This is a genomic window from Klebsiella sp. GB_Kp047 (assembly GCF_040065235.1).
Taxonomy (GTDB): Bacteria; Pseudomonadota; Gammaproteobacteria; order Enterobacterales; family Enterobacteriaceae; genus Klebsiella; species Klebsiella quasipneumoniae.
This window is the reverse complement of record NZ_JBEAJG010000028.1, coordinates 168,497-395,214: the sequence shown is the minus strand read 5'-3', so window position 1 is coordinate 395,214 and position 226,718 is coordinate 168,497. Positions and strand designations below refer to the sequence as shown.

The window sequence follows — 226,718 nt, the reverse complement described above, 5'->3', positions numbered from 1 at the left end:
GCCGCCAGGTGATAGTGCGGATACCAGCGCAGATTGAGCGCCTGGCGTTGTGTCTGGAGTACCTGTTCAGCCCTGGAGATTGTGTAAGTCATCGTTTTCACTCTTTTTGATTCAGATAGCGGTAGGTTGCGACATCAGCGGATCGGCGGAGGATTTGCCGGAGCGCAACAAGAAGATGGAAATAAAGGTGGTGCAGAACACCAGCAGGCCCATGATCAGATAGGACTGGGCGAAGCCATATTTTTCATAGCTGTAGCCCGCCAGCGGCGACAATACGCTGGCGATAATCGAGCTGGTGCAGGCGAAGCCCACCAGATAGAGGGTGGAGGAGAGGCGTTTATCGAAGTTGATGCTGTTGTACTTAAAGATAGCCACCAGCAGTATCGGCAGCTCCACCGCGTGCAGCAGTTTGGTGATGGAGATCAGCAGCGGCCCTTCCACCAGGCCGGAGGCCACCATGCGCATCGCCATCACCATGCCGGCGAAAATCAGACCGTTTTTGGCCCCGATGCGGTTCACCAGCCACGGCGCGCAGAACATGCCGGCCGCCTCGAGGAACACCTGGAAGGAGTTAAGGTAGCCATACATCTCATTGCCTTCCTGCAGGGTCGCGAACTGCGATGAGAAATAGACCGGGAACTGCTGGTCATAGACGCCGTAGATGCAGGTGCCGATGACGAAGAAGACCAGCGCCCAGAAGCGCGGCAGCGTCAGCAGGCGCAGCGCATCTTCCAGGGTCACCTTGCCGCCCGAAACCGCCTCCTGCATCGCATGCGGTGCCGAGGAGACGCGCAGCCGGGCCAGCAGAATAAAAAACACCAGTCCGGAGCAGCTGGCGACGAGGAAGTTAAGCTGCGGGTTGATGTTAAACAGCAGACCGGCGAAGAAGGTGGCCACCGCCCAGCCCAGCGAGCCCCACATCCGCGCCCTGCCGAATTCAAACTGGCTCTGGCGCGCCACGCGCTCGGTATAGGATTCCAGCACGCCAATGCCGCCGTTAAAGGTCAAGCCGATGTAGATCCCGCCGAAGATGCTGCCCAGCAGGACGTTAATTTTCAGCAGATGGCCGAACAGCAGATACGCCGGACCGGAGAGGATCAGCAGCGCGGTGATATACCAGAGCAGATGTTTGCGCAGCCCCAGCTTATCCTGGATAAAGCCATAGCAAACTTGCGCAAACAGCGCGGAAACCGACAGCACGGCGTAGATGATACCGGTATCGCCGGCCTTCAGCCCCACCTCCTGGTGCAGCCAGATGGAGAGCAAGGAGCCGGATGACGACCAGGTCACGAAAAAGAAAAACAGTAAGGCACTGAGCAACGGGTAGCTGTGTGAGTGATGCGCTTTCATCATGACATTCTCGTGTTAGAGGAATGTAATTATGGTAACGTTAACAAAAAACAAAGCGCAGAGGGATTCGCTGCGATATATGATGTTAATCACAAAAGTTAACGTTAACATAATGAAGATGCGATCGCGATCAAAAATCAACCGCAACATCGCTCACGACGGCGTTAGCAGAAAATCGTTTCATGCTTTTACATCAGCGACTTAGTTGTATAGCCTGTACTCTGCAGCAATGGCGGAGGAAAAAATGGCATCCCTGAAAGATGTAGCAAAACTGGCGAATGTATCTCTGATGACCGTCTCACGGGCGCTGAACACCCCGGAGCGGCTCAAGCCGGAGACGCTGGCCCGCGTGCAGGCCGCCATCGCCGAAACCAACTACGTCCCCGACCTGTCGGCGAAAAAGATCCGCGGGGCGCGGGCCACCCCCAGCACCATCGGCGTGCTGGCGCTGGATACCGTCACCACGCCCTTTTCGGTGGAAATCACCCTGTCGATCGAAGAAACGGCCCGCGCCCACGGCTGGAACAGCTTTGTGGTCAATATGTTTTCTGACGATCGGCCGGAAGCAGTGGTCGACCTGCTCCTCTCCCACCGTCCGGACGGCATCATCTTTACCACCATGGGCCTGCGTCAGGTGCCGCTGCCGGACAAACTGCTGACCCTGCCCTGCGTGCTGGCTAACTGCGAAAGCCTCAGCCAGCCGGTGGCCAGCTATATCCCGGACGATGAACAGGGCCAGTACGACGCGGTAAAAGCCCTGCTTGCCGCCGGCTATCGTCGTCCGCTGTGCCTGCACTTACCCGCCAGCCAGCTGGCGACAATCCGCCGCCGCCAGGGGCTGGAGCGCGCCTGCCGGGAGGCGGGCATCGAACCGGAGAGCCTGACCCACTCGTATATGGCCCAGGGCGATGAGCATTACCACGATATTCCCGCGGTGGTGCTGGCGCATATCCGCGAGGGTAAACCCGGATTCGACTCGGTGATCTGCGGCAACGATCGCATCGCCTTTATGGTCTATCAGACGCTGCTGGGCCAGGGGTTACGCATTCCACAGGACGTGGCGGTGGTGGGATACGACAATATGGTGGGCATTGGCGATCTGTTTCTGCCGCCGCTCTCCACGGTGCAGCTGCCGCACTACGACATCGGGCGTCTGAGCGCCCTGCATATCATTCACGGCGACAACCATCGGGAGACGCGCAAGGTCGCCAGCCCGTGGTTGCCGCGCGCCTCGCATTAACGGTTACCGATATTGCGCAGCTTCTCGCCCGCCATCAGGTTGCGCTCAATGTGTTCGAGGGTGACATTTTTGGTCTCCGGGATCAGCCAGAAGGTGACGCCGATAAAGGCCACGTTGAGCACCGTGTAGAGCCAGAAGGTCCCGGCGGCGCCGATCGCGTCAAGCAGCGTCAGGAAGGTGGCGCCGATGATCATGTTCGACACCCAGTTGGTGGTGGTGGAGCAGGTGATGCCGAAGTCGCGGCATTTCAGCGGCTGGATCTCGGAGCAGAGGATCCACACCACCGGCGCCGCGCTCATCGCATACCCGGCAATACACATCATGGTCATGCCGACGGAAAGCCAGGAGAGGCCGCTGGAGGCGGTGCCATTGTCGAACTGCATCAGGCAGTAGCCAAGCACCAGGGTGCCCAGCGCCATCACGCTGAAGCCGATTTTCAGCGCCGGCTTGCGGCCTGCTTTATCCACCGTGAACACCGCGATAAAGGTGGCAAACATAAAGGTCAGGCCCACCACCAGGGTGGCGATCATCTGCTGTTCGGTAGTGGTAAAACCCGCCATTTTGAAAATACGCGGGGCGTAGTACATGATGATGTTCATGCCGGTGAACTGCTGCATCGCCTGCAGCAGCATGCCAAGGAACACCGCCCGGCGTACGTTACGATTGACCTTGAACAACGCCCAGCCGCCCTGCTTCAGCTTCAGGCTTTCGCGGATCTCGTTAAGCTCATCGCGCGCCTTCTCCGAGGTATCGCGCAACATCCGCAGCACCTCTTCCGCTTCGATATGGCGCCCTTTCTCCGCCAGCCAGCGCGGGCTGTTCGGCAGAAAGACGACCAGAACGATCAGGATCACCGCCGGCAGCGCCAGCACGCCCAGCATGGCGCGCCAGTTACCGCTGTAGCTAAAGGCGGTATCGGAAAGAAACGCCAGCACAATGCCGAGGGTCACCATCAGCTGATACATACTGATCATTTTTCCGCGCACGTTCTCGCTGGCCATTTCGGAGAGGTACAGCGGCGCGGTGTAAGAGGCGATCCCAACGGCCACCCCCAACACCACGCGGGCCACCAGCAGCACTTCGACGCTGGCGGCAAAAGCGGAGCCGATAGAGCCGGCGACAAAGAGCACAGCCCCCGCCATCAGGCTATATTTGCGGCCAAGGCGGAACGACAGCCAGCCGTTAAACAGCGCGCCTATCGCCGCCCCCAGCATCATGCTGCTGACCACCCACTCCTGAAGCTGGCTGGATAAGGTGAAGTGGTCGGTAATAAAGGGCAGCGCCCCGGATATCACGCCGATATCCAGGCCAAAGAGCAACCCCGCCACCGCCGCGGCGATAGAAACAAACCAGTTCATCCGCCGGGTGTCACGTTGCGCCCGCGGCGTTAATGCAGAGTCGTTACTGATTGAAGTCATTTTTATTCCTGCCACACAGAGAAAGACATAGGACGAAAGTACGTGACTGGCGGAGGAATTTGTCAGGCTGGATACGCCAAAGATATGGACTATTTTGCTGGCAAGATGGGTTTTGTGATGGACATTAAACTTTCAACGTAACGAAAAATTCGTTTCGCATCGTTAATAACCCTGTTCATACAGGGCGGTAACATTAATTCTTCACTCTGGAATATGGACGATCCTCATTTTACGGTATGGACAATAATTGCTCAGACGGCCGGAGCGGTGAGTGCCGCGCCGGCCGTCGCCGTCGGTTAGCGCGCCAGCCAGCCGCCGTCCACCGCCACCGTGTAGCCATTGATGTAATCGGAGGCTGGGGAAGCGAGGAAGACCACCGGCCCCATCAGGTCGGCCGGCAGGCCCCAGCGCCCGGCGGGAATGCGGTCGAGGATTTCGCTACTGCGCTGCTCGTCAGCGCGCAGCTGCTGGGTGTTATTGGTCGCCATATACCCCGGGGCGATGGCGTTGACATTGATATTGTGTTTAGCCCACTCGTTGGCCAGCAGGCGGGTAACGCCCATCACCGCGCTTTTGGACGCGGTATACGACGGAACACGGATCCCGCCCTGGAACGACAGCATCGAGGCGATGTTAATGATCTTCCCGCCGCTGCCCTGGGCGATAAAGTGCTTCGCCGCCGCCTGGGACATGAAAAATACGCTCTTGATGTTGAGGTTCATCACGTCGTCCCAGTCCTTTTCGCTGAACGCCAGCGCGTCCTCGCGGCGGATCAGGCCGGCATTGTTGACCAGAATATCAATATGGCCAAACTCCGCCACCGCCCGCTCCAGCAGCTGAGGGATACCGTCGATCTGGCGCAGGTCGGCGGTCAGGCTGAGAAAGCGGCGTCCCAGCGCCGTCACCCGCTCGATGGTTTCCACCGGCTCGACAATATTGATACCGACAATATCGCAGCCCGCTTCCGCCAGCCCGAGGGCCATCCCCTGACCTAAACCGGTATCGCATCCGCTCACGACGGCCACTTTTCCCTGCAGGGAGAATGCATCAAGAATCATAATGTGTTCCTTAGTCGTTCAGAGCCTGCTGTATGCAGGCAAGGTTCTCTCGGCCCGGCTCGCGCCGGCGGCGCGACTGAGCGTGGGGCGAACTCATGGGCAGAGCCCATCATAAAAAATAAAACAGAGTTCCGTTTTACTGATGGGTGCCATCTTAGCCCCGCCCTCTGTCATTTTCAATGATATTTAAAACGTTGTTTCATTTTTTATGACGAAAATTACAAAAAAAGAAAACGCGAACGGTTCCGGCAACCCGCACCGGACAGGAAGCGGTTTTAAAAGGATGATGATTCAGCCGGTTGTCCGGAGAGGCGGCCAAAGTGAGGCCAGCAGGCCGCAGAAGATGCGGGAATTACACTGAACTGCGTGGGACATCACAAATAATGAAACGTTGTTTTGATAAATTAACACCCATCTTTTAAAACACATCACTCAGCGACACGCCTCTGGTCCAGCGGCATCGCAGGAAAGAAAGGAGCACTACATGGCTAAAGGCATGCGGGTCAAACTGAATTACCACGTCAGCCGCGATCCGGATACCGGGGCGGAAGTCACCCGCTTAACCCCCCCGGAGGTCACCTGTCATCGCAACTACTTCTATCAGAAGTGCTTTTTTAACGATGGCAGCCATTTACTGTTCGCCGGCGAGTTTGACGGCCACTGGAACTACTATCTGCTGAATATTGCCCGCGCCGAAGCCATCCAGCTGACGGAAGGCGCCGGGGATAACACCTTCGGCGGCTTCCTCTCCCCGGACGATAAGTCGCTCTATTACGTGAAAAATGACCGTACCCTGCTGGAGGTGAACCTCACCACCCTCGCCGAGCGTGAAGTTTACCGCGTCAGCGAGGCGTGGGTCGGCTATGGCACCTGGGTGGCAAACAGCGATTGCAGCAAACTGGTAGGCATTGAGATTGCGAAAAGCGACTGGACGCCGCTCAACGACTGGCAGATTTTCCATGACTTCTTCCACAAAGGACCGCATTGCCGCCTGCTGCGCGTCGACCTGCGCAGCGGTGAGAGCCAGGTGATCCACGAGGAAAAAATCTGGCTGGGACACCCGATCTATCGTCCCTTCGACGACCATACCGTCGCCTTCTGCCATGAAGGGCCGCACGATCTGGTTGACGCCCGCATGTGGCTGGTCAATGAAGATGGCAGCAACGTGCGTAAAGTCAAAGCGCATGCCCCGGGGGAAAGCTGCACCCATGAATTCTGGGTCCCGGACGGTTCAGCGCTGATCTACGTCTCCTATCTGAAAGGCCAGCAGGGGCGGACGATCTATCGTTTTGATCCGGAGAGCGGCGTCAACGAGGCCCTGATGACGATGCCCGCCTGCTCGCATCTGATGAGCAATTTCGACGGTACGCTGCTGGTGGGCGATGGATCAGGCACGCCGGTGGATGTCAAAGATACCGGCGGCTACTCCATTGATAACGATCCTTATCTGTACGTCTTTAACGTGGCGGAGAAGCGCTACTTCCGCGTCGCGCGTCATGATACCTCGTGGGCGACGGTGGCCAACAGCCGCCAGGTGACGCACCCGCACCCCTCGTTTACGCCGGACGACAGCGCCATTCTGTTCAGCTCCGATAAAGACGGCAAGCCGGCCATCTATATCGCGAAATTACCTGACCATCCGCCGATGCTGAGCGCCTGAGCCCCGGCGAACGTTTTTCTGTAACTGGCCTTGCCCTCCTTCGCGGAGGGCTTTTTTTTGTTCCCCCGCTTTGGCCCATAAAAAACCCCGGCTGACGGCGCCGGGGAAAACAGACGATGAGGGCCTGATGGAAATCAGAACGAGTAGGCCACCCCGACGCGGAAGCGGGTCTGGCGATCGCTGCGGTCATTCACGCCGACGTTGCCGATTTCACCATACGGCGACCAGTTGTTATCCAGCTTATAGGCCACCTTCACGTTATATTCCTGCGAGTAGGGTTTGTTGTCGTTACGATTCACCCCTTCCGAACTGCGGGCATAGACATAGTTCAGCTCGGTGCGCCAGTCGCCGAGAGCAAACCCGGCCCACGCGTCGCCGCGATTCACCTTGTCATCATCTTTGCCGGCATCATTCGGATAGCGGGTGTACTCATAGCGATAGCGAGCGGCGACATAGAAGCCATTGTCGAAACTGTATTGTACGTGCAGGTGCGGCTTGTAGATGGAGCGGCTGTCGTTGCTCTCTATGGTAAACCCGGGGGTGAGGAACAGGTTCGATGTCGCTTTCCAGCGCCAGCTGATGGTGTCTTCATGGCCGTTGCCCACCACGTCCGAATAGGGTTGCGAACCGTTGTCGCCGCCTGAACGCCATTTGGCCTCTACGGTAAAGCCTAGCCCGTTGGCGAAGCGGTGGGACACCGAGACGCGGTCAGCATTGCTTTTATCGCTCTTGCCGCCATCAATAAATTCATGACGTAAATCTATCGTGACCGCGGTTGCCGCAAAAGACATACCGCAGAGGGCGGCCAGAACCAGAGATCGTTTCAACATAGGGTACCCCTTATAATAAATAAAATGTCATTTCGTTTTTATGAAACGTTATTTTATTTTTTAAGCACCTTAGTTTTAGTGACCAGGATCGTAGTTATTTGTTTCAAAAAAGGTGGCACAACAAGACGTGACGGAGCTCAATAAATTGGCGGTGGGTGAGGGAAATACGGGTGAAAAAAGAGGGGTCGGCAAAGCGCGGCGCATAAAAAAGGCCTCCCGCAGGAGGCCATGGAAATCGACATGCAGCGCTACGCGCGTTCTACCGCCAGCGCCACGCCCTGACCGCCGCCGATGCACAGCGTCGCCAGCCCTTTACGCGCATCGCGCTTGATCATTTCATGCACCAGCGACACCAGAATCCGACAGCCGGAGGCGCCGATGGGGTGGCCGAGGGCGATCGCGCCGCCGTTAACGTTGACCCGTCGCTCATCCCACTCCAGTACCCGGCCAACGGAGATAGCCTGAGCGGCAAAGGCCTCATTGGCTTCGATCAGATCGACGTCGTCCAGCCGCCAGCCGGCCCGCTCAAGACAGCGACGAGTGGCGTGCACCGGCGCGATGCCCATCAGCGCCGGATCGACGCCGACGCTGGCGAAGGCGCGGATCCGCGCAAGGATCGGCAGCCCCAGCGCCTCGGCTTTCGCCTCACTCATCATCATCACCGCCGCCGCGCCGTCATTGATGCTGGAGGCGTTGCCGGCGGTTACCGATCCGAGACGATCGAAGGTAGGCTGCAGGCTGGCCAGCCCTTCCGCGCTGGCATCCACCCGCGGTTGTTCATCGGTATCCACGGTGCGCGCCGCGCCGTTATGCTCGGTAACGACCGGGACAATCTCATCGCGAAAGCGTCCGGAATCAATCGCCTTGCGCGCCTTCTGCTGCGAGCTGAGCGCCCAGGCGTCCTGCAGTTCGCGGCTGATGCCATATTCCCGGGCGAGGTTCTCCGCCGTGACGCCCATATGATAATCGTTGAAGGCGTCCCACAGGCCGTCATGGACCAGGCTGTCAATCAGCTGGCTGTTGCCCAGTTGGGCGCCGGTGCGGCTGTCGGTGAGGACATGCGGAGCGCGGCTCATGTTCTCCTGGCCGCCGGCGATCACCACGTCCGCCTCCCCGCACTGGATCGCCTGGGTGGCGAGGTGCAGGGCTTTCAGGCCGGAACCGCAGACGTCGTTAATGGTGATCGCCGATACGGTGTTGGGCAACCCGCCGCGAATAGCAGACTGACGGGCCGGGTTTTGCCCGGTTCCCGCGGTCAGCACCTGGCCGAGGATCACCTCATCCACGCTCTGCGGATCGATTCCCGTCTTCTCCACCAGCGCCTTCACCACCACGCTGCCCAGCTCAACGGCTGAATGGCGCGATAACGCGCCCTGAAAGCAGCCAATCGGCGTACGTAGCGCCCCGACGATCACGACATCCTTCATCCTCTACCCCTGCCCGTGCTTTTGCGCAAAGAAACAGCGATATACTAGATAATTGTTATCAAAAAACTTTGTAATTGTTTAAAAAAAGTGAAGCTAATCACAAAGAAATAGCTATTCGTTAACGCTCACGCCGCTGCAGATGCTGACGCAGCCAGCTGCCGGCCGCCCCGGGCGGCGCTTTCTTATTCCACAGCAGATCCACCGAAATCGCCCGCGGCCAGCCGGGGATATCGAGCGCCACCAGTCCGCCCTGCGGCGCAAACTCCGCCACCAGCGCACAGGGCAGAATGCACCAGCCGAAGCCCTGCACCGCCATGCTGAGCAGCAGCAGGTAGTTTGGCGCCGACCAGACCTGCCCGGCGGCAGGCTCCGTCGCGCTGGCCAGAAAGGTGCTCAAACGCAGCTCGCGCCAGCTGCGCAGCTCATCCCAGACAACCTTGCCCTGCCCCGCCAGCGGATGGTCAGGCGCCACGTAAATGCCCATCGCCGTCTGCAGCGGCAGGCGGGTGCTGCCGATATCGGTCGGGTAGCGCTCTCTCGCCTCAATCAGTCCCACCTGGGCGCGGGATTTTTGCAGGAGATCGATCACGTCCTCATCTTCGCCAATCAAACATTCAAATTCGGTATGAGGGAAGCGGCGGTCAAACTGCACCAGCAGATCTTCCAGCACGTCCGGGTGCAGGGTGTCCGAGAGCACAAAGGTCAGCCGCGGCTCCGTCTCGCCGGACAGCGATACCGCCAGCTCATCCAGCCGCTCGCTGGCGGCGAGGATCGCTTTGACATAGCTCAACACCTGCTCCCCCTGCGGCGTCAGCGTCGGCTGCCGCGTTGCCCGATCGAAGAGAGTCACCCCGAGGTCAGCCTCCAGGTTGGCGATAGCGGTACTGATCGTCGACTGGCTTTTGCGCAGGCGACGGGCGGCGGCGGAGAACGACCCGCTGTCAACGGCCTCGACAAAGGCGGTTAACGCTTCCGGTGAATAACGCATGATGTATCTACTTTATCGATGGTTTCTATCTTTTGTTTATCACATTTTTCCATAAACTGCCGGGTAATTTCCTGTTCAGGCTAAAACTGGAGGTAGCTCGCCATGCAACAGACCCCACATCAGCGCAAGACGCTCACCGAGCGCGTTATCCACGCCATCACCTTCGAAGGGCTGGCGACGCTGATCCTCGCCCCCACCGCCGCCTGGCTGATGCAGCGTTCGGTGGTGGAGATGGGCGGACTGAGCATTCTGCTCGCCACCCTGGCGATGGTATGGAACATCATTTATAACGCGGCTTTCGATCGCCTGTGGCCAGTCTCCCGCGTCCCTCGCCGGCTGAAAGTGCGGGCGCTGCACGCGATCGGCTTCGAGACCGGCTTTGTTATCATCGGCGTCACCATGGTGGCCATCGTGCTGGGGGTATCGCTGCTGCAGGCGTTTATGCTGGAGATCGGCTTCATGCTCTTCTTCCTGCCCTACACCATGGCGTTTAACTGGGTCTGGGACACCCTGCGCGAGCGCGTTATCCGTCACCGCCGCCCGCGCCAGGCGGCGCGCGGCTAGCCTCGCGGCGGATCCTTCGCGATCCGCTGCCACTTTATCACCAAAAACTATCGCAACAGACGAACCATAAATATGGTAAATTGCACTCCTTTTTTTTGGTTTGACGGTTGATAAAGTCGCATAATGTCTAAAATTTGGTCTAAAGAAGAAACTCTATGGAGTTTTGCCTTATATGGCACTGCAGTAGGCGCTGGGACGCTATTTCTACCGATCCAGCTGGGTTCGGCTGGCGCCATTGTCCTTTTCATCACCGCGCTGGTCGCCTGGCCGCTCACCTACTGGCCTCACAAAGCGCTGAGCCAGTTTATTCTCTCGGCCAATATCGCGCCGGGAACCGGGATCACCGGCGCAGTAAATCACTACTATGGTAAGAAAATTGGCAACCTGATCACCGGGCTCTATTTCCTCGCCTTCTTTGTGGTCGTGCTGATCTACGCCGTGGCCATCACCAACTCGCTGGCCGAGCAGGTGGCACATCGCACGCCGATGACGCCTGCGCTACGCGCGCTGCTGAGCCTGGGGGTCGTGCTGGTCCTTAACCTGATCTTTCTCATGGGCCGGCAAATCACCATCAAGGTGATGGGCTTTCTGGTCTTCCCGCTTATCGCCTGCTTCCTGTTTCTCTCCCTCTATTTAATCCGCGACTGGCATCCGGAACATCTCACCAGCCAGATGCAGTTCAGCTCGCAGACGCTCCACCAGGTCTGGATCTCCATACCCGTGATGGTTTTCGCTTTTAGCCATACGCCGATCATCTCGACTTTTGCTATCGACCAGCAGGAGAAGCACGGCGACCTGGCCATGGGTAAATGCAAAAAAATCATGAAGGTGGCCTATACCATCATCTGCGCCAGCGTGCTGTTTTTCGTCTTCAGCTGCCTGCTGGCCATCCCGGCGACCTATATTGAGACCGCCCGCGATCAGGGGGTGACCATCCTCTCCGCCCTGTCGATGGTGCCGGGCGCGCCGGGCTGGCTGGCGGTGACCGGCATTATTGTCGCCGTGGTCGCCATGTCGAAATCCTTTCTCGGCACCTACTTCGGGGTCATTGAAGGCGCCAGCGAAATCGTCAAAAGCTCGCTGGGCCTGATGGGCGTGCGCAAGAGCCGCGCCTTCAACCGCGCGATGTCGATCATGCTGGTCTCTGCCTTCACCTTTGCGGTGTGCTTTATCAACCCGAATGCGATCTCGATGATCTACGCCATCAGCGGACCGCTTATCGCCATGATCCTGTTTATCATGCCCACGCTGTCAACCTGGCTTATCCCGGCGCTGAAGCCGTATCGCTCGGTGGGTAACGCCATCACTCTGGTGGTCGGCCTGCTCTGCGTCTCCGTGATGTTCTTCGGCTAATCCGTCTCCGGCGACAGCGGCTTGCCTGAGCCGCTGTCGCACATTCTGACAATATTCTCACCCTTCTCTTCCTTGTTAGCGCATTACACTTACGGCTTAGCCACCGTGAGGAGAGTTCCTATGTCCAGTGTCACCTTATCCGGTCGCGGCACGCTCGGCGATCGCCAGGTCTATCGGTTGGGTTACGGCGCCATGCAGCTGGCCGGCCCCGGCGTTTTCGGCCCGCCGAAAGATCCAGAAGAAGCGGTGCGCGTGCTGCAGGCCGCCGTCGAAGCCGGGGTAAACCATATCGATACCTCGGATTTCTATGGCCCCCATGTGACCAATCAGCTGATCCGCAAAGCGCTCCACCCCTACCCCGACGATCTGTGCATTGTCACCAAGGTCAGCGCCCGTCGTGACGAGAAAGGCAACTGGCTGCCGGCCATGTCGCCCGCTGAACTGACCCAGGCCGTCGAGGACAATTTGCGTCACCTGGGGCTCGACGTGCTGGAGGTGGTGAACCTGCGCAGTATGCTGAGCCCCCACGGCCCGGTAGAAGGGTCGCTGGAGGCGCCGCTCGCCACCCTGCTGGAGCTGAAGGAGCGAGGATTGATCCGCCATATTGGCCTCAGCAACGTGACGGCAAAGCAGGTGGCGGATGCACAGAAAATGACGCCTATCGTCTGCGTGCAAAACCTCTATAACATTGCCCATCGCGCCGACGACGCGCTGGTGGATGCGCTGGCCGCCCAGCACATCGCCTGGGTTCCCTTCTTCCCGTTGGGCGGTTTTACTCCCCTGCAGGCGCAGGAGCTGAACGAGGTCGCGGCCTCGCTTGAGGCGACGCCGATGCAGGTCGCCCTCGCCTGGCTACTCCAGCGCGCGCCCAATATTCTGCTGATCCCAGGCACCTCATCCCGGACGCACCTGGCGGAAAATATTGCCGCCGCCGGGCTAATTTTGCCGGCGGATGCGCTGCGCACCCTGGATAATATCGCCACCCGCAAGCATCCCTGACCCGTCAGGCCGAAAGGAGGGAACGACTTCCCTCCTCAATATTTGCCTGGAAAAACCTCATCACTGCTGGCACTATAGATCCTACAAATGGGGCGTGATCGACGATCGTTCTCTCATTATCCCCGTTAATTAAACTTAAGTTTTTTATCCTTCGACCGGTCTCCAGCTTGGAGGCCGTTGTCGTTTTTGTCATGACCAAAATTTGAAACGCTTGATTACAGGAAACACAATATCGAATTCCAAGTTTATACATATCAATCTGGCTGCAAAGATAGTCAATAACATCAAACGCTCATAAAAACATCTGATTAACCCAATCAGAATGTTGCTATTGCTATAAGAAAAATCAAACGCCTCACGACAACTATTTACAAGGGATGCACATGACAGAGGGAACGATAAAGACCAGTAAGTATGAAATTATTGCTATTTTCAGAGAGGAGTTGCGCAAACGTACTGAAATTGAAATATTTTTTAACAACACCAGTATCATAACCCAACTGACGCGCGTGGACTTTGCCGAGTTCCATATTCAGACCCATCGCAAAATCCCGCCCGGGCATAAAATTCGCTTTCTCCTGCATAGCGATTCAGGGAAAATAGAGTTTAATGCGGCCCTGACAAAACATGACAATAGCGGTGTCGATAAAGGTATCCGCTACGCCTTTTCCTTGCCTGAATGCCTGCAGGTGGTGCAGCGTCGCCGCGATCCCCGCTTTCGTTTACGCCACGAGCATGATTTTTATTGCCGCGGTCGCCATAAAAATGGCGAAAACTATCTTTTCGACATCAAGGACATTTCAGACGGCGGTTGCGCACTGATGACCAAAACGCCGAATCTGAAATTCCTCAGTCATAACGCATTGCTGAAAAACGCCGTACTGATGCTGGCGGAATATGGCGAGATCACCATCGACCTGGTGGTAAAGAATGTCATTATTATCACCCTTGATGACCCTAATGAAGAGAGCGAAAGCTACTATCAGATATCCTGCCAGTTTAAGTTCCGCCATCTCGACGACCAGCGCAGAATAGAGAAAATTCTGCTGGACCTGATCTTAGAAGCCAAGCGAAAAAAGAGAATCTGATACCCTTGGAAAGTATATTGCTGTACACCAATGATAATCTCATTGGTCACTCAATCTATCACTACCTTATTGATAGTCATGAAAACGCCACCCGTTTTGGCTATGACGAAGTCATCCATGGGAAACAGCTGCCTGAGGCCCAAACGGTTATTTTCAATTTAATCAATAAGGATATTTCTGCCATCAGAATCGTTGATCTATTGAATGCGCTCCGCCTTTCCCTGCAACGCTGCCAGCAGCCGGTGCTGATGATAAAAAGCGACATTGCCGGACTGTGCAGAGAGTTAATAACCGTCGATAATGCCATGATTATTAGTGAAAAATCGCCGCTATCTATGTTTGCTTCTATTATCCAGCGGGCGAAGGGCGCCAGCGAACAACCGCCGCGACGATTGCGCAAACAACTGTCGCCGCGGGAGTGCCAGATCCTCGAGCTGCTGATTGCCAACAATAATAATAAGCGGATTGCCGCCCTGCTCGGCATTGCCCATAAAACGGTCCACAGCCATCGAATCCATATCATGCAAAAGCTGGGCATTGATAATTCCCGCACGATGAACCAGCGTATTGCCGCCCTCCATCAATGCTAAATTACGCAGAGGTAAATCAATAGCGGATAAAGCGTACTTATTCGTTGTTGATTTACATTTCCTGCCATTCCCATTAATCATCAGGTAGCCTATAATTAACCTATCCTCTGCTTATTGTCTGACTAACCTCGTGAAGAGGGATAATGAACACTAAAATATTCGAAGACAACATTTTATCTCGTAATGATATCGCTGTACGCTACGTCTTTCAGAAAATGTTTTCCCCACAAGGTACCTTAGTCGCGGTTGAATGCTTAAGCCGCTTCGATAATCTTCCCGTTTCGCCAGAATATTTTTTCCGCCATGCCACCGCGGCAGTTCGTGAACGTATTTTTCTCGAGCAACTGGGGTTGATTGAACAGCATAAAGCATGGTTTTTACGTAACCATATTTCCGCTACCATTAACGTTGATGACCATATCCTGACTCTGCTGCGCCAGAAGGAAATAAAAGAGAAAATCGCCGCCCTGACCTGCGTCCATTTTGAAGTGACCGAAAACGCCGAGAAACTTCTGAATAATTCCCTGGCCGCCTGGCAAAGCCCGCAGGATACCTCGCTGTGGCTCGATGACTTCGGCTCTGGCTACGCGGGGATTAACGCCATCAGCGGTTATCATTTTGACTATGTCAAAATTGATAAAGATTTTTTCTGGCATCTGATGCGCAAAGAGTCCGGCCGTCAGCTGATGGATGCGCTGGTCACCTTTTTATCCCGCAATCATCACAACGTGATTATTGAAGGCGTGGAAAGCGAAGCCCATAAAAAATGGCTGCAGGGTATGGAGTGGTTTGCTATTCAGGGGCATTACTGGCAGGAAGTCAGCATTGAGCAACTGGTTGCCGACGATATTGGCATATAAAAAAGCCGGGCTTGCCCGGCTTTTTCGTCCCGCTTAATTATAAACTAATTCCCACGTTGCCCAGCTGGTAATTGGCCCGCTGGTGGCGCTTTTCGGGGTCGGCGAAACGTAGCCCACATAATAGGTGAACAGGCCGCCGCTGACCGCGTTTTCCTGTAAATGCACCTGATTTTGCTGCGGATCCGCAGGGACAATTTTATTACTCTTATCCAGCGTATTATTATCATTGGTCGACAGCGCCAGATAAATATTCTGCGCGCCGTCTGGCAAGGTATTAGCCAGATAGCCCGCGTTCTCATTGCCGACCGCCGTCAGTAAAAAACCGTCGATCCAGCGAACGCTGACCCGCCGCACCTCGTCCTGCGAAGCGGCGCCGCCGTCATGACGTAGCTGGCAGTTTGACAGCGCCAGGGTAAAAGGCTGCGGCTTCATAAACGCGCCGGCCCCGCGATCGTGCACTTCCGCCAGGCTGACCGGCGCCAGCCAGACGTTGCCGCTGCCGGCATTCTGGCCGCCATTGAGCGCGACGCTGCAGGAGATATCCGTCACCCGCCCGGCAAAATCGACCCGTCCGCGGTCGTAATTAGTCTCGAAACCCCACGCCGAGGGGACGGCGAGGCTGCCGCAGAGCAGCAGCCACGCGATAGTATGTTTCGGCAATCCCTTCATTCCCCCTCCCGTATTAATCGTACGTCAGGTTAAAGATCATATGCGACTCCACCTCGCCGGTGCTGGTCGTCGGGCCATACTGATAAAAGCGCGCGTGCAGCGGTATGGTGATGTAGCGGGTCTCCTGATTATTCAAGCGGCCAACGGTATATTTCTTATTAAACTGCAGCGGGGATCCATCCTTCAGCACCTGGATGCCGACGCCTTTCGCCATCCCGCTGCCGGCCTTTTCATTCAGCAAGGCGCCCATGGTGGCGGTGGTGCTGGTAGCCAGGGTGCCGGAGAAAGAGGTGCTGATGTTGGCATATCCCGTTTCACTCAGGCCGCCGCTGCACTGCAGCTCAATATTAAAATCCTTCCCGCCCGCGGTGGTGCCAACCCCTTTCAGGTCAGTACGTCTAATGGCACCCACATCAACATTCATATTTTTCCCACTCAATACCGAACAGGAGGGCGAGACCACGGTGATCGCGTTGGCGCTCAGATAGGTTTCGAGGATCGGGTTGCCGCCGCTCTCCCAGTCGTAGGAGGTGTATTTTCCCGCCGCGAGGGTACCGCTGCCGGTGGTTGCCGCGGTTTTGATAATCTCCAGCGTAAAACGTGAACCTTCAAGGGAATAGTTGGTGGTGTTATACACTCGGGACGAATAGACGTCGGGATAGACGATATTCACCGTCGCGCCGCCGCGGCTGAAACGCATACCAATTCCCGGCACGTTGGTGGAATAAATTTTATTCCCCAGGTCCGTGGCCCCTGGCGACACGATCTTCGCCGCGAAGCGGTTGGTGCCGGAGGTACAGCGATAGCTCGCCCCGCCGGGGGCGCTCATCGTCCAGTCGCGGGTAAGGATCACCGAACCCACCGGCAGATCCGGGGGTACCACCACCCTGCCCACCACCATGTCCAGCATCACCGTTGGCGAAGAAAGGCGCGTACAGACGGCCCAGGACGAGGTGGTGCCCAGCGCCATCAAGACGATAAAAAGCGTCAGTAATTTCCTCAGCGACATACGCTATCCTTTGTTGTTTGCTGTCCCAGATCCACCGAACACTGCCCGCCGCTCCACTTCACAATCGCGCGTTTGGCGTTCGCATCGCTGATAAACATCATGCTGCCCTGACCGACGACGCCGATCTCCTTGCCGTCGGGGGAGAAAATACTCGCCGCAAACGGCAGCGGCTCATGGTTCGCCTGGCGCGCCTGCAGGGTGAGGTTGTTCTGCACCGTGGTGCCAAACGCCACCTTAACCACGCTGCCTTCCCACGGCACAACCTGCGCCACGGTGCGATCGAAGGCCACGTCGTCATGGCTGCCTTTCGGGTCGATCTCGACGGCGTTAATTCGGTACGGGCGCAGATACGGCAGGATGGCGTAACCATTGCTGTCCACGCGGGTGCCCGGCGATCCCGGGAGCATAGCGCCGGCCGCGTCTTTGGCTTCAATCAGCGCCATCGTCGAGCCGCTTTCCGGTGAGAGCACCACGCCGCCGCTGTGGGCGATCATCGTCCCGCTGGCGCCAATGCCGCTCTGACGATAGCCTTCGCCCTGGCTGTAGCTGCCGTTGAGGGTGGTCCATGGCGTACGGTAGCTGCCGTTGAGCGCCACATCATGCTGACCGCCGGTGGCGGTGGTGGTCGACACGCCGTAGTTAAGGTTGTTTTCACTGTCCAGCGAACCGTTGATACCAATCTGCGAGCTGGCAAAGCGCGAGTTGTTGAACGAGGTGTTCGACGTCAGGTTGGCGGTGCGGTTGTCGCCAAACCACAGCGGGTAGCTGAAGTTGAGTGAAATGCGATCGTCGCGGCGATGGCCGGAGCTGTCCGGGGTATAGACGCGCTGGGCGCTCGCCGACCAGGAGAGACGACCAAACGAATTGTTATAGCTGACCTGATACTGCTTCTCGGTCCCGGAGCGGTTCCAGTAATCGGAAATACGACCGCTGAGATAAAACCCGCCCCAGCCGTCAGGCAGGTTCTGGTTTACCGTGAAGGTCATGCCGTTTTTTTGCCGCCAGAGGGTGTAGTTGCTGCGGCTGTTTTTTTCCTGATCGACGGCGTACAGCGCGTCGTTGAGGTTGTAATAACCTTTCGTCGAGTAGCGATACGCCGCCAGCACGATGCTGGTCTGGGTATCGGTGAACATGCGGTTAAAGGTGGCGCGATAGCTCTGCCCCGAGTCATCATGGCTATCGCTTTTCAGCCGAGAATGGGTGACGTCAAAAGAGAGGGCGCCGATCCCGGTGTTCATCCCGGTGCCCACCAGGAAGGCCTGATAGTCGTCAAAGCCGGTGACCCCGGTGTAGCCGGTCAGCAGGTTATTGATCCCGTGCTGCCAGGTCGCCTGATAGAGCATCGGCTTATTGCGCAGCCCGCTGTCGTCCACTTTACCGGCGGAGAGCGCGTAGCGGGTCATGCCCGGACGCAGCAGCTGAGCAACGGAGGCGTAAGGCACGCTGAACACTTCCACCGAGCCATCCGCCTCTTTTACCGAAACCTCAAGATCGCTGCCATAGCCGGATGGATAGACATCCTGCAGGGTAAACGGCCCCGGCGGAACGGTGGTCTGATAGATAATGTTGCTGCCCTGGCGCACGGTGACGAGGGCGTTGCTCTGCGCCACGCCGCGAATTTCCGGGGCATAGGAGCGCATGCCGTCCGGGAACATATTGTCATCGGTGGAAAGATTAACCCCACGCAGACCGATGGTGTCGAAAAATTCACCATTGGTAAAGATCTGCCCACCGCTGACGATGGAGTTGATCTGCGGGATCGGCCGCTGGAGATAGGTCTGGTTGCTGTTCCAGTGCGCTTTACCCTGCTGCTGCTGCCAGTTCAGGTTACCGATATGCTTCAGCAGCCAGCCGTCCCACGACAGGCCGGCATTGACGCCAAGGTAGGCGCTGCTGTTATCCGACCCGCCGACCGAAGAGGTGTGGCTGTTCCAGGCGTTGGCCATCCAGCCAAGATTAAGCGCGGTAATGCCTTTGTCCCAGAACTCCGGGCTGACATAGTTTTTCAGGCGTTGATCTTCATAGATCTGCGGCACCGAAATGTTCAACCGCAGGGAGGACTGGACCAGGTTGTCTTTGACGTTGTCTTCGTTGCGCCAGGATTTGAGGCTACCGCAGTAGCCTTCCTGTTCGCTCAGCTGCGGATTGAGCTTTTCCGCCGCGATGCCGTACTGCGTCAGCATCGCTTTGGTGTAGCAGACCCCAAGGTTACCGTCTTTGTCGCGCGCGATGCGCAGATCGTAGCGCCCTTTCCATTCGTCGTTGGTGTAGACGTCAAGGGAGTAAGTGCCTTCGGTAATCGCGCTGGTCGAGAAGCGTGACAGATCGACCTTTTCGCGACTGCCGACAATAAAGCCGTCGTTAAATTGATATACCGTTCCCGGGTTTTCCTGTCCGCTGGAAAATGGCGGAAAGCAGCACAGCGCGATGGCGATCGCGGTGCTTAATCTTCCCGGGCAGAATGACCTCTGCTTCATTAGCTTTTCCCTTATTTAACGGCCACTTTCACTGCGACATCGGCGCCATAGTCATTAATGTTGTTAACGGTCAGGGTTTCGCCGCGGTTGACGGCTGAGGAAAGCGCCACCGTCTGGCTGGACTGCGGCGCCAGCATCACGGTTTTGCTGTTCAGGGCTTTACCGCCGTCGCGGGAAATACGGCTGACGGTAATGTAGAACGGCGTCGGGTTGTTGATGGCGAGACTACTGCCGCTGGCGGTCAGGGTCAGCTTCTCGGCCGCCGCATCGCGGTTGCCCAGTCCGGCAGGACGATAAATAAATTTAAAGCGCGAACGGATCGCCAGCTGCAGCACGTTCTGGCCTTCATTTTTCTGATTGGCCACCACCGGCGGTATTTCCAACAGATTCAGCCACCACAGCGTCTCTTTATCTTTCGCCAGACCGGCGCTGCTGCCGAGCTTAATACGCAGCGTCTGGCCGCTCTTGGCGTCAACGCGCGAAATCGGCGGGGTGATAATAAACGGGGTGGTAATGGTATCCGGTGTGGCATCGGCATCGCCGTTATCCAGCCAGGCCTGCGCCAGCGCCGGACGGTCGGCGTTATTTGAAAGCTGTACCGTTATTTCTTTTTCATTTCCTGGATAAATAAAGCGGGTACCGTTAACAATAATATTGTTGGCATGGGCCGCAAAACTAAAAATGAAACAGAAAAAAAGGGCAATACGCTTCATGCTGACCTCAGAATAAAAATACAAGCGGCGGACATTGCCGCTTTATTATTGTTATTAACTGCCCCATCGCGGGGCAGTTTTATTTTCTGACGGAATTACTGGTAAGTAATTTCGTAAGTCGCGTAGCTGTTAACCACACCGGTGGTTACCGTGGTCGGCGCGCTGGTGGCGTAGCCTACGTAGTAGGTGAAACGCGCGCCATCAGCGACAGCGGAAGCGTCGCCTTTCGCTTTCGGCTGAGTGCTGTCACCCGGGATGATTTTGTTGGTCAGTGCGGTAGCGTTGTCAGTAGACAGTACCAGCTGGATGTTCTGAGCACCGGAAGCTTCGGTGTTCGCCAGGTAGCCCTGTTGTTTGCTGGTAGCGCCAGCCAGCAGGTTACCGCCGGTCCAGTTTACGCCCAGTTTGCTTACGTCATCCTGTTTGGTGCCGTCAGCAGCCTGGCAGTTAGAGACGTCAATGGTGAAAGATTTCGGTTTCAGGTAAGTATCCGCTGCTGCCGCTTTAACTTCAGTCAGAGTTACCGGAGACAGGTAAACGTTCGCATCGCTGCCCTGGCCGTTAACAGAAACAGTACAGGATACATCGGTAACTTTACCGAAGAAATTAACCTGGCCGCCGCCAACATTGGTATCAGCTGCATGGGCAGCAGTCATGCCAAAAAACGCGGTTGCCATTGCTGCAGAGAGAAGAACCTTTTTCATTGCCATTTCCTTGTCAGAGTGAATTACGAATCAATGAGCACACTGTGAATTCGCATAGAACCAGAAACATCAGGCGATGCTGATTTATGCCACTGCTAATAGAATCTTCGACTGACCGGGAGCCGCAATATTTAAGGCGTCAGGTAACGAACTTAAAAATATAAGTTCGCTGGTGCTATCGGCGTCAAAGAATGCTATTTATTCGCCGACAAATATACATTTGTTCACGTTTCATTAAGTTATATAACAGATAATCGATAACTATTAATAAATGCTTATTGATAGATCAAAACGGGGTGATGGATGTTTACAGCGCGGAAAGCCTAACGCCAGGGCATGAGAGAAATGGCCGTCTCAGCATGCCGAAATGGCCTCCAGAGGGCTATTGCGAATCGTCCGAATCCGCCCCAACGGCGGCTAAAAACCGCCCAACTAATTCATACAATGAATGGTAACCGCGTAAATGAGGCGCCTTCTACATTCTGATCGCAGGCAGTCCGCGTGATACTCCCATCAAAAAATAATCAATAATCCATTGTTTTTAAATTAAAAAATAGAGAAACATTCATATCTCCGTCATCAAACCGCCATAAAAATGTGATCTAAATCGCACTTTTTGCCACGCGCGTTATAGTTAGCAGACTTATTATAAGCCCATCGAAAGCAAACACGCTTTCCACCATAAAAGTTAAAAGGACAAACACCATGAAAAACGTAAAATTACTCGCCGCTGCCGGTATGCTCTCCCTGGTCTCTTTCGCTAGCTTCGCTCATCCGGTGAGCGTAACAGCAGACACCCTGGACAGCGCAGAAGCGAAAATCGCGACCATTGCGAAAGAACAAGGCGCTTCCTACCACATCACTGAAGCGTACACCGGCAACCAGGTCCATATGACCGCCGAGCTCTCTAAATAAGCGAATGGTTGCAGAGGGAGCTGCCGGACAGGCCGCCTGCGGGCGGCTGGTCTGGCTCCCGCCGCCCACCCCGCACACAGCAATGTCGAGCCCCGTTATGGGGCTTTTTTCGTTTTTGCCCCCGCCGCCTGACGCGCCAGCGCGCGCTGAATAGACAACACGCTCGCCAGCACCACGATCAGCCCGACCAGCGCCATCCCCTGGATCTTTTGGCCAAGGAAAATCCACCCCAACACCACGGCGGTCACCGGGCTCAGCAGGCTCATTGCCGATACCGCCACCGGCGAGAGGCGGCCAATCCCCCGGAACCACAGGCCATAGGCCAGCATCGCGCCCGCCACGCACAGCCACAGATAGCCGGCCACCTGCAGCGCTGTCACCTGTTGTAAAGGGGGATCAACGATCAGCGCCACGGGCGCCAGCACCACCCCGCCGATCGCCAGCTGCCAGCCGGTTAACGCGACGATCGGCAGGGAGAGCGCCCAGCGGCGGGAGAGCCAGGTGCCCAGCGCCATACTGATCGCCCCGAGAAACGCCGCGCCGATGCCCAGCGGGTCGAGGACGGTGCGCGGCGACAGCAGCAGCATGGCCATACCGAGTATGCCGGCGAGGGCTGAGAATACCGCCAGCCAGGGCGAGCGCTGCCGGTCTACGCACCAGGCGAGAAGCATCACCAGCAGCGGCTGGATCGCGCCAATCACTGCCGCCAGACCGCCGGGTAAGCGATAGGCGGCGATAAACAGCAGCGCCTGAAATGCGCCGATATTTAAGATGCCGGTAACGATAAGCTTTAGCCATTCGCCGCGCTGTGGAAAGCGGCGGCTCCAGATCAGCAGGGCGATGCCTGCCGGCAAAACCCTCAGAAGGGCGGCGATAAACGGCCGGTCGGGGGGAAGAAACTGGGAGGTGACGATGTAGGTCGTCCCCCAGATAGCGGGCGCCAGCGCCGTGAGCAGCAGGTCGAGCATCAGACTACGCGAGAGAAAAGCCATGATTTTATCTTCACTTCAAGTTAAATTGGTGCCGCAAGTATGTACACGCAATTATCTTGATATCAAGACAAGTGAGCACTTATGGACAAATCACCGCCGATCGACGCCGTTGATCGGATCCTCGCCCAGTGGCAGCGCGAGCGGCCGGACCTCGACTGCAGCCCAATGGGGCCAATTGGCCGTCTGAAACGATGCGCCATGCTGCTGGAGCCGCAGGTGGAAGTGGCTTTTACACGCCATGAGCTGGTGCGCTGGGAGTTTGACATGCTGGCGACGCTGCGCCGCGCCGGGGCGCCGTTTATTCTTTCGCCTACCCAGCTCTTCTCCACGCTGATGATCACCTCCGGCACCATGACTCATCGCCTGAAGGCATTGGAGAAACGCGGATTTATTACCCGCCTGCCCAATCCGGAAGACGCCCGCAGTATGCTGGTCGCCCTGACGCCCGCCGGACGTGAACGCATCGATGAAGCGGTGGAGACCCATGTCGATAATGAACGGCAGCTGCTGGCGGGGCTCAGCGATGGCGAGCGCCAGCAGCTGGATCAGGCGCTGCGGGTATTGATGCGCCTGCTGGAGAGCCGTTAACAGCCGGCGGCGATAAAGTCGCCGTTAGCGCTGATCGGCACCACGGTGAAAAACAATGTCGCGGCAAAGAGGATCAGCGCCAGCCCGCCGAGGATCTTCACCAGCGGCACCAGCCAGGGCCGCGGACGGCTGGTCGCCGTCAGCCGGTTGACGGTACGGTGACGGGCATAGTGCACCGCCAGCGACAGACCAAGGATCGACAGCGCGGTGCCCAGCGCCATGGTCATCACCGCGGCGATGCCCCAGCTGACGATCCCCAGCGCGTTGGCGAACAGCAGGATCATAATCGCTCCGCTGCAGGGCCGGGCGCCGATGGCCAGCACCACGCCCAGGCGTGTCTTCCAGTCGGCGCCCTGCAGGTCGTGTCCCACGCCGTGGTGCCCGCAGCCGCACGAGGCATCATGCTGATGCGCCGGCCTCAGGGCGCGTATTCTCCTTTTACCCGGCAGCAGGCTCTGCAGCGCACGACAGATAACGTAAACCCCAAAGGCGGCGATGGTCAGGGCGCTGATCTTCTCGACGTACCAGCGGCTGGCGCTGAGATCGCCAGCGGCCAGATTCAGCCCCACCGCGAGAATAAAGACAAACAGGATGGCGCTGACGCCCTGCAGCAGGCTGCCGAGAAAAGGCACCACCCGCGCCGCGGTCAGGCTCTCCTGATTGGTGCTCAGGTAAGTGGTGACGATAAACTTGCCGTGGCCCGGTCCGATAGCGTGGAGCACGCCGTAGAGAAAAGCGCCCACCAGCAGCCAGACGCCGCCGCTGTACTGATGGTTGTTCAGCAGCAGAAGGTACATCACCAGATAGCGATGCAAGGTAATTTGCGTGGCGAGGCACCACTGGAGGAAGTCGCTCCAGTGGCTGTGCAAGGTGATGCCGGCGGCCAGCAGAAGAAGGCCGCCGCTCCCGGCGGCCAGCAGGCGCCAGTCGCGTTGCGAAGTCGGTATCATCATCGGTAAGCCATGGTGAAAAGAGATCAACCGCCAGACGACAATCTCATGCCCGGCGAACAATAGTGCCTGGATAATTTGTCGGATTTTTCTCGTCAATGCTTAAGGTCACAAGGCTCCGCATTATCAGCATCAGCGGGCTCCTACACCTACCCTCTGCCCTACCTTTGCACAAAGCATTTTCATATTTTCAGCATACCACAGACGTTTGTTTTTGCTGTTGACGCCCTGCATAACATATTAGAGCAATCGTTACACACCTAAAAAAGATAAAAATAAATCAGTTATCGCTATCCTGGCACTTTTTGTACTTTATCATCCTGCGCATCAGGCACGAATATTCATTAACTGCTATTAATTTAATATATTCATTAACAGGACCACCCCCATGAAAAGATGCTTACTCGCCCTGGCGTGCGTCGCGCTGCTGACGCCCTCGCTTTCGGCGCAGGCGACCTGGCGCAGCGACCAGCGCCAGGACGCTCGCGATATCCGCCAGGATAGCCGCGAGCAGGGCCGTGAAATCAAGCAAGAGTGCGTCAGAAATAATAATCAAAGCAACGCCAGCTGCCGTCACGATAAGCGGGAAAACCGCCGCGAAGGTCGTCAGGAAGCCCGCGACGAAAAATGGTAAGTCAGCCTGCTCCGGTGGATATCAGATCGCGGACTTCTGCCACCGGAGCCTTTAACACCGCCTGCGACACCGGACCGTCGCGTCTGTCCCCTACCTGCTCTTTATTCTTAGCTCGCAGCAGAATATTACCCACACCAGTCTGCAGCCTATGCCTCTCTTATACCCACCGCCTGATATCACCGCTTCCGCCGATTACCGCCCGCGCTCCCACAGCACCATTAAGATTAAGCTCAACCCGTTAAATAAGACGTAAAGTGCCCTCACAGAGACAATGGCTATTATCCCCAGGCTTTTTGCAGTATGGTTTAATCTCTGTTGTAGTTTTGCAGTGAATGCTATCCAGACGGTTCAAGGTTGTATTCTGTCTGAGAAATTACTCATGCCATTCCCGTCGCTGAGATACGGGAGGCCGGCTGGCTGACGCCGTGCCGCCCCGACAGCCGGGAAATAAATCATGACGGCATTGATGGCCGCCTTGCCGTGGCCGGAAGCCAGTGCCTTCATCATCAAGCGGGCATCATCAAGAGGATCAGGGATGTACAGGACGTGGAAACCTCCAGGAAAGATTCGCCAGTTCAACCAGCTAACCCTTTCTTTACCCTTCAGCATACGGCGTCTTATCGCTGGGGATGGCGATAGCCCATGATACCGCATGCTCCCGTAGCAAATAAAAACGTTATCAGCACGCTGTTAAAAAATAAAAAGGCAGTCGCATTTAACAATGACCTGACGCAGGCCTGGAAAGCGTAATATTTGCCTGCCATAAAAGGGAACACTATGACGAATAACGCCGAGATTAAAAAAAGGAACTTCCTGACTCAGAATGAAATCGAGTCGCTACTTAAAGCCGCCGATAGCGGTCCCTATGCCGCACGTAATTATTGCCTGACGCTGCTGTGCTTCATCCATGGTCTGCGCGCCAGCGAGATCTGTCGCCTGAGAATATCCGATATCGACCTTGCTTCCCGCTGCGTTTATATCCATCGGCTAAAAAAGGGGTTTTCGACCACCCACCCTTTGCTGAATAAAGAGATCCACGCCCTAAAGCGCTGGCTGGCCATTCGCAACACCTGGCCGCAGGCCGCCAGCGAGTGGCTGTTTCTCTCCCGCAAAGGCAATCCCCTTTCCCGCCAGCAGTTTTATCAAATTATCGCCTCCTCTGGCGACCAGGCGGGATTGCCGCTGGAGATCCACCCGCACATGCTGCGCCACTCCTGTGGCTTTGCGCTGGCCAATATGGGTATCGATACCCGTCTGATCCAGGACTATCTCGGACACCGCAATATTCGCCATACCGTCTGGTATACCGCCAGCAACGCGGGACGCTTCTATGGTATCTGGGACAATACGCGCGACAAACAGCGCCTGTCGCTGCTTCAGTAAGCCTGACGCCACGGATGGCGTTGTACCGCGTTGCGGGGAAATTAAATAGCAATAAATTAACCCTCAGTTAATTATGATTACTGTTCCCGCAAGTTCTTATTTAATCCTGCGGTCTCATCGTTAAATTGACCCTGTATTAATTCCGGTTTTGCCGTGATTCTTTATTGTTGGCTAAAAATCCATCCCGCTATTTTTTAAAATCTACCGAGTGAAAAATCCCTTTTATTTTATGCACATGCTATAAAACCCGAGCAGATCTATTGTGACCTTGCTTAAAATCTCTAAAATTAAGAATTATCGCCAGGCGATATTTTGACTGGCTGTAAATATAATATGCTATCTATACGTGGTTAATCGCCTTCACCTTGTACCGTTCTTACATTACGGATCTTTTCCGTCATGGCGTATGGTTTCGCCATGACGACCCCTCACCTCTTTTTCAGGAGTAATTATTGTGAACCGACGTCGTTTTCTTACCGCCAAAGAAGTTCAGGCTATGATGCAGGCCGCGCGTCAGGGCGCCACCGGCGAGCGGGACTACTGCCTCATCCTTCTCGCCTTTCGCCACGGGATGCGCATCAGCGAACTGCTGGATCTGCACTATCACGATCTGGATCTACGGGAAGGCCGGGTCAATGTGCGGCGGTTGAAGAACGGTTTTTCAACTATTCACCCGCTGCGCTTTGATGAACGTGAGGCCATTGAGCGCTGGAGTCAGGTCCGCGCCGGCTGGAAAGCGGCGGCCAAAACCGACGCGCTTTTTATCTCCCGTCGCGGGACCCCGCTCTCACGCCAGCAGGCGTATCGTATTATTCGCTCCGCCGGGGAAAAGGCGGGTACCGTGACGCAGACCCACCCCCATATGCTGCGTCACGCCTGCGGCTACGAACTGGCGGAAAGAGGTACAGATACCCGTTTGATCCAGGATTACCTCGGTCATCGTAATATTCGACACACGGTACGCTACACCGCCAGCAATGCGGCGCGTTTCGCTGGAATATGGGAAAGAAATAATCTTATTGGAGAAAGCATTGCAGAATCGGGAGTTGATACAACTGATTGAATTTAATTAAAAAAATAAACCGTGAACAGGTCAATTGGGGCCAAACTGTTTATATCATAAAAATGTTTTGACATATTTTGCAACTCACCACGCCATATTTCTGCAGAAAAATTATTAACTACATGTTTTTAATATATTTTTAAAGCGTCAATTACGCACTTTTCCCCACCCTGCCCTCCCGTTGCATTGGCGCGCCTTCGCCAGCGGTATCTCTCTTCCTTTCGCACTCTCGCCAACACCACCAGATTAAATAACCAATAAAACCACATTAAACAGATTTTAATACCGTAAAACAGGCAAGATTAAACAACGAACAGATCGTTTATCTCAACGAGTCAAAATGGCCCCAATTGTCTCATCGGTTGGGCGAAAACTGTGCAGAGCCGGCAGCCAGACCACTCGGCTGAAATCTGAAATGCCTGGAAGGCACAACGGCTGCCAATCCGGTTCGTTATTTCGACATCGTTCAAAGGAAAACAGTATGAAAATCAAAACACTGGCAATGATTGTTGTGTCAGCCCTGTCTCTGAGCTCCGCGGCGGCCCTGGCCGATACCACCACGGTTAACGGCGGGACCGTCCATTTTAAAGGGGAAGTCGTTAACGCGGCCTGTGCGGTGGATGCCGGCTCTATCGATCAAACCGTCCAGTTGGGCCAGGTGCGTTCCGCGAAGCTGGCCACGGCGGGGAGCACCAGTTCGTCCGTTGGTTTCAACATTCAGCTGGATGATTGCGACACCACGGTAGCAACCAAAGCGTCCGTCGCCTTCGCCGGTACGGCCATCGACAGCAGCAATACCACCGTTCTGGCGCTGCAAAACTCTGCCGCCGGCAGCGCGACCAACGTCGGCGTGCAGATCCTCGACAACACCGGCACGCCGCTGGCGCTGGACGGCGCCACCTTCAGCGCAGCCACCACGCTGAATGACGGCACCAACATCATTCCGTTCCAGGCGCGTTACTACGCCACTGGCGCCGCGACCGCCGGTATCGCGAACGCTGACGCCACCTTCAAAGTGCAGTACGAGTAAGGCAAACATCAGGCAAGGAAGCCATCCGGGCCAGGAGGGCCCGCGCTTAATTTTGCAACCGGGGTGAAACGATGCAGGGAATGAAATCGGGTCTGCTACTGCTGCTGCCTCCGCTGGCGCTGGCCGGTAATCAGTGGAACGTCACGCTGCCGGGGGGCAGCATGCGCTTTCAGGGCCTGATCATGGCCAGTTCCTGCCGCGTCGAAGCCGGCGATCGGCAGATGACGGTCAATCTGGGACAGATCAGCAGTAACCGATTTCACGACGTGGGCGAAGACAGCAACCCGATCCCTTTCACGATTCATTTACAGGATTGCAGTACGGCAGTCAGCCAGCATGTCGGGGTGGCATTTCACGGCGTGGCTGACGGCAAAAACCCCGACGTGCTGTCGGTGGGTGAAGGCCCGGGGATCGCCAGCGGGATCGGCATCGCGCTGTTCGACAGTCACGGCCAGCAGCTGCCTCTCAATCGTCCGCCGGATCGCTGGATACCGCTCTACCGCGGACCGACGACGCTAAATTTCGTCGCCAAATATCGGGCGACCGGACGCCAGGTCATCGGCGGCGCGGCCAACGCCCAGGCCTGGTTCTCATTAACTTATCAGTAATCAACCCGCAGACCAGCAGGACAACACCGTGAGCAGACAAGGAGATAATGTGAGAAAAACAGCAACGACGATACGCGGCATACTGACGGGATGTGTGCTTTTCGCCGCCGGCGCGTTGAGCGCCAGCGCGCACGCGGGCGTCGCGCTGGGCGCGACCCGGGTTATCTACCCGGCGGGTCAGAAACAGGTCCAGCTGGCGGTGACCAATAACGACGACAACAGCACCTGGCTTATTCAGTCATGGGTGGAAAATGCCGATGGGCAGCGAGACGGCCGGTTTGTTATCACTCCCCCGCTGTTTGCCATGCAGGGCAAAAAAGAGAACACCCTGCGCATTATCGATGCGACCAATAACCAGCTGCCGCAGGATCGGGAAAGCCTGTTCTGGATGAACGTGAAGGCTATTCCCTCAATGGATAAATCGAAGCTCAGCGACAACACCCTCCAGTTGGCGATTATCAGCCGCATCAAGCTCTACTACCGACCGGCAAAACTGACCCTGCCCCCGGATCAGGCGGCGGACAAGCTGACCTTTAGCCGCAACGGATCGTCGCTAACGCTGACGAATCCTACCCCTTATTACCTGACGGTGACCGAACTGAACGCCGGAACGCGCATTCTGGAAAACGCCCTGGTGCCGCCGATGGGTAAAACCAGCGTCAAGCTGCCTGCGGATGCCGGCAACACCATCACCTATCGCACCATTAACGATTACGGCGCGCTGACGCCGAAAATGAATGGCGTACTGCGTTAAATCTGGTGTGCCCCGCCGCGCGGGCCACGCTGCGCATGACCAGAAGCACTGACAGCCGGGCAACGTCGGACCGGAGGGATTATGTCACATCGAAAATATGGACTGGACCATGGGGGTCGCCGAAGCGCCCGGCGCCTGATTACGCCGGCGCTGACGCTGTGGCTCTGCTCACAGCCGTTCGCCGCGCAGGCGGACCTCTATTTTAACCCCCGCTTTTTAGCTGACGATCCGGCGGCGGTGGCAGACCTGTCGGGATTTGAAAAAGGCCAGGAGGTCCCGCCGGGCACCTATCGCGTCGATATTTATCTCAATAACGGCTATATGACCACCCGGGACGTCACTTTCCAGGCCGATGCGCAAGGCAATGGCCTGTCGCCCTGCCTGACCCGCGGCCAGCTGGCGAGCATGGGGGTGGATACCGGACGGGTGACGGGCATGGCGGCCCTGGACAGTACGGCCTGCGTGCCGCTAACGACGCTCATCAGCGAAGCCACCACCCGCTTCGATGTCGGCCAACAGCGCCTGTATCTCACCGTACCCCAGGCGTTTATGGGCAGCCACGCCCGCGGGTATATCCCGCCGGAGCTATGGGATAACGGCATCACCGCCGGGCTGATTAACTATAACTTCACCGGTAATAACGTCCATAACACCACCGGGGGCAACAGCCGTTACGCCTATCTGAACCTGCAGAGCGGTCTGAACTTCGGTCCGTGGCGCCTGCGCGATAACAGCACCTGGAGTTACAGCAGCGGCGGCAGCGCGTCATCCAATGAGAACCGCTGGCAGCACGTCAACAGCTGGCTTGAGCGGGACATTATTTCCCTGCGCTCGCGGCTTACCCTCGGGGATAGCTACACCAACGGCGATGTCTTCGACGGGATCAACTTCCGCGGCGCGCAGCTGGCCTCGGATGACAATATGCTGCCGGACAGCCAGAAAGGCTTCGCGCCGGTGATCCACGGGATCGCCCGCGGCACCGCGCAGGTGTCAGTCAAACAAAACGGCTACGAAATCTACCAGAGCACGGTGCCGCCGGGGCCGTTTACCATCGACGATCTCTACGCCGCGGGCAACGGCGGCGATCTGCAGGTCACCATTAAAGAAGCGGATGGCACCCGCCAGGTCTTCAGCGTGCCCTGGTCAACGGTGCCGGTGCTGCAGCGCGAAGGCCATACCCGCTTCGCCCTCACCGCCGGGGAGTACCGCAGCGGCAACAACCAACAGGAAACGCCCGATTTTTTCCAGAGCACGGCCATGCATGGCCTGCCGGCCGGCTGGACCCTGTACGGCGGCACCCAGCTGGCGGACCGCTATCGCGCCTTTAACCTCGGGGTGGGGAAAAACATGGGCTATTTCGGCGCCTTATCGCTGGATATCACCCAGGCCAACGCCACCCTGCCTGACGACAGCGAGCATCAGGGACAGTCGGTGCGTTTTCTCTATAACAAGTCACTGGATGAGACCGGCACCAACCTGCAGCTGGTGGGCTACCGCTACTCCACCCGCGGCTACTATAACTTTGCCGATACCACCTACCGCCGGATGAGCGGCTACAGCGTGGAAACCCAGGACGGGGTTATCCAGGTGAAACCCAAATTTACCGACTACTACAATCTGGCTTACAGCAAGCGCGGTAAGGTGCAGCTGAGCGTGACCCAACAGCTGGGGCGCACCGCCACCCTCTATCTGAGCGGCAGCCACCAGACCTACTGGGGCACCGACGATGCCGATGAGCAACTGCAGGCCGGCCTCAACGCCGCCGTAGACGATATCAACTGGTCGCTAAGCTACAGCCTGACGAAAAATGCCTGGCAGCAGGGGCGCGATCAGATGCTGGCGGTCAACGTCAATATCCCCTTCAGCCACTGGCTGCGTTCCGATAGCCGTTCGGTCTGGCGGCACGCCAGCGCCAGCTACAGCCTGTCGCACGATCTCAATGGCCGCATGACCAATCTGGCGGGCCTGTACGGCACCCTGCTGGAAGACAATAACCTCAGCTATAGCGTGCAGACCGGCTATGCGGGCGGCGGCAACGGCGACAGCGGGAGCACCGGCTATACCGCGCTCAACTACCGCGGCGGCTACGGCAACGCCAACGTCGGCTACAGCCGCAGCGATGGTTTCAAACAGCTCTACTACGGGGTCAGCGGCGGCGTGCTGGCGCACGCCAACGGCATCACCCTGAGCCAGCCGCTGAACGATACCGTAGTGCTGGTGAAAGCCCCCGGTGCCGGCGGCGTGAAGGTAGAAAACCAGACCGGGGTGCGCACCGACTGGCGCGGGTATGCCGTCCTGCCGTATGCCACCGAGTATCGCGAAAACCGGGTCGCGCTGGACACCAATACCCTGGCCGACAATGTCGATCTTGACGATGCAGTGGTCAGCGTGGTGCCTACCCATGGGGCGATCGTCCGCGCCAGCTTTAACGCCCAGGTGGGAATGAAGATTCTGATGACGCTGACCCATCGCGGCAAACCGGTGCCGTTTGGCGCCCTCGCCACCAGCGACAGCAACCAGAGCGGCAGCATCGTCGCGGATAACGGCCAGGTCTACCTGAGCGGGATGCCGCTGGCGGGCAAGGTGCGGGTGAAATGGGGCGATGCCCCGGACGCCCAGTGCGTGGCCGATTATCGTCTGCCGCCAGAGAGCCAGCAGCAGTCGCTCAGCCAGCTGTCCGTCGCGTGTCGCTAAGGAGATGATGATGAGAACACCGCAGTTTCTGCTGAGCGCCCTGCTCGCTCTGTTCGCGCCGCTGGCCTTCGCTGCCGACAGCACGATCGCCATCAGCGGCTATGTGCGCGACAACGCCTGCGCGGTGGCCGGAGAGTCGAAGGATTTCACCGTCGATTTGCAGGACAACGCCGCGAAGCAGTTTTACGCCGTCGGGGCGACGACCCCGCCGGTGCCGTTCCGTATCGTGCTATCGCCCTGCGGCACTTCCGTCACCGCGGTGAAGGTCGGTTTCACCGGCGTGGCGGACAGCGTCAATACCAGCCTGTTAAAACTCGACGCCGGCGCCTCGGCGGCGGCGGGAATGGGGGTGGACATTCTCGACCAGCAGCAGTCCCGGCTGCCTGTCAATGCCCCGTCGTCAGCCATCGCCTGGACCACGCTGACGCCGGGCCAGACCAACATCCTGAACTTTTACGCCCGTCTGATGGCCACGCAGGTGCCCGTCACCCCCGGGCATGTCAATGCGACAGCAACATTCACCCTGGAATTTCAGTAAGTGGAGGCTGAAATGAAATGGACCCACGTGGGCTGGCTACTGGCCGGCCTGTTAACCGCGAGCCCTTCCCTGCGGTCGGCCGACGTCACCCTTACCGTCAACGGGAAGGTGGTGGCCAGACCCTGCACGGTCTCCACCGTCAATGCCACCGTCGAGCTGGGCGATCTCTACACCTTCAGCCTGATTGGCGCAGGCTCGGCATCGGCCTGGCACAGCGTGGCGCTGGATCTCAGCAACTGCCCCGTCGGTACCTCACGGGTGAAGGCCACCTTCAGCGGAACGGCGGACAGCACCGGCTATTACAAAAACCAGGGGACGGCGGGCAATATTCAGCTCGAATTGCAGAGCGAGGATGGCACCACGCTGAACAATGGCAGCAGCCAGTCGGTACAGGTGGATGAGGCCAGCCAGTCCGCCCGCTTCCCGTTGCAGGTCAGGGCCCTGTCGGTCAACGGCGGCGCCACGCAAGGCACCATTCAGGCGGTGATTAACGTGACCTATACCTACGCCTGAGCCAGGAGAGCATCATGATGAAAAAAATTATCCCTTTATTCACCACCCTGCTGCTGTTGGGCTGGTCGATGAACGCCTGGTCCTTCGCCTGCAAAACAGCCACCGGCGCGACGATCCCCATCGGCGGCGGCTCAGCCAACGTCTACGTTAACCTGACCCCGGCGGTCAACGTCGGGCAAAACCTGGTGGTCGACCTCTCCACGCAGATTTTTTGCCATAACGACTATCCGGAAACGATCACTGACTACGTGACCCTGCAGCGCGGATCCGCCTATGGCGGTGTGCTGTCAAGTTTCTCTGGCACCGTGAAATATAACGGCACCTCTTACCCCTTCCCGACCACCACGGAAACGGCGCGGGTGATTTACGATTCCCGGACCGATAAGCCCTGGCCGGCCGTCCTGTATCTGACGCCGGTCAGCACCGCCGGCGGGGTGGCGATCACCGCAGGATCGTTAATCGCGGTGCTGATCCTGCATCAGACTAACAACTACAATAGCGACTCCTTCCAGTTCATCTGGAATATCTACGCCAATAACGACGTGGTGGTCCCCACCGGCGGCTGCGATGTCTCCGCCCGCGATGTCACCGTCACCCTCCCCGACTACCCGGGCTCCATGGCCGTGCCGCTCACCGTGCACTGCGCGCAGAGCCAACAGCTGGGGTATTACCTCTCCGGCGCCACCGCGGACAGCGCTAACGCGATCTTCACTAACACCGCCTCCGCCTCGCCGGCGCAAGGGATAGGCGTCCAGCTTACCCGCAACGGCAGCGCCGTGCCGGCGAACAGCACTGTCTCACTGGGCACCGTCGGAACCTCGCCGGTCAATCTCGGCCTGACGGCGACCTACGCCCGGACCACAGGCCAGGTCACCGCCGGTAACGTGCAGTCGATCATCGGCATTACCTTTGTCTATCAATGATGACCGAGTACATCCTCTCTCCCTGCTCGCTGGCCGCCCGTGGGTTGAGCCAGCTGATGCACAACGCGGGGAAGCGGCCCGTCGTGCTGCCGGTGGAGGGCGTCTCTCTGCGGGAGCTGGCCGCGGTGAAGCGGATCGTGGTCTTTCTTCCTGACGATCCCCTGTGGATGCTCACCACACTGCGCCAGGCGGCCAGGCTGCTCGACCAGGCATCACGCCCGTTGCCGATGCTGATGCTTAGCCGCAGCCCGGCCATCTGGCTGTGGCGAACGCTGCTTTATCAGGTGAGCCATCCGGATCGTTTGCGCAACGTCCATGCCGCTCCTGCCGACCTCCCCTGCGCGCAACTGATCCATCGGCTGAAGAACGCGCCGCGGCTTGAACGCCTTGCCAGTGAAGCCGCCCTGATCCACCGAAAACGGGCCGCCGGTTTAAGTCATGCCGAGCTCAAAGCGCTCCTCGCCCTGCTGCAAGGGCAGACGATAGGCGAGCAGTCGCAACGTCTCGGATTGAGCCAGAAAACGCTCTACGCTCAGCGGCTGGCGGGGGTGAAAAAGCTGGTGGAATATCACCCGCATCTGGCCCCTCGCTTTCCGCACAGGCAGCCGCCTCGTTCATCAGCAAACTCACGGTCGGCATTTGTACAGGCATGAGGGGAAGCGATGAGTGACTAAAGGCGTGGATTCGCTGGCGAGAGAAAAGCGCACCGGTTTACACCGGTGCCGGTACGTCAGGCGCGAATATCGTCGTATTCACGGGTGTTATCGAATTCATGTTTGGCAAACGGGCAGAGAGGAATAATCTTCCGCTGCTCCTGGCGCATTTTTTCCACCACCTTCGCCACCAGCTGTTTCCCCACCCCCTGGCCTTTCAGGCTGGGATCGACATCGGTATGTTCGATAATGCTGAGGTGTTCGCCGGTGGGAACAAAAACAATCTCCGCGACCTGGTTACCCTGCGCGTCGTTAACATAAAATTTGTTGTGCCCTTCCAGTATTTCCATCTTCTCCTCGCTTATTTATGACGATATTGCAGCGCGCCGCTCGGGCAGGTATCGATCACCTTCACCACCGTCGCGACATCTACTTCATCCGGGATGATCCACGGCTTACGCTTGAGATTGAACAGCTTCGCGCTGCCGCGCACGCAGTTCCCGGAATGCTGACAGATCGCCGTATTAAAGTAGACGTCGATTTTCTCCCCGGTGTAGGCCCGGTAGCCGGCTTCCAGTAATTCCTTATCCATGACATTGCCTCGGTCTTGTTTTATGACTTTCAGGCTAAGCATAGTCCTCCGCTTGACGGCTGACTATGCGCAAGTCGGTAATGGGCGTGAGGAGAGCGATTTGGCGCATCCTCCCCCTCTCCCGGCGCGCAAGGATCCCGCAGTCAACGAACGGTTGACTTTCATTCCCGCAACGAGGCGATTACACTCATGACACACTGGTAAGAGCACTCAGGGATGTTCCATTGAATCATATTGCCACCATAGCCCGCCCAGCGCTGCTACTGCTCGTCTTGCCGCTGACCGGCTGCTCACTCTCACCAGCGATCCCGGTACTGGGCGCCGCATTCCCCGGCTGGTTTTTCTGCTTGTTGGGCGGGGCGTTTTTACTGATCCCCTGCCATATCCTGATTACCCGTAAAGGCTGGCAGCCTCGCTTTTCTCCCCTGGTCTTCAGCTATGTCGCGCTGATGTTCCTGTTCGCCACACTGCTGTGGTTTCTGTTTTTTGTTCACTGATCGCTTATGACTACTTCCCGCACTCCCCTGTTACGCAAGAAATGGCCTCTGCTGGCGCTGGTCCTGGCCGCCATCCTGGCACTGATCCTGGTTATCTGGCAGTTGCAAACGTCGCCAGAGACCAATGACGCCTATGTCTACGCCGATACCATCGATGTGGTGCCCGAGGTCAGCGGGCGCATCGTGGAGATGCCCATTCGCGATAACCAGCGGGTGAAAAAAGGCGATCTGCTGTTCCGCATCGACCCCCGCCCCTATCAGGCGATGCTCGATGACGCGAAAGCGCGGCTGACGACCCTCGACGCGCAGATTATGCTGACCCAGCGCACCATCAAAGCGCAGGAGTATAACGCCCAGTCGGTGGCGGCCGCCGTCGAGCGCGCCAGAGCGCTGGTCAAGCAGACCACCTCCACGCGCATCCGCCTTGAGCCGCTGGTGCCGCAGGGGTTTGCCTCGCAGGAAGATCTCGATCAGGCGCGCACCGCCGAGAAAGCGGCGCGGGCGGAGCTGGAGGCCACGCTGCTGCAGGCCAGACAGGCCTCGGCGGCTGTGACCGGCGTGGATGCCATGGTGGCGCAACGCGCCGGGATCCTGGCGCAAATCGCCCTCGCCGAACTGCATCTGGAATTCACCGAAGTGCGCGCGCCGTTCAACGGCGTGGTGGTGGCGCTGAAAACCACCGTCGGCCAGTACGCTTCGGCGCTGAAGCCAGTCTTCACCCTGCTGGATGACGACCGCTGGTATGTGATCGCTAACTTCCGCGAAACCGACCTGAACAACGTGCACCCTGGGGTGGCGGCGCGCATCACCGTGATGACCAACCACAACCGGACCTTTAACGGGGTGGTGGATTCGGTCGGCTCCGGCGTCCTGCCCGAAGGCGGGAGCGTCATCGAAGGCCTGCCGCTGATCCAGAAAAGCATTAACTGGGTCCACGTCTCGCAGCGCTTCCCGGTGAAAATCGCCGTCAGCGATCCCGATCCGGAACTGTTCCGCATGGGCGCCTCGGCCAGCGCCGTGCTGCAGCCGTAGCCGGGCGACGCGATGTTTCCTCTCGCCCATTTTTTACGCCAGGAACTGCGCGACGCACCGGGACGCGCCAGCTACACGCTGCGCCTGACGCTGAGCTGTGCGGTGCTCATCACCCTGTTCATGACCCTGCAGATCCCCTTTCTGGCCGTCGCGCTGATCGTCGTGTTCTACGTCAGCCAGCCTAACGTGTTGATGATTAAGTTAGTCAGCGTGGTCTTTTTTGTCACCGTCAGCGTGGCGCTCGGCGGCGTGCTGCTGATCATCAAGTGGACCTATGACTACCCGCTGATCCGCCTGGCGGCCTCCGTGGCGCTCTTTTTCTGCGCCATCTATCTAATGCGGGTGCTGGGCAAGCTGGGACTGGCCTTTTTCGTGGTGGCGCTGGCGGTGATTTACGCCCAAACCTTCCCGTCGATGACCAGCCAGAGTGAAATCCTGGTGCGGCTGCTGCTCTGGCTGTGGGTGGCGATTAACACCGCGATCCTCGTCACCCTGCTGGTCAACGCCTGTTTTCAGCAGGCCTTTCCCGGCAACCAGTTTAAGGCGCGTCTGGCGGAGATGCTGCAGGCGGTCGCCAGCCGGCTGGCAGACCCGGACGCTGAAGCGCCACCGACCTTCGGCGAGACCGCCGCGCAGTTCAACCAGCTGCAGTCGCTGTTCGCCCAGGCCAGCCGGGCGACGCCGGAGATCGCCGCCGATCCCCAGGCCTGGCGCTCGCGGCTGGCCGCCACCCTGCGCTGCTACCAGCTGGCGGCGCTGCTGCAAGCGGACGAGGCCGATAGCGACGATCGCCTGCGGCTGTCGCAGGCGGTGCTGCAGCTGAAGAGTGCCCTCAGCGAGGGGCCGTTTGACGGCGCTATTCCTCCCCTGGCGCTCAGCGGCCGCGGCGTCAATCGCGCCGTTCTGCAGGAGATGGCAGCCCTTCTGCAGCGGCTGGCCCAGGGTGAGCCCGTTGCTCTGCCGCAGGGCGAGGTGGAGAAGCCGCCCCTGCTGGCGCCGGACGCCTGGCGCAACCCGGCGTATCTCCATTTTGCGCTCAAGACCCTGCTGGCGACGCTAATCTGCTATGTCTTCTATACCGCTGCCGACTGGCAGGGACTGCATACCATTATGCTGAGCTGCGTGATCGTCGCCCAGCCCGGGCTGGGCGCCACGATGCAAAAGACGTGGCTGCGCATCGGCGGCGCGCTGTTCGCCACTCTGCTGGCGCTGCTGTTAATCGTTTTTGTCCAGCCCTGGACCGACTCGCTGTCGGGGCTGCTGGCGATGTCCCTGCCAGTGCTGGCGCTGGCGGCCTGGATTGCCGCCGGTTCGGAGCGTATCGCCTACGCCGGGATCCAGATTGGCTTCACCTTTGCGCTGGCCTTCCTCAGCTGGTTTGGTCCGCTGACTAACCTCACCGAGCTGCGGGACCGGGTGCTGGGTATCCTGCTCGGGGTGCTGGTCTCCTCCATTGTCCATTTATATCTCTGGCCGGACAGCGAAGCGCCGCAGCTGAAATCGCGCCTCGCCGGACTCTATCGCCGGCTGGCGGACTGCCTCGCCGCCCCGCACGATGCGGTGCCGCTGGCCCCTCTGTTTGTCGCCTTCACCGACAGCGAAGCGCTTATCCATCGGGTTCGCGCCGAACCGCTGGGCACGTATGCCCACCCCTGGCCCCAGGCGAAAAACTGGCCGATGCGCGCCACCCTCGCCCGGGCCGAGGAGATCGCCCGCCTCAGCGAAGGGTACCGGCTCAACGCCGCGCCGGGAGACCCGACCCTGGCCCGCTGCGCCGAACAGCTGCGGCGCTACGCCGAACGTATCGAACAGGAGGCAACGGCCCCTGCCGAACCGCTGGCCACCGACCTGACTAACCCCTTTGGCCCGGCGCTGGCCGCCGCGCTGGCCACCCTGCCCGACTGGGGCCCGACACCGATAGCGACTGAGCAACAGGCTAAAACGTCATGATGATCCTTCCTTTCTCCGCGCGGCTGCGCGACACTCTCCTTACCCTGACGCTGACGCTGCTCAGCGGCTGCGCGCTGATTCAGGACGAGCCTGCCCAGGTCGCCATCGTCAATCCGCAGCAGGCCCAGCTGGCGCAGGTGATCCACCTGGCGAACAGCAACTGGCCGGCAGCCCGCTGGTGGGAGGCCTACGATGACCCTCAGCTCAATATGCTGATCAATCGGGCGCTGCAGAATTCGCCGACCATGCAGGCCGCCCGGCTGCGCATCTCCCAGTCGCAGTCTACGGTGGAACTCGCCCAGTCGGCGATGGGCCTGCAGGCTACCGCCGTCGCGGCGCAAAACCGCCTGCGGATCACCGACAAATCCTTTAGCTGGCCCTACTCCTACTCCCTGCCGGTGGATAAGAACGGTCCGTGGTATACGCTGAACACCGTTGGCGTCGGGGCGCAGCTGAATATCGATCTCTGGGGAGCCGATCGCGCCCGGGTCGCCGCCGCCATTGGCGAGAAAAACGCCCGGCTGGCGGAGACCGCCGGCATTGAGCTCGACATCGCCAGCAGCGTGGCGCAGCTCTATTTCGCCATGCAGGCGACATTCCAGAAAATCGCGCTGCTGCAGGAGCTGGAGGGCATTGCCCAGTTCTCGGTGGCGGCCCACGAGCACCGGACCCAACGCGGTGTGGAGGATAGCGTGGACGTGGCCAACGCCCAGGCCGAACAGCTCGCCGCCCGCCAGCAGATCATTAGCGCCGAGGGGATGCTGACCCAGTATCGTGAAACCCTGCGGGCGCTGATCGGCGCCGATGCGCAAAGCATGCCGGCGATCCATCCGGTAGCGCTGCCTGCGCTCCAGGAGACGCTGCCGCCGTCGCTCTCTTTCGAGCTGCTGGCCCGCCGCCCGGACCTGCAGGCGCTGCGCGGGTACGTGACCGCCTCCCTGAGCCAGGTCGACGCGGCGAAAGCGGCCTTCTATCCCCATTTTGATATCAAAGCGTTCTGGGGCTATAACGCCCTGAGCGTCGGGGATCTGTTTAAGTCCTCTTTCCAGCAAATCAACCTGCTGCCCGGGCTCTATCTGCCGATCTTCGACGGCGGTCGTCTGAACGCCAATCTGCAGTCGGTGCGCACCGCCAGCAATATTCTGATCAAACAGTACAACCAGGCGGTGCTGGACGCGGTTCGCGATGTCGCCATCAGCTCCAGCCAGCTTAACGACCTGAATCAGCAGCGTGCGCTGCAGCAGCTGAAGGTCACCGCGGCGCAGACCACCACCGACAGCGCTCGCGCCCATTATCAGCGCGGCCTGCTCAGCCGCTACGCCGCCGAAGAGGCCCGACGGGCGGTTCTTGCCCAGCAGTTGTTGCTGCTGGACATTGAGGCCCAGCGGCTGAGCACCGACATTACCCTGATCAAAGCCCTGGGCGGCGGCTACCGCGGCCAGTAACAAAAATGCCTTCCCGGAGGGGAAGGCATTCAGACTGCAGCCAAAGGGCAATCTTCAGGGGTTGCCCGGCGGCGCTGCGCTTGCGCGGGCCTACAGCCAACCGCATAACGGTTTGATATTGCTGCCTTTCGTAGGCCGGGTAAGGCGAAGCCGCCACCCGGCAGAAAGGCGGGCACAATAACCAAACAGGTTTGTCATCAGCAAGAATGCCTTCCCGGATGGGAAGGCATTAAACAGAAGACGCGGGATTGATGCGCGGCGATTACACCAGGGCGCGCAGCTCTTCGCGCATGTAGGTGGAAAAGAATTCCGGATGCTTAATCACCAGCCGTTCGCCGGCGGCGACCCGTTCAGCCCACTCCGCCACTTTGTCGGTAAACCCGGCGCTCCAGCCCTGCTGCTGACCGCGCTCAGCGACATCAGCCGGGCTGACTGGCACGCCCAGTTCTTTCAAATATTTGAGAATTCCCTTCGCGGTACTTTCATCCATAGACTGTGGTACTGGCTCAGACGTATTCATACCACCAATGAAATCCAATGCTTTATCAATGACTGCTGGCATAGGTGTGTCCTTATATTAACCACATAGTAAACCTGACTACACTATGGACCGGAAAGCGACGTGATTTCAAAGAACACGCTCACGTTATGGGACATCGCGCATTCAGAAAAGGGGATTTTGCACAGCTGAGGCGGGGGTTGGACAAAAAACAAGCCGGTCCCGGGGGACCGGCCTGGGGATCGCGTCAGGCGTTGCTGACGGATTTTTGCGCGGCGCTGGACTGACTGTTCTCCAGCATCCGGCGGACCGGGACAATCAGCACGGCCAGTACGGCGGCGCAGATCAGCAGCGCGATAGAGCAGCGGGCAAAGAGGTCCGGCAGCAGCGACAGCTGATCGGCCTTCACATGACCGCCAATCAGCCCCGCCGCCAGGTTACCCAGCGCGCTGGCGCAGAACCACAGCCCCATCATCTGGCCGCGCATTCTCTCCGGCGCCAGCAGGGTCATGGTCGCCAGACCAATCGGGCTCAGGCACAGTTCGCCGAGCGTCAGCATCAGGATGCTGCCCACCAGCCACAGCGGCGACACACCGGCCCCGCCGTTGTTCAGGACGTTCTGCGCCGCCAGCATCATCAGGCCAAAGCCCGCCGCCGCGCACAGGATGCCAATGACGAATTTGGTCATACTGCCCGGACGGACGTTTTTACGCGCCAGCGCTGGCCACGCCCAGCTGAAGACCGGCGCAAGCAGAATGATAAACAAGGCGTTAATCGACTGGAACCAGACCGCGGGGATCTCAAAATCGCCGATCATCCGGTTGGTGTAGTCGTTAGCAAACAGGTTGAAGGAGGTCGGTTTCTGTTCAAACGCGGACCAGAAAAAGGCCGCCGAGACCAGCAAAATAAAGCATACCAGCAGGCGCGCCCGCTCTTTACGGCTCAGGCCGGCGAAGACGAACAGCCAGATGAAATAGAGCGCCACGGAGGCGGCAATCACATAGACCAGCACGCTGGCCACCGCCACCGGGTTAATCACGATCGTGCCCAGGCTAATGAGCGTGACCAGCACCGCCACTCCCAGGGCCAGCGCCAGCAGCCACGCCCCAACTCCATTCTTTTTAGCCACCGGGCTGTTCCAGGTGGAATCGAGGCCAACCTCCGCGTCATAGCGCTTCATCGACGGTACGGCAAAGACACGGAAAATGATCAATGCCACCAGCATCCCGATCCCCCCGATGCCGAAGCCCCAGTGCCAGCCATGGGATTTAATCAGCCAGCCGGAGATTAACGGCGCGATAAACGAGCCGATGTTGATCCCCATGTAGAACAGCGAAAAACCACCGTCGCGGCGCGCGTCGCCTTTTTTATACAGGGTACCGACCATCACCGAGATACAGGTTTTAAACAACCCGGAACCGAGGACGATAAACATCAGGCCGATAAAGAACAGGTCGTTGCCCAGCCATGCCGACAGGGCGATCGACAGGTGCCCGAGGGCGATAAGAATCGAGCCGTACCAGACGGCGCGCTGCTGGCCTAGCCAGTTATCCGCCAGCCAGCCGCCCGGCAGCGCGGCCAGATACATACTGCCGGCAAAAATCCCGACGATCGCCGAGGCGTTCTCCCGCGCCAGCCCCATCCCGCCGTCGTAAACCGTCGCCGCCATAAACAGGATCAGTAAGGGACGGATCCCGTAAAACGAGAAACGCTCCCACATTTCAGTGAAGAACAGGGAGCCCAGCGGATAAGGATGGCCGAAAAAGGTACGGCTTTCGTTTTTATTAACAGAGGAATGCATAAATTCTCCAGAAAAGGTGCGCCGCAGCGCAAGTTAACCGTATAAAGCGGGCTGACGATTTATAATTTGTTTGTCTTAACATCAGATACGAGCATTTTTAACCATTTGATAACCATGCAGTGGTTTTGTCCAGCCCCTTACCGTTCCTTTTTAGATGAAAAGTCGACAAACATCTAGTTTTATAGATTTAATGTTCGCAAAAACGTAAACGGCGTTGACATTATGCCATTGTGCAGAATACATAATTTTATTTATTAAAAACAGTAAGTTGATTGATTAACAAAGGACAAAAACCGTCGGTGCGGGCAGGGCATATAACGACAGCAAAAGTAAGGGAAACGGGCCGGAGGAGGCAGAAATAGCGCTAAGGGAGAATATTGTTAAGCCATCCAGGTGCTACCCCCGGAGAGCCAACCGTGCGGCAGGATTTACAAGGCTTGCCGGCTGCTATCGCCGGCGCCATTTTGCGCGCTATTTTACACGCTGCCCCGCCCGATCAATGACCCGCTCACCGTCTTCCTTCACGAAGGCGCCTTTTTGCGGCGCCGGCAGGATCTCCAGCACCACCTCTGACGGGCGGCAGAGCCGGGTGCCCCGCGGCGTCACCACGATCGGACGGTTAATCAGGATCGGATGCTGGAGCATAAAGTCGATTAACTGGTCATCTGTAAACCGGTCTTCCGCCAGGCCCAGCGCGTCGTAGGGTTCGACGTTTTGCCGCAGCAGCGCCCGCACCGGGATCGCCATCGCGGCGATCAGCTGGCGCAGCTCATCGCGCGACGGCGGCGTCTCCAGATAATAGATAATGGTGGGCTCAGCGCCGCTGTTGCGGATCAGCGCCAGGGTATTACGCGAGGTACCGCAGTCAGGGTTATGGTAAATGGTGATGCTCATAGTACGTTCTCATGGCTGGTTGAAAGAGAGACGCAGCGCCAGCGCGGCCAGCGTCACAAGCAGCACCGGCAGGGTCATGATGATGCCGCAGCGGAAATAATAACCCCAACCGATGGTGATGTGCTTCTGCGCCAGCACATGCAGCCAGAGCAGCGTGGCCAGGCTCCCAATCGGCGTGATTTTCGGCCCCAGATCGCAGCCGATGACGTTGGCATATATCATGGCCTCTTTGATCGTCCCTGTTGCCGCACTGCCATCAATCGACAGGGCGCCGACCAGTACGCTGGGCATATTATTCATGATTGAAGAGAGGAAGGCCGACAGGATACCGGTGCCCAGCGTCGCGGCCCACAGCCCGCGCTCCGCCAGCATGTTCAGCACCGTGGTCAGATAATCCGTTAATCCGGCGTTTCGCAGGCCATACACCACCAGATACATCCCCAGCGAGAAGATCACAATCTGCCATGGGGCGCCGCGCAGCACCTTGCCGGTGTTAATCACCCGCCCGCGCTTCGCGACAGCAAACAGGATCCCCGCTCCCGGCGCCGCGATGGCGCTGACCGGGATCCCCAGCGGGTCAAGAACGAAAAAGCCGACCAGCAACAGCAGCAGCACGCCCCAGCCGGTACGGAACGTCGCCGGATCTTTTATCGCCGTGGCCGGCGCTTTCAGTAACGCCATATCCCAGGCGGGTGGGATATCCTTGCGAAAGAACAGGTGCAGCATCGCCAGGGTGGAGATGATCGCAGCGAGATCGACCGGCACCATCACCGAAGCGTACTCCCTGAAGCCAATGGCAAAGAAATCTGCCGACACGATATTCACTAAATTCGACACCACCAGCGGCAGGCTGGCGGTATCGGCAATAAACCCGGCTGCCATGACAAAGGCCAGCATCGTTCCCTTACTGAACCCCAGCGCCCGCAGCATGGCAATCACGATGGGCGTGAGGATCAGCGCCGCGCCGTCGTTGGCAAACAGCGCCGCCACCGCCGCGCCGAGCAGGATAATCCAGGTAAACAGCAGACGACCCCGCCCTCTTCCCCAGCGGGAAACGTGTAGCGCGGCCCATTCAAAAAAGCCGGACTCGTCGAGCAGCAGGCTGATAATGATCACGGCGATAAACGTGGCGGTGGCATTCCAGACGATATGCCACACCACCGGGATATCGGCTATCTGTACGCCTCCGGTGACCAGCGCCAGCGCCGCGCCAAAGGCCGCGCTCCAGCCGATCCCTAAACCCCGCGGCTGCCAGATCACCAGCACCAGGGTCAGGACAAAAATCGCACCTGCCAGCAACATCGTTCCTCCACCAATCACATTCGAAAAATCATATATGACAAGATAAATTTTTTACCGACAACCTGGCCCGTCGGTCAGTCTGCTGATCATCAGCCGCACATCGTCCTGCTGACTTAGCCAGGCCTGCTCAATCACCTGCGCCGCCCAGGCCGGCATCTGCGGAGAGAGGCGATAATGGACCCACTTACCCTGTTTTCGATCCCGCAGCAGCCCACTCTCCCGCAGCATTGCCAGATGGCGGGAGATCTTGGGCTGGGACTGGGCGAGCGCCGTACAGAGATCGCACACGCACAGCTCTCCCCGGGCCTTGAGCAACAGCACGATCCCCAGCCGGGTTTCATCGGCGAGGTTTTTGAACAGTTGCAGGGGTAATAAAGACATGGTTTCTCCTCAAGCGTGACGGACAGCATACGGGACCACGATTAAAGATCAATATACATTCGAAAATACATATATGTTTTTTTCACAGCTGCGATAAATCTCCCTGCTGTTGCAACACGCGCCTCCTGCTCAATAGCACGCAAAAATGCCGCGCTTTCTTTTATCCATCATTGAAATGTGTCAGGCTGAAGATCCCATCGGATTGACAGGGTTTTCAGGATGAGTACGATTTATGTGGTTGTTTTAACGTATATAAAACCGCTCGAAGAGATTGACAACGCGATCCCCGCCCACGTCGAATGGCTCAAAAAATGCTATGCTGACGGCCTCTTTCTCGCCTCCGGCCGCCGTATTCCTCGTACCGGCGGGGTGATTCTGGCGAAATGCGACAGCCGGGAAATTCTGGAATCGCGTCTGGGCCAGGATCCCTTCCAGCAGCTGGGCCTCGCCCATACGGAGATTATTCCCTTTGAGGCCAGCATGGCGTCGCCCGCGCTGCAGTCGCTGTTATAAGCCTGTTCCGGAGGAAAAATGCAGCCATCCTTTCACTGGATTAATGAACCTGCCGAGTGGCACCGCGATGCCGACGGCCTGACGGTGGTCACCGATAAGCATACCGACTTCTGGCGCCATACCTGGTATGGCTTCGAACGCTTCTCCGGCCATCTTTATGCCGCTGAGGTGGAGGGCGATTTTACCCTGCAGGCAAAAATCTGTGCGGATTTCACCACGCTTTACGACCAGGCCGGGCTGATGATGATGGCGGACGAGCAGACCTGGCTGAAGGCGGGGATTGAGTTTAATGACGATGCCCCGGCCATCGGCAGCGTGCTGACGTTAACCCACTCCGACTGGGCCACCGGGCTTTTCCCCGGCGACCCGCGCACTTTCTGGCTACGGCTGACCCGCAAAGGCGATGCGTTAAGGCTGCAGTATTCGACCGACGGCGAGCGCTGGCCGCTGCTGCGTCTTGGCTACTTTCCGCCAGGCCCGGTAAAAGCCGGCGTCATGTGCTGCTCACCGGAGCGCGGCGGACTGGCGGTTGCATTTCGGGATATTCAGCTTTCCCCGCCGCTGGACAAAGCGCTGCACGATCTGAGCTGAACGCTAGCGGGAAGACCCGACATTCTCTGCATCCTGAGGGCCAGGATTGCAGGGTTCGCGGGTGCCGGGCAGGTAAAAATGGCCGTGCTTATCGGGATCGGTGCCGCCCGGGCACCCTGCCCTGCCCGAGGAGTTATCGCTACTGCCGCCGTCCGAACCGTTGCCGCCGTCGGCGCCCGATATTACCGACTGGCCGTGATGGCCATGCGCTGCAGTGGCTGAAAACGCCACCAGCGCGAATACACAGACCATTAAGCGTCTGCCCATTGCTGCCTCTCCCTTATTGAAATTCCCCGCCCATCGCGTTGACGATGGGATAAGCCGTTGCACCGCGATAAAAAACCGCTTTATCCGCAGGGAGTATAGGGTTAAGACAGAGGGAAAGACAGGGCCGGTGTCTTCAGACATTTCGCACGCAAAATAGCCTTTATGCCGCAGTATGCGCTATCAGAAAATCAATCAGGGCTTTCACCCTTTTCGTTTTACCCGCGTTTTTCGGGTAATAGAGATAAACCGGCGGATAGGTTTTCCAGTAGTCCTCCATCACCGGTAGAAACTGTTCACGATCGGGCTGTAGCCGCCAGATAGGTTCAAACAAGCGGCCAATCCCCAATCCATGGCGGATACCGTCTGCCATGACGTCAATATCATTGCTGATTAACTGCCCCGGCATCTCCACGGTGAGTTGCTCGCCGTGGTCATTGAGGATCAGCGGCAGGATGCGGTGGTTGGTAATAAAGCGATAGCCAATCAGCCGGTGATGGCTGAGATCGGCGGGCGACTCAGGCACGCCATATTCGGCCAGATAGGCTGAGGAGGCATATAACCCTTCGCGAAACGGTTTCATTAACGGGCGGGCGACCACCCCGCCTTCGAGAATATCGCCAAAGCGGATCCCAAGGTCGAATCGTTCTTCAATGATATTGACGGTACCGTCATAGACCGATATTTCCAGCTGGATCCCCGGGTATTGCTGACAGAAAGCCGCCATCGCCGGTTTAAGAATAAGCAGGTAGGCAAAGCGCGAGAGCGTAATTCTCACCGCCCCGGAGGGTTCCCGATTCTGATCGCGGAGGCTCTCCAGCGATGTTTCCAGAACCTCGACCGCCGCAGCGGTTTGCTCCAGCAACTGTTGGCCAGTTTCCGTCAGCTCGATTCGCCGGGTGGTACGCACAAAAAGCGGATGACCGATATGCTCCTCCAGCAGCTTAAGGGCATTGCTAACAGACGGCGGCGTGATTTCTAATTTCCTCGCCGCGGCCGAGATATTGCCTTCGCGCGCAATGCTCTGAAAGATGCGTATTTGATTATAAAGGGCGTTATTCATAGCATCTCCTTGCGACAGTCTCGCCTGATTATTAAGTACAGGCTAAATATTCTTAAGTCAATGACCGCCTAATCTTCACTCCCTGTGGCTCGTATACTTTTGTCTCTTCCCGCTGATAACGACTTTCCGGAGACAACGATGCGAATTTTATGTCTGGATATCCCCGCGCCCGGCGCAACGCTGGAACACTATGCGCCGCACCTTACCGCGGAAGCCCTCCATGCCTGGGGGCTGTATAAATCTGGCTTTATCCGCGACATCTATTTCCGTCAGGACCGACCCGGCGTCGCTATTTTCCTAGAGTGCGACACCGTGGAAGAGGCGAATAACGTCATGGCCGAATTTCCGCTGGCGAAGGCGGGTTTATTAACCTTCGAGTGTATTCCACTCGGCTCGTTTATTAACTGGGAAAACCTCTTCTCTGCCGAATTTAAACCTCAGGAGTAACGATGAGAAAGCCTCATATCCTTATCGTTTCCGGGCATCCGGATCTTAACCATTCCATCGCCAACGCCACCATCCTCGATGAGCTGGCGACCGCCCTGCCTGATGCGGAAATCCGTCGTCTGGACTGGCTCTATCCGGACGGCAAATTCAACATCGCCGCAGAGCAGGAAAGCCTGCTGCAGGCGGATGTGATTGTCTGGCAGTTTCCCTTTAGCTGGTATGGGCTGCCCGGGTTAATGAAACAGTGGCTGGACGAGGTCTTTGTCCACGGCTTCGCCCATGGCTCAACGGCGAAACTGGGTGGTAAAAAGCTGATCCTCTCCTTCACCACGGGAGCGCCACAGACGCTCTATACCGCTGACGGTTTCTTTGGCCATGCCATTGAGGAGTATCTCCTTCCCTTCGAGACCACGGCCAGGCTGTGCAATCTTGAGCTGCTGGCGCCGGTTTATACCTGCGGCATTAGCTACGCCGACCGGGATGCCGACAAAATCGCTCAGCAAAAAACGCGTGCCCGGGAACACGCGGCCAGACTGATCGCACGGCTTAAAACTCTGGTGGAATAACCCAAAGGGAGAAAATAAAGATGCAGTATACCCGGCTCGGGAAGAGTGACTTACTGGTCTCCCGCATCTGCATGGGATGTATGGGGTTTGGCGATCCGTCAACGGGCCAGCATCGCTGGACGCTGGACGAAACAGCCAGCAGGGAGATCATCCGCTACGCGCTGGAACAGGGCATCAATTTTTACGATACCGCCATCGCCTATCAGAACGGCTCCAGCGAACGGTACGTTGGCCGGGCGCTGCGGGAGATGGCAAAACGCGAGGATGTGGTGCTGGCCACCAAGTTTCTGCCACGAACCGCTGCCCAGATTGCCGAGGGGATCAGCGGAAAACAGGCGATCACCCGCTCGCTTGACCAGAGTCTGCGAAACCTTGGGATGGACTACATCGACCTCTACATTTACCACATCTGGGATTACAACACCCCGGTTATCGACGTGCTGGAGGCGCTGCATGCCGCTGTCGCCGCCGGCAAGGTGCGCGCGATTGGCATTTCCAATTGTTATGCCTGGCAGTTGGCGAAGGCGAACGCCCTTGCCGAACGCGAAGGGCTCACGTCCTTTGTTTCTGTGCAGAGCCACTACAACCTGATTATGCGTGAAGACGAACGAGAGCTGTTCGGGCTGTGCGCGGAAGATAATATCGCGATGACTCCCTATAGCGCGCTGGCCAGCGGCCGTCTCGCCCGCTTAGAAGGCCACACGCGGCGAGCGGTGGAAGATGATTATGCCCGGGGCAAATACGACCGCACGGCAGAGCAGGATCGGAGCATTATTGCCCGCGTCGCCGAACTTGCCGAACGGCATCAGGTCTCCATGACCGAAATTTCGCTGGCCTGGCTGCTGACTAAAGTCACCGCCCCGGTGGTCGGTGCCACGCAAAAGCATCATGTTGACGGCGCGGTCAACGCTGTAGCCCTTCAACTGAGCCCGGAAGAAATCCGCTATCTGGAAGAAGCCTATCAGCCGCACTTCCTCACCGGCGTGATGGCGCAAAACACGCCGCAAGCCAAAGACCATCCTCAGGTGTGGACGCGCTAACGATCCGCCCAGTGGATCGGAAAGGAGCAAATATGAAAAACGTGATTGCCGCGGCAGCCTTGTCGCTTGTGCTGTCTGATTTTGCTTATGCCAACGAACAAAGAGATGAAGCTATGATGAAAATTACCCCTTCTACCCTTACGGACGCTGATATTCAAGCGGTGTCGCCGGCGCTGGCGCGCTTCGGCCGCGAGGCCATCAGCAACGACCTCTGGCAACGTGACGCCCTGTCCGCCCGCGACCGTAGCATCGTGACCATGGCGATGCTGATTGCCCGCAACCAGCCAGGAGAGCTGAAGCACTATATTGCCGTCGCGCTCGATAGCGGCGTGACGCCAGCGGAAGTGTCAGAGATCATTACTCACCTCGCCTTCTACGCTGGCTGGCCCAATGCGATGTCAGCCGTCAGCGTCGCTAAAGCCATCTTTGAAGCCAGGGGCGTGACGGCAGAGGCCCTGCCCGCCGCCTCGCCGACGCTGCTGCCCCTCAATGAACAGGTAGAGAAACAGCGTGCAGACACCGTCGAAAAAAATGTCGGCCCCATTTCACCTGGCCTGGTTAAATTTACCGCCGACCCGCTGTTTCTCGACCTCTGGCAACGGCCCGCGCTAACGCCCCGCGACAGAAGCCTGGTGACGGTCAGCGCGTTAATCGCCGCCGGACAGAGCGCGCAGATTGGCTACCACCTAAACAGAGCCATGGATAATGGGCTTTCGGCTGAAGAGGCCGGAGAAGTGGTTGCCCAGGCGGCGTTCTACGCGGGATGGCCAAATGCGTTTACCGCTGCTCCTGTGGTCGGTGAGGTATTGCGATCGCGAGAGCAAAACTGAATAAAAAAGAATAAAGGACAGGGAAGCTGTCCTTTATTCGTCGTTAATTGTTAATTTAAAGGTACCACGAGGGCTTTCGATTAGGTCTCACGGAAAGAACATAAACGGTCTATCGAAGTATGGAGACTTCGATCGTGAATCTGTTCAGATCGCTCATTGAGAAAATTTCCGTTCCGTATGCCGTCATGAGTCTCATCCTTTGAAAGCAGCGATCGCTGTGGCGAGACTGTAGCGCGGACATGTCTATTTGGTCAGGCCATGACTGACCTCCCCCCACCGCATATCGCAAGAATTTGCTTTCTCAGCCAGCGGTGACCGGGGTCGCGTTCCATCCTTGGGTGCCACATCTGCGATACCGTAATACGACGGCTTTTGAACGGCAGCTCGAAAACGTGTACCTGGTCCGTTACCTGCTGATTGAGTAAATAGAGTGCGGGTATCATGGCGATAAGATCCGATTCCAGCGCCACGGACAGTGCTGTCGGAAATCCCGGTACGACGCTCGCAATTTTACGTTTTGTCCCCAGTTCGGCCAGCGCATCGTCAACGGATCCGTGCAACGCGCCCTCGGGTGACGCTACCACATGGCCCCAGGCGACATAATCACCCACGCCTATTTCTGCCTGCTTAGCCAGCGGGTGCCCTTTACGCACGACGCCAACAAACCGATCCTCAAACAGTCGTTGCAGCCGTATTTCTGGCCCCATATTACTCTGAACGCCAATCTCCAGATCAACCAGCCCTTCCCGAAGATAGCGCGACGTTTTTTCCGGCTTAGGCGCGAAGCGTATACAGACGTCAGGCGCGGCGTCGGCAACCGCTGCGATGAGCGCAGGCCCAAACGCCACCACAAAACCATCGTTTGCCCTGATGGTAAAAAGACGCGCCAGACTTCGCGCGCAGAACGTTTCCGTTGAGGGCTGCAATACTGCCCTGGCCTCGTGCACTGCACGCCTGGCGCGATCCCGGGTCGCTTCGGCCCACGGGGTCAGTACCATGTTACGCCCGGCGCGCACCAGAATCGGGTCTCCTGTGACATCGCGTAATCTGCTTAATGTTCGGCTCATGGCCGAGGTGCTGAGGTTCAGACGACGTGCCGCACCTGCGACACTCGCTTCACTCAGCAATATGTCGAGAGCTACCAGCAAATTAAAATCGGGATCAGACATTACCCTTTCTCCCAGCACATTAAGATAAGGCGTTTGATGCAACAATAAAGTGAAAATAGTGCGCCTTCCGCCCAGTAAAAGCCATCTTTATAGTTTTGTCATCCATACACTCTTCTCAGAGGACAAATGATGACGCTCTTTTCCAGCCAACCCGGCGACGAAGGACTGCCTGGGCCGGCGCGCGCACGGGTGATGGCCGCAATAATGACCACCACCTTAATGGGCGTGTTTGATGGCACCATGATCAACATTGCCCTGCCCTCAATGGCTCAGGAGATGCAGGTACCTGCCGGTATTGCCGTCTGGTTCGCCAACGGGTATCTGCTGGCGGCTGCGATGACGCTGGCGATATTCGCGGCGCTTGCGGCCCGTCTGGGTTATCGCCCCGTATTTCTGGCGGGCCTGACGACCTTTACCCTGACATCACTGGGTTGCGCGCTGGCGAATAAGCCCGAAGTGCTTATCGGTATGCGCGTGCTTCAGGGGATCGGCGGCGCGGCAACGCTGAGTATTGCCCCCGCAATACTCAGGTCCGTATTTCCCGGACGATTACTTGGCCGCATTCTGGGGTTCCATGCCCTGCTCATTGCCTCCAGCTCCGCTATCGGCCCGGTATTGGGTGGTACGATCCTTCACACCCTGAGCTGGCAATGGCTGTTTGCGATAAACGTTCTTCCCGGCACCCTCGCCTTACTGCTGGCGGTCAGAGCGCTGCCGCGGGATGCGATCCGTATACAGGCGCCCTTCGACACCCTGGGCGCCATATTGTCGGCGCTGCTGTTGGGTTCGACGATCATGGCGGCGAACAGCCTACAGAACGCCACTTATCAATTCGGCAGCCTTTGCTGGATGGCTCTCGCTGCGCTGAGCGGCATGGCTTTTATCTGGCAAATCCGCCGCACGGGTCATCCCTTACTGCCGCCGACCATGTTTAAAAATGAACGTTTTACCCTCGCGGCCTTCACGTCGATGATTGCTTTTTTCAGCCAGGGGATCACCTTTATTGCGCTACCCTTCCTGTTTCAGAGCGAATACGGCTACAGTCCGGTAGTGTCTGCCCTGCTGTTTACGCCGTGGCCATTAGGGATCGTGGTGATTGCGCCGCATGCAGGCCGTTGGGCGGACACGATATCAGCCCCGGCGATATCCACTCTGGGGCTGGTGATATTTGTCGTCGGTTTGATCCTGCTGGCGACGTTACCCGCCAGCCCTTCAATGTGGGATATCTGCCTGCGAAGTCTGGTGTGCGGAATAGGGTTTGGCTGCTTTCAGAGTCCCAATAACCGGGAAATGCTCTCAAACGTTATTCGTGAGCACGCGAGTTATGCGTCCGGTGTTTTATCCATTATGCGCACTTTCGGGCAGTGCCTGGGAGCCGCCGCTGTAGGCGTTCTGCTGGCAGCAGATGAAAGGGCAATTCATGTTGCGCTGTGGAGCGCCGCCGCGGCCTCTGCGGTATCGGTCGTCGTCAGCGCGAGCCGGTTGCGTAAAATCACTCATCCTGCGGAAACAGGATAAGTGCGAAAATATCACTAAACGCTACGACTCCAGCGCCAGCAGCGCAAAACGCCGATCCGGCAACCAAAGTGGAGTCCTCCGTCGGAGTTCAATAGACTAACAGAAAGCTATAACCGCTTATTTTTCAAGGGAAAATTGAGTTGGGTAGACTTCAGGAGACTTGAAATTGGAGCGGGCGAAGGGAATCGAACCCTCGTATAGAGCTTGGGAAGCTCTCGTTCTACCATTGAACTACGCCCGCGAAGAGGTGCGAGAAGCATTATAGCCCTTACGCACCCTGTGACAAGCCTGCCGGATGCTGACTGGCGATAAAATAACCTTTTAGCACTTAGGTTTACTTCCCTGCGGCGGCAGGTAGCGCAGCGGATCGATGGCCGTCGCCCGGTAGCGGATCTGGAAATGCAGCCGCACTGAGTCGGCATCCGTACTGCCCATGGTGGCAATTTGCTGGCCGGCCTTCACGCTCTGGCCATTATTCACCATTAGCTTATCGTTGTGGGCATAGGCGGTGATGTAATCCTCGCTGTGCTTAATCATGATCAGATTGCCATAGCCGCGCAGCTGATTGCCGACGTAGACTACCTTGCCCGCCCCGGCGGCATACACCGGCTGGCCGCGGGTTCCGGCGATATCAATGCCTTTATTGCCGCCATCGGCGGTGGAATAAGGCAGGACCACTTTGCCGCTGGTCGGCCAGCGCCAGCAGCGCTGCCCCACCGGCGGCCAGGAGGACTGAGGTACTGCGGACGAAGGCGTGACCGCCGCGGTGCGCGTAGAGGAAGATTTTTTCTTCGTTGTCTTCGTTGAACTGCTGCCGTTAAGCTTCAGCTTCTGCCCCACCTCAATGGTGTAAGGCGGGGAGATGTTATTCAGGCGGGCCAGATCGCGAACGCTGGTGCCGGTGGTGCGGGAGATGCCATACAGGGTATCGCCGCGTTTAACGGTGTAGGTCGTACCGGAATCGGAGGTGCTGGAGCAGCCAGCCAGCGCCAGGCTTACCACCAGCATCAGTGTCATATAAACGCGTTTCATCATCAGGCATCCTGCACTTAACACAACCACTTACCTCGCAATCAGGGCGAATATCATACCAGTCCGCGGCGCAGGGCGTCATCCCTGATGGCGAAACCAATCCCCCCAGCCATCGAATACGGCCCGTGACGAACAGTGATTGCTGTTGGTGCCGCACGTCATGATGGTCTTCCCCAACATGCGGGTGGCCGTTCACAGAGCCGCCTCCAGGGCTTGTTTTGGTAATGCCTTTCTGCCATTTATGGGCTAACCTAGTGGCCTGAGTACATGACCCGGCGGGTTTGTGCCGGGTCTTTATTTATTTTCAGGAGTCGTCATGGCCGGGGAACACGTCATTTTACTGGATGAGCAGGATCAGCCTGCCGGTATGCTGGAGAAGTATGCCGCCCATACGCTTGATACCCCTTTACATCTCGCGTTTTCCTGCTGGCTGTTTAACCAGCAGGGTCAGTTGCTGGTCACTCGTCGTTCGTTGGGCAAAAAAGCCTGGCCCGGGGTATGGACCAACTCGGTCTGCGGACACCCCCAGCAGGGCGAGACCTTCGAGCAGGCCGTCACGCGCCGCTGCCGCTTCGAACTCGGCGTGGAGATCGCCGATATCGCGCCGGTTCACCCGGCCTTCCGCTACCGGGCGGTCGCCCCAAACGGTATCGTTGAGAACGAAGTATGTCCGGTGTATGCCGCGCGCGTGGTGAGCGAAGTGCAGCCTAATGACGATGAAGTCATGGATTATCAGTGGGTTGACCTGGCAACGATGTTAAGCGCGCTGGCCGCCACGCCCTGGGCGTTTAGCCCGTGGATGGTGCTGGAAGCGGAAAATCGGGACGCCCGCCAGGCGCTGACCGACTTTGTTGCGCGTCTGCGCGGGTAAGCTGACTCGTCTCGCTGCCGCCACCACCCGGCGTAAAAAGCGGCGCCATAACGGTCATCGTTGCCTGGCGGCGCTACGCTGGCACAGGCCTACGGTTCTGCGCTGTTGCGTAGCCCGGATAAGGCGTTTACGCCGCCATCCGGGAGCCCCCGGCCTGCGCTGAGTCGGGTTACGCCAGCCTTCAGACCTCACGTCAGACATAAAAAAACCCGGCAAGCCGGGTTTTTTGCAATGCACAAGACGCGATTATTTCTGCGGACGCATTGCCGGGAAGAGGATCACGTCGCGGATGGTGTGGCTGTTAGTGAACAGCATCACCATGCGGTCGATACCAATACCCAGACCGGCGGTCGGCGGCAGGCCGTGCTCCAGCGCGGTCACGTAGTCTTCATCGTAGAACATTGCTTCGTCGTCGCCTGCGGCTTTCGCATCAACCTGATCCTGGAAGCGCTGCGCCTGGTCTTCGGCGTCGTTCAGCTCGCTAAAGCCGTTACCGATCTCACGGCCGCCAATGAAGAATTCAAAGCGGTCGGTGATTTCCGGGTTCACGTCGTTACGGCGCGCCAGCGGAGAAACTTCCGCCGGGTATTCGGTGATGAAGGTTGGCTGGATCAGGTGCGCTTCCGCCACTTCTTCGAAGATCTCGGTCACGATACGGCCCAGACCCCAGCTCTTCTCCACTTTGATGCCGATAGACTCAGCGATCGCTTTCGCGGAATCGAAGTTATCCAGATCCGCCATCTCGGTTTCCGGACGGTATTTCTTGATCGCTTCGCGCATGGTCAGTTTTTCAAACGGCTTGCCGAAGTCGAACACCTGGTCGCCGTAAGGCACTTCGGTGTTGCCGAGGATGTCCTGCGCCAGGGTGCGGAACAGGGATTCGGTCAGCTCAATCAGATCTTTGTAATCCGCATAAGCCATGTAGAGTTCCATCATGGTGAACTCTGGGTTATGACGAACGGAGATCCCTTCGTTACGGAAGTTACGGTTGATCTCGAAGACGCGTTCGAAGCCGCCCACCACCAGACGCTTGAGGTACAGTTCCGGCGCGATACGCAGGTACATGTCCAGATCCAGCGCGTTATGATGGGTGATGAACGGACGCGCGGAAGCGCCGCCCGGGATCACCTGCATCATCGGGGTTTCCACTTCCATAAAGCCGCGGCCAACCATGAACTGACGGATGCCCGCCAGGATCTGCGAACGCACTTTGAAGGTCTTGCGCGATTCATCGTTGGAGATCAGGTCGAGGTAACGCTGACGATAGCGCGCTTCCTGATCCTGCAGGCCATGGAACTTGTCCGGTAACGGGCGCAGGGCTTTGGTCAGCAGACGCAGCTCGGTGCAGTGGATAGACAACTCACCGGTTTTGGTCTTGAACAGCTTACCGCGGGCGGCAATGATGTCGCCGAGGTCCCATTTTTTGAACTGGTCGTTGTAAACGCCTTCCGCCAGATCGTCACGCGCCACGTACAGCTGGATGCGGCCGCCAACGTCCTGCAGGGTGACGAAGGACGCTTTACCCATGATACGACGGGTCATCATGCGGCCAGCCACGGCCACTTCAACGTTCAGCGCTTCCAGCTCTTCGTTTTCTTTGCCATCGAAGTCAGCGTGCAGTTGGTCAGAGGTATGGTCACGACGGAAATCGTTCGGGAAAGCGACGCCCTGCTCACGCAGCGCAGCCAGCTTCTCGCGACGGGTTTTCAGTTCATTATTAAGGTCAATTGCCGCGTCAGCGCCCTGTGCTTGTTGTTCAGACATGTTGGTTCCTCATAACCCTGCTTTCAAACTTGCTTCGATAAATTGGTCCAGGCTGCCGTCGAGCACCGCCTGAGTGTTGCGGGTTTCCACCCCGGTACGCAGATCTTTAATACGCGAGTCATCCAACACGTAAGAGCGGATCTGGCTGCCCCAGCCGATATCGGACTTGTTGTCTTCCATCGCCTGCTTCTCGGCATTTTTCTTCTGCATCTCCAGCTCATAAAGCTTCGCTTTCATCTGCTTCATGGCCTGGTCTTTGTTTTTGTGCTGCGAACGGTCGTTCTGGCACTGCGTTACCAACCCGGTCGGGATGTGGGTAATACGCACCGCGGATTCTGTACGGTTAACGTGCTGCCCACCGGCGCCGGAGGCGCGGTATACGTCAATGCGCAGGTCAGCCGGGTTAATTTCGATATCGATATCGTCTTCGACTTCCGGGTAAACGAACGCGGAGCTGAAGGAGGTATGACGGCGGCCGCCGGAATCGAACGGGCTCTTACGCACCAGACGATGAACGCCGGTTTCGGTACGCAGCCAGCCGTAGGCGTAATCACCAATGATCTTGATGGTCACGGATTTAATCCCTGCGACTTCACCTTCGGATTCTTCGATGATTTCGGTCTTAAAGCCGCGCGCTTCCGCCCAGCGCAGGTACATGCGCATCAGCATGCTGGCCCAGTCCTGGGCTTCGGTGCCGCCGGAACCGGCCTGAATATCAAGGTAGCAATCGGCGCTGTCGTATTCGCCGGAGAACATGCGGCGGAACTCAAGCTGCGCCAGCTTCTCTTCCAGCGTATCCAGCTCGGCGACGGCTTCGTTGAAGGTCTCTTCGTCGTCCGCTTCCACGGCCAGATCCAGCAGGCCGGCAACGTCTTCCAGCCCCTGGGACATCTGATCCAGGGTATCTACGATGGCTTCCAGGGAAGAACGCTCTTTACCCAGCGCCTGAGCGCGTTCAGGTTCGTTCCAGACGTCCGGCTGTTCCAGCTCGGCGTTTACTTCTTCGAGACGCTCTTTCTTGGCATCGTAGTCAAAGATACCCCCTAAGAACGTCGGAGCGCTCCGTGAGGTCCTGAATGCGGTTTTTTACCGGATTTATTTCAAACATGGTCGGTTTCTTTTAATGGATTTGTCAAAATGCGGTGATAAGAGCGGAATTCTACCGGATTCGCGCCCTTATTCATACACTGTTGTCAATTTGGCCAGAGGTGATCGATGATCAGCTGCAGGCTGCGGTTGCCGCGGAACTCATTGATGTCGAGCTTGTAGGCTAACTGGACTTCGCGCACGCCGTTGTCGGGCCAGATGGAAGTATCCACGTTGAAGGCGATACCGTCCAGCAGGGGGCCGCCGTCAACTGGCTCGACCATCACCTTCAGGTGACGCTCGCCCACCAGCCGCTGCTGCAGCAGACGGAAACGGCCGTCAAAGAGTGGTTCCGGGAACATCTGTCCCCACGGCCCGGCGTCGCGCAGCATCTGCGCTACTTCCATGCTCATCTCCGCCGCCGTCAGCGGGCCGTCGGAGACCACCTCGCCCTGCAACAGCGCGGGATCCAGCCACTCGGTCACCAGCTCGCCGAAGCGCTGCTGAAACTCCTCAAAGCGCGCCTCTTCCAGCGATAATCCTGCCGCCATCGCGTGGCCGCCGAACTTCAGGATCAGCCCCGGATAGAGCGTATCAAGGCGCTCCAGCGCATCGCGCATATGCAGCCCCTGAATGGAGCGGCCGGAGCCTTTCAGCGTGCCGTCGCCGGTGGGCGCAAAGGCGATCACCGGCCGGTGGAAACGTTCCTTAATTCGCGAGGCGAGGATGCCGACCACCCCCTGGTGCCACTGCGGATGGTACATCGCCAGCCCGCCGGGCAGGGTGTCGCTACTGCGTTCCAGCTGTTGACACAGGGTTAACGCTTCCGCCTGCATCCCCTGCTCGATCTCTTTGCGCGTCTGGTTGAGCGCGTCAAGCTCGTTGGCTAACACGCGCGCTTCGCCGATGTTATCGCACAGCAGCAGCGCGACGCCGACCGACATGTCGTCCAGCCGTCCCGCCGCGTTCAGGCGCGGCCCGAGGGCGAAACCGAGGTCGCTGGCCGCCAGCTTTTGCGGATCGCGGTTGGCAATCTCCAGCAGCGCCTTAATGCCGGGCCGGCACTTGCCGGCGCGAATGCGGCTTAACCCCTGCCAGGTGAGAATACGGTTGTTAGCATCCAGCGGCACGACGTCGGCAACGGTGCCAAGCGCCACCAAATCCAGCAGCTCGGCAAGGTTCGGCGCGGCGATGCCGCGGGCGTCGAACCAGCCGTTATCACGCAGAAAGGTGCGCAGCGCCAGCATCAGATAGAACGCCACCCCCACCCCGGCTAGCGATTTCGATGGGAAGTCGCAATCGCGCAGGTTAGGGTTAACGATGGCCTCCGCCGCCGGCAGCGTCTCCCCCGGCAGGTGGTGATCGGTCACCAGCACCGGGATCCCCAGGGCATGGGCATGATCGACGCCGGCATGGGACGAGATCCCATTGTCGACGGTCATGATCATCTGCGCGCCGCGGGCGTGAGCCTGATCGACCACTTCCGGGCTTAAGCCGTAGCCGTCTTCAAAACGGTTCGGCACCAGGTAGGAGACGTTGCCGTAGCCCAGCGCGCGCAGGGCCAGCACGCTGAGCGCGGTGCTGGTGGCGCCGTCGGCGTCAAAATCGCCGACCACGACAATGTGCAGCCCTTTCTGGAATGCGTCGTGCAGCATCCCGACCGCTTTTTCAACGCCGGTGAGCTGTGTCCAGGGGAGCATGCCTTTGACGCTGCGCTCCAGCTCCTGGGCGCTGCGCACCCCGCGGCTGGCATACAGCCGCTGCAGCAGCGGCGGCAGATCGGCGGGTAAATCGACGCCGTCAACCGCCTCGCGGCGGCGTAGTTGTATCTGTTGTTTCACGCGAATCAGTTACCGCTTGTCTGTTTTTTATGCTCGTCGAGGAACGCCTTCAGCTCTTTCGGCCCCTGATAGCCCGGCAGCACCATGCCGTTGCTGAGGACCATCGCCGGGGTGCCGTTGACGCCCATTTGCACGCCGAGGGTGTAATGTTTGGCGATATCCACGCTGCAGCTCGCCGGCTGCACGCCCTTGCCGTTCATGGCGTCATCCAGCGCTTGGTTGCGATCTTTCGCGCACCAGATGGCCTTCATGTCCTGCTCCGCCTGGCTCTGCAGTCCCTGGCGCGGGAAGGCCAGGTAGCGCACGGTGATCCCCAGCGCGTTGTAGTCGCTCATCTGCTCATGCAGCTTGTGGCAATAACCGCAGGTGATGTCGGTGAAGACGGTAATGACGTGTTGCTCCTTCGGCGCTTTGTAGACAATCATTTCGTTGCTCAGCGCGTTCAGCTTCCCCAGCAGCAGCTGGTTAGTGACGTTGACCGGCTGCGCGCCGCTCACGTCGTACATCGGCCCCTGGATGATGTGCTTGCCATCGTCGGTGACATACAGCACGCCGCTGTCGGTCAGCACCGTGCTCATCCCGGAAACCGGCGACGGTTGAATATCGGTGCTCTGTACACCCAGCTTCGCCAGCGACTGTTTAATTGCCGCGCTATCGGCATGCGCCGCCCCGGAAAGGGAAGCCGCCAGCAGGGTGAACATCAATAAACCTTTTTTCATACTCAGTCCTTTTATTCAGCACTCACGCCCGCGGGTGGTGCTGTTGATGAAGTTGTCGCAGACGCTCGGTCGCCACGTGGGTGTAAATCTGCGTGGTGGAGAGATCGCTGTGTCCTAACAGCATCTGCACCACACGCAGGTCGGCGCCATGATTGAGCAAATGCGTGGCGAACGCATGGCGCAACACGTGCGGGGAGAGCTTTTCGCTGTCGATCCCCGCCAGCACGGCATAGTGTTTAATCCGGTGCCAGAAGGTCTGGCGCGTCATCTGCTGGGCGCGCTGACTGGGAAATAAGACATCCGACGCCACGCCGTTCAGCAGCCAGGGGCGACCATACTCGAGGTAATTTTCCACCCACAGTACCGCCTCTTCCCCCAGCGGCACCAGCCGCTCTTTGTTGCCTTTCCCCACTACCCGCAGCACGCCCTGTCGCAGGCTGATGTCGCTCATCGTCAGCCCCACCAGCTCCGAAACGCGCAGGCCGGTGGCATACAGCACCTCCAGCATCGCTTTATCGCGCAATTCCAGCGGCTGCTCCACCAGCGGGGCCTGCAGCAGACGCTCAACCTGCGCCTCACTGAGATCCTTCGGCAGCCGCTGCGGCAGCTTTGGCGAGGCCAGCAGCGCGCTGGGGTCGTCCGGGCGAATTTTTTCCCGGTACAGATGCTGGAAGAAACGACGCACAGCGCTCAGCAGGCGCGCGGTGCTGGTGGCTTTATAGCCGCCGGACTGCCGCTCGGCCAGCAGCGCCTGCAGGTCGTCGCTGCCGACGCTTGCCAGCGACAGACCGCGATGGTGCAGCCACTCCACGAGCATCGTCAAATCACGACGATAGGCGCTGAGCGTATTCTCCGCCAGGTTGCGCTCCAGCCAAAGGGCATCGAGAAACTGTTCGATTAGTGCCAGATCCTGTTTCACATCGGCCTCTTTGTTCGTTAAACGCTCTCATTATGCCTTAAGAGGACGCCTTTCTGGTACACTGCCCGCCATTCAAGGCAAGAATCGAGATGTTTACGCGATGAATATAGGTCTGTTTTACGGCTCCAGTACCTGCTATACCGAAATGGCCGCGGAGAAAATCCGCGATATCATCGGCCCCGAGCTGGTGACGCTGCACAATCTGAAAGATGACTCCCCCGCGCTGATGAGCCAGTACGACGTACTGATCCTCGGCATCCCGACCTGGGATTTCGGCGAAATTCAGGAAGACTGGGAAGCGGTCTGGGACCAGCTGGACACCCTGGACCTGGAGGGCAAAATCGTCGCGCTCTACGGCATGGGCGATCAGTTGGGCTACGGCGAATGGTTCCTTGACGCGCTGGGCATGCTGCATGACAAGCTGGCGACCAAAGGCGTGAAGTTTGTCGGCTACTGGCCAACCGAAGGCTATGAGTTCACCAGCCCGAAACCGGTGATCGCGGATGGCCAACTGTTCGTTGGCCTGGCGCTGGATGAAACCAACCAGTACGACCTGAGCGACGAGCGCATCCAGAGCTGGTGCGAGCAGATCCTCGGCGAAATGGCCGAACACTTCTCCTGACGCCGCTTACTCCTGCGCCGGTTTTTGCAGCACCAGCCGGCGCAGGTCCCGCCACTCTCCGGCATCCATGCTGTCCGCCGCCAGCCACAGATGCTGACCGCGTCGGGTATCGACATGGCGCAAACGCAGCAGCATTCCGCTGTTGATGACCCACGGCGTCCCGAGGATCTCCCAGTCGGCGTTTTGCCAGCGCAGCCGGGAATCGGTGAGCAGTTTTATCTCCCCGCGACGGGCATGGATCCGTCGCTGGCTGCGCACACAGTCAAAGACCACCAGCGACAGCAGCAGCAGCCAGATCGGGGTGTAGCTTAACGGCCAGGGAACCAGCAGCACCAGCGCCGCCACAACGCCGTGGAGCAGCAGAGAAAACCACTGCGCGCGCCAGGAGATACGGAGATCAGATTGCCACAGGACCACGTTCCCGATTCCGTGTCTGAATTAAGGTTACCATCCGCTGCAGCTCCGCATCGGCCGGTTTGCCATGGTTCATCAGCCAGTTGAATAGATCCGGATCGTCATTTTCCAGCAGGCGAATGAACAGCTGTTTGTCAGCGTCGCTGAGGGTATCGTACTCATACTCAAAGAACGGCATGATGGAGATGTCGAGTTCGCGCATCCCGCGGCGGCATGCCCAGTGGATACGTGCTTTATTGTTAATGTCCATGTTGACCTTCCAGCAGCAAAATATTGGTTAGTTTAACCCGTTTTCTGCCGTAACTTTACAGGAATATCGCTGAATGCGAGCATCCTTCCATAAAAACCATAAAATAATGATGGGCTTATTGTTTTCCCACGCCGGGCCTTCACCAAACGTCAGCGCACAAATGGCCTGTTGAAAGCACTTGCAATGCACTATAGCTCTTTTACCATTGGTCACACACACTGCGTTAAGCGATTCAGGATATGACTATGGCTTTTACACCTTTTCCTCCGCGTCAGCCTTCCTCTTCCGCTCGTCTGCCGTTAACGCTGATGACCCTGGATGACTGGGCGCTGGCGACGATTAGCGGGCCAGACAGCGAAAAATATCTGCAGGGGCAGATTACCGCCGATGTGAGCAGTCTCACCGATGCTCAGCATCTGCTTGCCGCCCACTGTGACGCCAAAGGCAAGATGTGGAGCAACCTGCGCGTATTCCGTCGCGACGGCGGCTTCGCGTGGATTGAACGCCGCAGCCTGCGCGACGCGCAGCTGACCGAGCTGAAAAAATATGCCGTCTTCTCCAAAGTCACCATCGCCGCCAACGACGATCTGGTTCTGCTGGGGGTGGCCGGCTTCCAGGCGCGCGCCGCGCTGGCGCCGCTGTTCGCCGCTCTGCCCGACGCCGCCACTCCGGCGGTCAGCGAAGGCGCCACCAGCCTGCTGTGGTTTGAACACCCGGGCGAGCGCTTCCTGCTGGTGACCGATGTCGACACCGCCAACCACGTCACCGACGCGTTGCGCGGCGAAGCGCAGCTCAACAACAGCCAGCAGTGGCTGGCGCTGAATATTGAAGCCGGTCTGCCGGTTATCGACAGCGCCAACAGCGGGCAGTTCATTCCGCAGGCCACCAACCTGCAGGCGCTGGGCGGCATCAGCTTCAAAAAAGGCTGCTACACAGGTCAGGAGATGGTGGCGCGGGCGAAATTCCGCGGCGCCAATAAGCGCGCGCTGTGGACGCTGTCAGGTACCGCCAGCCGGGTGCCGGAGGCCGGGGAAGACCTGGAGCTGAAGATGGGCGACAACTGGCGCCGCACCGGTACGGTGCTGGCAGCCGTACAGTTGGATGACGGAAGCCTGATGGTCCAGGTAGTGATGAATAATGACATGGAGCCGGACAGCGTATTCCGCGTGCGCGACGATGCCGGCAGTCTGAGCATCAAACCATTGCCGTATTCGCTGGAAGAAGATTAAGGAAAAGTTCCCGGCTTGCGGCGCTTGCGCCTTAGCCGGGCTACCCGGCCGCAGAGTATCGTAGCCACGGTAAGCGCAGCGCCACCGTGGGATGTTTATCAGGACTGGCCGATGTAAAGATAGATCGCCAGGAAGTGACACACGCTGCCGCCGAGCACGAAGCCGTGCCAGATAGCGTGGTTATAGGGAATACGTTTGCAGACGTAGAAGATGACCCCCAGTGAGTACACCACCCCGCCAACCGCCAGCAGCGTTACGCCACCCACCGCCAGCTTCACCGCCAGCTGATAGACCACAATAAGCGACAGCCAGCCCATGGTCAGATAGGTCACCAGCGACAGAATTTTAAAGCGGTGCGCGATGGTCAGCTTAAACAGGATCCCCAGCAGCGCCAGGCTCCAGATGACGATCATCAGCCCCTTCGCCAGCGGCGAGTTCAGCCCCACCAGCAAAAACGGCGTATAGGTCCCGGCGATTAACAAGTAGATAGCGCAGTGGTCGAATTTCTTCAGCCACTGTTTCGCCCGCTGATGCGGGATCGCGTGATAGAGCGTGGAGGCGAGGAACAGCATAATCATGCTGCCGCCGTACAGGCTGTAGCTGGTGATCGCCGTCGCGCTGGCGTTGGTGTCCACCGCCTGCACCAGCAATAGCACGAGCCCGACGATACCGAACACCAGCCCGATCCCGTGGCTGATGCTGTTGGCAACTTCCTCTGCCAGAGAATATCCCTGAGTGATTAATGGTTTGCGCACCATATTGGACTCCTGAAAACAAGAACGCTTTCATTGCTCACTTAGGGTAACTGAGAATGATTCCAGTGAACACCTGTTAGCTAAAATAAAAAGATGTATATTTGTAAATACATTAAAATCAAAAGGTTAAATTTTTATTTCAACTCACAGCTGTTCCTGCTTACCTTAAAGCGTTTTGAATTCAATGACATAAAACTGGCTCTCGCCAGGATAGATGTCGCTGATGACCTGCCGCAGCTGCCCCAGGGTCATATTCTCCTGTTGAGCATGCTGTTCGGTCAGCGTATCGAGGGTCACTGTCGAGGTCGCGGTCACGGCGATGGTGCAAAAATAGCCGTCATCTTCATAGCGCCCGACGCGCAGCACATCGCCGGGCTTAAAGTGCGACTCCGCCGCATCGCGAATGGTGATAGTTTTGCGCCCGGCGAGGATGTCGTCCTGAAAACGCTGAAAAAAGGTAATGTCATTGGCCTGCATGATATAATTCCGTCCTGGTCATTATGAATTGTGAGTTCGCCACTGTGAGTATGTTCTCCCACGCCGCTGTCGCCAGTCTCAATAATCTTGAGATGATGGTCTACCACTACGTCATAAAGAATCGCGACAAAGTGATGTACATGACCATCCGCGAAGTGGCCGAAGCCGCCGGCGTCTCCACCACCACCGTGTTGCGCTTCTGCCGCAAACTGCAGTGCGAGGGCTACTCTGAATTTCGCGTACGTTTTAAATTATATCTTGAGCAGAACGAGCCTCAACAGGCAAATATCGGCGCCAGCGAAATCATGAGCTTTTTTAAAAGCGTTAATAATGACGAGTTCGATGGATTACTAGACCAGGCCGTCGATATTATTCTCGCCTCAGAACGTATTATTTTTGTCGGCGCCGGCACCTCGGGCGCGCTGGCGAAATATGGCGCCCGTTTCTTCTCCAACGTCGGTAAATTCAGCAACCATATTGACGACCCCTATTTTCCGGTAACCAACGATATGGCCCGCAACGCGCTGGCGATCGTGCTTTCCGTCTCCGGCGAAACAGAAGAGATCCTGCGTTTCGCCAGCCAGTTCAGCCTGCATCATTGCAAGGTGATGTCGATTACCAGTCACGAGCATTCGCGGCTGGCCAAACTGGCCGATTTCAATCTCTCCTGGCACGTCCCGCAGACCCGCATTGGCGGCGTCTACGATATTACCACGCAAATTCCAGTGATCTATATTCTCGAATCGCTCGGGCGTAAATTAGCGCGCAAAATCAGCTAAAAATAACAGCCTGTTTTTTTGATGTAACATATTACCTTTGGAGAAATTTGTTATATCGTGACATTCAATTTCACTTTGCTAGACTCGAGCGCAATAGTTATTAGAGAGATTAGCCAGGATGAAAAAATTAACCCTTCCGAAAGATTTTTTATGGGGCGGCGCGGTTGCCGCGCATCAGGTTGAAGGCGGCTGGGATCAGGGCGGCAAAGGCCCCAGCATCTGCGACGTGCTGACCGGCGGGGCGCACGGCGTGCCGCGTGAAATCACCCACCAGGTGGAAGCCGGCAAATATTACCCCAACCACCAAGCGGTCGATTTCTACGGCCGCTACAAAGAAGACATCAAACTGTTCGCCGAGATGGGCTTCAAATGCTTCCGCACCTCCATCGCCTGGACCCGCATCTTCCCGCAGGGTGACGAAACCCAGCCGAATGAAGAGGGACTGAAGTTCTACGACGACATGTTCGACGAGCTGCTGAAATACAACATCGAGCCGGTGATCACCCTCTCCCACTTCGAGATGCCCCTGCACCTGGTGCAGCAGTACGGCGGCTGGACCAACCGCAAAGTGGTCGATTTCTTTGTGCGCTTTGCCGAAGTGGTTTTCGAGCGCTATAAGCACAAAGTGAAATACTGGATGACCTTCAACGAGATCAACAACCAGCGCAACTGGCGCGCGCCGCTGTTCGGCTACTGCTGCTCCGGGGTGGTCTATACCGAGCATGACAATCCGGAAGAGACCATGTACCAGGTGCTGCACCATCAGTTCGTCGCCAGCGCGCTGGCGGTGAAAGCGGCGCGGCGCATCAACCCGGACATGCAGGTCGGCTGCATGCTGGCGATGGTCGCCCTCTACCCTTACTCCTGCAAACCGGAAGATGTCATGTTTGCCCAGGAGTCGATGCGCGAGCGCTACGTCTTTACCGACGTCCAACTGCGCGGTTACTACCCGAGCTATGTGCTGAATGAGTGGGAGCGCCGCGGCTTCAACATCAAGATGGAAGATGGCGATGCGCAGATCCTGCGCGACGGCACTTGCGCTTACCTCGGCTTCAGCTACTACATGACCAACGCGGTGAAAGCCGAAGGCGGCACCGGCGACGCCATTTCCGGCTTCGAAGGCAGCGTGCCGAACCCGCACGTCAAAGCCTCCGACTGGGGCTGGCAGATTGACCCGGTCGGTCTGCGCTATTCCCTGTGTGAACTGTATGAGCGCTACCAGAAGCCGCTGTTTATCGTCGAGAACGGCTTTGGCGCCTACGATAAAGTCGAAGCCGACGGCAGCATCAACGATGACTACCGCATCGACTATCTGCGCGCCCACATCGAAGAGATGATCAAAGCGGTCACTTATGACGGCGTCGATCTGATGGGCTATACCCCATGGGGCTGCATCGACTGCGTCTCCTTCACTACCGGGCAGTACAGCAAACGCTACGGCTTCATCTACGTCAACAAACACGACGACGGCACCGGCGACATGTCCCGCTCGCGCAAGAAGAGCTTTAACTGGTACAAAGAAGTCATCGCCAGCAACGGCGAGAATCTGTAATTGACCGCCCTCTCCCGGCCGGGAGAGGGCAAATCGCTTATCTGCCAGACACTTCTTTACAGCTTTACCATTGCCAAAACGCGTTCGCCCGATAAGATAGGCCTCGTGAATATTTGAGGCGCTCATGATTAAGCGACAACGCAAAGCCATTCTTTTTGTCCTCCTGGCCTGTCTGGTGGTGCTGGTCTGCACCGCCCAGCGAATGGCCGGGATGCACGCGCTGGTCATGAACCTCACCGCCGACAGCCCGTCACTACAGCAAACCCAGGATAAAGCCGACGCGCCGGTCACGCCGTGCGAACTCAGCGCCAAGTCGCTGATGGCCGTCCCGCCGATGCTGTTTGAAGGGGCGCTGTTGGCTATCACCCTGCTGCTGGCGGTGCTGGCGGCGATCCCGCCGCGTATCGAGCGCCAGTGGCCTCCCCGCGTTATCTCCCCGCCCCGATTGCGGGTGCATCTGCGATTATGCGTCTTCCGTGAGTGACTGATTTTCCTGACAGTTCAGGTTAATTCATCATTTATGGAGCAAATTTATGTCTATGTTATTCAGGCGACTACTGGTCTGCCTGCTTTGGCTATGGCTGCCCGTCAGTCAGGCCGCCGACAGCGGCTGGCTACGCGCCGCCGACAATCAACACGCCAGCGTCCGCCTGCGGGCGCAAACCGAGAGCAATGGCGATACCCGCCTGCTTTTAGACGTGGCGCTGGAAAAGGGCTGGAAAACCTACTGGCGCTCGCCGGGGGAAGGCGGCATCGCGCCGGCTATCGCCTGGCACACGCCGCTGGAGGTTGACTGGCGCTGGCCGACGCCGCAGCGCTTCGACGTCGCGGGCATTTCCACTCAGGGCTATCACGGTGACGTCAGCTTCCCGATGACGCTGCGCGGGAAGATACCACCGACGCTCAGCGGCGTACTGACGTTATCCACCTGCAGCAATGTCTGCATTCTTACTGACTATCCCTTTTCGCTGGATATGACGGCCCCGCCAGGGGAGGGTTTTGGCTACGATTTCACCCGCGCGATGGGCACGCTGCCGCTGGGCGATGGTCTGACTTCGCAGCTGACCGCCAGCTACGTCAGCGGCAAACTGACGGTGACCGCTCGCCGCGATGCCGGCTGGCAGCAGCCAGCGCTGTTTATCGACAGCATGGAGGATGTCGATTTCGGCAAGCCGAGCTTTACCAGCCGCGGCGATACGCTGACCGCCACCATACCGGTCACCGATAGCTGGGGCGAAGCGGCGCCGGATCTGCGCGGTAAAACCTTGTCGCTGGTGCTGGCGGATAGCGGCCAGGCGCAGGAAAGCCAGATCGCCATCAGCGCCGGCAGCGCCGCGCCGGAGCTGACGTTAGGCTGGGTGCTGCTGATGGCGTTGGCCGGGGGGCTTATCCTCAATGTGATGCCTTGCGTGCTGCCAGTGCTGGCCATGAAGCTCGGCTCGCTGGTGCAAACCGAACATCGCGAACGCGGCGCGGTGCGGCGGCAGTTCCTCGCCTCGGCGTGCGGGATCGTCGTCTCGTTCCTGGCGCTGGCGCTGATGATGACCGCGCTACGCCTGGGTAATCAGGCGCTCGGCTGGGGGATCCAGTTCCAGAGCCCGTGGTTTATCGGCGCCATGGCGCTGGTGATGATCCTGTTCAGCGCCAGTCTGCTGGGGCTGTTCGAAATCCGCCTCTCCTCCAGCGCCAGTACCTTCCTCGCCACCCGCGGCGGCAACGGCTTAATGGGCCATTTCTGGCAGGGCGCCTTCGCCACCCTGCTGGCGACCCCCTGCACCGCGCCGTTCCTTGGCACCGCCGTGTCGGTGGCGCTGGTGGCGCCTCTGCCGCTGCTGTGGGGCATTTTCTTCGCCATGGGGATCGGCATGAGCCTGCCGTGGCTGCTGATCGTTGCCTGGCCGGGGCTGGCGCAACGACTGCCACGTCCCGGCCGCTGGATGAATCATCTGCGCGTACTGCTGGGGCTAATGATGCTTGGTTCAGCGCTATGGCTGGTCAGCCTGCTGACGATCCACATCGGCCGTACGCCGGTGCTTACCCTGCTGGTAATTCTGGCCATCGCCCTGCTGCTGGCCACCGCCTGGCGCTACCGCTGGCGGACGGCGCTGCGCGCGGGCGCCCTGGCCATCGTGGTGGCGGGCGCCGTCGCCTTAGTCTCCCGATCTGACGGCGAGGGCCCGCGCCGCGACCGGGTTAACTGGCAGCCGCTCAGCGAGCAGGCTATCGCCAGCGCCCTGGCGGAACATAAGCGGGTGTTTATTGATGTCACCGCCGACTGGTGCGTGACCTGTAAAGCCAATAAATACAACGTGCTGCTGCGCGATGACGTCCAGCAGGCGCTGTTAGCGCCGGACGTGGTCGCCCTGCGCGGCGACTGGAGCCGACCCTCCGCCACGATTAGTCAGTTTTTAACCACTCGCGGCAGCGCTGCGGTGCCGTTTAACCAGATTTACGGACCGGGATTGCCGCAGGGAGAGATCCTGCCTGCGCTGTTAGATCGCGAACACCTTCTCGCCACCCTGTCCGTCGCCCAAGGAAAATAACATGAGAGCTATCACCGCCTTATTGCTGCTGTGCATATCCGCCTTCAGCTTCGCCGCCCCGGCGGAAGAACCACAAGCAAACGCTAATGACCAGCTGGCGCAGCTGCTGTTTAACGATCCGAACAGCCCGCGCACCGGCGCGAAAGCGCCAAAACTGACGATCGTCTCGTTTACCGATTACAACTGCCCTTACTGCAAACAGTTTGATCCGCTGCTGGAAAAAATCGTCCACGATAACCCGGACATTCAGCTGATCGTTAAGCTGCTGCCGTTCAAGGGGCAAAGTTCGGTCAATGCCGCCAAAGCGGCGCTATCGACCTGGCGCCAGCAGCCCGATAAGTTCTGGGCGCTGCATCAGCGGCTGATGGCGAAAAAAGGCTATCACGATGACGCCAGCATCGCCGCGGCGCAGAAGAAAACCGCCACCGATAGTGTAAATATCGATGACAAGACCATGGATTCGCTGAAGATGAACCTGATTTTGTCGCAGGTGCTGAATATTCAGGGCACCCCGGCGACCATCATCGGCGATCAGATGGTGGCCGGCGCGATCCCTGCTGATGAGCTGGAGGGGCTGGTGAAAGAGCAGCTGGCGAAAGCCCGTGGCCAGTAAAATCAGGCGCTGGCTGCGCGAGCTGGCGGTGTGGCTGCTGATTGGCGCGGCGGTGAGCCTGGCGGTGGATTATTTTCGCCAGCCCGCGCTGCCGCAAAACGTCAGCGCCACATCGCTGCACGCCCTCGACGGCAGGACGGTGGATCTGAACGCCATGAGCCAGCAAAAGCCGCTGCTGCTGTACGTTTGGGCCACCTGGTGCGGAGTTTGTCGCTACACCACGCCGTCGGTGGCATCGCTTGCCGCCGACGGCGGCAATGTGCTGACGGTGGCCCTGCGCTCCGGCGATAACGCCGCGCTGGAGACGTGGCTTGCCAGAAAGAAACTGACGCTGCCGACGGTAAATGACCCGAGCGGCCAGCTGGCGCGGCAGTGGGATATTCGGGTGACGCCAACGCTGGTGGTGATTTATCGAGGCGAGGTGAAGTCGGTTACCACCGGCTGGACCAGCAGTTGGGGAATGCGCCTGCGGCTGTGGCTGGCCTCCTGGTAGGCCGCCGGGTTACCCGGCTCGCGCTGCGCTTAGCCGGGCTACGGGTACTGAGGCTGTGGCCGGCCTCCTGGTAGACCGTCGGGCTTTAGCGGTTTTTATGCCGGGTGGCGGCTACGCCTTACCCGGCCTACCATTCGGCTTTGATCCCGTAGGCCCGGCAAGCGCAGCGCCGCCGGGCAATAGACATCTACGGGTTATTTCCCGCCCGCCAGTTCAAGGAAGCTACCCGTCACATACGACGCTTTGTCGCTCAGCAGCCAGGCAATGGCCTGAGCGACCTCTTCCGGCTGGCCGCCGCGCTGCATCGGTAGCGAACCTTTCACTCGATCCACGCGCCCCGGTTCACCCCCGGAGGCGTGCATTTCGGTATAAATCAGCCCCGGACGGACGCCGTTGACCCGGATCCCCTGCGCCGCCACCTCCAGCGCCAGCCCGGTGGTCAGGGTATCCACCGCCCCTTTCGACGCGGCATAGTCAACGTACTCTCCCGGCGCGCCAAGGCGCGAGGCCGCCGACGACACGTTAACTATCGCCCCGCCCTTACCGCCATGCCGATGCGCCATGCGCTTGACCGCCTCGCGGCAGCAGAGGAAATAGCCGGTGACGTTGGTCGCCAGCACGCGGTTAATGCGCTCGGCGCTCAGGCTCTCCACCGTACACTGGGTAAAGAGGATCCCGGCGTTGTTGACCAGCGCCGTCAGCGGCTCGCCCATGCGGTCAATCGCCTCAAACATCGCCATCACCTGCGCTTCATCGCTGATGTCCGCCCGCAGCGCCGTGGCTTTGCCGCCAGACGCCAAAATGGTATTCACCACCTCGGTGGCGGCGTTAATGTTGTGATGGTAATTGACCGCCACGGTATACCCTTCCTGCGCCAGCAGCAGCGCCGTCGCCCGGCCTATGCCGCGGCTCGCGCCGCTAATAAGAGCGATTCCCATACCTTCCCTCCAAAAAATAAAGGCGCCGCAGCGCCTTTAAAAGTATAGATAATACGCAAACTTACTGGTATTCGCTCATCGGTACGCAGGAGCAGAACAGGTTGCGGTCGCCGTACACATCGTCCAGACGCTTCACCGTCGGCCAGTATTTGTTGTGCAGACCCGCCGGGAATACCGCCAGCTCGCGGCTGTACGGATGGTTCCACTCGCCCACCAGCTCGCCCTGGGTGTGCGGTGCGTTCACCAGCGGGTTGTCTTCCAGCGGCCATTCACCGGCTTTGACGCGGTCGATTTCAGCGCGGATCGCCAGCATCGCGTCGATAAAGCGGTCCAGCTCCACTTTGCTTTCCGATTCCGTCGGCTCAACCATCAGCGTACCCGCTACCGGGAAGGACATGGTTGGCGCATGGAAGCCAAAGTCGATCAGACGCTTGGCGATATCCAGTTCGCTAATGCCGGTCTCTTCTTTCAGCGGACGAATATCGAGAATACATTCGTGCGCCACGCGACCATCGCGACCGGTGTAGAGCACCGGGTAGGCGTCTTTCAGACGGGTAGCGATGTAGTTGGCGTTAAGGATCGCGTTCTGGCTCGCCTGCTTCAGCCCTTCCGCGCCCATCATGCGAATATACATCCAGCTGATCGGCAGGATGGACGCGCTGCCGAACGGCGCGGCGGAAACCGCGCCCTGACGGGTCAACATCCCTTCAATCTGCACCACGCTGTGACCCGGCACGAACGGCGCCAGGTGCGCTTTCACGCCGATTGGGCCCATACCCGGGCCGCCGCCGCCGTGCGGAATGCAGAACGTTTTATGCAGGTTGAGGTGCGAAACGTCGGCGCCGATATAGCCCGGAGAGGTGATCCCGACCTGGGCGTTCATGTTAGCGCCGTCAAGGTAAACCTGGCCGCCGAACTGGTGCACGATCTCGCACACTTCGCGAATGGTCTCTTCATATACGCCGTGGGTCGACGGATAGGTGACCATGATGCAGGAGAGATTCGCCCCCGCCTGCTCTGCTTTTTCACGCAGGTCAGCGAGATCGATATTGCCGTTTTTGTCGCACGCAACCACCACCACCTGCATACCCGCCATCTGCGCGGAAGCCGGGTTGGTGCCGTGCGCGGAGCTTGGGATCAGGCAGATATCGCGATGGCCTTCGTTGCGGCTCTCGTGATAGTGGCGAATCGCCAGCAGGCCAGCATATTCGCCCTGCGCGCCGGAGTTCGGCTGCATGCAGACGGCGTCATAGCCGGTCAGTTTCACCAGCCAGTCGGAGAGCTGGGCGATCATCTGGTGATACCCTTCCGCCTGCTCGACCGGGCAGAACGGGTGCAGCTCAGCGAATTCCGGCCAGGTGATCGGGATCATCTCCGCCGCGGCGTTCAGCTTCATGGTGCAGGAACCCAGCGGGATCATCGCCTGGTTCAGCGCCAGATCTTTACGCTCCAGGGCGTGCATGTAGCGCATCATCTCGGTCTCGCTGTGGTAGCGGTTGAACACCGGATGGGTGAGGATCGCATCGTCGCGCAGCATCGCCGCCGGGATGGAACGGCTGTCCAGCGCCACGTCTTTATCCAGGGTATCAATGTCCAGACCATGATCGTCGCCGACGATGGCGCGGAACAGGTTGAGCACGTCTTCGCGGGTGGTTGCTTCGTCGAGCGTAATGCCCACCGCGCCGTGAATATCGCTGCGCAGGTTAATCTGCAGGGCTTCGGCACGCGCCAGCACCGCGGCTTTATCCGCCACTTCCACGCATAGGGTGTCGAAGTAGTGCGCATGGCGCAGCTTCAGCCCTTTCTTCTGCAGGCCGTCGGCCAGAATGTCGGTCAGGCGATGAATGCGGCCTGCGATACGTTTCAGACCCGCCGGGCCGTGGAAAACCGCGTACAAGCTGGCGATGTTGGCCAGCAGCACCTGCGAGGTACAAATGTTGGAGTTCGCTTTCTCGCGGCGGATGTGCTGTTCGCGAGTCTGCATCGCCATGCGCAGCGCGGTGTTACCCGCCGCATCTTTCGATACGCCGATAATCCGGCCCGGCATGGAGCGTTTGAATTCATCTTTCGCTGCGAAGAAGGCCGCGTGTGGGCCGCCGTAGCCCATCGGCACGCCGAAGCGTTGGGCGGAGCCGAAGACGATATCCGCGCCCTGCTTGCCCGGCGCCGTCAGCAGCACCAGCGCCATAAAGTCGGCGGCGACGCTGACTATCACTTTGCGCGCTTTCAGCTCGGCGATTAGTTTGCTGTAATCGTGGATTTCGCCGGTGGTGCCCACCTGCTGCAGCAGCACACCGAAGACATCCTGGTGATCGAGCACTTTGTCGGCGTCATCGACGATCACGTCGAAGCCGAAGGTTTCCGCACGGGTGCGCACCACGTCCAGGGTTTGCGGATGGACATCGGCGGCAACGAAGAAGCGGTTGGCGTTTTTCAGTTTGCTGACGCGTTTGGCCATCGCCATCGCTTCGGCGGCGGCGGTCGCTTCATCGAGCAGCGAAGCGGAAGCGATATCCAGCCCGGTGAGATCGAGAGTGACCTGCTGGAAGTTGAGCAGCGATTCCAGGCGGCCCTGGGAGACTTCCGGCTGGTAAGGGGTATAGGCGGTATACCAGCCCGGATTTTCCAGCATGTTGCGCTGAATAACCGGCGGCAGCTGCACGGCGGTGTAGCCCATGCCGATGTAAGACTTGAAGCGCTTGTTGCGACCGGCGATCGCCTTCAGCTCTGCCAGCGCGGCGAATTCGGTTGTCGCGTCGCCCACCTGCGGTGGGGTCGCCAGCTGGATATCCTGCGGCACAATCTGGCCGATCAGGGCGTTAAGCGAATCCGCGCCGACAGTCTTCAGCATCTCTTGCTGCTGCTGAGCGTCCGGGCCAATGTGACGTTCAATAAAGGCGTCGCGGTTTTCAAGCTGACTTAAAGTCTGAGTCATGAGCGATGGTTCCTGAAACGTGCGGTGAATCGTGATTGTCTGACTAGTTTGCCCGGCAAGCGCTGATGCTTACCGGGCCGGAATACGCAAAATCATTCGCGCGGCAGGAAGCCAACGCCCCTGCAGCGTGAAGGATGACGCGTATTTATTCGTCTTCTAACAGAGCTTCATACGCGGCGGCATCCAGCAGCGCGGCAACCTGCGCTTCGTCGCTGGCTTTGATCTTGAAGATCCAGCCGTCGGTGTACGGGTCGCTGTTGACCAGTTCCGGCGAGTCGTTCAGCTCTTCGTTAACGGCAACGATTTCACCGCTAATCGGGGCATAAATATCGGAAGCCGCTTTCACGGATTCGGCAACCGCGCAATCGGCGCCCGCTTCGACGGTGGCGCCCACTTCCGGCAGATCAACGAATACCATATCGCCCAGCAGCTCCTGCGCATGCTCGGTGATCCCGACGGTATAGGTACCGTCCGCTTCTTTACGCAGCCATTCGTGTTCTTTGCTGTATTTCAGTTCTGCTGGTACGTTGCTCATCAATTCATCTCCAAAAAAGGGAAATCACACAATGGCTTTGCCATTGCGTACAAAACCAGGTTTAGTCACTTTTACCGGCATTTCACGGTTACGAATTTGCACCACCGCGGTGTCGCCAATCCCGGCCGGCACGCGAGCCAGCGCGATGCTGTAGCCCAGCGTCGGCGAGAAGGTGCCGCTGGTGATAATGCCTTCTTTTTGGTTACCGTCGCTATCGGTAAAGCGCACCGGCAGGCCGCCGCGCAGGACGCCTTTCTCAGTCATCACCAGGCCAACCAGCTGTTCGGTGCCCTTTTCACGCTGCATCTCCAGCGCTTCGCGACCGATAAAGTTACGATCCGCCGGTTCCCAGGCGATAGTCCAGCCCATATTCGCCGCCAGCGGAGAGACGCCTTCGTCCATCTCCTGGCCATACAGGTTCATTCCGGCCTCCAGGCGCAGGGTATCGCGCGCGCCGAGACCGCATGGCTTAACGCCAGCGTCCAGCAGACCGCGCCAGAAATCCGCCGCCTGCTCGTTCGGCATGGCGATTTCATAGCCCGCTTCGCCGGTATAGCCTGTGGTGGCGATAAACAGCTCGCCGGCCTGCACGCCGAAGAACGGCTTCATACCTTCCACGGCCTGACGCTGCGCGTCGGTAAACAGCGTCGCCGCCTTCGCTTTCGCCTGCGGACCCTGGACCGCGATCAGCGACAGATCGTCGCGGACGATGATTTCGAGGCCGTAGGGTTCAGCTTGTTCGGAAATCCAGACGAGGTCTTTTTCGCGGGTGGCGGAGTTAACAACGAGGCGGAAATAATCTTCAGAGAGGAAATAGACAATCAGGTCGTCGATGACGCCGGCGGAGGCGGTCAGCATGCCGGTGTAGAGCGCTTTGCCTGGGGTGGTGAGCTTCGCCACGTCGTTGGCCAGCAAATAGCGCAAGAACTCTCTGGTCCGGCTGCCATGGAAATCAACGATGGTCATATGCGACACATCGAACATGCCTGCGTCGCCGCGCACCGCATGGTGCTCATCAATCTGGGATCCGTAATGCAGCGGCATCATCCAGCCATGGAAATCCACCATGCGCGCGCCGCACAGCGTGTGTTGTTCATACAACGGAGTCTGTTGAGCCATCTTTTCCTCATCGAATAAAAACGGAACCAGCCACAAGATTGTCGGCGATTTTTCGCCACGAAATCGGGTGTCGGCATCGCTGACGAACGCCGACGCAAACGTTCTCTTTTGCCTGAACTTACCACCGAACCCGGCACTAAACCATAAGCTCATTCAGGGCATCACATTAGCTTATGACTAAAATCCGCCGAAAAGCCTACAGAGTTATTGACTGGAAAAAAGCGATTTATGCCACATAAAATTAACATTAAGGCGGCACTGATTAGGGAATGATGGTGTTTTGTGCGATTTTATCGTCCTAATTTCTTTAACAAAAAAAAGGACGCATTAATAAATCTAATGCGAAAAAAGAGGTGAAATTAGAATATTTCAAATGAGGGGGAAAACCCGGCGCGCAGGCCGGGTGAAAGAAGTGTGACGCGGTTAACGTAACCAGGCAGGCAGATCGTTGAGGCCCATCGCCTGGCGAATCAGCTGCGGTTTCACGCCCGGCAGCGTATCGGCCAGTTTCAGCCCCATGTCGCGGATGAATTTCTTCGCCGGATGGCTACCGGAAAACATGTCGCGGAAGCCCTGCATGCCCGCCAGCATCAGCGCGGCGCTGTGCTTGCGGCTACGCTCGTAGCGGCGCAGATAAAGATGCTGGCCGATATCCTTGCCCTGGGCGTGCAGGCGCTTCAGTTCGTCAATAAGCTCGGCGGCATCCATAAAGCCGAGATTGACGCCCTGCCCGGCCAGCGGGTGGATGGTATGCGCGGCATCGCCGACCAGCGCCAGGCGGTGGGCGGCGAACTGGCGGGCATAGCGGCCGGTCAGCGGGAAGACTTCACGTGCGCTTTCCAGCTGGCAGAGGCCAAGGCCATTATCGAAGGCGATATTCAACGCCTGATTAAAGGTGGCTTCATCAGCCTCCTGCATCCGCTGCGCCTCCGCCGGCGACAGCGACCAGACGATCGAGCACAGATGCGGATCGCAGAGCGGCAGGAAGGCGAGGATCCCGTCGCCATGGAACGCCTGGCGGGCCACCGCCTGATGCGGCTCAGCGGTACGGATGGTCGCCACCAGCGCATGATGATGGTAATCCCAGAAAGTCAGCGGAATATCGGCTTTATTGCGCAGCCATGAATTGGCACCATCGGCGCCGATCACCAGCCGCGCGGTGAGCATGCTGCCGTCCTGCAGGCTGAGAAAGGCTTCATTCTCGCCCCACGCCACCTGCTGCAGTTGCGCAGGCGCCAGCAGGGTGACGTCGGCGCAGCGCTGCGCCTTCTGCCACAGCGCATAATGCACCACAGCGTTTTCAATAATGTGGCCCAGATGGCTGAAGCCCATGCTCTGGTCATCAAAGCTAATGCGGCCGAAGCTGTCTTTGTCCCACACTTCCATTCCGTGATAGCAGCTGGCGCGCTGGGCGACGATCTCTGACCAGACGCCGATGCGGGTCAGTAGCTTTTCGCTGGCGGCGTTAATTGCCGACACGCGCAGCGCCGGCGGCGCATCGGCGGCCAGCGGCTGCGGCTCCGCTTTCTCCAGCACCGCGACGCGCAGGCCGCTGCCCTGTAAACCGCAGGCTACCGCCAGCCCCACCATTCCACCGCCAACAATGGCAACATCAACACTTTGCACGTTCTACTCCTTAACGGGGAACCCAACCGAGGGTACGCTGCGCCAGCGCATCGCGCGCCGGGGTAAATAATTCCATGGCCATCAGACCGACATTGCGCCCCGCCACCAGCGGCGTCCAACGGTTGGCAAACAGATGCACCAGCCCATCGGTCACGCCGATGGTGGCGGCTTTATCCCCTGCCCTGCGCGCCTGATAGCGACACAGCAGCGGATAATGGCCGACATCTTCGCCGCTGAGATGGGCGTCAGCGAGCAGCTCCGCCAGGCTCATCACATCGCGCAGGCCGAGATTAAAGCCCTGCCCGGCAATCGGGTGCAGCGTCTGCGCCGCGTTGCCGACCAGCGCCAGGCGGTGCGACACCGCGCGGCTGGCGGTGGTGAGAGCCAGCGGATAGACGCTGCGCTTCCCGGCGTGAGTAATGCGCCCCAGCCGCCAGCCGAACGCCTGCTGCAGCTCCTGACAAAAACGTTCGTCAGACCAGCTCAGCACCTCATCGCGGCGCGACTGCGGATGACACCACACCAGCGAGCAGCGCCCTTGCGACATCGGCAGCATCGCCAGCGGGCCATGCTCGGTAAAACGTTCGAACGCGCGGCCTTCGTGGGGCAGCGCGGTGCTCACGTTGGCGATAATCGCCAGTTGCTCATAGGGCTGCTGTTGCCAGCTGATGCCGCAGCGGGCGCCCAGCGACGAACGCGAACCGTCCGCCGCCACCAGCAGCTTACCGCTGATCGTTTCGCCCCCCTCAAGGGTAAGGCTGACGCTCTCCTGGCTGCGACTGACCGCTTCCACTTTCGCCGGGCAATGTAGCGTCACGCCCGGTGCCTCGCGCAGCAGGCTAAACAGTCGCTGGCCGACATCGTGGAGTTCAACCACCTGACCCAGCGCCGACAGGCTATAATCCGCCGCCGCCAGATTCACAAAACCAGCATGGCCGCGGTCGCTGACGTGTACCCGCTGGATAGGCGTCGCCCGCTCGGCGAGACGTTGCCAGACGCCGATGCGCGCCAGTTGCTGGCAGGTGCCGGCGGCCAGGGCGATCGCCCGGTCGTCGAAGCCGGGATGGCGAGCCGACTGGGGATCCTGCGCCTCAATCAGATGGACCGGCAGCGCGCCGCCGGTCATACGGGAGATGGCCAGGGCGAGCGTCGCGCCGGTCATCCCGCCGCCGACAATCAGCACGCTCATGACTGGCGCGCCGCCGCCATCAGCGCCTCGATCTCATCTGCCTTCTTCACCACGCCGGCGGTGAGATTTTCGTTGCCGTCTTCAGTAATCACGATGTCATCTTCAATACGAATGCCGATGCCGCGATACTGCGCCGGTACGTCGGCGTCGGCGGCGATATACAGCCCCGGCTCGACGGTCAGCACCATTCCCGGTTCCAGGACGCGCGAACGGTCGGTGTCGTAATTACCGACATCGTGCACATCCAGCCCCAGCCAGTGGCTCAGACCGTGCATAAAGTACGGGCGGTGGGCGTTGTTGGCGATCAGCTCGTCAACCTCGCCTTTGAGGATCCCGAGCCGCACCAGGCCGGTGATCATGATGCGCACCACTTCCTGATTCACCTGGCAGATTGAGGTGCCCGGGCGGTAGAGTTCCAGCGCGGTCTCCAGCGATTCCAGCACGATATCGTAGATTTCGCGCTGCGGCTGGCTGAATTTGCCGTTCACCGGGAAGGTGCGGGTAATGTCGCCGGCGTAGCCGCGATACTCGCAGCCGGCGTCAATCAACACCAGATCGCCGTCGCGCAGTTCAGATTCATTTTCGGTGTAGTGCAGAATGCAGCCGTTTTCGCCGCCGCCAACGATGGTGTTATAGGAGGGGAAACGCGCGCCGTGGCGATTGAATTCATGAAGAATTTCGCCTTCCAGCTGATACTCGAACATGCCTGGGCGGCATTTTTCCATCGCCCGGGTATGGGCCAGAGCGCTAATTTCACCGGCGCGGCGCATCACGGCCAGCTCTTCCGCCGATTTGAACAGGCGCATCTCATGCACAATGGGCCGCCAGTCGATGACCGAGTTCGGCGCCTGCAGGTTCTGGCGCGAGCCTTTGCGAAGTTTTTCGAGGGCGTTGAACACAATCTGATCGGCATAGGCATATTCGCCCTGGGCGAAATAGATAGCGTCCAGACCGTTGAGCAGCTGATACAGCTGCTGGTTGATTTCGCTGAACGCCAGCGCCCGGTCAACGCCAAGCTTCGCCGGCGCGGCTTCCTGGCCCAGACGGCGACCGAACCAGATCTCAGCGGTCAGATCGCGAACCCGGTTGAACAGCACGCTATGGTTGTGGGTTTCATCGCTTTTAATCAACACCAGCAGCGCTTCCGGTTCGTTGAAGCCGGTGAAGTACCAAAAATCGCTGTTCTGCCGGTAGGGATATTCCGAATCTGCACTGCGTACCGCTTCCGGTGCGGCGAAAATCAGCGCCGCGCTGCCTGGCTGCATCTGCGCCAACAGCGCCTGGCGACGCGAGAGAAATTCCTGCTGAGTCATGACGCCCCCTGAACGAATTTTAGTTAGTGTAATGTCGGTTTGCGGACTTCCGGTGCGGTTGGCTGCTGACGCGCAAAGGTGTCGTGGCACAGCAGTGCGGCAACGCGGACATACTCGATAATCTCCTCCAGAGACATCTCCAGCTCTTCCTGATCTTCGTCTTCATCGTAGCCCAGCTGGGCAATATTACGCAGATCGTCAATCGCTTCCCCGGTTTCGTCTTTCACTTTATCCAGCTTCGGCTGGCTCACGCCAAGGCCAAGAAGGAAGTGGTTGACCCAGCCGGCGAGAGCGTCGGCGCGATCAAAGACGCTCACCGCATCGCCTTCCGGCAGATACAGTTGAAAGAGGAAGCCGTCGTCATCCAGTGAGTCGCTGATGGCGGAATGCATGTTACGCAGCGCCTGGGCCAGCTCATGGCCGAAGGCGAGACCTTCGTTGGTCAGGTCGTGCACCAGCGGCTGCCAGCTGCTGTCCGTGTTGCCGCCGCACAGCAATCCGCTGATCAAACCGTGCATCTCGGCCGGGGTAAGCCCTACCCCTTGTTGGTTCAGTAACTGGTCTACATCGTTGTAACCAGGCATTTCGTTCTGTATAGACATGCGCATTCGTCATCGTTGGGAGGAATATTCATGGTATGCTACCACTTTGGACCCTGGTGAACCAGAATAGGGCTTGTATCTTCGCACCAGGGTAGCTATAGTGTCGCCCCTTCGCAGACCCGGGTCAGGGTGTGAAGGCAGCGCAGTCAATCAGCAGGAAGGTGGCATGTCTGCACAACCCGTAGATCTCCAAATTTTCGGCCGTTCACTGCGAGTGAATTGCCCGCCTGAACAAAGGGATGCCCTGAATCAGGCAGCTGAAGACCTTAATCAGCGGTTGCAAGATTTAAAAGAACGCACTAGAGTCACAAATACTGAGCAGCTGGTCTTCATCGCCGCGTTGAACATCAGCTATGAGTTGACTCAGGAAAAAGCGAAGACCCGCGACTACGCTTCCAGCATGGAGCAGCGCATTCGCATGCTTCAGCAGACCATCGAGCAAGCATTGCTTGAGCAAGGTCGCATAAGCGAAAGACCAGGGTCGAAGTTTGAATAACACTTTGCAGTTAACTGTGTTAGAGTAACTCTAGGAACAAAATTTCTCTGAGATGTTTGCAAGCGGGCCAGTCCCCTGAGCCGATATTTCATACCACAAGAATGTGGCGCTCCACGGTTGGTGAGCATGCTCGGTCCGTCCGAGAAGCCTTAAAACCGTGACGACACATTCACCTTGAACCAAGGGTTCAAGGGTTACAGCCTGCGGCGGCATCTCGGAGATTCCCTTCCTCACTTCGCATTATTCCCCCACACCTGTTTTCGGCTGACGCCGCACTGTATTACACTGCTTTCTATTGTTTCGCCTGCTCGCCATGAGACCTGCATGACCCTACAGCCCGATACCCTGCTTTCCCGCCAGCATATTCGCCAGCAGATCCGCGAGCGTCGACGCGCGCTCAGCCCTGAGCAACAGCGGCAGTTTGCCCTGCAGGCCGCAGAGCGAATGATGGTCTGGCCGCCGGTGGTTCTCGCCCAAACCGTGGCGCTGTTTCTCTCCTTTGACGGCGAGCTGGACACCCAACCGCTGATTGACCAGCTCTGGCGGGCCGGCAAGCGGGTGTATCTCCCGGTGCTGCATCCGTTTAGCCCCGGTAACCTGTTGTTTTTACATTACCATCCGCAGAGCGAACTGATAGTGAATCGCCTGAAGATCCGCGAACCGAAGCTCGACGTGCGCGACGTGCTGCCGCTCGCTGATCTCGATGTGCTGGTCACCCCGCTGGTGGCCTTCGATGCCGGCGGACAACGGCTGGGGATGGGTGGCGGTTTTTACGACCGGACGCTGCAAAACTGGCAACAGTATCGCCTGCAGCCGGTGGGCTACGCGCACGACTGCCAGCAGGTGGACGCCCTGCCGAGCGAAGAGTGGGATATCCCGCTGCCGGCGGTGATCACCCCGGGCAAAACCTGGTGTTGGTAGGTACGTGAGGAGAAGAATTTCAGCCTGGAAGGTGTTAACAAAAAAACGGGCAGGCACGCGACCTGCCCGAGAGGCAAAAATGGTTAGAACAGCAGACGGGCGCGGATAGTCCCCGGGATCGCTTTCATCGCCTGCAGCGCCTGCTGGGCAACATCTTCTTCCGCTTCGATATCAATAACCACGTAACCCATCTGCGGCGACGTTTGCAGATACTGGGCGGCAATATTGATGCTCTGCGCGGCGAAGATCTGGTTGATGGCGGTCAGGACGCCCGGCCGGTTCTCATGGATGTGCAGCAGACGGCGTCCACCGTGCAGCGGCAGAGAAACTTCCGGGAAGTTGACCGCCGACAGGGTAGACCCATTGTCAGAGTACTTCGCCAGCTTGCCGGCCACTTCCAGACCGATGTTCTCCTGCGCTTCCTGAGTGGAGCCACCGATATGCGGCGTCAGGATCACGTTATCAAACTCGCACAGCGGCGAAGTGAAGGGGTCGCTGTTGGTCGCGGGTTCGGTCGGGAAGACGTCGATCGCCGCCCCGGCCAGATGCTTACTCGCCAGCGCATCGCATAGCGCCGGAATATCCACCACGGTACCGCGGGAAGCGTTGATCAGCAGCGCGCCCGGCTTCATCAGCGCCAGCTCTTCCGCGCCCATCATATTTTTGGTGGAGGCGTTTTCCGGCACGTGCAGGCTGACCACATCACTCATGTTCAGCAGGTCGGAGAGATGCTGTACCTGAGTGGCGTTGCCCAGCGGCAGTTTATTTTCAATATCATAGAAGAAGACATGCATCCCCAGCGATTCCGCCAGAATGCCGAGCTGGGTGCCGATGTGGCCGTAACCGATAATCCCCAGTTTCTTGCCGCGCGCTTCAAAGCTCCCCACCGCCAGCTTATTCCATACGCCGCGATGCGCCTTAGCATTGGCTTCCGGCACGCCGCGCAGCAGCAGCAGCAGCTCACCGATCACCAGCTCGGCCACCGAACGGGTATTGGAGAATGGCGCGTTAAACACCGGAATACCGCGCTTCGCGGCGGCGTCCAGATCGACCTGGTTGGTACCGATGCAGAAACAGCCGACGGCAACCAGTTTTTCCGCCGCGGCGAAAATCTCTTCAGTCAGGTGGGTACGGGAACGCAGGCCGATGAAATGGGCATCACGGATCGACGCTTTCAGCTGTTCGGAATCCAGCGCGCCTTTATGAAATTCAATGTTGGTGTAACCTGCCGCGCGAAGGCTATCGATTGCCTTTTGATGCACACCTTCAACCAGCAGAAATTTAATCTTGTCTTTTTCCAGTGATACCTTAGCCATTTCCCCGTCCTGTTTTGTCTTAACTGATGTCGTGCTGAACGAAAGTTCGTCTCAGCAACATATCAAAAAAAACTATCGCGGCAATATGAACGTTTGCGTCGCCGTCCTGAAGAAATGTCATTCAGAAGGAAATGGCAGGACAAAACACCAGAAAGATAATGAACGGTAGCGCGTTAATCAGAATGGTTGCACAAATGTGACAGAAGTCACTAAATTGCGCCAGGTGAAAAAATATTTGCGAGGGAGCCGGTTGGCTCCCTGCGGACAGACTATTTTACGATGGTTTTCACACCGTCAGCGGTGCCGATCAGCGCCACGTCGGCGCCGCGGTTGGCGAACAGCCCCACGGTCACGACGCCAGGAATGCCGTTAATCGCGTTTTCCAGCGCGATAGCATCGAGAATTTCCAGGCCGTGCACGTCAAGGATCACGTTGCCGTTATCGGTCACCACGCCCTGACGGTATTCCGGACGGCCGCCCAATTTGACCAGCTGGCGCGCCACGGCGCTGCGCGCCATCGGAATGACCTCAACCGGCAGCGGGAATTTACCCAGAATATCGACCTGCTTGGAGGCATCGGCGATGCAGATAAATTTATCCGCTACCGAGGCGATGATCTTCTCACGGGTCAGCGCCGCGCCGCCGCCTTTGATCATCTGCATGTGGCCGTTGATCTCATCCGCGCCGTCAACGTAGATCCCCAGGCGATCGACGCTGTTGAGATCGAAGACGGTGATCCCGAGGCTTTTCAGCTTCTCGGTGGAGGCATCGGAGCTGGAAACCGCCCCTTCGATTTGCCCCTTCATGGTGCCCAGCGCGTCAATAAAATGGGCCGCCGTCGAGCCGGTGCCTACGCCCACAATGGTCCCTGGCTGTACGTATTGCAGCGCCGCCCAACCTACCGCTTTTTTCAGTTCATCCTGCGTCATAATTATGGTCCGAGATGTGAATGCCTGTGGCGCATTATAGAACATCGACAGTGGAAATGTCCCTGCGATGCAGATCACACAACAGAGCAGACCAATTTCGTCTGTATCAAATAAAAATTTATGTCATAGTGCGAGATAACGATTAGTTATGGGGGCACGCCAGAATAATGAAACGACCGGACTACAGGACACTACAAGCGCTGGACGCGGTGATTAGAGAACGAGGATTTGAGCGCGCCGCGCAGAAGCTATGTATTACCCAGTCCGCCGTCTCACAGCGTATTAAGCAACTGGAAAATATGTTCGGCCAGCCGCTGCTGGTACGTACCGTGCCGCCGCGCCCAACCGAGCAAGGGCAAAAATTGCTGGCGCTGTTGCGCCAGGTTGAACTGCTGGAGGAAGAGTGGCTGGGGGACGAGCAGACTGGCTCCACGCCGCTGCTGCTGTCGCTGGCGGTGAACGCCGACAGTCTGGCGACCTGGCTGCTGCCGGCGCTGGCTAATGTGCTGTCGGACTCCCCTATTCGTCTCAACCTGCAGGTGGAAGATGAAACCCGCACCCAGGAACGCCTGCGCCGTGGCGAAGTGGTCGGCGCGGTAAGTATCCAGCCACAGGCGCTGCCAAGCTGCCTGGTGGATCAGCTCGGCGCGCTCGATTACCTGTTTGTCGCCTCAAAAGAGTTTGCGCAACGCTATTTCCCCAACGGCGTAACGCGCTCGGCGCTGCTGAAAGCGCCGGTCGTCGCTTTCGATCATCTGGATGATATGCATCAGGCATTTCTGCAGCAAAACTTCGACCTGCCGCCGGGTAGCGTCCCCTGCCATATCGTCAACTCGTCGGAAGCCTTCGTCCAGCTGGCGCGCCAGGGCACCACCTGCTGCATGATCCCCCATCTGCAGATCGAAAAAGAGCTCAACAGCGGCGAGCTTATCGACCTCACTCCCGGCCTGTTTCAGCGCCGTATGCTTTACTGGCACCGCTTTGCCCCGGAAAGCCGCATGATGCGCCGGGTGACCGATGCGCTCATCGACTACGGCCACAAGGTACTGCGTCAGGATTAAGCCGCGGGCATAAAAAAAGCCACTTCGCTGAAGTGGCTTTTTTGTTTCTATCGCTTACTGGGCCGGTTTCGGCGCTTCAGCCGGTTTCGCCGGCGTGGCCGGGGCCGCAGCCTGCGCCGGCTGCAGTTCAAACACGACGTCGACCTGGTCGTCAAACTGGATTGTGGCCTGCTCGTAGGTTTCCTGGGCGGAAACCGGCGCAGCGTCAGCGGCCTTCATCATGCGAACCATCGGGCTCGGCTGATAATTAGAGACGTGGTAGCGCACGCTGTACACCGGACCCAGCTTGCTGTGGAAACCTGCGGCCAGCTCCTGCGCCTGATGCACGGCGTCGTCGATCGCCGCTTTACGCGCTTTATCTTTGTAGGCGTCCGGTTGCGCAACGCCCAGCGAGACGGAGCGAATTTCGTTCAGACCGGCTTTCAGGGCGCCGTCCAGCAGACCGTTGAGTTTATCCAGCTGGCGCAAGGTCACTTCGACAGTGCGCACCGCGCGGTAGCCTTTCAGAATGCTTTTCCCGTTCTGATAGTCGTAATCAGGTTGGGTGCGCAGATTCGCCGAGTTGATGTCTTTTTTCGCAATGCCGCTCTTTTCGAGGAAAGAGAGGTATTGCGCAACGCGATCGTCAGCCTGTTTTTTTGCCGATGCGGCATCTTTTGCCGCCACGTTCACTTCGATCGCCAGGGTGGCGATATCCGGAACCGCAGCAACGCTTGCTGTGCCTGAAGTCACAATATGCGGACCGTCCGGCAATTCGCTGGCCTGTGCCGCCATCGTGCTAAATCCGAGTGTTGCCGCCAGGGCTAAGACTTTTAACTTCACTGTCGTTTCTCCATGTTACTTAAATCGCCCTTACGGGACGCATGCCAGCAAGCTTAGCGCGTACAGCGGGAAAGTCCATCGGACAACGCTTAGTTGAGCAACGCCTGGATATGGCCGACGCCCTCTTTTGCCAGCTGAAACGCAATAAACCACATGACGGCGCCGACCACAATGTTGATGATCCGCTGGGCTCTGGCGGTACGTAGCCGCGGCGCCAGCCATGCGGCCAACAGCGCCAGACCAAAGAACCACAGGAAAGAGGCGCTAATGGTTCCCAGCGCAAACCAGCGCTTCGGCTCCATCGCCAGCTGGCCTCCCAGGCTGCCCAACACCACAAAGGTATCCAGATAAACGTGCGGATTCAGCCAGGTGACCGCCAGCATAGTGATAATGATTTTCCAGCGCCCCTGCTGCATCACCTCGGCGCTGGCGAGCTCAAGATTCTGGCTGAACGCTGTTTTCAATGCGCCAAAGCCGTACCACAGTAAAAAGGCCACGCCGCCCCAGGTCACGAGCGCCAGTAGCCAGGGGGACTGCATCAGCAGCGCGCTGCCGCCAAAAATGCCGGCGCAGATCAGCAGCAAGTCGCTGACGGCGCACAGCAAGGCAATCATCAGGTGATACTGACGACGGATCCCCTGGTTCATCACGAAAGCATTTTGGGGGCCAAGCGGCAAAATCATTGCCGCCCCCAGGGCAAGGCCCTGAAAGTAATAGGTAAACATGAGGATTTTTCCGCTGTGTTCGAGAGTGGCGCTGACTATAACGCGAATAAATTATTAGCGGAAATTGAAAGTATTAATCATTAATAAGCAAAGCTAATAATGAGCCATTAAAAAAGGCCGGCATCGCCGGCCTGAGTCACTGAGTGGCCATTTACTCGGCTTTTTCCGGCAGACGCACCACATGAACATCCATCTGCGGATAAGGGAAGCTGATGCCGTTGGCGTCAAATTCACGCTTGATGCGCTCGAGGATATCCCAGTAGACGTTTTGCAGATCGCTGCTTTTGCTCCAGACGCGCACCACGAAGTTCACCGACGAGGCGCCGAGTTCGTTCAGGCGAACCGTCATTTCCCGATCGCGCAGAATACGATCGTCAGATTCGATAATCGAGGTCAGGAGCTGCTTCACCTTGTCGATATCGGCATCGTAAGAGACGCCGATAATAAACTCATTGCGGCGCGCCGGTTCACGGGAGAAGTTAATGATGTTGCCGGCGATGATTTTGCCGTTCGGCACCACCACCACTTTACCGTCGGCGGTACGCAGGGTAGTGGAGAAAATCTGTACGTTAAGCACCGTACCCGCTACACCACCAAGGTCGACATACTCGCCGGCGCGGAAAGGGCGGAACATCACCAGCAGTACGCCAGCCGCGAGGTTAGACAGTGATCCCTGCAGCGCCAGACCGACGGCTAAACCCGCGGCGCCCAGCACCGCAATGACCGAGGCGGTCTGCACGCCCACGCGTCCCAGGGCGGCAATCAGCGTAAAGGCGATAACCGCATAGCGCACCAGCGCGGAGAGGAAATCGGCAACGGTGGCGTCAATTTTACGCGCCAGCATCAGGCGGTTGACGGTATTAGAGACGACGCGCGCCACGATCATCCCGACGATCAGGATAGCGATAGCCGCGACGATGTTGACGGCATAGCTCAGCAGCAGCTCCTGGTTGCGTGCCAGCCACGTCCCGGCGTGGTTGATGCTATCGACAACGTTCAAATCTTCCATTTAACATTCCTTATGAATCCCCCAGGGGGAAGTAAATAACTCAGCCTGCGACAGGGCAGTCAGGTTATAGGGTAAACAATAAGTGCACGTTTTGCCAAATGGATCACAGTTTTCTGCTGAGCTATCCTGTTGTTAAGATAATAAAAAAGCCCGCATTGCTGCGGGCTTCGGGGTAAGAAACAGATTTTTCTTACAGAACGTCGATCGCGTTCAGCTCTTTAAATGCCTGCTCCAGACGAGTCACCATGGAAGTCTGTGCAGCACGCAGCCATACGCGCGGGTCGTAGTATTTCTTGTTCGGCTGGTCTTCGCCTTTCGGGTTGCCCAGCTGGCCCTGCAGGTAAGCTTCGTTCGCTTTGTAGTACTGCAGGATACCGTCCCAGGTTGCCCACTGGGTGTCGGTATCGATGTTCATTTTCACTACGCCGTAGCTGACGGAGTCTTTGATTTCCTGAGCGGAAGAACCGGAACCGCCGTGGAAGACGAAGTTCAGGCTGTTGTGCGGCAGGTTGTGTTTCTTGGAAACATATTCCTGAGAATCGCGCAGGATAGTCGGGGTCAGAACGACGTTACCCGGTTTGTACACGCCGTGTACGTTACCGAAGGAAGCGGCGATAGTGAAGCGCGGGCTGATTTTGCTCAGCTCGGTGTAAGCGTAATCCACGTCTTCCGGCTGGGTGTACAGGGCGGAAGCGTCCATGTGGCTGTTGTCCACGCCGTCTTCTTCGCCACCGGTGCAACCCAGTTCGATTTCCAGGGTCATGTCCATTTTGGCCATGCGCGCCAGGTATTTAGAGCAGATTTCGATGTTTTCGTGCAGGGACTCTTCAGACAGGTCGATCATGTGAGAAGAGAACAGCGGTTTGCCGGTAGCGGCGAAGTGTTTTTCACCCGCGTCCAGCAGGCCGTCGATCCACGGCAGCAGTTTCTTCGCGCAGTGGTCAGTGTGCAGGATAACCGGCACGCCGTAGTGCTCAGCCATCTGGTGCACGTGGTGCGCGCCAGAGATAGCGCCGAGGATAGCAGCACCCTGAGGAACGTCAGTTTTCACGCCTTTACCTGCGATGAACGCTGCGCCGCCGTTAGAGAACTGAACGATAACCGGAGAGCGTACTTTCGCAGCAGCTTCCAGAACGGCGTTGATGGAGTCAGTCCCTACGCAGTTTACCGCCGGCAGTGCAAAGTTGTTTTCTTTCGCTACCTGGAACACTTTCTGAACGTCGTCGCCAGTGATGACGCCCGGTTTTACGAAATCAAAAATTTTAGACATGTTACTTAGTCCTGTATCTGTATCTTCGACCGTTGAAGAAGGTTCGCGAGCCCTTAAGCGCGCTGAAAAACAGGCGGGTTTCCCCGCCTGAACTGAATTACTGCTTAGCGCGCTCTTCGAGCATCGCTACTGCCGGCAGGACTTTGCCTTCGACGAATTCAAGGAACGCGCCGCCGCCAGTGGAGATGTAGGAAATTTTGTCAGCGATGCCGAACAGATCGATCGCTGCCAGGGTGTCACCGCCGCCGGCGATGGAGAAACCTTCGCTGTCCGCGATAGCGTTAGCCACGATTTCAGTCCCTTTACGGAAGTTCGGGAATTCGAATACGCCAACCGGGCCGTTCCACAGAATGGTTTTGGCGTTCTTCAGAATTTCAGCCAGTTTCTGTGCGGAAACGTCGCCAAGGTCCAGAATCTGCTCATCATCTTTGATGTCGTTAACAGATTTCAGAGTCGCCGTTGCGGTTTCGGAGAACTCGGTCGCGACGCGAACGTCAGTCGGAACCGGGATATCGCAGGTGCTCAGCAGGCGCTTGGCTTCATCAACCAGGTCCGCTTCGTACAGGGATTTGCCGACGTTGTGGCCCTGGGCGGCAACGAAGGTGTTAGCGATACCGCCGCCGACGATCAGCTGGTCAGCGATTTTAGACAGGGAATCCAGCACGGTCAGCTTAGTAGATACTTTAGAACCACCGACGATAGCGACCATCGGACGAGCCGGCTCTTTCAGCGCTTTACCCAGCGCGTCCAGTTCAGCGGCCAGCAGCGGGCCTGCGCACGCCACGTCAGCAAATTTGCCGATACCGTGGGTGGAAGCCTGCGCGCGGTGCGCGGTACCGAAGGCGTCCATCACGAACACGTCGCACAGCGCGGCGTATTTTTTGGACAGCGCTTCGTCGTCTTTTTTCTCGCCTTTGTTGAAGCGAACGTTTTCCAGCACCACCAGCTCGCCGGCAGCCACTTCAACGCCGTCCAGGTAGTCTTTAACCAGACGTACCGGGCTGGACAGTTTGTCTTTCAGGTAATTAACAACCGGCAGCAGAGAGAATTCTTCGTTGTACTCGCCTTCGGTCGGACGACCCAGGTGGGAGGTTACCATCACTTTCGCGCCCTGCTTCAGCGCCAGTTCGATGGTCGGCAGAGATGCACGGATACGCGCGTCGCTGGTTACTTTCCCGTCTTTAACTGGTACGTTCAGATCCGCACGGATAAAAACGCGTTTACCAGCCAGATCCAGATCGGTCATCTTAATTACAGACATGGTGAATCCTCTCGTTGATTCATAAAGTTTTGTCGACGTTTACGCGTCGAACCTGAAACCAATAGCCGCCATCGCTAACGTCGTGTCGAGCATTCGGTTAGCAAAGCCCCATTCGTTATCGCACCAGACCAGCGTTTTGATCAGATGCGCGCCACTGACCCGGGTTTGCGTGCCATCAACAATAGCACTGTGCGGATCGTGGTTAAAATCTGTCGAGACCAACGGTAATTCCGTATAGTCAACTATACCATGAAATGCACCTTGTGCTGCTTTTTGCAGCAACTGGTTGACTTCACATGCTTTTACCGGTTTTTTAACCGTCACGCTCAGGTCAATTGCCGTCACGTTTATCGTCGGCACCCGCACGGCAATCGCTTCAAAACGGTCGTTAAACTGCGGGAAAATACGGGTTATCCCTGCCGCCAGTTTGGTATCCACCGGAATGATCGACTGGCTGGCCGCGCGGGTACGCCGGAGATCCGGATGATAGGCGTCAATCACCTGCTGGTCATGCATCGCCGAGTGAATGGTGGTGACGGTACCGGACTCGATGCCATAGGCATCATCTAACAGTTTAATGATCGGAATAATGCAGTTGGTGGTACAGGAGGCGTTGGAGACAATACGGTGCTCGGCGCGGAGTTCATCCTGATTGACGCCATACACCACCGTCGCGTCGAGGTCGTTGCCGCCGGGATGGGAGAAGAGCACTTTCTTCGCCCCCGCCTGCAGGTGCGCCTCACCGTGCTCACGGCTTCCGTAAACGCCGGTGCAGTCGAGCACCACGTCTACCGCCAGCTCGCGCCAGGGCAGCGCCGCAATGGTCGGCTCGTGCAGCAGACGGATGGCATCATCGCCAACAAACAACTGCTCGCGCTCCTGACGAACATCCCAGGCGAAACGGCCATGGCTGGTGTCATATTTCAACAAATGCGCGATGCCCGCAGCATCCGCCAGCTCATTGATTGCCACCACGGTGATTTCCGCACGGCGCCCGGATTCATATAGCGCACGAACCACATTGCGTCCAATACGACCGAAGCCATTAATCGCGATGCGAATGGTCATAGATCTCCTGCAAGGCTGTCCCTGTGATGAGGTGGCTGACAGAGTAATCCAGCTACGCTCTGAGGGAAACCTTACCAGCTGCAAACTGCGACTGATTGATTAATTGTCGAACATTTAAACGACTGAAACGCTTCAGCTAGAATAAGCCAAACGAGGAATAAAAGGAATGTTTGTCCAGCGCAATAAACCAGCTATATGACTCACATCACATTTTTGCTGGAATAATTTACAACCGTATTACATGGTTCAGGAATAGCAGATACAAAAAAGCCGGGTGACGAGGTAAAAGCAAAAACGGTAACCCTTGGGTTACCGTTTTTGGTGCTTGCCCCCTCTCCTGTGGGAGAGGGTTGGGGTGAGGGCATTAGCCCGCACCGTACCAGCGATTACAGCAGCGCTTTCGCTTTAGCGACCACATTGTCGACGGTGAAGCCGAACTCTTCGAACAGCTGCTCAGCCGGCGCAGACTCACCGAAGGTGGTCATGCCAACGATAGCGCCGTTCAGGCCAACATATTTGAACCAGTAGTCAGCGATGCCCGCTTCCACGGCAACGCGCGCGGTCACGGCTTTCGGCAGTACGGATTCACGATAAGCCGCATCCTGCTTGTCGAACGCGTCGGTGGACGGCATGGAGACCACGCGCGCCTTCACGCCTTCGGCGGTCAGTTTGTCCCACGCGGCAACCGCCAGCTCAACTTCCGAACCGGTGGCGATGAAGATCAGCTCCGGCTGGCCGGCGCAATCTTTCAGCACGTAACCGCCGCGGGCCACGTTCGCCAGCTGCTCTGCGGTACGCTCCTGCTGCGCCAGGTTCTGACGGGACAGGATCAGCGCGGTCGGGCCGTCCTGACGCTCAACGCCATATTTCCACGCAATCGCGGATTCCACCTGGTCACACGGACGCCAGGTGGACATGTTCGGGGTCACGCGCAGGGAAGCCACCTGCTCTACCGGCTGGTGAGTCGGGCCATCTTCGCCCAGACCGATGGAGTCATGGGTGTAGACCATCACCTGCCGCTGCTTCATCAGCGCCGCCATACGTACCGCGTTACGCGCATATTCCACGAACATCAGGAAGGTGGAGGTGTACGGCAGGAAACCGCCGTGCAGCGCGATACCGTTGGCGATAGCGGTCATACCGAACTCACGCACGCCGTAGTGAATGTAGTTACCGGCAGTATCTTCGTTGATCGGCTTAGAACCAGACCACAGGGTCAGGTTAGATGGCGCGAGATCTGCGGAGCCACCGAGGAATTCCGGCAGCAGCGGACCGAACGCTTCGATGGCGTTCTGAGAGGCTTTACGGCTGGCGATTTTCGCCGGGTTGGCCTGCAGCTTCGCGATGAACTCGTTGGCTTTCGCGTCGAAGTCAGACGGCATCTCGCCTTTCATACGACGGGTGAATTCGGCGGCTTCCTGCGGGAAAGCTTTGGCGTAGGCAGCGAACTTCTCATTCCAGGCCGCTTCTTTCGCCTGGCCAGCTTCTTTGGCATCCCACTGCGCATAGATGTCAGACGGGATGTCAAACGGCGCGTGTTTCCAGCCCAGCGCTTCGCGGGTCAGGGCGATTTCGGCGTCGCCCAGCGGCGCGCCGTGGGAGTCGTGGGTACCGGCTTTGTTCGGCGAACCGAAACCGATGATGGTTTTGCACATCAGCAGGGACGGTTTGTCGGTAACCGCGCGCGCTTCTTCTACCGCGCGTTTGATGGCGTCAGCGTCGTGACCGTCAACGCCGCGCACCACGTGCCAGCCGTAGGCTTCAAAGCGTTTGGCGGTATCGTCGGTGAACCAGCCTTCAACGTGGCCGTCGATGGAGATGCCGTTGTCATCATAGAAGGCCACCAGTTTGCCCAGCTTCAGGGTACCAGCCAGGGAGCACACTTCGTGAGAAATGCCTTCCATCATGCAGCCATCGCCCATGAAAGCGTAGGTGTAGTGGTCGACGATGTCGTGCCCCGGACGGTTGAACTGCGCCGCCAGAGTTTTCTCGGCGATAGCCATCCCGACCGCGTTAGCGATACCCTGGCCCAGCGGACCGGTAGTGGTTTCCACGCCCGCGGTGTAGCCGACTTCCGGGTGGCCCGGCGTTTTAGAGTGCAGCTGGCGGAAGTTTTTCAGCTCTTCAATCGGCAGATCGTAGCCAGTGAGGTGCAGCAGGCTGTAAATCAGCATCGAACCATGGCCATTGGACAGTACAAAACGGTCACGGTCAGCCCAGGCCGGATTGTTCGGGTTATGGTTCAGGAAATCACGCCACAGCACTTCGGCAATGTCAGCCATACCCATCGGGGCACCCGGGTGGCCGGATTTGGCTTTCTGTACAGCGTCCATGCTCAGCGCACGAATAGCGTTAGCAAGCTCTTTACGTGAGGACATTTTGACTCCAGTTCGGACTGTTGAAGGCCATGCCCTTAACGACTTGACGAGAGCGCGTTTTGGGCTACGCCGGAAAAAAGTGTGAACAATGTAACCCAAGCGACAAGTCATGTACATGGAGCATCCTTTTGCCCTTTAAGAAATCTCTGGAACAGGTTGTGCTACGCCGGAATCCGCTCGCCCGTATCCTGCGATACTCTTTATAATTTACGCAGAATACGGTTCCCTGCCGTCGCCGTATTGTCGGATAAACAACCATAAGATTGTGGAAGATAAAAAATGAAAATTCGCTCAACCGTACTTGCTCTTGGGATCGCAGCAACGCTCACCGGATGTCAGAACATGGACTCCAACGGTCTGCTCAGCTCAGGGGCCGAAGCCTTCCAGGCATACTCCCTCAGCGACGCGCAGGTGAAAACCTTAAGCGACCAGGCCTGTAAAGAGATGGACGCCAAAGCGAAAATCGCCCCGGCCAGCAGTGAATACAGCCAGCGGCTGAACAAAATCGCGGCTGCGCTGGGCGATAACATCAATGGTCAGCCCGTGAACTACAAGGTCTATGAGACCAAGGATGTCAACGCCTTCGCCATGGCCAACGGCTGCATCCGCGTCTACAGCGGGCTGATGGATCTGATGAACGATAATGAAGTCGAGGCGGTGATCGGCCACGAAATGGGCCACGTCGCGCTGGGCCACGTGAAGAAAGGGATGCAGGTTGCCCTGGGCACCAACGCCGTGCGCGCGGCGGCGGCCTCCGCCGGCGGCATCGTCGGCAGCCTGTCCCAGTCGCAGCTCGGCGATCTGGGTGAAAAACTGGTGAACTCGCAGTTCTCCCAGCGCCAGGAATCGGAAGCGGACGACTACTCTTACGATCTGCTGCGTAAGCGCGGCATCAATCCGTCGGGACTGGCCACCAGCTTCGAAAAACTGGCCAAGCTGGAAGCCGGCCGTCAGAGCTCGATGTTTGACGATCACCCGGCATCGGAAGCCCGCGCGCAGCATATTCGCGATCGCATGAAGGCCGACGGGATTAAATAACCGCCAGCGGGAGGCATGTCTGCCTCCCTTTTTTATCTACCAGTAAAAATATTTAGCCGCATCAATTGATAATTTAAGCGCACAAACCGTTAATTATGATTGCACCTCGTCGCAGCCAATTATTTTATATGCTGTTACTCAGCAATATATTATTTGGCAAATGAAAAACGGCGTACGCAATCCGCCTTTCAGAACCGGGTTCGACCAAATATTAAATAGTCCACCCCTCTTCGCCAAACGCAGCCAGCGCGCGCCACACCGCTTGTTTCCTGCCGATACCATTGCTCACACAATGATTGCTTTCGACATTATTTCAGGAGAATATCGCGATTGCAGTGATTCCCTTGAATATATCGACAGACAGAGAAGTGCCCTCAGTGAAAAAAGAATTACCATTCATCGCACTTGGCATTATTGCCGCCGCACCGGCTTTCGCCAGCCAACAATCGACCAGCCAGGGCTTTATTGACGACAGTCATCTGGATCTCTTTTTACGTAACGCTTATATCAAACGCGATTATCGCGATGGGCTGCCGGATAAAGCCGAATGGGGCCAGGGAATTATCGCCACCTTCGCATCCGGCTTTACCCAGGGGCCGGTCGGCTTCGGCGTGGACGGCATCGCCCAGTACGCCGTGCGTCTCGACGGCGGCCGCGGCCGTAGCGGCGCGGGCGGCATCGACTTTTTCGCCCAGGATGACGACGGCCGGGCAAAATCCGACCTCGCGAAATTCAGCGCCACCGGCAAAATGCGCTTTTCGAATACCGTGCTCAGCTACGGCAGCCAGCGCCCAATGCTGCCCATCGTCTACGCCGACGACTCGCGCCTGCTCTACGAGAGCTATACCGGCACCATGCTGACCTCACGCGAAATCGACGGTCTGGACATTAACGCCGGCTACCTGACCGATCAGCAGCGTAAAAGTGACGACAGCCACAACAGCGGTCTGAAAAGCCTCACCTTCGGCGGGGCAAGCTACCGGTTCAACGACCAGCTCAGCGGCGCGCTGTACGCGTCGCATGTCGAAGATGTGCTGAACAAACAGTATCTTGGCCTCAACTTTAAGCAGCCGTTCGCCGCCAGCCAGCAGCTGATTCTCGATTTCAACGGCTATCACTCACGTCTGGATCAAGAATATGCCGATGCCAATGACACCGGACGCAGTAACAACATCTGGAGTCTGGCCGCCAGCTATATCTGGGATATTCACACCTTTAAAGTCGCTTACCAGCAAAGCAGCGGCAGCACCGGCTACCACTATGGCGGCTACCAGAACCAGGGCGGCGTCGGCGATGGCGGGAACACCATCTGGCTGGCCAACTCCTACTGGTCTGATTTTAACGGGGAAGATGAACGTTCCTGGCAGGCATCGTACGGACTGGATTTTGCCGGGCTGGGGCTACCGGGGCTGACCTGGACCACCGCCTACGTGCGCGGGGATAACATTAAAACGTCAGAGACCAGCAACGGCAAAGAACACGAATGGTTCAATCAGGTTCAATACCAGGTGCAAAACGGGGCGGCGAAAGATTTGAAATTCAGACTCCGGTATTCGGTACTGCGGGTTTCCAGCAACGCCAGCGACTATAACGTCAGCGGCAATGAAGTGCGGTTCTACGTCGAATATCCGTTTAACGTGTTTTAGGCACGTCATGAACCCTCTCCTGCGGGTCGGCCCTCTCCCGGCGCGCAGGAGCAACCGTCCGGCGCCTTGATTAACCCCCTGTGCCGTACGGTACCCTCTCCCCGGAAGGGAGAGGGTTGGGGTCACTGGGTTATCATTAATACAGCGTCTTCTGCGGCGGGCCGGCAAAGCGCAGCGCGCCAATCTGGCCCATCTTCACTTCCACCACCGATGGCCCCGGCATCGCCAGCGCCTCGGTCATCACCGCCTGAAAATCCTCAGCCCGATCCACGCTCCACGCCTGCAGACCCATCGCCTGCGCCAGCAGGGTAAAGTCCGGCGTGTGCAGCTCGTTGTAATACTGGCGACCGCCAAAGTACTTATCCTGAATACCGCGCATCACGCCGTAGCCGCCATCGTTCATAATCAACAGCGTCACGTTGGCCTTCTCCTGCGCCAGGGTCGCCAGTTCGCCAAGGTTGAGGCTCAGGCCGCCGTCGCCGACCAGGCCGACCACTTTCCGTTGCGGATTGGCAATCGCGGTGCCCACCGCCATCGGCAGCCCCATACCGATGGCTCCGGCCAGAGAATGGATATTCATCAGCGGACCGTGAGCGCGGAACAGACGGCTGCCCCACAGGCTGCCGGAAACGGTAATATCGCGCACCAGGATGCCGTCATCGGGCAGCGCCTGCGCAATCGCGTCATTCAATTTAGCGTAAGCGCCGCACTGGTCGCGCAGCCCCTGCTCCGCCGCCTCTACCGCCTCTTTAAGTTGGCTATCCCAATGCGCATCGCCCCATATCCGGCCCTGTACCCGCTTCGCCAGCGCGTCTAATAAAGCGCGGCAGTCCGCCACCAGCGTGTTGTCCATCAGGTAGTTACGGCTGGCCGCCGCCGGGTCGATATCAATCTGCACCCTCGGCGTGGGCAGCGCCAGCGTCCATGAGCGCGTTTCGTTGCTGCGCAGCCGGGAACCGGCCACAAGTGTGAAATCACATTGTGAAATCAGCGCTTCAACCGAGGGAGAATTATGAAACGCGCGCAGGCTGGCGCGATGGCTGTCTGCCAGAATGCCGCGGCCGTGGGTACTGGAAATCACCGTCACCCCGGCATCCGCCAGCGTCTTCACCGCCTCGCCGCTCTCTAACGCGCCGCCGCCAAGCCACAGCAGCGGCTGCTTCGCCTGCTTAAGCTGTGCCCACAGCGCATCGACCATCGCCGGTTCCGGCTCAACCGCCGGAGCGCGTTTCAGCGGCGCGGTCAGCAGTGAAGGCGGAATTTTGGCGCTCTGAATGTCGATTGGGATCTCCACCGAGACCGGGCCGCACGGCGGCGTCTGCGCCTCCTGAATCGCCTTATGCAGGATAGCCACCGCCTGGTTGGCGTTGCTAATGCGGTAAGCGCGCTTCGAACTGGCTTTCAGAAAGGTCAACTGATCGCGGGTTTCGTGAATAAAACCGGTGTCGGCGTCCAGCCAGGCTTTTTCGACCTGTCCGGTCAGGTGCAGCAGCGGCGTACCGGCGTTCATCGCCTCAACCAGCGCGCCGACCGCATTACCCGCCCCCGCGCCGGTACTGGTCAGCGCCACGCCGAGCCCTGAAAAACGGCCGTGGGCGTCAGCCATGGTCACCGAGCCCGCTTCACCTCGCGCCGGAACAAAGCGGATTTTTTCCCGCTGGCCGACGGCATCGGCGATCGGCAGGTTATGGATAGAAATGACGCCATAAATGGCTTCAACGTGATACTGCTCCAGCGTTCTGGCGATGGCATCGCCGACGGTTATCATTTCGCTCATTGCTCACCCTTTCTCAGTCGCACCAGTGGTTGACGCTATTACCCGTCGCCAGATAAATGCTCTTTTGCTGCATCCAGGCCTTCAGCCCCTGGATCCCTTTTTCGCGGCCCAGACCGCTCTCTTTAAAGCCCCCAAACGGGGTCGAAATGGAGAAAACTTTGTAGGTGTTGATCCACACCGTACCGGCTTCCAGCTGCTCGCTCAGACGCAGCGCGCGGCCGGTATCGCGCGTCCAGATCCCCGCCGCCAGCCCAAAGACCGAATCATTGGCCTCACGGATTAACGCCGCTTCATCGCGAAAACGCATCGCCACCAGTACCGGCCCGAAGATCTCTTCCTGGCAAACGCGGGCCTGATTGTTCAGCCCTTCAATGATGGTCGGCAGGAAATAGCTGCCTGCCGCCAGTGCCGGATCCGCCGGGATCTCGCCGCCGCATAGCACCCTGCCGCCTTCGCGTTTCGCCAGCTCGACGTACTCCTGCACGCTCTGGCGGTGTTTATCGTTGATCAGCGGCCCGACGTGGGTGCCAGCGTTGAACGGGTGACCAACCCGCAGCCCTTGGGTTAACTCCAGCAGGCGGGCCATTAATTGCGGGTACACTTTGTCATGAACAAACAGCCGCGAGCCGGCAATACAGGCCTGGCCGCCGGAGCTGAAAATGCCGTAGCAGATGCCCCGCGCCGCCTGTTCGATATCGGCATCTTCCAGCACGATGGTCGGTGATTTGCCGCCCAGCTCCAGCGACGCCGGGATCAGTTTTTCCGCCGCCACATGCGCCAGGTGACGTCCGGTGGTGGTGCCGCCGGTAAAGGAAATTTTGCGCACCTTAGGATGGCGGGCCAGCGCATCGCCGATAATCGATCCTTTACCCGGCAGCACGCTCAGCAGTCCGGCGGGTAAACCGGCCTGCTCAAAGATCTTCGCCAGCTCCAGCGCCATCAGCGGCGTGGCTTCCGCCGGTTTGAGGATCACCGCATTTCCGGCGGCGATCGCCGGGGCCACCTTCTGCATTTCGCTGGCGATCGGCGAGTTCCACGGGGTGATCGCCGCCACTACGCCCAGCGGCTCATAGCGGCTCAGGGTCAATAGATCCGCCTGCCGCGGCGTCGGCAGCTCGCCCTCCAGCAGTTCACAGGCGGCGGCAAAATAGCGCGCCGTCCCCGCCGCGCTCATCACCAGTCCCCGCGCCTCCGCCAGCGGCTTACCGTTATCGCGGCTCTGCTTTTGGCTTAACTCATCAAGTTGCACCTCTATCAGTTCCGCGACCTTATGCAGGATCTTCGCCCGCTGATGCGGCAGCATCGCCCGCCACGTTGGCTCCCGCCAGGCGCGGTCGGCACAGTCGATCGCCTCCTGCAGATCATCGAGGCTTGCCGCATGCAGCGCCGCGTTAATAGCGCCATCCGCCGGAAACTGGCTGTGCATCAAATTGCCGCCGCCGCGACGCCACTGGCCGCCGATAAAAATGTCTAATTCGTCCATCTCAGCCTCTCTGCGTTATGCCAGTTCACGGCAGGCGCGTACCGCGCTCAGTGCCGCGAGGGTCGATGTTTTCGGATTGCTGGCGAGCGGCAGGCCGCTCAGCTCCAGGTGAAACTCGCCGAACAATCCTTCGGCGTGTAGCGTATGGGTGTTGCGTTGCGTAGCCGGATCGACCATCAGCTGTACCCGGGTCGCGTCAAGGCCGATACCGCCCAGCGCGATGGTTGCCGCCACGTTGGCATTCGCAGGGAATAACCGGGCCGCCTCGCGGGCGCTGCCCTCAAAGAAAATCTGCGCTTCATTGACCGCGCTGAGGTCGATAAGCTGTTCAGCATAGCTACCGCGCCAACTGGCCGGGCTTTTACGCGACCGATAGGTCACTCGTTCAAGCCCCCCCTCTTTCGCCGCCGCCAGGCCATCTATTCCGGCCACCGCGCCAGCCAGCAGCGTCAGCTTGCCACCCGCCTGGCGTAAACGCTGTTCCAGTTCGCTGTCCGCCAACGCACCGGTCGAGATCACCGCCAGATGCCAGCCGCGCGCCAGCACCGCTTCGCCGTACTGCGCGACCGCCTGCTGACTGGCGCATTCCAGCACCAGATCCGGCGTCCCACCGCATTGCAGCGGATCGGTAAGCGGCGTCACCGTTTGACCAAACTGCAGGCAGATCGCTGCGTGATGCGATTCGCGCGCCACGATCCACTCCACCCTCACCTGCGGCGGCAGGCGTTCAATCACCGCCTGGGCCATCGCGCCATAGCCAATTAACATGACCTTTTTCATCATCTTTCCTTACAGATGGCGACAGAAACCGCCGGAAACGTCCAGCGCCGCGCCGGTGGTAAAGGAGGCCAGCGGCGAAGCGAGGAATAGCAGCGCTTGCGCTGGCTCCTGCGGCTTACCGAGACGCGCCATCGGGATCCCCCGCTTACGGGCGATATCGGCGGTCCACTGCTGCCAACTCTGGCTCTTATCGCTTCGGCTCTCAAAACGGCGCTGCCACTGCCCGGACTCCACCATCCCCAGCAGAATGGAATTCACTCGAATGCCTTTATCCACCAGCTCTTTCGAAAGAGTCAGCGTCATATTGAGCAGCGCGGCGCGGGCGGCAGAGGTGGCGATCATGTGCTCTTCCGGCTGTAACGCCAGCAGCGAGTTCACACAGGTAATCGAGGCGATATCCGACGCCTCAAGCAGCGACTGAAAGGCCTTTACCGGGTTAATCACGCCGAACAGTTTCAGTTCGGCTTCGTGCAGCCAGGCCTCGCGTGGCGTATCGGCGAAGTGGGCGACATAGCCCTGGCCGGCGTTATTAATCAGCATATCGACGCCGCCGAAACGCGCGGCGACCGCGGCGGCGAACGCCTCAACTTCCGCTTCGTTCAGTACGTCACAGCGCCAGGAGAACACCTCGCCTTCTGGATATTCGTTTTGCAGTGCTGCATAGGCGCTGGCCAGACGATCCGGGTTGCGGCCGCAAAAGGCGACCTTCGCCCCTTCGCCCAGCAACAGGCGCAGCGTTTCAAAGCCGATTCCTGACGAACCGCCGGTGACGACCGCGACGCGTCCTTCAATTTGTGCATTCATCGCGCACCTCTTCCCCTATGCGTAAAAGCTGTTGATTAAAAAAGATTTCGTTATCGAGATAGCAGGCATGCCCAGCCTGCGGGATAGCGATGTAAGGAGCGTCGTAACGCAGCGCCACTCCCTGCACTAACTCCGGTTGGGTAATGGCATCCTGCTCGCCACACCACACGGAGAGACGACCGCGATAGTCGGCGAGCCAACGGTGAATGTCGTCATGAGCCAGCATCCAGGCCGCGGCGAGATAACCGTCGCGGCGTAGCCTGCGCATCCCCGCCGCCACCGTCGCCACATCAGCTTCGCGCGCGCCAGGGCGCAGAAGTTTTGCCGCTCGCCCCTGGGCCATCGCCTCGCCGCCTTGCGCTATCTGCTGCTGACGCCCTAGCCAGACGTTTTCCCGCTGTGCGACCTCCGCCTGACCGTAGCCCTGCGCGACGTCGGCCAGCACCAGATAAAGCACCCGCTGCGGATATTTCGCGGCGAAGGCAGCCGCCACCAACGCGCCCAGCGAATGGCCGACCAGTACGGTTTGTTCTACCCCGGCACGGTCCAGCATCAGCGCCAGCGCGTCAGCGTAATCGCCAGCATCCGCCGGCGCCGCCGCAAGCATCGGGCTTTCGCCATAACCGGGCATATCCCAGGCCAGGACGCGGTAGCCGGGCAGCGCCATCTGTTTATGCCAGGAGGCTGCGCCGGAACTGATGCCGTGCAGCAGCGTCAGCGGTACCCCGCATCCTTGTTCACGAAAACCCGTCATCATCGCTCCTTAGTTACGCTTCACTTTTGACAGCGGATGATCTTCCGGATAAGTCGGAACATGCGGTTTCGGCGTGCCCAGCATCACGCACATCAGCGCCTCCTCTTCGCCGTGGTTAAACAAACCGCGGTAAATTCCAGGCGGCACCGAGATCAGATCGCGTTCGCGCAGTACCGTTTCGGTATAGTTGTCGCCATCCTGAATCATCAGGGTGATCTGCCCTTTGAGCATGAAGAACACCTCTTCTACGTCATCATGCAGATGCAGCGGGCCTTCACATTTGGACGGCAACACCATGGTGGAAAAGGTGAAGTGCTCCGCCGGAACGGTGTTGGTATCGCTGGCGACGCCGGTGGCGCCGGTGCCGATGTAGCGCATCTGCGCGCGGCGATATTTGGGGTCGAAATCGGCCTGGAATTTCAGCGCATTCCAGTCGTATTTACGGCCTTCGAAGCGCGCGATACGCGACTCCACCCACTCTTCCATCGTCAAATGGTCAGGTTTCAAACTCTGTTTTGCAGTTACGGTTGAATCAGTCATCGTTTTATCCTCAGTAACGTCTCAGCAGCGGCAGTAACAGGGCGCAGCCCACCGCCGCCATCACTGCCAGAAAAATCAGCCCGGAATCCATGCTATGGGTGAAGGCGATAAGCGCGCCCATCACCGCCGGCGATAGCGCCCCGGCAAAGTTTCCCAGCCCGTTGAAAATCCCCCCCGCCGTGGCGCTGACCCGTGGATGGGTCGCTTTAGCCAGTAGGGCGAAAATGTTCGGCGCGCCGGTGCCCCACATAAAGGTGCTAAAGCTCATCGCCGCGATTACCGGCAGCGGCGTGGTGAAATGCATCACTGCCGCCAGGCCAATACCCGCGCCTGCCAGGGAAATAAAGCAGGCGGCGGCGCGCCTATCGACGCGGTCGGACAGCCAGGCGCCGATAATTTCGCCTAGCAACATGGCGATAAACGGCATCGACGACAGCCAGCCGGCGTGTTCCAGATGAATGCCTTTACCTTTAATCAGGTAGCCCGGCAGCCAGCCGTTGATCCCCCACAGATAGGCGAGAAAGGCGATGTTGAAGATGCAGATCATCCAAAAATGCGGACTCACAAAGAGCTCGCGACGCGCGCTGCGGCGCGCTTCCTGCGAGGTTTTATCGCTGCTCGCTCTCGCCTCCAGTTGCACGCCGCGCAGCCCGATGCGCACAAAAATCAGCACCGGTACCGTCAGCATCGCCATCACGAAAAATGTGCTCTGCCAGCCGAAAGTATTAAGTAGCCAAATTGACAGCGGGAATCCCAACGCTGCGCCAACCGGCGTGCCGAGCAGCCACAGCATGGTGGCGCGGGCCTGTAGCCGCTGCGGGAAGGTGTGGCGCACCACGGCAAACGCCAGCGGGAACAGCGGCCCTTCGGCGATGCCCAACAGGACGCGTAGCATCACCATCAGCGCGTAGTTGTGGGTGAAACCCATGATCACCATCAGGATGCACCACACCACCATCATTCCAGTCAGCAGACGCAGCGGCGCAATCCGGTCGCCAAGGCCGCTTAATAACACTGACGAGAAGCCGTAACTCAGCAAAAAGGCGCTCATCAGAATGCCCAGCCGGGTGGTGTCGAAATCGATGCCCATCGCCTGCTGGAAGTGACTATCGGAAAACAGCGCGGCGATACTGATTTTGTCGAAAAAAGCCAGCAGCACGCAGGCCAGCAGGGACAGCGGAATGGCCCAACGAACTGCTTTTTCAGGCGTGCGGACGCCCTCGCCGCTCGCCTCTGCAGGCGCGGCGTTGGTCTCTAATGTGGTCATTTCTCCCCCTTAAGGGTTCGCGTTACTTATCGCAATGACATCAGCGAGAAAGTCGGGTCAGCGAGCGGGACGTTAGAGAGATCCCTTCCCGCCGCCATCCAGCGCTTCGCCAGCTTCACGATACGTGCATTATTGAAGGCCACCAGCTGAGTTAAGCGTCCATCGGCATTCAGGGAGAAGTAGATCGCGCCCTGCGGCTCGTCACGCACAATGGTGCGGCTGCCCGCCTGCGGGATCCCGAGGATCTGGATATTGCGATCGTATTGATCCGACCACAGCCAGGGCGCCTCGTCGTAGCCGCTGGCCTGCGGATCGAGCATCGCTTTCGCCGTTGCGATGGCCTGATTTTGCGCAAAGGCCCACGACTGAATGCACAGGCCGTACTGATGGTGCTGAGCGACATCGCCAGCGGCGAAAATCGCCGGATCGTTACTGCGCCCCTGGGCATTAACGACAATCCCGCGATCGACAGTGAGCCCGGCATCGCGCGCCAGTTCGAGATTCAGATCGACGCCGATCCCCACCACTACCGCATCGAAGGTTTCCCGCTGGCCGTCGCAGTGCAGAGTCGGCAGGCCGTTATCATCTTCCAGCTCCAGCGCGCCGCAGCCGCCGCGAATCTCAACGCCCTGCTGGCGATGTAGTTGCGCCAGCGCCTGCGAGACCTCCATACTGACCGAGCGCATGCACAGCGCCGGCTGCTGCTCGTAAAGGGTTACGGCCACGTCGCTTTTGCGCGCCGAGGCGGCGATTTCGAGGCCAATCCAGCCGCCGCCGACGATCGCCAGCCGCGTTGCCGATGCCAGCCGCTGCTTCAGACGCTGCGCGTCCTGCCAGTGGCGCAGGGTATAAACCTGCGGATGCTGCGCCCAGCCCTCGGACGGCAGTCGCGCCCGGCCGCCGGTAGCGATCAGCAGTTGGTCATATGCCAGCGTTTCGCCGTTGCTCAGCGCCACGGTTTTATTTTGCCGATCGATCGAATCCGCACGCAGCGGGCGATACCAGCGTAGGTTCAGCGCCTGCTGCGCCTCGGCGCTAAATAACCGCGGCAGCGCCGGTTCGGCCTCCAGCAACGCCGCCTTCGACAACGGCGGGCGCTCGTAAAAATCCCATTGCTCTTCGGCAACCACGCAAATCTCGCCGCTAAACCCTTCATCACGCAGCGTTTTCGCTGCCCAGCCGCCAGCCTGGCCGCCGCCGATAATGGCAATCCGCGCCGTCATACCGCCTCCGGTTTTTTCTGCTGGCGACGGGTATCGTGATCGATACCGCCTTCCACTGCCCATTCGGTAAAGGACACGAGTGAATGCTCCAGCTCGCGCGGCTGCCAGTTTTCCGTCAGATAATCATCGTTGGTGTAGTACTCAAAAGCGCCGCCGGTCGGGCTGTTGACATACCAGAAGTAGGCCGAGGAGACCGGATGGCGGCCAGGGCCGATAAAAGTACTCCACGCGTTTTTATTCATCGCAATGCCGCCGCCGATCACTTCATGAATATCCCGTACGGTAAACGCGACGTGGTTTAGCCCGCGTTTTCGGTTGGGCAACTGCAATAAGAAGAGGTTATGGTGTCCACCGCGCACGCCGCAGCGCAGGAACACCGCGCGATTGATGTAGCGGTCTGACACCTGAAAGCCGAGTACTTCGCGATAGAAACTTTCCACCGCCGCCAGTTCTTCCACGAAGAACACCACGTGGCCGACATTAATGGGCTGCGCGCGGTCGTACACCGGGCTCGGAGTGTCGATGCGACGCACATCGCCCCACTGGTTAATCGGCTCGACGTTCAGTTCCACCGCTGTTTGCTGGCTAACCTGCACCCGCAGCGTCATACCGTTAGGGTCACGACACTCCAGCGCGCCATCGATTTCACGGAAACCGGGCTGACGTTCCAGCTTCGGGCGCAGCGCATCCAGCGTCGCCCGATCCGCAACGCCCCAGGTCATGCGACGCAGGGTGTTGCCCGCCTCAAAAGCTGGCGGTAAGTCAGCGGCATCGGTTGGGTTAAGTTCGACCCGCGCGCCGCTAAGGGTGGCAAACGCGCGGCCGCTGGCGTCGGCGGTCAGGCCAAAATCGCGCATAAATTTGGCGCAGTGGTTCAGGTCGTCTACGCCAAATTCCAGCTTTTCAATTCCGGTAATACTCATTATTCGTCGCCTCTTTACCGTTCAGTCGCCCGAATTTGGGCGTAAGACATGCCCGACGCAATCAAGCGCCTGCTGTTAAGTTGTTGATTTAACTTGCCTGTGACAAATATCCGAGGAAGCCGGAAATTTTGTCCGCCGCCATACTGACGTCGTTCTGCAACCGCTCGCGATCGCTTTGCGGGATCTCGTCCGACGGCACCAGAATGCTGACGACCGCCGCCACCCGGCCGCTGCGGTCAAAGACCGGATAGACAATCGATGAGATGCCGTGGCGGTAGAACGATTCGCCAATCACGTAGCCGCGAGCTTTATCCTGCTGCACCATCTGCCACAGCGCTTCGCGGTCATGCAACTGGCCCGGCGTATTGCCCGGCAGCCGTTCATCCGGGAACAATTGTTCAAACTCGCTGCGGGAAACATCGGTCAGCAGCATGCGACCAAGCGAGGTGCAGTGCACCGGTAGCCGCGTTCCGACGCTGACCTGGTTGATACGCGAACCGGCAGCGCTCACGCGGGCGATGTAGATAATGTCGCGGCCGTCGCGGATCGCCAGATGGCTGCTGCACTGGCTGATATCGCGCAGTTGCTCGATGACCGGCTGACCCACCTGAGCGACATCCAGGGAGGCGATATATTCAAAGCCCAGACGCAGTACGTTCATGCCCAGCGAAAAGGTATTGGTGCGGGCGTTACGCTCAAGAAAGCCCATATATTCCAGCGTCTGCACCACGCGATAGGCGGTCGCTTTCGGCATATCCACCAGCCGATGCAGCTCGGCAAAGGTCAGATCGCGATGCTGTTCGCCAAACGCCAGCAGCAGTTGTAAACCGCGCTCCAGACCCGGTACCAGGTACTTCACTTCCTGATCGTTCGCCATACCGCCTCACTTGTTAGTTAAAGACAAAACCGCCGTTGACCGGGATCAGCTGGCCGGTGATAAAGCGCGAAAGATCGCTCAGCAGCCAGACCACGCTGCCGGTGACATCTTCCGGCTGCTGCGCGCCGCTGAGCGCGCGGCCGTTCTCATACAGCTGATGACGCTCGGCGGGAACGTATTCCGTGGCCTCAACGCGGGTCAGTCCCGGCGCGATAGCGTTGATACGGATCCGCTTTTCACCCAACTCGCGGGCCATGGAACGGGTCATCGCAATCACCGCGCCCTTACTGGCGACATAGGCCATCAGCCGCGGCGCGCCCCACAGCGCGGTATCCGAAGCGACGTTGACGATCGCCGACCCTTCGCGCAGCAGCGGTACCGCCTCGCGGGTCACCAGCCAGGTGCCTTTGACATTGACCGTCATCACCCGATCCCACAGGTCCGGATCGTAATCGATCATATTTTTACCGCCGACGCCGGTGGCCATCGCCGCGTTATTGACTAAGCCATCGACAGGCCCCTGCGCGCCGATGGCGCTGAAGACCTGCTCGATCGACGCTTGACTGGCAAGATCGATGGCGTGGGATTCGATCTGATAGCCCTTCTGCTGCAGGCGATGAGCGCTTTCCGCCAGCTCCCCCTGCAGGATGTCGCACATCACCACCGTCGCGCCCTGCGCGGCGCAGGATTCGGCAAAATGGTAACCGAGGCCGCGCGCCGCGCCGGTGACGACAATACGTTTACCGTTCAGCAGGCCGTTCATCAGGCGGCACCCTGCTGCGCTTCGCGAAGCGCTAACTGCTCTTTCGCCGCTTTCTGCATCATGCGGCGCAGGCGGGACAGACCGACGTCATGTTGATAAAGGTATTCATGATCGCGGGCGTTCGGCGCCAGGCTTTCCAGCACCACGCGATCCTGCTCCAGTACTTCCCAGTGCAGTTTTTCCAGACGGTTGCGGTACATAAAGCGCCACAGATCGCGCTGCCAACCTTGAACGCCGCGGATGCGCCAGAAGAAGACGCGGCAGTTGTCGTTATCTTCCGGAACCACCATGCCGACGATCCAGAAGTGGCCGCCCGGCCCGAAACGCTTTTTGTACGGAATAGACAGGCGCATCCAGTAGGCGCCGCTGTTACCCAGTTCAACCCAGTCAAAGTTGACGCCGCTCTGCCCTTTTTTCTCGAAGATAAAGCCGGTTTTCGTCGGCTGCAGCACCATATCGGCTTTGCGATCGCCTTCCGCCATCGAGTGCGATGACGAGTGCAGATAGGTACCGTGCATCGGGTCCATCACGTTTTCCAGCGCGTACTGGTAGTTGCATTTCCACGCCGCGGTGCACAGGAAGTGACTGTATTTTTTGTGGTCGGCCAGCTCCTCCGGGAAGCTCAGTTCATCAGGCTGCTGGTCGGCGGTGACGCCGAACCACAGGAAGATTGCCCCGTGCGCTTCCTGCACGTTGTAGCTGCGCACGCACTGCTGGCCGACCAGCGGGCAGCGGTCAACCGCCGGGACGTCTTTGACTTCGCCGTTGCCGGCGACTTCCACGCCGTGATACCAGCAGGCGATACGATCGCCTAAGTTCCAGCCCATCGACAGGCGCGCGCCGCGATGCGGGCAGCGGTCTTCCAGGGCCTGCACCTGGCCATCTTTATTCCGCCAGACTACGATCTGCTCGCCGAGACGGGTAATGCCTACCGGCGCAGACTGCACTTCCCAGCTCGCCAGCACCGGATACCACAAACCGCGCAACCCTTTATCAAGATAGTTTTGTACCGTTGTCGTCATCGCTGTATCCTCAGTAACCGTTGACCTGTAAGAATGCCTGGAAACTGCTTTCGCTCCATGGTTCGCCCTGCTGGTCATGCATCCTGACGCCATTGAGGCCGTTCACCAGCTCACCGAGGCTTTCCGCGCCCTGCTCGAACAGCGTTTCCAGAGTGGCGATAAGCTGCAGTTCCCAGTTTTCCGGCACCCGGCTGCGGGTTTGCCAGATCAGATTGTGATAGTCGCCAGGCTTATGGATATTGCCGTTTCCGCCTTCCGCCGGTGGCGTAAACTGGCGGCTTTCCGGTAGCGCCGGGTTGAAGTCCAGGGATTCGCTCATGCCACGTTCTCCTCGATAAAGGTAATCTGGATCTGATTGTCGTATACCCGCACCGGGTAACGATTAAGGTTGCGACCGCCGGGGCCATGCAGGCACTGGCCGGTTTTGACGTCGAATACCGCCTCATGCAGCGGGCATTCCACCTTGCCATCTTCGACAAAGCCCTGGCTCAGGAGCGCATAGGCATGAGGGCAAACGTCTTCCAGCGCGTAATATTCGCCATCAATCAGATAAATACCGATCTCCTTACCGTCGATATTGACGCTATATGGAAAATCTTCTTGTACTTGCTCCGCGTCACATACGCCTATCCAGCTCATCGCAATCCTCCAGGCCGTTGTTTCATATATGAAACTGTGTTTCTTATTTAATACGACCAATATAAAAGCGGCGAATGTTTCGTCAAGCGTTAATGTGACAAACTTGTTAATGAATTGCTTTTAAATTAGCTAAGTGTGCAATTGATCACGAAAAACTGCATTCAGATGAAATGATGATATTTAAAGCGGTGATCCATTATAAATAAAAATTCCGATTTAAATTTCACATACGACTATTGACTTCTTTTCAAATCGATCATTAAAAATGGGCAGCAGCGGAAACCATGGTGTTTCACCCATGAAACAACTCTTTATTTAATCATTTAAAAACAATGAGTTTCACAGGTGAACCATTTTACTCACGTAACTATTTCTGGCGTTAAAAAATAATAACTGGCAATCATTAAATTAAGCGTGGAGACAACGAATGGCGGCAAGATGGCAAGGGGTAATAGCATTACTTTTGTTAATAATTATTTCCTACGTCGATCGGGTAAATATCTCGGTGATGATCCTTAACCCGGAATTCGCTGCCCACTTCCAGTTAAATGAAAACAGAATGTTACAAGGCATGCTAATGACATGCTTTCTTCTGGGTTATGGGTTTTCGGCATTATTATTAACACCAGTTATAGAAAGTAGATGGCATTATCGTCAGGGGCTGTTAATCAGCATTGTTATATGGGCGCTGGTGTGCGCCATTTCCCCATTACTCGGTTCACTGGTGGGAATGTTGATCGCGCGCATCGTGCTTGGCGTGGCGGAGGGACCGCTGTTTTCACTGAAAACGCGCTTTATCAACGACAACTTTGCCGCCGATGAAATCGGCAAACCGAATGCGGTAACCGCCCTTGGCGTATCGTTGGGGCTAGCGGTAGGCTTCCCACTGGTCACCTGGCTGATGGCGCACGTTGGCTGGATCGGCTCCTTCTATGCGCTGGCGCTGATGAATCTCCTGCTCGGCGGAGGGTTAATCTGGCGGTTTCTCCCCGCGCCAAAAGTGACTGCACAGCGCGCGAAGCCTGGCTTTAGCCAAACTTTTGCCCTCGCCTGGCGTACGCCGCTGCTTGGCTGGATCCTGCTGGTAGAAATTGCCACCCTCAGCTATCTGTGGGGGAGTAGCGCCTGGCTGCCAGCCTGGCTGCGCGATGAGCATCATTTCTCGCTACAGGCCACCGGCCTGCTGGCGGCTGTCCCCTTTCTGTTAAGCCTGGGCTCAAAGTTCCTTGGCGGCGTGCTCCTCGACAAAATGCGCCCGGAGCAGGCGCCGCTGTTGTTTATTATTGGCGGTCTACTCACCGCCGGTTCCGTACTGGCGCTAATCCTCAGCGAACAGCCGGCGATGCTGGCGCTGTTTATGCTGGCGGCGAACGTGTTCTGGGGATTACAGGGGGCAGCGATCCCCGCGGTGGTTCAGCATCACGCCCCGCGCGAAGCGGTGGGCAGCGCCTATGGGATCATTAACGGCATTGGCAACATCTGCGCGGCGTTTATTCCGCTGCTGATGGGAGTGGTAATGAAATCAGTGGGATCGGTCAGTTCAGGTTTTTCCGTACTGGTGGCATCGCAGCTGATTACGCTGTGCGCCGGCGGCGCACTGCTGCTGCGTATGCGTCGCGCAGCAGCAGTAAACGCTTAAAACCTATTCACCTTTCTTCGCCGCCTGGATGTACAGCATCTCCAGCGCCAGAGTCGCCGCCGCCAGGGCGGTGATTTCGGACTGATCGTAGGCCGGGGCGACTTCCACCACGTCCATCCCGACGATGTTCAGATCCTTCAGGCCGCGCACCAGCTTGATCGCGCGGTCGGAAGTCAGCCCGCCGATCACCGGGGTACCGGTTCCTGGCGCAAACGCCGGATCCAGGCAGTCGATGTCAAAGGTCAGGTACACCGGCATATCGCCAACGATCTGCTTCACCTGGGCAATCACATCATCGACGCTGCGGTCGTTAACCTGGCCCGCATCAAGCACGGTGAAACCGTTATCTTTATCGAATTCGGTGCGAATACCGATCTGTACGGAGTGGTTGGGATCGATAAGCCCTTCGTTCGGCGCGGTGTAGAACATGGTGCCGTGGTCGAACTCGCAGCCGTTGGCGTAGGTGTCGGTGTGGGCATCGAAGTGCACCAGCGCCATTTTACCGAAGTGTTTGGCGTGGGCGCGCAGCAGCGGCAGCGTAACAAAGTGGTCGCCGCCAAAGGAGAGCATGCGCTTGCCGGCCGCCAGCAGCTTCTCGGCGTGGGCCTGCAGCTTCTCGCTCATTTCGCGCGCGTCGCCGAAGGCGTACACCAGATCCCCGCAGTCAACCACGTTCAGGCGTTCGCGCATGTCGAAGTTCCACGGAAAACGGTTGTGCTCCCAGGCGAGATTGGTGGAAACCTGACGGATCGCCGCCGGGCCATGACGGCCGCCCGCGCGCCCGGAGGTCGCCATATCGAACGGTACGCCGGTGATGACCCAGTCAGCATCGCTGTCGTAAGGCATGAAATTCATTGGTAAACGCAGGAAGCCAAAGGCATTGGATACCAGGGAGTTATCGTATTGATGACCTAAAGTGCTCATGGATATGACCTCTTTTCACAGTCGTGGAACGTAAAAAATAAGTATAAAAAAACCCCTCCGCGTCGTTAGGCCCGACGAGGAAGGGTTTGATAGATAAATCGCTTATTGGCGTGAATTATCGCCGGTAATGCATACGGGTTCAAGTGAGTATCGCCGTCTGCCGGATGACGGCTTCGCCTTATGCGGCCGACATACGCAGGCCCGGTCAGCGCAGCGCCACCGGGCATCAGCGGCTACTCGTCTTCCAGATAAGTGTACCCGTACAGACCCGCCTCGAACTCTTCGAGGAATTGCTGCTGCAGCGCGTCGTCCAGGCCGGTGTTTTTCACCTGATCGCGGAACTGGGTCAGCAGCGTGTTTGGATCCAGCTGCACGTACTGCAGCATATCCGCCACGGTATCGCCCTCGTCGGACAGCTCAACCTCAACGCTGCCGTCAGGGAAGACAAACACGTCCACCGCCTCGGTATCGCCGAACAGGTTGTGCATGTTGCCAAGGATTTCCTGATAGGCACCGACCATAAAGAAGCCCAGCATCGGCGGGTTCTCCGGGTCATATTCCGGCATCGGCATGGTGGTGGCGATCCCGTCGCCGTCCACGTAGTGATCGATGGCGCCGTCAGAGTCGCAAGTGATGTCCAGCAGCACCGCGCGGCGTTCCGGCGACTTGTTCAGTCCTTCCAGCGGCATCACCGGGAACAGCTGATCGATCCCCCACGCATCCGGCATCGACTGGAACAGCGAGAAGTTGACGTAGATTTTATCCGCCATGCGCTCCTGCAGCTCATCGATAATCGGACGATGAGCGCGGTTGCTCGGGTCGAGTTGCTTCTGCACTTCATGACACATGTTCAGATACAGCTGTTCTGCCCAGGCGCGCTCCTGCAGGTTGAAAGTGCCGGAGGAGTAGCCGATATGGATATCGTGCAGGTCCATCTGGCTGTCGTGCAGCCATTCGCGCAGCGAGCGGCGATTGCCGGTTTCGTGCATCTCCAGCCAGGTTTCCCACATGCTCTGCAGCGGACGCGCGGCGTCTTCCGCCGGCGGGGTCGCCTCGGTGTATTCGTTGCGCTCCACGCCGATGATATTGGAAACCAGCACGGTGTGGTGCGCGGTCACCGCGCGGCCGGACTCGGTGATGACCGTCGGGTGCGGCAGGCCGTTCTCTTCGCAGGCGTCGCCGATGGCCCAGATGATATTGTTAGCGTATTCGTTCAGGCCGTAGTTCACCGAGCAGTCGGACTGCGAGCGGGTTCCTTCGTAATCCACACCCAGGCCACCGCCGACGTCGAAGCACTGGATATTAACGCCCAGCTTATGCAACTCGACGTAGAAACGCGCCGATTCACGCACGCCGGTGGCGATATCGCGAATGTTGGCCATCTGCGAGCCGAGGTGGAAGTGCAGCAGTTGCAGACTGTCGAGGTGCCCTGCGGTACGCAGGATCTCCACCAGCTGCAGAACCTGGGTGGCCGCGAGACCGAACTTAGACTTCTCACCGCCGGAGGACTGCCATTTACCGGACCCCTGCGAGGCCAGACGCGCACGCACGCCAAGGCGCGGCACCACGTTCAGGCGCTCGGCTTCTTCCAGCACGATGGCAATTTCCGACATCTTCTCGATGACCAGATAGACCTTGTGGCCCATCTTCTCGCCCACCAGCGCCAGACGAATGTATTCGCGGTCTTTATAACCGTTACAGACGATGACGCTGCGGGTCATCCCGGCGTGCGCCAGCACGGCCATCAGTTCCGCTTTCGAACCGGCTTCCAGACCCAGCGGCTCGCCGGAATGGATCAGCGATTCGATGACGCGACGATGCTGGTTCACCTTGATCGGGTAGACCAGGAAGTAATCGCCGTTATAGCCGTAGGATTCGCGCGCGCGCTTGAACGCGGCGTTGATTGAGCGCAGGCGGTGCTGCAGGATCTGCGGGAAGCAGAACAGCGCCGGCAAGCGCTGCCCTTGCGCTTCGCGCGCTTTGACTAATTCAGCGAGATCAACGCGCGCTTCCGGGACGTCCGGATCCGGGCAAACGCTGATGTGACCCAGTTCGTTGACGTCATAATAGTTATTGCCCCACCAGGCAATATTATAAGTACGCAGCATCTTGCTGGCTTCCTGGGAGCTCATCGCTACCTCCTGCATGGAACGTAGTACACCGTGTTCGCCTGCTGACGAAGGCGAAACCATAGACATGTCGTCAGACATAGCGAACCTCAATTTTTAATAATAAGTGTAAGACAGTTAACTACTATCGCAGTCCAAAGATGCGATAACAACCCATGAACAGTCCTAAAGCCCAGCACTATCTGCTGGTTTTGCGACTGCGCGACCGGTTTCTTATTCATATCATCGTAAAACACGTAGCCGAACAGAGTATGACAGTCCGGAGAAACCACGAGAAAACTCTTGCCTGGCAAGAGCGCCCTTGTTCAGTTTTCTGACGGCCGACCGGCCCTGGAATCCTGAGAAGCGCCGAGATGGGGTGAACATCGGCTGGTTTGCATGAGAGAGATGCAGGTTGCGGAGTGCTGACGCGCGACAGAACGACGCGACGAAACAAGCGAAAAACGTTGGTTCATTATCTGGTATCACCTCCACACCGCCCTGCGACAGGGTCGGCGACAAGCCAAAGCTATACATACCGGGCAACAAGCGCTATGCCGTTGCGAGATTCTGTAAATACAGACTGCTTAACCCGGCTGGAAGTGGCACCACAGGGCCATGCCCCGTGCGCTTTTTTAATGAGCCGCGCGCGGCGTTTTATACCGAGAAGCGGGGTAAAAAGCAAAATAAAAATGTGCCCGTTTGCGCGGTTGTCAGGAAATTTTGCCAGGCGAGTTTTTCGATAAATGCGACCGCCATCAAAAAAGGCTGGAAATAGGCTCAAGATTTGACCTAAAATGGCCGTCCAGAAGTTAATCCGTCTATACTGATTAACACTCAGACTGCTCGTGTCGCTACCTGCGCGGCTTTGCGCTGATTATCCACCAAAGCCACATTACACAACAGTATGAGCTATCCGAATCGTCCACAGGTGAAATAAAATATGGCAAAACACCTTTTTACGTCTGAGTCCGTATCAGAAGGGCATCCTGACAAAATTGCTGACCAAATCTCCGATGCCGTGCTGGATGCGATCCTCGAGCAGGATCCGAAAGCGCGTGTCGCATGTGAAACCTATGTCAAAACTGGCATGGTGCTGGTAGGCGGCGAAATCACCACCAGCGCATGGGTTGACATCGAAGAGATCACCCGCAACACCGTCCGCGAAATTGGCTACGTGCATTCCGATATGGGCTTTGACGCCAACTCGTGTGCCGTACTGAGCGCCATTGGTAAACAGTCTCCAGACATCAACCAGGGCGTTGACCGTGCCGATCCGCTGGAACAGGGCGCAGGCGACCAGGGGCTGATGTTTGGCTACGCCACCAACGAAACCGACGTGCTGATGCCGGCGCCGGTGACCTACGCTCACCGTCTGGTGCAGCGCCAGGCTGAAGTACGTAAAAACGGCACCCTGCCGTGGCTGCGTCCGGATGCGAAAAGCCAGGTGACCTTCCAGTATGACGACGGCAAAATCGTCGGCATCGACGCGGTGGTGCTGTCCACGCAGCACGCCGAAGATATCGACCAGAAATCGCTGCAGGAAGCGGTGATGGAAGAGATCATCAAACCGATTCTGCCGACCGAATGGCTGAGCGCGTCCACCAAATTCTTCATCAACCCGACCGGCCGTTTCGTTATCGGCGGCCCGATGGGCGATTGCGGTCTGACCGGTCGTAAGATCATCGTCGATACCTACGGCGGCATGGCTCGTCACGGCGGCGGCGCGTTCTCCGGTAAGGATCCGTCTAAAGTTGACCGTTCTGCAGCCTATGCGGCGCGCTATGTGGCGAAAAACATCGTTGCCGCAGGCCTGGCTGACCGTTGCGAAATTCAGGTTTCCTACGCCATCGGCGTTGCAGAGCCGACGTCCATCATGGTGGAAACCTTTGGTACTGAAAAAGTGCCTTCTGAACAGCTGACCCTGCTGGTGCGCGAGTTCTTCGACCTGCGTCCGTACGGCCTGATTCAGATGCTGGATCTGCTGCATCCGATCTACAAAGAAACCGCTGCCTACGGTCACTTTGGTCGCGAACATTTCCCTTGGGAAAAAACCGACAAAGCGGCCCTGCTGCGCGAAGCGGCCGGTCTGAAATAATCTCTCCGCTTCCTCTCTTTAAGGCCAGCCTCGCGCTGGCCTTTTTATTCCCTGACCTTCCCTGCCGTACCTTGCTTCAACGTAGCGCAACATCTCAATGAAAGCGATTACATTATGGTAATGGTCGATTGCTGCCTGCGTGCTTCATCTCATCGGCGTATTTTTCACAATGTTACATATTGTTTCGGTTAACTCTGATTACCGTTTTTCAAATTGTCGACTATCCTTGTTTATATTGCTGATTTAAAAAGCATTTAATGCATTACGTTTCTTTACCTTTGTGGAAACGATTACACAGCCGTGATTATAATCACGTTTTTTTACCGACGAGTGTCCTACGCTAACCATCGACAGAATCAATAACTCAACTGGAGGGCGTTATGCCTGACAACAAAAAACAAGGGCGTTCAAACAAGACCATGACGTTCTTCGTCTGTTTCCTCGCCGCGCTGGCTGGCCTGCTGTTTGGCCTTGATATCGGTGTTATTGCGGGTGCCTTACCCTTTATTGCCAATGAGTTCCAGATTTCCGCCCACACTCAGGAGTGGGTGGTCAGCTCCATGATGTTCGGCGCCGCCGTCGGTGCGGTCGGCAGCGGCTGGCTCTCCTTCAAACTGGGCCGTAAAAAGAGCCTGATGATCGGCGCCATCCTCTTTGTCGCCGGCTCTCTGTTCTCCGCCGCCGCGCCAAACGTCGAGATCCTGCTGGTTTCCCGCGTGCTGCTGGGCCTGGCGGTAGGCGTCGCCTCATACACCGCGCCGCTGTATCTATCGGAAATCGCTCCGGAGAAAATTCGCGGCAGTATGATTTCCATGTACCAGCTGATGATCACCATCGGGATCCTTGGCGCTTACCTCTCCGACACCGCCTTTAGCTACAGCGGCGCATGGCGCTGGATGCTCGGCGTGATCATTATTCCGGCGGTATTGCTGCTGATCGGCGTTATCTTCCTGCCGGACAGCCCGCGCTGGTTCGCCGCCAAACGCCGCTTTGTCGATGCCGAGCGCGTGCTGCTGCGCCTGCGCGATACCAGCGCCGAAGCGAAACGCGAGCTCGACGAAATCCGCGAAAGCCTGAAGGTAAAACAGTCCGGCTGGTCGCTGTTTAAAGACAACAGCAACTTCCGCCGCGCGGTGTTCCTCGGCATTCTGCTGCAGGTAATGCAGCAGTTCACCGGGATGAACGTCATCATGTACTACGCGCCGAAGATCTTTGAGCTGGCAGGCTACGCCAACACCACCGAACAGATGTGGGGGACGGTCATTGTCGGTCTGACTAACGTGCTGGCCACCTTTATCGCCATCGGTCTGGTCGACCGCTGGGGCCGTAAACCGACGCTGATCCTTGGCTTTATCGTCATGGCAGCGGGAATGGGCGTCCTGGGCAGCATGATGCACATCGGTATTCACTCCTCAACCGCCCAGTACATCGCCGTCCTGATGCTGCTGATGTTTATCGTCGGTTTCGCCATGAGCGCCGGCCCGCTGATTTGGGTACTGTGTTCCGAAATCCAGCCGCTGAAAGGCCGCGACTTCGGTATCACCTGCTCAACGGCGACCAACTGGATTGCCAACATGATTGTCGGCGCCACCTTCCTGACCATGCTCAATTCGCTGGGCAGCGCCAACACCTTCTGGGTCTACGGCGGTCTGAACGTGCTGTTTATTCTGCTGACGCTGTGGCTGATCCCGGAAACCAAAAACGTCTCGCTGGAACATATCGAACGCAACCTGATGCAGGGTCGTCCGCTGCGCGAGATCGGCGCCCGCGATTAATCCGTCTGAGCTTCCTCCCCTTCCGGGAGGAAGCTTCCGCTTGCTCTCCCCCCTCCGCCGCACTATCCTCTGGCGCTATGAAAACACCCCGTATTCCCATCGCTATTCAGCAGGCCGTGATGCGCAGCCTGCGGGAGCATCTCGCCAAAGCGAACCTCAAGCTGGAACGCCGCTACGCAGAGCCGACGTTGGTCTACCAGCAGCGCGGTACCTCCGCCGGCACCGCCTGGCTGGAGAAAAACGAAATTCGGTTAAATCCGGTGCTGCTGCTGGAAAATCAGCAGGCGTTTATCGATGAAGTGGTGCCCCATGAGCTGGCGCACCTGCTGGTGTGGCAACACTTTGGCCGGGTAGCCCCGCACGGTAAAGAGTGGAAATGGATGATGGAGAGCGTGCTGGGCGTTCCCGCGCGTCGCACCCATCGCTTTGAACTCGATTCGGTCCGCCAGAATACCTTCCCCTACCGCTGCCGCTGCCAGCAGCATCAGCTCACCATCCGTCGCCATAACCGGGTGGTGCGCGGCGAAGCCACTTACCGCTGCGTGCGCTGCGGCGATCTGCTGGTGGCTGAAGAATAACCATTGGAATTAATTAGAAACTTTCTGATCTGACTGATTGCATCCGGCACCCTCATTCGCTACGTTGCGGGCTCGTTTTGACACGGAGTGAACGATGTCCCGTATGCATGTTTTAGCCGTTGCAGTATTGAGCACGGCAGTGAGTGGCCCGCTTGCGGCCGCAGAAATTACCAGTTTTTCCCAGGCCAAGGCCGCTGGCGTCAAAGTAAACGCCGACGTTCCCGGCGACTTTTACTGCGGCTGTAAAATTGCCTGGCAGGGTAAAAAAGGCGTTATCGATCTGGAATCTTGTGGCTATAAAGTGCGTAAAAATGAGAACCGCGCCAGCCGGGTTGAATGGGAACACGTGGTGCCGGCGTGGCAGTTCGGCCATCAGCGCCAGTGCTGGCAGGAGGGTGGTCGTAAAAACTGCGCCAAAGATCCTGAGTATCGCAAGATGGAAAGCGACATGCACAATCTGCAGCCGGCGGTGGGAGAAGTGAATGGCGATCGCGGCAACTTTATGTACAGCCAGTGGAACGGCGGTGAAGGCCAGTACGGCCAGTGCACCATGAAGGTCGATTTTAAAGATAAAATCGCTGAGCCCCCTGCCCGCGCCCGCGGCGCCATCGCCCGCACCTACTTCTATATGCGCGACCGCTACCAGTTAAATCTTTCCCGCCAGCAAACTCAGCTGTTTACCGCCTGGAACAAACAGTATCCGGTCACCGCCTGGGAGTGTGAACGCGATGAGCGCATCGCGAAAGTGCAGGGCAACCATAATCCTTATGTCCAGCAGGCTTGCCAGGCGCAAAAGAGCTAACCTACACTAGCGGCAATTGTTAATTTGCAGCCCTGTGCTTCCCGCCTAATGGCGGGAAGCTGGCATCTGCGCAAAGAACGGAATATCAAGCATGCGCATTCCTCGCATCCATCATCCAGAACGCCTCATTGTCGGCAGCCTGATCGCGCTGAGCGATGACGCGGCCAACCACGTCGGGCGCGTTCTGCGCATGACCGCCGGTCAGCACCTTCAGCTATTCGACGGCAGTAACCAAGTGTTTGACGCCGTCATCACCGAGGCCGGTAAGAAAAGCGTCACGGTTAAAGTCCTCAGTGGCGAACCCGACGATCGGGAATCGCCGCTGCATATCCATTTAGGCCAGGTGATGTCCCGCGGCGAAAAAATGGAATTCACCATCCAGAAATCGATCGAACTCGGGGTAAGCCTCATAACGCCACTGTTTTCCGAGCGCTGCGGCGTTAAACTGGACGCCGAACGTTTGCAGAAAAAGATCCAGCAGTGGCAGAAAATCGCTATTGCCGCCTGCGAACAGAGCGGTCGTAACGTGGTACCGGAAATTCGTCCGGCGATGCAGCTGGAGGAGTGGTGCGCCGAGCAGGACAGCGGGCTGAAGCTCAACCTGCACCCGCGCGCCAGCGCCAGCATTAACACGCTGCCGCTGCCGGTTGAACGCGTCCGTCTGCTGATTGGCCCGGAAGGCGGGCTGTCGGCTGAAGAGATAGCAATGACCGCGAAATACCAGTTTACTGATATCCTGTTGGGACCGCGCGTTCTGCGTACAGAGACTACTGCGCTCACCGCCATTACTGCCCTGCAGGTGCGTTTTGGCGACTTAGGTTGAGGCGTTAACGGAGAAGAACCATGATCAAGCTCGGCATCGTGATGGATCCCATCGCAACCATCAACATCAAGAAAGACACCAGCTTCGCTATGTTGCTGGAGGCGCAGCGTCGCGGCTATGAACTCCATTACATGGAGATGAACGACCTTTATTTGATCAACGGCGAAGCCCGCGCCCGGACGCGCACACTGAGCGTCGAACAGAACTACGACAAATGGTATGACTTTACCGGCGAGCAGGATCTGCCGCTGGCGGATCTTGACGTCATTCTGATGCGTAAGGATCCGCCGTTCGATACCGAATTTATTTATGCGACCTATATTCTGGAACGAGCGGAAGAGAAAGGCACGCTTATCGTCAACAAGCCGCAGAGCCTGCGCGACTGTAACGAGAAGCTGTTCACCGCCTGGTTCTCCGAACTGACCCCGGAAACGCTGGTCACACGTAATAAAGCCCAGCTTAAAGCCTTCTGGGAAAAACACGGCGATATCATCATGAAGCCGCTCGACGGCATGGGCGGCGCCTCTATTTTCCGCGTCAAAGCCGGCGATCCGAACCTCGGCGTGATCGCCGAGACGCTGACCGAGCTGGGCAGCCGCTACTGCATGGCGCAGAACTATCTGCCGGCCATTAAAGATGGCGACAAGCGCGTGCTGGTGGTGGATGGCGAGCCGGTACCTTACTGCCTGGCGCGCATTCCGCAGGGCGGCGAGACTCGTGGCAATCTGGCCGCCGGCGGCCGCGGCGAAGCCCGCCCGCTAACCGAAAGCGACTGGGATATCGCCCGCCGCGTCGGCCCGACGCTGAAGGCTAAAGGCCTGATTTTCGTTGGCCTGGATATCATTGGCGACCGTCTGACGGAAATTAACGTCACCAGCCCCACCTGCGTCCGTGAGATCGAGGCCGCCTTCCCGGATATTTCGATCACCGGCATGCTGATGGACGCTATCGAAAGACGTCTCGCCCGATAAGCACTACGGCGGACGAACATCCGCTCAGGGCACAGCGAGCGCGGATCGCCGCGCTGGTGAAACCCTTCCAGCCAGGCGCCGCTCGGGCGCCTGCCAGATAAAGTGCATCGACACCATTCTACTTTGCCCGCATACTGGGTGTTGCTTTTTGAACCAGGAACAGAACCTCTGACAATGAATTTACAGCATCACTTTCTGATTGCCATGCCTGCGCTTCAGGACCCCATTTTCCGCCGCTCCGTGGTCTATATCTGCGAGTATAACGACGAGGGTGCCATGGGCATTATTATCAATAAGCCGCTGGAAAATCTGCAGGTGGAAGGGATCCTTGATAAGCTCAAAATTGTCCCGGAGCCGCGTAATCCGGAGATCCGCCTGGATAAACCGGTGATGCTGGGCGGCCCGCTGGCGGAAGACCGCGGCTTTATTTTACATACCCCGCCCTCTGACTTTTCCTCAAGCATCCGTATCTCGGATAACACGGTGATCACCACCTCGCGGGATGTCCTCGAAACCTTAGGCACCGACCGGCAACCGGGCAACGTGCTGGTTGCCCTGGGCTACTCTTCGTGGGAGAAAGGGCAGCTGGAGCAGGAGATTCTAGATAATGCCTGGCTTACCGCCCCGGCTGACCAGAATATTCTCTTCCGTACGCCCATCGCCGATCGCTGGCGCGAGGCGGCTAAACTGATTGGCATCGACATCGTGACGATGCCAGGCGTCGCGGGGCATGCATAATGAGCGGTACCTTTCTCGGCTTTGATTTCGGGACCAAAAGCATCGGTGTGGCGGTAGGGCAACGGATCACCGCAACCGCCCGGCCACTGCCGGCGCTGAAGGCGCAGGACGGTAAACCGGACTGGAATATCATCGAAAAATTGCTTAAGGAGTGGCAGCCGGAGGCGGTAATCGTCGGCCTGCCGCTGAATATGGACGGCACTGAGCAACCGCTGACCGCGCGCGCGCGTAATTTCGCCAATAAAATTCATGGCCGCTTTGGCGTCGCGATCCTTCTCCACGATGAACGTCTGAGTACGGTTGAGGCCCGGGCGGGCCTGTTCGAACATGGCGGCTATCGGGCGCTGAATAAAGGCAGCGTCGATTCGGCCTCTGCGGTGGTCATTCTGGAAAGCTACTTCGAGCAGAGCTTTTAAGCCCTGCTCTTCTGCGCCGCCGGCGAACAGCAGACGGCGCAGCTCCCCCCGCCTAGTGGCGCAGATGTTCGTTAGCCCAGCTCACCGCCTGGGTGCGATTCTTAACGCTCAGCTTACGGAACACGTTATACAGGTGCGTCCGCACCGTGTTCTCACTGATAAACAGCGCGCGGGCAATATCGAGGTTGGTCGCGCCGCAGCGCAGTTCGTTGAGGATCTCGCATTCTCGTTCGGTCAGCGGCGAGTTCTCAACCGGCGCCGATGCATGGTCCGCAGCGTACATCGCCGGGTGCATCACGCTCAATTCAGCCGTCTGTTCGCCGTTCAGCACGGCCTTGACGCCCTCAATTAAGCGCGATTCATCATCGTCATGGCGGAACACGCCATATAAAGCCGGCCACTGCGCCATTTCGTATAACTCATACTTTTGTGCGCTATTAATAATCAACAAACGAGGATTATCTGCCTGCAAGCGAATAATATCCCGCCACACCCCGTTTAATTTCTTATTTGACACTGCAATATCAAATAATATTACAGAATCTTTTGCCAGACGCTGCGCCAGCGGTTTATTAATATTTTGTAAAACCACCGGTGCCATCAGGGTTTCGCTCAGATAGCTGGCAAAGGCTTTGCTTTGAATAGACGGGTGGGTAATAAAGGTTACCTGACGAGAAGATGATGAATTTCCATTTAAATTAATCACTTAAAACTCTCCTTAGCAGCTATCCACCGTCATGGTGGTTAAATGAATAAAAAAATATACAATCAGCCGTGAATTTATAAATAGCATTGGCAATTTACAAATTGAAACGTTATTCCATGAGAATCATCCTATTCCCGTAAACAGCATAAATCGAATGACTCAAAGCTGTCAAAAGGTAATCAAACTTTTTTCCTGGAAATGCGTATTCACTGCCGACATATCTCAACTGAATATCTTATTTGAATTTATTCACAAAGATTATTTGTATTATCAAATAATATCCAGAAACAGCTTTTAAACATTTAGTTAACACACCATTTCAACCACCCAACTCGCTTCACACTCCCCTTACAGCTCGCCTGCGGCCACACGTTGCTGAAAACTCTGGGTAAATGTCAACATTCCGGCCTGCATCCCGGTCTGCATTACACCGGGCAGCTGGTGCACTTTTCCTTCGCGGATCAAATTCGCCACTGCCGGCGTATTAACCAGAAGCTCGTATAGCGCAACTCTGCCGCCATGACGTGCGGGTAATAATTTTTGCGCCAGCACCGCGCACAGGCTTCCGGCCAGCTGACTACGAACCTGATCTTTCTCCTCTGCCGGAAAGACATCGATCAATCTCTCCACCGCCGGCGCCGCGCCGCGGGTGTGTAATGTCGCCATCACCAGATGCCCGGTCTCCGCCGCAGTTAACGCCAGACGAATGGTTTCGCTGTCGCGTAGCTCGCCGAGCAGGATCACATCCGGATCCTGACGCAGCGCCACGCGAAGCGCCGCGGAGAACGAAGGACAGTGCCGGCCAATCTCCCGCTGCTGAATCAGGCACCGCTCGCTGTGATGAATAAACTCCACCGGATCCTCCAGCGTCAGAATATGGCCATCAAGATGCTGGTTGAGATGGCCGACCATCGCCGCCAGGGTGGTCGACTTGCCGCTGCCCGTCGCCCCGGTGACCAGCAGCAAGCCACTCTCTTCCGCCAGTAGCTCGCTTAGCGCAGGCGGCGCGCCCAGCGCCTCCAGGCGCGGACACTGGCTGGGCAGCAGGCGCAGCACCAGCGATATTCCGCGCGTATGGGCGAAAGCGCTGGCGCGTAGCCGTGAACCACAGGCCAGAGTCAGCGCAAAGTCTATCTGGCCGTGCTCCTGCCAGTGCTGTAACTGTGCGGCATCGAGCCAGTCGTTGAGTAAATCTGCAATATCCGGCGCGGGAAAGGGCGCGGGCTCCAGCTTACCCTGCCGCCGCCAGCGCGGTGCGGCGGAATTGCACAGGTGTAGATCGGAGACATTATGCTTTACACTAAGGGCTACGATTTCTTCCAGCTTCATAACTCATCCTCGGAATATGAACGATATTGCGCATAACCTGGCACAGGTCCGGGACAAAATCTCCGGTGCCGCCGCCCGTTGCGGGCGTGCGCCAGAAGAAGTGACATTGCTTGCAGTGAGTAAAACGAAACCTGCGAGCGCGATCGAAGAAGCCATCGCGGCAGGCCAGCGGGCATTTGGTGAAAACTACGTCCAGGAGGGCGTGGAGAAGATTAACCATTTCCAGCAGGCAGGCGTCAGTGGACTGCAGTGGCACTTTATTGGTCCCTTGCAGTCCAACAAAAGCCGGCTGGTGGCCGAACATTTTGACTGGTGCCACACCGTCGATCGGTTGAAAATCGCCACCCGCCTGAACGAGCAGCGCCCGGCGCATTTGCCGCCGCTGAAGGTGCTGATTCAAATCAACATCAGCGATGAGCAGAGTAAATCCGGCATCCCGCTGGAAGCGCTCGATGCCTTAGCCGCGGAGATCGCTGAGTTACCTCATCTGGAGCTGCGCGGCCTGATGGCGATCCCCGCGCCTGAGTCAGAATATGTAAGGCAGTTTGCCGTCGCCCAGCAAATGGCGGTAGCATTTGCGCAGTTAAAAACGCGGTACCCCACGGTCGATACGTTGTCTCTGGGAATGTCGGACGATATGGAAGCCGCTATCGCGGCGGGAAGCACGATGGTGCGCATCGGCACGGCCATTTTTGGTGCGCGCGACTACAGCAAATAATAAGGAATCTGAGGAACGCCATGAAGACGTTGACTTTCCTGCTTTCAACGGTCATTGAGCTTTACACAATGGTCGTGTTGTTACGCGTCTGGATGCAGTGGGCGCGCTGCGACTTTTACAACCCGTTTTCGCAGTTTGTGGTAAAGGCCACGCAGCCGATTGTCGGACCGCTGCGCCGGATCATCCCGGCAATGGGGCCGATTGACAGCGCCTCGCTGCTGGTGGCATTCATCCTCTGCGTCATCAAAGCGATCGTCCTGTTTATGGTGATCACCTTCCAGCCGATCATCTGGATCTCCGCCCTGCTTATTCTGCTGAAAACCATCGGCTCGCTGATCTTCTGGGTGCTGCTGCTGATGGCGATCATGAGCTGGGTCAGCCAGGGACGCAGCCCGGTGGAGTATGTGCTGATGCAGCTGGCGGACCCGCTGCTGCGTCCAATCCGCAACCTGCTGCCGTCGATGGGCGGTATCGATTTCTCACCGATGGTGCTGGTGCTGCTGCTGTACGTGATCAATATGGGGGTCGCCGAGGTGCTGCAGGCTACCGGTAACGTACTGCTGCCGGGGCTGTGGATGGCGCTATGAGTGCCGTTGAAAGCTGCGCTGACGGGCTGGTGCTGAGGCTGTATATTCAGCCGAAGGCCAGCCGTGACAGCATCGTGGGCGTACATGGCGACGAGCTCAAAGTCGCCATTACCGCCCCGCCCGTTGATGGCCAGGCCAATGCCCATCTGGTGAAATTTCTCGCCAAACAGTTCCGCGTCGCCAAAAGCCAGGTACTGATTGAAAAAGGCGAGCTGGGCCGCCATAAGCAAGTTAAAATCATCGCCCCACAACAGATCCCGACTGCGGTCGCGGCGCTAACTGAATAAACAGGATTCATCATGCAAAAAGTCGTCCTCGCTACCGGCAACGCCGGTAAAGTGCGCGAACTGGCCTCGCTGCTGGAAGATTTTGGTCTCGATATCGTCGCTCAGACCGAGCTCGGCGTCGAGTCTGCGGAAGAGACCGGTCTGACCTTCATTGAAAACGCGATTCTGAAAGCGCGTCATGCGGCGCAGATCACCGGCCTGCCGGCTATCGCCGACGATTCCGGTCTGGCCGTCGATGCCCTTGGCGGCGCGCCAGGCATCTACTCCGCCCGCTATGCCGGCGTCGACGCCAGCGACCAGCTGAATCTTGAGAAACTGCTCGACGCCCTGCAGGACGTGCCGGACGACCAGCGCCAGGCGCAGTTCCACTGCGTACTGGTCTATCTACGCCATGCCGAAGATCCCACGCCGCTGGTGTGCCACGGCAGCTGGCCTGGGGTGATCGCCCGGGAAGCCGCAGGTCATGGCGGCTTCGGCTACGATCCGATTTTCTTCGTCCCGTCAGAGGGAAAAACCGCGGCCGAACTGAGCCGTGAAGAAAAGAGCGCCATTTCCCATCGCGGGCAGGCGCTTAAACTGTTACTGGATGCATTACGTAATGGCTAATTTGCCACCGCTGAGTCTCTATATTCATATTCCCTGGTGCGTGCAGAAATGCCCGTACTGCGACTTTAATTCGCATGCACTGAAAGGCGAGGTGCCGCACGATGACTACGTCCAGCATCTGCTGAACGATCTGCGGGCCGATGCGCAGTATGCCCAGGGACGGGAAATAGGCACCATTTTTATCGGCGGCGGTACGCCGAGCCTGCTGTCAGGCCCGGCCATGCAAACCCTGCTCGATGGCGTCCGCGCCTGCCTGCCGCTGGCCGCCGGGGCGGAAATCACCATGGAAGCCAACCCGGGCACCGTGGAGGCAGATCGCTTCGTTGATTACCAGCGCGCCGGGGTGAATCGCATCTCTATCGGCGTACAAAGCTTTAGCGCACCAAAGCTGCAGCGGCTGGGGCGGATCCACGGCCCGGAAGAGGCCAAACGCGCGGCACGCCTCGCCAGCGGTCTGGGCCTGCGCAGTTTCAATCTCGACCTGATGCACGGTTTGCCGGACCAGTCGCTGGAGGAGGCGCTGGACGACCTGCGTCAGGCCATTGCTCTCAACCCGCCGCATCTCTCGTGGTACCAGCTGACCATTGAGCCGAACACCTTGTTCGGTTCCCGGCCGCCGGTGCTGCCGGATGACGACGCGCTATGGGATATTTTTGAGCAGGGACATCAGCTGCTGAGCGCCGCCGGCTACCAGCAGTACGAGACTTCCGCTTACGCCAAACCGGGCTATCAGTGTCAGCACAATCTCAACTACTGGCGCTTTGGCGACTATCTCGGCATCGGCTGCGGCGCGCACGGCAAGATAACCTTCCCGGACGGGCGCATCCTGCGTACCGCCAAAACCCGCCACCCGCGCGGCTATATGGAAGGCCGCTACCTCGAACGCCAGCATGATGTGGAAGAGGCGGATAAGCCGTTTGAGTTCTTTATGAACCGTTTTCGCCTGCTGGAGGCCGCGCCGCGCGCGGAATTCCGCCGTTATACCGGTCTTGATGAAGCGGCGATCCGTCCGCAGCTGGACGCGGCGATAGCCCACGGCTATCTGCAGGAAGACGAGCAGAACTGGCAGATTACCGAGCATGGAAAGCTGTTTTTAAATTCTCTTCTCGAACTATTCCTCAGCGAATAAATATCCTCATCCCATTCCCGGCAGCAATATTTCGGGAATGGGAATCACTCGATTCCTCCGCCATATATACCTCATTACATCCGTTCCATTGTTATTAAATATTTAACCATAAAATTAATTCGCATTAATTAATACAATCCAAATATCAATCCTTCAATAAGATCGGTTATTTCATTACCTCATTGCCAGAAAGTGTGAGTCAGGCAGCTTAAAGATGTACGACAACAAAGATAATATGTCATACAGAAATAAAGCATGATGCTTAAGATATTGACCCATTACCCCAAGTGCATGGAGCCAACTCATGAAAAAATATCCTTTTTCTCGTTCTCTGGTAGGTATAGCTTTACTGGCCCTACTCTCTGCAGGTGCCGTCGCGGCTGAAAAAATAACATTAAAACTGGCGCATAACCTTGAGCGCAGCCATGTGGTGCATCAGGCGTTTGAGGAGATGTCCAAAGAGGTAAACCAGCTTTCTGACGGTAAGATGAAGATTCGCATTTACCCCAGTAGTCAGATGGGCAGCGCGCGCGAGACCATGGAGTTATTACAAAATGGCGCGCTGGATATGACCAAAGGTTCCGCCAGCGATCTGGAATCTTTCGATAATATTTACGCCATATATAATTTACCATTCTTGTTTAACGACCAGAACCACTTCAATAACGTGGTCTTCGGCGAGGTGGGCAAAGAAATAATGAACTCGACGAAAGAGAAAGGATTTTTTGCCCTTTCCGCTTATGTCGCCGGGACGCGAAGTTTTTATGCAAAAAAGCCCATCACCAGGCCGGAAGATTTAAAAGGACTGAAGATCCGCGTTCAGGCCAGTCCGACAACGTTAAAAATGGTCGAATTAATGGGCGGTTCCCCAACCCCCATCTCCTTTGGTGAAGTTTATACCGCCATGCAGCAGGGGGTGGTGGACGGCGCGGAGAATAACGTTCCCTCCTGGGTGCAGACGCGCCATATCGAAATCGCGAAAGTATTCTCTGAAGATGAGCATGCCTCCATCCCTGATTTCCTCGTTATCTCCAGTAAAACCTGGGACAAGCTGACGCCGGATCAGCAACAAATCCTGATCAAAGCGGCGAAAGCGTCAGAGGTTTTTCAGCAACAGCTGTGGCGGAAAATCGACGCCGATACCCGCGCGCAGGCCAAAGCCATGGGGGGCGAAATTATCAAAGTGGATAAAGCGCCGTTCCGCGCCGCCGTGCAGCAGCTATTCGATGACTTTAAAAAAGATCCTGTACAGGCCGCCCTGCTGGCCAAATTTGAAGCTGCCGCGGAATAACCATTAACGGGCCAGCCGCTGGCCCGTCTTCACCAGGAAATCAACGATGATACTTAACCGCATCAAGCTGGCGGTGGACCGCACCATCGCCGCCTTCTCTGTCGCTGCTATGATTGCACTGGTTGTCTGCGTCGTCTGGCAGGTATTCAGCCGCTACGTGCTTAACCAGCCAAGCACCCTGACCGATGAGCTGGCGCGCTTCTTAATGATCTGGGTCGGGCTACTGGGCGCGGCCTACACCGTCGGCGCCCAGCGTCACCTGGCGATTGATTTACTCACCATGACGCTCTCTCCCCGCAGGCAGGCGCTGTTCAGCGTCATTATTAACCTGCTGATCCTGCTGTTTGCCGGCGCAGTGATTGTGACCGGCGGCGTAAAACTGATTGCAAAAACGCTGTCGACCGCCCAGGTCTCAGCCGCGATGCAGATCCCCATGGGCTACGTGTATCTGATCCTGCCGCTCACCGGCATCATGATGATGTTTTACGCATTGTGTTTTATCAATAACGGCCTGAAAAACATGAAACATGCAGAAGAAGGAGCAACTCATGGATAGCGCTATAGCACTGACGCTGTTTGGCGTTTTCTTTATTCTGGTTTTTATCGGCGTTCCCATCTCCTTCGCCATCGGTATTGCTACCGTTGGCTCGATGCTGCTGATGTTTCCCTGGGATATCGCGGTGATAACCGTGTCTCAACGCCTGGCGAACGGGCTTGATAACTTCGCGCTGCTGGCCATCCCCTTTTTTATCTTTGCCGGAACCCTGATGAACAGCGGCGGGATTGCAATACGCTTAATCAATCTGGCGCAGGTGATGGTTGGGCGAGTGCCCGGATCGCTGGGGCACGTTAACGTGCTGGCCAATATGATGTTCGGCTCGATTTCCGGTTCAGCCGTCGCGGCCGCCGCGGCGGTAGGCGGGACGCTGAATCCCATTCAGAGGCAAAAAGGCTACGATCCGACCTTTTCCACAGCGGTAAACGTCTCATCCTGCATCACGGGTCTGCTTATTCCGCCGTCAAACGTGCTGATCGTCTTTTCCCTGACAGCCGGCGGCGTCTCGGTCGCCTCGCTGTTTATGGCCGGTTATCTGCCGGGCATTCTGATGGGTCTGTCCATCATGCTGGTCTGCGGTTGCATCGCTAAACGCCGCGGCTATCCGGTTTCCGAACGGCCGACCTGTGCCCAGGCGGCAAAGGCTTTTTCCGACGCCCTACCCAGCCTGCTGCTGGTCATTATTGTGATGGGCGGGATCCTCGGCGGTATTTTCACCGCCACTGAGGCGTCCGCCATCGCCGTGGTCTACACCTTTATTCTCTCGGTGCTGATCTATCGTGAAGTCAAATGGCGCGATCTGCCGCAGCTGATTCTGGAGTCGGTGGTGACGACCTCTATCGTTCTGCTGCTGATTGGCTTTTCGGTCGGCATGTCGTGGGCGATGACCAATGCCGATATTCCCTACATGATAAGCGATGCGCTAATGGGGGTGTCGGAAAACCCAGTGGTGATCCTGCTGCTGATTAACATTGTGCTGCTAATCGTCGGCATTTTTATGGATATGACCCCAGCGGTGCTGATTTTCACGCCGATATTTCTGCCCATTGCTGAGGATTTGGGCATGAACCCGGTTCATTTCGGCATCATGATGGTCGCTAACCTGTGCATCGGCCTGCTGACCCCGCCGGTTGGCAGCGCGCTGTTTGTCGGCTGCTCCATTTCAGGGGTGAAAATTCAGCAGCTCATCAAACCGTTGCTGCCGTTCTACGCCGCCCTGCTGATCGCGCTGATGATGATTGTTTATATCCCGCCGATCTCGCTGTTTATTCCACAGCTGCTAGGGCTGATGTGATCGCCTGAGCGTCGTCGCTACCTGCGGGCGCAGGTAGCGAAATCAAGCTATTTTAACGAGCCAACCAGCGCTTTGCGGCTGTCCTCAAGGGAGACCACCCGGCTGCAGACGTCTTTACCAAACTGCTGGAAATCGGCCTCCTGGTTTTTCCACTCATCCTGGATAGCGGTTTGCAGACCGCCGAGGCTGCCGAGAATGCCCTGCAGCGGGTTGCCGCCGCCTTTGAGCACCGCTTTCGCCCCCATCTCGTTAATGCTGTCCTGCAAAATGCCGCCCATCGCCTGATTTACCAGCTGCTGGCCGTCGGCGCGCACCTGGTCGATGGCTTTATAGTGGAAGGTCAGGCCATCGCTGCGGCGCTCAATGATGCGGTTCATCTGTTCTTTCAGCTGCGCGTCCAGCTTGGTCAGACGACCGTGCATACTGCTATTGGCGCCGACCTGTTCGGTAATGATTTTATCCAGCGCCTTGCGGCCTTTTTCGACTCGCGAACGCGCGCCTTCGTCAATCCACGGCAGGCTGCTACGCAGACTGGCCTGGTAATCCTGCGCCTGTTCGCGCTGGGCGGCGCTGAGCGCATAAGCCTTGCCGTTAAAGGTCAGGTTGCCGTCCGGTTTGATCACCAGATTGCCGTTTTCCCCTTTCACCTGTACCTGCTGAGGGGTGAGGATCACATCGTCACGCGGCGTGACGCTACACTGGTAGTCCGCATGGGCAGACAAAGCGGTGATGGAGAGCGCCACCGCCAGCAGCGTTTTACGCATCATAAAACTCCCTTAAGACAAAACGGGCCGGCAGTTGCCGACCCTTGTCAAACTTAGTCCCACCAGACGTCAAAAAGTTCGCTGGTGCGCACATCCTCTAACTTACGCGCTTCCAGCCATTTGCGCACGATGGCCTGATGCTCTTCGGTGCATTTACCGATCTCCTGCATGCAGATCAGCCCCTCCCAGGAGAGATAGCCGCTGCCGTCAAAGGCCAGCTTGTTCGGCTCAATCACCTCTTCGATCAGATCGTTGACCGTCTGGTCGATCTGCTCTTCACTGGTCCCTTCCGGGAAACGCCAGGCGACGGAGAAGCCTAACTCCTGAAACTCGTCGATATGCATTTTTTTCCGCAGACGACGGCTACGATTCTTGGCCATTATTTCACCCTCTCGAACATTAAGTCCCATACGCCGTGGCCGAGACGATGGCCACGCTGTTCAAATTTGGTTACCGGGCGCGATTCCGGGCGCGGTACGTAATCGTTGCTTGCCGACTGGTTACGATACCCTTCCAGCGAGGACATCACTTCCAGCATATGGACGGCATAGGCTTCCCAGTCGGTCGCCATATGGAAGACGCCGCCGAGCTTCAGTTTGCTTTTCACCAGCTCGGCGAAAGGCGGCTGTACGATACGACGTTTATTATGGCGCGCTTTATGCCACGGGTCAGGGAAAAACAGCTGCACCATATTCAGCGAGTTATCCGGAATCATAGTGTGCAGCACTTCCACCGCATCGTGACACATCACGCGCAGGTTTTGCACACCTTCTTCTTCGGCCGAGGCCAGACAGGCGCCGACGCCCGGGGAGTGCACTTCGATGCCGAGGAAATTCTGTTCCGGTTTGGCTTTTGCCATCGCCACCAGCGAGGCGCCCATCCCGAAGCCAATTTCGAGGGTGACCGGCGCTTCGCGGCCAAACAGGGCGGCGAAATCGAGCGGCGCATCGTTGAATTCAACGCCCATCACCGGCCAAATGTTATCCAGCGCATGCTGCTGCCCTTTCGTCAGGCGGCCCTGGCGACGGACGAAGCTACGAATACGGCGCAGCGGGCGACCGTTTTCATCGAATTCCGGAGAAATGACGTCGTTTTTCATAAAAGTTTGGTCTGCTTGTGAATGTGTTCGGAAAACGGGCATTATCCAAAGTTACCCGGCGGATGCAAGGGTTTACAGCCACTCGCCCTTATGCTGCAATCTGCCCCCCTGTAATCGCGATCCCGGAGCCGTAGCTTTGACTTTTCTCGCCACGCAATTTTCAGCCCAGGTCCTGGACTGGTACGACAAATACGGGCGTAAAACCCTGCCCTGGCAAATCGCCAAGACGCCCTACAAAGTATGGCTCTCCGAAGTGATGTTGCAACAAACCCAGGTGACCACGGTTATCCCCTATTTTGAACGCTTTATGGCGCGTTTCCCTACGGTGGTCGATCTCGCCAACGCGCCGCTGGATGAAGTGCTGCATCTGTGGACCGGACTGGGTTATTACGCGCGGGCGCGCAACTTACACAAAGCGGCGCAGCAGGTGGCGACGCAGCACGGCGGCGAATTCCCGCAGACTTTTGACGAAGTGGCGGCGCTTCCCGGCGTCGGGCGCTCAACGGCGGGGGCCATTTTATCGCTTTCGCTAGGTCAGCATTATCCGATTCTCGACGGCAACGTGAAGCGCGTGCTCGCCCGCTGCTATGCTGTCAGCGGCTGGCCGGGGAAAAAAGAGGTGGAAAAACGGCTGTGGGAGATCAGCGAAGCGGTCACGCCGGCGAAGGGCGTGGAGCGTTTTAACCAGGCGATGATGGATCTCGGGGCGATGGTTTGCACCCGCTCGAAGCCGAAGTGCGAACTGTGCCCGCTGAGCAACGGCTGCGTGGCCTACGCCAATCATTCATGGGCAGAATATCCGGGCAAAAAACCGAAGCAGACCATTCCGGAACGCACCGGCTATTTTCTGCTGATGCAGCACGGTGACGAGGTGTTTCTCGCCCAACGTCCGCCGGTGGGTCTGTGGGGCGGATTGTTCTGTTTTCCGCAGTTTGCCGACGAAGCGGGCCTGCGCGAGTGGCTGGCACAGCGCCAGATTAAGGCCGATAATCTGACGCAGCTCACCGCTTTTCGCCACACTTTCAGCCATTTCCACCTGGATATTGTGCCGATGTGGCTTACAGTGCACTCATCTGGCGCATACATGGATGAAGGCAACGCACTCTGGTATAACTTAGCGCAGCCGCCGTCGGTTGGTCTGGCGGCCCCCGTGGAGCGCTTGTTGCAACAGTTAAAAGCCGGAACGCCGGTATAAATTTTCGGCTATCAAAGAGGATTGATTATGAGCAGAACCATTTTTTGTACCTTCCTGCAGCGTGAAGCGGACGGCCAGGATTTTCAGCTGTATCCGGGCGAACTCGGGAAGCGCATTTACAACGAAATCTCCAAAGAAGCCTGGGCGCAGTGGCAGCACAAGCAGACCATGCTGATCAACGAGAAAAAGCTCAGCATGATGAACCCGGAGCACCGCAAGCTGCTGGAGCAGGAAATGGTGCAGTTCCTGTTTGAAGGGAAAGATGTGCACATCGAAGGCTATACGCCGCCGGAAAAACAGTAAGGGCCCTGCGGCCTTTTAAAAACAAACACAACACGCACGCCCGGAATGATGAAAAAATACTTAGCGCTCGCGCTGATTGCGCCGTTGCTCGTTTCGTGTTCCAGCTCCAATAAAAAAGGCGCCGAATACAACGAGGCCTGGGTCAAGGATACCAACGGTTTTGATATCCTGATGGGCCAGTTTGCCCACAACATCGAGAACATTTGGGGGTACAACGAAGTCCTGCTCGCCGGGCCGAAGGACTACGTCAAATACACCGACCAGTATCAAACCCGCAGCCACATCAACTTCGATGAAGGGACGATCACCGTCGAGACCATCGCCGGCACCGATCCGCGCGGACGACTGCGCCAGGCGATCGTCAAAACCCTGCTGATGGGCGATGACCCCAACTCCATCGACCTCTATTCCGATGTCGATGACATTCAGATCTCCAAAGAGCCGTTCCTCTATGGCCAGGTGGTGGATAACACCGGGGCATCGATTCGTTGGGAGTGGCGCGCCGCGCGCTTTGCCGACTATCTGCTGCAAACCCGCCTGAAGAGCCGCAACAACGGCCTGCGCGTGGTCTACAGCATCACCATCAACCTGGTGCCGAACCACCTCGACAAACGTGCGCATAAATACCTCGGCATGGTGCGTCAGGCCTCGCGTAAGTACGGGGTTGATGAGTCGCTGATCCTCGCGATTATGCAGACCGAATCCTCCTTTAACCCTTATGCGGTCAGCCATGCCGACGCCATGGGGCTGATGCAGGTAGTCCAGCACAGCGCCGGAAGAGACGTCTTCCGTTCCCAGGGTAAATCGGGCCTGCCAAGCCGTAGCTATCTGTTCGACCCGGCGAATAACATTGACACCGGTACTGCCTACCTGGCGATGCTGAACAATGTCTACCTTGCTGGCATCGATAACCCCACCTCGCGTCGCTACGCGGTGATCACCGCCTATAACGGCGGCGCCGGCAGCGTGCTGCGGGTCTTCTCCAGCGATAAAGTCCAGGCGGCCAATATCATCAACAGCATGGCGCCAGGTGACGTCTACCAGACGCTGACCACCCGTCATCCGTCGGCGGAATCGCGCCGCTATCTGTATAAAGTTAACACGGCGCAGAAAAGCTACCGCCGTAAATAACCCCCTCCTGACACCGGCCTCTGCCACGCGCTGAGGCCGCTTTTTTTCTGCGCCATACTGTGGAATATCTTTCGGTTTTCTGCGGCAGTTAACAGAAGCCTTCAGCTGGTGAATGATAGAATCGCATCAAAATAACGGGATTAATGTTATTTTAAAAACATAACAAGCCCACATTCGTGAGGATAACTACATGAATCTTAAGCTGCAGCTCAAAATACTGTCGTTCCTGCAGTTCTGCCTTTGGGGGAGCTGGCTCACCACGCTTGGCTCATACATGTTTGTCACGCTGAAGTTTGATGGCGCGGCTATCGGCGCAGTATATAGCTCGCTCGGTATCGCCGCGGTGTTGATGCCGACGCTGCTCGGCATCGTCGCCGATAAGTGGATCAGCGCCAAATGGGTGTATGCCGCTTGCCATCTGGTGGGCGCGCTGACGCTGTATCTGGCGGCGCAGGTCACCACGCCGGGCGAGATGTTCCTTGTGATCCTCCTCAACTCGCTGGCCTATATGCCGACGCTGGGGCTGATTAACACCATCTCTTACTACCGCCTGCAGTCGGCGGGGCTGGATATCGTCACCGATTTCCCGCCGATCCGGATCTGGGGCACCATCGGCTTTATCTTCGCCATGTGGGGCGTCAGCTTCTCCGGCTTCGAACTGAGCCATATGCAGCTGTACATTGGCGCGACGCTGTCGGTCCTGCTGACGCTGTTCACCCTGACGCTGCCGACGATCCCGGTGGCTAACGCCCAGCGTAATCAAAGCTGGACGGAGATGCTGGGGCTTAACGCTTTTGCGCTGTTTAAAAACAAGCGCATGGCAATCTTCTTTATCTTCTCGATGATGCTAGGCGCCGAGCTGCAAATCACCAACATGTTCGGTAATACCTTCCTGCACAGCTTCGATAAAGATCCGCTGTTTGCCGGCAGCTTTATCGTCGAACACGCCTCGGTGCTGATGTCGATCTCGCAGATCTCCGAGACGCTGTTTATCCTGACCATTCCGTTCTTCCTCAGCCGCTACGGCATTAAGAACGTGATGCTTATCAGTATCGTGGCGTGGATGCTGCGCTTCGGCCTGTTCGCCTTCGGCGATCCGACACCGTTCGGCACCGTGCTGCTGGTGCTATCGATGATCGTCTACGGCTGCGCTTTCGACTTCTTCAACATCTCTGGTTCAGTGTTCGTGGAGAAAGAGGTGCGTCCGGAAATCCGCGCCAGCGCCCAGGGCATGTTCCTGATGATGACCAACGGCTTCGGCTGTATTCTCGGTGGCATGGTGAGCGGCAAAGTGGTGGAGCACTTTACCGTCGAAGGGATCACTAACTGGCAGAGCGTGTGGCTGATTTTCGCCGGCTATTCGCTGGTGCTGGCTTTTGCCTTCGTGGCGCTGTTCAAATACAAACACGTCAGACAACCGACCGCCGCGCAGCAGAGCGCGTGATCGTCAAAAGCAAAACGCCCCGCCGGTTCAGCGGGGCGTTTTTTATCCCTTCAGCACGTAGCCATACAGCCGCTTAATGCCGTCCGAATCCGTCTCACTATATACCCCCTGCAGCTCCGGCGAGAAGCCCGGCAGCATATTAACCCCCTCTTCCAGCGCAAGGAAATAGCGCAGTACAGCGCCACCCCAGACCTCACCGGGCACCACGCATAATACCCCCGGCGGATACGGCAGCGCCCCTTCCGCCGCGACGCGGCCCTCCGCCTCGCTCAGACGCACCAGCTCCACGTCGCCGCGGATAAATTCGCGGTTGGCATCCTGGGGATTCATCACCACCCGCGGGAAGCTCCGTTTACGGAACATCTCTTTTTGCAGGCTCTTCACGTCAAAGCTGACGTACAGATCGTGCATCTCCTGGCACAGTTCGCGCAGGGTATAGTCGCGATAACGCACCGGGTATTTGTTATAGATGGTCGGCAACACATCGGCCAGCGGCGTATCCGCTTCAATATGCTGTTCAAACTGCCCCAGCATCGCCACCAGCTGCGCCATTTTTTCGGCGCTTTCCGCCGGCGTCAGCAGGAACAGAATCGAGTTGAGATCGCACTTCTCCGGCACGATGCCGTTTTCCCGCAGGTAATGCGCCAGAATGGTCGCCGGGATGCCGAACTCACTGTACTCCCCGCTCTCCGCGTCGATGCCCGGGGTGGTCAACAACAGCTTGCACGGGTCGACAAAATACTGGTCGTCGGCATAGCCCTCGAAGCCATGCCAGCGCGCGCCCGGTTCGAAGCTGAAGAAACGGCGCTCCCGGGCGATCGCCTCAGTCGGGTGATCCTGCCACGGGCGCCCCGCCACTATCGGCGGAATAAAAGGCTGGATCATCTTGCAATTGGCGATGATCGCTTTGCGCGCCTCGATGCCCAGCGCCACGCATTCGGCCCACAGGCGGCGGCCGCTCTCGCCTTCGTGGATTTTGGCGTTGACGTCCAGTGCGGCGAACAGCGGATAAAACGGGCTGGTAGAGGCATGCAGCATAAAGGCGTTATTCAGCCGCTTGTGCGGACAGAAGCGCGCCTGGCCGCGCAGATGGTTATCCTTTTTATGGATCTGCGACGTCTGCGAGAAACCGGCCTGCTGCTTGTGAACGGACTGGGTGACAAAAATGCCCGGATCGTCCGGGGTCAGCTCCAGCAGCAGCGGCGAACAGTCGGCCATCATCGGGATAAACTGCTCATAGCCCACCCACGCCGAGTCGAACAGGATGTAATCGCAGAGGTGGCCGATTTTATCGACCACCTGGCGGGCGTTATAGACCGTGCCGTCATAGGTTCCGAGCTGGATTACCGCCAGACGAAACGGGCGAGAGGCCGTGGCTTTCTCTGGCGCCGCTTCACGGATGAGATCCCGCAGGTAGCGCTCATCAAAGCAGCGCTCGTCAATACCGCCGATAAAGCCGAACGGATTGCGCGCGGCTTCAAGATAGACAGGCGTCGCTCCAGCCTGAATCAGCGCCCCGTGATGGTTTGACTTGTGGTTGTTGCGATCGAACAGCACCAGATCGCCGCGGGTCAACAGCGCGTTGGTCACGACTTTGTTGGCCGCCGAGGTGCCGTTAAGGACGAAGTAGGTTTTATCCGCATTAAAGACCTTCGCGGCGAACTTCTGCGCGTGCTTGGCCGACCCTTCGTGGATCAGCAGATCGCCTAATTTTACGTCGGCGTTACACATATCGGCGCGAAAGACGTTTTCGCCAAAAAAGTCATAGAACTGGCGGCCTGCGGGATGCTTTTTGAAAAAGGCCCCGTGCTGGTGTCCCGGACAGGCAAAGGTGCTGTTATCCATTTCGACGTACTGGGTCAGCGTATTGAAAAACGGCGGCAGCAGACGCGCTTCATAATCGCAGGCCGCCGCTTCCAGCTCCAGCCACTCCTGATCTTTACCGGCGATCACCGCCTGTACCCCCTCCGGCTTATCGACCGCCGTCTCGCTCAGCAGGTAGACCGGCAGGTTAAATCCGCTACGCCTGAGGAGGGCGAGGATGCCGCTGCGACTGTCCGCCGCGGTGATGACGACTGCCGCCACATCGGTAAAATCGGTACTGTCCAGCGCCACAACGCGACGGTGGGTGGACAAGCGGGTGACCAGCTCGCAGCTGGCGGCAATGTGCATGGATTTCATAAGCGCAAATGCCCGTATCGGGAGTGTAAAAATCTCAGGCAAGGGAAACCTTGCCCAACGATGTGTCCGGGTCTGACGGATTCAGCTCCGACCGCCGGACATCAGTAAAAGCAGACGCGTCCGATCTTACTGTTGCCCTACAGTGAGCATACGTGTCCTTCACCGCATGGTGAACAGAGGGGTAAGCGTAGCAAGATGAGGCAGCCCACGCATCTGTGCGCGGCGTCGCTGGCGAGGTAATGGCAGTGTCGTCATCGGCGGCCTCATATCAGGGAGGAGAAAATTCGCGCAATCATGGCACCTTTCCCCGACAGGCGCAAGATGAAAACCGTATGCACTTATATCACGGATACACAAGCTTTCACGGCGGGTTAACGTCATAATCATTCGGTTATCAGGGATATTTAACAGGAGTCAGCGTGGTTACAGGACCTTTTATTAATGCCAGCGCGGTGCTGGTCGGCGGCGTGTTAGGCGCCTTACTCAGCCAGCGGTTGCCGGAACGGATCCGCACATCCATGACCTCAATTTTTGGTCTGGCGTCATTAGGCATCGGCATTTTACTGGTGATCAAATGCGCCAATCTGCCGGTGATGGTGCTGTCGACCCTGGTGGGAACGCTGCTCGGCGAAATTTGTAATATGGAAAAAGGGATTAATACGCTGGTCAGTCAGCTCCAGCAGTTGCTGACGCCGAAGGGTAAGAAAAAAGCCTCGGCTCATGACTCCTATATTCAGAGCTATGTGGCGATTATCGTCCTGTTCTGCGCCAGCGGCACCGGCGTCTTCGGCGCCATGCGCGAAGGGATGACCGGCGACGCCAGCATTCTGATTGCCAAAGCGTTTCTCGATTTTTTCACCGCCACCATTTTCGCTTGTACCCTGGGCATTGCCGTCGCCGCCATCAGCGTACCGATGCTACTTATCCAGCTGACTCTCGCGGCCTGCGCGGCGATCATTATGCCGCTCACCACGCCGATGATGCTGGCGGATTTCAGCGCCGTCGGCGGTATGCTGCTGGTGGCCACCGGGCTGCGCATCTGCGGAATAAAAATGTTTGCCGTGGTGAATATGCTGCCTGCGCTGGTGCTGGCGATGCCGATCTCAGCGGCCTGGACGCTGTTTTTTGCCTGAAGACGCGTGCTTTTAGCGCAATGTGGTGATAGATTGTTCAGTCTGCTGCAAAACAGATAAATTTCGTTGACGAGGCGCGGCGATTACGGTTTAATGCGCCCCGTTGCCCGGATAGCTCAGTCGGTAGAGCAGGGGATTGAAAATCCCCGTGTCCTTGGTTCGATTCCGAGTCCGGGCACCACTATTTAAAGAACCCGCCTACAAGGCGGGTTTTTGCTTTTCTGTAGCCGGACTCTTCATCGAACTCCGTTCGATTATTCGCCGCGCAGCGGCTCACCCCTTCGGGGCCAGCGCGACACGCGCGCTGTTCAACGCCTGCGGCGTTAGTCCGAGTCCGGGCACCACTATTTAAAGAACCCGCCTACAAGGCGGGTTTTTGCTTTTCTGTAGCCGGACTCTTCATCGAACTCCGTTCGATTATTCGCCGCGCAGCGGCTCACCCCTTCGGGGCCAGCGCGACACGCGCGCTGTTCAACGCCTGCGGCGTTAGTCCGAGTCCGGGCACCACTATTTAAAGAACCCGCCCACAAGGCGGGTTTTTGCGTTTCTGTAGCCGGACTCTCCATCGAACTGCGTTCGATTATTCGCCGCACAGCGGCTCACCCCTTCGGGGCCAGCGCGACACGCGCGCTGTTCAACGCCTGCGGCGTTAGTCCGAGTCCGGGCACCACTATTTAAAGAACCCGCCCACAAGGCGGGTTTTTGCGTTTCTGTAGCCGGACTCTTCATCGAACAACGCTAACCCGTGATTCTCTGCTGCACTTTTCTCCTGGTGAGCCAGCTGCCACTTAACGGCCAGCGCAGACCGCCTCTCCCCATAGAATCTTTTCGCAAATACATTTTCAAATATCAGATAACCCGCTGATTCAAATCGCCATTCTGTCGTTAAAAGCGGCTAAAAACGCCCTTTTCTGGCAATCGATCCGCCCAGGCGGCTACCCTGCTTTCCCTCTGGATGGCTGAACAGCATCTTATATTCCATTTTGCGCTAAATGACAGAGAAATGTTCTTTAAATTACCGATTTCACAGACCTACCATGCAAAAATATCTTAAACGAGTGGGTAAATGGTTATGTCACTGTTTCATTCCGTGAGCGACCTGATCGGTCATACTCCCCTGCTCCAGTTGCACAAACTGGATACCGGGCCCTGCAGTCTGTTTTTAAAACTGGAAAATCAGAACCCGGGCGGATCAATTAAAGATCGGGTTGCGCTGTCGATGATTAACGAAGCCGAGCGCCAGGGCAAACTGGCGCCCGGCGGGACAATTATCGAAGCCACTGCCGGCAATACCGGCCTCGGCCTGGCGCTGATCGCGGCGCAGAAAAATTACCGCCTGATCCTGGTGGTGCCGGACAAAATGAGCCGCGAGAAAATCTTTCACCTGCGGGCGCTGGGCGCGACGGTGCTGCTCACCCGTTCCGACGTCAATAAAGGTCACCCGGCCTATTACCAGGATTATGCACGCCGCCTTGCCGATGAAACGCCGGGGGCTTTTTATATCGACCAGTTTAACAACGACGCTAATCCGCTGGCGCACGCGACCTCCACCGCGCCAGAACTTTTCCAGCAGCTGGAGGGCGACATCGACGCCATCGTGGTCGGCGTTGGCTCTGGCGGCACGCTGGGCGGGCTTCAGGCCTGGTTTGCAGAACACTCGCCGAAAACGGAATTTATCCTCGCCGATCCGGCGGGCTCGATCCTTGCCGATCAGGTTGATACCGGACGCTACGGCGAAACGGGATCCTGGCTGGTCGAAGGGATTGGAGAAGATTTCATCCCGCCGCTGGCCAGGCTGGAGGGGGTGCATACCGCCTATCGCGTCAGCGACCGCGAAGCGTTCCACACCGCGCGCCAGCTGCTGCAGGTCGAGGGTGTGCTGGCCGGATCCTCCACCGGCACCCTGCTCAGCGCCGCGCTGCGCTACTGCCGGGCGCAAAGCCGTCCGAAGCGGGTGGTGACCTTCGCCTGCGACAGCGGCAATAAATACCTGTCAAAAATGTTCAACGACGACTGGATGCGCCAGCAAGGGCTGATCGCCCGCCCCGAACAGGGCGATCTCAGTGATTTTATCGCCCTGCGCCATGACGAAGGCGCTACCGTCACGGCCGCGCCGGACGACACCCTGGCCGCGGTCTTTACCCGCATGCGGCTGTATGACATCTCCCAACTGCCGGTTCTGGAGGATGGCCGCGTGGTCGGCATCGTCGATGAGTGGGATTTGATCCGCCACGTACAGGGCGATCGCCAACGCTTCTCCCTGCCGGTCAGCGAAGCGATGAGCCGCCATGTTGAAACTCTCGATAAGCGTGCGCCAGAGAGCGAACTGCAGGCCATTCTCGATCGCGGTCTGGTGGCGGTGATCGCTGACAACGCGCGTTTTCTTGGCCTGGTCACCCGCAGCGATGTACTGACCGCCTGGCGTAACCAAGTAGCACAATAAGGAATTTTTTATGTCATCTATCCACACCCTGAGCGTACATAGCGGAACCTTCACCGACAGCCACGGCGCAGTGATGCCGCCTATTTATGCCACCTCCACTTTCGCTCAGCCGGCGCCGGGGCAGCATACCGGCTATGAATATTCCCGCAGCGGGAATCCTACCCGCCATGCGCTGGAGACGGCGATCGCCGACCTGGAAAACGGTACGCGCGGCTACGCGTTCGCCTCCGGGCTGGCCGCCATCGCCACCGTGCTGGAGCTGCTGGATAAGGACAGTCACCTGGTGGCGGTCGATGATGTGTATGGCGGCACTTACCGCCTGCTGGAAAACGTACGCCGCCGTAGCGCTGGTCTGCAGGTGAGCTGGGTGAAACCCGACGACCTGGCGGGAATTGAAGCGGCGATCCGCCCCGATACGCGCATGATCTGGGTGGAAACGCCCACCAACCCGCTGCTGAAGCTGGCGGATCTCAGCGCTATCGCCGCTATCGCGCGCCGCCATAACCTGATCAGCGTCGCCGATAACACTTTCGCCTCGCCGGCGATCCATCGCCCGCTGGAGCACGGGTTTGATATTGTGGTCCACTCCGCGACTAAGTACCTCAATGGCCATTCCGATGTCGTCGCCGGCCTGGCGGTGGTCGGCGATAACGCCGCGCTCGCGGAGAAGCTTGGCTACCTGCAGAATGCGGTAGGCGGCGTACTCGACCCGTTCAGCAGCTTCCTGACGCTACGCGGCATCCGCACCCTGGCGCTGCGGATGGAGCGCCACAGCGCGAACGCGCTGCAGCTCGCCGAATGGCTGGAACAGCAGCCGGAGGTAGAGCGAGTCTGGTTCCCCTGGCTGGCCTCGCACCCGCACCATCAGCTGGCGCGCCGGCAAATGGCCCTGCCCGGCGGCATGATTTCGGTAGTGGTGAAAGGCGATGACGGTTACGCCGAACGCATCATCAGCAAGCTGCGCTGGTTCACCCTTGCGGAGAGTCTGGGCGGCGTCGAGAGCCTGGTGAGCCAGCCCTTCAGCATGACCCATGCCTCGATCCCGCTGGAGAAGCGCCTGGCGAACGGCATCACGCCGCAGCTGATCCGCCTGTCGGTCGGGATCGAAGATCCTCACGATCTGATTGCCGACTGGCAGCAGGCGCTTCGGGAGGAGTGATTATTCCGACGCGCGGGTCGTCGCCAGCGCGTCAGGCATTCCCTGCTGAAGGTGGGCGATAAACTGCGTCAACTTCGGCAGGGGCCGGCGATCCTGGCGCCAGAGCAGATGCACGGGCCTCGGCTGTGGGGTCCACGCCTCCAGCACCCGCACCAGGCTGCCGCTGGCCAGCGCATCGGCCAGCAGTACCTCCGGCTGCATCAGCAGCCCAGCCCCGGCGATCGCCGCCTGGCGCAGCGCATAGCCATCGTTACAGCGCAAAACCGCATCGCGCTTCCAGCGCACTTCCCCTTCCATGCCCGGCAGCCGCCACTCGTTGCGGGCGGTCCAGACCGTATGGGACAGGCAGAGATGATCGGCGAGATCTTCCGGCCTCCCGGGCGTTCCGTAACGCGCCAGATAAGCCGGCGCGGCGCAGATCACCATCCGATACGGCGCCAGGTAGCGAGCCACCAGATCCTCCTGATGGATCTCGCCAATGCGGATCGCCAGGTCGAACCCCTCATCCACCAGATCGACCATCCGGTTGGTCAGATCCAGTTCCACCCGGACCGCTGGCCAGGCCTGCAGAAAGGTGGCGGTCAGGGGCGCGATCACGCTGGCGCCGAACGAGGTGGGCGCGCTCACCCGCAGGGTGCCGGCGGGCGCCAGCCGCAGCCGCTCAACGGCGCTTTCGGCGATGGAGACCTGCTCCATCACCCGTTTCGCTTCGTCAAAATAGACCCGCCCGGCGTCGGTGAGGCTCTGGCGTCGGGTGTTACGCTCCAGCAGGCGCGTCGCCAGCTGGGTTTCCAGCTGGGCGATATATTTCCCGACCATCACCGCCGACAGCCCCAGGCGCGACGCCGCCCCGGTAAAGCTGCCGCACTCCACCACGGCAATAAACGTCTCCATCCCTCGCAGCTTATCCATATTGCTAACCTCTGGTTAGTAATGTTCTAACTTTTAGCCAGTTTATCCGATATCCGTTTTATTAAAGAATAGCCTCTCACCTCATCAGGAGTCTGCCATGAAAATTATCGTTATCGGTGCCAGCGGCACCATTGGTCGCGCGGTCAGCGAAGAACTGAGCCAGAGACATGACGTTATCCGCGTCGGCCGCACCCGGGGGGATTATCAGGTGGATATCACCTCGCAGGAGAGCGTCGAGGCGCTGTTTGCGCAGACCGGCGAAGTAGACGCCATCGTCTCCACCACCGGTAATCTACACTTTGGGCCGTTAAGCACCATGACCGACAGCCAGTTCAACCTCGGTCTGCAGGACAAACTGCTGGGGCAAATTCGCCTGGCGCTGGTCGGCCAGCATTTCCTGGGCGACGGCGGGTCGATTACCCTGGTCAGCGGCATTGTCGCGCAGGAGCCGATTGCTCAGGGCGTCAATGCCACGACGGTCAACGCCGGTCTGGAAGGCTTTGTGCGGGCCGCCGCCTGCGAACTGCCGCGCGGGATCCGCATCAATCTCATCAGCCCCACCGTGCTCAGCGAGTCGCTGGCGGCCTACGGCGACTTTTTCCCTGGCTTTGCCAGCGTTCCCGCCGCCGCCGTAGCACAGGCCTATCGCCGCAGCATTGAAGGGGGGCAAACCGGCCGCATCTACCCGGTCGGCTACTAGCCTGTGCCGGCCCGCCGGGGCCGGCGCTTACATCAGGCCGTCGTTGCAGGTACACTGACGGCTGATTGTCTCCGGCCGAAAAACTGATGTTGAAAAAATTATCCTTAATTATCCCGCTGCTGGCGCTTACCGCGCTGCTGGTCTGGTGGTTCACTCCGCATTACACCGAGGAAGACGAAGCTTACTACCGGGCGGTATTTTGCGTGATCGATCATGACGACAGCCGCCAGTTCCTCCACGATATGCAAAACATCGTCGAGGGGGGGAATTCTGACTACGCGCTGCATAAAGCACATTACCTGCCGGCGCTGGGGCAGCGGATGCTGGACACCTGGCATCAGCTCAGCCCGCAGGAACAGCAGGCGCTGCGTCAGGACCAGCAGCGCTGTGGCGAGATATTACGAGCAAAACAGCAGGGTAAATAATCCCGGCGGGCTGGCGAAACCGCAGCCCGTCACAGCGCCCGATAAGATCCCGCTGTTGACGAGCCGATCGCTGTCACAAAATCCTCCTCTATCACCGAGCCACAGGAGGACGTTTTTTTCTGCAGTCGTATACGATAAAAAGTAGTTGATCTGGTACGAACTAACTCTTATTTTGCTTCTCAGTTTTCAAAATGAGATAAAACTGATGCCTGTCATTATTGCCAGTAGTGTTAAAGAAGCCAAAGCGTTAATTAACGGTGGGGAATACAGGGAAATTATTCTTAACTTCGATATTGATGCCGATGACTTTTTCTCTCTCGCCAGCCATTCGGCTGGGACAAAAATCTCCATCTCCGACCGAAACGATCGTTCTCCGGTAAAATCAGCAAAATAATTAACCCGTGAGGGACATCTATGTGGTTGTTTATTGGTACCTTTGCGGTGGCTTTTCTCGCAGCGCTGATGTTGGTCTGGCTGGATGATCGCATCGTCGATACGGAGTGACCCCAGCGCTGAACGCTAGCGTCACTCCCTCTCGCTATTGAAGCGAAGAGGATGCGCCGCCGCTAAGCGGCGCACAGCAGGACCGTTACAGGGAGGCCGCCAGCCGCTCAACGGCCGTCAGCAGCCCGGCTTCCGACACCGTTGAGTAGGAAAGACGCAGGGTACGGGTATCCGGATTATCGTGATAAAACGCTTCCCCCGGAACGTATACCACGCCGTTTTCCAGCGTTTTCTTCATCCATTCCATGGTATCGAACGGATAGCGGAAACGCGCCCACAGGAACATCCCCCCCTGCGGGCGGCTGAATTCCAGGTGCTCGCCAAGGCGGCTTTCCAGCGCATCGGCCAGCGCCACGCACTTCTTGCGATAGTCTTCGCGAATCAACGCAATCTGGTTATCCAGCCGGTTCAGGCTGAGGTATTCCGCGGTGATCACCTGCGACAGCATATTGGTATGCAGATCCGCCGCCTGCTTCACGATCACCGTCTGCTGCGCCAGCCAGTCCGGCATGACGATCCAGCCGATACGCATCCCCGGCGCGAGGATCTTTGAAAACGTCGAGGTGTAAACCACTTGATCTTCACAGCCCAGCTCAACAGCGTGCTGATAGAGCGGGCGTCGCACGGCGTCAGTAAAGCTAATTTCACCGTAGGGATCGTCTTCCAGAATGACGAAGTCATATTTTTTCGCCAGCTCGACCAGCCGGCGACGACGCGCCTCGCTCAGCGTTTTGCCGCCGGGGTTGCCGAACGTCGGCACCAGGTAAACAGCTTTGACGCGGGTGGTCTCCAGCAGGTCGGCCAGCTGCTCCACCAGCATCCCGTCATCATCGGTATCGACGCTGAGAATATTGGCCTGCGCCAGCTGAAACACCTGCAGCGCCGCCAGATAGGTGGGTCGCTCAACGACGATAGTATCGCCTGGATCGAGCAGCGTGCGGGCAACGATATCCAGCGATTGCTGGGAGCCGGAGGTGATATAGACCTGAGCGGCTGAACAGGTCACGCCACGGGAGTGGCAGATTTCACTCACCGCCTGACGCAGCGGCGGGTAGCCTTCCGTCAGACCGTACTGAAATGCGTCATGAAAACGCTCGCTCATCACCTTCTGCACCGCCAGCTCCAGGCCTTCGGTATCAAACAGTTCCGGGGCCGGAATGCCGCCGCCAAGCGAGATCACGCCCGGCAGTTTACTGTGCTTGAGAAGTTCGCGGACGGCGGAGGGCTTGAGTTCACCCGCGCGGGCGGCGAGACGCCGATCGTGCATACTATTTTCCTTTTCTGTCTTGTTGTTGTGTTAATTATCTTGGCTTTGTTGCAGGTGTTCCCCGGCGGCGCTTACCAGTCCGGGCTATCCTTGTTCGTGTCTCTGCGCTCTCCCCGGACAGGGCAGGAGCCGCTATCCGGGGTCAGCACGTCACGCTTTGTCTTTCAATACGATCAGCGGCTCTATGTCGCTCTCTTTTTTCACCACCAGCGACGAATCGCCGCGCAGGCAGGTACCGCCGTAGTTACCGCCGACGGTAAAGGTGCACACCTGGATATACTTGCCATCCACTTTCGGCAGGCACCACAGCTGCTGGTAGATATTCTTGCGATCGACAAACTGGCCGCTGGTCTTATCCAGAACCTCATCCTGAGGCCCGATCAGGTCGATATTGTTCCCGCAGCGCCCGGAAATGGGCTTCACCGCATAGCCGGTTTTCGCCAGCTCGTCGTTAACCACAAAATCGGTATCCAGCAGATAGCGATGATGCGGGAACAGCGACCACAGCACCGGCAGGATCGCTTTGTTGCCCGGGATCACCGTCCACAGGGGTTCGAATACCAATACTTCAGGACGCAGCAGGACGTCAATCAGTCGCACCTCATTCTGTGGATGCCCGGTACGAATCGGCACCGCCGCGTACTCATCGGCGCTGACTTCGCGCACCTGCTCAATGGCGGTTTCCCATGCCCAGGTTTTCCAGACGCAGTTGACCAGCCGCCCGTCGGCGTCGATCAGCTGGCCGGCCGCATCCCAGCGCAGTTCATCGAGGCCAAAGAGAATTTTGCTCTCGAAACCGGCCTGGGTCAGCGAACGCTGGATAAACTTCGCGTGGTAATTCTCTTCCAGATCCTTGTCCTGCATGATGTGCACGAAAGGCCGCGCCCGGCTGTGTTTCCACGCTCCCGCCAGTTCATCGAGCAGACCTTCCGCCGGATTGTGACCAGTGCCATAGTAGCCCTGCTTCAACCACTGCTCGAGGATCAGCCCGCCTTCGGTATGGCAGGAGGCGGAGTCGGCATTGTACTCGTATACCTTCAGCCCGCGCTCGTCCATGCAAAAATCCATGCGCCCGGTGATCATATGATGACGCCGGCGCTGCCAGGAGAGACGCAGACGCGGCCAGAGGATTTTCGGGATATCGAACAGCGCCAGCAGGTTATCATCCTTCATCACCTTATCGGTGGCGTGCAGATACATCAGGTGCAGCTCGTTGGTGGCTTTAATCAGCTCCTGTTCGGCGCTTTCGCTGATAGTGAAATACTGATAAGGATCCTGATTGATAAAATGGCCGTTGGCCGCCACGTAGGCTTTCTGCAGCGGATCTTTCTCGTTCAGCCATTTGCCGCGGAACTGGCCGTTGTTCGGCAGCCGCGCGCCCTTGATCGCCATCGCCTCACCCGGCAGTACCGGCTGCGGCAGGCTGTGTTCGGTATCGGCGGTCTGGATCATCCAGCCTAAAATTTCGGTATCGGCAAAGGTATCTTTGATGGTGTACCGGCCGGCGTTGACCTCGAGGGTCAGCTCGCGGGTCCACTGCTGGCCCTGCGGCAGCGGCGAGTGAATGACGTTCTGCTCGGCGATACGCACCTTATTGCCGACAAGCTGGGTGATCACCGCGACATGGCCGGTGTGCTTGAACTCGCCGCCCTTCTGCCAGATCAGCAGCGAACCAGCGATCGGCGGACGACGGGAGCCGTTGGCGAAGGCCTGAAGCGGGAGAATGTTGTCATTGACCACTTCGCGCAGAAAGCGCAGGGAGAAGATTTCATAGGCCATCCCCACATCGGTAAAGACAAACCCGTAGGTCAGGAACAGAAAGCGGCGCGCAAACTCCACGCACTGCCATTTATGCCCCATATACTCATTGCCGATGTAGCTGCGAAACGTCGCGTCATCCGGATAATCCTGTGGATTTAAGCTACTGTAATTCGATGAATAAATCGCTACGCCGCCGGGCGCGTAGCCTAACAATGTCCCAAACGGGGCGTCACTGCTTGTCGATCCTTTGCTCATTTAGCCTGACCTCAAATTAATGCAGCCCGGGCAGTTGGCGAAACAAAACTCCCTCTTCTTATCCTGCCGCAGGCACTTACCAGACAGAGGTGTAACGATGATACCACTCATTCGTTTCGCTAATCGTGCCGTTAAGGAAAATAACCCTGCAGCCGGAAGCAGAAGTGATATCGTTATCGGTGATATAACAAAAAACAACGCAACATCAGGAGTCGACAATGAGCACACCCTCGCATCTGAATGCCCAACCGCTGGTCTGGGGACACGGCCCGCGGACGTTTGAGGTGTTCCTTGAGCCCACCTGCCCCTACTCTGTCCGCGCGTTTAATAAACTCGACGATCTGCTCGATGAGGTCGGCGCCGATAACGTCACCATCAAGATACGGCTGCAATCGCAGCCGTGGCATCTGTTCTCCGGGGTGATTGTCCGCTGCATCCTCGCCGCGTCCACCCTGCCGCATGGCAGAGAGCAGGCGCATAAGGTGATGCAGGCCGTGGCAGACCATCGGGAAGAGTTTGAGTTTACCGATCACTGCAGCGGGCCGAACATGAACGCCACCCCGCAGCAAATCATTGAACGCATTGAGCGCTACAGTCACGTGCTGCTGGGGGCCGCCTTTGCCCGCCCGGAGCTGCAGGACGTGATCAAATGGCACAGTAAATATGCCCGCCAGAACGGCATCCATGTCTCGCCGACCTTTATGGTCAATGGCCTGGTGCAGCCGGATCTGGGCAGCGGCGATGATGTCAGCGTGTGGGCCGCGCGGATTATGGCCTGAGGTCACCTGCTACACTTTTTGTACATCCACGAAAAAGGCAAACCAGCATGTCAGAGCAAAACTACCAGCCACCAAAAGTGTGGGAATGGAAGCAAAACAGCGGCGGCGCGTTCGCCAACATCAACCGTCCCGTTTCCGGCGCGACTCATGAACGCGTCCTGCCGGTGGGAACCCATCCGCTCCAGCTATACTCACTCGGCACGCCCAACGGCCAGAAGGTGACGATCATGCTGGAGGAGCTGCTGGCGTTAGGCGTCAGCGGCGCGGAGTACGACGCCTGGCTGATACGCATTGGCGAAGGGGATCAGTTTTCCAGCGGCTTTGTCGAGATCAACCCGAACTCGAAGATCCCGGCCCTCAGCGACCATTCCACCACGCCGCCGACCCGGGTATTTGAGTCCGGCAACATTCTTCTCTATCTGGCGGAAAAATTTGGTTTCTTCCTGCCGAAAGATCCTGCCGGTCGCACCGAAACCCTCAACTGGCTGTTCTGGCTGCAGGGCGCGGCGCCGTTCCTGGGCGGCGGCTTCGGCCACTTCTATAACTATGCGCCAGTGAAGATCGAGTACGCGATCGACCGCTTTACGATGGAAGCCAAACGCCAGCTCGACGTGCTGGACAAACAGCTCGCCCGCGGTCGCTATGTAGCCGGCGAGGAGTACACCATCGCCGATATGGCTGTCTGGCCGTGGTATGGCAACGTCGTGCTGGGCAATGTCTATAACGCAGCGGAGTTTCTCGACGCCGGGAGCTATAAAAACGTGCTGCGCTGGGCGCAGGATGTGGGCAACCGCCCGGCGGTCAAGCGGGGACGCATCGTGAACCGCACCAACGGCCCGCTCAATGAGCAGCTGCATGAGCGCCACGACGCCCGCGACTTTGACACCCAAACGGAAGATAAGCGCCAGGCGTAACGCTCTGACCCACCGGAGGCAACCGCCTCCGGTTGTTAGCTTTCCAGCCGATAGCCCGCCATAAAGTAGCGCATCGCGGTCGAGGAACCACTCTCTTTGAAGAAGTCCATCACCATATCTCTGCCAAGGCCATAGCGACGGGTCAGGATCCCCGCCTCCCACGCGCTGAGCTGGCGGTCGCCGGTTTTTTCAAACATGCGGTGCGAGTAACCAAGCACAAACCCGCGTTTATAGTCGGCGCAAAAATTCGCCGCATGCGCGGCGGTATCAGCATAGGATGCCTGTAGCCCCGCCATTAAGCCTTTGCCAAAATGATTTTCCATCAAGCTCTCCCAATCGTTATATAATAAATTATATAGCGTTTTTTTGAGCGAGCGGTAGCGCTATTTATGACGTTTGCGTTAGCGTAAATACTTATCAAACCATGCCAGCGTGCGTTGCCAGGCCAGATCCGCCGCAGCCCGATCGTAGCGCGGCGTAGAATCATTATGAAAGCCGTGATTCACGCCCTGATAGAGATAGGCCTCGTAGACTTTATGGTGTTCCTTCAACGCCTGTTCATAGGCGGGCCAGCCTTCATTAATGCCGCTATCGAGTCCGGCGTAATGCAGCAGCAGCGGCGCTTGAATTTTATCGACCTCCTTCAGCGGCGGCTGGCGGCCGTAAAACGGCACCGCGCAGGCCAGCTCCGGAATGGCGACCGCCGCCGCGTTGCTGACGCCGCCGCCGTAACAAAAACCGGTGATACCAACCTTCCCCGTCGCCTGCGGATGCTTCGCCATAAACGCGACCGCGGCGAAAAAGTCATTCATCAGCTTCACGGGATCGACTTTCTGCTGCAGCGCGCGGCCTTCATCATCATTCCCCGGATAGCCGCCGACGGAGCTCAGGCCATCCGGCGCCAGCGCAATATACCCCGCTTTCGCTACCCGCCGGGCGACGTCTTCAATATAGGGATTCAGGCCGCGGTTCTCATGTACCACCACAACGGCGGGCGCTTTATCGGCTATTTTCGTCGGCGTCACCAGGTAAGCCCGCACTTCGCCGTGGCCGTCAGGAGAGGGATAATGAATATACTCCGGGCGGATATCCGGGTCAGTGAACGGTACCTGCTCTGCCAGGGCATAGTCGGGCTTCAGCAGATTAAACAGCGCCAGCGCGGTCATCCCGCCGACGGCATATTTCCCCGCCAGCTGGAGAAACTCGCGTTTGCTGATTTTACCGTGGGCATAGTAGTCATAATACTCAAGCAGCTGCTGCGGGAAATCTTTGGCCGTTAATCGCGTCATCACCCTGCCTCCGTTGTTTATCGCCTTTTAAGCAAAGCAGAAGCCCGGACATACGCCAGCGCAGTAAAGCAGAAACGGGGAGAAAAAAGCCCGGCAGCTGCCACCGCCGGGAGAGAAGGGATTAGTGTTTCACTTTGGTCAGACGATCGAGGTAGCCCATCACAAAGGCCGACAGCACGAAGGTCAGGTGGATAATCACGTACCACATCAGCTTATTGTCCGGGACGTTTTTCGCATCCATAAACACCCGCAGCAGGTGAATAGAGGAGATCGCCACGATGGAGGCGGCAACCTTATTTTTCAGCGAAGTCGCGTCCATTTTGCCCAGCCAACTGAGTTTTTCTTTACCCTCGTTAATATCCAGCTGCGAGACAAAATTTTCATATCCAGAGAACATCACCATCACCAGCAAACCGCCCACCAGGGTCATATCCACCAGCGACAGCAGGGTCAGAATCATATCCGACTCACTGACGCTAAAAATATGCGGCAGTATGTGGAAGATCTCCTGAAAAAATTTGATGGTCAGCGCAATCAGACCGAGCGAGAGGCCAAAATAAACCGGCGCCAGCAGCCAGCGCGAGGCGTACATAGCATTTTCCAGAAAGCGTTCCATAAGATCCTGTCAGTTAACAAAAAGAAGCGACATTATATCCCAGACAGATAACGTGATGGCAACGCCAGGCCAACACTTCGCTGGCAGACGACAATAAAAAAGGCCGGCGCGCGGCCAGCCTTTTCAGGAAAAGCATCGGGTTATTTGGCTTTGACGGTCTCTTCGCCCACCAGCCCGATCTTGAGATATCCCGCCTGATGCAAGGTATCCATCACTTTCATCATCGTCTCGTAATCGACGGTTTTATCCGCGCGGAAGAAGACGGTGGTATCTTTTTTGCCGGCGGTCAGGCTATCCAGGGCGTTAATCATATTCGCTTCGGTCACCGGGTCGTTGCCGAGGAACATGCTCTTATCCGCCTTCACCGACAGGTAGATAGGTTTTTCCGGTCGCGGTTGCGGCTGGCTGGAGGAGGCCGGCAGATTCACCTTCACGTCGACCGTCGCCAGCGGCGCGGCCACCATAAAGATAATCAGCAGAACCAGCATGACGTCGATAAACGGCGTCACGTTGATCTCATGCATTTCGCCGTTATCGTCCAGATTTTCATTAAGACGCATCGCCATAGCCGATCAACCTACCCGTAATTTCTGCGCGCTGCGCACCGGCTTCACGCCGCTGGCGCTGAGGTCCAGATCGCGGCTTTGCAGCAGGAGTACCTGAGCGGCGACATCGCCGAGCGAGGCCTTATAGCTGCCGATCATGCGGGCGAAGATGTTATAGATGACCACCGCCGGGATGGCGGCGAACAGGCCGATGGCCGTCGCCAGCAGCGCTTCCGCGATGCCCGGCGCCACCACCGCAAGGTTGGTGGTCTGGGTCTGAGCGATGCCGATAAAGCTGTTCATGATGCCCCAGACGGTCCCGAACAGGCCAACGAACGGCGAAATGGCGCCGATGGTGGCCAGGTAGCCGTTGCCACGCCCCATATGGCGACCGACGGCCGCGACGCGGCGCTCAAGGCGGAAACCGGTTCGTTCCTTGATGCCTTCATTGTCTTCGGCGCCGGCGGAGAGTTCGAGTTCGTTCTGCGCTTCATTGATAAGCTGGGTGGTGAGGCTTTTCGCCTCAAAGGCGCTGGCGATATCGCTGGCCTGATCGAGAGAGCGGGCTTCCGCCAGCTGCTGCTGTTCGCGTTTGAGGCGACGCTTACTGGCGAGGATTTCCGCCCCTTTGCCGAAGAAGATGGCCCAGGTGACGACTGACGCCAGAATCAGGCCAATCATCACCACCTTAACGACAATATCAGCATGATGATACATACCCCAAACGGAGAGATCCGCCTGCATCAAATTATTACCCACGCTCTATCTCCACGACGATAATCACAAAATCTGCCCTCAATAATATCAAAACGACATCGAATTGATAGTGGTTCTCATTAGTATTTACACTGTGCAGCAAATCACGTTTATTTTCCTTGCGCTTACGCAGTAAAAAAGTGGCTAACCGCGGGCCTGGTAAAATTTTCGCCTGTATCGGCAGCGCGCTGGTACAGAAAAGAAGAATCATGCTAGTTTAGACGTCCAGACGTATAAAAACAGGTTCATCAACATGGCTGATAAACATCTTGATACCGCGCTGGTCAACGCCGGGCGGAGCAAAAAGTACACCCAGGGCTCAGTGAACAGCGTGATCCAGCGCGCGTCATCGCTGGTTTTCGACACCGTAGAGGCCAAAAAGCACGCCACTCGCAATCGGGCCAACGGCGAGCTGTTTTACGGGCGTCGCGGCACCCTGACCCACTTCTCGCTGCAGGAAGCGATGTGCGAGCTGGAAGGCGGCGCCGGCTGCGCCCTCTTCCCCTGCGGCGCCGCCGCGGTAGCCAACACTATCCTGGCGTTTGTCGAGCAGGGCGACCATGTGCTGATGACCAATACCGCTTATGAGCCAAGCCAGGACTTTTGTACCAAAATTCTCGCTAAACTCGGCGTCACCACCAGCTGGTTCGATCCCTTAATCGGCGCTGATATTGCCCAACTTATTCGGCCGGAGACCCGCGTGGTGTTCCTGGAATCACCCGGCTCCATCACCATGGAAGTGCATGATGTGCCAGCGATTGTCGCCGCCGTGCGTCAGGTCGCGCCGGAAGCGATTATCATGATCGATAACACCTGGGCGGCGGGGATCCTGTTCAAAGCGCTGGATTTTGGCATTGATATTTCCATCCAGGCAGGCACCAAATACCTGATTGGCCACTCCGACGCCATGGTCGGCACCGCGGTGGCGAACGCGCGCTGCTGGCCGCAGCTGCGTGAGAATGCCTATCTGATGGGGCAAATGCTGGACGCCGATACCGCCTATATGACCAGCCGCGGCCTGCGCACGCTGGGCGTCCGCCTGCGTCAGCATCATGAAAGCAGCCTGCGCATCGCCGAGTGGCTGGCGCAGCATCCGCAGGTGGCGCGGGTCAACCACCCCGCCCTGCCCGGCAGTAAAGGCCATGAGTTCTGGAAACGCGATTTTACCGGCAGCAGCGGGCTGTTCTCGTTTGTGCTCAACAAGCGTCTCAACGACGCTGAGCTGGCAGAGTATCTCGACAACTTCAGCCTGTTCAGCATGGCCTACTCGTGGGGCGGCTTTGAATCGCTGATTCTGGCCAATCAGCCGGAGCAAATCGCTCACATCCGACCGGATGCGGAAGTCGACTTCAGCGGCACGCTGATCCGTTTGCACATTGGTCTCGAAAATGTTGACGATCTGCAGGCGGATTTAGCAGCGGGCTTCGCGCGTATCGTGTAAAGTGACAGTCAGTGGCAACAATAGCGGACGCTTTTTATCGGAGCGGCCGCTTTTGTTGCGCCCGGGATCAAGGTGCTCGGGTCTCTTCAGGAGTACACTAGTCAACAATACGGTACCACTTAGGAAAGTCCATGGTTGTCATTCAAGAGATTGTCGCCGCGCTGTGGCAACATGATTTTGCCGCTCTGGCGAACCCTCATGTTGTGGGCGTTGTATATCTGGTTATGTTCGCGACCCTGTTTCTGGAAAACGGGCTGCTGCCTGCCTCCTTTTTACCTGGAGACAGCCTGCTGCTGCTCGCCGGCGCGCTGATTGCTAAAGGCGTCATGGACTTTGTGCCCACTATCGCCATTCTGACCGCCGCCGCCAGCCTCGGCTGCTGGCTGAGCTATGTACAGGGGCGCTGGCTGGGCAATACGCAAACGGTGAAAGGCTGGCTGGCGCACCTGCCGCATAAGTACCATCAGCGCGCCACCTGCATGTTTGACCGCCACGGTCTGCTGGCGCTGCTCGCGGGCCGCTTTCTGGCCTTTGTCCGTACCCTGTTGCCAACCATGGCGGGGATTTCCGGTCTGCCGAACCGCCGCTTCCAGTTCTTCAACTGGCTGAGCGCCCTGCTGTGGGTCGGCGTGGTCACGGGCCTCGGCTATGCGCTGAGCATGATCCCGTTCGTGAAACGTCATGAAGATCAGGTGATGACCTGCCTGATGATCCTGCCAATTGCCCTGCTGCTGGCTGGCCTGCTCGGCACGCTGTTCGTGGTGATCAAAAAGAAATACTGCAGCGCCTGACGTTGACTGCCGGGGGGGCTGCGCCCGCCCGGCCTGCTCCCTCCCCCGGTCTTACATCCCCTGCATCATACGAATACGCGCGGCGTCTTCCCCGGGCGTCATCCCGAAGTAGCGCTTAAACTCGCGGCTGAACTGGGAAGGACTTTCATAGCCCACCTGTATCGCCGCCGCACTGGCCTTCATGCCGTCATGGATCATCAGCATGCGCGCCTTGTGCAAACGGTAGGTTTTCAGATACTGCAGCGGCGAAGTGCTGGTCACCGCTTTAAAATTATGGTGAAACGCCGACACGCTCATATTCGCTTCGGCCGCCAGCCGATCGACGCTGAGGTTTTCGGTGTACTGACTCTCGATATGCTTGAGCACGCGGCTAATCAGGCTGAAGTGGGTCTGCCGGCTGACCAGCGCCAGCAGCGCGCCGCCGCAGGGTCCCGTCAGCACATAGTAGAGGATTTCACGGACGATCTGCTTGCCAAGGATCCGCGCGTCCAACGGCCGCTCCATCACGTCGAGCAGCCGTTCAGCAGCGCACAAGATGTCCTCCGAAAGCACTGCGGAGTTTATCCCGCTGGAGGCAACGGCGGGCTGAAACAGCGGATCCTCGCCAATGTCCATCAGCAGCTCCTGCAGCTGCAGGATATCGACGTTCAGGCGCATCCCGGCCAGGGGCACCTCCGGGGTGGCAAAGGTTTCGCACTCGAAGGGCAGCGGTACGGTCAGCAGTAGATATTCGTTTGTATCGTAGCGAAACGTCCGCTCATTGATATAACCAATTTTATGGCCAGAAAAGAGAAAAACGATCCCCGGCTGGTACATCACCGGCATCCGCGGTCCCGGCTGCGTCCCGTACAGCAGGCGAACGTCAGGTAGCAGCGAACTTAACATTTCGTGCTTATCTTTCAGCTGGTTAACCTTCTCTGTCAGTGTCCGACATATCTCTGCGTGTTGCATTGCCACCGTCTCTCCCGATGTTTCTTCACCTATATATTGTGCGCAGGTCGCCGCGGATTCTCCAGCCATATGGAGAAATAGGCAAGACATAGGCAGAAATGTGCATTGAGGGGCAACGGCGCGAGGACCACAATAACCGTCATCGGGCAGCGGTATCGTCCCTGTCGGCAGTTTTACTCTTTGGAGGACCCAAGCAATGAATAATTTTGACCTGCATACCCCAACCCGCATTCTGTTTGGCAAAGGCGCGATTGAAAAGCTGCGTGAACAGATCCCGGCGGAAGCTCGCGTACTGATCACCTACGGCGGCGGCAGCGTGAAAAAAACGGGCGTCCTGGATCAGGTACTGACCGCCCTGAATGGCCTGGACGTCCTTGAATTTGGCGGCATCGAGCCGAACCCGTCTTACGAAACCCTAATGAATGCGGTGAAGCTCGCCCGCGAAGAGAAGGTCACTTTCCTGCTGGCGGTCGGCGGCGGTTCGGTGCTGGATGGCACCAAATTTATCGCGGCAGCAGCCCACTATGACGCCAACATTGATCCGTGGGAAATTCTGGAAACCTATGGCAGTAAGATCGCCAGCGCCATTCCAATGGGCTCGGTTCTCACTCTGCCGGCGACCGGTTCTGAATCAAACAAAGGGGCGGTGATTTCGCGGAAAACTACCGGCGACAAACGCGCGTTTATGTCTTCGCACGTTCAGCCTCAGTTCGCGATCCTCGACCCGGTCTACACCTATACCCTGCCGCCGCGCCAGGTCGCCAACGGCGTGGTTGACGCTTTCGTCCATACCGTCGAACAGTACGTCACCTACCCGGTTGACGGCAAAATTCAGGACCGCTTCGCCGAAGGCATTCTCCTGACCCTGATCGAGGATGGCCCGAAAGCGCTGCAGGAGCCGGAAAATTATAACGTGCGCGCCAACATTATGTGGGCCGCGACCCAGGCGCTGAACGGCCTGATCGGCGCTGGCGTGCCGCAGGACTGGGCAACGCATATGCTTGGTCACGAACTGACGGCGATGCATGGTCTCGATCACGCCCAGACGCTGGCTATCGTTCTGCCGGCGCTGTGGAATGAGAAGCGCGATACCAAGCGCGAGAAGCTGCTGCAATATGCTGAGCGCGTGTGGCATATCACCGAGGGCTCCGACGACCAGCGCATCGATGCCGCCATCGCCGCGACGCGCCAGTTCTTCGAGCAGATGGGGGTGCCGACCCGCCTTTCCGATTACGGTCTCGACGGGAGCTCCATCCCGGCGCTGCTGGCGAAACTGGAAGAGCACGGCATGACCAAACTGGGCGAGCATCAGGATATCACCCTTGACGTCAGCCGCCGTATCTACGAGGCTGCCCGCTAAGTTACCCCGCCTGATTCACCTCTCCTTACGTTAAACAAACGTCGGGGAGGGGTGTTTTTACTACCGTTTTTAGCTATTTCGTCCAGACTTAATGCTACCCCTCGGCGGATCCTGCTTCGCCGAGTTCATTAACAGGAGGAAGGCATGACACATCCAACCGTTATAAAACTACACGACGGCAACCTGATGCCGCAGCTGGGTCTCGGCGTGTGGAAAGCTGGCAACGAGGAAGTCGTCTCCGCCATTCATAAGGCGCTGGAAGTCGGTTATCGCTCTTTTGACACCGCCGCCGCGTACCAAAATGAGGCTGGCGTCGGTAACGCGCTGCAAAGCGCTGGCGTCAATCGCAATGAGCTGTTCATCACCACCAAGCTATGGAACGACGATCAAAAACGGCCGCACGAGGCGCTGAAAGAGAGTCTCAGCAAGCTGAAACTGGACTATGTGGATCTCTATTTAATCCACTGGCCGGTGCCGGCTATCGGTCATTACGTCGAGGCCTGGCAGGCGCTGATTGAGCTGCAGCAGCAGGGGCTGGCGAAGAGCATCGGCGTGTGTAATTTCCAGGTGCCGCATCTGCAGAAGCTGATTGATGAAACCGGCGTCGCGCCGGTGATCAACCAGATAGAGCTGCATCCGCTGCTTCAGCAGCGGCAGCTGCACGCCTGGAACGCCACCCACAAGATCCAGACCGAATCCTGGAGCCCGCTGGCCCAGGGCGGTAAGGGCGTCTTCGATCAGAAAGTCATCCATCAGCTGGCTGATAAATATGGTAAAACGCCGGCGCAGATTGTCATCCGCTGGCATCTCGACAGCGGTCTGGTGGTGATCCCGAAATCCGTCACGCCGTCGCGCATCGCTGAAAACTTTAACGTCTGGGATTTCCGCCTGGATAAAGAGGAGCTGGGTGAGATTGCGAAGCTGGATCAGGGCAAGCGTCTGGGTCCTGACCCGGATCAGTTCGGCGGATAACAGGTAAAAAAGCCGGGCTGCGCTGATGCGTGCCCGGCTTGAGAAACCACCCGGCCAGCGAAACGCAGCCGGGCGCAAAGTCAGGCTTAACGCCCGGCGACTTTACCCCGTTTGACGGGCTTTTTCGCCGTTGCGCCACCGTTAGAACGCTGATGCGCAATCGGCGTGTGCTTGGTCAGCGCCGGGCGGGTATGACGGTTCTGGCGACGCGCTTCGCGCATCTCATCCAGGGTCGGCGCCGGCACCAGGCAGTCGCGACGAGAGCCAATCAGGTGTTTCTTGCCCATCGCCTCCAGCGCCTGACGGATCAGCGGCCAGTTGGCCGGATCGTGATAGCGCAGCAGCGCTTTGTGCAGACGGCGCTGTTTATCGCCCTTCGGCACCACCACCTCTTCACTCTTATAGCCGATCTTGCCCAGCGGGTTTTTGCCGGTGTAATACATGGTGGTCGAGTTCGCCAGCGGCGACGGATAGAAGTTCTGCACCTGGTCGAGACGGAAGCGGTGCTTCTTCAGCCACAGCGCCAGGTTCACCATGTCTTCATCACGGGTCCCCGGGTGGGCGGAGATAAAGTACGGGATCAGATACTGCTCTTTACCCGCCTGCTTCGAATAGGTGTCGAACAGCTCTTTAAAGCGGTCGTAGCTGCCCATTCCCGGCTTCATCATCTTCGACAGCGGGCCCTCTTCGGTATGCTCCGGCGCGATCTTCAGATAGCCGCCGACGTGGTGGGTCGCCAGCTCTTTAATATAGCGCGGATCTTCGACCGCGATGTCATAGCGTACCCCGGAGGCGATAAGGATCTTCTTGATGCCCTTCAGCTCGCGGGCGCGACGGTAAAGGTTGATCGTCGGCTCATGGTTGGTATCCATGTGCGGGCAGATATCCGGGTAGACGCAGGAGAGACGGCGACAGGTCTGCTCGGCGCGTGGCGATTTGCAGCGCAGCATATACATGTTGGCGGTGGGTCCGCCGAGATCGGAGATCACGCCGGTAAAGCCCGGCACCGTGTCGCGAATGGCTTCGATCTCATTGATGATCGAATCCTCAGAACGGCTCTGGATAATGCGTCCTTCGTGCTCGGTGATCGAGCAGAACGAACAGCCGCCGAAGCAGCCGCGCATGATGTTGATAGAGAAGCGGATCATCTCATACGCCGGGATGCGCGCATCGCCATAGGAAGGATGCGGCACGCGCTTGTAGGGCAGCGCGAAAACGCTGTCCATCTCTTCGGTGGAGAGCGGGATTGCCGGCGGGTTGATCCAGATGTAGCGCTCGCCGTGCTTTTGCATCAGCGCCCGGGCGCAGCCGGGGTTGGTTTCATGGTGCAGAATGCGCGAGGCGTGAGCGTACAGGACCTTATCGCCTTTCACCTTCTCGAAGGAGGGCAGCAGCACATAGGTCTTTTCCCACGGTTTTGGCCGCGGCGGCTGCACGACAACGGCTTTAGCCTCGGCTTTTTTCGGGGCCACCGGTTTGTTGTCTGCACACGGCAGATCTTCACCATACGGGTGCGGGATGGGGTCGATTTTGCCCGGGGTATCCAGACGGGTGGAGTCAACGCCGCTCCAGCCCGGGAGGGCCTCTTTCACCATGATGGCGGTATTGCGCACATCGCGGATCTGATCTATGGTTTCGCCCATCGCCAGGCGATGAGCCACTTCCACCAGCGGACGCTCGCCGTTGCCGAACATCAGCATATCGGCCTTGGAGTCCACCAGCACCGAGCGGCGCACGGTATCGGACCAGTAATCATAGTGGGCGGTACGGCGCAGGCTGGCTTCGATGCCGCCGAGGATCACGGGCACATCTTTCCACGCCTCTTTACAGCGCTGGGTGTAGACCAGGGTGGCGCGGTCCGGACGCTTGCCCGCCACGTTGCCGGCGGTGTAAGCGTCATCATGACGCAGCTTACGGTCGGCGGTGTAGCGGTTGATCATCGAGTCCATGTTGCCGGCGGTCACGCCGAAGAACAGGTTCGGTTTGCCCAGACGCATGAAGTCGTCTTTGGTGTTCCAGTCCGGCTGGGAGATGATCCCCACGCGGAACCCCTGCGCTTCCAGCATTCGGCCGCAGATGGCCATCCCGAAGCTCGGGTGGTCGACGTAGGCGTCGCCGGTCACCAGAATAATGTCGCAGCTATCCCAGCCAAGTTGATCCATCTCTTCACGCGACATCGGTAAAAATGGCGCAGGGCCGAAACAGGCAGCCCAGTATTGCGGCCAGGAAAAAAGGTCACGATCCGGTTGGATCAGGGATATTGCGCTCATATTGCTTCCGGGGAAAATGATAAAAAAATAACCAAAAGGGCGTGGATTATAAGCCGGAATGATAGTGGAAATGAAGGAGGATTTTCTCAAACCCTGACCGTATGCCGGCCAGGGTCGAAGAGATTATGGCGCAGGATTCACCAGCATCTGGCCAATCGAACCGCGGTCGGCCAGCTCCAGCGTCTGGCTCAGATACTGGAACGGGAAGTGCGGCCACGACGGCTGGGCGTAGTAGACCAGCAGTTCGACCTGCCCGTCGACCCACACGGTGTCCTTCCAGCCGCGGTCTTCCGGGAAAGGGGTCGAACCGTTGACGTTACGGATCTGGAACATCACCCCTTCAATATGGAACGACTGCGGGCGGTCGGCGCGCACTGTCCAGCGCTCCCAGGTCCCCTGCTGCGCCGTAATATCAATACGCTGCGGATCCCATAGCTGGCCGTTAATCCCTGGATCGTCGCCGAGGGTGATATCCCGGCTGCGGATCGGCGTACCGGAGAGCAGCTCGGTCGGCAGCAGACGCACCGGCAGACTGTCGGTGACCAGCGGCAGCAGCCCGGTCGGGCGCAGGGTCAGCACCAGCGTGGAGACCAGAATGCTGGACGGTTCAAAAAAGCCGCGGATACGGTCGACAATGCTCGCCGCTTCGCCGCAGGTAATGGACACTTCATCGCCGTTGGTCATATCGACCAGGATTTCACGCCGTTCCCCCGGCGCCAGCGACAGCTGCTTGAGCGAAACCGGCGCCGGCAGGAACCCCTGGTCGCCGGAAATGACATGCAGCAGTCGGCCATCGCTCATCTGTAGCTGATAGCGCCGGGAGTTGGAGGCGTTCAGCAGGCGCAGTCGCACCCAGCCGCGCGACACTTCGACATAGGGGCTCTGCACGCCATTGACCAGCAGCGTGTCGCCGACGAAGCCGCCGCTGCCCGGTTCGCTATATTCCGGCGTGCCGAAGTTATCCAGCCGTTTATCCTGAATTATCACCGGGAAGTCATCGACGCCATAGTGGTTAGGGATCGGCAGGTTCTTGCTCACCTCATCCTCCACCAGCCACATGCCGGCCAGACCGTTATAGACCTGCTTCGCCATCCGGTTCGGCGTATTGGCCTGGTACCACAGCGTCGCCGCACTCTGGCGGATCGGCAGCACCGGCGCCCAGTCGGCGTTCGGCGACATCATGCGCGCCGCGCCGCCGATCAGCGGGCCCGGCACCTGCAGGCCGCGGATGGTCATCGCGACGTTCTCTGTCAGACGGTTGCTGTAGATAAGCTTGACGTCGTCTCCGCTCCAGACGCGGATCGTCGGCCCCATATAGCGGCCATTGATCCCCCAGACGGGGGCGCGGGTGCCTGGCGTAAACGACCAGTGCGAACGCTGCAGCGTCAGAAACAGCGGCTGACCGCGACGGGATTCCAGCAGCGGCGGAACCGGCAGCGCAGGCTGCTGGCCGGCGGCATGGGCCTTCAGCGGCGCGGCGCCAGCGCACAGCGCTACGCCGGAAGCCTTAATAAACTGACGCCGACTGAGTGACATATTAACTCCATGACATACTGACAAATGAAAAAGGGAATTCGTTTCCCGCCAGCAATACGCGCGCGGTGGCGGCGTTTCCTGTCTTATTGCTTGCCGGCCGCTTCGCGCTCGGCCACTTCGTTGTCCAGCTCAGCGATTTTGGCGGCCATCAGCTCGCGGCAATGCGTCGCCAGCGCGCGCACGTTGTCTTTACCGAACTGGCTGGTATCCACCGGCGGCAGCATTTCCACAATCACCAGACCGTTGTTCCAGCGATTGAGCTTTATTTTATTCGATGTATTCGAGACACACACCGGAATAATCGGCACTCCGGCGGCAATAGCCGCGTGGAAGGCGCCGGTTTTAAACGGCAGCAGACCGCGGCCGCGGCTGCGGGTCCCTTCCGGGAACATCCAGAACGAAATTTTACGCTTTTTAAAGGCGTTAACGACCTCGGCAATGGTGCCGTGCGCTTTGGTTCGATTATTACGGTCAATCAGCAGATTACCGGTCAGCCAGTACAGCTGGCCAAAGAACGGGATCCACAGCAGGCTCTTTTTCCCCACGGTAACCGTCGGGGCCTGCACGATGTTAGACGCCGTCACCATATCATAGTTGTTCTGGTGGTTAGCGATGTAGATCGCGTTGCCATAGCTTTCCGCGTCGGCAGGTTTGCGCAGCTCCACCTTCAGGCCAAACACCGGGGATAAGCGGCCAAACAGATGGCCGAAAGTGGCAACGTGTTTTGGATTACGCGGGCTGAACAAGCAGTACAGACAGCCAAGTATGCACACCACGATGCAATAAATGACCACGAAAATTACTCGAAAAATGAATAGCATAGCTACCTCTAAAACCCAAACCGCTTAGAATTATTCGCTGCTGGCAGAAGGCAGGCTCACGAGTTCTGCGCAGGCCGGGACCGTTCTTCCTGGGTCCCTGATGATGGACATTGTTAATCGCAACGCCTGAATAAACAACGATTTTGCGGCATTTTTTCGCCTCCTCCCGTCAAAGACGGGAGGAGAAGCGCTTACTCTTCGCTATCGCCTGCCGCGGCACGGCGCGGCGAGTCAATTTCAACACGGTCAATTTTCTGCAGCCCGCGCATCAGCGAACCGCGGCGGCCGCGCTCGCCGGTGACTTTTTGCAGCTCTTCCGGACGCAGTTTGATCTTCCGTTTGCCGACGTGAATGGTCAGCGTACTCTGCGGCGGCAGGACAAACAGATGTGCGAGGCCGTCCTGGCCGGCGGCGGCTTCCGCCGCGGGAATGTTGATGATTTTGTTGCCCTTGCCTTTCGACAGCTGCGGCAGATCGCTGACCGGGAACATCAGCATCCGCCCGGCGGCGGTGATGGCCAGCAGCATATCGGACTCGTCCTCAATGACCAGCGGCGGCATCACATGCGCGTTGTCAGGCAGGGTGATCAACGCTTTACCGGCGCGGTTGCGCGCCACCAGATCGTTAAAGGTGCAGACAAAACCGTAGCCGGCGTCGGAGGCCATCAGCAGTTTCTGATCGTCGCCTTCCATCAGCATATGTTCCACGGTCGCGCCCGGCGGCAGCGTGAGCTTACCGGTCAGCGGCTCACCCTGGCCACGCGCCGAGGGCAGAGTAATCGGATCGATGGCATAGCTGCGCCCGGTGGTATCGATAAACACCACCGGCTGGTTGCTCTTGCCCTTCGCCGAGGCTTTCCAGCTGTCGCCCGCCTTATAGCTTAAGCCCTGGGCGTCAATGTCGTGCCCTTTGGCGCTGCGCACCCAGCCCATCTGCGACAGAACGATAGTCACCGGCTCAGACGGCAGCATGTCATGCTCGCTCATCGCTTTCGCTTCTTCACGCTCGTGAAGCGGCGAGCGGCGATCGTCGCCGAAAGCATCGGCATCGGCCTGCAGCTCTTTCTTCAGCAGATTGTTCATCTTACGTTCAGAGGCCAGAATCGCCTGCAGCTGATCGCGCTCTTTTTCCAGCTCGTTCTGCTCGCCGCGGATCTTCATCTCTTCCAGTTTGGCGAGATGGCGCAGCTTCAGTTCCAGAATCGCTTCCGCCTGGGTTTCGCTGATGGCAAAGCGCGACATCAGAGCTGGCTTCGGCTCATCTTCCGTGCGGATGATCTCAATGACTTCATCGATATTAAGGAACGCCACCAGCAAACCTTCGAGGATATGCAGGCGCTTAAGGACCTTCTCTAACCGGTGGTTCAGACGGCGACGTACGGTATCACGACGGAACACCAGCCATTCGCTGAGGATCTCCAGCAGGTTTTTTACCGCCGGGCGGCCGTCGAGACCGATCATATTGAGGTTGATGCGGTAGCTCTTCTCCAGATCGGTGGTGGCGAACAGATGGTTCATCACCTGCTCCATATCCACCCGGTTGGAGCGCGGGACGATCACCAGACGGGTCGGATTTTCGTGGTCCGATTCGTCGCGCAGGTCATCCACCATCGGCAGCTTTTTATTGCGCATCTGCGCCGCAATTTGCTCCAGAACTTTGGCGCCGGAGACCTGGTGCGGCAGCGCGCTGATCACTACCGCGCCGTCCTCTTTGCTCCACACCGCGCGCATGCGCACAGAACCGCGTCCGTTCTGGTAGATTTTGCGAATTTCCGCCCGCGAAGTGATGATCTCCGCCTCGGTCGGGAAATCCGGCCCCTGGACGATATCCAGCAGTTCGTCGAGGGTCGTTTTCGGCTGCTCAATCAGCGTAATCGCCGCTTTCGCTACTTCACGCAGGTTGTGCGGCGGAATATCGGTCGCCATGCCCACCGCGATGCCGGTGGTGCCGTTGAGCAGGATGTTTGGCAGGCGCGCCGGCAGCATTTTCGGCTCCTGCAGCGTGCCGTCAAAGTTTGGCACCCAGTCGACCGTCCCCTGCCCCAGCTCGCTGAGCAGCAGCTCGGCATACTTCGACAGGCGGGATTCGGTGTAACGCATGGCGGCGAAGGATTTCGGATCGTCCGGCGCCCCCCAGTTCCCCTGGCCATCCACCAGCGGATAGCGATAGGAGAAGGGTTGCGCCATCAGCACCATCGCTTCATAGCAGGCGCTGTCGCCGTGCGGGTGATATTTACCCAGCACGTCGCCGACGGTGCGGGCGGACTTTTTGAATTTGGCGCTGGCGTTCAGCCCCAGTTCGGACATCGCATAGACGATGCGACGCTGGACCGGTTTTAAGCCATCGCCAATAAACGGTAATGCCCTGTCCATGATCACGTACATGGAGTAGTTCAGGTAAGCATTTTCCGTAAATTCATGCAGCGCAAGGCGCTCTGCCATATCGCTCATTAATCGTGGATCCTCAATCTGGGTACCGACCGTTCGGACGGCAAAACTACCCGCGATAATACCCGATCTCACGCCCTGAGTCACAGGCCGTGAGATCGGTTGAGGATTCCGTCACCTTAATCAGGCCAGCGGCAGATAAATATCGGTTTGCAGCTCATGCTCAGCCACCTCATGGACAAAATTGAGGTAACGGAAGTACACCGGAAAATCCCGTAACTTCTCGCCTGAAGCGGGTAACCAGTCGCGATAGAGAAACCAAACGCTGTTCGCCAGCGTGTCCAGCGAGCCGTGATGGCGCACGACGGCGCAGCGTCCGCCGGGGATTTCGCCGTTAATCACGCCAAAGGCGTTTTCACCGACCGGCCGTGCGACCGTACCGCAGATGTCAAAACGAAATTCCCCCTGCGGGGTGGTCTGCGGATCGTCCCAGGCGATCCCCCAGGTATCGCAGGTGGCGATGGGCGATAATCCGCTCGTTTTACGCCAGGCGATAAAACGCGCGGCGGTGGCGTTGACAAGGTCCGGGCTGCCGCGATGTTGCAGTACGGCTATCCGGGTGGTGGGGAACGAAATAATGTTGACGTCCATCGACGTTTGCTCCTGTAGCGTATGTTTCGGTACGCGTCGATGCCACTCGGCCCAGTCCGGTTGCTGACGGAACTGGGTCGGGCTTTGGTCAAACGCGGTACGGAAGGCACGACTGAACGACTCCGCATTCTGAAATCCGGCATCAAGGGCAATATCGATGACTTTATCGCGGGGGTTGAACGCCAGGCGCCAACAGGCGCGACGCAGACGCAACCACTGAATATACCGGTACAAGGGAATGCCGGTATAAGCGCTAAATTGCCGGTGAAAATGGTAAGGCGAACTGTGCGCTATCGCGCTCAGCATCTCCAGCGACAGCGGCTCATCAAGATGGTGCGCAATGTACCTACAGACGCGCTGGAAGCGCCCGACATACCCCGGGCTGGCCTTAATATCGTTCATCGTCTCCTCCTCGCGACATACTCTGACAGAGCGAGGATAGCGATGCCTGACCGATCTTGCGCTTATCCGACGGAGACTTATGGCGCGATTTTACGGATCTGTTTAACGTCGATTTCCACCGAGTTCCAGTCCTTATCGACTTCCCCCTGAATTTCTACCGTGTCCTGTGGGCCGACGGTGACGCCGTTCCAGCGTTTGTGGTCGATATCGACATTGATCACTCCGGTAGCATCCTGGAACTTATACAGATCGTCGGAAACGCGCTCGGTGATTTTGCCGCGCAGGGTCACCCAGGTATCGTCCCGCAGCGATTTGACATTGGTGACGGTGGTGACCGCGCCGCTCGGGCCGGTGAAGCCGCCGCCCTGGGTGGTTGAACTTGCCGGCGTGGTCGCAGAAGGACCGGTATACCCGCCCTGTCCGGCAGCCAGCACCGGCATGGAAACCAGGGCAACGATCGCGGTCATCGCAGCAATTTTCTTCATGATGTGTTCTCCCTTCGTGTTGATATGGCTCCTATTACGCCCGACAAAACTTAACGACTTCTTAAGGGGAAAAAAGAAATTTTAATGCTGTACAACCCCGGTCGCAACGCGGTTTACTGCGCAGAGCAGCCGGGTTGGCAGGAGGGAAAATGCGCATATTATTGGTGGAAGATGACAAGTTAATCGGCGATGGCATTAAGGCCGGGCTAAGCAAAATGGGCTTCAGCATCGACTGGTTTACCGCCGGGCTGGAGGGCAAAAACGCCCTATACAGCGCCCCCTACGACGCGGCAATTCTTGATCTCACTCTTCCTGGCGTTGATGGCCTCGAGATTCTGCGCGAGTGGCGCGACAAAGGCCGCCATGAACCGGTGCTGATCCTCACCGCCCGCGATGCGCTCAGCCAGCGGGTGGAGGGGCTGCGCCTGGGCGCCGATGATTATCTGTGCAAACCTTTCGCCCTGATTGAGGTAGCGGCCCGCCTCGAAGCATTGATCCGCCGTGCCCACGGCCAGAGCAGCAGCGAGTTGCGCCACGGCAAGGTACGCCTTGACCCGAACCGCTTAACCGCCAGCCTCGACGGCGAAAGCCTGACGCTGAAGCCGAAGGAGTTCGCCCTGCTGGAACTGCTGCTGCGTAACGCCGGGCGCGTGCTGCCGCGTAAGCTTATTGAAGAAAAGCTCTACAACTGGGACGACGAGGTCTCCAGCAACGCCGTGGAAGTTCACGTCCACCATCTGCGGCGCAAACTCGGCAGTGAATTTATCCGCACCGTCCACGGCATCGGCTATACCCTGGGTGACGCATGAAACGACTTGCCCGCCTGAGCCTGCGCCTGCGCCTGACGCTGCTGTTTGCCGTGCTGACCGCCGCTGCCTGGGGCGTGGCCAGCGTGATCGCCTGGCAGCAGACCAGTAAAAAGCTGGATAAGCTGTTTGATACCCAGCTGCTGCTGTTCGCCCGCCGCCTGAGCGCCATGCATTTCGATGAACTGCGCGCCCCGCCGGCATCGCTCGGGGAAAAGAAAAAGGTGCGCCACGGGCATATCGACGACGATGCGCTAGCGTTCGCCATCTTCACCCGCGACGGCAAAATGGTGCTTAACGACGGCGAGAACGGAGAGGATATACAGTGGCACTCGCAGCGTGAGGGCTTTAGCGATGGCTACCTGCGCGGCGATGATGACGAGTGGCGCTTCCTGTGGTTAACCACCGCCGATGGCCGCCACCGCATCGCCGTCGGCCAGGAGTGGGATTATCGCCGCGAAATGGCGATGGACATTGTCACCTCGCAGCTCACTCCGTGGATGGTCGCCCTGCCGCTGATGTTCGTGCTGCTCATCGTGCTGTTAAGCCGCGAACTGGCGCCGTTGAAACATCTGGCGCGCACGCTGCGTCTGCGCGCGCCGGACTCGGCGGAATCGCTCAGCGTGGAGAAGATCCCCCCTGAAGTCCGCCCACTGGTCGAAGCGCTGAATCAGCTGTTCCAGCGCACCCACGACGTCATGCTGCGCGAGCGTCGGTTTACCTCTGATGCCGCCCACGAGCTGCGCAGCCCGTTGGCGGCGCTGAAGGTGCAGACTGAAGTCGCCCAGCTCTCTCTGGACGATCCACAAGGGCGGGAGAAAGCCCTGGCTCAGCTCCATCAGGGGATCGATCGCGCCACCCGTCTGGTGGATCAGCTGCTGACGCTGTCGCGGCTGGACTCGCTCGCCCAGCTGGACGACCTGCAGCCGGTCGCCCTCGACGACCTGCAGCCGGTCGCCCTCGACGACCTGCTGCAGTCGGCGGTAATGGAGATGTACCACCCGGCGCAGCAGTCCGGGATTGAGCTGCGCCTGCATCTTAATGCCTCTGGCATCTCCCGCACCGGCCAGCCGCTGCTCCTCAGCCTGCTGGTGCGCAATCTGCTGGATAACGCGGTGCGCTACAGCCCGCGCGGCAGCCAGGTCGATATCACCCTCAACGCCCGCGAGTTTCGGGTCCGCGATAACGGCCCCGGCATCAGCCCGCAGGCGCTGGCGCGCATCGGCGAGCGTTTCTATCGCCCACCGGGTCAGGATGCTCCGGGCAGCGGCCTGGGCTTGTCTATCGTCCGGCGCATCGCCTCGCTGCATGGCATGCGCGTCGAGTTTGCCAACGCCCGCGACGGCGGCTTCGAAGCCCGCGTTGGCTGGTAGCGGGATTATTGCTCATTTAGCAAAAGACTTTGCACATTTTGCTCATTTTACTGCCCCGCTTCGCGGGGTAAGATCGTCGGCAAATTTTCAAGATTGAGGACAAATGATGAGCAACATCCTGATTATCAATGGCGCAAAAAAATTCGCCCACTCGAATGGCCAACTGAACGACACCCTGACCGAGGTCGCGGAGAGTTATCTGCGCGACGCCGGGCACGATGTTAAAAGCGTTCGCGCCGAAAGCGAGTACGACGTCAAAGCCGAAGTGCAGAATTTCCTCTGGGCCGATGTGGTGATCTGGCAGATGCCGGGCTGGTGGATGGGCGCCCCGTGGACGGTGAAAAAATATATGGATGACGTCTTTACCGAAGGCCACGGTTCGCTGTACGCCAGCGACGGCCGTACCCGCTCCGACGCCAGCAAAAAATATGGCTCCGGCGGCCTGGTGCAGGGGAAAAAATATATGCTCTCCCTGACCTGGAACGCGCCAATGGAGGCCTTCACCGACAAAGAGCAGTTCTTCCACGGCGTTGGCGTTGACGGCGTTTACCTGCCGTTCCATAAAGCCAACCAGTTCCTGGGTATGGAGGCGCTGCCAACCTTTATCGCCAACGACGTGATAAAAATGCCTGATGTCCCACGGTATATCGCAGAATATCGCAAGCATCTGGCGGAAATTTTTGGTTAACTAGGGGTCTATGCTCTACATATTTCGAGTTATTGGAACCTGGAGTATGACAAGATCCACACAGAAGGAGTTGAGTTAACCATGTTAACAGTGATTGCAGAAATCCGTACCCGTCCGGGCCAGCACCACCGCCAGGCGGTTCTCGATCAGTTCGCGAAAATTATTCCGACCGTTTTGCAGGAAGCCGGCTGCCACGGCTATGCGCCTATGGTGGATCATGCCGCTGGCGTCAGCTTCCAGACCACCGCTCCTGACTCTATCGTCATGGTGGAGCAGTGGGAAAGCGTCGCGCATCTTGAAGCGCACCTGCAGACCCCGCACATGAAAGCCTGGTCGGAAGCGGTCAAAGGCGATGTGCTGGAGACCACCATCCGTATCCTGCAGGCCGGCGTCTAAGCCCGCCGACGCTGAAACGGAATAAGAAAAGGGAGCCTGAGGCTCCCTTTTACGTCTGGCGCAGCGTGCGGTCTTACACTTCCAGGTCCGCCATATCGCCCTTCTCCTGCAGCCAGTTGCGACGGTCTTCAGAACGCTTCTTGGCCAACAGCATATCCATCATCGCCGTGGTCTGCTGCTCATCCTCATCGCTGATCACCAGCTGCACCAGGCGGCGGGTATTTGGGTCGAGGGTAGTTTCCCGCAGCTGCATCGGGTTCATCTCGCCGAGACCTTTAAAGCGCTGGACGTTTGGCTTGCCTTTCTTGCGCTTCAGCTGCTCCAGCACGCCGGTCTTTTCTTCTTCCGTTAGCGCGTAGTAAACCTCTTTGCCGAGGTCGATACGGTACAGCGGCGGCAGCGCCACGTAGACGTGCCCCTCTTTCACCAGAGTACGGAAATGTCTCACGAACAGCGCGCACAGCAGCGTGGCAATGTGCAGGCCATCGGAGTCCGCATCCGCCAGAATACAAATTTTGCCGTAGCGCAGCTGGCTTAAATCATCGCTATCCGGGTCAATACCAATCGCCACCGAAATGTCGTGCACTTCTTGCGAAGCTAACACTTCATCGGAAGAGACTTCCCAGGTATTAAGGATCTTGCCTTTCAGCGGCATGATCGCCTGATATTCACGATCGCGCGCCTGCTTGGCTGACCCGCCCGCCGAGTCCCCTTCGACGAGGAACAGTTCGGTACGGTTCAGATCCTGGGCGGTGCAGTCGGCCAGCTTACCCGGCAGCGCCGGACCGCTGGTCAGCTTTTTGCGCACCACTTTCTTGGCGGCGCGCAGACGACGCTGGGCGCTGGAGATGGCCATCTCCGCCAGCAGCTCCGCAGCCTGCACGTTCTGGTTCAGCCACAGGCTGAAGGCGTCTTTCACCACGCCGGAGACGAACGCCGCGCACTGACGCGACGACAGGCGCTCTTTGGTTTGCCCGGCGAACTGCGGATCCTGCATCTTCACCGACAGCACGTAGGCGCAGCGATCCCAGATATCTTCCGCCGACAGTTTCACCCCGCGCGGCAGAATATTACGGTACTCGCAGAACTCACGCATCGCGTCCAGCAGCCCCTGGCGCAGGCCGTTGACATGCGTCCCGCCCTGCATGGTCGGGATCAGGTTGACATAACTCTCGGTCAGCAGCTCGCCGCCTTCCGGCAGCCACAGCAGCGCCCAGTCCACCGCCTCCGTCTCACCGGAGAAGGTGCCGACGAAGGGTTTTTCCGGCAGCAGCGGCAGGCCGTTCACCGCTTCGCTAAGGTAGTCGTTAAGGCCATCGGCATAGCACCAGCTCTGCTCGCTGTTGTTGACCTGATCGCGGAAAACAATTTCCACGCCCGGGCACAGCACCGCTTTCGCTTTTAACAAGTGGGTCAAACGCGAAACGGAGAAGCGCGGGCTATCGAAGAAGCTTTCGTCAGGCCAGAAATGGACGCTGGTCCCGGTGTTGCGTTTACCGCAGGTGCCGGTGACGTGCAGGTCTTCTACTTTCTCACCATTCTCAAAGGCGATGCTGTAGACCTGACCGTCGCGACGCACGTTGACCTCCACGCGTTTTGACAGGGCGTTGACCACCGAAATACCCACCCCGTGCAGACCGCCGGAAAACTGGTAATTTTTGTTGGAAAACTTACCGCCCGCGTGCAGCCGGCAGAGGATCAGTTCAACCGCCGGCACCCCCTCTTCCGGGTGAATGTCGACCGGCATCCCGCGCCCGTCGTCAATCACCTCGAGGGACTGGTCGGCGTGCAGGATCACTTCCACGCGTTTGGCATGGCCTGCCAGCGCTTCGTCCACACTGTTATCAATCACTTCCTGACCAAGATGGTTAGGACGGGTGGTGTCGGTATACATGCCCGGACGGCGGCGCACCGGCTCTAGCCCGGTGAGTACCTCAATGGCATCAGCGTTATATGAAGATTGCGTCATGGTGTGTATTCGTAGGTCGTTCAGGGCCGTTTAGCGCAGGCCGAGAAATTCGATAATCTGAGTGAAATGATCGTCAAAGCCGACAAATGCGTGATTACCGCCCTCCTCCACCATCTGCCGGCAGGAGGCGTAGTAATGAACGGCCTGGCGGTAATCAAGCACTTCATCCCCGGTCTGCTGCAGCAGCCAGAGTAAATCCGGCGCTTCGAGCGGGTCGATTTGCATAACTTTGAGATCGTAAATATGGCGAGACTCTAGCACATATTGCTGCCCGGTGTATGGATTCTCATTGTGGCCGAGAAAATTGTTCAGCAGCTCAAACGGCCGCACCGCCGGGTTAACCACTACCGCTGGCAGCATAAAGCATTGCGACAGCCAGGTGGCGTAGTAGCCGCCCAGCGACGACCCTACGACCCCCAGCGGCTCGCCGCCGTGCTCCAGCACGATGGACTCCAGCAGCTCCGCCGTTTCCGCCGGGTAAGGCGGCAGCTCAGGCACCACCATGGCGATCTCAGGATAGTGCTGCGCCAGCCAGGTCTTTAACGCCGTCGCCTTCGCCGAGCGCGGGGAACTGTTAAAGCCGTGCAGATAAAGAAGCGTCGCCATCAGTAGCCTTCTGAAGCAATATCCGGATGAAACGCCGCGCCTTCCAGGCGGCACACTTCGGTGGTCAGCGTTCCGTCAGGGTGAAGCTCCAGCCAGCGCCAGCCCGGCGACACCGTATCGAGGGTGAAATTGGCGCAGTGCGGCTTGAACTGAACGCAGGTCGACGGCGTCGCCATCATACGTCGGCCATTCCAGTCGAGATCCAGTTCCTGATGAATATGGCCGCACAGCAGATGCTTCACCCGAGGCCAGGCGCTCAGCGCGCTGTCCAGCGCGCCGGCGTTGCGCAGACTGTGTTGATCCAGCCAGCTGCAGCCGGCCGGCAGCGGATGATGATGCAGCAGAAGTAAGGTATAACGCTCCGGCGCCTCCGCCAGCTTATGTTCGAGCCATTCCAGCTGGAAGTCGCTCAGCTCGCCATGGGGAACGCCGAACACCTGGCTGTCCAGCAGCAGGATCTGCCAGTGGTCGCCGAGAAACACGCGCTTGGCGGGGGAAATGCCCGACTCCTGCAGGGTGCTGTACATCGCCGGCTGGAAATCATGGTTGCCCGGTAGCCAGACGCAGGGTGCAGCAAAACTCGCGATGCCCTCAGCAAAATGCTGGTAGGCCGCGGAGGAGTGATCCTGCGCCAGATCGCCTGTTGCGACAATCAAATCGCATGGACGCTGTGAGGCATGAATGGCCGACAGTACGGCCTGATAGCTTTCCCAGGTATTGATGCCTAACAACGTTTCATGTTTTTCAGCAAACAGGTGAGTATCAGTAATTTGTAAGATCCTGACTCTGGCCTCACCAGCCAGAGGTAGGTTTAACAGGCTTTCCAAATGGTGTCCTTAGGTTTAACGACGCTAACAAACCGGAATCGCCATCGCTCCATGTGCTAAACAGTAACGCAGCCAGTCGGCCAGAAACTGGTTAATTTGATGCTTTTCGTCGCGTTGATGCAACTTTTTATTAGGATAATCATATCGCGCTTTGAAGCGAAAGATCTGCTGACTCGAACACACTTCGGCCACCATGGCGTCATGGTAGAGGCGAACGGTCATGGATGGCAGACTCCAGTAGCTCACCGCTGGCAGAGTCTGCTCTATCGCCACCAGAGTAGTGTAGCGGGTTGATTCCGTTATCGTTAACCGATATTGCGCGCTTCCCACCTGATAGCTCACCTTCTCACCCGCTGCATCCGTTCGCGGCAACAGGCGGCGCAACTGGGCGAAATTGGTCTCGCACAGGCGCATCATCTCAGGGAAGTCAGGTGTATAACGCTTCATTTTGTCCACTCGTTTCGTAAATTGTGATAATGCAATTGCAGCCATTGCAAGGCGATGACAGAGGCTGCGTTGTCGATTTTCCCCTCTTCTACCCACTGGTAAGCCTGCTCCCGGCTTACCACATGCACCCGAATATCCTCATTTTCCTCGGCCAGGCCGTGAATGCCTTTTGCCGTCGATGCATCAACTTCGCCCACCAGGATCGATAACCGTTCACTGGTGCCGCCAGGACTGGCCAGATAGCTTAATATTGGTTTCGTCCGCCCAACTTCAAGCCCGGCCTCTTCCAGCGCTTCCCGACGGGCGACATCTTCCACCGTCTCACCCGCCTCGATCATGCCGGCGACCATTTCCAGCAGCCACGGGCTCTCGCTGGTATCATAGGCGGCGATACGGATTTGTTCGACCAGCACCACTTCGTCCCGCACCGGGTCAAAGGGTAGCAAGACGGCGGCATGCCCGCGCTCAAAAATTTCACGGGTGACTTCGCCGCTCATGCCGCCGTTAAACAGGCGGTGGCGAAAACGGTATAAATCGAGTGAAAAAAAACCACGATACAGCGTTTCGCGTGCAATAATTTCTACATCATTTTTGGAGAAGGTAATTCCCTGGTGGATGGGTTTGCTCATTGTTATGTCCTGCTAATCCGAAATGAGGGATTTCCAGACCGTTTGGCTACCGTTTTACGGTCCGTATGTTAGATTGGTGCAAATTACCGCCGGATGGCACGTAACGCCAACTTTTTACGGCGGCAGAATCGATACAATCAGCGGAATTTTTCTTAGAATTAGACCAGCGCTAAATGCTTCACAACAAGGAATGCAAATGAAGAAATTGCTCCCCATTCTTATCGGCCTGAGCCTGACCGGGTTCAGCGCCATGAGCCAGGCGGAAAACCTGCTTCAGGTTTACCAGCAGGCGCGCATCAGCAACCCCGATCTGCGTAAATCGGCAGCCGATCGTGACGCCGCATTCGAAAAGATCAACGAAGCGCGCAGTCCATTACTGCCTCAGCTCGGACTGGGAGCGGATTATACCTATACCAGCGGCTTCCGTGATTATAAAGACCAGAATTCTAACGTCACCAGCGGCTCGCTGCAGTTAACGCAGGTTCTGTTTGATATGTCGAAATGGCGCGCCCTGACGCTGCAGGAAAAAGCGGCAGGCATTCAGGATGTCACGTATCAGACCGATCAGCAAACGCTGATTCTGAATACCGCGACGGCCTATTTCAAAGTGCTGGCCGCCATCGATACGCTCTCTTATACCGAAGCGCAGAAACAGGCTATTTACCGTCAGTTGGATCAAACCACCCAGCGCTTTAACGTCGGTCTGGTGGCGATCACCGACGTGCAGAACGCCCGCTCACAATACGACGCCGTGCTGGCGAACGAAGTGACCGCGCGTAACGATCTCGACAACGCCGTGGAAGAGCTGCGCCAGGTTACCGGCAACTACTACCCGGAGCTGGCCTCCCTGAACGTAGACGGCTTCAAAACCAGCAAACCGCAGGCGGTGAACGCCCTGCTGAAGGAAGCGGAGAACCGCAACCTGTCGCTGCTGCAGGCGCGTCTGAATCAGGACCTGGCCCGCGAGCAGATTCGCCAGGCGCAGGACGGCCATTTGCCGACCCTGGATTTAAACGCCTCGTCTGGCGTTTCCAACAACCGCTACAGCGGCTCAAAAAGCATCTCACAAGATGCTGATATCGGTCAGAACAAAATCGGCCTGAGCTTCTCCCTGCCGCTGTACCAGGGCGGGATGGTTAACTCGCAGGTCAAACAGGCGCAGTACAATTTCGTCGGCGCCAGCGAGCAGCTGGAAAGCGCTCACCGCAGCGTGGTCCAGACCGTGCGTTCTTCGTTTAACAACGTGAATGCCTCTATCAGCAGCATCAACGCCTACAAACAGGCGGTGGTCTCTGCGCAAAGCTCCCTGGATGCGATGGAAGCTGGCTATTCGGTGGGTACCCGTACTATCGTTGACGTCCTCGACGCCACCACCACGCTGTACAACGCCAAACAGCAGCTCTCTAATGCGCGCTACAACTACCTGATCAACGAGCTGAACATCAAGTCGGCGTTAGGTACGCTGAACGAGCAGGATCTGATCGCCCTGAACAACACCTTGGGCAAACCGATCTCGACCTCTGCCGACAGCGTCGCGCCGGAGAATCCGCAGCAGGATGCCACTGCCGATGGTTACGGCAACACGACTGCGGCTATGAAGCCGGCGTCCGCACGGACGACGACCCATAGCAGCGGCAGCAATCCGTTCCGTCAGTAATTTTCATACTGTGACGCGCATCGCCTGTCCGTCGGACAGGCGATGCGTTAAACGTAAGGCAACGTAAAGATCCCCCGCTTATCGCCCCTCTTCGCTTCATTTTCCACCACTCATCCTCTATCCTGAGCGTTAACACACGCCATACCACTGGGTCCTGGAAGACAAATATGAAACGGACAAAAAATATTAATCATTCGTCGTTCCGCAAAAGCTGGAGCGCACGCCACCTGACGCCGGTCGCCCTGGCCGTCACCGCGGTCTTTATGCTTGCCGGTTGTGAAAAAAGCGACGAAACGGTCTCGCTGTACCAGAACGCCGATGACTGCTCCGCCGCCAACCCGGGCAAAGCAGCCGAATGCACCACGGCCTACACCAACGCGGTGAAAGAGGCAGAGCGCACCGCGCCGAAATATGCCACCCGCGAAGACTGCGTCGCCGAGTTTGGCGAAGGTCAGTGCCAGCAAACGCCTGCCCAGGCGGGCGTCGCCCCGGAAAACCAGGCCCAGGCGCAAAGCAGCGGCAGCTTCTGGATGCCGCTGATGGCCGGCTACATGATGGGCCGCCTGATGGGCGGCGGCATGGCGCAACAGCAGCCGCTGTTCAGCTCCAAAAACCCTGCCAGCCCGGCCTACGGTCAGTACACTGACGCCAGCGGTAAGAGCTATGGCGCCGCCCAGCCGGGCCGCACCATGAACGTGCCGAAAACCGCGATGGCGCCGAAACCGGCAACCACCACGACCGTCACCCGCGGGGGCTTCGGCGAGTCGGTGGCGAAGCAGTCGACTATGCAGCGTAGCGCCGCAGGCTCAACCTCTTCTTCTCGCTCAATGGGCGGCTAAGCAACATGGAAAGAGTCAGCATTACCGAGCGCCCGGACTGGCGCGAGAAAGCGACCGAATACGGCTTCAACTTCCACACCATGTACGGCGAGCCCTACTGGAGCGAAGAGGCTTATTACAAGCTGAGCCTCGCCCAGGTGGAAAAGCTGGAGGAGGTCACCGCCGAGCTGCATCAGATGTGTCTTCAGGTGGTGGAAAAAGTGATCGCCAGCGATGAGCTGATGGCCAAATTCCGCATCCCTAAACACACCTGGGGCTTTGTGCGCCAGTCGTGGAAAACCAACCAGCCGTCACTCTACTCACGTCTCGACCTGGCCTGGGATGGCGTCGGCGAGCCGAAGCTGCTGGAGAACAATGCCGACACGCCGACCTCGCTGTATGAAGCGGCCTTCTTCCAGTGGATCTGGCTGGAAGACCAGCTCAACGCCGGCAAGCTGCCGGCGGGCAGCGACCAGTTCAATAGCCTGCAGGAGAAGCTGATCGATCGCTTCGGTGAGCTGCGCGAGCAGTTTGGCTTCCAGCTGCTGCATATGGCCTGCTGCCGCGATACCGTTGAAGATCGCGGCACCGTGCAATATCTGCAGGACTGCGCCGCCGAGGCGGGGCTGGCGACGGAATTCCTCTACATCGAAGATATTGGACTGGGTGAAAAAGGCCAGTTTACCGATCTCCAGGATCAGGTGATTGGCAACCTGTTCAAGCTCTATCCGTGGGAGTTTATGCTGCGGGAGATGTTCTCCACCAAGCTGGAAGACGCCGGCGTTCGCTGGCTGGAGCCGGCGTGGAAGAGCATCATCTCCAACAAAGCGCTGCTGCCGATGCTGTGGGAAATGTTCCCCAATCACCCAAATCTGCTGGCGGCTTACTTCAGCGAAGATGCCCATCCGGAGATGGAGAAGTACGTCATTAAGCCGATCTTCTCCCGCGAAGGCGCCAACGTATCGATCGTTGAACAGGGCAAGGTGGTGGAGTCGGTGGAAGGTCCGTATGGGGAAGAAGGCACTATCGTGCAGGAATTTTACCCGCTGCCGAAGTTTGGTGACAGCTACACGCTGATTGGCAGCTGGCTCATCAACGATCAGCCCGCCGGGATCGGCATTCGTGAAGACCGGGCGCTGATTACCCAGGATCTGTCGCGTTTCTATCCGCACATTTTCGTCGAATAATGTCGCGCTCCGGCGACGATACCGCCGCCGGAGCTCAATTTTTATCAGGCGCCAACCACCACCGACAGCATACTCAGCGAGCCCATCTCGATGCCATCGACCGGGGTCGAAATCGCCTCCACGCCATCCCATGCCCCCAGCACGTATAACAGCGGCAGGAAATGCTCCGCCGTGGGGTTGGAGAGCGAGCCCCCTTCGTGTGCCAGGTAGTTAACCAGCGGGTGCTGATCGTCCGGGCCCTGCCACTGCAGATTCGCCTTCACGTAGTTGTTGAAGGACTCCGCCCACGGATACGGCGTGTTCTCGCCATGCCAGCGGGCGGTACGCAGGTTGTGCACCACGTTGCCGCTGGCCACCAGCATAATCCCTTCATCACGCAGCGAGGCCAGCTTTCGCCCCATTTCGAGATGCCAGGCCGGCGGTTTGGTGCTGTCGATGCTCAGCTGAACCATCGGGATATCCGCCTGCGGATACATCTTGATCAGCACGCCCCACGAGCCATGGTCAAATCCCCAGGCTTCTTTATCGAGGGTGACCGGCACCGGCGAGAGCAGCTCCACCAGCCGTTGCGCCAGCGCCGGGGAACCCGGCGCCGGGTAATGGGTGTCATACAGCGCCTGCGGGAAACCGCCAAAGTCGTGAATGGTCTTCGGGGCCTCCATCGCCGTCACGCCCGTACCGCGGGTGAACCAGTGCGCAGAGACCACCACGATCGCTTTCGGACGCGGCAGGGTTTCGCCCAGGTGAGCCCAGGCGCGGGTATAGCGGTTGTCTTCCAGCACGTTCATTGGGCTGCCATGGCCGAGAAACAACGCGGGCATTCGGGTACGGGACATGATGATATCCTTAGGGTGTCAATGTGATGTGCTCACATTACGCGCTTTTGCGCCAGGATAAACTCAGATAACCATGATGATGATCGTCAGAAAATTTGAATGTAATTCGCGGTAAAGGGAGCTGTCCCGTACGCGCATCCTCAGGCAATATACTCCTATGCACTTTTTTCGCAGGGAGAGAAGCGATGTCATCACCCTTAATATTGACGCTGTTAGCCGGTAGCGCAACCTTTATAGGCGCCATTTTCGGCGTGATTGGCCAGAAACCCTCTAACCGCCTGCTGGGCTTCTCCCTCGGCTTTGCCGCCGGGATCATGCTGTTGATTTCGTTGATGGAAATGCTGCCTGCCGCGCTGGCCGCCGAGGACATGTCGCCGCTGCTCGGCTACGGAATGTTTGTTTTCGGCCTGCTGGGCTACTTTGGTCTCGATCGCCTGCTGCCGCATGCCCACCCGCAGGATTTGATGACCCCCGCCGCGCCGCGCCCGCGCAATTTACGCCGCACCGCCATTCTGCTGACGTTGGGTATCAGCCTGCATAACTTTCCGGAAGGGATCGCCACCTATGTCACGGCCAGCAACAACCTCGAGCTTGGCATGGGAGTGGCGCTTGCCGTCGCCCTGCACAATATTCCTGAAGGACTGGCCGTTGCCGGGCCGGTATATGCCGCCACCGGATCGCGCAGTAAGGCGGTGCTCTGGGCCGGTCTTTCCGGCATGGCGGAGATTTTGGGCGGCGTGCTGGCGTGGCTGATTCTGGGTAGCCTGGTCTCGCCGATGGTCATGGGCGCGATCATGGCCGCCGTCGCCGGGATTATGGTGGCGCTGTCGGTCGATGAACTGATGCCGCTGGCGAAAGAGATCGATCCGCAAAGCAACCCGAGCTATGGCGTCCTGTGCGGGATGTCGGTGATGGGGCTGAGTCTGGTGGTGCTCCAGACGATGGGCATCGGTTAAGGCACAGAAACAAAACAGCCCACTAATAAGCGGGCTGTTTTCACTGGCGTTGTGAGCCGCTGATTAGCTGGCTTTACGCTCATGTTCGCGACGATAGGCCACCAGATCTTCAATCGTGACCACCGCCATATTGTGCTGCTGAGCGAACGCGATGCACTCCGGCGCGCGCGCCATGGTGCCATCGTCATTGGTCAGCTCGCACAGCACGCCTGCCGGTTTGAAGCCAGCGAGGGTCACGAGGTCAATAGTGGCTTCAGTGTGGCCGCCGCGGGTCAGTACGCCGCCCGGCTGCGCCCGCAGCGGGAAAACGTGGCCAGGACGGTTGAGATCGGAAGGTTTCGCGCCGTCGGCAATCGCCGCGCGGACGGTGGTCACGCGGTCAGCAGCGGAAACGCCGGTGGTCACGCCTTCCGCCGCTTCGATGGTGACGGTAAAGCCGGTGCCGTAGGCGCTGGTGTTGTTCTCCACCATCATCGGCAGATCCAGCTGTTTGCGGCGATCTTCGGTCAGGCACAGGCACACAATGCCGCTGCCGTGACGAATGGTCAGCGCCATCTGCTCTACGGTCATGGTTTCGGCGGCGAAGATCATATCGCCTTCGTTTTCACGGTCTTCATCGTCAAGCACCATCACGCCGCGGCCTTCGCGCAGGGCGTCCAAAGCGTGTTCCACACGTTCAAAAGCGGTACCAAAAGAAGAAAGGAGCGTCTGATTCATGGTAAAAAAACCTCATTAAAATTATGGTTACCAGAATCAGGGCAGTCTTAGGAGCGCCGGTTTAGCGGCAAAAGTCAACGCGAGCGGGCCTGGGCCCGACTGTGCCGTTACTCTCTCCCATCCGGACTTTAACCGTCGGCCCCGGAATTACACCGGATCTGCTGACCTTCCCGTAGTCACGGGAAGCGCTCGCGGGCTTTCAACGCCATGGTTGATTTACCGCCGGTGGGGAATTTCGCCCCGCCCTGAGAATAAGCGAGATAACTATAACGCTATTGACTATCCTCGGCAATGCATAAGCTTCAAACATTTCTGGTTTATAGGCGGCCTGGTTCGCACTACAATGATCAATCATCCGACCCGAGCAGGAAACCACCATGATTGACCCGAAAAAAATTGAACAAATCGCCCGCCAGGTCCATGAGTCGATGCCAAAAGGACTTCGCGATCTGGGTGAGGATGTTGAAAAGAAAATCCGCCAGGCGCTGCAGTCGCAGCTGACCCGTCTGGACCTGGTCAGCCGCGAAGAGTTTGACGTGCAGACTCAGGTTCTGCTGCGGACCCGCGAAAAACTGGCGCTGCTGGAACAGCGCCTGAATGACCTCGAAAACCGCCCGGCGACGACGCCTGGCAGCGAAGAGCAGCAGTAAAAAAACGGGCCCTCAGGGGCCCGTTTGCGTTGGCTTATTGTGCGGCTTCCGCCGGGCTGTTGACCTGACGGCAGTACAGTTCATAGCGCTGGCAAAACCATTCACGATGTTCTTCATCCATATTGCCGACGATGGCCTGAAGATCAACTGGCTGGCCCTGGGCGTGCATTCTGGCGAAACTTCGTGCCAAAAAATCAAAATTCTTCATTGAATACATGTCGTTATGGTTCATGCGCATACTCCTTCAGCGGTGGATGTTCTGATCAGTCATATGCCTTTTACTCACTTCAGTATTTACGCTTACCTTAACGCCATTTGTACGAAAAATGCGCTTAATATGATTATTTATTGCGCCAAATCATTTTCCACATCATTAAATAAAAACGGCCCGCGATATCGCTATCGCAGGCCGTGATGCCGCACCGTTATGGCGGGGGAATAACGAAACGGTTATTTTTCGCTATCTTTTTGTATTTTCTTAATAATGTTGGTGGTTGAGCAACCATCTTCAAAGTTGAGCACCAGCACTTCGCCACCGTTCGCCCAGACCTCTTCACTGCCGGCGATCTGCTCCGGTTTGTAGTCGCCGCCTTTCACCAACAGATCCGGCAGGATCCCGGCAATCAGGCGCTGCGGTGTATCTTCTTCGAAGGAGACCACCCAGTCGACCGCCTCCAGCGCCCCCAGCACGATCATCCGCTGCTCCAGCGGGTTCACCGGCCGGGTTTCGCCTTTCAGTCGTTTGGTGGAGGCATCGCTGTTGACCGCCACGATCAGACGGTCGCCCAGTTTGCGCGCATTCGCCAGATAGGAGACATGGCCGGCGTGCAGAATGTCGAAGACACCGTTGGTCATGACCACTTTCTCGCCGCGCTTGCGCGCTGCCGCTACCGCCTGTTTGAGTTCCGCTTCGCTCATCACGCCGAAGCCGGTCTCAGCCCGCCCGCGAACCGCATTTTCCAGTTCGACAGGAGAAACGGTGGAGGTTCCCAGCTTACCGACCACCACGCCCGCCGCGGCGTTAGCGAAATAGCAGGCCTCTTCCAGGGTGTTGCCGGAGGCCAGGGTCGCCGCCAGCACGCCAATCACCGTGTCGCCGGCGCCGGTGACATCGTACACTTCCTGAGCCTGGGTCGGCATATGCAGCGGCGGACGCCCCGGCTGCAGCAGCGTCATCCCCTGCTCTGAGCGCGTCACCAGCAGCGCTGACAGTTCGAATTCGGCGATAAGCTTCATGCCGCGCTCAACGATCTCCGCTTCATCCTGGCACTTGCCCACCACCGCTTCAAACTCAGAGAGGTTCGGGGTGAGCAGCGTTGCGCCGCGATAGCGTTCGAAATCGGTACCTTTCGGATCGATCAGCACCGGCACGCCTGCTTCACGGGCGAGCTTGATCATCGTCTGGACGCTGGTCAGCGCCCCTTTGGCGTAATCCGAGAGAACCAGCGCGCCAATGGCGCCCAGCGCCTGCTGAATGCGCTCGTGCATCGGCTGCGGATCAACGCCGGAGAAGCCCTCTTCAAAGTCGAGGCGGATCAGCTGCTGGTTGCGCGACAGCACCCGCAGCTTGGTGATGGTCGGGTGAGTCGGGACGGAGACGAAGTCGCACTTCACATTGACGTTGGCCAGCGCCTGGCTCAGCGCGCGAGCGGCGTCATCAATCCCGGTCAATCCCACCAGGCGCGACGTTGCCCCCAGGGAGGCGATGTTCATCGCTACGTTTGCCGCGCCGCCAGGACGTTCTTCGATATTTTCCACCTTCACCACCGGCACCGGGGCTTCCGGGGAAATACGACTGGTGGGGCCGTACCAGTAGCGGTCCAGCATCACATCACCCACCACCAACACTCCTGCACGTTCAAACTCCGGCAGCGTTACTTTCATGACTCTCTCCTGCGAGACGCAAACTTTGCGCGCGATAATAGCACACCCGATTTTATAGTTAAGCCATCAGCCACTTCTGCCAGCTGGCGCTGACCTGCTCACGCTCCCGGCTGAATGCCTCCAGCGCCACGTGTCCCGGCAGCTCCTGCAGGGCCAGGTGATGGAACGCATCACGCAAGGTGGTGTACGCGTGCGTTAAAGCTCGCGCTTCCTCCTCGTCCATGATGTCGTTCTGCGCCAGCAGCTCGAGAATACGCACGTTATCAGACCAGCGGGTCAGCTTTGGCTTGTCGCTGGCATAGCGTAGGACCAGATACTGGGTAATAAATTCAATATCCGTGATCCCACCGGCATCGGCTTTGATATCAAAACGATCGGCATGTTTATTGCCGAGGTGGGCGCGCATCTTCTCGCGCATCTCGCGAACCTCGGTCTGCAGGGTCGCGCCATCCCGCACGGTGGTCAGAATATCGCGCCGAATGGCGTCAAATCGCGCCTGCAGCGCCGGGTCGCCATAGACCACGCGAGCGCGCACCAGCGCCTGATGCTCCCATGTCCAGGCTTCGTTCTGCTGATAGTCGGCAAACGCGTCGGCGGTGGTGACCAGCATCCCCGCCGCGCCGGAAGGGCGCAGCCGGGCGTCAACTTCGTAGAGAATACCGGACGAAGTGCGGGTGCTGAACAGATGCATGATCCGCTGAGCCAGCCGCAGGTAGAACTGACGGCCGTCGATCTCCCGCTCGCCGTCGGTCATCACCTCCGGCGGGCAGTCATGGAGGAACACCAGGTCGAGATCGGAACTGTAGCCCAGCTCCCAGCCGCCGAGCTTGCCGTAGCCGACGACGGCGAAGCCGCGCCCCTGGCGATCGTGCAGATGGGTCGGCTGGCCGTAGCGGGCCACCATCTGTCCCCATGCCTGCTGCACCACCGCGTCGAGGATGGCTTCGGCAAGCCAGGTTAAGTGATCGCTAACCTTCATCACCGGTAGCGTGCCAGCGATATCCGCCGCGGCGATATGCAGCTGCTGCGCCTGCTTGAACTGGCGCAATGCCTCCAGCTGCTGCTCTTCATCCTCTTCCGGCACCCGCAGCAGATACTGACGCAGCTCATCGCGATAGGCATCGGTCGCCGTCGGCTGATAGAGGGTGTTGGGATCCAGCAGCTCATCAAGCAGCAGGGGGTGGCGCGCCAGCTGGCTGGCGACCATCGGCGACGCGGCGCAGAGCGTAATCAGGTGCTTCAGCGCGCCGGGGAATTCGCTCAGCAGTTCAAGATAGGTGGTGCGAGTGACGATCCCGGTCAACAGCGGCGTGATCCGAGCCAGAGGCAGCGGCGCATCGGCGCGCGAGCAGATTTCGCTCAGCAGATGCGGCATCAGTTGATCCAGCACCTGGCGGCCGCGCGGGCCGATGGTGCGCCGATCCAGCTCTTTACGGAAATCGGCAATCAGCGCCAACACGCTGCGGCGGTCGGCGTCGTTTAAATGCGCCAGCGCCGGGCTGGCGTCATCTTCTTCCAGCGCATCCTGCCACAGCTCGCGCCAGTACTCGGCGAGCTGCTCATCCGGCGACTGAGCCTCATCATCGCCGATCAGCTCATTAAACACCCGCCGCACGCTGGCCATATGGCTCGCCAGCTGCGCGCTCAGCGTCTCCCAGTCGTCAGTATGCATCCCCCACGCCAGCCTGGCGCGGTTCAGTTCATCCTGCGGCAGAGTCTGGGTCTGCTCATCGTTGATGCTCTGCAACAGATTTTCCAGCCGGCGCAGGAACAGATAGGCCGCGCGCAGCAGCGCCGCGTCGCCTTCCGGCAGCAGATGCAGCTCATCAATCGCCGCCAGCGTCGGCAGCAGCGCCCGCTGCTGCAGCGCAGGTTCGCGACCGCCGCGGATCAGCTGAAAGACCTGAACGATAAATTCAATTTCACGGATCCCGCCGGCGCCGAGCTTGATGTTGTCTTTCAGCCCGCGACGCCGCACTTCGCGAGCGATCATCCCTTTCATGTTACGCAGCGACTGGATCACGCTGAAGTCGATATAGCGGCGGAAGACGAAGGGGCGAAGCATCGCGCGCAGCTCGCTGGCGTAGGCGTCGTCGTTATCGCCCATGATCCGCGCTTTCACCATCGCGTAGCGTTCCCAGTCCCGGCCCTGCTCCTGGTAATAATCCTCCAGCGCCGCAAAGCTGAGCACCAGCGGCCCGCTGTCGCCAAACGGTCGCAGGCGCATGTCCACCCGATAGACAAAGCCGTCCTGCGTCGGCTGGTCGAGCGCCTTGATCAGCCGCTGCCCCAGGCGGGTAAAGAACTGGGCGTTATCCAGCTCGCGGCGGCCGCCGCGGGTGGCGCCATGCTCAGGCCAGGCAAAAATCAGATCGATATCGGAAGAGAAGTTCAGCTCGCCGCCGCCCAGCTTTCCCATCCCGAGGATCAGCAGCGGCTGCGGCTGACCCTCAGCGTTGCAGGGCGTTCCCCACTCCTTACAGCAGGCGGCATACAGCCAGTCGCGAGCGGCGACAATCAGGGTCTCTGCCAGGACGCTCAGCTGCTGCAGCGTCTCTTCTTCGCTTACCAGCGACAGCGCCTGCGCCCAGGCAATGCGGACCATCATCTGGCGGCGGAAAAGACGCAGCTCTCGCATCAACCCCGCTTCGTCAGCCACCGCTTGCAGGCGATCCTGCAGCCAGGTCTCGTAATGCCGCCACTCTTCCGCCTCCGGCGAGGAGTCCGCAAGCTCGTTCAGCCAGCCTGGCTGGGCGATCACACTCTGTTCGACAAAATCACTGAAGGCCATCACCGACCGGGCCTGCGGGCTCAGTTCGGCGACGGGAAAATCCGCTGGCAGGCGGTCAGCGACCGTCTGCCAGTGCTGCTGTAACTGCGAAGAAAGCGGCATCATAGGGGCTCCCTGGCCTGTAATTATCGTTTTCCACTATGCAGCCAGAACGGCTCGGCAGCCAGCGCCTGGCGACGGAAATATTCAAAGACGCTGCGGTCGTCATGCTCTATCGCACGCTGAAGCTCCTGCCAGTTCTCCAGCCACGGCGCGACGGCGTCGCCATAGGCGCCCGCCAGCAGCTGGACGCTGTCGATATCGCGGGACAGCTTCGGCAACTGGTCGGCGGCATCTTCAACCGCCAGATGCTGCACGGCGCTGCGCAGCTCGGCCGCCACCCGCGAGAGGTTAATATCGGCAAACCGTTTGAACGATCCGGCTATTTTTTTCTCTCCCGCCTCGTTGAGGAACGGACGCCAGCCGCGCTGGACCAGCCATTCGGTCAGCGCCAGTTTGGCGGCGACGACCTCGGTGCAGAATAACGCCTCCTCGGCGGTGTCCGCGGCCAGCAGCGCGGCTTCGGCGTCGTTCAGCAAGGCGCGGAGGTGGGTGGTCGCCTTCCGCGGCACGATGCCGCCGAACAGCACGAGGGCATGGCGCACGCGGGCCAACGCCAGCAGGATTTCCGCTTTAGCTTTCGCGTTGCCGCGCAGCCAGACCTCATCGTGATACAGCCAGTGCGCCAGGGCGCTCTCCAGCGCCGCCTCCAGCCCCTGCTCCACGCTGGCCTTCGCCGCCACCGGCAGCACCGCCAGCCGGGCCACCGGGCGCTCATTGTTGCCTTGCGCCAGATGATACCCGCGCGCGGCTTTGCTCAGGCTCCCCTGACGCAGGACGCCGCTCTCCAGCAAACGCTGCGCGAAGCGCAGCAGATCGGCGGTCTCCCCGGCGAGCAACTCCAGCTCCAGCTCGCAGATCGGCTCCTGATGCTCGCCCGCCTTCACTTCGCCGCGATCGAGAGCAATCTCAATCTCACTCTTTCCTTCCTGGATCACCCAGCGTTCACGGGCAAAATCGGTGCTGAACAGCGGCTGGACATGCTCCGCCAGCGCGGTCGGAAGTTCCCCTTGCGGCCAAACCTCCGCCGGCAGGCGCTCAAGCGCCAGCTCCGGTTTATCCAGGGGAATATTGTATTCCGGGCGCTGGTGCAGGCCGCCCACCACCCGACCGGCGATTTTCAGCGTCATTTCATAACGCCCCTGATCGCCGCGGATGCGCAGCCCCATGTCGTGACGACGCAGCCAGTTATCGGCGGTTTCGTAATAAATGTTCAGCAACTGGCCCGCGGGCGTATGTTTCGCCTCGAGCGCATTGAGCTGCTCGCGCAGCGTCTCTACCCCATCCTGAGCGACGATAAACTTAAGTTCGATTTCTTGAGCCATGACTGAATTCTTCCGCTTCTGTGCTGCGCCGACAAATTGCGGCGAACTTACGACGATATTTTTTGTCAGTAGATAGTATTTTGCGGCGAATCGCCATGCAACGCGCTTTTTGCCGGGCCACCTCCTGGATGATTCCGATTGTGGCGGAAAACTTTGCGTCGCTCTGGCGATGCCTCTACTATCGTTCCACTTTTTATGACCAAACGATGACCTGATGCCAAAATTACGCCTGATTACTTTTACTTTGCTCGCGCTTAGCGCCGCCACGGCGGTTCACGCAGAAGAAAAGCGCTACGTTTCCGATGAGCTGAACACCTGGGTTCGCAGCGGCCCGGGCGATAATTATCGTCTGGTCGGCACCATCAACGCCGGGGAAGAAGTGGCGGTGCTGCAAACCAACGACAGCACCAGTTACGCGCAGATCCGCGACGCCAATGGGCGTACCGCCTGGATCCCGCTGAAAGAGCTGAGCAACGAGCCCAGCCTGCGCACCCGCGTCCCGGATCTGGAAAACCAGGTCAAAACGCTGACCGATAAACTGAATAATATCGACGCCACCTGGAACCAGCGCACGGCGGATATGCAGAAGAAAGTCGCCGGCAGCGACAGCGTGATCAACGCGCTGAAAGACGAGAACCAAAAGTTGAAAAATGAGCTGGTTGTCGCGCAGAAGAAGGTGAATGCGGCGAATCTGCAGCTTGATGACAAACAGCGCACCATTATCATGCAGTGGTTTATGTACGGCGGCGGCGTGTTGGGCGTCGGTCTGCTGCTGGGTCTGGTGCTGCCGCATCTGGTGCCAAGCCGCAAACGTAAAGACCGGTGGATGAACTAATTCGTCTTCTCTGCCAGACTTACGTATCATCTTGCAAAAAACAGATACGGGAGAATCAGGCGTGAAGAGTTATCTGGTCGGCGGTGCGGTGCGCGACGCGCTGTTAGGACTGCCGGTCAAAGACCGAGACTGGGTGGTGGTGGGCGCCACCCCGCAACAGATGCTTGACGCGGGCTATCAGCAGGTAGGCCGCGACTTTCCCGTGTTCCTTCATCCGCAAAGCCGGGAAGAGTATGCCCTGGCCCGCACCGAGCGCAAATCCGGCGCAGGCTATACCGGTTTTACCTGCTATGCCGCCCCGGACGTCACCCTCGAAGCGGATCTGCTGCGCCGTGACCTGACGGTCAACGCCCTCGCCCAGGACGCCGACGGCGCAATTATCGACCCCTACGGCGGACAAAACGATCTCCGCCAGCGTCTGCTGCGCCATGTCTCCCCCGCCTTTAGCGAAGATCCGCTGCGCGTGCTGCGCGTGGCGCGCTTTGCCGCCCGCTATGCCCATCTCGGTTTTCGCATTGCCGAAGAGACCCAGACCCTGATGGCCGCCATGGTTGAGGCCGGCGAACTGGCCCATTTAACGCCGGAGCGGGTGTGGAAAGAGACGGAAAGCGCGTTGACCACCCGCAACCCGCAGGTCTTTTTTCAGACGCTGCGCGACTGCCAGGCCCTCAAGGTGCTGTTCCCGGAGATTGACGCCCTGTACGGTGTGCCGGCCCCAGCCAAATGGCACCCGGAAATCGACACCGGCCTGCACACCCTGATGACCGTCACGATGGCCGCGATGCTGTCGCCGGACGTCGATGTGCGCTTCGCCACCCTATGCCATGACCTCGGCAAAGGGCTGACGCCGAAAGCGCTCTGGCCGCGTCACCACGGCCATGGCCCGGCGGGAGTCAAGCTGGTGGAACAGCTCTGCGCGCGTCTGCGGGTGCCGAACGATATCCGCGATCTCGCGAAACTGGTGGCGGAGTATCATGATCTGATCCACACCCTGCCGATCCTGCAGCCGAAAACCCTCGTCAAACTCTTCGACAGCATTGACGCCTGGCGTAAACCGCAGCGCGTGCAGCAGATCGCCCTCACCAGCGAAGCCGACGTTCGCGGGCGCACCGGTTTCGAGGCTAGCGATTATCCGCAGGGGCGCCTGCTATTAGAGGCCTGGGAAGTGGCGAGGTCGGTCTCCACCAAAGAGGTGGTGGCGGCGGGGTTTAAAGGGGCGGAAATTCGCGAGGAGCTGACGCGGCGGAGAATTGCGGCGGTGGCGCAGTGGAAGGAACAGCGTTGCCCCCAGCCGCAAGGCTGAGGGCGCAGGCCTTAGAAGAAGACCACGTAAACCGCTGCCGCGACGATAAAGCGGTAGATAGCGAACGGAATGAACGAGATCCGTTTGATCAGCTGCAGGAAGGTTTTAATCGCAATCAGCGCCACGATAAACGCCATCACGAAGCCGACGGCAAACATCGGGACATCGCCCATGTTGAGGAAGCCGATGCTCTTGTAGACGTCCAGCACCGTGGCGCCCATCATCATCGGTACCGCCAGCAGGAATGAGAATTCCGACGCCGCGTAGCGGCTGACGCCCATCAGCATGCCGCCGGAGATGGTCGCCCCTGAGCGGGAGAAGCCCGGCCACAGCGCCAGGCACTGGAAGCAGCCGATAACGAACGCCTGACGATAGGTCATATCGTCAATCCCGACCGCGCGCGGCTGTTTCGGCTTCAGCACTTCCGCCGCAATTAACAGCACACCGCCGACAATCAGGGCGTACATCACGTTTACCGGGTTAAACAAAGATTTAATGGTGTCGTGGAAAATAAGCCCCATCACCACCGCGGGGATCATGCCGAGAAGGATATGGATAAGCGACAAGCGACCGCTGCCTTTACCTTCGTGCTCCGGCGGCCTGCCGAAATGGATGCCGATCAGGCCGAACAGGCGACGCCAGAACATGACCACCACGGCGAGTATCGAGCCTAGCTGAATAACCACTTCAAAGGTATTTGCCGTATCACCTTCAAACCCCAGCAGGTGACCAACAATAATCATATGACCGGTACTGGAAACAGGTAAAAACTCTGTCAACCCCTCAACCACACCCAATATTGCCGCCACCAGCAGCGAGTGTATATCGCTCATCCAATTAAACCCTTTAAAAAAGTAAAATGAAAAAAACCAGGAACACGGTATCGTTCAACAGGCACAACCCGACTGCCAGAGGGCGCACAATCCGCAGCATACACGGCGTACACAAGGATTCGCCTGCCGTTCTGGTAGAAGATCGCCAGTAAAATTGCCTGATGACCGGATGCTATGACCGGTATAAACGCAATTTGTTTAACAAGTATGACCTGAAAAGTTTTGTTTCAGATTAAGGCCACGTTCAATAATCACCCCGACGTTTGCCGCGCGAGCCACGGCGCCAGGTTTGCTGACTTTAATGCGCACCCATGGCGACTGGAATGTCTCCAGCAGCAGGTCGGCCACCTCTTCCGCCACCCGCTCCACTAACGCGAATTTTCCCCCCTCAACATGCGCGATGACGCGCTCGCTGATATCAGCATAGCTGAGGCAATCGCTGACATCATCGCTGGCGGCCGCCTTGCGGTTATCCCATGCAATTTCGATATCGAACACCAGCTTCTGCTCAATGGTTTGTTCCCAGTCATAAACACCAATGGTGGTGATTACCGAAAGTTGCTCTATAAATACAATATCCATCACGCCCTGCCTGCTTTTTAGCTAAACCGGATACCACTTCCGGCGAATTATGCGTATTATCCACAGATGCAGAGAATACAACGACATTTTCAAAACGGAACAGCGTTATGAGTGCAATCGCGCCTGGACTGGTACTCCTCGCCTACCTCTGCGGCTCCATTTCCAGCGCCATTCTGGTATGTCGCCTTGCTGGCCTGCCCGACCCACGCGACAGCGGCTCAGGCAACCCCGGGGCCACTAACGTACTACGAATTGGCGGAAAAGGGGCGGCCGTAGCGGTACTTATTTTTGATGTGCTGAAGGGCATGCTGCCGGTATGGGGCGCCTGGGCGCTGGGCCTGACGCCGTTCTGGCTGGGTTTAGTGGCGATTGCCGCCTGCGTGGGCCATATCTGGCCGGTTTTCTTTCATTTCCGCGGCGGTAAAGGCGTCGCCACGGCCTTCGGCGCTATCGCCCCCATCGGCCTCGACCTGACCGGCGTGATGGCCGGGACCTGGCTGCTGACCATCCTGCTCAGCGGTTACTCTTCCCTTGGCGCTATCGTCAGCGCGCTGATCGCTCCGTTCTACGTCTGGTGGTTTAAACCGCAGTACACCTTCCCGGTGTCGATGCTCTCCTGCCTGATCCTCCTGCGCCATCACGACAACATTCAGCGTCTGTGGCGCCGCCAGGAGAGCAAAATCTGGACGCGTGTGAAGAAGAAAAAAACGCCAGAAGAGAAGTAATCTCCCCTCCCGGCCCCGCCAGCCGGAGGGATCCCCGCTTCTATTTACCTGTCTCACCCGCCTTTTCGCCTTACGTCGTCATGATTGGCGATCTTCACCACATCCCTCTTTTGTAACAATGCGTTAGCGGTGACCCACAGCAAAAATCACGCCAGCGACCAGCGGCGCGGCGTCCCCCCCGCTGGCGCCTTTTCCGCCGCGGCCAGGCAGCGGATCAGGATATTGACGGCAATGATTATCCGGGTGAATAATCCGGAGCGGTTATGCCGCTTTCCCCTCGCGCCCAATGCGACGCTGCGGGTAACAGATGACATAAGCGTTTCGTATGACCGGGATAATCTCCCGCCGATCAATACTCATTGCTGCTGTTTTATCTTGATTTTGCAGGGGCGCAACATTGCACGGCACCGTGTTACCACCACTCAAAAAAGGCTGGCAGGCCACGCTGGATCTGCGCTTTCAGCAGGCCGGCGGCAAGACCGTTCTCGCCAGCGCCCAACACGTCGGCCCGCTGACCGTCCAGCGCCCGTTTTACCCTGAAGAAGAGACCTGTCACCTCTATCTGCTTCACCCCCCCGGCGGCATCGTCGGCGGTGATGAACTGACGATTAGCGCCCACCTTGATCCCGGCTGCCATACCCTGATAACCATGCCTGGCGCCAGCAAGTTTTACCGCAGCAGCGGCGCGCAAGCGCTTTTGCGCCAGCAGTTGACCCTCGCCCCGCAGGCGACCCTGGAGTGGCTCCCGCAGGATGCCATCTTCTTTCCCGGGGCGAACGCCCGGCTGTCCACCACCTTTCACCTGTGTGCCTCCAGCACCCTGCTGGCCTGGGATCTGCTCTGCCTTGGCCGCCCGGTGATCGGCGAAACCTTCAGCCACGGCACCCTCAGCAACCGGCTGGAGGTATGGGTGGACGATGAGCCGCTGCTGGTCGAGCGCCTGCACCTGCAGGAGGGAGAGCTCTCCAGCATCGCTGGACGTCCCTGGGTCGGCACGCTGCTGTGCTATCCGGCAACCGATGCCCTGCTCGACGGGGTGCGCGACGCGCTGGCGCCGCTCGGCCTCTACGCCGGCGCCAGCCTGACCGATCACCTGCTGACGGTGCGCTTCCTCAGTGACGATAATCTGATTTGCCAGCAGGTGATGCGCGACGTCTGGCAGTTTCTGCGCCCTCATCTCACCGGCAAGTCCCCCGTACTCCCCCGAATCTGGCTGACTTAAGAGAACGTTATGGAACTGACCCCCCGAGAAAAAGACAAGCTGTTGCTGTTTACCGCCGCGCTGGTGGCAGAACGCCGCCTGGCCCGCGGCCTGAAGCTCAACTATCCGGAATCCGTGGCCCTGATCAGCGCCTTTATTATGGAAGGCGCCCGCGACGGCAAAAGCGTGGCCTCGCTGATGGAGGAAGGTCGTCACGTCCTGACCCGCGAGCAGGTGATGGAAGGCGTCCCGGAAATGATCCCGGATATCCAGGTCGAAGCCACCTTCCCGGACGGCTCGAAGCTGGTCACCGTTCACAACCCGATTATCTGAGGCAGCGCCATGATCCCTGGTGAATATCACGTTAAGCCCGGCCAGATAGCCCTCAACACCGGCCGGGCGACCTGTCGCGTGGTCGTTGAAAACCACGGCGATCGTCCGATTCAGGTCGGTTCGCACTACCATTTCGCCGAGGTCAACCCGGCGCTGAAGTTCGACCGTCAGCAGGCCACCGGCTATCGCCTGAATATCCCGGCCGGCACGGCGGTACGCTTTGAACCTGGCCAGAAACGCGAGATTGAGCTGGTGGCCTTCGCCGGTCACCGCGCCGTCTTCGGCTTCCGCGGCGAAGTCATGGGCCCACTGGAGGCAAACGATGAGTAATATTTCACGCCAGGCCTATGCCGACATGTTCGGCCCCACCGTCGGCGATAAGGTGCGCCTGGCCGATACCGAGCTGTGGATCGAGGTGGAGGACGATTTGACCACCTACGGGGAAGAGGTCAAATTCGGCGGCGGCAAAGTGATCCGCGACGGGATGGGCCAGGGACAGATGCTGGCCGCCGACTGTGTTGACCTGGTGCTCACCAACGCGCTGATCGTCGATCACTGGGGCATCGTTAAGGCCGATATCGGCGTGAAGGACGGCCGGATCTTCGCCATCGGCAAAGCCGGCAACCCCGACATCCAGCCCAACGTCACCATCCCCATCGGCGCCGCGACGGAAGTGATTGCCGCCGAAGGAAAAATCGTCACCGCCGGCGGGATCGATACCCATATTCACTGGATCTGTCCGCAGCAGGCGGAAGAGGCGCTGGTCTCCGGCGTGACCACCATGGTCGGCGGCGGCACCGGCCCGGCGGCGGGTACCCATGCCACCACCTGCACCCCGGGGCCTTGGTATATCTCACGCATGCTGCAGGCGGCCGACAGCCTGCCGGTTAATGTCGGCCTGTTGGGCAAGGGCAACGTTTCTCAGCCGGACGCTCTACGCGAGCAGGTGGCGGCGGGCGTTATTGGCCTGAAGATCCATGAGGACTGGGGCGCCACCCCGGCGGCGATCGACTGCGCATTAACCGTCGCCGATGAGATGGATATTCAGGTCGCCCTGCACAGCGACACCCTCAATGAGTCCGGTTTTGTGGAAGATACCCTCGCCGCCATCGGCGGGCGCACCATCCACACCTTCCATACCGAAGGGGCCGGCGGCGGCCATGCGCCGGACATCATCACCGCCTGCGCCCACCCGAACATTTTGCCGTCCTCCACCAACCCAACGCTGCCCTACACCCTCAACACCATCGACGAACATCTCGATATGCTGATGGTCTGCCACCATCTGGACCCGGACATCGCCGAGGACGTGGCCTTTGCCGAGTCGCGCATTCGCCGGGAAACCATCGCCGCAGAAGACGTGCTGCACGACCTTGGCGCCTTCTCGCTCACCTCCTCCGATTCGCAGGCCATGGGCCGCGTCGGAGAAGTGGTTCTCCGCACCTGGCAGGTGGCGCACCGCATGAAGGTGCAGCGCGGCGCGCTGGCGGAGGAGACCGGGGATAACGACAACTTCCGCGTGAAGCGCTACATCGCCAAATACACCATCAACCCGGCGCTGACCCACGGCATCGCGCACGAAGTCGGCTCCATTGAGGTGGGTAAGCTGGCGGACCTGGTGGTCTGGTCGCCTGCCTTCTTCGGCGTGAAACCGGCCACCGTGATCAAGGGCGGCATGATCGCCATCGCGCCGATGGGCGATATCAATGCCTCTATTCCGACCCCGCAGCCGGTACACTACCGTCCGATGTTTGGCGCGCTGGGCAGCGCCCGCCATCACTGCCGCCTCACCTTCCTGTCGCAGGCAGCGGCGGACCATGGCGTAGCCGAGCGGCTGAACCTGCGCAGCGCGATTGCCGTGGTGAAAGGCTGCCGCACGGTGCAGAAAGCCGACATGGTGCACAACAGCCTGCAGCCTAACATCACCGTCGACGCGCAGACCTATGAGGTGCGGGTGGATGGCGAACTCATCACCAGCGAGCCGGCAGAGGTTCTGCCGATGGCGCAACGTTATTTTCTGTTTTAAGGAGTGCGGATGCTTTATTTAACTCAACGTCTGGAGACCCCCGCCGCCGCGACCGCCAGCGTTACGCTGCCGATTGATGTTCGCGTCAAAAGCCGGGTAAAAGTCACCCTCAACGATGGCCGGGAAGCCGGTCTGCTGCTGCCCCGCGGCCTGCTGCTGCGCGGCGGCGATGTGCTGAGTAACGAAGACGGCACCGAATTTGTGCAGGTGATTGCCGCTGATGAAGGGGTGTCGGTGGTGCGCTGCGACGACCCGTTTATGCTGGCGAAGGCCTGCTATCACCTCGGCAACCGTCACGTACCGCTGCAGATTATGCCAGGCGAGCTGCGCTACCATCACGATCACGTGCTGGACGATATGCTGCGCCAGTTCGGCCTGACGGTGACCTTTGGCCAGCTGCCGTTCGAGCCGGAAGCCGGCGCTTACGCCAGCGAAAGCCACGGTCATCATCATGCTCATCATGACCACCACGCTCACAGCCACTAGCATGTCGACAGCGGAACAACGCCTGCGGCTGATGCAGCTGGCCAGCAGCAACCTGCCGGTAGGAGGTTACAGCTGGTCCCAGGGGCTGGAGTGGGCTGTGGAAGCCGGCTGGGTGCCGGACGTCGCGGCCTTCGAGCGCTGGCAGCGACGGCAGATGACGGAAGGCTTTTTTACCGTTGACCTGCCGCTGTTCGCCCGCCTGTACCGCGCCTGCGACCAAGGCGATATCGCCGCGGCCCGGCGCTGGACGGCTTATCTGCTGGCCTGCCGGGAGACCCGTGAACTGCGGGAGGAAGAGCGCAACCGCGGCGCGGCGTTTGCCCGCCTGCTGGGCGACTGGCAGCCGGACTGTCCGCCGCCGTGGCGCACGCTGTGCCAGCAAAGCCAGCTCGCCGGGATGGCCTGGCTCGGCGTGCGCTGGCGCATCGCGCTGCCCGAGATGGCCTTAAGCCTGGGCTACAGCTGGATTGAGAGCGCCGTAATGGCCGGCGTCAAGCTGGTGCCCTTCGGCCAGCAGGCCGCCCAGCAGCTCATTTTACGTCTTTGCGACCACTATGCAGCGGCGATGCACCGCGCACTGGCCGCGCCGGACGGCGATATCGGATCGGCCACGCCGCTCGCCGCCATCGCCTCTGCCCGGCATGAAACCCAATACTCCCGATTATTCCGTTCCTAGGAGAAGCCATGAATTCTTATAAACACCCGCTGCGCGTCGGCGTCGGCGGCCCGGTCGGCTCTGGTAAAACCGCCCTGCTGGAAGCGCTGTGCAAAGCGATGCGCGATACCTGGCAGCTGGCGGTGGTCACTAACGACATCTATACCAAAGAAGATCAGCGCATCCTCACCGAAGCGGGCGCGCTGGCCCCTGAACGCATTGTCGGTGTAGAAACCGGCGGCTGCCCGCACACAGCGATCCGCGAAGATGCCTCGATGAACCTCGCCGCCGTGGAAGCGCTGAGTGAAAAGTTCGGTAACCTCGACCTTATCTTCGTGGAAAGCGGCGGCGATAACCTGAGCGCCACCTTCAGCCCGGAGCTGGCGGATCTGACCATCTACGTCATTGACGTGGCCGAAGGGGAGAAGATCCCGCGCAAAGGCGGGCCGGGGATCACCAAATCCGATTTTCTGGTGATCAATAAAACCGACCTTGCCCCCTATGTCGGCGCTTCGCTGGAGGTGATGGCCAGCGATACCCAGCGTATGCGCGGCGATCGCCCATGGACCTTCACCAATCTGAAGCAGGGAGACGGCCTGAGCACCATTATCGCCTTCCTCGAAGACAAAGGCATGCTCGGCAAATAGGCCTGTTGCACCAGCCGGGCGCAGACGCGTCCGGATGGTGCAACCCCTGCTCTCTCTTCTATCACCCTGCGCTCCCCTCCCCGCCACGCCTGCCCTGCAATATGGCATAAGGTTTGCTAATTCAAGTCATGCCTAACCATTAAGGAATGACTATGTCATCACTGGATCTCAACCCTGAATTACCCGCGACAGCGCGGACTTCCGGCTCCCGGGAAACCTTAGAAGATTATACCTTACGTTACGCCCCGCTGAGCTTCCGCCGCTGGGGACCGGGCGTCGTCGCGGTCACGGCGCTGGGCGGCATCGCCTATCTGGCGGACTTTTCCATCGGCGCCAGCATCGGTATGGCCTGGGGCACCAGCAACGCCATCTATTCGATCCTGGTGGCGGCGCTGGTGATCTTCCTCACCGGCATTCCGCTGGCGATCACCGCCGCGCGCTACAACATTGACCTTGACCTGATCACCCGCAGCGCCGGCTTCGGCTATTTCGGCTCGGTGATCACCAGCATTATTTTTGCCGGCTTCACCTTTATCTTCTTCGCCCTCGAAGGCTCGATCATGGCCCAGGGGCTGCTGGTGGGCCTCGGGATACCGCTGTGGATGGGGTATCTGATCGCCACCCTGATGGTGCTCCCGCTGGTGGTCTATGGCATGAAAGCCCTGACCCGCCTGCAGGTATGGACCACTCCACTGTGGCTGGTGCTGATGGTGGTGCCGGTGGTGTGGCTGATTGTCAAAGATCCGCAGCTGGTGGACGGCTTCCTGCATTTCGCTGGTAAAAACAGCGCGTCGACGGTGGATATCACCGCCATCATGCTCGGCGCCGGGGTATGCCTGTCGCTGATCATGCAGATTGGCGAGCAAATTGATTACCTGCGCTTTATGCCGCCTAAAACCGCGGAGAACCGTAAAAGCTGGTGGCTGGCGGTCTTTTCCGCCGGTCCGGGCTGGGTGGTGCTAGGCGCGATCAAACAGATCATCGGCGCCTTCCTCGGCTTCTATCTGTTGACCCGTTTTCCGGCGGTGCACAATACCGAACCGGTGCAGCAGTTCGTCAGCGTCTTCGATAATCTGGTGCCCGGCTGGCTGGCCCTGACGCTGGCGGTGGTGCTGGTGGTGATCTCGCAGATCAAAATTAACGTCACCAATGCCTACTCCGGCTCGTTGGCGTGGACCAGCGCCTGGACCCGCACCACCAAACGCTATCCGGGGCGGATTATTTTTGTGGTGGTCAATCTGGCGATTGCCCTGGCGCTGATGGAAGGCGATATGTTCAGCGCCCTGTCGTGGATCCTCGGCTTTTACTCCAACTTCGCTATCGCCTGGGTCGTGGTGGTGGCGACCGACATCACCTTTAATAAAGGCTTGCTCAAGCTGGCCCCGGCGCAGCCGGAATATCGTCGCGGCATGATCTACAACGTTAACCCGGTGGGCGTGGTTTCCTTTGGCCTGGCCGCCGGGCTGTCGATCTGCGCTTTCTTCGGCCTGCTGGGGACGACGTTGGCGCCGTTCTCGCCGCTGATCGCGTTGGTCGTCGCCTTTGTCATGACCCCGCTGATGGGGATCCTCACCCGCGGGCGCTACTATATTAAGCAGGTGGATGACGGGATCGCCGAACCGCGCTATGACGCGGCGGGGAACGCCTCGACCACCGTGTATCAATGCGTTAGCTGTGAGGAAGAGTACGAGCGCCCGGACGTGATGCATTCACATAAGCATCAGGGTGCCATCTGCTCACTGTGTAAAAGTATGGAGTAGTCAGGTAGGCAGGTAGGCAGGCCGACGTGACGTCGGCCTGTTTCAGGACGCTTTAGGCGGCAGGCAGCTCGGCCAGCGGCCAGCGCGGGCGGACCGTCACGCCGAGCTCAGCTTTGGCGCCGGTTTGCAGACGCACCATGCCGGCGTAGGCGATCATCGCGCCGTTATCGGTACAGAACTCAGGGCGGGCGTAGAATACCTCACCGCCGCGTTTTTGCATCATCTCCGCCAGCTTCGCCCGCAGGGTGCGGTTGGCGCTCACGCCTCCCGCCATCACCAGACGCTTAAAGCCGGTTTGCTCCAGCGCGCGGCGACATTTAATCATCAGCGTATCGACAACCGCATCCTCAAACGCGCGGGCGATGTCGGCGCGGGTTTGTTCATCGTCGCCGTTGCTGCGAATGGTGTTGGCGGCGAAGGTCTTCAGTCCGGAGAAGCTGAAGTCCAGCCCCGGACGGTCGGTCATCGGACGCGGGAAGACGAAGCGGCCTTCAGTACCCTGGGACGCCATTTTCGACAGCATCGGCCCGCCGGGATAATCCAGCCCCAGCAGTTTCGCGGTTTTATCAAAGGCTTCGCCCGCCGCATCGTCAATCGACTCGCCCAGCAGTTCGTACTGGCCGATACCGGTGACGCTGATCAGCTGCGTATGGCCACCGGAAACCAGCAGCGCGACGAACGGGAACGCCGGCGGGTTATCTTCCAGCATCGGCGCCAGCAGGTGCCCTTCCATATGGTGTACCGGGATCGCCGGCACGTTCCAGGCGAAGGCCAGCGACCGGCCAACGGTCGCCCCGACCAGCAGCGCGCCGACCAGGCCAGGACCCGCCGTATAGGCGACGGCGTCGATATCTTTCGCCGTCAGGCCGGCCTCTTTCAGCGCCGCCTGGATCAGCGGCACCGTTTTGCGCACGTGGTCGCGCGATGCCAGCTCCGGCACCACGCCGCCGTAGTCCGCATGCAGTTTCACCTGACTATACAATTGGTTGGCTAACAGACCTTGCTGGTCGTCATAAATCGCGATGCCGGTTTCATCGCAGGATGTTTCAATGCCCAGTACACGCATGAGTTGTTTTACCTCGCTTCAATACCGCGCAGTGTAGGTCCAATGACCGGCGATGTAAAACTTTGCTCACCCCTGGTGTTCTCTTCGTGTATACTCCTCACCCTTATAAAAGTCCCTTTCAAAAAAGGCGCAGGTGCTTTACAAAGCAGCAGTAGTTGCAGTAAAATTCCGCACCATTTTGAAATAAGCTGGCATTGCGGCCAGCGGCAAACCGAATTAATCAAAGGTGAGAGGCACATGCCGGTAATTAAAGTACGTGAAAACGAGCCGTTCGACGTAGCTCTGCGTCGCTTCAAGCGTTCCTGCGAAAAAGCAGGTGTTCTGGCGGAAGTTCGTCGTCGTGAGTTCTATGAAAAACCGACTACCGAACGTAAGCGCGCTAAAGCTTCTGCAGTGAAACGTCACGCGAAGAAACTGGCTCGCGAAAACGCACGCCGTACTCGTCTGTACTAATCTGTTGAGAGCGACGCTCTCAATTCAGACCGAGTTGTAGTTGTAAGGCCGTGCTTCCGAAAGGAATGCGCGGCTTATTTTCGTTTATAGTCATCAGAAATAACGGGGCTTATGGCTGGACGAATTCCACGTGTATTTATTAGCGATCTGCTTGCCAGAACCGACATCGTCGATCTGATCGATGCGCGGGTAAAGCTGAAAAAGCAGGGCAAAAATTTTCACGCGTGCTGTCCGTTCCATAACGAAAAAACCCCCTCTTTCACCGTCAACGGTGAAAAACAGTTTTACCACTGCTTCGGCTGCGGGGCGCACGGCAATGCTATCGATTTCCTGATGAACTACGACAAGCTCGAGTTCGTGGAAACGGTCGAAGAGCTGGCCGCCATGCACAACCTCGAAGTGCCTTATGAAGCAGGCAACGGACCCAGCCAGATAGAGCGCCATCAACGGCAGAACCTCTACCAGTTACTGGATGGTCTGAATACGTTTTATCAACAGTCTCTGATGCAGCCCGCCGCCGACCCTGCGCGCCAGTACCTGGCAAAACGGGGGTTAAGCAGCGAGGTGATTACGCGCTTTGCCATCGGCTATGCTCCCCCAGGTTGGGATAACGTTTTAAAACGTTTTGGCGGCAATCAGGAAAACCGCCAGTCGCTTATTGATGCCGGCATGCTGGTCACCAACGATCAGGGACGCAGTTACGACCGCTTCCGCGAACGGGTGATGTTCCCCATCCGCGATAAGCGAGGCCGGGTGATTGGGTTTGGCGGACGGGTGCTGGGCGATGCCCTGCCGAAGTATCTCAACTCCCCGGAAACCGACATATTCCATAAAGGCCGTCAGCTATATGGCCTGTATGAAGCGCAGCAGGACAACCCCGAACCACCGCGTTTGCTGGTTGTCGAAGGCTATATGGACGTCGTGGCGCTGGCGCAGTACGACATCAATTATGCTGTCGCCTCGCTGGGTACCTCGACCACGGCCGATCATATCCAGCTGCTGTTCCGGGTGACCAATAACGTCATCTGCTGCTACGACGGCGACCGGGCCGGCCGCGATGCCGCCTGGCGCGCGCTGGAGACGGCGCTGCCGTACATGACCGATGGTCGCCAGCTGCGTTTTATGTTTCTGCCTGACGGCGAAGACCCGGATACGCTGGTGCGTAAAGAGGGCAAAGCGGCGTTCGAGGCGCGGATGGAGCAGGCTCAGCCGCTCTCCACGTTCTTGTTTAACAGCCTGCTGCCGCAGGTCGACCTGAGCACGCCGGACGGGCGCGCGCAGCTGAGCACGCTGGCGCTGCCGCTGATAACCCAGGTGCCGGGCGAAACCCTGCGCATCTATTTGCGTCAGGAGCTGGGCAACAAGCTGGGCATTTTAGATGACGCCCAGCTTGAACGTTTAATGCCAAAACAGGCGGAAAATGGCGCCCCGCGCCCCGCACCACAGCTAAAACGCACGACCATGCGTATACTGATAGGACTGCTGGTGCAAAACCCGGATCTGGCGCCGTTAGTCCCACCGCTGGAGGGGCTGGACTCGCGCAAAATGCCGGGGCTGAGCCTGTTCGGCGAGCTGGTGAAGAGCTGTCTGGCGCAGCCTGGTCTGACAACCGGGCAACTTTTAGAGCAATATCGCGGCACAAAAGAGGCCGCAACCCTTGAAAAACTGTCGATGTGGGACGATATAGCAGATAAAGATATCGCTGAACAAACCTTCACCGACTCGCTCAACCATATGTTTGATTCACTGCTGGAACTGCGACAGGAAGAGTTGATTGCTCGCGATCGCACACACGGTTTAAGCAGTGAGGAACGCCGGGAGCTCTGGACCATCAGCCAGGAGCTGGCGAAAAAATAAATGACAGACTCAGTCATTCACGTTGCATTGATGCAGCAGCAGAACGCAGAGCAACGTGAAGGACACCGTATTTAACGGCTTAAGTGCCGAGTATCGATCGGGAAGCCCCCGACAGCCGCGCAGAGGCGCAGCGGCAATAATATAAGTACGCCCTCGCTTTAAATGTCGACAGCCCGCCTGTCGACACCAATCAAACGAATTAAGTGTGGATACCGTCTTATGGAGCAAAACCCGCAGTCACAGCTGAAGCTTCTTGTCCAACGTGGTAAGGAGCAAGGCTATCTGACCTATGCCGAGGTCAATGACCATCTGCCGGAAGATATCGTCGATTCCGATCAGATCGAAGACATCATCCAAATGATCAACGACATGGGCATTCAGGTGATGGAAGAAGCACCGGATGCCGATGATCTGATGCTTGCCGAAAACACCGCGGATGAAGATGCTGCCGAAGCCGCCGCGCAGGTGCTCTCCAGCGTGGAATCCGAAATCGGGCGTACGACCGACCCGGTGCGCATGTACATGCGTGAAATGGGTACCGTAGAGCTGCTGACCCGTGAAGGCGAAATCGACATCGCCAAACGCATTGAAGACGGCATCAACCAGGTGCAGTGCTCCGTTGCCGAATACCCGGAAGCGATCACCTACCTGCTTGAGCAGTACGACCGCGTGGAAGCGGAAGAAGCCCGTCTGTCCGATCTGATCACCGGTTTCGTCGATCCGAACGCCGAAGAAGATATGGCGCCGACCGCCACCCACGTTGGCTCCGAGCTGTCTCAGGAAGAGATGGATGACGACGAAGACGAAGACGAAGATGAAGACGCCGACGACAACAGCGATGACGACAACAGCATCGACCCTGAGCTGGCCCGTGAGAAGTTCGCCGAGCTGCGTACCCAGTACGAGCTGACCCGCGACACTATCAAAGCCAAAGGTCGTAGCCATGCCGCCGCCCAGGAAGAGATCCTGAAGCTGTCTGAAGTCTTCAAGCAGTTCCGCCTGGTGCCGAAGCAGTTCGATTACCTGGTCAACAGCATGCGTAGCATGATGGATCGCGTTCGTACTCAGGAACGTATCATCATGAAGCTGTGCGTTGAGCAGTGCAAAATGCCGAAGAAAAACTTCATCACCCTGTTCACCGGCAACGAAACCAGCGAAACCTGGTTCAACGCCGCGGTGGCGATGAACAAGCCGTGGTCCGAGAAGCTGCTGGAAGTGAAAGAAGACGTGCAGCGCGGCCTGCAGAAGCTGCAGCAGATCGAAGAAGAGACCGGCCTGACCATCGAGCAGGTGAAGGATATCAACCGTCGCATGTCCATCGGTGAAGCGAAAGCCCGCCGTGCGAAGAAAGAGATGGTGGAAGCGAACCTGCGTCTGGTTATCTCGATCGCCAAGAAATACACCAACCGCGGTCTGCAGTTCCTCGACCTGATTCAGGAAGGCAACATCGGTCTGATGAAAGCGGTGGATAAGTTCGAATACCGTCGCGGCTACAAGTTCTCGACCTACGCTACCTGGTGGATCCGTCAGGCGATCACCCGCTCCATCGCGGATCAGGCGCGCACCATCCGTATTCCGGTGCATATGATTGAGACCATCAACAAGCTCAACCGTATCTCCCGTCAGATGCTGCAGGAGATGGGCCGTGAACCGACCCCGGAAGAGCTGGCTGAGCGCATGCTGATGCCGGAAGACAAAATCCGTAAAGTGCTGAAGATCGCCAAAGAGCCTATCTCCATGGAAACGCCGATCGGCGACGATGAAGATTCGCATCTGGGGGATTTCATCGAGGATACCACCCTCGAGCTGCCGCTGGATTCCGCGACCACCGAGAGCCTGCGTGCGGCAACGCACGACGTGCTGGCCGGCCTTACCGCTCGTGAAGCGAAAGTCCTGCGTATGCGTTTCGGTATCGACATGAACACCGACCACACGCTGGAAGAAGTGGGTAAACAGTTCGACGTTACTCGCGAACGTATCCGTCAGATCGAAGCGAAGGCGCTGCGTAAACTGCGCCACCCGAGCCGTTCTGAAGTGCTACGTAGCTTCCTCGACGATTAATCGTCGCGGGACAGCGTCCACAGCCGGTTAAAAAGCTCCCTGCGGGGAGCTTTTTTTATGGCGTTTCGCTGGCCGCTCGGGGAAAGCCGCCGCTCTCCGCTACTGACCGCGGGTCGCCAGGGCATCATCCAGTTCACGATAGGCCGCCACCAGCTTATCGAGCGTCGCCCGGTTTAAACCGCTGGGATTGGGCAGCACCCACACCTGGGTCGTGCCAATGGTCATCGCCTGTTTCCCCCACTTCGCCCCGCGCTGGTTAAAGGCCAGCTCGAAGGCCTGCTTGCCGAGCACCGCCAGGGCCTGCGGCTGATACTCCTCAATCTTCTTCACCAGCTCACGGCCGCCGCTGCGCAGCTCCTGCAGGGCGACCTCGCTGGCCTGCACCGTCGGGCGCTCAACCAGCATGGTGATGCCGCAGCGCGTATCCAGCAGCTGCAGCTCCTCTTCCGGCCTGAGCTGCCGATCGGTAAAACCGGCCTGATGGATGACCTTCCAGAAGCGGTTGCCAGGATGGGCAAAATGAAAGCCGGTATGGGCGGAAGACTTCCCCGGGTTGATACCGCAAAAGACGACGCGCAGGCCCGGCGCAAGGATATCGCTAATCATGTTTTCTCCGGCTGTATGGCTAAAACATGATTATAAAGGATTGAAAATGCATTGTTTATAAAAACAGCAGCTGCGCGCTTTACGCTGGATTGCAACCGTCAGTTACTTTATAATCCCTCGCCACGGCCCCTTAGCTCAGTGGTTAGAGCAGGCGACTCATAATCGCTTGGTCGTTGGTTCAAACCCAACAGGGGCCACCAAATTTTAGCAGTAAATACATACAGTTAGGCCACTCTAAAGAGTGGCTTTTTTGTTTCTAAATTTTAGAATAGCGATAAAATGGCAACATAAGCCGTTGAGCAATGCGCGTGGTCAGCATTTTCTTGCCATTCCGCTAAGAGGATAAAAAATCCGTTATCGCGAAAAGGAAAATTTACGCTTACGCTAAAATAGACAGTGCTCTATCCTGGCAAAAGTTTGCGCAGGCCATCTGCGTTGCCCACCTCCCGAAGCCAGTCCATCATTGCCGCGTTCCTGTTTACTCTGTCTTACTACGCAAGGTCGGCATAAAACACCTTTCATTCCCGCAACGCTGGAATTCATACTGCTCACGATAACTTTAACAATTCAGGCCAATTTCCGAAAAATACCCCTTCCCTTTACCAGCTGATCAAAATCAACACCCCCCTCCCGTCGCTCATATATACAACCCGCTGACTCACACAAAAGGATGAAAATATGAAAATACGGGATATATCAGTCAGTACCTGTCTGGCACTGTTATTAACGGGTTGCGTAGCTAAACCACCGATGGCGACGGAAAGCGAAATGAAAGAAGCCGCCGCTTTTGCCTTTAATGTCGATGTTTCGCAGGTGACCATTTCCGATGCGAAGCAGCAGGATGTGAAAACCAACTTTGTGGCGACCATCGGCAACACCCGCCATCGCTGCTATGTGACTAAAGCCGCCGAGCCGAAACTGTATGGACTGATCCCGCTGGGCGGCAGTAGCACCGTCTCGGATGCCATCTGTGCCGGCGCCAACCCGACGCCAGCGAGCAAAACCTGCGACGCCCTGTCGAAAAAAGCGGGCCGCTGCTGATCTTCGGCGCAGAAATTGGCCGCTAACTGCACGTTTAGTCACTTTTTCTGCCGCTTTACCGCGGTCGCTTAGTTCAGCGACCGCACCTGCTGATAAGAATTGAGCCGTTCCCGCAGCGAAGTCAGCCAGGCATCTGGCTCCTGACGGCAGATTTCGGTGAGGATCGGCGTCAGCACCAGCTCGGCTTCATGGAAGTCGGTCCACTCCGGCGGCTGCAGGGAAAAAGGATCGTTCATCAGCCAGATCACCATCGGCGTCCAGGTGCGCGGATCCAGCTGCAGATAATCCTGACAGCGCATCATATCGCGCGTCCGCGCCTCAGTGGTCGTCACGTCCTTTCCCACCGCGGCGTTACTTATTGCCAGGACGATTATTCCTGCCATCAGACGTTTCCAAGCCCATTTTCGCCAGAGGGGGCGCTTTGCTTTTACCATTGTTATTATTTTACCTGCCAGCTGTCACCGGACGATATTCCCGGCACCTCACCTTAAAAAGCGCAGATTAATCGTTTGCATTTTTTTTAACAGCAGACAGCGCTGAAGCAAGCGAACGCCTTTTCCTACAGCTGTCATCCCGATATGCAAATATATTCGGCAGGCACACATCCACAATATTTTCCCGGCCGAAAACGATTTGTGTTACAATTGCGCCTTATTACGGCACCGATAAAAATAACCCCCGCCGCACCTGCATCAGGCATCGCCCTCTTTTTTCATATCAGGATTTACGCCCCCATGAATGCGATAATCATTGACGATCATCCATTGGCACGTATCGCCATTCGCAACCTTCTCGACAGCAACGGCATTACCGTCGCAGCGGAACTCGACAGCGGCGCCCATGCGGTACAGACCGCCGAAACCATGCAGCCTGACCTGCTGATCGTCGACGTTGATATTCCGGAACTCAGCGGCATAGACGTTCTGGAGCAGCTGCGAAAACGCCGCTACCGGGGAAAAATCATCGTCATTTCCGCCAAGAATGAACTGTTTTACGGCAAACGTAGCGCCGACTGCGGGGCCAATGGTTTTGTGAGTAAAAAAGAGGGAATGAATAATATCCTCGCCGCGATCGACGCGGCCAATAATGGCTACAGCTATTTCCCTTTTTCACTGGAGCGCTTCTGCACCCACGGCATCACCGATCAGGACCGACTGGATACGCTGTCAACGCAGGAGATGAAGGTCTTCCGCTATATTCTCAGCGGCATCGACTACACCACCATCGGCAGCAAAATGAATATCAGCAATAAGACGGTAAGCACCTATAAGGTCCGTCTGATGGATAAATTAGGCTGCAGCTCCCTGCTTGAGCTTTATGACTTTGCGCAACGCAATAAAATAGGGTGATGGCATGGTCGTTCGTCTTATTTTATCCCTGATTGTCGGGCTGGCGCTGAGTCTCTCTCCCTCCGCGTTTGCCATGAAGCAACTGGAGCTGAAAAGCCATGCCCACATTGCGGCGATCGACATTCCGCTCAACGATAAGGCAAAGGCCTGGCTGGCCGCCCAGCCAACGCTGATCGTCGGCACCTGGCTCCCTGAGATGACGCCCGTCGTCTACGACAGCGACGAAGAAAGCTATCAGGGGATTAACGCCGACTATCTGGCGCTGATGGCGCACAGCCTCGGGCTAAAGGTGGTTATCCGCCAATATGACACCGAGCAGCAGGCGCTGGCCGCCCTGGCCGACCGCCAGGTCGATACCCTGCTCACTCAGGTGGCGCACCGGGATGCGCTCGCCCCGGGCCTGGTTCAATCCGCACCGCTGATCAAAACCTGGCCGACGCTGGTCACCTCGCTAAAATCCCCCCTGCCGCCGCTAACCACCGACCGCCGCGTCAAGCTAGCCTGCACCCGCGATTGCGCCTTTTTCGATATTATTCAACAGGCGTTTCCCAACGCCAAAATCACCCTTTATGATAGCGACTATCAGGCCCTCGCCTCGGTGGTCAGCGGCGAGAATCAGTATTTCATCGGCAACAACATCACCACCGGCCACTGCATCTCGAAATATTTCTCGCAATCGCTGGTCATCACGCACTATTTTCGTCAGCAGGAGCAGCACAACCGCTTTGTCACCCGTGAAGATCGACCGGCGCTGCACCAGCTCCTTGACCGTTTTATCCACGCCATCGACAGCGATACCGCGATGCGGATCATGCAAAACTGGCTCAACCGCGGCGATCTGTCGTTTCTTAATACCCCGTTGCCTTTTACCGCTGAGGAGCAGCGCTGGCTGCGGAAGCATCGTCACATCCGCCTGCTGGTTAACCCCTACTTTCCACCTTTTACCCTGGTGGATGACGAAGATGAGCTGCGCGGCATCATGGCCGATATGCTGAATATTTTCTCACTACAGACCGGGCTGCAGTTTGACCCTATTCTGGTGCGCAATCGTCAGGATCTGGCAAAGCGCATGGAAAAAGAGGATTGGGCGATCATGCCCGCCGCGACCCTGACCCCGCAGCCGCAGGCTTACGTCACCCTCAGCGAGCCGCTCATTAACGTGGCCTTTGTGCTGGTCGCCCGCGGCAGCGCGCCCGACCCGCATCTGCTGACGCGCCCGGCACGGATCGCCCTGCCGGTGGGGCCGATCGCCGCCCACGACCTGAAAGCGCGCTTTCCGCAGGTTAACTGGGTGGAGACGGATAACGTTGGTGTCGCCATGAAGATGGTGGAGGAAGGCGAGGCGGATGCCGCCGTGGCCTCGGAGCTTTCCGCCCGCTATATGATCGATCACTACTATCCGCAAGATCTTCACTACACCCGCATCGATGGACTCCCGGTCGCCGCCATTCGGCTGGCGATCCCACGCGATGAACCGGTGCTGGCCGCCGTGCTCAACAAAGCGCTGCAGGCCATTCCGCCGCGGGATATTCTGCAGATGACCGAGAAGTGGTCGAAAATCTCCAGCCAGCAAATAGAGAACTGGAGCCAGTACAGCCGCCAGTTTTACCAGCTGATCGCCTTCGCGCTGGTGCTGATCGCCATCAGCCTCGGCTGGGGACTCTCCCTGTGCCGGGAAGTGTGCAAACGTAAAGACTCTCAGCAGCGGCTGGAGGAGGAGCTGGCGCAGAAGGAGGCCCTCTCCTGCGCGCTGGAGCGGGAAAAAGACAAAGCGATTCAGGCGACAAAAGCCAAGAGTCGCTTTCTGGCCAGCATGAGCCACGAGCTGCGCACGCCGGTGAGCGCCATCGTCGGCTTTCTGGAACTGCTGGCGAAACCGGAGCTGAACGTCGGTCAGCGTAAAGAGGCGATCGAGCTGGCGGGGTCGACGGCGCAAACCCTGCTGGGGCTGATCGGTAATATTCTCGATATCGACAAGATTGAGTCGGGAAAATACCAGATCACCCCACAGTGGAGCGATGTGGCGCAGGTGGTGTCGCAGCAGTGCCACACCTTCGGCGCGCTGGCGCAGCAGAAGGGGATCGCGCTGCATAGCCATCTCCCTCTGCAGGAGGGGATCGCGCTGTGGGTCGACCCTCAGGCGCTGCGGCAAATTCTCAATAATCTCATCGGCAATGCGCTGAAGTTTACCGCCGAGGGCGCGATTCAGATCTCCTGCCGGCTGGCGCAGGCGGATGAGACACAGGGAGAGCTGACCCTCATCGTTAGCGACAGCGGCTGCGGGATCAGTGAAGCAGAGCAGGCCACCCTCTTTCATCGCTATGCCCAGGCGCGCCAGGGACGCCAGCAGACCGGCTCCGGGCTGGGGCTGGTCATTTGCCAGGAGCTGGTTACGTTGATGCAGGGCCGGCTGGAGATGGTCAGCCGTCCGGGCGTGGGGACCACTTTCACCATCACGCTGCCGGTCAGGGTGAGTCGCTGCGCGATTCACGCGCCACAGGCGTTGCCCGCCAGGCCGCAGGCCCTGCCCGGGCTGTCGATATTGATAGCGGACGACCACCCCACCAACCGGCTGTTGCTCAAACGCCAGCTCAACACTATCGGCTACAGTGTCGATGAAGCCTGCGACGGTGAAGAAGCGGAGAATAAGCTCGCCGGCAAACATTACGATCTGCTGATCACGGACCTCAATATGCCGAAGAAAGATGGCCTGGCGCTGGCGGCGTCGTTACGCCGACGCTACCCGAGCCTGGTGATTTGGGGAGTGACCGCCAGTGCGCTGCCGCAGTCGCGGGAGGCATGTCTGGCCAGCGGCATGAATATGTGTCTGTTTAAGCCAGTGTCGGTTCAGACGCTGAGCCATGAGCTCAGCCGCTTAGCGGTGGGCCACGCATCACCTAACGCCGCCCGGCATCTGAAGCTCAGCGTGCTGACCGAAAATACGGGGGGAGACCAGGCGCTGATGGCTGAGATGCTGGAGACGTTCCGCGATGCGTCGGCCACAGATTTACAGGCCGCCGGACAGGCTATCGCCCGGCATGAACCGCAGACCTTTCTGCGGGCGCTGCACCGTCTGCACGGTTCAGCACAAATCCTGGGGATTACTGCGCTACAACAACTGTGCGCCCCTTTTGAGGCTAAGCGACCTGATTCGCTGACGCCGGCAAGCTGTCTGGAGGTGGTACAGCACATCACCGGCATCCTGTGCGAGATCGATGGCGAAATCGACGCCCTCATCGGCCGCTAGCCGTTCCGGTCGGGCAGTCCGCTGCCCGACCGCTAAGGGGACATCCTTGTCAGTCTCTTCCTCTGCGCTCTCTCAGGGTGGAACGAGGATCAGTTACCCGCCACCAGCATCTCGCTGTCCACCACGATGCCCTCTTCAGCGCCTTTCAGCACCAGATTCGCTTCGTAATACTTCCCGGCTTTCAGCAGTTTTTGCGCCTGCGCCACCGCCTTACGGGTCTGGTTAAGCGGCATCAGATACTGGTTCTCAATCACGCCAATACCGGCCAGGCGCAGGGTATCGATAGCCCCTTTCTGATCGCCTTTCGCCAGTTTTTCGTTGGCAGATTTAATGGCACTCTCTTTTTCCGGGGTGGCCACATAGTCTTCAGACAAGGCGATGGTCGCATTGATCACCACATAGCGATCGGCGATCATTTTGGCTGTCGCGTCGGTTTTCACGAACTTCGCCCAGCTGGCGTCATCGGCGGCCAGCAGCGCGGCGGCGTCGTCTGTCAGTTTTTTGGCGCTCTCCGGCTGGCCGTGAAACAACGCCAGACGGGCGAACTGGACGTCGCGCATCGCGTTCGCGCCCTGAACCGCCACCTGTAACACATCGGCGGCTTCTTTCTGCACCTGCGCTGTGGCTGCCGCGGCAGGCGCTGCCGTCGCGTTATCTGCTGCCCACACCGGAGAGGTACCCATCATGGTTGCCAGCAGGCTCGCCAGAATGACTTTTTTCATCGTTAACTCCTGATTAAAATCGGTAAGCATCACCAAACGCAGCCAGCTTAAAAAATATCGTAGTTATTGAGAATCAGAGCCCGGAATCGATATTGCGGGCCTTGTCTGACAGCTGTCAGACAAGGCGTATAAAGTGACCTCAGCACTCTTATTTACGCCTGGCGATGGCACGGCCTACTATTTTCCTCAGACATTTCTTTTGGCCCGCTGAATAAATCATAACGTATTTTATTCAGCGTCAGGCCGCCAACCGGATCTGCGGAGCAATTATGTTTATGTTTAGCCATTACACCTTAAATGCGTTTAGCCCACGCGTCTTCATTCGATATAAACGGCATGCCGGCATGATGGCCGCCCTGCTGTTTATCTGCGGAGCCTGTTGTCTGGCCTGGCCATTGGTCGCCGGCTGGTATCTCGCCACGGTGACCGGCATGTTGTTCATGATCTGCGGCTTCTATTCGCTATACAGCCTGATTGTTTTCCGTCAGCAGCACTGGAAATCACGCCTGGTGGCGCTGATCTTCGCCATCGCCTGGATCGTGCTCGGCCTGAGTTTTGTCGTCAATCCCCTCAACGGCATGAGCAGTCTGGCCTTTTTATTCGGCCTTTTATTTGTTCTCGGCGGTATTTCCCGCATCGTCAGCGGATGTAAAACCCGAAAACAAAGCGGCGCTGGCTGGAATATTTTTATCGGTCTGCTGGATTTAATTATCGCCTGCCTGTGGCTGGCAATGAACCCGCAGCAAAGCTGGTTATTTATTACCGCATTTATCGGCGTTGAAATGATATTTAGCGCCATCGGCTTTCTGGTCCTGAGAAATAAGATGAAGCATGCTCGGGCTTAAGCCGTATTTTATGACTGGAGAAGAAAATGAATTTACCTAAAGCACTCGTATTGACCGTGGCGGCGACCACATTCTGTCTGATGACCAGCCCGGCATTCGCGGTACAGGAAACCACACCGCAGAATATGACCTGTCAGGAATTTATGGATATGAACCCGAAAAGCATGACCCCGGTGGCCTTCTGGGTAGTGAATCGCAACACCGACTTCAGCGGCGGGGACTATGTCGACTGGCATGAAGTCGAGACCGTCTCGGTGCCGAAAATGCTGCAGCAGTGCCACAAGAACCCCGCCGCTAAACTCGGCGACCTCAACTCGGTTATTAAAAAATAAGCCATCCCCCGGCGCTCGCCGGGGAAAGTTAACCTCGTTACCCGCCGTTATGCGGCGGGCCCCGTCACACTCATCGCTAGCGCATTCGCACGGCAGAGGATGGCCAATTTGGCCCACTGCGCGACGCGCTCAAACGCTACAGCAATCGTCTGTCGGACGCCCTGTTCTCCATGGCGCGTATCGAGAAGACTAGGCCTGATGCTTGCGCTTGAACTGGCTGGCGTCGATATCGTACTGCTTCATTTTGCGCCACAGGGTGGTGCGGCCAATATTCAGCAGTTGCGACATCTCCTGCACCCGCCCGCTGGTCACCCGGGCAGCGTGAATGATGGCCTCTTTTTCGATGGCGCTAAAGGTCAGGCTGGCCGGCAGCAGCGATGAGCCGCTATCGACCCCCGGCCGATCGGAAAAGAGATATTCCGGCAGGTTGCTTAGCCGAATGTGGCCGTTGTCGCTGCTGATGGCAATGTTCTCTATCACGCTGTTAAGCTCAAAATCATTTCCCGGCCACGAGTAGGCCACCAGTTGGGCCAGCGCGTCATCGTCCACTTTCAGCCGCGAAGAGAAACGCTTCTCCAGGCTCTTCAGCCGGTTATGCACCAGCGACGGGATGCTGTTGCGCCGGGCGCGCAGCGGGGGGATGACAATCTCGAAGGAGTGCAGCGCATAGTACAGCTGGCGGCTAAAGCGGTTCTGTTCCACCAGGTTGGCCAGATCGACGGTGGTGGTGGCGATCACCTTCACATCCACCGGGATCAGGCGGCGGGCGTCGAGGCGGGTAAGCACTCCCTGCTTAATCACCTGCAGCAGGGCCGACTGCAGCTCCGGCGCCAGATACTCAATTTTTTCCAGAAACAGGGTGCCGCCATTGGCCAGCTCAAGGCGGCTCAGGCGGCCATTTTCATCGTCAGTGGGGGCGTTGCCCATAAAGTCCTGGCCCAGCACGCTGTCGGCATACAGCTGGCAGTTGACGGCGATATAGGGGCCGCCCGCCCGCTCGCTTTCATTGTGGATGGCCTGGCTCAGCAGCTCTTTCCCCACCCCTTCTTCACCGCACAGCAGCACCGGGAAGCCGCCGCGCGCCGCCTGGCGGCCAAAGTGGATCAGCCGCCGGGTTTCCGGATCGTCGGCTGACATCTGCTCAAAGGTGTGGCTGACTTTGCCCAGCTGGCTGGTCATCAGCTGCCGCATCTGCTCCACCGGGTGCAGCAGCAGAATAAAGCTGTTGCCTTGCGCCTCGACGATCGGTTTTAAGGTGATCACCGCGTCGATAAACTGGTGCTGGCTTTCAAAGGTAACTTCAACGTGATTCAGGCCGCGGGCGTGTTTGATGGCCCGGCGCAGCAGCGCCGGAAGGGTCACCAGATCGGCGATATTTTTCCCCTGGCTGGCCTGGGCATCAAGATGCAGCAGTCTCGCCGCCTGAACATTGAGAAATTGCAGCACCCCCTGTTCGTTCCACGCCATCACCCCGTCGTCCATGCTCTCCAGCAGGCCGTACATCTGATTAAGGTGGCGGTTGGATTCCGCCAGCAGGCTGTCGGTGAGCAGGGAATTGCCCACCTCGCGGGCGATGGCCAGCGTCAGGGAAAGGTCGGCGCTGGACTGGTGCTCCACCAGACAGCAAAGCGAGATAGAGCCGAACAGGCGCCCGTGGTTATCGAACACCGGCGTCGAACAAAAGCTCCATGGCTGCAGGGCCTGCTTAAAATGCCGATCGCCGGCGGTGTTGATCGGCTGCCCCTGCATCGCGGCCAGCGACAGCGCGCAGGTGCCGATAATGCTCTCCGCGCAGTAGCTGCCGTCGCGAAATCCCAGGTCAGCCAACTGCGCCAGCGTTTGCGGTTCGCCGCAGCGGCTCAGGATGCAGGCGGTCTCATCAAGAATAAACAGCGCGCAGGGGCGACCGTCCATAAACTCCCAGGCGTCCTCCAGCGCCGCCTGACCGATGGTCAGCAGCGCGGTTTTACGCCGACAGATAGAGTCAAAAGTCAGGCCCTGGGCCTGGTGCGGCGTTTGCCAGGTTTCACGCTGCATAAACTTGCTGCAGCGATGCCATGACTGGGCGATGACGGCAGAGACCGCCTTCCCGGTATCCTGAGTCTGAACAGTCATACTGTTTTCCGCGTTTTACCATAGAGAACCCCTCCGGCAGCCACTGCCAGAGGGGAGAAAGAAAAACCGCTGACCGGCGCCAGCGGTTTAGCCACCGCGAATTAACGCGCCAGCCACTGCTGGCCTAACAGATCGGCGGTGAGGATAGCGGCGTGCACGCTTTCCGGGGTCACCGCGAACGGCATATTGTGGATGGTCTCCCCTTCCGCGCAGGTGGCTTTCGCCACCGCGGCGATTTTCGCGTCGATCCCCTCTTTGACGCCCATCTGCGCGAGGGTCACCGGCAGGCCGACGCGCTGGCAGAAGCCCAGCACGGTTTCAATCTCGTCCATCGGGCTGTTCTGCAGCACCAGCTGCGCCAGGGTGCCGAAGGCCACTTTCTCGCCGTGATACAGGTGGTGACACTCTTCCAGAATGGTGAAACCGTTGTGGATCGCGTGGGCGGCGGCCAGGCCGCTGCTTTCAAAGCCAATGCCGCTGAGGTAGGTGTTCGCTTCGATGATGCGCTCCAGCGCTTCGGTCACCACCCCGGCCTGCGCCGCCAGACGGGCCTTTTCGCCCTCCGCCAGCAGCGTATCATAGCACAGGCGGGCCAGGCTCAGCGCCGCCTCGGTGGACTGCCCCCCGGCCATGCTGGTGGCGCGCGCATCGTAGCAGGCTTTGGCCTCAAACCAGGTGGAGAGCGCATCGCCCATGCCGGAGACCAGCAGGCGTACCGGCGCTTTGGCGATAATCGCCGTGTCCATCACCACCATATCCGGGTTTTTCGGATAGATCAGATACTCTTCAAACTCGCCCGCTTCGGTGTAGATCACCGACAGCGCGCTGGTCGGCGCATCGGTCGAAGCGATGGTCGGGATCACCACCACCGGCAGCTTCTGGTAGTAACCGATCGCCTTCGCGGTATCGAGGGTTTTACCGCCGCCGATGCCAACCACGCCGCGGCAGCCCTGTTTTTGCAAAATCGCCATCAGGCGGTTAATTTCCGCATGGCTGCATTCGCCGTTAAACCGTTCCGCATGGCAGCGAATATCGTGACTCTGCAGGCCATTCACCACTTTCTCCCCCGCCAGCTTCATCACGAAGTCGTCAGCGATGACGAAGAAGCTCTCCGCCAGGTTTTTGGCATATTGACCGAACAGGACAGCAGCATCAGGACCCTGAAGATATTTGGCTGGAGATTGAATAACTTTTAGCATTCCTTTCACCCTCAAATAAGTGCGCATGTAGACATGATGAGCCCTAGCGTTATCCGCGCCGGCCGGTAAAGCGCGGCCTCAACGGAATGTACCGGAGCAGTGCGATCACTGTAGGGCCGGCAGGGAACAAAAAAATCTTTCGCCTTTTTGTTCTGATATGAAACACAGGTTAAATTTTTACGTTCCATATTGGAACAAAAAGCCCTGTTCTCCGTCAGGATTGCGATCCCGATCCGCTCCTCTGCCGCATAATTCCCCTACCATCCCCCTTTAGCGGCAGGCTTTTCCCGCGCAGCTGCGTGAAAATCAGCGAAAAATTTTTTCCGCCTACTGTGCCGGCTGCGATGACCGGGGCTTAAAGCAGGTGAAAAAAAGCGCGCCAGCTCGCATTTTCACCGTTTTCTCAGCAAAAACGTTCCATAAAGAAACAAAATAAGCAGGCGATGTTTCGTAATGAAACCCAATCGCCGGGGCATTCTTTTTTTCGTCCGCTCAGCCAGAATCATCATATCGCCAGGCACGCTGCACCGTCAGACGATACCCCTACGCGATGACCGCCTCCGCCAGCAGAGAGGCCGCATCGAACCTTCTCCAACGGAGCACTGAATAATGAAAAAGCTGATTAACCGTGTTGAAGATGTACTGAATGAACAATTACAGGGGCTTGCTAAAGCCCACCCGCAGCTGACCCTGCATCAGGACCCGCTGTACGTCACCCGCGCCGATGCGCCGGTGGCCGGCAAGGTCGCCCTCCTCTCCGGCGGCGGCAGCGGCCATGAGCCAATGCACTGTGGCTATATCGGCCAAGGGATGCTTTCTGGCGCCTGCCCGGGGGAAATCTTCACCTCGCCGACGCCGGATAAAATGTTCGAATGCGCGATGCAGATTGACGGCGGCGAAGGCGTCCTGCTGATTATCAAAAACTACACCGGCGACATCCTGAACTTCGAAACCGCCACCGAGCTGCTGCATGAGAGCGGCATTAAAGTCACCACCGTGGTGGTCGACGACGACGTGGCGGTGAAGGACAGTCTCTATACCGCAGGCCGCCGCGGCGTCGCCAATACCGTACTGATCGAAAAACTGGTCGGCGCCGCCGCCGAGCGCGGCGATTCGCTGGAGGCCTGCGCTGAACTGGGGCGCCGCCTGAATAATCTCGGTCACTCCATTGGCATCGCCCTCGGCGCCTGCACCGTACCGGCCGCCGGACAACCTTCCTTTACCCTGCAGGACGATGAAATGGAGTTCGGCGTCGGCATTCACGGCGAGCCGGGCATCGACCGCCGTCGCTTCAGCTCGCTGAACCAAACCGTCGATGAGATGTTCGATACCCTGCTGGAGAATGGCGCCTACAGCCGCACGCTGCGCCAGTGGGATACCGTCAAGGGCGCGTGGCAGGAAGTGAAGCAGAGCAAAACCGCGCTGCAAAACGGCGACCGGGTCATCGCGCTGGTCAATAACCTCGGCGCCACCCCGCTGTCCGAACTGTACGGTGTGTATCACCGTCTCGCCCAGCGCTGCGAAGCGTCCGGCATCATCATCGAACGCAACCTCGTCGGTAGCTACTGTACCTCGCTGGATATGGCGGGCTTCTCCATCACTCTGCTGAAAGTGGATGATGAGACGCTGGCGCTATGGGACGCCCCGGTTCATACCCCGGCGCTAAACTGGGGAAACTAAGGAGCACGACATGTCACTGAACAGAACGCAAATCGTCGACTGGCTGTACCGCTGCGGCGATATCTTCACCAAAGAGAGCGATTTTCTCACCGGCCTCGATAAAGAGATCGGCGATGCCGATCACGGCCTGAACATGCACCGCGGCTTCAGCAAGGTGGTGGAAAAGCTGCCGTCGATTGCCGATAAAGATATTGGCTTTATCCTCAAAAACACCGGCATGACGCTGCTCTCCAACGTCGGCGGCGCCAGCGGCCCGCTGTTCGGCACCTTCTTCATTCGCGCCGCGCAGGTCACTCAGGCTCACCAGAGCCTGACGCTCGACGAACTGTACCTGATGATCCGCGAAGGCGCGGACGGCGTCGTCAACCGCGGCAAAGCGGAGCCGGGGGATAAAACCATGTGCGACGTCTGGCTGCCGGTGGTGGACTCCCTGCGCCAGTCCAGCGAGCAGCACCTGTCGATCGCCGCCGCGCTGGATGCCGCCTGCAAAGCAGCGGAAGCCGGCGCCCACAGCACCATCACCATGCAGGCGCGCAAAGGCCGCGCCAGCTACCTTGGCGAACGCAGCATCGGCCATCAGGATCCGGGCGCCACGTCAGTGATGTTTATGATGCAGATGTTGGCCGCCGCGGCCAAAGAGTAAGGAAATCGCGATGGTAAACCTGGTTATTGTTTCTCATAGCGCCCGGCTGGGCGAAGGTGTCGGAGAACTGGCCCGGCAGATGTTAATCAACGACGGCTGCAAGCTGGCGATCGCCGCCGGGATCGACGACCCCGACAGCCCGATCGGCACCGACCCGATCAAGGTCATGGAAGCGATCGAATCCGTCGCCGACACCGACCACGTGCTGGTGATGATGGATATCGGCAGCGCGTTGCTCAGCGCCGAGACCGCTCTCGATCTGCTCGATCCGGCGATTGCCGCGAAGGTGCGGCTGTGCGCCGCGCCGCTGGTGGAGGGGACGCTGGCGGCCACCGTCAGCGCCGCCTCCGGCGCCGGGATCGACAAAGTGATCGCCGACGCCATGAACGCCCTGGAGGCCAAACGGATCCAGCTGGGTTTACCTTCGCCAACCCCTGACGCCGCCCCGACGCCGACGCTTGCCGACGATGGCGACAGCAAATCGCTTGCGGTGGTCATACAGAACCACAACGGCCTGCACGTGCGTCCGGCGTCGAAGCTGGTCGCCGCGCTGGCAGGCTTTAACGCCGATCTGCTGCTGGAGAAAAACGGGAAGTGCGTCAAACCGGACAGCCTCAACCAAATCGCCCTGTTGCAGGTGCGACGCAACGACAAGCTGCGCCTGCTGGCCCGTGGGCCAGAGGCCGATGCGGCGCTGGCGGCGTTTCAGGCGCTGGCCGCCGATAACTTCGGCGAATCGCCTGCGGCGCAACCGGCAGCGGCCCCGGCCACCTCCGGGCGCGTCGAAGGCATCGCGCTGCGCTATTCGCTGGCCCTGATCCAACCGGTGCGTCCAGCCGCCGCCGATGTCGCCCGCGAGCAGCAGCGACTGCGCCGGGCCATCGACCAGACGCTGGCGGAGCTCACCGCCCTGACCGAGCTGGCGGAGAATAAATTTAACGCCGACATCGCGGCGATTTTCGCCGGGCACCACACCCTGCTCGACGATGAGGATCTGTTTGATGCCGCCAACGATCGTCTGCTCACCGAGCCGTGCTCGGCGGAATGGGCGTGGCATCAGGTGCTGATGGAGCTCAGCCAGCAGTATCGCCAGCTGGATGACCCCTATCTGCAGGCGCGCTATATCGATATCGAAGATATTCTGCAGCGCACCCTGCGCCATCTGCAGGACGTTCAGGAGACGCTGCCGACGCCCGGCGAGCCGACCATTATTATCGCCGACAACATGTTCCCGTCGACCGTCCTGCAACTGGATGCCAGTCGCGTCAAAGGCCTGTGCCTGCGCGACGGCAGCGAACAGGCCCACGGCGCGATTATCGCCCGCGCGGCGGGGATCGCCTGGCTGTGCCAGCAGGGCGAGGCGCTGAACAGCGTGCAGCCCGGCGAGCCCATCACGCTCGATATGCGCCACCAGCGCCTTATCCGCCACTAAATCCACTTTGACCGTTACCGCTCCGGAGGTCTGCCTCCGGAGGGTGAGTTTTCGCTTACTCTTCAGGAACCACTATGTCTCAATTCTTTTTTAACCAGCGCGCCAGCCTCGTCAACGACGTGATTGAGGGAACCATCATCGCCAGTCCGTGGAATAACCTCGCCCGGCTGGAGAGCGACCCGGCGATCCGGGTGGTGGTCCGTCGCGACCTGAATAAAAACAACGTGGCGGTGATCTCCGGCGGCGGCGCCGGCCACGAACCGGCGCACGTCGGCTTTATTGGTAAAGGCATGCTGACCGCCGCAGTCTGTGGCGATCTGTTCGCCTCGCCGAGCGTCGACGCGGTGCTTACCGCCATTCAGGCGGTGACCGGCGAGGCGGGCTGCCTGCTGATCGTAAAAAACTATACCGGCGACCGGCTGAACTTTGGCCTGGCGGCGGAGAAAGCGCGCCGTCTTGGCTACAACGTGGAAATGCTGATCGTTGGCGACGACATTTCGCTGCCGGATAATAAACAGCCGCGGGGCATCGCCGGTACGCTGTTCGTCCATAAGGTGGCGGGCTATTTTGCCGAACGCGGCTACAACCTCGCCACCGTTCTGCGCGAAGCGCGGTACGCCGCCAACCACACCGCCAGCATCGGGGTGGCGCTGGCCAGCTGCCATCTGCCACAGGAGGCCGACAGCGCGCCGCGCCATCAGGCCGGTCACGCCGAGCTGGGAATGGGCATCCACGGCGAGCCTGGCGCCTCCACCATCGCCACGCAAAACAGTGCGGACATCATCAACCTGATGGTGGAAAAACTGACCGCCGCCCTGCCGGAAACCGGCCGTCTGGCGGTGATGCTCAATAACCTCGGCGGCGTGTCGGTGGCCGAAATGGCGATCCTGACTCGCGAACTGGCTAACACGCCGCTGCAGGCACGCGTTGACTGGCTGATTGGCCCGGCCTCGCTGGTGACGGCCCTGGATATGAAGGGTTTCTCGCTGAGCGCCATCGTGCTGGAAGAGAGTATTGAGAAAGCGCTGCTGGCGGATGTGGAAACCGCCGGCTGGCCACGGCCGGTGCAGCCGCGGACAGTTAACATCATGCCCTCCACTCTCGCCAGCGCACGCGTCGACTTTACGCCCTCTGCCAACCCGCAGGTGGGCGATTACGTCGCGCAGGTGACCAGCACCCTCGTCGGGCTTGAAGATCATCTCAACGCGCTGGATGCCAAAGTGGGCGATGGCGATACCGGCTCCACCTTCGCCGCCGGGGCGCGTGAGATTGCCGACCTGCTGCAGCGCCAGCAGCTGCCGCTCAACGACCTGCCCACGCTGTTTGCGCTGACGGGCGAACGCCTGACGGTGGTGATGGGCGGCTCCAGCGGGGTATTGATGTCGATCTTCTTCACCGCTGCCGGGCAGAAACTGGAGCAAGGCGCCAGCGTGGCCGAGGCGCTGAACGCTGGTCTGGAGCAGATGAAATTTTACGGCGGCGCCGATGAAGGCGACCGGACAATGATCGATGCTCTGCAGCCGGCGCTGACGGCGCTGCTGGCCGAACCGGAGAACCTGCAGGCCGCTTTTGCCGCGGCGCAGGCCGGCGCGGATCGCACCTGCCAGTCGAGCAAAGCCGGCGCCGGACGAGCGTCCTATCTCAACAGCGACAGCCTGCTCGGCAACATGGACCCCGGCGCCCACGCGGTGGCGATGGTGTTTAAGGCGCTGGCGGAACGATAAGCCTCCCCGGTGGCGCTGCGCTTACCGGGGCAACGTCACAGCGCCGAAGGGTAGGTCGGGTAAGGCGTTAGCCGACACCCGACAAAAAACGGCACCGCGGTTAGCCCGGATAAGGCGCTACGCGCCGCTATCCGGGTTTTACCACGATGGCTTTTTACTTGCTGTGCCAGTACGCCTGCGAACGCACCAGCTGCTGATCGATGCTCTCATCTTCAAAGCGCGCCAGCAGCGATTTCACCACCGCGCCTTCGCCGGTCAGCCAGATGAAATAATCCTCCGCCGGCACCTTCACCTGCGCCAGACGCTCGGCGACGAACGCCGGATGGTGGCCCACCACCCACTCGATGTTAAAGCCGTCGAGATCCGCCAAATAATCTTTATATGACGCATCAGCGATAGTGACGATGGCCGTCACCTGCGGCGTCACCGCCAGCTGACGCAATCCCAGCAGGCGACGACGCAGCGCCGGCATACCGGACTCATCGCAGACATATAACTGCCAGGCGTAATCCTCCGGCACCACCAGCGAGCCGCGCGGACCGCCGATCACCAGCTTATCGCCCACTTTTGCCTCCAGCGCCCAGCGGCTGGCAATTCCGCCATCGTGGATAAAGAAGTCATACGCCAGCTCATGGCGTTCGGCATCGTACAGCGGCGTATAGTCGCGGGTAGCAGGCCGCACGCCCTCACCCCAGTCGATCCCCTCCTCGGTCACCTGTGGCGGGGCAAACGCCGCGCCAGGCTCCGGGAAGAAAAGCTTGGTGTGGTCGTCAAAGCCGCGGGAAACGAAACCTTCCAGCGCCTCGCCTCCCAGCACGATGCGCTGGAAGGCCGCGCCTGCGCGCTCCACGCGCAGCACCGTCAGCTCACGGAAACGCAGCTCATTGCGGACACGCTGCGGGTACTTGTCTGCTTTGGTTTTTGTCATCATCGATCGCCTTCGTGAACAGTAAATAGATATATCTAAACTCGATGCAAATGATAATGATTGCCATCTAAAAAGAATGCAAGTCTTTTTTTGATATAGTCAAAACAAACCGCATTAAAATACCAGCATCAAAAATAAAGAGATAAATATCAACAAATTAAAAAATAAATCACAACCAGCATTGCGAGAATTCATTTTTTAGATATAAATTAGATATATCAAAACATAGCAGGAGGTAACCATGCGACATCATCATGAAGAGGGGCGTGGGCCACGCGGGCGCCACAGCGATCCCAGCGAACACGGCGACCATGGCCGTCGCGGCGGCGGACGTCGCCAGCGTTTCTTTGGCCACGGCGAACTGCGGCTGATTATTCTGGACATCCTCAGCCGCAGCGCCAGCCACGGCTATGAGCTGATCAAAGAGATCGAAACCCTCACCCAGGGGAACTACAGCCCCAGCCCGGGGGTGATCTACCCGACGCTGGATCTGCTCCAGGACCAGGGGCTTATCAGCGTGGAAGACGACAACGGACGCAAAAAAATCGTCATCAGCGAAGAGGGGAAACAGCTGCACGCGGAGAACCAGGAGCACCTGGCCCATATCCAGGCGCGTTTGCAGGCGCGGATGGTCGGCTGCGAGCTGCGCAGAGATCCGCAGATGAAGCGCGCGCTGGAGAATTTCAAAGCGGTCCTCGACCTGAAAGTGAACCAGCAGGCCAGCAGCGCCGCCCAGCTCAAGCAGATCATTGGCATTATCGACCGTGCGGCGATGGAGATCTCCCAGCTAGACTAAGCCTCTTTTCTCACCATCGGCTGCCCCGCGCTGGGGCAGCCCGCACCACGACGGATCGTCCCGCTAAAGGCCGCAAGGCAGAAAATCTCGCCAGCTCAGGAATAAAACGTGCCAATAATGGCGCCATGAGATTAAATTTTACACATTTCGTCTTTTACTTTGCATTTATCCCGATTTCCACCGCTTCTGCCGAACTGGCGTAATCCCTGCAATACTTAATCCAGTATCGTGTGATACGTCCGCCCCAGGAGCACATTTTGAACAGGTTACCTTCCAGCGCATCGGCTCTGGCCTGCAGCGCACACGCACTGAATCTCATTGAAAAGCGCACGCTTGACCATGAGGAAATGAAAGCACTTAACCAGGAGGTTAGAGAATACTTTAAAGAGCATGTGAATCCGGGGTTTTTAGAGTATCGAAAATCGGTCACAGCCGGCGGGGATTACGGAGCCGTAGAGTGGCAAGCGGGAGGGTTAAATACGCTTGTCGACACCCAGGGACAGGAGTTTATCGACTGCCTTGGCGGGTTTGGCATCTTCAATGTAGGGCACCGTAATCCAGTTGTGGTATCCGCCGTCGAGAATCAACTCGCGAAACAACCGCTTCACAGTCAGGAACTGCTGGACCCGCTACGCGCGATGCTGGCGAAAACCCTGGCGGCCTTAACGCCCGGCAAACTGAAGTACAGCTTCTTCTGCAACAGCGGTACCGAATCGGTAGAGGCGGCCATCAAGCTGGCGAAAGCCTATCAGTCGCCGCGAGGTAAATTCACCTTCATCGCCACCAGCGGCGCCTTCCACGGCAAATCGCTGGGGGCGCTGTCGGCCACCGCCAAGTCGACTTTCCGCAAACCGTTTATGCCGCTGCTGCCGGGCTTCCGCCATGTGCCGTTCGGCGATATCAACGCCATGCGCACCATGC

Annotated in this window: 225 protein-coding genes, 3 tRNA genes, 1 other RNA gene, 5 pseudogenes and 1 riboswitch (2 of these 235 running past the window's edge); of the genes and pseudogenes, 120 read left to right on the top strand and 114 right to left on the bottom strand. The window is 58.4% G+C overall.

The window, feature by feature from the left end:
• The 3 genes in view from ABLV76_RS10430 to ABLV76_RS10420 are tightly spaced (at most 19 nt apart) and all read right to left on the bottom strand, a layout consistent with a single transcriptional unit that may run on beyond the window.
• Positions 1–92: the start of a glycoside hydrolase family 32 protein gene (locus ABLV76_RS10430; protein WP_017899250.1), read on the bottom strand. The gene continues 1,342 nt to the left of window position 1, outside the view; the window shows 92 of its 1,434 coding nt (coding positions 1–92); its start codon is at positions 90–92; its stop codon lies beyond the left edge, outside the window.
• Positions 93–111: 19 nt separating this feature from the next.
• A complete protein-coding gene (locus tag ABLV76_RS10425; protein WP_004205406.1) occupies positions 112–1,353 on the bottom strand; it encodes an MFS transporter in 1,242 nt (413 codons plus the stop codon).
• A gap of 12 nt (positions 1,354–1,365) precedes the next feature.
• Positions 1,366–1,500: a hypothetical protein gene (locus ABLV76_RS10420; protein WP_069602771.1), complete on the bottom strand. Its 135-nt coding sequence runs from the start codon at positions 1,498–1,500 to the stop codon at positions 1,366–1,368.
• Between the two features lie 94 nt (positions 1,501–1,594).
• Between ABLV76_RS10420 and ABLV76_RS10415 the strand changes: the two genes are divergently transcribed.
• Positions 1,595–2,590, top strand: coding sequence for a LacI family DNA-binding transcriptional regulator (locus ABLV76_RS10415; RefSeq protein WP_004205404.1), 996 nt, complete (start codon positions 1,595–1,597; stop codon positions 2,588–2,590).
• Here ABLV76_RS10415 and ABLV76_RS10410 read toward each other — a convergent pair.
• Positions 2,587–4,008 carry a sugar porter family MFS transporter gene (locus ABLV76_RS10410; protein WP_004205402.1) on the bottom strand — a complete coding sequence of 474 codons (1,422 nt, stop codon included), beginning with the start codon at positions 4,006–4,008 and terminating at the stop codon, positions 2,587–2,589. The genes ABLV76_RS10415 and ABLV76_RS10410 overlap by 4 nt on opposite strands.
• Before the next feature lie 296 nt (positions 4,009–4,304).
• The gene (gene kduD, locus ABLV76_RS10405; protein WP_012540639.1) at positions 4,305–5,066 is read right to left on the bottom strand and encodes a 2-dehydro-3-deoxy-D-gluconate 5-dehydrogenase KduD; all 762 of its coding nucleotides are present in this window, start codon (positions 5,064–5,066) and stop codon (positions 4,305–4,307) included.
• A gap of 484 nt (positions 5,067–5,550) precedes the next feature.
• On the opposite strand from kduD, the gene ABLV76_RS10400 reads away from it, so the two are divergent.
• Positions 5,551–6,726, top strand: a complete 1,176-nt coding sequence (locus ABLV76_RS10400) for an oligogalacturonate lyase family protein (protein ID WP_057213033.1) — start codon at positions 5,551–5,553, stop codon at positions 6,724–6,726.
• Positions 6,727–6,860: 134 nt separating this feature from the next.
• Here ABLV76_RS10400 and ompK26 read toward each other — a convergent pair whose 3' ends face one another.
• The 3 genes from ompK26 to ABLV76_RS10385 all read right to left on the bottom strand — a co-directional run bounded on the left by ompK26 (position 6,861) and on the right by ABLV76_RS10385 (position 9,971).
• Positions 6,861–7,556: a KdgM family porin OmpK26 gene (ompK26, locus tag ABLV76_RS10395; RefSeq protein ID WP_004205398.1), complete on the bottom strand. Its 696-nt coding sequence runs from the start codon at positions 7,554–7,556 to the stop codon at positions 6,861–6,863.
• Between the two features lie 248 nt (positions 7,557–7,804).
• On the bottom strand, positions 7,805–8,983 hold the full coding sequence (locus ABLV76_RS10390; RefSeq protein WP_004205397.1) for an acetyl-CoA C-acetyltransferase: 1,179 nt from the start codon (positions 8,981–8,983) through the stop codon (positions 7,805–7,807).
• A 118-nt stretch (positions 8,984–9,101) separates the two neighbouring features.
• Positions 9,102–9,971 carry a LysR family transcriptional regulator gene (locus ABLV76_RS10385; protein ID WP_004205395.1) on the bottom strand — a complete coding sequence of 290 codons (870 nt, stop codon included), beginning with the start codon at positions 9,969–9,971 and terminating at the stop codon, positions 9,102–9,104.
• Positions 9,972–10,073: 102 nt separating this feature from the next.
• On the opposite strand from ABLV76_RS10385, the gene ABLV76_RS10380 reads away from it, so the two are divergent.
• From ABLV76_RS10380 to ABLV76_RS10355, 6 genes are all read left to right on the top strand, one after another.
• A complete protein-coding gene (locus ABLV76_RS10380) occupies positions 10,074–10,535 on the top strand; it encodes a multidrug/biocide efflux PACE transporter (protein WP_017899256.1) in 462 nt (153 codons plus the stop codon).
• A 123-nt stretch (positions 10,536–10,658) separates the two neighbouring features.
• Positions 10,659–11,888: an amino acid permease gene (locus ABLV76_RS10375; protein WP_004205392.1), complete on the top strand. Its 1,230-nt coding sequence runs from the start codon at positions 10,659–10,661 to the stop codon at positions 11,886–11,888.
• A gap of 120 nt (positions 11,889–12,008) precedes the next feature.
• Positions 12,009–12,887, top strand: a complete 879-nt coding sequence (locus ABLV76_RS10370; protein ID WP_017899257.1) for an aldo/keto reductase family oxidoreductase — start codon at positions 12,009–12,011, stop codon at positions 12,885–12,887.
• A gap of 383 nt (positions 12,888–13,270) precedes the next feature.
• Positions 13,271–13,975 carry a transcriptional activator MrkH gene (gene mrkH / locus ABLV76_RS10365; RefSeq protein WP_004205390.1) on the top strand — a complete coding sequence of 235 codons (705 nt, stop codon included), beginning with the start codon at positions 13,271–13,273 and terminating at the stop codon, positions 13,973–13,975.
• Between the two features lie 17 nt (positions 13,976–13,992).
• Positions 13,993–14,565: a LuxR C-terminal-related transcriptional regulator gene (locus ABLV76_RS10360; protein WP_004205389.1), complete on the top strand. Its 573-nt coding sequence runs from the start codon at positions 13,993–13,995 to the stop codon at positions 14,563–14,565.
• 143 nt (positions 14,566–14,708) lie between these two features.
• Complete coding sequence (locus ABLV76_RS10355) at positions 14,709–15,425, top strand: EAL domain-containing protein (RefSeq protein WP_004205387.1); 717 nt, start codon at positions 14,709–14,711, stop codon at positions 15,423–15,425.
• Between the two features lie 33 nt (positions 15,426–15,458).
• On the opposite strand, the gene mrkF is transcribed toward ABLV76_RS10355, so the two are convergent.
• The 5 genes from mrkF to mrkA form a co-directional block, all read right to left on the bottom strand.
• Positions 15,459–16,094, bottom strand: a complete 636-nt coding sequence (gene mrkF / locus ABLV76_RS10350; RefSeq protein WP_032456584.1) for a type 3 fimbria minor subunit MrkF — start codon at positions 16,092–16,094, stop codon at positions 15,459–15,461.
• Positions 16,095–16,107: 13 nt separating this feature from the next.
• A complete protein-coding gene (gene mrkD, locus ABLV76_RS10345; protein ID WP_004205385.1) occupies positions 16,108–17,103 on the bottom strand; it encodes a type 3 fimbria adhesin subunit MrkD in 996 nt (331 codons plus the stop codon).
• Positions 17,094–19,580, bottom strand: coding sequence for a type 3 fimbria usher protein MrkC (gene mrkC, locus ABLV76_RS10340; RefSeq protein ID WP_004205384.1), 2,487 nt, complete (start codon positions 19,578–19,580; stop codon positions 17,094–17,096). The genes mrkD and mrkC overlap by 10 nt, the downstream gene beginning before the upstream one ends.
• A gap of 11 nt (positions 19,581–19,591) precedes the next feature.
• Positions 19,592–20,293, bottom strand: coding sequence for a type 3 fimbria chaperone MrkB (gene mrkB / locus ABLV76_RS10335; protein WP_000820818.1), 702 nt, complete (start codon positions 20,291–20,293; stop codon positions 19,592–19,594).
• 95 nt (positions 20,294–20,388) lie between these two features.
• On the bottom strand, positions 20,389–20,997 hold the full coding sequence (gene mrkA / locus ABLV76_RS10330) for a type 3 fimbria major subunit MrkA (protein WP_000756959.1): 609 nt from the start codon (positions 20,995–20,997) through the stop codon (positions 20,389–20,391).
• Between the two features lie 705 nt (positions 20,998–21,702).
• Between mrkA and ABLV76_RS10325 the strand changes: the two genes are divergently transcribed.
• Entirely contained in the window at positions 21,703–21,912 is a 210-nt protein-coding gene (locus ABLV76_RS10325; protein ID WP_002916131.1) for a DUF1471 domain-containing protein, read from the top strand.
• Between the two features lie 95 nt (positions 21,913–22,007).
• Here the strand turns inward: ABLV76_RS10325 and ABLV76_RS10320 are convergent, their stop codons facing one another.
• Positions 22,008–22,904: an EamA family transporter gene (locus tag ABLV76_RS10320; protein WP_048295557.1), complete on the bottom strand. Its 897-nt coding sequence runs from the start codon at positions 22,902–22,904 to the stop codon at positions 22,008–22,010.
• Between the two features lie 81 nt (positions 22,905–22,985).
• Here ABLV76_RS10320 and ABLV76_RS10315 point away from each other — a divergent pair, with 81 nt between their 5' ends.
• Positions 22,986–23,492: a MarR family transcriptional regulator gene (locus tag ABLV76_RS10315; RefSeq protein ID WP_004205381.1), complete on the top strand. Its 507-nt coding sequence runs from the start codon at positions 22,986–22,988 to the stop codon at positions 23,490–23,492.
• On the opposite strand, the gene ABLV76_RS10310 is transcribed toward ABLV76_RS10315, so the two are convergent.
• Complete coding sequence (locus ABLV76_RS10310) at positions 23,489–24,445, bottom strand: nickel/cobalt transporter (RefSeq protein WP_053810906.1); 957 nt, start codon at positions 24,443–24,445, stop codon at positions 23,489–23,491. The two genes, ABLV76_RS10315 and ABLV76_RS10310, sit on opposite strands and share 4 nt — an antisense overlap.
• Positions 24,446–24,830: 385 nt before the next feature.
• On the opposite strand from ABLV76_RS10310, the gene ABLV76_RS10305 reads away from it, so the two are divergent.
• Complete coding sequence (locus ABLV76_RS10305; protein WP_049092881.1) at positions 24,831–25,076, top strand: hypothetical protein; 246 nt, start codon at positions 24,831–24,833, stop codon at positions 25,074–25,076.
• A 348-nt stretch (positions 25,077–25,424) separates the two neighbouring features.
• Here ABLV76_RS10305 and ABLV76_RS10300 read toward each other — a convergent pair whose 3' ends face one another.
• Entirely contained in the window at positions 25,425–25,685 is a 261-nt protein-coding gene (locus tag ABLV76_RS10300) for a hypothetical protein (RefSeq protein WP_004205367.1), read from the bottom strand.
• Between the two features lie 168 nt (positions 25,686–25,853).
• Here ABLV76_RS10300 and fimB point away from each other — a divergent pair, with 168 nt between their 5' ends.
• From fimB to ABLV76_RS10250, 10 genes and pseudogenes are all read left to right on the top strand, one after another.
• Positions 25,854–26,459 (top strand): type 1 fimbria switch DNA invertase FimB, encoded by a 606-nt coding sequence (gene fimB / locus ABLV76_RS10295; protein ID WP_004205366.1) that lies wholly within the window; start codon positions 25,854–25,856, stop codon positions 26,457–26,459.
• A gap of 454 nt (positions 26,460–26,913) precedes the next feature.
• Positions 26,914–27,522, top strand: a complete 609-nt coding sequence (gene fimE, locus ABLV76_RS10290) for a type 1 fimbria switch DNA invertase FimE (RefSeq protein WP_004205365.1) — start codon at positions 26,914–26,916, stop codon at positions 27,520–27,522.
• A 481-nt stretch (positions 27,523–28,003) separates the two neighbouring features.
• The gene (gene fimA, locus ABLV76_RS10285; protein WP_004205364.1) at positions 28,004–28,552 is read left to right on the top strand and encodes a type 1 fimbrial major subunit FimA; all 549 of its coding nucleotides are present in this window, start codon (positions 28,004–28,006) and stop codon (positions 28,550–28,552) included.
• Positions 28,553–28,623: 71 nt separating this feature from the next.
• A complete protein-coding gene (locus ABLV76_RS10280) occupies positions 28,624–29,160 on the top strand; it encodes a fimbrial protein (RefSeq protein WP_065696828.1) in 537 nt (178 codons plus the stop codon).
• A gap of 49 nt (positions 29,161–29,209) precedes the next feature.
• On the top strand, positions 29,210–29,914 hold the full coding sequence (locus ABLV76_RS10275; protein WP_017899263.1) for a fimbria/pilus periplasmic chaperone: 705 nt from the start codon (positions 29,210–29,212) through the stop codon (positions 29,912–29,914).
• An 81-nt stretch (positions 29,915–29,995) separates the two neighbouring features.
• Positions 29,996–32,608, top strand: coding sequence for a fimbrial biogenesis usher protein (locus ABLV76_RS10270; protein ID WP_094311410.1), 2,613 nt, complete (start codon positions 29,996–29,998; stop codon positions 32,606–32,608).
• A 10-nt stretch (positions 32,609–32,618) separates the two neighbouring features.
• On the top strand, positions 32,619–33,146 hold the full coding sequence (locus tag ABLV76_RS10265; protein WP_049092673.1) for a fimbrial protein: 528 nt from the start codon (positions 32,619–32,621) through the stop codon (positions 33,144–33,146).
• A gap of 27 nt (positions 33,147–33,173) precedes the next feature.
• Positions 33,174–33,659, top strand: coding sequence for a fimbrial protein (locus ABLV76_RS10260; RefSeq protein ID WP_072500825.1), 486 nt, complete (start codon positions 33,174–33,176; stop codon positions 33,657–33,659).
• 17 nt (positions 33,660–33,676) lie between these two features.
• Complete coding sequence (locus tag ABLV76_RS10255) at positions 33,677–34,582, top strand: fimbrial protein (RefSeq protein ID WP_004205356.1); 906 nt, start codon at positions 33,677–33,679, stop codon at positions 34,580–34,582.
• Positions 34,579–35,232: pseudogene (locus tag ABLV76_RS10250) on the top strand (fimbrial protein); the annotation flags it as partial. The gene ABLV76_RS10255 and the pseudogene ABLV76_RS10250, both read left to right, overlap by 4 nt.
• Before the next feature lie 80 nt (positions 35,233–35,312).
• On the opposite strand, the gene ABLV76_RS10245 reads toward ABLV76_RS10250, so the two are convergent.
• Together ABLV76_RS10245 and yjdI are read right to left on the bottom strand one after the other, a co-directional pair.
• On the bottom strand, positions 35,313–35,585 hold the full coding sequence (locus tag ABLV76_RS10245) for a GNAT family N-acetyltransferase (protein ID WP_002916201.1): 273 nt from the start codon (positions 35,583–35,585) through the stop codon (positions 35,313–35,315).
• Positions 35,586–35,596: 11 nt separating this feature from the next.
• Entirely contained in the window at positions 35,597–35,827 is a 231-nt protein-coding gene (gene yjdI / locus ABLV76_RS10240; protein ID WP_004205354.1) for a 4Fe-4S mono-cluster protein YjdI, read from the bottom strand.
• Positions 35,828–36,051: 224 nt separating this feature from the next.
• Here yjdI and ABLV76_RS10235 point away from each other — a divergent pair, with 224 nt between their 5' ends.
• The 4 genes from ABLV76_RS10235 to ABLV76_RS10220 are packed head-to-tail and all read left to right on the top strand — an operon-like array spanning position 36,052 to position 40,751.
• On the top strand, positions 36,052–36,324 hold the full coding sequence (locus ABLV76_RS10235) for a YtcA family lipoprotein (protein ID WP_348878300.1): 273 nt from the start codon (positions 36,052–36,054) through the stop codon (positions 36,322–36,324).
• A gap of 6 nt (positions 36,325–36,330) precedes the next feature.
• Positions 36,331–37,356, top strand: a complete 1,026-nt coding sequence (gene mdtN, locus ABLV76_RS10230; protein WP_004205352.1) for a multidrug transporter subunit MdtN — start codon at positions 36,331–36,333, stop codon at positions 37,354–37,356.
• A gap of 12 nt (positions 37,357–37,368) precedes the next feature.
• Positions 37,369–39,306, top strand: a complete 1,938-nt coding sequence (mdtO, locus tag ABLV76_RS10225) for a multidrug efflux transporter permease subunit MdtO (RefSeq protein ID WP_064795042.1) — start codon at positions 37,369–37,371, stop codon at positions 39,304–39,306.
• Positions 39,303–40,751, top strand: a complete 1,449-nt coding sequence (locus tag ABLV76_RS10220; protein WP_048325651.1) for an MdtP family multidrug efflux transporter outer membrane subunit — start codon at positions 39,303–39,305, stop codon at positions 40,749–40,751. The genes mdtO and ABLV76_RS10220 overlap by 4 nt, the downstream gene beginning before the upstream one ends.
• A 262-nt stretch (positions 40,752–41,013) precedes the next feature.
• Here the strand turns inward: ABLV76_RS10220 and ABLV76_RS10215 are convergent, their stop codons facing one another.
• The 5 genes from ABLV76_RS10215 to ABLV76_RS10195 form a co-directional block, all read right to left on the bottom strand.
• Positions 41,014–41,313 carry a DUF1889 family protein gene (locus ABLV76_RS10215; RefSeq protein ID WP_094311413.1) on the bottom strand — a complete coding sequence of 100 codons (300 nt, stop codon included), beginning with the start codon at positions 41,311–41,313 and terminating at the stop codon, positions 41,014–41,016.
• A 184-nt stretch (positions 41,314–41,497) separates the two neighbouring features.
• Positions 41,498–43,051, bottom strand: coding sequence for a peptide MFS transporter (locus ABLV76_RS10210; protein ID WP_017899270.1), 1,554 nt, complete (start codon positions 43,049–43,051; stop codon positions 41,498–41,500).
• A gap of 471 nt (positions 43,052–43,522) precedes the next feature.
• Positions 43,523–43,945, bottom strand: coding sequence for a glutaredoxin-dependent arsenate reductase (arsC, locus tag ABLV76_RS10205; protein WP_017899271.1), 423 nt, complete (start codon positions 43,943–43,945; stop codon positions 43,523–43,525).
• Positions 43,946–43,954: 9 nt separating this feature from the next.
• Positions 43,955–45,247, bottom strand: coding sequence for an arsenic transporter (locus tag ABLV76_RS10200; protein ID WP_117093796.1), 1,293 nt, complete (start codon positions 45,245–45,247; stop codon positions 43,955–43,957).
• Between the two features lie 51 nt (positions 45,248–45,298).
• The gene (locus ABLV76_RS10195; protein ID WP_004205342.1) at positions 45,299–45,628 is read right to left on the bottom strand and encodes a metalloregulator ArsR/SmtB family transcription factor; all 330 of its coding nucleotides are present in this window, start codon (positions 45,626–45,628) and stop codon (positions 45,299–45,301) included.
• A gap of 219 nt (positions 45,629–45,847) precedes the next feature.
• On the opposite strand from ABLV76_RS10195, the gene ABLV76_RS10190 reads away from it, so the two are divergent.
• Together ABLV76_RS10190 and ABLV76_RS10185 are read left to right on the top strand one after the other, a co-directional pair.
• Positions 45,848–46,141, top strand: coding sequence for a YciI family protein (locus ABLV76_RS10190; protein WP_004205341.1), 294 nt, complete (start codon positions 45,848–45,850; stop codon positions 46,139–46,141).
• Between the two features lie 18 nt (positions 46,142–46,159).
• Positions 46,160–46,732 (top strand): DUF1349 domain-containing protein, encoded by a 573-nt coding sequence (locus ABLV76_RS10185; protein ID WP_004205340.1) that lies wholly within the window; start codon positions 46,160–46,162, stop codon positions 46,730–46,732.
• A 3-nt stretch (positions 46,733–46,735) separates the two neighbouring features.
• Here the strand turns inward: ABLV76_RS10185 and ABLV76_RS10180 are convergent, their stop codons facing one another.
• The gene (locus ABLV76_RS10180; RefSeq protein ID WP_122542318.1) at positions 46,736–46,999 is read right to left on the bottom strand and encodes a hypothetical protein; all 264 of its coding nucleotides are present in this window, start codon (positions 46,997–46,999) and stop codon (positions 46,736–46,738) included.
• A gap of 160 nt (positions 47,000–47,159) precedes the next feature.
• Positions 47,160–48,059: a LysR family transcriptional regulator gene (locus ABLV76_RS10175; protein WP_004205338.1), complete on the bottom strand. Its 900-nt coding sequence runs from the start codon at positions 48,057–48,059 to the stop codon at positions 47,160–47,162.
• A gap of 138 nt (positions 48,060–48,197) precedes the next feature.
• Between ABLV76_RS10175 and ABLV76_RS10170 the strand changes: the two genes are divergently transcribed.
• From ABLV76_RS10170 to ABLV76_RS10155, 4 genes are read left to right on the top strand one after another with little or no spacing between them, the layout of a single operon-like run.
• Complete coding sequence (locus ABLV76_RS10170; RefSeq protein ID WP_004205336.1) at positions 48,198–48,506, top strand: hypothetical protein; 309 nt, start codon at positions 48,198–48,200, stop codon at positions 48,504–48,506.
• Positions 48,507–48,508: 2 nt separating this feature from the next.
• Positions 48,509–49,072 carry an NAD(P)H-dependent oxidoreductase gene (locus ABLV76_RS10165; RefSeq protein ID WP_048295566.1) on the top strand — a complete coding sequence of 188 codons (564 nt, stop codon included), beginning with the start codon at positions 48,509–48,511 and terminating at the stop codon, positions 49,070–49,072.
• 20 nt (positions 49,073–49,092) lie between these two features.
• Entirely contained in the window at positions 49,093–50,112 is a 1,020-nt protein-coding gene (locus tag ABLV76_RS10160) for an aldo/keto reductase (protein WP_048295567.1), read from the top strand.
• A 32-nt stretch (positions 50,113–50,144) separates the two neighbouring features.
• Positions 50,145–50,942, top strand: a complete 798-nt coding sequence (locus ABLV76_RS10155) for a carboxymuconolactone decarboxylase family protein (protein WP_348878299.1) — start codon at positions 50,145–50,147, stop codon at positions 50,940–50,942.
• A gap of 251 nt (positions 50,943–51,193) precedes the next feature.
• On the opposite strand, the gene ABLV76_RS10150 is transcribed toward ABLV76_RS10155, so the two are convergent.
• Positions 51,194–52,111, bottom strand: a complete 918-nt coding sequence (locus tag ABLV76_RS10150; protein WP_004205331.1) for a LysR family transcriptional regulator — start codon at positions 52,109–52,111, stop codon at positions 51,194–51,196.
• A 129-nt stretch (positions 52,112–52,240) separates the two neighbouring features.
• On the opposite strand from ABLV76_RS10150, the gene ABLV76_RS10145 reads away from it, so the two are divergent.
• Positions 52,241–53,629, top strand: a complete 1,389-nt coding sequence (locus tag ABLV76_RS10145; protein WP_348878309.1) for an MFS transporter — start codon at positions 52,241–52,243, stop codon at positions 53,627–53,629.
• A 167-nt stretch (positions 53,630–53,796) separates the two neighbouring features.
• Here the strand turns inward: ABLV76_RS10145 and ABLV76_RS10140 are convergent.
• Positions 53,797–53,870 (bottom strand) — tRNA-Gly (locus ABLV76_RS10140).
• A gap of 80 nt (positions 53,871–53,950) precedes the next feature.
• Positions 53,951–54,664 (bottom strand): amidase activator ActS, encoded by a 714-nt coding sequence (actS, locus tag ABLV76_RS10135; RefSeq protein WP_017899801.1) that lies wholly within the window; start codon positions 54,662–54,664, stop codon positions 53,951–53,953.
• A 313-nt stretch (positions 54,665–54,977) separates the two neighbouring features.
• On the opposite strand from actS, the gene idi reads away from it, so the two are divergent.
• Entirely contained in the window at positions 54,978–55,532 is a 555-nt protein-coding gene (gene idi / locus ABLV76_RS10130; RefSeq protein WP_004205328.1) for an isopentenyl-diphosphate Delta-isomerase, read from the top strand.
• A gap of 246 nt (positions 55,533–55,778) precedes the next feature.
• Here idi and lysS read toward each other — a convergent pair whose 3' ends face one another.
• The 5 genes from lysS to xerD all read right to left on the bottom strand — a co-directional run bounded on the left by lysS (position 55,779) and on the right by xerD (position 61,861).
• Entirely contained in the window at positions 55,779–57,296 is a 1,518-nt protein-coding gene (gene lysS / locus ABLV76_RS10125; RefSeq protein ID WP_002916299.1) for a lysine--tRNA ligase, read from the bottom strand.
• Between the two features lie 9 nt (positions 57,297–57,305).
• Positions 57,306–58,404, bottom strand: a protein-coding gene (gene prfB / locus ABLV76_RS10120) for a peptide chain release factor 2 (RefSeq protein WP_095858446.1) whose coding sequence is annotated in 2 segments (ribosomal slippage) — positions 57,306–58,328 and positions 58,330–58,404 — 1,098 coding nt in all. Because the reading frame shifts where the segments join, the coding sequence is not laid out codon by codon here.
• Between the two features lie 85 nt (positions 58,405–58,489).
• Positions 58,490–60,223 (bottom strand): single-stranded-DNA-specific exonuclease RecJ, encoded by a 1,734-nt coding sequence (gene recJ / locus ABLV76_RS10115; RefSeq protein WP_004205327.1) that lies wholly within the window; start codon positions 60,221–60,223, stop codon positions 58,490–58,492.
• A 5-nt stretch (positions 60,224–60,228) separates the two neighbouring features.
• Positions 60,229–60,942 carry a bifunctional protein-disulfide isomerase/oxidoreductase DsbC gene (dsbC, locus tag ABLV76_RS10110; RefSeq protein WP_004205326.1) on the bottom strand — a complete coding sequence of 238 codons (714 nt, stop codon included), beginning with the start codon at positions 60,940–60,942 and terminating at the stop codon, positions 60,229–60,231.
• 22 nt (positions 60,943–60,964) lie between these two features.
• Positions 60,965–61,861: a site-specific tyrosine recombinase XerD gene (gene xerD / locus ABLV76_RS10105; RefSeq protein WP_004144729.1), complete on the bottom strand. Its 897-nt coding sequence runs from the start codon at positions 61,859–61,861 to the stop codon at positions 60,965–60,967.
• 100 nt (positions 61,862–61,961) lie between these two features.
• Between xerD and fldB the strand changes: the two genes are divergently transcribed.
• Positions 61,962–62,483 (top strand): flavodoxin FldB, encoded by a 522-nt coding sequence (gene fldB, locus ABLV76_RS10100; protein WP_004205324.1) that lies wholly within the window; start codon positions 61,962–61,964, stop codon positions 62,481–62,483.
• Positions 62,484–62,489: 6 nt separating this feature from the next.
• Here fldB and ABLV76_RS10095 read toward each other — a convergent pair whose 3' ends face one another.
• Together ABLV76_RS10095 and sdhE are read right to left on the bottom strand one after the other, a co-directional pair.
• Positions 62,490–62,900, bottom strand: a complete 411-nt coding sequence (locus ABLV76_RS10095) for a protein YgfX (protein WP_004205323.1) — start codon at positions 62,898–62,900, stop codon at positions 62,490–62,492.
• Positions 62,881–63,147 carry an FAD assembly factor SdhE gene (gene sdhE, locus ABLV76_RS10090; RefSeq protein WP_002916312.1) on the bottom strand — a complete coding sequence of 89 codons (267 nt, stop codon included), beginning with the start codon at positions 63,145–63,147 and terminating at the stop codon, positions 62,881–62,883. Before sdhE ends, ABLV76_RS10095 begins: the two co-directional genes overlap by 20 nt.
• Positions 63,148–63,392: 245 nt before the next feature.
• Between sdhE and ygfZ the strand changes: the two genes are divergently transcribed.
• Complete coding sequence (ygfZ, locus tag ABLV76_RS10085; protein ID WP_135683214.1) at positions 63,393–64,376, top strand: tRNA-modifying protein YgfZ; 984 nt, start codon at positions 63,393–63,395, stop codon at positions 64,374–64,376.
• Positions 64,377–64,474: 98 nt separating this feature from the next.
• Here the strand turns inward: ygfZ and ABLV76_RS10080 are convergent, their stop codons facing one another.
• Both ABLV76_RS10080 and yqfB read right to left on the bottom strand, forming a co-directional pair.
• Positions 64,475–65,134 (bottom strand): hemolysin III family protein, encoded by a 660-nt coding sequence (locus ABLV76_RS10080; protein ID WP_004205319.1) that lies wholly within the window; start codon positions 65,132–65,134, stop codon positions 64,475–64,477.
• Positions 65,135–65,296: 162 nt separating this feature from the next.
• A complete protein-coding gene (gene yqfB / locus ABLV76_RS10075; RefSeq protein WP_004144734.1) occupies positions 65,297–65,608 on the bottom strand; it encodes a N(4)-acetylcytidine aminohydrolase in 312 nt (103 codons plus the stop codon).
• A gap of 50 nt (positions 65,609–65,658) precedes the next feature.
• Between yqfB and ABLV76_RS10070 the strand changes: the two genes are divergently transcribed.
• From ABLV76_RS10070 to ABLV76_RS10045, 6 genes are all read left to right on the top strand, one after another.
• Positions 65,659–66,387, top strand: coding sequence for a MurR/RpiR family transcriptional regulator (locus ABLV76_RS10070; protein WP_348878308.1), 729 nt, complete (start codon positions 65,659–65,661; stop codon positions 66,385–66,387).
• A gap of 118 nt (positions 66,388–66,505) precedes the next feature.
• Positions 66,506–67,939 (top strand): 6-phospho-beta-glucosidase BglA, encoded by a 1,434-nt coding sequence (gene bglA, locus ABLV76_RS10065; RefSeq protein WP_348878298.1) that lies wholly within the window; start codon positions 66,506–66,508, stop codon positions 67,937–67,939.
• Positions 67,940–68,063: 124 nt separating this feature from the next.
• A complete protein-coding gene (locus ABLV76_RS10060; RefSeq protein WP_017899797.1) occupies positions 68,064–68,423 on the top strand; it encodes a hypothetical protein in 360 nt (119 codons plus the stop codon).
• A gap of 49 nt (positions 68,424–68,472) precedes the next feature.
• Positions 68,473–70,482 (top strand): protein-disulfide reductase DsbD domain-containing protein, encoded by a 2,010-nt coding sequence (locus tag ABLV76_RS10055; protein WP_004205310.1) that lies wholly within the window; start codon positions 68,473–68,475, stop codon positions 70,480–70,482.
• A gap of 1 nt (position 70,483) precedes the next feature.
• Positions 70,484–71,095: a DsbA family protein gene (locus ABLV76_RS10050; protein WP_017899795.1), complete on the top strand. Its 612-nt coding sequence runs from the start codon at positions 70,484–70,486 to the stop codon at positions 71,093–71,095.
• Positions 71,085–71,588, top strand: coding sequence for a protein disulfide oxidoreductase (locus ABLV76_RS10045; protein ID WP_004205308.1), 504 nt, complete (start codon positions 71,085–71,087; stop codon positions 71,586–71,588). The genes ABLV76_RS10050 and ABLV76_RS10045 overlap by 11 nt, the downstream gene beginning before the upstream one ends.
• A 194-nt stretch (positions 71,589–71,782) precedes the next feature.
• On the opposite strand, the gene ABLV76_RS10040 is transcribed toward ABLV76_RS10045, so the two are convergent.
• From ABLV76_RS10040 to ABLV76_RS10005, 8 genes are all read right to left on the bottom strand, one after another.
• Complete coding sequence (locus tag ABLV76_RS10040; RefSeq protein ID WP_043520930.1) at positions 71,783–72,526, bottom strand: SDR family oxidoreductase; 744 nt, start codon at positions 72,524–72,526, stop codon at positions 71,783–71,785.
• 61 nt (positions 72,527–72,587) lie between these two features.
• Positions 72,588–75,461 carry an aminomethyl-transferring glycine dehydrogenase gene (gene gcvP / locus ABLV76_RS10035; RefSeq protein ID WP_048295577.1) on the bottom strand — a complete coding sequence of 958 codons (2,874 nt, stop codon included), beginning with the start codon at positions 75,459–75,461 and terminating at the stop codon, positions 72,588–72,590.
• A 145-nt stretch (positions 75,462–75,606) separates the two neighbouring features.
• A complete protein-coding gene (gcvH, locus tag ABLV76_RS10030; RefSeq protein WP_002916479.1) occupies positions 75,607–75,996 on the bottom strand; it encodes a glycine cleavage system protein GcvH in 390 nt (129 codons plus the stop codon).
• A gap of 24 nt (positions 75,997–76,020) precedes the next feature.
• Positions 76,021–77,115, bottom strand: a complete 1,095-nt coding sequence (gene gcvT, locus ABLV76_RS10025) for a glycine cleavage system aminomethyltransferase GcvT (RefSeq protein ID WP_135683213.1) — start codon at positions 77,113–77,115, stop codon at positions 76,021–76,023.
• Between the two features lie 423 nt (positions 77,116–77,538).
• Positions 77,539–78,741, bottom strand: coding sequence for an FAD-dependent 2-octaprenylphenol hydroxylase (gene ubiI / locus ABLV76_RS10020; RefSeq protein ID WP_017899791.1), 1,203 nt, complete (start codon positions 78,739–78,741; stop codon positions 77,539–77,541).
• A gap of 10 nt (positions 78,742–78,751) precedes the next feature.
• Entirely contained in the window at positions 78,752–79,930 is a 1,179-nt protein-coding gene (gene ubiH / locus ABLV76_RS10015) for a 2-octaprenyl-6-methoxyphenyl hydroxylase (RefSeq protein ID WP_017899790.1), read from the bottom strand.
• Positions 79,927–81,243: a Xaa-Pro aminopeptidase gene (gene pepP, locus ABLV76_RS10010; protein ID WP_049116103.1), complete on the bottom strand. Its 1,317-nt coding sequence runs from the start codon at positions 81,241–81,243 to the stop codon at positions 79,927–79,929. The genes ubiH and pepP overlap by 4 nt, the downstream gene beginning before the upstream one ends.
• Positions 81,244–81,266: 23 nt before the next feature.
• The gene (locus tag ABLV76_RS10005) at positions 81,267–81,845 is read right to left on the bottom strand and encodes a YecA family protein (protein ID WP_002916486.1); all 579 of its coding nucleotides are present in this window, start codon (positions 81,843–81,845) and stop codon (positions 81,267–81,269) included.
• 166 nt (positions 81,846–82,011) lie between these two features.
• On the opposite strand from ABLV76_RS10005, the gene zapA reads away from it, so the two are divergent.
• From zapA to ABLV76_RS09990, 3 genes are all read left to right on the top strand, one after another.
• Complete coding sequence (zapA, locus tag ABLV76_RS10000) at positions 82,012–82,341, top strand: cell division protein ZapA (RefSeq protein ID WP_004205298.1); 330 nt, start codon at positions 82,012–82,014, stop codon at positions 82,339–82,341.
• A 41-nt stretch (positions 82,342–82,382) separates the two neighbouring features.
• A non-coding RNA gene (gene ssrS / locus ABLV76_RS09995) (6S RNA) lies at positions 82,383–82,566 on the top strand.
• A 99-nt stretch (positions 82,567–82,665) separates the two neighbouring features.
• The gene (locus ABLV76_RS09990) at positions 82,666–83,262 is read left to right on the top strand and encodes a 5-formyltetrahydrofolate cyclo-ligase (RefSeq protein WP_023319122.1); all 597 of its coding nucleotides are present in this window, start codon (positions 82,666–82,668) and stop codon (positions 83,260–83,262) included.
• Positions 83,263–83,345: 83 nt separating this feature from the next.
• Here the strand turns inward: ABLV76_RS09990 and serA are convergent, their stop codons facing one another.
• Both serA and rpiA read right to left on the bottom strand, forming a co-directional pair.
• On the bottom strand, positions 83,346–84,578 hold the full coding sequence (serA, locus tag ABLV76_RS09985; RefSeq protein ID WP_043520934.1) for a phosphoglycerate dehydrogenase: 1,233 nt from the start codon (positions 84,576–84,578) through the stop codon (positions 83,346–83,348).
• Positions 84,579–84,847: 269 nt separating this feature from the next.
• Positions 84,848–85,507 (bottom strand): ribose-5-phosphate isomerase RpiA, encoded by a 660-nt coding sequence (rpiA, locus tag ABLV76_RS09980; RefSeq protein ID WP_002916495.1) that lies wholly within the window; start codon positions 85,505–85,507, stop codon positions 84,848–84,850.
• A 167-nt stretch (positions 85,508–85,674) separates the two neighbouring features.
• Here rpiA and argP point away from each other — a divergent pair, with 167 nt between their 5' ends.
• Positions 85,675–86,568: a DNA-binding transcriptional regulator ArgP gene (argP, locus tag ABLV76_RS09975; RefSeq protein ID WP_002916497.1), complete on the top strand. Its 894-nt coding sequence runs from the start codon at positions 85,675–85,677 to the stop codon at positions 86,566–86,568.
• A gap of 54 nt (positions 86,569–86,622) precedes the next feature.
• On the opposite strand, the gene ABLV76_RS09970 is transcribed toward argP, so the two are convergent.
• From ABLV76_RS09970 to tkt, 7 genes are all read right to left on the bottom strand, one after another.
• Positions 86,623–87,390 (bottom strand): oxidative stress defense protein, encoded by a 768-nt coding sequence (locus ABLV76_RS09970; RefSeq protein WP_004205295.1) that lies wholly within the window; start codon positions 87,388–87,390, stop codon positions 86,623–86,625.
• An 89-nt stretch (positions 87,391–87,479) separates the two neighbouring features.
• Entirely contained in the window at positions 87,480–88,115 is a 636-nt protein-coding gene (gene argO / locus ABLV76_RS09965) for an arginine exporter ArgO (RefSeq protein WP_004205294.1), read from the bottom strand.
• 151 nt (positions 88,116–88,266) lie between these two features.
• Positions 88,267–89,124, bottom strand: a complete 858-nt coding sequence (locus tag ABLV76_RS09960; RefSeq protein ID WP_017899785.1) for a small-conductance mechanosensitive channel MscS — start codon at positions 89,122–89,124, stop codon at positions 88,267–88,269.
• A gap of 190 nt (positions 89,125–89,314) precedes the next feature.
• Positions 89,315–90,394, bottom strand: coding sequence for a class II fructose-bisphosphate aldolase (fbaA, locus tag ABLV76_RS09955; RefSeq protein WP_004205292.1), 1,080 nt, complete (start codon positions 90,392–90,394; stop codon positions 89,315–89,317).
• A 97-nt stretch (positions 90,395–90,491) separates the two neighbouring features.
• Complete coding sequence (gene pgk / locus ABLV76_RS09950; RefSeq protein WP_017899784.1) at positions 90,492–91,655, bottom strand: phosphoglycerate kinase; 1,164 nt, start codon at positions 91,653–91,655, stop codon at positions 90,492–90,494.
• A 39-nt stretch (positions 91,656–91,694) separates the two neighbouring features.
• Complete coding sequence (epd, locus tag ABLV76_RS09945; protein WP_004205289.1) at positions 91,695–92,723, bottom strand: erythrose-4-phosphate dehydrogenase; 1,029 nt, start codon at positions 92,721–92,723, stop codon at positions 91,695–91,697.
• Positions 92,724–93,109: 386 nt separating this feature from the next.
• Positions 93,110–95,101 carry a transketolase gene (gene tkt, locus ABLV76_RS09940; protein ID WP_017899782.1) on the bottom strand — a complete coding sequence of 664 codons (1,992 nt, stop codon included), beginning with the start codon at positions 95,099–95,101 and terminating at the stop codon, positions 93,110–93,112.
• Between the two features lie 279 nt (positions 95,102–95,380).
• Between tkt and ABLV76_RS09935 the strand changes: the two genes are divergently transcribed.
• Positions 95,381–96,139, top strand: a complete 759-nt coding sequence (locus ABLV76_RS09935; RefSeq protein WP_017899781.1) for a M48 family metallopeptidase — start codon at positions 95,381–95,383, stop codon at positions 96,137–96,139.
• A gap of 377 nt (positions 96,140–96,516) precedes the next feature.
• Positions 96,517–97,785 carry an OprD family outer membrane porin gene (locus ABLV76_RS09930; RefSeq protein WP_348878297.1) on the top strand — a complete coding sequence of 423 codons (1,269 nt, stop codon included), beginning with the start codon at positions 96,517–96,519 and terminating at the stop codon, positions 97,783–97,785.
• Between the two features lie 136 nt (positions 97,786–97,921).
• Here the strand turns inward: ABLV76_RS09930 and ABLV76_RS09925 are convergent, their stop codons facing one another.
• The 14 genes from ABLV76_RS09925 to ABLV76_RS09860 form a co-directional block, all read right to left on the bottom strand.
• On the bottom strand, positions 97,922–99,562 hold the full coding sequence (locus ABLV76_RS09925) for a thiamine pyrophosphate-binding protein (RefSeq protein ID WP_053809963.1): 1,641 nt from the start codon (positions 99,560–99,562) through the stop codon (positions 97,922–97,924).
• A 13-nt stretch (positions 99,563–99,575) separates the two neighbouring features.
• Complete coding sequence (locus ABLV76_RS09920; protein ID WP_017899779.1) at positions 99,576–101,045, bottom strand: aldehyde dehydrogenase; 1,470 nt, start codon at positions 101,043–101,045, stop codon at positions 99,576–99,578.
• A 15-nt stretch (positions 101,046–101,060) separates the two neighbouring features.
• Positions 101,061–101,825, bottom strand: a complete 765-nt coding sequence (locus tag ABLV76_RS09915) for an aspartate dehydrogenase (RefSeq protein ID WP_017899778.1) — start codon at positions 101,823–101,825, stop codon at positions 101,061–101,063.
• A 9-nt stretch (positions 101,826–101,834) separates the two neighbouring features.
• Positions 101,835–102,629 (bottom strand): SDR family oxidoreductase, encoded by a 795-nt coding sequence (locus tag ABLV76_RS09910; protein WP_017899777.1) that lies wholly within the window; start codon positions 102,627–102,629, stop codon positions 101,835–101,837.
• Entirely contained in the window at positions 102,613–103,383 is a 771-nt protein-coding gene (locus ABLV76_RS09905) for an alpha/beta hydrolase (RefSeq protein ID WP_348878307.1), read from the bottom strand. Before ABLV76_RS09905 ends, ABLV76_RS09910 begins: the two co-directional genes overlap by 17 nt.
• Before the next feature lie 9 nt (positions 103,384–103,392).
• Positions 103,393–103,923, bottom strand: a complete 531-nt coding sequence (locus ABLV76_RS09900) for a cupin domain-containing protein (RefSeq protein ID WP_025999198.1) — start codon at positions 103,921–103,923, stop codon at positions 103,393–103,395.
• Between the two features lie 10 nt (positions 103,924–103,933).
• Positions 103,934–105,190, bottom strand: coding sequence for an MFS transporter (locus ABLV76_RS09895; protein ID WP_004205154.1), 1,257 nt, complete (start codon positions 105,188–105,190; stop codon positions 103,934–103,936).
• Between the two features lie 26 nt (positions 105,191–105,216).
• Positions 105,217–106,413, bottom strand: a complete 1,197-nt coding sequence (locus ABLV76_RS09890; protein ID WP_049004126.1) for an FAD-dependent oxidoreductase — start codon at positions 106,411–106,413, stop codon at positions 105,217–105,219.
• On the bottom strand, positions 106,410–107,336 hold the full coding sequence (locus tag ABLV76_RS09885; protein ID WP_064178210.1) for a VOC family protein: 927 nt from the start codon (positions 107,334–107,336) through the stop codon (positions 106,410–106,412). The genes ABLV76_RS09890 and ABLV76_RS09885 overlap by 4 nt, the downstream gene beginning before the upstream one ends.
• 88 nt (positions 107,337–107,424) lie before the next feature.
• Positions 107,425–108,213: an IclR family transcriptional regulator gene (locus ABLV76_RS09880; protein ID WP_004205158.1), complete on the bottom strand. Its 789-nt coding sequence runs from the start codon at positions 108,211–108,213 to the stop codon at positions 107,425–107,427.
• Between the two features lie 13 nt (positions 108,214–108,226).
• Entirely contained in the window at positions 108,227–108,976 is a 750-nt protein-coding gene (locus tag ABLV76_RS09875; RefSeq protein ID WP_004205159.1) for an SDR family oxidoreductase, read from the bottom strand.
• Positions 108,976–109,998 (bottom strand): aromatic ring-hydroxylating dioxygenase subunit alpha, encoded by a 1,023-nt coding sequence (locus ABLV76_RS09870; RefSeq protein ID WP_004205160.1) that lies wholly within the window; start codon positions 109,996–109,998, stop codon positions 108,976–108,978. Before ABLV76_RS09870 ends, ABLV76_RS09875 begins: the two co-directional genes overlap by 1 nt.
• 10 nt (positions 109,999–110,008) lie before the next feature.
• Entirely contained in the window at positions 110,009–110,317 is a 309-nt protein-coding gene (locus ABLV76_RS09865) for a recombinase-like helix-turn-helix domain-containing protein (RefSeq protein WP_004144765.1), read from the bottom strand.
• Entirely contained in the window at positions 110,314–110,637 is a 324-nt protein-coding gene (locus ABLV76_RS09860) for a non-heme iron oxygenase ferredoxin subunit (RefSeq protein WP_135683206.1), read from the bottom strand. Before ABLV76_RS09860 ends, ABLV76_RS09865 begins: the two co-directional genes overlap by 4 nt.
• Before the next feature lie 427 nt (positions 110,638–111,064).
• On the opposite strand from ABLV76_RS09860, the gene ABLV76_RS09855 reads away from it, so the two are divergent.
• Positions 111,065–112,276, top strand: a complete 1,212-nt coding sequence (locus ABLV76_RS09855; RefSeq protein WP_348878296.1) for an MFS transporter — start codon at positions 111,065–111,067, stop codon at positions 112,274–112,276.
• Between the two features lie 3 nt (positions 112,277–112,279).
• Here ABLV76_RS09855 and speB read toward each other — a convergent pair whose 3' ends face one another.
• The 3 genes from speB to yqgB form a co-directional block, all read right to left on the bottom strand.
• Positions 112,280–113,200 carry an agmatinase gene (gene speB / locus ABLV76_RS09850; RefSeq protein ID WP_004205166.1) on the bottom strand — a complete coding sequence of 307 codons (921 nt, stop codon included), beginning with the start codon at positions 113,198–113,200 and terminating at the stop codon, positions 112,280–112,282.
• A 233-nt stretch (positions 113,201–113,433) separates the two neighbouring features.
• Positions 113,434–115,410, bottom strand: a complete 1,977-nt coding sequence (gene speA, locus ABLV76_RS09845; RefSeq protein WP_124989481.1) for a biosynthetic arginine decarboxylase — start codon at positions 115,408–115,410, stop codon at positions 113,434–113,436.
• An 8-nt stretch (positions 115,411–115,418) separates the two neighbouring features.
• Positions 115,419–115,550, bottom strand: coding sequence for an acid stress response protein YqgB (gene yqgB / locus ABLV76_RS09840; RefSeq protein WP_002916578.1), 132 nt, complete (start codon positions 115,548–115,550; stop codon positions 115,419–115,421).
• Positions 115,551–116,251: 701 nt separating this feature from the next.
• Between yqgB and metK the strand changes: the two genes are divergently transcribed.
• The 8 genes from metK to ruvX all read left to right on the top strand — a co-directional run bounded on the left by metK (position 116,252) and on the right by ruvX (position 123,509).
• On the top strand, positions 116,252–117,406 hold the full coding sequence (gene metK / locus ABLV76_RS09835; RefSeq protein ID WP_004205170.1) for a methionine adenosyltransferase: 1,155 nt from the start codon (positions 116,252–116,254) through the stop codon (positions 117,404–117,406).
• A 380-nt stretch (positions 117,407–117,786) separates the two neighbouring features.
• Positions 117,787–119,181: a sugar porter family MFS transporter gene (locus tag ABLV76_RS09830; protein WP_004205171.1), complete on the top strand. Its 1,395-nt coding sequence runs from the start codon at positions 117,787–117,789 to the stop codon at positions 119,179–119,181.
• A 77-nt stretch (positions 119,182–119,258) separates the two neighbouring features.
• Positions 119,259–119,759, top strand: a complete 501-nt coding sequence (locus ABLV76_RS09825; RefSeq protein ID WP_080838276.1) for a SprT family zinc-dependent metalloprotease — start codon at positions 119,259–119,261, stop codon at positions 119,757–119,759.
• Positions 119,760–119,853: 94 nt separating this feature from the next.
• Complete coding sequence (gene endA, locus ABLV76_RS09820; RefSeq protein ID WP_004205174.1) at positions 119,854–120,561, top strand: deoxyribonuclease I; 708 nt, start codon at positions 119,854–119,856, stop codon at positions 120,559–120,561.
• 91 nt (positions 120,562–120,652) lie between these two features.
• Positions 120,653–121,384, top strand: a complete 732-nt coding sequence (gene rsmE / locus ABLV76_RS09815; RefSeq protein WP_323108727.1) for a 16S rRNA (uracil(1498)-N(3))-methyltransferase — start codon at positions 120,653–120,655, stop codon at positions 121,382–121,384.
• A gap of 20 nt (positions 121,385–121,404) precedes the next feature.
• A complete protein-coding gene (gene gshB, locus ABLV76_RS09810; RefSeq protein WP_004205176.1) occupies positions 121,405–122,355 on the top strand; it encodes a glutathione synthase in 951 nt (316 codons plus the stop codon).
• Between the two features lie 174 nt (positions 122,356–122,529).
• The gene (locus tag ABLV76_RS09805; protein ID WP_101993844.1) at positions 122,530–123,093 is read left to right on the top strand and encodes a YqgE/AlgH family protein; all 564 of its coding nucleotides are present in this window, start codon (positions 122,530–122,532) and stop codon (positions 123,091–123,093) included.
• Positions 123,093–123,509: a Holliday junction resolvase RuvX gene (gene ruvX / locus ABLV76_RS09800; protein WP_004205178.1), complete on the top strand. Its 417-nt coding sequence runs from the start codon at positions 123,093–123,095 to the stop codon at positions 123,507–123,509. Before ABLV76_RS09805 ends, ruvX begins: the two co-directional genes overlap by 1 nt.
• 52 nt (positions 123,510–123,561) lie before the next feature.
• Here ruvX and ABLV76_RS09795 read toward each other — a convergent pair whose 3' ends face one another.
• Together ABLV76_RS09795 and ABLV76_RS09790 are read right to left on the bottom strand one after the other, a co-directional pair.
• Positions 123,562–124,215, bottom strand: coding sequence for a LuxR family transcriptional regulator (locus ABLV76_RS09795; protein WP_004205179.1), 654 nt, complete (start codon positions 124,213–124,215; stop codon positions 123,562–123,564).
• A gap of 348 nt (positions 124,216–124,563) precedes the next feature.
• A complete protein-coding gene (locus ABLV76_RS09790; protein ID WP_032456617.1) occupies positions 124,564–125,544 on the bottom strand; it encodes a type IV pilus twitching motility protein PilT in 981 nt (326 codons plus the stop codon).
• A 16-nt stretch (positions 125,545–125,560) separates the two neighbouring features.
• Between ABLV76_RS09790 and ABLV76_RS09785 the strand changes: the two genes are divergently transcribed.
• From ABLV76_RS09785 to ABLV76_RS09750, 8 genes are all read left to right on the top strand, one after another.
• Positions 125,561–126,262: a YggS family pyridoxal phosphate-dependent enzyme gene (locus ABLV76_RS09785; protein WP_064187784.1), complete on the top strand. Its 702-nt coding sequence runs from the start codon at positions 125,561–125,563 to the stop codon at positions 126,260–126,262.
• A gap of 20 nt (positions 126,263–126,282) precedes the next feature.
• Positions 126,283–126,849: a YggT family protein gene (locus ABLV76_RS09780; protein WP_004205182.1), complete on the top strand. Its 567-nt coding sequence runs from the start codon at positions 126,283–126,285 to the stop codon at positions 126,847–126,849.
• Positions 126,846–127,136 (top strand): DUF167 family protein YggU, encoded by a 291-nt coding sequence (gene yggU, locus ABLV76_RS09775; protein WP_004205183.1) that lies wholly within the window; start codon positions 126,846–126,848, stop codon positions 127,134–127,136. Before ABLV76_RS09780 ends, yggU begins: the two co-directional genes overlap by 4 nt.
• A 12-nt stretch (positions 127,137–127,148) precedes the next feature.
• Complete coding sequence (locus ABLV76_RS09770; RefSeq protein WP_043520941.1) at positions 127,149–127,742, top strand: XTP/dITP diphosphatase; 594 nt, start codon at positions 127,149–127,151, stop codon at positions 127,740–127,742.
• Positions 127,735–128,871 (top strand): radical SAM family heme chaperone HemW, encoded by a 1,137-nt coding sequence (gene hemW / locus ABLV76_RS09765; RefSeq protein WP_049004131.1) that lies wholly within the window; start codon positions 127,735–127,737, stop codon positions 128,869–128,871. Before ABLV76_RS09770 ends, hemW begins: the two co-directional genes overlap by 8 nt.
• Before the next feature lie 304 nt (positions 128,872–129,175).
• The gene (locus ABLV76_RS09760) at positions 129,176–130,162 is read left to right on the top strand and encodes a TRAP transporter substrate-binding protein (RefSeq protein WP_348878295.1); all 987 of its coding nucleotides are present in this window, start codon (positions 129,176–129,178) and stop codon (positions 130,160–130,162) included.
• A gap of 46 nt (positions 130,163–130,208) precedes the next feature.
• Positions 130,209–130,718 carry a TRAP transporter small permease gene (locus ABLV76_RS09755; RefSeq protein WP_094333716.1) on the top strand — a complete coding sequence of 170 codons (510 nt, stop codon included), beginning with the start codon at positions 130,209–130,211 and terminating at the stop codon, positions 130,716–130,718.
• Positions 130,711–132,012 carry a TRAP transporter large permease subunit gene (locus ABLV76_RS09750; RefSeq protein ID WP_049004133.1) on the top strand — a complete coding sequence of 434 codons (1,302 nt, stop codon included), beginning with the start codon at positions 130,711–130,713 and terminating at the stop codon, positions 132,010–132,012. The genes ABLV76_RS09755 and ABLV76_RS09750 overlap by 8 nt, the downstream gene beginning before the upstream one ends.
• A gap of 47 nt (positions 132,013–132,059) precedes the next feature.
• On the opposite strand, the gene ABLV76_RS09745 is transcribed toward ABLV76_RS09750, so the two are convergent.
• Genes ABLV76_RS09745 through trmB form a run of 3 tightly spaced genes read right to left on the bottom strand, consistent with a single transcriptional unit; the run spans position 132,060 to position 133,875 of the window.
• Positions 132,060–132,779 (bottom strand): DUF2884 domain-containing protein, encoded by a 720-nt coding sequence (locus ABLV76_RS09745; RefSeq protein ID WP_146411919.1) that lies wholly within the window; start codon positions 132,777–132,779, stop codon positions 132,060–132,062.
• 50 nt (positions 132,780–132,829) lie between these two features.
• Entirely contained in the window at positions 132,830–133,156 is a 327-nt protein-coding gene (locus ABLV76_RS09740; RefSeq protein ID WP_002916620.1) for a YggL family protein, read from the bottom strand.
• Positions 133,156–133,875, bottom strand: coding sequence for a tRNA (guanosine(46)-N7)-methyltransferase TrmB (trmB, locus tag ABLV76_RS09735; RefSeq protein ID WP_004205192.1), 720 nt, complete (start codon positions 133,873–133,875; stop codon positions 133,156–133,158). The genes ABLV76_RS09740 and trmB overlap by 1 nt, the downstream gene beginning before the upstream one ends.
• 136 nt (positions 133,876–134,011) lie before the next feature.
• On the opposite strand from trmB, the gene mutY reads away from it, so the two are divergent.
• The 4 genes from mutY (at position 134,012) to ABLV76_RS09715 (ending at position 137,948) form a co-directional block, all read left to right on the top strand.
• Positions 134,012–135,070 (top strand): A/G-specific adenine glycosylase, encoded by a 1,059-nt coding sequence (gene mutY / locus ABLV76_RS09730; RefSeq protein WP_048325734.1) that lies wholly within the window; start codon positions 134,012–134,014, stop codon positions 135,068–135,070.
• Between the two features lie 27 nt (positions 135,071–135,097).
• Entirely contained in the window at positions 135,098–135,373 is a 276-nt protein-coding gene (locus ABLV76_RS09725; RefSeq protein ID WP_004105744.1) for an oxidative damage protection protein, read from the top strand.
• A 48-nt stretch (positions 135,374–135,421) separates the two neighbouring features.
• Entirely contained in the window at positions 135,422–136,504 is a 1,083-nt protein-coding gene (mltC, locus tag ABLV76_RS09720; protein WP_002916629.1) for a membrane-bound lytic murein transglycosylase MltC, read from the top strand.
• A 190-nt stretch (positions 136,505–136,694) separates the two neighbouring features.
• Positions 136,695–137,948: a nucleoside permease gene (locus tag ABLV76_RS09715; RefSeq protein ID WP_023319141.1), complete on the top strand. Its 1,254-nt coding sequence runs from the start codon at positions 136,695–136,697 to the stop codon at positions 137,946–137,948.
• Positions 137,949–137,990: 42 nt separating this feature from the next.
• Here ABLV76_RS09715 and ABLV76_RS09710 read toward each other — a convergent pair whose 3' ends face one another.
• A complete protein-coding gene (locus ABLV76_RS09710; RefSeq protein ID WP_017899763.1) occupies positions 137,991–140,129 on the bottom strand; it encodes an ornithine decarboxylase in 2,139 nt (712 codons plus the stop codon).
• A 419-nt stretch (positions 140,130–140,548) separates the two neighbouring features.
• On the opposite strand from ABLV76_RS09710, the gene ABLV76_RS09705 reads away from it, so the two are divergent.
• The 4 genes from ABLV76_RS09705 to ABLV76_RS09690 all read left to right on the top strand — a co-directional run bounded on the left by ABLV76_RS09705 (position 140,549) and on the right by ABLV76_RS09690 (position 144,864).
• Positions 140,549–141,262: a DUF554 domain-containing protein gene (locus tag ABLV76_RS09705; protein WP_004205197.1), complete on the top strand. Its 714-nt coding sequence runs from the start codon at positions 140,549–140,551 to the stop codon at positions 141,260–141,262.
• 105 nt (positions 141,263–141,367) lie between these two features.
• Positions 141,368–141,443, top strand: a tRNA-Phe gene (locus ABLV76_RS09700).
• Between the two features lie 885 nt (positions 141,444–142,328).
• Complete coding sequence (locus ABLV76_RS09695) at positions 142,329–143,705, top strand: cystathionine beta-synthase (RefSeq protein WP_072500772.1); 1,377 nt, start codon at positions 142,329–142,331, stop codon at positions 143,703–143,705.
• 10 nt (positions 143,706–143,715) lie between these two features.
• On the top strand, positions 143,716–144,864 hold the full coding sequence (locus tag ABLV76_RS09690; protein ID WP_004205199.1) for a PLP-dependent aspartate aminotransferase family protein: 1,149 nt from the start codon (positions 143,716–143,718) through the stop codon (positions 144,862–144,864).
• Here the strand turns inward: ABLV76_RS09690 and ABLV76_RS09685 are convergent, their stop codons facing one another.
• Positions 144,865–145,776, bottom strand: a complete 912-nt coding sequence (locus ABLV76_RS09685) for a LysR family transcriptional regulator (RefSeq protein WP_004205200.1) — start codon at positions 145,774–145,776, stop codon at positions 144,865–144,867.
• A 97-nt stretch (positions 145,777–145,873) separates the two neighbouring features.
• Between ABLV76_RS09685 and ABLV76_RS09680 the strand changes: the two genes are divergently transcribed.
• The 3 genes from ABLV76_RS09680 (at position 145,874) to ABLV76_RS09670 (ending at position 147,295) form a co-directional block, all read left to right on the top strand.
• Complete coding sequence (locus ABLV76_RS09680) at positions 145,874–146,476, top strand: short chain dehydrogenase (protein ID WP_348878294.1); 603 nt, start codon at positions 145,874–145,876, stop codon at positions 146,474–146,476.
• A gap of 86 nt (positions 146,477–146,562) precedes the next feature.
• A complete protein-coding gene (locus tag ABLV76_RS09675) occupies positions 146,563–146,901 on the top strand; it encodes a hypothetical protein (protein ID WP_135683200.1) in 339 nt (112 codons plus the stop codon).
• 205 nt (positions 146,902–147,106) lie between these two features.
• On the top strand, positions 147,107–147,295 hold the full coding sequence (locus ABLV76_RS09670) for a hypothetical protein (RefSeq protein WP_004205204.1): 189 nt from the start codon (positions 147,107–147,109) through the stop codon (positions 147,293–147,295).
• A gap of 195 nt (positions 147,296–147,490) precedes the next feature.
• Here the strand turns inward: ABLV76_RS09670 and ABLV76_RS09665 are convergent, their stop codons facing one another.
• The 3 genes from ABLV76_RS09665 to ABLV76_RS09655 form a co-directional block, all read right to left on the bottom strand.
• Positions 147,491–148,672: a PLP-dependent aminotransferase family protein gene (locus ABLV76_RS09665; protein WP_004205205.1), complete on the bottom strand. Its 1,182-nt coding sequence runs from the start codon at positions 148,670–148,672 to the stop codon at positions 147,491–147,493.
• Positions 148,673–148,822: 150 nt separating this feature from the next.
• Positions 148,823–150,688, bottom strand: a complete 1,866-nt coding sequence (gss, locus tag ABLV76_RS09660; protein WP_004205206.1) for a bifunctional glutathionylspermidine amidase/synthase — start codon at positions 150,686–150,688, stop codon at positions 148,823–148,825.
• A 76-nt stretch (positions 150,689–150,764) separates the two neighbouring features.
• Positions 150,765–150,872, bottom strand: coding sequence for a hypothetical protein (locus tag ABLV76_RS09655; protein ID WP_032426103.1), 108 nt, complete (start codon positions 150,870–150,872; stop codon positions 150,765–150,767).
• Between the two features lie 34 nt (positions 150,873–150,906).
• Between ABLV76_RS09655 and ABLV76_RS09650 the strand changes: the two genes are divergently transcribed.
• Both ABLV76_RS09650 and yghU read left to right on the top strand, forming a co-directional pair.
• Positions 150,907–151,467, top strand: coding sequence for a thioredoxin domain-containing protein (locus tag ABLV76_RS09650; RefSeq protein ID WP_004150918.1), 561 nt, complete (start codon positions 150,907–150,909; stop codon positions 151,465–151,467).
• Positions 151,468–151,514: 47 nt separating this feature from the next.
• Entirely contained in the window at positions 151,515–152,381 is an 867-nt protein-coding gene (gene yghU / locus ABLV76_RS09645; RefSeq protein WP_002916742.1) for a glutathione-dependent disulfide-bond oxidoreductase, read from the top strand.
• A 35-nt stretch (positions 152,382–152,416) separates the two neighbouring features.
• Here the strand turns inward: yghU and ABLV76_RS09640 are convergent, their stop codons facing one another.
• The 5 genes from ABLV76_RS09640 to exbB form a co-directional block, all read right to left on the bottom strand.
• Positions 152,417–152,704 carry a DUF2623 family protein gene (locus ABLV76_RS09640; RefSeq protein WP_348878293.1) on the bottom strand — a complete coding sequence of 96 codons (288 nt, stop codon included), beginning with the start codon at positions 152,702–152,704 and terminating at the stop codon, positions 152,417–152,419.
• 78 nt (positions 152,705–152,782) lie between these two features.
• Positions 152,783–153,670 (bottom strand): YghX family hydrolase, encoded by an 888-nt coding sequence (gene yghX, locus ABLV76_RS09635; protein WP_043520944.1) that lies wholly within the window; start codon positions 153,668–153,670, stop codon positions 152,783–152,785.
• Positions 153,671–153,791: 121 nt separating this feature from the next.
• Entirely contained in the window at positions 153,792–154,286 is a 495-nt protein-coding gene (locus tag ABLV76_RS09630; RefSeq protein ID WP_004105804.1) for a TIGR00645 family protein, read from the bottom strand.
• A 140-nt stretch (positions 154,287–154,426) separates the two neighbouring features.
• Positions 154,427–154,852 carry a TonB system transport protein ExbD gene (exbD, locus tag ABLV76_RS09625; RefSeq protein ID WP_002916785.1) on the bottom strand — a complete coding sequence of 142 codons (426 nt, stop codon included), beginning with the start codon at positions 154,850–154,852 and terminating at the stop codon, positions 154,427–154,429.
• A 6-nt stretch (positions 154,853–154,858) separates the two neighbouring features.
• Complete coding sequence (gene exbB / locus ABLV76_RS09620) at positions 154,859–155,590, bottom strand: tol-pal system-associated acyl-CoA thioesterase (protein ID WP_004174395.1); 732 nt, start codon at positions 155,588–155,590, stop codon at positions 154,859–154,861.
• 250 nt (positions 155,591–155,840) lie between these two features.
• On the opposite strand from exbB, the gene metC reads away from it, so the two are divergent.
• Together metC and yghB are read left to right on the top strand one after the other, a co-directional pair.
• Positions 155,841–157,028 carry a cystathionine beta-lyase gene (gene metC, locus ABLV76_RS09615; protein WP_004205213.1) on the top strand — a complete coding sequence of 396 codons (1,188 nt, stop codon included), beginning with the start codon at positions 155,841–155,843 and terminating at the stop codon, positions 157,026–157,028.
• 131 nt (positions 157,029–157,159) lie between these two features.
• A complete protein-coding gene (gene yghB, locus ABLV76_RS09610) occupies positions 157,160–157,819 on the top strand; it encodes a DedA family general envelope maintenance protein YghB (RefSeq protein ID WP_004205217.1) in 660 nt (219 codons plus the stop codon).
• Between the two features lie 51 nt (positions 157,820–157,870).
• Here yghB and ABLV76_RS09605 read toward each other — a convergent pair whose 3' ends face one another.
• Positions 157,871–158,770: an AraC family transcriptional regulator gene (locus ABLV76_RS09605; RefSeq protein ID WP_023319156.1), complete on the bottom strand. Its 900-nt coding sequence runs from the start codon at positions 158,768–158,770 to the stop codon at positions 157,871–157,873.
• A gap of 196 nt (positions 158,771–158,966) precedes the next feature.
• On the opposite strand from ABLV76_RS09605, the gene yqhD reads away from it, so the two are divergent.
• On the top strand, positions 158,967–160,130 hold the full coding sequence (yqhD, locus tag ABLV76_RS09600) for an alcohol dehydrogenase (protein ID WP_044524721.1): 1,164 nt from the start codon (positions 158,967–158,969) through the stop codon (positions 160,128–160,130).
• A 144-nt stretch (positions 160,131–160,274) separates the two neighbouring features.
• Positions 160,275–161,102 (top strand): 2,5-didehydrogluconate reductase DkgA, encoded by an 828-nt coding sequence (dkgA, locus tag ABLV76_RS09595; RefSeq protein WP_048325746.1) that lies wholly within the window; start codon positions 160,275–160,277, stop codon positions 161,100–161,102.
• Between the two features lie 86 nt (positions 161,103–161,188).
• Here dkgA and ABLV76_RS09590 read toward each other — a convergent pair whose 3' ends face one another.
• The 6 genes from ABLV76_RS09590 to ABLV76_RS09565 form a co-directional block, all read right to left on the bottom strand.
• Positions 161,189–163,462 (bottom strand): YgiQ family radical SAM protein, encoded by a 2,274-nt coding sequence (locus ABLV76_RS09590; protein ID WP_072140373.1) that lies wholly within the window; start codon positions 163,460–163,462, stop codon positions 161,189–161,191.
• 33 nt (positions 163,463–163,495) lie between these two features.
• Positions 163,496–164,908 (bottom strand): cell division protein FtsP, encoded by a 1,413-nt coding sequence (ftsP, locus tag ABLV76_RS09585; protein WP_004205222.1) that lies wholly within the window; start codon positions 164,906–164,908, stop codon positions 163,496–163,498.
• Positions 164,909–164,991: 83 nt separating this feature from the next.
• Complete coding sequence (gene plsC / locus ABLV76_RS09580; RefSeq protein WP_004205223.1) at positions 164,992–165,729, bottom strand: 1-acylglycerol-3-phosphate O-acyltransferase; 738 nt, start codon at positions 165,727–165,729, stop codon at positions 164,992–164,994.
• Positions 165,730–165,920: 191 nt separating this feature from the next.
• Positions 165,921–168,179 carry a DNA topoisomerase IV subunit A gene (gene parC, locus ABLV76_RS09575; RefSeq protein WP_004205224.1) on the bottom strand — a complete coding sequence of 753 codons (2,259 nt, stop codon included), beginning with the start codon at positions 168,177–168,179 and terminating at the stop codon, positions 165,921–165,923.
• Positions 168,180–168,299: 120 nt separating this feature from the next.
• The gene (locus ABLV76_RS09570; protein ID WP_348878292.1) at positions 168,300–169,169 is read right to left on the bottom strand and encodes an AraC family transcriptional regulator; all 870 of its coding nucleotides are present in this window, start codon (positions 169,167–169,169) and stop codon (positions 168,300–168,302) included.
• Positions 169,170–169,246: 77 nt separating this feature from the next.
• The gene (locus tag ABLV76_RS09565) at positions 169,247–169,654 is read right to left on the bottom strand and encodes a YgiW/YdeI family stress tolerance OB fold protein (protein WP_023319161.1); all 408 of its coding nucleotides are present in this window, start codon (positions 169,652–169,654) and stop codon (positions 169,247–169,249) included.
• Positions 169,655–169,803: 149 nt separating this feature from the next.
• Here ABLV76_RS09565 and qseB point away from each other — a divergent pair, with 149 nt between their 5' ends.
• The 4 genes from qseB to ABLV76_RS09545 all read left to right on the top strand — a co-directional run bounded on the left by qseB (position 169,804) and on the right by ABLV76_RS09545 (position 172,917).
• Positions 169,804–170,463, top strand: coding sequence for a quorum sensing response regulator transcription factor QseB (qseB, locus tag ABLV76_RS09560; RefSeq protein ID WP_004205227.1), 660 nt, complete (start codon positions 169,804–169,806; stop codon positions 170,461–170,463).
• Positions 170,460–171,833 carry a quorum sensing histidine kinase QseC gene (gene qseC / locus ABLV76_RS09555; protein ID WP_348878291.1) on the top strand — a complete coding sequence of 458 codons (1,374 nt, stop codon included), beginning with the start codon at positions 170,460–170,462 and terminating at the stop codon, positions 171,831–171,833. Before qseB ends, qseC begins: the two co-directional genes overlap by 4 nt.
• Before the next feature lie 106 nt (positions 171,834–171,939).
• Positions 171,940–172,521, top strand: coding sequence for an NAD(P)H-dependent oxidoreductase (locus ABLV76_RS09550; RefSeq protein ID WP_023319164.1), 582 nt, complete (start codon positions 171,940–171,942; stop codon positions 172,519–172,521).
• An 81-nt stretch (positions 172,522–172,602) separates the two neighbouring features.
• A complete protein-coding gene (locus ABLV76_RS09545) occupies positions 172,603–172,917 on the top strand; it encodes a putative quinol monooxygenase (RefSeq protein WP_004205233.1) in 315 nt (104 codons plus the stop codon).
• A 73-nt stretch (positions 172,918–172,990) separates the two neighbouring features.
• On the opposite strand, the gene parE is transcribed toward ABLV76_RS09545, so the two are convergent.
• Genes parE through nudF form a run of 5 tightly spaced genes read right to left on the bottom strand, consistent with a single transcriptional unit; the run spans position 172,991 to position 177,395 of the window.
• A complete protein-coding gene (gene parE / locus ABLV76_RS09540; RefSeq protein WP_004205235.1) occupies positions 172,991–174,886 on the bottom strand; it encodes a DNA topoisomerase IV subunit B in 1,896 nt (631 codons plus the stop codon).
• Positions 174,887–174,916: 30 nt separating this feature from the next.
• A complete protein-coding gene (gene yqiA / locus ABLV76_RS09535; RefSeq protein ID WP_348878290.1) occupies positions 174,917–175,492 on the bottom strand; it encodes an esterase YqiA in 576 nt (191 codons plus the stop codon).
• Positions 175,492–176,319, bottom strand: coding sequence for a 3',5'-cyclic-AMP phosphodiesterase (gene cpdA / locus ABLV76_RS09530; RefSeq protein ID WP_004205237.1), 828 nt, complete (start codon positions 176,317–176,319; stop codon positions 175,492–175,494). Before cpdA ends, yqiA begins: the two co-directional genes overlap by 1 nt.
• Positions 176,320–176,343: 24 nt before the next feature.
• Positions 176,344–176,766 carry a DUF1249 family protein gene (locus ABLV76_RS09525; protein WP_004205239.1) on the bottom strand — a complete coding sequence of 141 codons (423 nt, stop codon included), beginning with the start codon at positions 176,764–176,766 and terminating at the stop codon, positions 176,344–176,346.
• Positions 176,763–177,395: an ADP-ribose diphosphatase gene (gene nudF / locus ABLV76_RS09520; RefSeq protein ID WP_004205241.1), complete on the bottom strand. Its 633-nt coding sequence runs from the start codon at positions 177,393–177,395 to the stop codon at positions 176,763–176,765. Before nudF ends, ABLV76_RS09525 begins: the two co-directional genes overlap by 4 nt.
• A gap of 196 nt (positions 177,396–177,591) precedes the next feature.
• Between nudF and tolC the strand changes: the two genes are divergently transcribed.
• The 3 genes from tolC (at position 177,592) to ABLV76_RS09505 (ending at position 181,057) form a co-directional block, all read left to right on the top strand.
• Positions 177,592–179,052, top strand: coding sequence for an outer membrane channel protein TolC (gene tolC / locus ABLV76_RS09515; RefSeq protein ID WP_004205242.1), 1,461 nt, complete (start codon positions 177,592–177,594; stop codon positions 179,050–179,052).
• Between the two features lie 167 nt (positions 179,053–179,219).
• Positions 179,220–179,891 (top strand): DUF1190 family protein, encoded by a 672-nt coding sequence (locus ABLV76_RS09510; protein WP_002916849.1) that lies wholly within the window; start codon positions 179,220–179,222, stop codon positions 179,889–179,891.
• A 5-nt stretch (positions 179,892–179,896) separates the two neighbouring features.
• The gene (locus tag ABLV76_RS09505; RefSeq protein ID WP_017899748.1) at positions 179,897–181,057 is read left to right on the top strand and encodes a glutathionylspermidine synthase family protein; all 1,161 of its coding nucleotides are present in this window, start codon (positions 179,897–179,899) and stop codon (positions 181,055–181,057) included.
• Between the two features lie 44 nt (positions 181,058–181,101).
• On the opposite strand, the gene ygiD is transcribed toward ABLV76_RS09505, so the two are convergent.
• A complete protein-coding gene (gene ygiD, locus ABLV76_RS09500) occupies positions 181,102–181,893 on the bottom strand; it encodes a 4,5-DOPA dioxygenase extradiol (protein ID WP_004205244.1) in 792 nt (263 codons plus the stop codon).
• A 185-nt stretch (positions 181,894–182,078) separates the two neighbouring features.
• On the opposite strand from ygiD, the gene zupT reads away from it, so the two are divergent.
• Positions 182,079–182,849, top strand: a complete 771-nt coding sequence (gene zupT, locus ABLV76_RS09495; RefSeq protein ID WP_017899746.1) for a zinc transporter ZupT — start codon at positions 182,079–182,081, stop codon at positions 182,847–182,849.
• Positions 182,850–182,912: 63 nt separating this feature from the next.
• Here the strand turns inward: zupT and ribB are convergent, their stop codons facing one another.
• Positions 182,913–183,566, bottom strand: a complete 654-nt coding sequence (gene ribB, locus ABLV76_RS09490) for a 3,4-dihydroxy-2-butanone-4-phosphate synthase (RefSeq protein ID WP_017899745.1) — start codon at positions 183,564–183,566, stop codon at positions 182,913–182,915.
• A 105-nt stretch (positions 183,567–183,671) separates the two neighbouring features.
• A riboswitch (FMN riboswitch) is annotated at positions 183,672–183,823 on the bottom strand.
• A gap of 120 nt (positions 183,824–183,943) precedes the next feature.
• Between ribB and ABLV76_RS09485 the strand changes: the two genes are divergently transcribed.
• A complete protein-coding gene (locus ABLV76_RS09485) occupies positions 183,944–184,216 on the top strand; it encodes an accessory factor UbiK family protein (RefSeq protein ID WP_004174355.1) in 273 nt (90 codons plus the stop codon).
• A gap of 34 nt (positions 184,217–184,250) precedes the next feature.
• Here the strand turns inward: ABLV76_RS09485 and glgS are convergent, their stop codons facing one another.
• Complete coding sequence (gene glgS, locus ABLV76_RS09480) at positions 184,251–184,448, bottom strand: cell surface composition regulator GlgS (RefSeq protein ID WP_348878289.1); 198 nt, start codon at positions 184,446–184,448, stop codon at positions 184,251–184,253.
• Between glgS and ABLV76_RS09475 the strand changes: the two are divergent.
• A pseudogene (locus ABLV76_RS09475) lies at positions 184,440–184,586 on the top strand (hypothetical protein); the annotation flags it as partial. The gene glgS and the pseudogene ABLV76_RS09475 sit on opposite strands and share 9 nt — an antisense overlap.
• 80 nt (positions 184,587–184,666) lie before the next feature.
• Here the strand turns inward: ABLV76_RS09475 and hldE are convergent.
• Genes hldE through ABLV76_RS09460 form a run of 3 tightly spaced genes read right to left on the bottom strand, consistent with a single transcriptional unit; the run spans position 184,667 to position 190,315 of the window.
• A complete protein-coding gene (hldE, locus tag ABLV76_RS09470; protein WP_017899743.1) occupies positions 184,667–186,100 on the bottom strand; it encodes a bifunctional D-glycero-beta-D-manno-heptose-7-phosphate kinase/D-glycero-beta-D-manno-heptose 1-phosphate adenylyltransferase HldE in 1,434 nt (477 codons plus the stop codon).
• Between the two features lie 58 nt (positions 186,101–186,158).
• A complete protein-coding gene (gene glnE / locus ABLV76_RS09465) occupies positions 186,159–188,996 on the bottom strand; it encodes a bifunctional [glutamate--ammonia ligase]-adenylyl-L-tyrosine phosphorylase/[glutamate--ammonia-ligase] adenylyltransferase (RefSeq protein ID WP_348878288.1) in 2,838 nt (945 codons plus the stop codon).
• Between the two features lie 20 nt (positions 188,997–189,016).
• A complete protein-coding gene (locus ABLV76_RS09460; RefSeq protein ID WP_049115652.1) occupies positions 189,017–190,315 on the bottom strand; it encodes an inorganic triphosphatase in 1,299 nt (432 codons plus the stop codon).
• A 214-nt stretch (positions 190,316–190,529) separates the two neighbouring features.
• Between ABLV76_RS09460 and ABLV76_RS09455 the strand changes: the two genes are divergently transcribed.
• Both ABLV76_RS09455 and ABLV76_RS09450 read left to right on the top strand, forming a co-directional pair.
• Positions 190,530–191,150, top strand: coding sequence for a TIGR04211 family SH3 domain-containing protein (locus ABLV76_RS09455; RefSeq protein WP_004205252.1), 621 nt, complete (start codon positions 190,530–190,532; stop codon positions 191,148–191,150).
• Between the two features lie 61 nt (positions 191,151–191,211).
• Complete coding sequence (locus ABLV76_RS09450) at positions 191,212–192,453, top strand: multifunctional CCA addition/repair protein (RefSeq protein WP_017899740.1); 1,242 nt, start codon at positions 191,212–191,214, stop codon at positions 192,451–192,453.
• An 11-nt stretch (positions 192,454–192,464) separates the two neighbouring features.
• Here ABLV76_RS09450 and bacA read toward each other — a convergent pair whose 3' ends face one another.
• Entirely contained in the window at positions 192,465–193,286 is an 822-nt protein-coding gene (gene bacA, locus ABLV76_RS09445) for an undecaprenyl-diphosphate phosphatase (protein ID WP_004205255.1), read from the bottom strand.
• A gap of 198 nt (positions 193,287–193,484) precedes the next feature.
• Entirely contained in the window at positions 193,485–193,868 is a 384-nt protein-coding gene (gene folB / locus ABLV76_RS09440) for a bifunctional dihydroneopterin aldolase/7,8-dihydroneopterin epimerase (RefSeq protein ID WP_004150923.1), read from the bottom strand.
• Between the two features lie 107 nt (positions 193,869–193,975).
• On the opposite strand from folB, the gene plsY reads away from it, so the two are divergent.
• Complete coding sequence (gene plsY / locus ABLV76_RS09435) at positions 193,976–194,593, top strand: glycerol-3-phosphate 1-O-acyltransferase PlsY (protein ID WP_004205257.1); 618 nt, start codon at positions 193,976–193,978, stop codon at positions 194,591–194,593.
• Positions 194,594–194,742: 149 nt separating this feature from the next.
• A pseudogene (locus ABLV76_RS09430) lies at positions 194,743–194,844 on the top strand (hypothetical protein); the annotation flags it as partial.
• Between the two features lie 10 nt (positions 194,845–194,854).
• Here the strand turns inward: ABLV76_RS09430 and ABLV76_RS09425 are convergent.
• Positions 194,855–195,001: a hypothetical protein gene (locus ABLV76_RS09425; RefSeq protein ID WP_032426100.1), complete on the bottom strand. Its 147-nt coding sequence runs from the start codon at positions 194,999–195,001 to the stop codon at positions 194,855–194,857.
• Between ABLV76_RS09425 and ABLV76_RS09420 the strand changes: the two genes are divergently transcribed.
• The 8 genes from ABLV76_RS09420 (at position 194,991) to ABLV76_RS09385 (ending at position 201,701) form a co-directional block, all read left to right on the top strand.
• Positions 194,991–195,815 carry an urease accessory protein UreD gene (locus ABLV76_RS09420; RefSeq protein ID WP_004205258.1) on the top strand — a complete coding sequence of 275 codons (825 nt, stop codon included), beginning with the start codon at positions 194,991–194,993 and terminating at the stop codon, positions 195,813–195,815. The genes ABLV76_RS09425 and ABLV76_RS09420 overlap by 11 nt on opposite strands.
• Positions 195,816–195,824: 9 nt before the next feature.
• Positions 195,825–196,127 carry an urease subunit gamma gene (locus tag ABLV76_RS09415; RefSeq protein ID WP_002916871.1) on the top strand — a complete coding sequence of 101 codons (303 nt, stop codon included), beginning with the start codon at positions 195,825–195,827 and terminating at the stop codon, positions 196,125–196,127.
• A 9-nt stretch (positions 196,128–196,136) separates the two neighbouring features.
• Positions 196,137–196,457, top strand: coding sequence for an urease subunit beta (locus ABLV76_RS09410; protein ID WP_017899738.1), 321 nt, complete (start codon positions 196,137–196,139; stop codon positions 196,455–196,457).
• On the top strand, positions 196,450–198,153 hold the full coding sequence (ureC, locus tag ABLV76_RS09405) for an urease subunit alpha (RefSeq protein ID WP_004205260.1): 1,704 nt from the start codon (positions 196,450–196,452) through the stop codon (positions 198,151–198,153). The genes ABLV76_RS09410 and ureC overlap by 8 nt, the downstream gene beginning before the upstream one ends.
• Before the next feature lie 9 nt (positions 198,154–198,162).
• Positions 198,163–198,639 (top strand): urease accessory protein UreE, encoded by a 477-nt coding sequence (gene ureE, locus ABLV76_RS09400; protein ID WP_017899736.1) that lies wholly within the window; start codon positions 198,163–198,165, stop codon positions 198,637–198,639.
• A gap of 1 nt (position 198,640) precedes the next feature.
• Entirely contained in the window at positions 198,641–199,315 is a 675-nt protein-coding gene (locus tag ABLV76_RS09395; RefSeq protein ID WP_053809944.1) for an urease accessory protein UreF, read from the top strand.
• 8 nt (positions 199,316–199,323) lie between these two features.
• Complete coding sequence (gene ureG / locus ABLV76_RS09390) at positions 199,324–199,941, top strand: urease accessory protein UreG (RefSeq protein WP_002916877.1); 618 nt, start codon at positions 199,324–199,326, stop codon at positions 199,939–199,941.
• Positions 199,942–200,093: 152 nt separating this feature from the next.
• Entirely contained in the window at positions 200,094–201,701 is a 1,608-nt protein-coding gene (locus tag ABLV76_RS09385; RefSeq protein WP_004205264.1) for a cytosine permease, read from the top strand.
• A gap of 52 nt (positions 201,702–201,753) precedes the next feature.
• Here ABLV76_RS09385 and tsaD read toward each other — a convergent pair whose 3' ends face one another.
• Positions 201,754–202,767, bottom strand: a complete 1,014-nt coding sequence (gene tsaD, locus ABLV76_RS09380) for a tRNA (adenosine(37)-N6)-threonylcarbamoyltransferase complex transferase subunit TsaD (RefSeq protein ID WP_002916879.1) — start codon at positions 202,765–202,767, stop codon at positions 201,754–201,756.
• A 237-nt stretch (positions 202,768–203,004) separates the two neighbouring features.
• On the opposite strand from tsaD, the gene rpsU reads away from it, so the two are divergent.
• From rpsU to rpoD, 3 genes are all read left to right on the top strand, one after another.
• Positions 203,005–203,220, top strand: coding sequence for a 30S ribosomal protein S21 (gene rpsU, locus ABLV76_RS09375; protein ID WP_001144069.1), 216 nt, complete (start codon positions 203,005–203,007; stop codon positions 203,218–203,220).
• A 111-nt stretch (positions 203,221–203,331) separates the two neighbouring features.
• Entirely contained in the window at positions 203,332–205,077 is a 1,746-nt protein-coding gene (dnaG, locus tag ABLV76_RS09370; protein ID WP_017899733.1) for a DNA primase, read from the top strand.
• Positions 205,078–205,296: 219 nt separating this feature from the next.
• Positions 205,297–207,138, top strand: coding sequence for an RNA polymerase sigma factor RpoD (gene rpoD / locus ABLV76_RS09365; protein ID WP_004174339.1), 1,842 nt, complete (start codon positions 205,297–205,299; stop codon positions 207,136–207,138).
• A gap of 99 nt (positions 207,139–207,237) precedes the next feature.
• On the opposite strand, the gene mug is transcribed toward rpoD, so the two are convergent.
• Complete coding sequence (gene mug, locus ABLV76_RS09360) at positions 207,238–207,744, bottom strand: G/U mismatch-specific DNA glycosylase (protein WP_004205266.1); 507 nt, start codon at positions 207,742–207,744, stop codon at positions 207,238–207,240.
• 124 nt (positions 207,745–207,868) lie between these two features.
• Here mug and ABLV76_RS09355 point away from each other — a divergent pair.
• Both ABLV76_RS09355 and ABLV76_RS09350 read left to right on the top strand, forming a co-directional pair.
• Positions 207,869–207,944: transfer RNA gene (locus tag ABLV76_RS09355), tRNA-Ile, on the top strand.
• Between the two features lie 568 nt (positions 207,945–208,512).
• Positions 208,513–208,785, top strand: coding sequence for a hypothetical protein (locus tag ABLV76_RS09350; protein WP_004205279.1), 273 nt, complete (start codon positions 208,513–208,515; stop codon positions 208,783–208,785).
• Positions 208,786–208,853: 68 nt separating this feature from the next.
• On the opposite strand, the gene ABLV76_RS09345 is transcribed toward ABLV76_RS09350, so the two are convergent.
• A complete protein-coding gene (locus tag ABLV76_RS09345) occupies positions 208,854–209,219 on the bottom strand; it encodes an HdeA/HdeB family chaperone (protein ID WP_072140372.1) in 366 nt (121 codons plus the stop codon).
• A 300-nt stretch (positions 209,220–209,519) separates the two neighbouring features.
• Between ABLV76_RS09345 and evgA the strand changes: the two genes are divergently transcribed.
• Positions 209,520–210,134 (top strand): acid-sensing system DNA-binding response regulator EvgA, encoded by a 615-nt coding sequence (gene evgA / locus ABLV76_RS09340; protein ID WP_004205283.1) that lies wholly within the window; start codon positions 209,520–209,522, stop codon positions 210,132–210,134.
• 4 nt (positions 210,135–210,138) lie between these two features.
• A complete protein-coding gene (locus tag ABLV76_RS09335; protein WP_348878287.1) occupies positions 210,139–213,381 on the top strand; it encodes a transporter substrate-binding domain-containing protein in 3,243 nt (1,080 codons plus the stop codon).
• Between the two features lie 89 nt (positions 213,382–213,470).
• Here ABLV76_RS09335 and ABLV76_RS09330 read toward each other — a convergent pair whose 3' ends face one another.
• On the bottom strand, positions 213,471–214,133 hold the full coding sequence (locus tag ABLV76_RS09330) for a YfdX family protein (protein WP_072140371.1): 663 nt from the start codon (positions 214,131–214,133) through the stop codon (positions 213,471–213,473).
• Between the two features lie 239 nt (positions 214,134–214,372).
• On the opposite strand from ABLV76_RS09330, the gene ABLV76_RS09325 reads away from it, so the two are divergent.
• From ABLV76_RS09325 to ABLV76_RS09315, 3 genes and pseudogenes are all read left to right on the top strand, one after another.
• Positions 214,373–214,948 carry an HdeD family acid-resistance protein gene (locus ABLV76_RS09325; protein WP_017899729.1) on the top strand — a complete coding sequence of 192 codons (576 nt, stop codon included), beginning with the start codon at positions 214,373–214,375 and terminating at the stop codon, positions 214,946–214,948.
• Positions 214,949–214,974: 26 nt separating this feature from the next.
• Positions 214,975–215,280, top strand: coding sequence for an acid-activated periplasmic chaperone HdeB (gene hdeB, locus ABLV76_RS09320; protein ID WP_004206087.1), 306 nt, complete (start codon positions 214,975–214,977; stop codon positions 215,278–215,280).
• Positions 215,281–215,393: 113 nt separating this feature from the next.
• Positions 215,394–215,492 (top strand): annotated as a pseudogene (locus ABLV76_RS09315) (cobalamin adenosyltransferase); the annotation flags it as partial.
• Here the strand turns inward: ABLV76_RS09315 and dhaR are convergent.
• The gene (gene dhaR, locus ABLV76_RS09310; protein ID WP_348878286.1) at positions 215,470–217,395 is read right to left on the bottom strand and encodes a dihydroxyacetone kinase operon transcriptional regulator DhaR; all 1,926 of its coding nucleotides are present in this window, start codon (positions 217,393–217,395) and stop codon (positions 215,470–215,472) included. The pseudogene ABLV76_RS09315 and the gene dhaR overlap by 23 nt on opposite strands.
• Before the next feature lie 101 nt (positions 217,396–217,496).
• Entirely contained in the window at positions 217,497–218,594 is a 1,098-nt protein-coding gene (locus ABLV76_RS09305) for a glycerol dehydrogenase (RefSeq protein WP_008806556.1), read from the bottom strand.
• A gap of 251 nt (positions 218,595–218,845) precedes the next feature.
• Here ABLV76_RS09305 and ABLV76_RS09300 point away from each other — a divergent pair.
• From ABLV76_RS09300 to ABLV76_RS09280, 5 genes and pseudogenes are all read left to right on the top strand, one after another.
• Positions 218,846–219,030 (top strand): annotated as a pseudogene (locus tag ABLV76_RS09300) (hypothetical protein).
• Between the two features lie 173 nt (positions 219,031–219,203).
• Positions 219,204–220,274, top strand: coding sequence for a dihydroxyacetone kinase subunit DhaK (gene dhaK / locus ABLV76_RS09295; protein WP_049093385.1), 1,071 nt, complete (start codon positions 219,204–219,206; stop codon positions 220,272–220,274).
• Positions 220,275–220,284: 10 nt separating this feature from the next.
• On the top strand, positions 220,285–220,917 hold the full coding sequence (dhaL, locus tag ABLV76_RS09290) for a dihydroxyacetone kinase subunit DhaL (RefSeq protein ID WP_017899726.1): 633 nt from the start codon (positions 220,285–220,287) through the stop codon (positions 220,915–220,917).
• A 10-nt stretch (positions 220,918–220,927) separates the two neighbouring features.
• The gene (gene dhaM, locus ABLV76_RS09285) at positions 220,928–222,349 is read left to right on the top strand and encodes a dihydroxyacetone kinase phosphoryl donor subunit DhaM (protein ID WP_048295610.1); all 1,422 of its coding nucleotides are present in this window, start codon (positions 220,928–220,930) and stop codon (positions 222,347–222,349) included.
• A 74-nt stretch (positions 222,350–222,423) separates the two neighbouring features.
• Positions 222,424–224,073, top strand: a complete 1,650-nt coding sequence (locus ABLV76_RS09280; protein WP_043520960.1) for a glycerone kinase — start codon at positions 222,424–222,426, stop codon at positions 224,071–224,073.
• Between the two features lie 154 nt (positions 224,074–224,227).
• On the opposite strand, the gene ABLV76_RS09275 is transcribed toward ABLV76_RS09280, so the two are convergent.
• On the bottom strand, positions 224,228–225,004 hold the full coding sequence (locus tag ABLV76_RS09275; RefSeq protein ID WP_074442618.1) for a siderophore-interacting protein: 777 nt from the start codon (positions 225,002–225,004) through the stop codon (positions 224,228–224,230).
• 238 nt (positions 225,005–225,242) lie between these two features.
• Here ABLV76_RS09275 and ABLV76_RS09270 point away from each other — a divergent pair, with 238 nt between their 5' ends.
• A complete protein-coding gene (locus tag ABLV76_RS09270; RefSeq protein WP_023319181.1) occupies positions 225,243–225,797 on the top strand; it encodes a PadR family transcriptional regulator in 555 nt (184 codons plus the stop codon).
• A 257-nt stretch (positions 225,798–226,054) separates the two neighbouring features.
• Positions 226,055–226,718, top strand: partial view of a putrescine aminotransferase gene (gene ygjG / locus ABLV76_RS09265; protein WP_025999194.1) — the start only. The gene runs 716 nt beyond the window's last position; 664 of the gene's 1,380 nt are visible here — the first part of the coding sequence; the start codon lies at positions 226,055–226,057; its stop codon lies off the right edge, out of view.

Coding starts and splice junctions, on each gene's coding strand:
- ubiH (WP_017899790.1), bottom strand. CDS start 79,930: ATGAGCGTGCTGATTGTCGGCGGCGGGATGACCGGCGCGACGCTCGCC.
- pepP (WP_049116103.1), bottom strand. CDS start 81,243: ATGACTCAGCAGGAATTTCTCTCGCGTCGCCAGGCGCTGTTGGCGCAG.
- ABLV76_RS09830 (WP_004205171.1), top strand. CDS start 117,787: ATGCCTGACAACAAAAAACAAGGGCGTTCAAACAAGACCATGACGTTC.
- rpoD (WP_004174339.1), top strand. CDS start 205,297: ATGGAGCAAAACCCGCAGTCACAGCTGAAGCTTCTTGTCCAACGTGGT.
- ABLV76_RS09605 (WP_023319156.1), bottom strand. CDS start 158,770: ATGCAACACGCAGAGATATGTCGGACACTGACAGAGAAGGTTAACCAG.
- ABLV76_RS09485 (WP_004174355.1), top strand. CDS start 183,944: ATGATTGACCCGAAAAAAATTGAACAAATCGCCCGCCAGGTCCATGAG.
- ABLV76_RS09335 (WP_348878287.1), top strand. CDS start 210,139: ATGGTCGTTCGTCTTATTTTATCCCTGATTGTCGGGCTGGCGCTGAGT.
- parE (WP_004205235.1), bottom strand. CDS start 174,886: ATGACGCAATCTTCATATAACGCTGATGCCATTGAGGTACTCACCGGG.
- ABLV76_RS09875 (WP_004205159.1), bottom strand. CDS start 108,976: ATGAACGGCCTGCTGAACGGTAAACGTATTGTCGTCACCGGCGCGGCG.
- mrkA (WP_000756959.1), bottom strand. CDS start 20,997: ATGAAAAAGGTTCTTCTCTCTGCAGCAATGGCAACCGCGTTTTTTGGC.
- ABLV76_RS10255 (WP_004205356.1), top strand. CDS start 33,677: ATGAAAAAAATTATCCCTTTATTCACCACCCTGCTGCTGTTGGGCTGG.
- speA (WP_124989481.1), bottom strand. CDS start 115,410: ATGTCTGACGACATGTCTATGGTTTCGCCTTCGTCAGCAGGCGAACAC.
- folB (WP_004150923.1), bottom strand. CDS start 193,868: ATGGATATTGTATTTATAGAGCAACTTTCGGTAATCACCACCATTGGT.
- yghB (WP_004205217.1), top strand. CDS start 157,160: ATGGTTGTCATTCAAGAGATTGTCGCCGCGCTGTGGCAACATGATTTT.
- mrkH (WP_004205390.1), top strand. CDS start 13,271: ATGACAGAGGGAACGATAAAGACCAGTAAGTATGAAATTATTGCTATT.
- ABLV76_RS09415 (WP_002916871.1), top strand. CDS start 195,825: ATGGAACTGACCCCCCGAGAAAAAGACAAGCTGTTGCTGTTTACCGCC.
- qseB (WP_004205227.1), top strand. CDS start 169,804: ATGCGCATATTATTGGTGGAAGATGACAAGTTAATCGGCGATGGCATT.
- ABLV76_RS09460 (WP_049115652.1), bottom strand. CDS start 190,315: ATGGCTCAAGAAATCGAACTTAAGTTTATCGTCGCTCAGGATGGGGTA.
- ABLV76_RS10375 (WP_004205392.1), top strand. CDS start 10,659: ATGTCTAAAATTTGGTCTAAAGAAGAAACTCTATGGAGTTTTGCCTTA.
- ABLV76_RS09790 (WP_032456617.1), bottom strand. CDS start 125,544: ATGAAGCTGGAAGAAATCGTAGCCCTTAGTGTAAAGCATAATGTCTCC.
- ABLV76_RS10170 (WP_004205336.1), top strand. CDS start 48,198: ATGCGAATTTTATGTCTGGATATCCCCGCGCCCGGCGCAACGCTGGAA.
- pgk (WP_017899784.1), bottom strand. CDS start 91,655: ATGTCTGTAATTAAGATGACCGATCTGGATCTGGCTGGTAAACGCGTT.
- mltC (WP_002916629.1), top strand. CDS start 135,422: ATGAAAAAATACTTAGCGCTCGCGCTGATTGCGCCGTTGCTCGTTTCG.
- ABLV76_RS09860 (WP_135683206.1), bottom strand. CDS start 110,637: ATGAGCTGGATAGGCGTATGTGACGCGGAGCAAGTACAAGAAGATTTT.
- ABLV76_RS09785 (WP_064187784.1), top strand. CDS start 125,561: ATGAACGATATTGCGCATAACCTGGCACAGGTCCGGGACAAAATCTCC.
- ABLV76_RS09545 (WP_004205233.1), top strand. CDS start 172,603: ATGTTAACAGTGATTGCAGAAATCCGTACCCGTCCGGGCCAGCACCAC.
- ABLV76_RS09905 (WP_348878307.1), bottom strand. CDS start 103,383: ATGACGGGTTTTCGTGAACAAGGATGCGGGGTACCGCTGACGCTGCTG.
- argP (WP_002916497.1), top strand. CDS start 85,675: ATGAAACGACCGGACTACAGGACACTACAAGCGCTGGACGCGGTGATT.
- ABLV76_RS10215 (WP_094311413.1), bottom strand. CDS start 41,313: ATGCCAGCAGTCATTGATAAAGCATTGGATTTCATTGGTGGTATGAAT.
- tolC (WP_004205242.1), top strand. CDS start 177,592: ATGAAGAAATTGCTCCCCATTCTTATCGGCCTGAGCCTGACCGGGTTC.
- ABLV76_RS09510 (WP_002916849.1), top strand. CDS start 179,220: ATGAAACGGACAAAAAATATTAATCATTCGTCGTTCCGCAAAAGCTGG.
- arsC (WP_017899271.1), bottom strand. CDS start 43,945: ATGAGCATCACCATTTACCATAACCCTGACTGCGGTACCTCGCGTAAT.
- ABLV76_RS10310 (WP_053810906.1), bottom strand. CDS start 24,445: ATGATGATACCGACTTCGCAACGCGACTGGCGCCTGCTGGCCGCCGGG.
- ABLV76_RS09920 (WP_017899779.1), bottom strand. CDS start 101,045: ATGGACGAATTAGACATTTTTATCGGCGGCCAGTGGCGTCGCGGCGGC.
- yghX (WP_043520944.1), bottom strand. CDS start 153,670: ATGACGCGATTAACGGCCAAAGATTTCCCGCAGCAGCTGCTTGAGTAT.
- ABLV76_RS10150 (WP_004205331.1), bottom strand. CDS start 52,111: ATGTCTGATCCCGATTTTAATTTGCTGGTAGCTCTCGACATATTGCTG.
- dnaG (WP_017899733.1), top strand. CDS start 203,332: ATGGCTGGACGAATTCCACGTGTATTTATTAGCGATCTGCTTGCCAGA.
- hemW (WP_049004131.1), top strand. CDS start 127,735: ATGGCTAATTTGCCACCGCTGAGTCTCTATATTCATATTCCCTGGTGC.
- ABLV76_RS10385 (WP_004205395.1), bottom strand. CDS start 9,971: ATGCGTTATTCACCGGAAGCGTTAACCGCCTTTGTCGAGGCCGTTGAC.
- ABLV76_RS09910 (WP_017899777.1), bottom strand. CDS start 102,629: ATGAATGCACAAATTGAAGGACGCGTCGCGGTCGTCACCGGCGGTTCG.
- ABLV76_RS10270 (WP_094311410.1), top strand. CDS start 29,996: ATGTCACATCGAAAATATGGACTGGACCATGGGGGTCGCCGAAGCGCC.
- dhaK (WP_049093385.1), top strand. CDS start 219,204: ATGAAAAAGCTGATTAACCGTGTTGAAGATGTACTGAATGAACAATTA.
- ABLV76_RS09670 (WP_004205204.1), top strand. CDS start 147,107: ATGCCTGTCATTATTGCCAGTAGTGTTAAAGAAGCCAAAGCGTTAATT.
- argO (WP_004205294.1), bottom strand. CDS start 88,115: ATGTTTACCTATTACTTTCAGGGCCTTGCCCTGGGGGCGGCAATGATT.
- yqfB (WP_004144734.1), bottom strand. CDS start 65,608: ATGCAGGCCAATGACATTACCTTTTTTCAGCGTTTTCAGGACGACATC.
- sdhE (WP_002916312.1), bottom strand. CDS start 63,147: ATGGACATTAACAATAAAGCACGTATCCACTGGGCATGCCGCCGCGGG.
- ABLV76_RS10410 (WP_004205402.1), bottom strand. CDS start 4,008: ATGACTTCAATCAGTAACGACTCTGCATTAACGCCGCGGGCGCAACGT.
- gshB (WP_004205176.1), top strand. CDS start 121,405: ATGATCAAGCTCGGCATCGTGATGGATCCCATCGCAACCATCAACATC.
- rpsU (WP_001144069.1), top strand. CDS start 203,005: ATGCCGGTAATTAAAGTACGTGAAAACGAGCCGTTCGACGTAGCTCTG.
- ABLV76_RS10245 (WP_002916201.1), bottom strand. CDS start 35,585: ATGGAAATACTGGAAGGGCACAACAAATTTTATGTTAACGACGCGCAG.
- ABLV76_RS09745 (WP_146411919.1), bottom strand. CDS start 132,779: ATGATGCGTAAAACGCTGCTGGCGGTGGCGCTCTCCATCACCGCTTTG.
- ureE (WP_017899736.1), top strand. CDS start 198,163: ATGCTTTATTTAACTCAACGTCTGGAGACCCCCGCCGCCGCGACCGCC.
- ABLV76_RS09825 (WP_080838276.1), top strand. CDS start 119,259: ATGAAAACACCCCGTATTCCCATCGCTATTCAGCAGGCCGTGATGCGC.
- ruvX (WP_004205178.1), top strand. CDS start 123,093: ATGAGCGGTACCTTTCTCGGCTTTGATTTCGGGACCAAAAGCATCGGT.
- mrkF (WP_032456584.1), bottom strand. CDS start 16,094: ATGAAGGGATTGCCGAAACATACTATCGCGTGGCTGCTGCTCTGCGGC.
- ABLV76_RS09695 (WP_072500772.1), top strand. CDS start 142,329: ATGGTTATGTCACTGTTTCATTCCGTGAGCGACCTGATCGGTCATACT.
- ABLV76_RS10265 (WP_049092673.1), top strand. CDS start 32,619: ATGAGAACACCGCAGTTTCTGCTGAGCGCCCTGCTCGCTCTGTTCGCG.
- ABLV76_RS10220 (WP_048325651.1), top strand. CDS start 39,303: ATGATGATCCTTCCTTTCTCCGCGCGGCTGCGCGACACTCTCCTTACC.
- ABLV76_RS09640 (WP_348878293.1), bottom strand. CDS start 152,704: ATGGAAAATCATTTTGGCAAAGGCTTAATGGCGGGGCTACAGGCATCC.
- ABLV76_RS10305 (WP_049092881.1), top strand. CDS start 24,831: ATGAAAAGATGCTTACTCGCCCTGGCGTGCGTCGCGCTGCTGACGCCC.
- ABLV76_RS09960 (WP_017899785.1), bottom strand. CDS start 89,124: ATGGAAGATTTGAACGTTGTCGATAGCATCAACCACGCCGGGACGTGG.
- dsbC (WP_004205326.1), bottom strand. CDS start 60,942: ATGAAAAAAGGTTTATTGATGTTCACCCTGCTGGCGGCTTCCCTTTCC.
- fimA (WP_004205364.1), top strand. CDS start 28,004: ATGAAAATCAAAACACTGGCAATGATTGTTGTGTCAGCCCTGTCTCTG.
- ompK26 (WP_004205398.1), bottom strand. CDS start 7,556: ATGTTGAAACGATCTCTGGTTCTGGCCGCCCTCTGCGGTATGTCTTTT.
- trmB (WP_004205192.1), bottom strand. CDS start 133,875: ATGAAAAACGACGTCATTTCTCCGGAATTCGATGAAAACGGTCGCCCG.
- ABLV76_RS09870 (WP_004205160.1), bottom strand. CDS start 109,998: ATGACGACAACGGTACAAAACTATCTTGATAAAGGGTTGCGCGGTTTG.
- speB (WP_004205166.1), bottom strand. CDS start 113,200: ATGAGCACTTTAGGTCATCAATACGATAACTCCCTGGTATCCAATGCC.
- ABLV76_RS09880 (WP_004205158.1), bottom strand. CDS start 108,213: ATGGCGAACGATCAGGAAGTGAAGTACCTGGTACCGGGTCTGGAGCGC.
- ABLV76_RS10055 (WP_004205310.1), top strand. CDS start 68,473: ATGTCTATGTTATTCAGGCGACTACTGGTCTGCCTGCTTTGGCTATGG.
- ribB (WP_017899745.1), bottom strand. CDS start 183,566: ATGAATCAGACGCTCCTTTCTTCTTTTGGTACCGCTTTTGAACGTGTG.
- ABLV76_RS10195 (WP_004205342.1), bottom strand. CDS start 45,628: ATGTCTTTATTACCCCTGCAACTGTTCAAAAACCTCGCCGATGAAACC.
- ABLV76_RS09675 (WP_135683200.1), top strand. CDS start 146,563: ATGTTGAAAAAATTATCCTTAATTATCCCGCTGCTGGCGCTTACCGCG.
- ABLV76_RS10165 (WP_048295566.1), top strand. CDS start 48,509: ATGAGAAAGCCTCATATCCTTATCGTTTCCGGGCATCCGGATCTTAAC.
- ABLV76_RS09725 (WP_004105744.1), top strand. CDS start 135,098: ATGAGCAGAACCATTTTTTGTACCTTCCTGCAGCGTGAAGCGGACGGC.
- yjdI (WP_004205354.1), bottom strand. CDS start 35,827: ATGGATAAGGAATTACTGGAAGCCGGCTACCGGGCCTACACCGGGGAG.
- ABLV76_RS10190 (WP_004205341.1), top strand. CDS start 45,848: ATGAGTACGATTTATGTGGTTGTTTTAACGTATATAAAACCGCTCGAA.
- fldB (WP_004205324.1), top strand. CDS start 61,962: ATGAATATAGGTCTGTTTTACGGCTCCAGTACCTGCTATACCGAAATG.
- parC (WP_004205224.1), bottom strand. CDS start 168,179: ATGAGCGATATGGCAGAGCGCCTTGCGCTGCATGAATTTACGGAAAAT.
- ABLV76_RS10185 (WP_004205340.1), top strand. CDS start 46,160: ATGCAGCCATCCTTTCACTGGATTAATGAACCTGCCGAGTGGCACCGC.
- ABLV76_RS09650 (WP_004150918.1), top strand. CDS start 150,907: ATGAGCACACCCTCGCATCTGAATGCCCAACCGCTGGTCTGGGGACAC.
- ABLV76_RS09885 (WP_064178210.1), bottom strand. CDS start 107,336: ATGAGTATTACCGGAATTGAAAAGCTGGAATTTGGCGTAGACGACCTG.
- fimB (WP_004205366.1), top strand. CDS start 25,854: ATGACGAATAACGCCGAGATTAAAAAAAGGAACTTCCTGACTCAGAAT.
- ABLV76_RS10160 (WP_048295567.1), top strand. CDS start 49,093: ATGCAGTATACCCGGCTCGGGAAGAGTGACTTACTGGTCTCCCGCATC.
- glgS (WP_348878289.1), bottom strand. CDS start 184,448: ATGAACCATAACGACATGTATTCAATGAAGAATTTTGATTTTTTGGCA.
- ABLV76_RS09780 (WP_004205182.1), top strand. CDS start 126,283: ATGAAGACGTTGACTTTCCTGCTTTCAACGGTCATTGAGCTTTACACA.
- fbaA (WP_004205292.1), bottom strand. CDS start 90,394: ATGTCTAAAATTTTTGATTTCGTAAAACCGGGCGTCATCACTGGCGAC.
- ABLV76_RS09925 (WP_053809963.1), bottom strand. CDS start 99,562: ATGAGCGAAATGATAACCGTCGGCGATGCCATCGCCAGAACGCTGGAG.
- ABLV76_RS10050 (WP_017899795.1), top strand. CDS start 70,484: ATGAGAGCTATCACCGCCTTATTGCTGCTGTGCATATCCGCCTTCAGC.
- dhaL (WP_017899726.1), top strand. CDS start 220,285: ATGTCACTGAACAGAACGCAAATCGTCGACTGGCTGTACCGCTGCGGC.
- ABLV76_RS10320 (WP_048295557.1), bottom strand. CDS start 22,904: ATGGCTTTTCTCTCGCGTAGTCTGATGCTCGACCTGCTGCTCACGGCG.
- ABLV76_RS09325 (WP_017899729.1), top strand. CDS start 214,373: ATGTTTATGTTTAGCCATTACACCTTAAATGCGTTTAGCCCACGCGTC.
- ABLV76_RS09395 (WP_053809944.1), top strand. CDS start 198,641: ATGTCGACAGCGGAACAACGCCTGCGGCTGATGCAGCTGGCCAGCAGC.
- tkt (WP_017899782.1), bottom strand. CDS start 95,101: ATGTCCTCACGTAAAGAGCTTGCTAACGCTATTCGTGCGCTGAGCATG.
- ABLV76_RS09570 (WP_348878292.1), bottom strand. CDS start 169,169: ATGAACGATATTAAGGCCAGCCCGGGGTATGTCGGGCGCTTCCAGCGC.
- ABLV76_RS09740 (WP_002916620.1), bottom strand. CDS start 133,156: ATGGCCAAGAATCGTAGCCGTCGTCTGCGGAAAAAAATGCATATCGAC.
- ABLV76_RS09890 (WP_049004126.1), bottom strand. CDS start 106,413: ATGACGGCGCGGATTGCCATTATCGGCGGCGGCCAGGCTGGCGGCTGG.
- ABLV76_RS10380 (WP_017899256.1), top strand. CDS start 10,074: ATGCAACAGACCCCACATCAGCGCAAGACGCTCACCGAGCGCGTTATC.
- ftsP (WP_004205222.1), bottom strand. CDS start 164,908: ATGTCACTCAGTCGGCGTCAGTTTATTAAGGCTTCCGGCGTAGCGCTG.
- ABLV76_RS10420 (WP_069602771.1), bottom strand. CDS start 1,500: ATGTTGCGGTTGATTTTTGATCGCGATCGCATCTTCATTATGTTAACG.
- ABLV76_RS10080 (WP_004205319.1), bottom strand. CDS start 65,134: ATGGTGCGCAAACCATTAATCACTCAGGGATATTCTCTGGCAGAGGAA.
- ABLV76_RS10370 (WP_017899257.1), top strand. CDS start 12,009: ATGTCCAGTGTCACCTTATCCGGTCGCGGCACGCTCGGCGATCGCCAG.
- zapA (WP_004205298.1), top strand. CDS start 82,012: ATGTCTGCACAACCCGTAGATCTCCAAATTTTCGGCCGTTCACTGCGA.
- mrkB (WP_000820818.1), bottom strand. CDS start 20,293: ATGAAGCGTATTGCCCTTTTTTTCTGTTTCATTTTTAGTTTTGCGGCC.
- ABLV76_RS09410 (WP_017899738.1), top strand. CDS start 196,137: ATGATCCCTGGTGAATATCACGTTAAGCCCGGCCAGATAGCCCTCAAC.
- gcvH (WP_002916479.1), bottom strand. CDS start 75,996: ATGAGCAACGTACCAGCAGAACTGAAATACAGCAAAGAACACGAATGG.
- dhaR (WP_348878286.1), bottom strand. CDS start 217,395: ATGACTGTTCAGACTCAGGATACCGGGAAGGCGGTCTCTGCCGTCATC.
- actS (WP_017899801.1), bottom strand. CDS start 54,664: ATGATGAAACGCGTTTATATGACACTGATGCTGGTGGTAAGCCTGGCG.
- epd (WP_004205289.1), bottom strand. CDS start 92,723: ATGACCATTCGCATCGCGATTAATGGCTTCGGTCGTATTGGACGCAAT.
- gcvP (WP_048295577.1), bottom strand. CDS start 75,461: ATGACTCAGACTTTAAGTCAGCTTGAAAACCGCGACGCCTTTATTGAA.
- ABLV76_RS09550 (WP_023319164.1), top strand. CDS start 171,940: ATGAGCAACATCCTGATTATCAATGGCGCAAAAAAATTCGCCCACTCG.
- ABLV76_RS10145 (WP_348878309.1), top strand. CDS start 52,241: ATGACGCTCTTTTCCAGCCAACCCGGCGACGAAGGACTGCCTGGGCCG.
- gcvT (WP_135683213.1), bottom strand. CDS start 77,115: ATGGCTCAACAGACTCCGTTGTATGAACAACACACGCTGTGCGGCGCG.
- ABLV76_RS09680 (WP_348878294.1), top strand. CDS start 145,874: ATGAAAATTATCGTTATCGGTGCCAGCGGCACCATTGGTCGCGCGGTC.
- plsY (WP_004205257.1), top strand. CDS start 193,976: ATGAGTGCAATCGCGCCTGGACTGGTACTCCTCGCCTACCTCTGCGGC.
- ABLV76_RS09760 (WP_348878295.1), top strand. CDS start 129,176: ATGAAAAAATATCCTTTTTCTCGTTCTCTGGTAGGTATAGCTTTACTG.
- ABLV76_RS10180 (WP_122542318.1), bottom strand. CDS start 46,999: ATGGGCAGACGCTTAATGGTCTGTGTATTCGCGCTGGTGGCGTTTTCA.
- ABLV76_RS10280 (WP_065696828.1), top strand. CDS start 28,624: ATGCAGGGAATGAAATCGGGTCTGCTACTGCTGCTGCCTCCGCTGGCG.
- ABLV76_RS09805 (WP_101993844.1), top strand. CDS start 122,530: ATGAATTTACAGCATCACTTTCTGATTGCCATGCCTGCGCTTCAGGAC.
- ABLV76_RS09895 (WP_004205154.1), bottom strand. CDS start 105,190: ATGACCACATTAGAGACCAACGCCGCGCCTGCAGAGGCGAGCGGCGAG.
- evgA (WP_004205283.1), top strand. CDS start 209,520: ATGAATGCGATAATCATTGACGATCATCCATTGGCACGTATCGCCATT.
- ABLV76_RS10200 (WP_117093796.1), bottom strand. CDS start 45,247: ATGTTGCTGGCAGGTGCGATTTTTGTCCTGACCCTGGTGCTGGTGATC.
- ABLV76_RS10415 (WP_004205404.1), top strand. CDS start 1,595: ATGGCATCCCTGAAAGATGTAGCAAAACTGGCGAATGTATCTCTGATG.
- ureG (WP_002916877.1), top strand. CDS start 199,324: ATGAATTCTTATAAACACCCGCTGCGCGTCGGCGTCGGCGGCCCGGTC.
- ABLV76_RS10400 (WP_057213033.1), top strand. CDS start 5,551: ATGGCTAAAGGCATGCGGGTCAAACTGAATTACCACGTCAGCCGCGAT.
- tsaD (WP_002916879.1), bottom strand. CDS start 202,767: ATGCGTGTACTGGGCATTGAAACATCCTGCGATGAAACCGGCATCGCG.
- rpiA (WP_002916495.1), bottom strand. CDS start 85,507: ATGACGCAGGATGAACTGAAAAAAGCGGTAGGTTGGGCGGCGCTGCAA.
- ABLV76_RS09665 (WP_004205205.1), bottom strand. CDS start 148,672: ATGCACGATCGGCGTCTCGCCGCCCGCGCGGGTGAACTCAAGCCCTCC.
- ABLV76_RS10155 (WP_348878299.1), top strand. CDS start 50,145: ATGAAAAACGTGATTGCCGCGGCAGCCTTGTCGCTTGTGCTGTCTGAT.
- ABLV76_RS09865 (WP_004144765.1), bottom strand. CDS start 110,317: ATGAGCGAATCCCTGGACTTCAACCCGGCGCTACCGGAAAGCCGCCAG.
- endA (WP_004205174.1), top strand. CDS start 119,854: ATGTCCCGTATGCATGTTTTAGCCGTTGCAGTATTGAGCACGGCAGTG.
- gss (WP_004205206.1), bottom strand. CDS start 150,688: ATGAGCAAAGGATCGACAAGCAGTGACGCCCCGTTTGGGACATTGTTA.
- ABLV76_RS09855 (WP_348878296.1), top strand. CDS start 111,065: ATGGCGGCAAGATGGCAAGGGGTAATAGCATTACTTTTGTTAATAATT.
- ABLV76_RS09690 (WP_004205199.1), top strand. CDS start 143,716: ATGTCATCTATCCACACCCTGAGCGTACATAGCGGAACCTTCACCGAC.
- ABLV76_RS09565 (WP_023319161.1), bottom strand. CDS start 169,654: ATGAAGAAAATTGCTGCGATGACCGCGATCGTTGCCCTGGTTTCCATG.
- ABLV76_RS10355 (WP_004205387.1), top strand. CDS start 14,709: ATGAACACTAAAATATTCGAAGACAACATTTTATCTCGTAATGATATC.
- ABLV76_RS10300 (WP_004205367.1), bottom strand. CDS start 25,685: ATGCTGAAGGGTAAAGAAAGGGTTAGCTGGTTGAACTGGCGAATCTTT.
- dhaM (WP_048295610.1), top strand. CDS start 220,928: ATGGTAAACCTGGTTATTGTTTCTCATAGCGCCCGGCTGGGCGAAGGT.
- metK (WP_004205170.1), top strand. CDS start 116,252: ATGGCAAAACACCTTTTTACGTCTGAGTCCGTATCAGAAGGGCATCCT.
- kduD (WP_012540639.1), bottom strand. CDS start 5,066: ATGATTCTTGATGCATTCTCCCTGCAGGGAAAAGTGGCCGTCGTGAGC.
- ABLV76_RS09935 (WP_017899781.1), top strand. CDS start 95,381: ATGAAAATTCGCTCAACCGTACTTGCTCTTGGGATCGCAGCAACGCTC.
- serA (WP_043520934.1), bottom strand. CDS start 84,578: ATGGCTAAGGTATCACTGGAAAAAGACAAGATTAAATTTCTGCTGGTT.
- ABLV76_RS09280 (WP_043520960.1), top strand. CDS start 222,424: ATGTCTCAATTCTTTTTTAACCAGCGCGCCAGCCTCGTCAACGACGTG.
- ABLV76_RS10390 (WP_004205397.1), bottom strand. CDS start 8,983: ATGAAGGATGTCGTGATCGTCGGGGCGCTACGTACGCCGATTGGCTGC.
- bglA (WP_348878298.1), top strand. CDS start 66,506: ATGAAAAAATTAACCCTTCCGAAAGATTTTTTATGGGGCGGCGCGGTT.
- qseC (WP_348878291.1), top strand. CDS start 170,460: ATGAAACGACTTGCCCGCCTGAGCCTGCGCCTGCGCCTGACGCTGCTG.
- ABLV76_RS09345 (WP_072140372.1), bottom strand. CDS start 209,219: ATGGTAAAAGCAAAGCGCCCCCTCTGGCGAAAATGGGCTTGGAAACGT.
- rsmE (WP_323108727.1), top strand. CDS start 120,653: ATGCGCATTCCTCGCATCCATCATCCAGAACGCCTCATTGTCGGCAGC.
- mdtO (WP_064795042.1), top strand. CDS start 37,369: ATGTTTCCTCTCGCCCATTTTTTACGCCAGGAACTGCGCGACGCACCG.
- dkgA (WP_048325746.1), top strand. CDS start 160,275: ATGACACATCCAACCGTTATAAAACTACACGACGGCAACCTGATGCCG.
- ABLV76_RS10060 (WP_017899797.1), top strand. CDS start 68,064: ATGATTAAGCGACAACGCAAAGCCATTCTTTTTGTCCTCCTGGCCTGT.
- mrkD (WP_004205385.1), bottom strand. CDS start 17,103: ATGTCGCTGAGGAAATTACTGACGCTTTTTATCGTCTTGATGGCGCTG.
- metC (WP_004205213.1), top strand. CDS start 155,841: ATGGCTGATAAACATCTTGATACCGCGCTGGTCAACGCCGGGCGGAGC.
- yggU (WP_004205183.1), top strand. CDS start 126,846: ATGAGTGCCGTTGAAAGCTGCGCTGACGGGCTGGTGCTGAGGCTGTAT.
- idi (WP_004205328.1), top strand. CDS start 54,978: ATGGCCGGGGAACACGTCATTTTACTGGATGAGCAGGATCAGCCTGCC.
- bacA (WP_004205255.1), bottom strand. CDS start 193,286: ATGAGCGATATACACTCGCTGCTGGTGGCGGCAATATTGGGTGTGGTT.
- mdtN (WP_004205352.1), top strand. CDS start 36,331: ATGACTACTTCCCGCACTCCCCTGTTACGCAAGAAATGGCCTCTGCTG.
- ABLV76_RS09505 (WP_017899748.1), top strand. CDS start 179,897: ATGGAAAGAGTCAGCATTACCGAGCGCCCGGACTGGCGCGAGAAAGCG.
- mrkC (WP_004205384.1), bottom strand. CDS start 19,580: ATGAAGCAGAGGTCATTCTGCCCGGGAAGATTAAGCACCGCGATCGCC.
- yqgB (WP_002916578.1), bottom strand. CDS start 115,550: ATGAATAAGAAACCGGTCGCGCAGTCGCAAAACCAGCAGATAGTGCTG.
- ABLV76_RS09900 (WP_025999198.1), bottom strand. CDS start 103,923: ATGACTGATTCAACCGTAACTGCAAAACAGAGTTTGAAACCTGACCAT.
- mug (WP_004205266.1), bottom strand. CDS start 207,744: ATGATTAGCGATATCCTTGCGCCGGGCCTGCGCGTCGTCTTTTGCGGT.
- ABLV76_RS09270 (WP_023319181.1), top strand. CDS start 225,243: ATGCGACATCATCATGAAGAGGGGCGTGGGCCACGCGGGCGCCACAGC.
- glnE (WP_348878288.1), bottom strand. CDS start 188,996: ATGATGCCGCTTTCTTCGCAGTTACAGCAGCACTGGCAGACGGTCGCT.
- plsC (WP_004205223.1), bottom strand. CDS start 165,729: ATGCTATTCATTTTTCGAGTAATTTTCGTGGTCATTTATTGCATCGTG.
- yqhD (WP_044524721.1), top strand. CDS start 158,967: ATGAATAATTTTGACCTGCATACCCCAACCCGCATTCTGTTTGGCAAA.
- ABLV76_RS09525 (WP_004205239.1), bottom strand. CDS start 176,766: ATGAAGCGTTATACACCTGACTTCCCTGAGATGATGCGCCTGTGCGAG.
- lysS (WP_002916299.1), bottom strand. CDS start 57,296: ATGTCTGAACAACAAGCACAGGGCGCTGACGCGGCAATTGACCTTAAT.
- ABLV76_RS09630 (WP_004105804.1), bottom strand. CDS start 154,286: ATGGAACGCTTTCTGGAAAATGCTATGTACGCCTCGCGCTGGCTGCTG.
- ABLV76_RS09915 (WP_017899778.1), bottom strand. CDS start 101,825: ATGAAAAAGGTCATGTTAATTGGCTATGGCGCGATGGCCCAGGCGGTG.
- ABLV76_RS10005 (WP_002916486.1), bottom strand. CDS start 81,845: ATGTCTATACAGAACGAAATGCCTGGTTACAACGATGTAGACCAGTTA.
- ABLV76_RS10425 (WP_004205406.1), bottom strand. CDS start 1,353: ATGATGAAAGCGCATCACTCACACAGCTACCCGTTGCTCAGTGCCTTA.
- yqiA (WP_348878290.1), bottom strand. CDS start 175,492: ATGGCGACGCTTCTTTATCTGCACGGCTTTAACAGTTCCCCGCGCTCG.
- ABLV76_RS10210 (WP_017899270.1), bottom strand. CDS start 43,051: ATGCATTCCTCTGTTAATAAAAACGAAAGCCGTACCTTTTTCGGCCAT.
- ygfZ (WP_135683214.1), top strand. CDS start 63,393: ATGGCTTTTACACCTTTTCCTCCGCGTCAGCCTTCCTCTTCCGCTCGT.
- ABLV76_RS09275 (WP_074442618.1), bottom strand. CDS start 225,004: ATGATGACAAAAACCAAAGCAGACAAGTACCCGCAGCGTGTCCGCAAT.
- ABLV76_RS09770 (WP_043520941.1), top strand. CDS start 127,149: ATGCAAAAAGTCGTCCTCGCTACCGGCAACGCCGGTAAAGTGCGCGAA.
- ABLV76_RS09750 (WP_049004133.1), top strand. CDS start 130,711: ATGGATAGCGCTATAGCACTGACGCTGTTTGGCGTTTTCTTTATTCTG.
- ABLV76_RS09990 (WP_023319122.1), top strand. CDS start 82,666: ATGACCCTACAGCCCGATACCCTGCTTTCCCGCCAGCATATTCGCCAG.
- ABLV76_RS09455 (WP_004205252.1), top strand. CDS start 190,530: ATGCCAAAATTACGCCTGATTACTTTTACTTTGCTCGCGCTTAGCGCC.
- ABLV76_RS10315 (WP_004205381.1), top strand. CDS start 22,986: ATGGACAAATCACCGCCGATCGACGCCGTTGATCGGATCCTCGCCCAG.
- zupT (WP_017899746.1), top strand. CDS start 182,079: ATGTCATCACCCTTAATATTGACGCTGTTAGCCGGTAGCGCAACCTTT.
- ABLV76_RS09330 (WP_072140371.1), bottom strand. CDS start 214,133: ATGCTTACCGATTTTAATCAGGAGTTAACGATGAAAAAAGTCATTCTG.
- ureC (WP_004205260.1), top strand. CDS start 196,450: ATGAGTAATATTTCACGCCAGGCCTATGCCGACATGTTCGGCCCCACC.
- ABLV76_RS09685 (WP_004205200.1), bottom strand. CDS start 145,776: ATGGATAAGCTGCGAGGGATGGAGACGTTTATTGCCGTGGTGGAGTGC.
- nudF (WP_004205241.1), bottom strand. CDS start 177,395: ATGAGCAAACCCATCCACCAGGGAATTACCTTCTCCAAAAATGATGTA.
- hldE (WP_017899743.1), bottom strand. CDS start 186,100: ATGAAAGTAACGCTGCCGGAGTTTGAACGTGCAGGAGTGTTGGTGGTG.
- ABLV76_RS10070 (WP_348878308.1), top strand. CDS start 65,659: ATGTTCTCCCACGCCGCTGTCGCCAGTCTCAATAATCTTGAGATGATG.
- exbD (WP_002916785.1), bottom strand. CDS start 154,852: ATGGCGATGCGTCTTAATGAAAATCTGGACGATAACGGCGAAATGCAT.
- ABLV76_RS09350 (WP_004205279.1), top strand. CDS start 208,513: ATGAAAGAAGCCGCCGCTTTTGCCTTTAATGTCGATGTTTCGCAGGTG.
- yghU (WP_002916742.1), top strand. CDS start 151,515: ATGTCAGAGCAAAACTACCAGCCACCAAAAGTGTGGGAATGGAAGCAA.
- ABLV76_RS10040 (WP_043520930.1), bottom strand. CDS start 72,526: ATGGGAATCGCTCTTATTAGCGGCGCGAGCCGCGGCATAGGCCGGGCG.
- ABLV76_RS09710 (WP_017899763.1), bottom strand. CDS start 140,129: ATGAAATCCATGCACATTGCCGCCAGCTGCGAGCTGGTCACCCGCTTG.
- ABLV76_RS09715 (WP_023319141.1), top strand. CDS start 136,695: ATGAATCTTAAGCTGCAGCTCAAAATACTGTCGTTCCTGCAGTTCTGC.
- ABLV76_RS09305 (WP_008806556.1), bottom strand. CDS start 218,594: ATGCTAAAAGTTATTCAATCTCCAGCCAAATATCTTCAGGGTCCTGAT.
- ABLV76_RS09385 (WP_004205264.1), top strand. CDS start 200,094: ATGTCATCACTGGATCTCAACCCTGAATTACCCGCGACAGCGCGGACT.
- ABLV76_RS10175 (WP_004205338.1), bottom strand. CDS start 48,059: ATGAATAACGCCCTTTATAATCAAATACGCATCTTTCAGAGCATTGCG.
- hdeB (WP_004206087.1), top strand. CDS start 214,975: ATGAATTTACCTAAAGCACTCGTATTGACCGTGGCGGCGACCACATTC.
- ABLV76_RS10325 (WP_002916131.1), top strand. CDS start 21,703: ATGAAAAACGTAAAATTACTCGCCGCTGCCGGTATGCTCTCCCTGGTC.
- ABLV76_RS09755 (WP_094333716.1), top strand. CDS start 130,209: ATGATACTTAACCGCATCAAGCTGGCGGTGGACCGCACCATCGCCGCC.
- ygiD (WP_004205244.1), bottom strand. CDS start 181,893: ATGTCCCGTACCCGAATGCCCGCGTTGTTTCTCGGCCATGGCAGCCCA.